230 protein-coding genes, 1 tRNA gene, 1 other RNA gene and 6 pseudogenes (1 of these 238 running past the window's edge) are annotated in these 216935 nt (G+C 68.3%); 91 read left to right on the top strand and 147 right to left on the bottom strand.

Annotation, left to right across the window (positions count from 1 at the left end):
• From AC07NN_RS14290 to rpsL, 4 genes are all read right to left on the bottom strand, one after another.
• On the bottom strand, window positions 1-76 hold a 76-nt coding region (locus AC07NN_RS14290), incomplete at its 3' end, for a hypothetical protein (RefSeq protein WP_334349513.1).
• A 135-nt stretch (window positions 77-211) separates the two neighbouring features.
• The gene (gene fusA / locus AC07NN_RS14295) at window positions 212-2290 is read right to left on the bottom strand and encodes an elongation factor G (protein WP_494641987.1); all 2079 of its coding nucleotides are present in this window, start codon (window positions 2288-2290) and stop codon (window positions 212-214) included.
• Window positions 2291-2404: 114 nt separating this feature from the next.
• A complete protein-coding gene (gene rpsG / locus AC07NN_RS14300) occupies window positions 2405-2878 on the bottom strand; it encodes a 30S ribosomal protein S7 (protein WP_047403744.1) in 474 nt (157 codons plus the stop codon).
• Window positions 2879-2889: 11 nt separating this feature from the next.
• On the bottom strand, window positions 2890-3261 hold the full coding sequence (rpsL, locus tag AC07NN_RS14305; protein ID WP_004624021.1) for a 30S ribosomal protein S12: 372 nt from the start codon (window positions 3259-3261) through the stop codon (window positions 2890-2892).
• Window positions 3262-3284: 23 nt separating this feature from the next.
• On the opposite strand from rpsL, the pseudogene AC07NN_RS14310 reads away from it, so the two are divergent.
• Window positions 3285-3530: pseudogene (locus AC07NN_RS14310) on the top strand (hypothetical protein).
• 146 nt (window positions 3531-3676) lie between these two features.
• Entirely contained in the window at window positions 3677-4453 is a 777-nt protein-coding gene (locus tag AC07NN_RS14315) for a hypothetical protein (RefSeq protein WP_494641995.1), read from the top strand.
• Between the two features lie 6 nt (window positions 4454-4459).
• Here the strand turns inward: AC07NN_RS14315 and AC07NN_RS14320 are convergent, their stop codons facing one another.
• Complete coding sequence (locus tag AC07NN_RS14320; RefSeq protein WP_494641998.1) at window positions 4460-5014, bottom strand: TetR/AcrR family transcriptional regulator; 555 nt, start codon at window positions 5012-5014, stop codon at window positions 4460-4462.
• A 146-nt stretch (window positions 5015-5160) separates the two neighbouring features.
• Here AC07NN_RS14320 and AC07NN_RS14325 point away from each other — a divergent pair, with 146 nt between their 5' ends.
• Window positions 5161-5646: a DinB family protein gene (locus tag AC07NN_RS14325; RefSeq protein WP_494642000.1), complete on the top strand. Its 486-nt coding sequence runs from the start codon at window positions 5161-5163 to the stop codon at window positions 5644-5646.
• A 3-nt stretch (window positions 5647-5649) separates the two neighbouring features.
• Here the strand turns inward: AC07NN_RS14325 and AC07NN_RS14330 are convergent, their stop codons facing one another.
• Window positions 5650-6981, bottom strand: a complete 1332-nt coding sequence (locus AC07NN_RS14330; RefSeq protein WP_494642002.1) for an aminopeptidase P N-terminal domain-containing protein — start codon at window positions 6979-6981, stop codon at window positions 5650-5652.
• A 152-nt stretch (window positions 6982-7133) separates the two neighbouring features.
• Here AC07NN_RS14330 and AC07NN_RS14335 point away from each other — a divergent pair, with 152 nt between their 5' ends.
• Window positions 7134-7487, top strand: a complete 354-nt coding sequence (locus AC07NN_RS14335; protein WP_494642004.1) for an ElaB/YgaM/YqjD family protein — start codon at window positions 7134-7136, stop codon at window positions 7485-7487.
• Window positions 7488-7602: 115 nt separating this feature from the next.
• On the opposite strand, the gene rpoC is transcribed toward AC07NN_RS14335, so the two are convergent.
• From rpoC to AC07NN_RS14380, 9 genes are all read right to left on the bottom strand, one after another.
• Entirely contained in the window at window positions 7603-11793 is a 4191-nt protein-coding gene (gene rpoC / locus AC07NN_RS14340) for a DNA-directed RNA polymerase subunit beta' (RefSeq protein ID WP_494642007.1), read from the bottom strand.
• A gap of 101 nt (window positions 11794-11894) precedes the next feature.
• Window positions 11895-15965, bottom strand: coding sequence for a DNA-directed RNA polymerase subunit beta (gene rpoB / locus AC07NN_RS14345; protein WP_494642009.1), 4071 nt, complete (start codon window positions 15963-15965; stop codon window positions 11895-11897).
• A 345-nt stretch (window positions 15966-16310) separates the two neighbouring features.
• Window positions 16311-16472: a hypothetical protein gene (locus AC07NN_RS14350; RefSeq protein WP_494643951.1), complete on the bottom strand. Its 162-nt coding sequence runs from the start codon at window positions 16470-16472 to the stop codon at window positions 16311-16313.
• A gap of 33 nt (window positions 16473-16505) precedes the next feature.
• Window positions 16506-17528, bottom strand: coding sequence for a WD40/YVTN/BNR-like repeat-containing protein (locus AC07NN_RS14355; protein ID WP_494642011.1), 1023 nt, complete (start codon window positions 17526-17528; stop codon window positions 16506-16508).
• 10 nt (window positions 17529-17538) lie between these two features.
• On the bottom strand, window positions 17539-17913 hold the full coding sequence (locus AC07NN_RS14360; RefSeq protein WP_494642013.1) for a response regulator: 375 nt from the start codon (window positions 17911-17913) through the stop codon (window positions 17539-17541).
• Complete coding sequence (locus tag AC07NN_RS14365; protein WP_494642015.1) at window positions 17910-19088, bottom strand: sensor histidine kinase; 1179 nt, start codon at window positions 19086-19088, stop codon at window positions 17910-17912. The genes AC07NN_RS14360 and AC07NN_RS14365 overlap by 4 nt, the downstream gene beginning before the upstream one ends.
• Window positions 19089-19306: 218 nt before the next feature.
• Window positions 19307-19687 carry a 50S ribosomal protein L7/L12 gene (gene rplL, locus AC07NN_RS14370; protein ID WP_494642017.1) on the bottom strand — a complete coding sequence of 127 codons (381 nt, stop codon included), beginning with the start codon at window positions 19685-19687 and terminating at the stop codon, window positions 19307-19309.
• 46 nt (window positions 19688-19733) lie between these two features.
• Window positions 19734-20252, bottom strand: coding sequence for a 50S ribosomal protein L10 (rplJ, locus tag AC07NN_RS14375; RefSeq protein WP_492815307.1), 519 nt, complete (start codon window positions 20250-20252; stop codon window positions 19734-19736).
• 330 nt (window positions 20253-20582) lie between these two features.
• Window positions 20583-20990: an SRPBCC family protein gene (locus AC07NN_RS14380; RefSeq protein WP_494642019.1), complete on the bottom strand. Its 408-nt coding sequence runs from the start codon at window positions 20988-20990 to the stop codon at window positions 20583-20585.
• Between the two features lie 122 nt (window positions 20991-21112).
• Between AC07NN_RS14380 and AC07NN_RS14385 the strand changes: the two genes are divergently transcribed.
• Window positions 21113-22459, top strand: a complete 1347-nt coding sequence (locus tag AC07NN_RS14385) for an alpha/beta fold hydrolase (protein ID WP_494642020.1) — start codon at window positions 21113-21115, stop codon at window positions 22457-22459.
• 3 nt (window positions 22460-22462) lie between these two features.
• Here the strand turns inward: AC07NN_RS14385 and AC07NN_RS14390 are convergent, their stop codons facing one another.
• The 8 genes from AC07NN_RS14390 to AC07NN_RS14425 form a co-directional block, all read right to left on the bottom strand.
• On the bottom strand, window positions 22463-23284 hold the full coding sequence (locus tag AC07NN_RS14390) for a hypothetical protein (RefSeq protein WP_494642022.1): 822 nt from the start codon (window positions 23282-23284) through the stop codon (window positions 22463-22465).
• A gap of 67 nt (window positions 23285-23351) precedes the next feature.
• Complete coding sequence (locus tag AC07NN_RS14395; protein WP_494643953.1) at window positions 23352-24566, bottom strand: BaiN/RdsA family NAD(P)/FAD-dependent oxidoreductase; 1215 nt, start codon at window positions 24564-24566, stop codon at window positions 23352-23354.
• Window positions 24550-24945: a type II toxin-antitoxin system VapC family toxin gene (locus AC07NN_RS14400; RefSeq protein WP_494642024.1), complete on the bottom strand. Its 396-nt coding sequence runs from the start codon at window positions 24943-24945 to the stop codon at window positions 24550-24552. Before AC07NN_RS14400 ends, AC07NN_RS14395 begins: the two co-directional genes overlap by 17 nt.
• A complete protein-coding gene (locus tag AC07NN_RS14405; RefSeq protein WP_494642026.1) occupies window positions 24945-25184 on the bottom strand; it encodes a type II toxin-antitoxin system VapB family antitoxin in 240 nt (79 codons plus the stop codon). Before AC07NN_RS14405 ends, AC07NN_RS14400 begins: the two co-directional genes overlap by 1 nt.
• A 123-nt stretch (window positions 25185-25307) precedes the next feature.
• Window positions 25308-25994 (bottom strand): 50S ribosomal protein L1, encoded by a 687-nt coding sequence (rplA, locus tag AC07NN_RS14410; protein WP_494642028.1) that lies wholly within the window; start codon window positions 25992-25994, stop codon window positions 25308-25310.
• A gap of 4 nt (window positions 25995-25998) precedes the next feature.
• On the bottom strand, window positions 25999-26430 hold the full coding sequence (gene rplK, locus AC07NN_RS14415) for a 50S ribosomal protein L11 (RefSeq protein WP_494642030.1): 432 nt from the start codon (window positions 26428-26430) through the stop codon (window positions 25999-26001).
• A 178-nt stretch (window positions 26431-26608) separates the two neighbouring features.
• Window positions 26609-27334 (bottom strand): ABC transporter permease, encoded by a 726-nt coding sequence (locus tag AC07NN_RS14420; RefSeq protein WP_494642032.1) that lies wholly within the window; start codon window positions 27332-27334, stop codon window positions 26609-26611.
• Complete coding sequence (locus AC07NN_RS14425; RefSeq protein WP_494642034.1) at window positions 27334-28290, bottom strand: ABC transporter ATP-binding protein; 957 nt, start codon at window positions 28288-28290, stop codon at window positions 27334-27336. The genes AC07NN_RS14420 and AC07NN_RS14425 overlap by 1 nt, the downstream gene beginning before the upstream one ends.
• A 92-nt stretch (window positions 28291-28382) precedes the next feature.
• On the opposite strand from AC07NN_RS14425, the gene AC07NN_RS14430 reads away from it, so the two are divergent.
• Together AC07NN_RS14430 and AC07NN_RS14435 are read left to right on the top strand one after the other, a co-directional pair.
• Window positions 28383-28883 (top strand): DUF2975 domain-containing protein, encoded by a 501-nt coding sequence (locus tag AC07NN_RS14430; RefSeq protein WP_494642036.1) that lies wholly within the window; start codon window positions 28383-28385, stop codon window positions 28881-28883.
• Complete coding sequence (locus AC07NN_RS14435; protein WP_494642038.1) at window positions 28883-29125, top strand: helix-turn-helix domain-containing protein; 243 nt, start codon at window positions 28883-28885, stop codon at window positions 29123-29125. The genes AC07NN_RS14430 and AC07NN_RS14435 overlap by 1 nt, the downstream gene beginning before the upstream one ends.
• On the opposite strand, the gene AC07NN_RS14440 is transcribed toward AC07NN_RS14435, so the two are convergent.
• The 3 genes from AC07NN_RS14440 to AC07NN_RS14450 all read right to left on the bottom strand — a co-directional run bounded on the left by AC07NN_RS14440 (window position 29122) and on the right by AC07NN_RS14450 (window position 33284).
• Window positions 29122-31011 (bottom strand): polysaccharide biosynthesis protein, encoded by a 1890-nt coding sequence (locus AC07NN_RS14440; RefSeq protein ID WP_494642040.1) that lies wholly within the window; start codon window positions 31009-31011, stop codon window positions 29122-29124. The two genes, AC07NN_RS14435 and AC07NN_RS14440, sit on opposite strands and share 4 nt — an antisense overlap.
• A gap of 87 nt (window positions 31012-31098) precedes the next feature.
• On the bottom strand, window positions 31099-32310 hold the full coding sequence (locus tag AC07NN_RS14445) for a molybdopterin molybdotransferase MoeA (RefSeq protein WP_494642042.1): 1212 nt from the start codon (window positions 32308-32310) through the stop codon (window positions 31099-31101).
• Between the two features lie 131 nt (window positions 32311-32441).
• Entirely contained in the window at window positions 32442-33284 is an 843-nt protein-coding gene (locus AC07NN_RS14450) for a ferredoxin--NADP reductase (protein WP_494642044.1), read from the bottom strand.
• Between the two features lie 551 nt (window positions 33285-33835).
• Between AC07NN_RS14450 and AC07NN_RS14455 the strand changes: the two genes are divergently transcribed.
• The 4 genes from AC07NN_RS14455 (at window position 33836) to nusG (ending at window position 35764) form a co-directional block, all read left to right on the top strand.
• Window positions 33836-34261: a hypothetical protein gene (locus AC07NN_RS14455; protein ID WP_494643955.1), complete on the top strand. Its 426-nt coding sequence runs from the start codon at window positions 33836-33838 to the stop codon at window positions 34259-34261.
• A gap of 479 nt (window positions 34262-34740) precedes the next feature.
• A tRNA-Trp gene (locus AC07NN_RS14460) sits at window positions 34741-34816 on the top strand.
• 64 nt (window positions 34817-34880) lie between these two features.
• A complete protein-coding gene (gene secE, locus AC07NN_RS14465) occupies window positions 34881-35198 on the top strand; it encodes a preprotein translocase subunit SecE (protein ID WP_494642046.1) in 318 nt (105 codons plus the stop codon).
• A gap of 8 nt (window positions 35199-35206) precedes the next feature.
• The gene (nusG, locus tag AC07NN_RS14470) at window positions 35207-35764 is read left to right on the top strand and encodes a transcription termination/antitermination protein NusG (protein ID WP_494642048.1); all 558 of its coding nucleotides are present in this window, start codon (window positions 35207-35209) and stop codon (window positions 35762-35764) included.
• A 99-nt stretch (window positions 35765-35863) separates the two neighbouring features.
• Here the strand turns inward: nusG and AC07NN_RS14475 are convergent, their stop codons facing one another.
• The gene (locus tag AC07NN_RS14475; protein ID WP_494642049.1) at window positions 35864-36322 is read right to left on the bottom strand and encodes a winged helix-turn-helix transcriptional regulator; all 459 of its coding nucleotides are present in this window, start codon (window positions 36320-36322) and stop codon (window positions 35864-35866) included.
• A 96-nt stretch (window positions 36323-36418) separates the two neighbouring features.
• Between AC07NN_RS14475 and AC07NN_RS14480 the strand changes: the two genes are divergently transcribed.
• Together AC07NN_RS14480 and AC07NN_RS14485 are read left to right on the top strand one after the other, a co-directional pair.
• The gene (locus tag AC07NN_RS14480) at window positions 36419-37171 is read left to right on the top strand and encodes an SDR family NAD(P)-dependent oxidoreductase (RefSeq protein ID WP_494642051.1); all 753 of its coding nucleotides are present in this window, start codon (window positions 36419-36421) and stop codon (window positions 37169-37171) included.
• Complete coding sequence (locus AC07NN_RS14485; RefSeq protein ID WP_494642053.1) at window positions 37168-37791, top strand: 2-hydroxychromene-2-carboxylate isomerase; 624 nt, start codon at window positions 37168-37170, stop codon at window positions 37789-37791. The genes AC07NN_RS14480 and AC07NN_RS14485 overlap by 4 nt, the downstream gene beginning before the upstream one ends.
• On the opposite strand, the gene AC07NN_RS14490 is transcribed toward AC07NN_RS14485, so the two are convergent.
• Window positions 37788-39194: a glycoside hydrolase family 28 protein gene (locus tag AC07NN_RS14490; RefSeq protein ID WP_494642055.1), complete on the bottom strand. Its 1407-nt coding sequence runs from the start codon at window positions 39192-39194 to the stop codon at window positions 37788-37790. The two genes, AC07NN_RS14485 and AC07NN_RS14490, sit on opposite strands and share 4 nt — an antisense overlap.
• 79 nt (window positions 39195-39273) lie before the next feature.
• Window positions 39274-40134 carry a DMT family transporter gene (locus tag AC07NN_RS14495; RefSeq protein WP_494642057.1) on the bottom strand — a complete coding sequence of 287 codons (861 nt, stop codon included), beginning with the start codon at window positions 40132-40134 and terminating at the stop codon, window positions 39274-39276.
• A gap of 124 nt (window positions 40135-40258) precedes the next feature.
• Here AC07NN_RS14495 and AC07NN_RS14500 point away from each other — a divergent pair, with 124 nt between their 5' ends.
• Window positions 40259-41635: an aminotransferase-like domain-containing protein gene (locus AC07NN_RS14500; RefSeq protein WP_494642059.1), complete on the top strand. Its 1377-nt coding sequence runs from the start codon at window positions 40259-40261 to the stop codon at window positions 41633-41635.
• A gap of 70 nt (window positions 41636-41705) precedes the next feature.
• Window positions 41706-42185, top strand: coding sequence for a hypothetical protein (locus tag AC07NN_RS14505; protein WP_494642061.1), 480 nt, complete (start codon window positions 41706-41708; stop codon window positions 42183-42185).
• Window positions 42186-42194: 9 nt separating this feature from the next.
• On the opposite strand, the gene AC07NN_RS14510 is transcribed toward AC07NN_RS14505, so the two are convergent.
• The 6 genes from AC07NN_RS14510 to AC07NN_RS14535 form a co-directional block, all read right to left on the bottom strand.
• Complete coding sequence (locus AC07NN_RS14510) at window positions 42195-43775, bottom strand: tryptophan halogenase family protein (protein WP_494642063.1); 1581 nt, start codon at window positions 43773-43775, stop codon at window positions 42195-42197.
• Between the two features lie 82 nt (window positions 43776-43857).
• Window positions 43858-44358 (bottom strand): flavin reductase family protein, encoded by a 501-nt coding sequence (locus AC07NN_RS14515; RefSeq protein WP_494642065.1) that lies wholly within the window; start codon window positions 44356-44358, stop codon window positions 43858-43860.
• A 19-nt stretch (window positions 44359-44377) separates the two neighbouring features.
• Window positions 44378-44803, bottom strand: coding sequence for a cation:proton antiporter domain-containing protein (locus AC07NN_RS14520; RefSeq protein ID WP_494642067.1), 426 nt, complete (start codon window positions 44801-44803; stop codon window positions 44378-44380).
• Window positions 44804-44986: 183 nt separating this feature from the next.
• Window positions 44987-48238, bottom strand: a complete 3252-nt coding sequence (locus tag AC07NN_RS14525) for an error-prone DNA polymerase (protein ID WP_494642069.1) — start codon at window positions 48236-48238, stop codon at window positions 44987-44989.
• 72 nt (window positions 48239-48310) lie between these two features.
• Window positions 48311-49960: a DUF6504 family protein gene (locus AC07NN_RS14530; RefSeq protein WP_494642071.1), complete on the bottom strand. Its 1650-nt coding sequence runs from the start codon at window positions 49958-49960 to the stop codon at window positions 48311-48313.
• Entirely contained in the window at window positions 49875-50669 is a 795-nt protein-coding gene (locus AC07NN_RS14535) for an ImuA family protein (protein WP_494642073.1), read from the bottom strand. Before AC07NN_RS14535 ends, AC07NN_RS14530 begins: the two co-directional genes overlap by 86 nt.
• Before the next feature lie 109 nt (window positions 50670-50778).
• On the opposite strand from AC07NN_RS14535, the gene AC07NN_RS14540 reads away from it, so the two are divergent.
• Genes AC07NN_RS14540 through AC07NN_RS14555 form a run of 4 tightly spaced genes read left to right on the top strand, consistent with a single transcriptional unit; the run spans window position 50779 to window position 55856 of the window.
• On the top strand, window positions 50779-53982 hold the full coding sequence (locus tag AC07NN_RS14540; RefSeq protein WP_494642075.1) for an acetyl-CoA carboxylase family protein: 3204 nt from the start codon (window positions 50779-50781) through the stop codon (window positions 53980-53982).
• Window positions 53979-54584: a DNA-3-methyladenine glycosylase gene (locus tag AC07NN_RS14545; protein ID WP_494642077.1), complete on the top strand. Its 606-nt coding sequence runs from the start codon at window positions 53979-53981 to the stop codon at window positions 54582-54584. Before AC07NN_RS14540 ends, AC07NN_RS14545 begins: the two co-directional genes overlap by 4 nt.
• The gene (gene mug, locus AC07NN_RS14550; RefSeq protein WP_494642078.1) at window positions 54577-55095 is read left to right on the top strand and encodes a G/U mismatch-specific DNA glycosylase; all 519 of its coding nucleotides are present in this window, start codon (window positions 54577-54579) and stop codon (window positions 55093-55095) included. Before AC07NN_RS14545 ends, mug begins: the two co-directional genes overlap by 8 nt.
• Entirely contained in the window at window positions 55092-55856 is a 765-nt protein-coding gene (locus tag AC07NN_RS14555; RefSeq protein ID WP_494642079.1) for a crotonase/enoyl-CoA hydratase family protein, read from the top strand. The genes mug and AC07NN_RS14555 overlap by 4 nt, the downstream gene beginning before the upstream one ends.
• A gap of 137 nt (window positions 55857-55993) precedes the next feature.
• On the opposite strand, the gene AC07NN_RS14560 is transcribed toward AC07NN_RS14555, so the two are convergent.
• The 6 genes from AC07NN_RS14560 to AC07NN_RS14585 all read right to left on the bottom strand — a co-directional run bounded on the left by AC07NN_RS14560 (window position 55994) and on the right by AC07NN_RS14585 (window position 61533).
• A complete protein-coding gene (locus AC07NN_RS14560; protein ID WP_494642081.1) occupies window positions 55994-56362 on the bottom strand; it encodes a VanZ family protein in 369 nt (122 codons plus the stop codon).
• 9 nt (window positions 56363-56371) lie between these two features.
• Window positions 56372-57508 carry an alpha/beta hydrolase gene (locus tag AC07NN_RS14565; protein ID WP_494642083.1) on the bottom strand — a complete coding sequence of 379 codons (1137 nt, stop codon included), beginning with the start codon at window positions 57506-57508 and terminating at the stop codon, window positions 56372-56374.
• Window positions 57509-57660: 152 nt separating this feature from the next.
• A complete protein-coding gene (gene serA, locus AC07NN_RS14570) occupies window positions 57661-59238 on the bottom strand; it encodes a phosphoglycerate dehydrogenase (protein ID WP_494642085.1) in 1578 nt (525 codons plus the stop codon).
• A gap of 152 nt (window positions 59239-59390) precedes the next feature.
• Window positions 59391-60563: a phosphoserine transaminase gene (locus tag AC07NN_RS14575; RefSeq protein WP_494642087.1), complete on the bottom strand. Its 1173-nt coding sequence runs from the start codon at window positions 60561-60563 to the stop codon at window positions 59391-59393.
• Window positions 60564-60698: 135 nt separating this feature from the next.
• A complete protein-coding gene (locus AC07NN_RS14580) occupies window positions 60699-61130 on the bottom strand; it encodes a hypothetical protein (RefSeq protein ID WP_494642089.1) in 432 nt (143 codons plus the stop codon).
• A 70-nt stretch (window positions 61131-61200) separates the two neighbouring features.
• The gene (locus AC07NN_RS14585) at window positions 61201-61533 is read right to left on the bottom strand and encodes a hypothetical protein (RefSeq protein WP_494642091.1); all 333 of its coding nucleotides are present in this window, start codon (window positions 61531-61533) and stop codon (window positions 61201-61203) included.
• Between the two features lie 81 nt (window positions 61534-61614).
• On the opposite strand from AC07NN_RS14585, the pseudogene AC07NN_RS14590 reads away from it, so the two are divergent.
• Window positions 61615-63655, top strand: a pseudogene (locus AC07NN_RS14590) (ATP-binding protein).
• 4 nt (window positions 63656-63659) lie between these two features.
• Here the strand turns inward: AC07NN_RS14590 and AC07NN_RS14595 are convergent.
• Window positions 63660-64760 (bottom strand): glycoside hydrolase family 43 protein, encoded by a 1101-nt coding sequence (locus AC07NN_RS14595; RefSeq protein WP_494642093.1) that lies wholly within the window; start codon window positions 64758-64760, stop codon window positions 63660-63662.
• Window positions 64761-64762: 2 nt separating this feature from the next.
• Window positions 64763-66325, bottom strand: coding sequence for an alpha-N-arabinofuranosidase (locus tag AC07NN_RS14600; RefSeq protein WP_494642095.1), 1563 nt, complete (start codon window positions 66323-66325; stop codon window positions 64763-64765).
• A gap of 229 nt (window positions 66326-66554) precedes the next feature.
• Between AC07NN_RS14600 and AC07NN_RS14605 the strand changes: the two genes are divergently transcribed.
• Window positions 66555-66914 carry a hypothetical protein gene (locus AC07NN_RS14605; RefSeq protein ID WP_494642099.1) on the top strand — a complete coding sequence of 120 codons (360 nt, stop codon included), beginning with the start codon at window positions 66555-66557 and terminating at the stop codon, window positions 66912-66914.
• A gap of 10 nt (window positions 66915-66924) precedes the next feature.
• Here the strand turns inward: AC07NN_RS14605 and AC07NN_RS14610 are convergent, their stop codons facing one another.
• The 20 genes from AC07NN_RS14610 to ruvC all read right to left on the bottom strand — a co-directional run bounded on the left by AC07NN_RS14610 (window position 66925) and on the right by ruvC (window position 85993).
• Window positions 66925-67746 (bottom strand): PhzF family phenazine biosynthesis protein, encoded by an 822-nt coding sequence (locus tag AC07NN_RS14610; RefSeq protein ID WP_494642104.1) that lies wholly within the window; start codon window positions 67744-67746, stop codon window positions 66925-66927.
• Window positions 67747-67921: 175 nt separating this feature from the next.
• On the bottom strand, window positions 67922-68506 hold the full coding sequence (locus AC07NN_RS14615) for a nucleotidyltransferase family protein (protein ID WP_494642108.1): 585 nt from the start codon (window positions 68504-68506) through the stop codon (window positions 67922-67924).
• Window positions 68503-69306: a bifunctional hydroxymethylpyrimidine kinase/phosphomethylpyrimidine kinase gene (gene thiD, locus AC07NN_RS14620; RefSeq protein ID WP_494642110.1), complete on the bottom strand. Its 804-nt coding sequence runs from the start codon at window positions 69304-69306 to the stop codon at window positions 68503-68505. The genes AC07NN_RS14615 and thiD overlap by 4 nt, the downstream gene beginning before the upstream one ends.
• A gap of 61 nt (window positions 69307-69367) precedes the next feature.
• Window positions 69368-69724 carry a response regulator gene (locus AC07NN_RS14625; protein WP_494642113.1) on the bottom strand — a complete coding sequence of 119 codons (357 nt, stop codon included), beginning with the start codon at window positions 69722-69724 and terminating at the stop codon, window positions 69368-69370.
• Between the two features lie 136 nt (window positions 69725-69860).
• Entirely contained in the window at window positions 69861-70691 is an 831-nt protein-coding gene (gene folP, locus AC07NN_RS14630) for a dihydropteroate synthase (RefSeq protein ID WP_494642115.1), read from the bottom strand.
• A gap of 32 nt (window positions 70692-70723) precedes the next feature.
• Window positions 70724-71188 carry a YbjN domain-containing protein gene (locus tag AC07NN_RS14635; RefSeq protein ID WP_494642118.1) on the bottom strand — a complete coding sequence of 155 codons (465 nt, stop codon included), beginning with the start codon at window positions 71186-71188 and terminating at the stop codon, window positions 70724-70726.
• Between the two features lie 52 nt (window positions 71189-71240).
• Window positions 71241-73724 (bottom strand): PAS domain-containing protein, encoded by a 2484-nt coding sequence (locus tag AC07NN_RS14640; RefSeq protein WP_494642121.1) that lies wholly within the window; start codon window positions 73722-73724, stop codon window positions 71241-71243.
• A 188-nt stretch (window positions 73725-73912) separates the two neighbouring features.
• Entirely contained in the window at window positions 73913-75793 is a 1881-nt protein-coding gene (gene ftsH, locus AC07NN_RS14645; RefSeq protein WP_494642123.1) for an ATP-dependent zinc metalloprotease FtsH, read from the bottom strand.
• Window positions 75794-75890: 97 nt separating this feature from the next.
• Complete coding sequence (gene tilS, locus AC07NN_RS14650) at window positions 75891-77114, bottom strand: tRNA lysidine(34) synthetase TilS (protein ID WP_494643957.1); 1224 nt, start codon at window positions 77112-77114, stop codon at window positions 75891-75893.
• Window positions 77115-77303: 189 nt separating this feature from the next.
• Window positions 77304-78161 (bottom strand): tol-pal system protein YbgF, encoded by an 858-nt coding sequence (ybgF, locus tag AC07NN_RS14655; protein ID WP_494642125.1) that lies wholly within the window; start codon window positions 78159-78161, stop codon window positions 77304-77306.
• A 76-nt stretch (window positions 78162-78237) separates the two neighbouring features.
• A complete protein-coding gene (gene pal / locus AC07NN_RS14660; RefSeq protein ID WP_494643961.1) occupies window positions 78238-78807 on the bottom strand; it encodes a peptidoglycan-associated lipoprotein Pal in 570 nt (189 codons plus the stop codon).
• Between the two features lie 184 nt (window positions 78808-78991).
• Window positions 78992-80302, bottom strand: coding sequence for a Tol-Pal system beta propeller repeat protein TolB (gene tolB, locus AC07NN_RS14665; RefSeq protein WP_494642127.1), 1311 nt, complete (start codon window positions 80300-80302; stop codon window positions 78992-78994).
• 14 nt (window positions 80303-80316) lie between these two features.
• Complete coding sequence (gene tolA / locus AC07NN_RS14670; RefSeq protein WP_494642132.1) at window positions 80317-81129, bottom strand: cell envelope integrity protein TolA; 813 nt, start codon at window positions 81127-81129, stop codon at window positions 80317-80319.
• 7 nt (window positions 81130-81136) lie between these two features.
• Window positions 81137-81658, bottom strand: coding sequence for an ExbD/TolR family protein (locus AC07NN_RS14675; RefSeq protein ID WP_494642137.1), 522 nt, complete (start codon window positions 81656-81658; stop codon window positions 81137-81139).
• 4 nt (window positions 81659-81662) lie between these two features.
• Window positions 81663-82361 (bottom strand): protein TolQ, encoded by a 699-nt coding sequence (gene tolQ, locus AC07NN_RS14680; RefSeq protein WP_494642140.1) that lies wholly within the window; start codon window positions 82359-82361, stop codon window positions 81663-81665.
• Window positions 82362-82475: 114 nt separating this feature from the next.
• On the bottom strand, window positions 82476-82940 hold the full coding sequence (locus tag AC07NN_RS14685; protein WP_494642145.1) for a YbgC/FadM family acyl-CoA thioesterase: 465 nt from the start codon (window positions 82938-82940) through the stop codon (window positions 82476-82478).
• On the bottom strand, window positions 82937-83767 hold the full coding sequence (locus tag AC07NN_RS14690) for an FtsW/RodA/SpoVE family cell cycle protein (protein ID WP_494642151.1): 831 nt from the start codon (window positions 83765-83767) through the stop codon (window positions 82937-82939). The genes AC07NN_RS14685 and AC07NN_RS14690 overlap by 4 nt, the downstream gene beginning before the upstream one ends.
• A 6-nt stretch (window positions 83768-83773) precedes the next feature.
• On the bottom strand, window positions 83774-84826 hold the full coding sequence (gene ruvB / locus AC07NN_RS14695; protein WP_494642155.1) for a Holliday junction branch migration DNA helicase RuvB: 1053 nt from the start codon (window positions 84824-84826) through the stop codon (window positions 83774-83776).
• A 28-nt stretch (window positions 84827-84854) separates the two neighbouring features.
• Window positions 84855-85475 (bottom strand): Holliday junction branch migration protein RuvA, encoded by a 621-nt coding sequence (ruvA, locus tag AC07NN_RS14700; RefSeq protein ID WP_494642159.1) that lies wholly within the window; start codon window positions 85473-85475, stop codon window positions 84855-84857.
• Window positions 85472-85993 (bottom strand): crossover junction endodeoxyribonuclease RuvC, encoded by a 522-nt coding sequence (gene ruvC, locus AC07NN_RS14705; RefSeq protein ID WP_494643963.1) that lies wholly within the window; start codon window positions 85991-85993, stop codon window positions 85472-85474. The genes ruvA and ruvC overlap by 4 nt, the downstream gene beginning before the upstream one ends.
• A 125-nt stretch (window positions 85994-86118) precedes the next feature.
• Between ruvC and AC07NN_RS14710 the strand changes: the two genes are divergently transcribed.
• Together AC07NN_RS14710 and AC07NN_RS14715 are read left to right on the top strand one after the other, a co-directional pair.
• Complete coding sequence (locus AC07NN_RS14710) at window positions 86119-87543, top strand: M20/M25/M40 family metallo-hydrolase (protein ID WP_494642164.1); 1425 nt, start codon at window positions 86119-86121, stop codon at window positions 87541-87543.
• A 199-nt stretch (window positions 87544-87742) separates the two neighbouring features.
• Window positions 87743-88024, top strand: coding sequence for a hypothetical protein (locus tag AC07NN_RS14715; RefSeq protein ID WP_494642169.1), 282 nt, complete (start codon window positions 87743-87745; stop codon window positions 88022-88024).
• Here AC07NN_RS14715 and AC07NN_RS14720 read toward each other — a convergent pair.
• From AC07NN_RS14720 to AC07NN_RS14735, 4 genes are all read right to left on the bottom strand, one after another.
• Window positions 88021-88953, bottom strand: coding sequence for a nucleoside hydrolase (locus AC07NN_RS14720; RefSeq protein WP_494642171.1), 933 nt, complete (start codon window positions 88951-88953; stop codon window positions 88021-88023). The genes AC07NN_RS14715 and AC07NN_RS14720 overlap by 4 nt on opposite strands.
• Window positions 88954-88991: 38 nt before the next feature.
• Window positions 88992-89684 (bottom strand): MgtC/SapB family protein, encoded by a 693-nt coding sequence (locus tag AC07NN_RS14725; protein WP_494642176.1) that lies wholly within the window; start codon window positions 89682-89684, stop codon window positions 88992-88994.
• A gap of 137 nt (window positions 89685-89821) precedes the next feature.
• Window positions 89822-90784, bottom strand: a complete 963-nt coding sequence (locus AC07NN_RS14730; protein ID WP_494642181.1) for a phosphoribosylaminoimidazolesuccinocarboxamide synthase — start codon at window positions 90782-90784, stop codon at window positions 89822-89824.
• 65 nt (window positions 90785-90849) lie between these two features.
• Window positions 90850-91605: a YebC/PmpR family DNA-binding transcriptional regulator gene (locus tag AC07NN_RS14735; RefSeq protein ID WP_494642185.1), complete on the bottom strand. Its 756-nt coding sequence runs from the start codon at window positions 91603-91605 to the stop codon at window positions 90850-90852.
• 109 nt (window positions 91606-91714) lie between these two features.
• Here AC07NN_RS14735 and AC07NN_RS14740 point away from each other — a divergent pair, with 109 nt between their 5' ends.
• Together AC07NN_RS14740 and AC07NN_RS14745 are read left to right on the top strand one after the other, a co-directional pair.
• Window positions 91715-91984: a hypothetical protein gene (locus AC07NN_RS14740; RefSeq protein WP_494642189.1), complete on the top strand. Its 270-nt coding sequence runs from the start codon at window positions 91715-91717 to the stop codon at window positions 91982-91984.
• Between the two features lie 78 nt (window positions 91985-92062).
• Window positions 92063-92713 (top strand): glutathione S-transferase family protein, encoded by a 651-nt coding sequence (locus AC07NN_RS14745; protein ID WP_494642192.1) that lies wholly within the window; start codon window positions 92063-92065, stop codon window positions 92711-92713.
• A 141-nt stretch (window positions 92714-92854) separates the two neighbouring features.
• Here the strand turns inward: AC07NN_RS14745 and AC07NN_RS14750 are convergent, their stop codons facing one another.
• On the bottom strand, window positions 92855-93268 hold the full coding sequence (locus AC07NN_RS14750; RefSeq protein ID WP_494642197.1) for an organic hydroperoxide resistance protein: 414 nt from the start codon (window positions 93266-93268) through the stop codon (window positions 92855-92857).
• 85 nt (window positions 93269-93353) lie between these two features.
• Window positions 93354-94223: an alpha/beta fold hydrolase gene (locus tag AC07NN_RS14755; protein ID WP_494642199.1), complete on the bottom strand. Its 870-nt coding sequence runs from the start codon at window positions 94221-94223 to the stop codon at window positions 93354-93356.
• Window positions 94224-94367: 144 nt separating this feature from the next.
• Between AC07NN_RS14755 and AC07NN_RS14760 the strand changes: the two genes are divergently transcribed.
• The gene (locus tag AC07NN_RS14760; protein ID WP_494642205.1) at window positions 94368-94889 is read left to right on the top strand and encodes a hypothetical protein; all 522 of its coding nucleotides are present in this window, start codon (window positions 94368-94370) and stop codon (window positions 94887-94889) included.
• A gap of 162 nt (window positions 94890-95051) precedes the next feature.
• On the opposite strand, the gene AC07NN_RS14765 is transcribed toward AC07NN_RS14760, so the two are convergent.
• From AC07NN_RS14765 to ssrS, 4 genes are all read right to left on the bottom strand, one after another.
• Window positions 95052-95885 (bottom strand): TIGR00282 family metallophosphoesterase, encoded by an 834-nt coding sequence (locus AC07NN_RS14765; RefSeq protein ID WP_494642215.1) that lies wholly within the window; start codon window positions 95883-95885, stop codon window positions 95052-95054.
• A gap of 20 nt (window positions 95886-95905) precedes the next feature.
• Window positions 95906-96514: a 5-formyltetrahydrofolate cyclo-ligase gene (locus AC07NN_RS14770; protein WP_494642223.1), complete on the bottom strand. Its 609-nt coding sequence runs from the start codon at window positions 96512-96514 to the stop codon at window positions 95906-95908.
• A gap of 12 nt (window positions 96515-96526) precedes the next feature.
• The gene (locus AC07NN_RS14775; RefSeq protein ID WP_494642231.1) at window positions 96527-97048 is read right to left on the bottom strand and encodes a methyltransferase family protein; all 522 of its coding nucleotides are present in this window, start codon (window positions 97046-97048) and stop codon (window positions 96527-96529) included.
• Between the two features lie 30 nt (window positions 97049-97078).
• Window positions 97079-97241, bottom strand: a non-coding RNA gene (gene ssrS, locus AC07NN_RS14780) — 6S RNA.
• A 109-nt stretch (window positions 97242-97350) separates the two neighbouring features.
• Here ssrS and AC07NN_RS14785 point away from each other — a divergent pair.
• Together AC07NN_RS14785 and AC07NN_RS14790 are read left to right on the top strand one after the other, a co-directional pair.
• Window positions 97351-97632, top strand: a complete 282-nt coding sequence (locus AC07NN_RS14785; protein WP_494642233.1) for a type II toxin-antitoxin system ParD family antitoxin — start codon at window positions 97351-97353, stop codon at window positions 97630-97632.
• Window positions 97629-97931, top strand: a complete 303-nt coding sequence (locus tag AC07NN_RS14790) for a type II toxin-antitoxin system RelE/ParE family toxin (RefSeq protein WP_494642237.1) — start codon at window positions 97629-97631, stop codon at window positions 97929-97931. Before AC07NN_RS14785 ends, AC07NN_RS14790 begins: the two co-directional genes overlap by 4 nt.
• A gap of 1 nt (window position 97932) precedes the next feature.
• Here the strand turns inward: AC07NN_RS14790 and AC07NN_RS14795 are convergent, their stop codons facing one another.
• Together AC07NN_RS14795 and AC07NN_RS14800 are read right to left on the bottom strand one after the other, a co-directional pair.
• Entirely contained in the window at window positions 97933-98259 is a 327-nt protein-coding gene (locus AC07NN_RS14795; RefSeq protein ID WP_494642240.1) for a cell division protein ZapA, read from the bottom strand.
• A gap of 3 nt (window positions 98260-98262) precedes the next feature.
• Window positions 98263-98706, bottom strand: coding sequence for a hypothetical protein (locus AC07NN_RS14800; protein ID WP_494642245.1), 444 nt, complete (start codon window positions 98704-98706; stop codon window positions 98263-98265).
• 215 nt (window positions 98707-98921) lie between these two features.
• Between AC07NN_RS14800 and gap the strand changes: the two genes are divergently transcribed.
• The 3 genes from gap (at window position 98922) to fba (ending at window position 102615) form a co-directional block, all read left to right on the top strand.
• Window positions 98922-99929 carry a type I glyceraldehyde-3-phosphate dehydrogenase gene (gene gap / locus AC07NN_RS14805; RefSeq protein WP_494642250.1) on the top strand — a complete coding sequence of 336 codons (1008 nt, stop codon included), beginning with the start codon at window positions 98922-98924 and terminating at the stop codon, window positions 99927-99929.
• Between the two features lie 159 nt (window positions 99930-100088).
• Window positions 100089-101279 (top strand): phosphoglycerate kinase, encoded by a 1191-nt coding sequence (locus AC07NN_RS14810; RefSeq protein ID WP_494642254.1) that lies wholly within the window; start codon window positions 100089-100091, stop codon window positions 101277-101279.
• Between the two features lie 244 nt (window positions 101280-101523).
• Window positions 101524-102615, top strand: a complete 1092-nt coding sequence (gene fba / locus AC07NN_RS14815; protein WP_494642258.1) for a class II fructose-bisphosphate aldolase — start codon at window positions 101524-101526, stop codon at window positions 102613-102615.
• A 71-nt stretch (window positions 102616-102686) separates the two neighbouring features.
• Here the strand turns inward: fba and AC07NN_RS14820 are convergent, their stop codons facing one another.
• The 3 genes from AC07NN_RS14820 to AC07NN_RS14830 form a co-directional block, all read right to left on the bottom strand.
• On the bottom strand, window positions 102687-103358 hold the full coding sequence (locus AC07NN_RS14820; RefSeq protein ID WP_494642262.1) for a DUF1109 domain-containing protein: 672 nt from the start codon (window positions 103356-103358) through the stop codon (window positions 102687-102689).
• A gap of 162 nt (window positions 103359-103520) precedes the next feature.
• Window positions 103521-104165: an anti-sigma-F factor NrsF gene (nrsF, locus tag AC07NN_RS14825; protein WP_494642263.1), complete on the bottom strand. Its 645-nt coding sequence runs from the start codon at window positions 104163-104165 to the stop codon at window positions 103521-103523.
• Window positions 104152-104691 carry a sigma-70 family RNA polymerase sigma factor gene (locus AC07NN_RS14830; RefSeq protein ID WP_494642266.1) on the bottom strand — a complete coding sequence of 180 codons (540 nt, stop codon included), beginning with the start codon at window positions 104689-104691 and terminating at the stop codon, window positions 104152-104154. The genes nrsF and AC07NN_RS14830 overlap by 14 nt, the downstream gene beginning before the upstream one ends.
• Before the next feature lie 204 nt (window positions 104692-104895).
• Between AC07NN_RS14830 and AC07NN_RS14835 the strand changes: the two genes are divergently transcribed.
• The 4 genes from AC07NN_RS14835 to AC07NN_RS14850 all read left to right on the top strand — a co-directional run bounded on the left by AC07NN_RS14835 (window position 104896) and on the right by AC07NN_RS14850 (window position 107351).
• On the top strand, window positions 104896-105177 hold the full coding sequence (locus tag AC07NN_RS14835; protein WP_494642270.1) for a BufA1 family periplasmic bufferin-type metallophore: 282 nt from the start codon (window positions 104896-104898) through the stop codon (window positions 105175-105177).
• Between the two features lie 122 nt (window positions 105178-105299).
• Window positions 105300-106130, top strand: a complete 831-nt coding sequence (gene bufB / locus AC07NN_RS14840) for an MNIO family bufferin maturase (protein WP_494642275.1) — start codon at window positions 105300-105302, stop codon at window positions 106128-106130.
• Window positions 106120-106887, top strand: a complete 768-nt coding sequence (locus tag AC07NN_RS14845; protein ID WP_494642279.1) for an HvfC/BufC family peptide modification chaperone — start codon at window positions 106120-106122, stop codon at window positions 106885-106887. The genes bufB and AC07NN_RS14845 overlap by 11 nt, the downstream gene beginning before the upstream one ends.
• 35 nt (window positions 106888-106922) lie before the next feature.
• Window positions 106923-107351 (top strand): DoxX family protein, encoded by a 429-nt coding sequence (locus tag AC07NN_RS14850; protein WP_494643965.1) that lies wholly within the window; start codon window positions 106923-106925, stop codon window positions 107349-107351.
• On the opposite strand, the gene AC07NN_RS14855 is transcribed toward AC07NN_RS14850, so the two are convergent.
• Together AC07NN_RS14855 and AC07NN_RS14860 are read right to left on the bottom strand one after the other, a co-directional pair.
• A complete protein-coding gene (locus tag AC07NN_RS14855; RefSeq protein WP_494642281.1) occupies window positions 107320-107742 on the bottom strand; it encodes a DUF2809 domain-containing protein in 423 nt (140 codons plus the stop codon). The two genes, AC07NN_RS14850 and AC07NN_RS14855, sit on opposite strands and share 32 nt — an antisense overlap.
• Window positions 107700-108278, bottom strand: coding sequence for a tryptophan-rich sensory protein (locus AC07NN_RS14860; protein ID WP_494642283.1), 579 nt, complete (start codon window positions 108276-108278; stop codon window positions 107700-107702). Before AC07NN_RS14860 ends, AC07NN_RS14855 begins: the two co-directional genes overlap by 43 nt.
• Before the next feature lie 373 nt (window positions 108279-108651).
• Here AC07NN_RS14860 and AC07NN_RS14865 point away from each other — a divergent pair, with 373 nt between their 5' ends.
• Together AC07NN_RS14865 and AC07NN_RS14870 are read left to right on the top strand one after the other, a co-directional pair.
• Window positions 108652-110067, top strand: coding sequence for a methyl-accepting chemotaxis protein (locus AC07NN_RS14865; protein WP_494642287.1), 1416 nt, complete (start codon window positions 108652-108654; stop codon window positions 110065-110067).
• Between the two features lie 32 nt (window positions 110068-110099).
• Window positions 110100-110606 (top strand): GNAT family N-acetyltransferase, encoded by a 507-nt coding sequence (locus AC07NN_RS14870; protein WP_494642291.1) that lies wholly within the window; start codon window positions 110100-110102, stop codon window positions 110604-110606.
• Window positions 110607-110640: 34 nt separating this feature from the next.
• On the opposite strand, the gene bfr is transcribed toward AC07NN_RS14870, so the two are convergent.
• Entirely contained in the window at window positions 110641-111120 is a 480-nt protein-coding gene (gene bfr, locus AC07NN_RS14875) for a bacterioferritin (protein WP_494642296.1), read from the bottom strand.
• 144 nt (window positions 111121-111264) lie between these two features.
• Window positions 111265-111450 carry a (2Fe-2S)-binding protein gene (locus tag AC07NN_RS14880; RefSeq protein ID WP_354071828.1) on the bottom strand — a complete coding sequence of 62 codons (186 nt, stop codon included), beginning with the start codon at window positions 111448-111450 and terminating at the stop codon, window positions 111265-111267.
• 165 nt (window positions 111451-111615) lie between these two features.
• Here AC07NN_RS14880 and thiE point away from each other — a divergent pair, with 165 nt between their 5' ends.
• Together thiE and AC07NN_RS14890 are read left to right on the top strand one after the other, a co-directional pair.
• Window positions 111616-112260: a thiamine phosphate synthase gene (gene thiE / locus AC07NN_RS14885; protein WP_494642303.1), complete on the top strand. Its 645-nt coding sequence runs from the start codon at window positions 111616-111618 to the stop codon at window positions 112258-112260.
• An 88-nt stretch (window positions 112261-112348) separates the two neighbouring features.
• Entirely contained in the window at window positions 112349-112756 is a 408-nt protein-coding gene (locus tag AC07NN_RS14890) for a hypothetical protein (RefSeq protein ID WP_494642305.1), read from the top strand.
• Window positions 112757-112761: 5 nt separating this feature from the next.
• On the opposite strand, the gene AC07NN_RS14895 is transcribed toward AC07NN_RS14890, so the two are convergent.
• From AC07NN_RS14895 to AC07NN_RS14905, 3 genes are read right to left on the bottom strand one after another with little or no spacing between them, the layout of a single operon-like run.
• On the bottom strand, window positions 112762-113619 hold the full coding sequence (locus tag AC07NN_RS14895) for a sigma-70 family RNA polymerase sigma factor (RefSeq protein ID WP_494643967.1): 858 nt from the start codon (window positions 113617-113619) through the stop codon (window positions 112762-112764).
• Between the two features lie 11 nt (window positions 113620-113630).
• On the bottom strand, window positions 113631-114170 hold the full coding sequence (locus tag AC07NN_RS14900; RefSeq protein WP_494642308.1) for a hypothetical protein: 540 nt from the start codon (window positions 114168-114170) through the stop codon (window positions 113631-113633).
• A complete protein-coding gene (locus AC07NN_RS14905) occupies window positions 114167-114565 on the bottom strand; it encodes a hypothetical protein (protein WP_494642311.1) in 399 nt (132 codons plus the stop codon). Before AC07NN_RS14905 ends, AC07NN_RS14900 begins: the two co-directional genes overlap by 4 nt.
• 231 nt (window positions 114566-114796) lie before the next feature.
• Here AC07NN_RS14905 and AC07NN_RS14910 point away from each other — a divergent pair, with 231 nt between their 5' ends.
• The 4 genes from AC07NN_RS14910 (at window position 114797) to AC07NN_RS14925 (ending at window position 119866) form a co-directional block, all read left to right on the top strand.
• Complete coding sequence (locus AC07NN_RS14910) at window positions 114797-115597, top strand: inositol monophosphatase family protein (RefSeq protein ID WP_494642313.1); 801 nt, start codon at window positions 114797-114799, stop codon at window positions 115595-115597.
• Window positions 115598-115665: 68 nt separating this feature from the next.
• A complete protein-coding gene (locus tag AC07NN_RS14915) occupies window positions 115666-116736 on the top strand; it encodes a glycerophosphodiester phosphodiesterase (RefSeq protein ID WP_494642316.1) in 1071 nt (356 codons plus the stop codon).
• 51 nt (window positions 116737-116787) lie between these two features.
• A complete protein-coding gene (locus tag AC07NN_RS14920; RefSeq protein WP_494642319.1) occupies window positions 116788-118452 on the top strand; it encodes a hypothetical protein in 1665 nt (554 codons plus the stop codon).
• 100 nt (window positions 118453-118552) lie between these two features.
• Window positions 118553-119866, top strand: a complete 1314-nt coding sequence (locus tag AC07NN_RS14925; RefSeq protein WP_494642321.1) for a hypothetical protein — start codon at window positions 118553-118555, stop codon at window positions 119864-119866.
• Here AC07NN_RS14925 and AC07NN_RS14930 read toward each other — a convergent pair.
• Window positions 119856-120419 carry a hypothetical protein gene (locus AC07NN_RS14930; protein ID WP_494642323.1) on the bottom strand — a complete coding sequence of 188 codons (564 nt, stop codon included), beginning with the start codon at window positions 120417-120419 and terminating at the stop codon, window positions 119856-119858. The genes AC07NN_RS14925 and AC07NN_RS14930 overlap by 11 nt on opposite strands.
• A 142-nt stretch (window positions 120420-120561) precedes the next feature.
• Here AC07NN_RS14930 and AC07NN_RS14935 point away from each other — a divergent pair, with 142 nt between their 5' ends.
• The 3 genes from AC07NN_RS14935 to AC07NN_RS14945 all read left to right on the top strand — a co-directional run bounded on the left by AC07NN_RS14935 (window position 120562) and on the right by AC07NN_RS14945 (window position 123446).
• On the top strand, window positions 120562-121698 hold the full coding sequence (locus AC07NN_RS14935; protein WP_494642325.1) for a helix-turn-helix domain-containing protein: 1137 nt from the start codon (window positions 120562-120564) through the stop codon (window positions 121696-121698).
• Window positions 121699-121820: 122 nt separating this feature from the next.
• Window positions 121821-122633 carry a MipA/OmpV family protein gene (locus AC07NN_RS14940; RefSeq protein ID WP_494642327.1) on the top strand — a complete coding sequence of 271 codons (813 nt, stop codon included), beginning with the start codon at window positions 121821-121823 and terminating at the stop codon, window positions 122631-122633.
• 9 nt (window positions 122634-122642) lie between these two features.
• Complete coding sequence (locus AC07NN_RS14945; protein WP_494642331.1) at window positions 122643-123446, top strand: CPBP family intramembrane glutamic endopeptidase; 804 nt, start codon at window positions 122643-122645, stop codon at window positions 123444-123446.
• On the opposite strand, the gene AC07NN_RS14950 is transcribed toward AC07NN_RS14945, so the two are convergent.
• Window positions 123443-125296, bottom strand: coding sequence for an ABC transporter transmembrane domain-containing protein (locus tag AC07NN_RS14950; protein WP_494642336.1), 1854 nt, complete (start codon window positions 125294-125296; stop codon window positions 123443-123445). The genes AC07NN_RS14945 and AC07NN_RS14950 overlap by 4 nt on opposite strands.
• A gap of 124 nt (window positions 125297-125420) precedes the next feature.
• On the opposite strand from AC07NN_RS14950, the gene rpmE reads away from it, so the two are divergent.
• Window positions 125421-125648, top strand: coding sequence for a 50S ribosomal protein L31 (rpmE, locus tag AC07NN_RS14955; RefSeq protein WP_494642341.1), 228 nt, complete (start codon window positions 125421-125423; stop codon window positions 125646-125648).
• A 79-nt stretch (window positions 125649-125727) separates the two neighbouring features.
• Here the strand turns inward: rpmE and AC07NN_RS14960 are convergent, their stop codons facing one another.
• Both AC07NN_RS14960 and AC07NN_RS14965 read right to left on the bottom strand, forming a co-directional pair.
• Window positions 125728-126156, bottom strand: coding sequence for a hypothetical protein (locus AC07NN_RS14960; RefSeq protein ID WP_494642343.1), 429 nt, complete (start codon window positions 126154-126156; stop codon window positions 125728-125730).
• An 87-nt stretch (window positions 126157-126243) separates the two neighbouring features.
• Entirely contained in the window at window positions 126244-126732 is a 489-nt protein-coding gene (locus tag AC07NN_RS14965) for a YcgN family cysteine cluster protein (RefSeq protein ID WP_494642348.1), read from the bottom strand.
• A 54-nt stretch (window positions 126733-126786) separates the two neighbouring features.
• Between AC07NN_RS14965 and pbpC the strand changes: the two genes are divergently transcribed.
• Window positions 126787-129024, top strand: coding sequence for a multimodular transpeptidase-transglycosylase PbpC (gene pbpC, locus AC07NN_RS14970; protein ID WP_494642352.1), 2238 nt, complete (start codon window positions 126787-126789; stop codon window positions 129022-129024).
• Between the two features lie 105 nt (window positions 129025-129129).
• Here pbpC and AC07NN_RS14975 read toward each other — a convergent pair whose 3' ends face one another.
• Together AC07NN_RS14975 and AC07NN_RS14980 are read right to left on the bottom strand one after the other, a co-directional pair.
• Window positions 129130-131460 carry a GH92 family glycosyl hydrolase gene (locus AC07NN_RS14975; RefSeq protein ID WP_494642356.1) on the bottom strand — a complete coding sequence of 777 codons (2331 nt, stop codon included), beginning with the start codon at window positions 131458-131460 and terminating at the stop codon, window positions 129130-129132.
• Window positions 131461-131594: 134 nt separating this feature from the next.
• On the bottom strand, window positions 131595-132314 hold the full coding sequence (locus AC07NN_RS14980) for an aspartate/glutamate racemase family protein (RefSeq protein WP_494642361.1): 720 nt from the start codon (window positions 132312-132314) through the stop codon (window positions 131595-131597).
• Between the two features lie 60 nt (window positions 132315-132374).
• Here AC07NN_RS14980 and AC07NN_RS14985 point away from each other — a divergent pair, with 60 nt between their 5' ends.
• Window positions 132375-132761 carry a RidA family protein gene (locus AC07NN_RS14985; protein ID WP_494642364.1) on the top strand — a complete coding sequence of 129 codons (387 nt, stop codon included), beginning with the start codon at window positions 132375-132377 and terminating at the stop codon, window positions 132759-132761.
• Here the strand turns inward: AC07NN_RS14985 and AC07NN_RS14990 are convergent.
• Entirely contained in the window at window positions 132758-133480 is a 723-nt protein-coding gene (locus tag AC07NN_RS14990; RefSeq protein ID WP_494642367.1) for a DUF4386 family protein, read from the bottom strand. The two genes, AC07NN_RS14985 and AC07NN_RS14990, sit on opposite strands and share 4 nt — an antisense overlap.
• 172 nt (window positions 133481-133652) lie before the next feature.
• Between AC07NN_RS14990 and AC07NN_RS14995 the strand changes: the two genes are divergently transcribed.
• Window positions 133653-134216 (top strand): TetR/AcrR family transcriptional regulator, encoded by a 564-nt coding sequence (locus AC07NN_RS14995; RefSeq protein ID WP_494642369.1) that lies wholly within the window; start codon window positions 133653-133655, stop codon window positions 134214-134216.
• A 13-nt stretch (window positions 134217-134229) separates the two neighbouring features.
• Here AC07NN_RS14995 and AC07NN_RS15000 read toward each other — a convergent pair whose 3' ends face one another.
• Both AC07NN_RS15000 and purE read right to left on the bottom strand, forming a co-directional pair.
• Window positions 134230-135315, bottom strand: coding sequence for a 5-(carboxyamino)imidazole ribonucleotide synthase (locus AC07NN_RS15000; protein WP_494642373.1), 1086 nt, complete (start codon window positions 135313-135315; stop codon window positions 134230-134232).
• A gap of 3 nt (window positions 135316-135318) precedes the next feature.
• Window positions 135319-135810, bottom strand: a complete 492-nt coding sequence (purE, locus tag AC07NN_RS15005; RefSeq protein WP_494642375.1) for a 5-(carboxyamino)imidazole ribonucleotide mutase — start codon at window positions 135808-135810, stop codon at window positions 135319-135321.
• Window positions 135811-136032: 222 nt separating this feature from the next.
• Here purE and AC07NN_RS15010 point away from each other — a divergent pair, with 222 nt between their 5' ends.
• Entirely contained in the window at window positions 136033-136749 is a 717-nt protein-coding gene (locus AC07NN_RS15010) for a GGDEF domain-containing protein (protein ID WP_494642379.1), read from the top strand.
• Between the two features lie 102 nt (window positions 136750-136851).
• Complete coding sequence (locus AC07NN_RS15015; RefSeq protein ID WP_494642382.1) at window positions 136852-137214, top strand: response regulator; 363 nt, start codon at window positions 136852-136854, stop codon at window positions 137212-137214.
• A 15-nt stretch (window positions 137215-137229) separates the two neighbouring features.
• On the opposite strand, the gene AC07NN_RS15020 is transcribed toward AC07NN_RS15015, so the two are convergent.
• From AC07NN_RS15020 to AC07NN_RS15030, 3 genes are read right to left on the bottom strand one after another with little or no spacing between them, the layout of a single operon-like run.
• The gene (locus AC07NN_RS15020; protein WP_494642385.1) at window positions 137230-137457 is read right to left on the bottom strand and encodes a YdcH family protein; all 228 of its coding nucleotides are present in this window, start codon (window positions 137455-137457) and stop codon (window positions 137230-137232) included.
• A 58-nt stretch (window positions 137458-137515) separates the two neighbouring features.
• Window positions 137516-137977 carry a TIGR02444 family protein gene (locus AC07NN_RS15025; protein ID WP_494642388.1) on the bottom strand — a complete coding sequence of 154 codons (462 nt, stop codon included), beginning with the start codon at window positions 137975-137977 and terminating at the stop codon, window positions 137516-137518.
• Between the two features lie 5 nt (window positions 137978-137982).
• Complete coding sequence (locus AC07NN_RS15030; protein WP_494642390.1) at window positions 137983-138612, bottom strand: UbiX family flavin prenyltransferase; 630 nt, start codon at window positions 138610-138612, stop codon at window positions 137983-137985.
• Window positions 138613-138742: 130 nt separating this feature from the next.
• Here AC07NN_RS15030 and AC07NN_RS15035 point away from each other — a divergent pair, with 130 nt between their 5' ends.
• On the top strand, window positions 138743-138916 hold the full coding sequence (locus AC07NN_RS15035; RefSeq protein WP_324111330.1) for a YdcH family protein: 174 nt from the start codon (window positions 138743-138745) through the stop codon (window positions 138914-138916).
• Between the two features lie 82 nt (window positions 138917-138998).
• On the opposite strand, the gene AC07NN_RS15040 is transcribed toward AC07NN_RS15035, so the two are convergent.
• Both AC07NN_RS15040 and AC07NN_RS15045 read right to left on the bottom strand, forming a co-directional pair.
• A complete protein-coding gene (locus AC07NN_RS15040) occupies window positions 138999-139712 on the bottom strand; it encodes a DUF1013 domain-containing protein (protein WP_494642397.1) in 714 nt (237 codons plus the stop codon).
• Window positions 139713-139853: 141 nt separating this feature from the next.
• On the bottom strand, window positions 139854-140828 hold the full coding sequence (locus AC07NN_RS15045) for an NAD(P)H-quinone oxidoreductase (protein WP_494642402.1): 975 nt from the start codon (window positions 140826-140828) through the stop codon (window positions 139854-139856).
• 75 nt (window positions 140829-140903) lie between these two features.
• On the opposite strand from AC07NN_RS15045, the gene AC07NN_RS15050 reads away from it, so the two are divergent.
• Both AC07NN_RS15050 and rcdA read left to right on the top strand, forming a co-directional pair.
• The gene (locus AC07NN_RS15050; RefSeq protein ID WP_494642405.1) at window positions 140904-141110 is read left to right on the top strand and encodes a DUF1192 domain-containing protein; all 207 of its coding nucleotides are present in this window, start codon (window positions 140904-140906) and stop codon (window positions 141108-141110) included.
• Window positions 141111-141299: 189 nt separating this feature from the next.
• Window positions 141300-141809 carry a protease adaptor protein RcdA gene (rcdA, locus tag AC07NN_RS15055; RefSeq protein WP_494642409.1) on the top strand — a complete coding sequence of 170 codons (510 nt, stop codon included), beginning with the start codon at window positions 141300-141302 and terminating at the stop codon, window positions 141807-141809.
• A gap of 123 nt (window positions 141810-141932) precedes the next feature.
• Here the strand turns inward: rcdA and AC07NN_RS15060 are convergent, their stop codons facing one another.
• The gene (locus tag AC07NN_RS15060; protein ID WP_494642412.1) at window positions 141933-142610 is read right to left on the bottom strand and encodes a COQ9 family protein; all 678 of its coding nucleotides are present in this window, start codon (window positions 142608-142610) and stop codon (window positions 141933-141935) included.
• 179 nt (window positions 142611-142789) lie between these two features.
• Between AC07NN_RS15060 and rpsU the strand changes: the two genes are divergently transcribed.
• Entirely contained in the window at window positions 142790-143023 is a 234-nt protein-coding gene (gene rpsU, locus AC07NN_RS15065; RefSeq protein ID WP_096053900.1) for a 30S ribosomal protein S21, read from the top strand.
• A gap of 122 nt (window positions 143024-143145) precedes the next feature.
• On the opposite strand, the gene AC07NN_RS15070 is transcribed toward rpsU, so the two are convergent.
• Genes AC07NN_RS15070 through AC07NN_RS15085 form a run of 4 tightly spaced genes read right to left on the bottom strand, consistent with a single transcriptional unit; the run spans window position 143146 to window position 147392 of the window.
• Window positions 143146-144576 carry an ABC transporter permease gene (locus AC07NN_RS15070; RefSeq protein ID WP_494642414.1) on the bottom strand — a complete coding sequence of 477 codons (1431 nt, stop codon included), beginning with the start codon at window positions 144574-144576 and terminating at the stop codon, window positions 143146-143148.
• Window positions 144573-145490: an ABC transporter ATP-binding protein gene (locus tag AC07NN_RS15075; protein ID WP_494642417.1), complete on the bottom strand. Its 918-nt coding sequence runs from the start codon at window positions 145488-145490 to the stop codon at window positions 144573-144575. Before AC07NN_RS15075 ends, AC07NN_RS15070 begins: the two co-directional genes overlap by 4 nt.
• A 37-nt stretch (window positions 145491-145527) precedes the next feature.
• On the bottom strand, window positions 145528-146484 hold the full coding sequence (locus AC07NN_RS15080) for an alpha/beta fold hydrolase (RefSeq protein ID WP_494642419.1): 957 nt from the start codon (window positions 146482-146484) through the stop codon (window positions 145528-145530).
• Between the two features lie 50 nt (window positions 146485-146534).
• Window positions 146535-147392: a M23 family metallopeptidase gene (locus AC07NN_RS15085; protein WP_494642421.1), complete on the bottom strand. Its 858-nt coding sequence runs from the start codon at window positions 147390-147392 to the stop codon at window positions 146535-146537.
• Between the two features lie 348 nt (window positions 147393-147740).
• On the opposite strand from AC07NN_RS15085, the gene AC07NN_RS15090 reads away from it, so the two are divergent.
• Entirely contained in the window at window positions 147741-148094 is a 354-nt protein-coding gene (locus AC07NN_RS15090) for a UrcA family protein (protein WP_494642424.1), read from the top strand.
• A gap of 211 nt (window positions 148095-148305) precedes the next feature.
• Here the strand turns inward: AC07NN_RS15090 and AC07NN_RS15095 are convergent, their stop codons facing one another.
• The 7 genes from AC07NN_RS15095 to AC07NN_RS15125 form a co-directional block, all read right to left on the bottom strand.
• Window positions 148306-149727 carry an NAD(P)(+) transhydrogenase (Re/Si-specific) subunit beta gene (locus tag AC07NN_RS15095; protein ID WP_454717917.1) on the bottom strand — a complete coding sequence of 474 codons (1422 nt, stop codon included), beginning with the start codon at window positions 149725-149727 and terminating at the stop codon, window positions 148306-148308.
• A 28-nt stretch (window positions 149728-149755) separates the two neighbouring features.
• The gene (locus tag AC07NN_RS15100) at window positions 149756-150091 is read right to left on the bottom strand and encodes a proton-translocating transhydrogenase family protein (protein WP_047403586.1); all 336 of its coding nucleotides are present in this window, start codon (window positions 150089-150091) and stop codon (window positions 149756-149758) included.
• A 25-nt stretch (window positions 150092-150116) separates the two neighbouring features.
• On the bottom strand, window positions 150117-151259 hold the full coding sequence (locus AC07NN_RS15105; protein ID WP_494642432.1) for a Re/Si-specific NAD(P)(+) transhydrogenase subunit alpha: 1143 nt from the start codon (window positions 151257-151259) through the stop codon (window positions 150117-150119).
• 118 nt (window positions 151260-151377) lie between these two features.
• Entirely contained in the window at window positions 151378-151608 is a 231-nt protein-coding gene (locus AC07NN_RS15110) for an aa3-type cytochrome c oxidase subunit IV (RefSeq protein ID WP_494642437.1), read from the bottom strand.
• A gap of 64 nt (window positions 151609-151672) precedes the next feature.
• Window positions 151673-152608 (bottom strand): glycosyltransferase family 9 protein, encoded by a 936-nt coding sequence (locus AC07NN_RS15115; protein WP_494643970.1) that lies wholly within the window; start codon window positions 152606-152608, stop codon window positions 151673-151675.
• 274 nt (window positions 152609-152882) lie between these two features.
• Window positions 152883-153803 (bottom strand): alpha/beta fold hydrolase, encoded by a 921-nt coding sequence (locus AC07NN_RS15120; RefSeq protein WP_494642439.1) that lies wholly within the window; start codon window positions 153801-153803, stop codon window positions 152883-152885.
• 3 nt (window positions 153804-153806) lie between these two features.
• Window positions 153807-154280, bottom strand: coding sequence for a PaaI family thioesterase (locus tag AC07NN_RS15125; RefSeq protein WP_494642441.1), 474 nt, complete (start codon window positions 154278-154280; stop codon window positions 153807-153809).
• A gap of 90 nt (window positions 154281-154370) precedes the next feature.
• Here AC07NN_RS15125 and AC07NN_RS15130 point away from each other — a divergent pair, with 90 nt between their 5' ends.
• From AC07NN_RS15130 to AC07NN_RS15140, 3 genes and pseudogenes are all read left to right on the top strand, one after another.
• Window positions 154371-154880, top strand: a complete 510-nt coding sequence (locus AC07NN_RS15130; RefSeq protein ID WP_494642444.1) for an RNA polymerase sigma factor — start codon at window positions 154371-154373, stop codon at window positions 154878-154880.
• The gene (locus AC07NN_RS15135; RefSeq protein WP_494642446.1) at window positions 154870-155469 is read left to right on the top strand and encodes a hypothetical protein; all 600 of its coding nucleotides are present in this window, start codon (window positions 154870-154872) and stop codon (window positions 155467-155469) included. The genes AC07NN_RS15130 and AC07NN_RS15135 overlap by 11 nt, the downstream gene beginning before the upstream one ends.
• Window positions 155459-155589: pseudogene (locus AC07NN_RS15140) on the top strand (hypothetical protein). Before AC07NN_RS15135 ends, AC07NN_RS15140 begins: the two are co-directional and overlap by 11 nt.
• 12 nt (window positions 155590-155601) lie before the next feature.
• Here the strand turns inward: AC07NN_RS15140 and AC07NN_RS15145 are convergent.
• The 4 genes from AC07NN_RS15145 to AC07NN_RS15160 form a co-directional block, all read right to left on the bottom strand.
• The gene (locus tag AC07NN_RS15145; protein ID WP_494642448.1) at window positions 155602-156957 is read right to left on the bottom strand and encodes an ABC1 kinase family protein; all 1356 of its coding nucleotides are present in this window, start codon (window positions 156955-156957) and stop codon (window positions 155602-155604) included.
• Between the two features lie 112 nt (window positions 156958-157069).
• Window positions 157070-158860 carry a M3 family oligoendopeptidase gene (locus tag AC07NN_RS15150; RefSeq protein WP_494642450.1) on the bottom strand — a complete coding sequence of 597 codons (1791 nt, stop codon included), beginning with the start codon at window positions 158858-158860 and terminating at the stop codon, window positions 157070-157072.
• 55 nt (window positions 158861-158915) lie between these two features.
• The gene (locus AC07NN_RS15155) at window positions 158916-159563 is read right to left on the bottom strand and encodes a hypothetical protein (RefSeq protein WP_494642454.1); all 648 of its coding nucleotides are present in this window, start codon (window positions 159561-159563) and stop codon (window positions 158916-158918) included.
• Window positions 159564-159575: 12 nt separating this feature from the next.
• Entirely contained in the window at window positions 159576-159947 is a 372-nt protein-coding gene (locus AC07NN_RS15160) for an MmcQ/YjbR family DNA-binding protein (RefSeq protein WP_494642458.1), read from the bottom strand.
• Window positions 159948-160096: 149 nt separating this feature from the next.
• Here AC07NN_RS15160 and AC07NN_RS15165 point away from each other — a divergent pair, with 149 nt between their 5' ends.
• Both AC07NN_RS15165 and AC07NN_RS15170 read left to right on the top strand, forming a co-directional pair.
• Window positions 160097-161566 carry a sigma-54-dependent transcriptional regulator gene (locus tag AC07NN_RS15165; RefSeq protein WP_494642461.1) on the top strand — a complete coding sequence of 490 codons (1470 nt, stop codon included), beginning with the start codon at window positions 160097-160099 and terminating at the stop codon, window positions 161564-161566.
• Entirely contained in the window at window positions 161566-161664 is a 99-nt protein-coding gene (locus tag AC07NN_RS15170) for a hypothetical protein (RefSeq protein WP_494642464.1), read from the top strand. The genes AC07NN_RS15165 and AC07NN_RS15170 overlap by 1 nt, the downstream gene beginning before the upstream one ends.
• Window positions 161665-161694: 30 nt before the next feature.
• On the opposite strand, the gene AC07NN_RS15175 is transcribed toward AC07NN_RS15170, so the two are convergent.
• The 7 genes from AC07NN_RS15175 to ykgO all read right to left on the bottom strand — a co-directional run bounded on the left by AC07NN_RS15175 (window position 161695) and on the right by ykgO (window position 165624).
• Window positions 161695-162189 (bottom strand): hypothetical protein, encoded by a 495-nt coding sequence (locus tag AC07NN_RS15175; RefSeq protein ID WP_494642467.1) that lies wholly within the window; start codon window positions 162187-162189, stop codon window positions 161695-161697.
• A gap of 90 nt (window positions 162190-162279) precedes the next feature.
• Window positions 162280-163056 carry a tellurite resistance TerB family protein gene (locus AC07NN_RS15180; protein ID WP_494642469.1) on the bottom strand — a complete coding sequence of 259 codons (777 nt, stop codon included), beginning with the start codon at window positions 163054-163056 and terminating at the stop codon, window positions 162280-162282.
• A gap of 77 nt (window positions 163057-163133) precedes the next feature.
• Entirely contained in the window at window positions 163134-163466 is a 333-nt protein-coding gene (locus AC07NN_RS15185; RefSeq protein WP_494642473.1) for a hypothetical protein, read from the bottom strand.
• 47 nt (window positions 163467-163513) lie between these two features.
• Complete coding sequence (gene gapR, locus AC07NN_RS15190; protein ID WP_125159195.1) at window positions 163514-163783, bottom strand: nucleoid-associated protein GapR; 270 nt, start codon at window positions 163781-163783, stop codon at window positions 163514-163516.
• 75 nt (window positions 163784-163858) lie between these two features.
• Window positions 163859-164734: an NAD(P)-dependent oxidoreductase gene (locus AC07NN_RS15195; RefSeq protein WP_494642476.1), complete on the bottom strand. Its 876-nt coding sequence runs from the start codon at window positions 164732-164734 to the stop codon at window positions 163859-163861.
• A gap of 147 nt (window positions 164735-164881) precedes the next feature.
• Window positions 164882-165499: an HAD family hydrolase gene (locus tag AC07NN_RS15200; RefSeq protein ID WP_494642479.1), complete on the bottom strand. Its 618-nt coding sequence runs from the start codon at window positions 165497-165499 to the stop codon at window positions 164882-164884.
• Window positions 165499-165624, bottom strand: coding sequence for a type B 50S ribosomal protein L36 (ykgO, locus tag AC07NN_RS15205; RefSeq protein WP_004616427.1), 126 nt, complete (start codon window positions 165622-165624; stop codon window positions 165499-165501). Before ykgO ends, AC07NN_RS15200 begins: the two co-directional genes overlap by 1 nt.
• A 216-nt stretch (window positions 165625-165840) precedes the next feature.
• Between ykgO and AC07NN_RS15210 the strand changes: the two genes are divergently transcribed.
• The gene (locus AC07NN_RS15210; protein ID WP_494642482.1) at window positions 165841-167142 is read left to right on the top strand and encodes a lytic murein transglycosylase; all 1302 of its coding nucleotides are present in this window, start codon (window positions 165841-165843) and stop codon (window positions 167140-167142) included.
• 144 nt (window positions 167143-167286) lie between these two features.
• On the opposite strand, the gene AC07NN_RS15215 is transcribed toward AC07NN_RS15210, so the two are convergent.
• Window positions 167287-168129, bottom strand: a complete 843-nt coding sequence (locus AC07NN_RS15215; protein ID WP_494642484.1) for an aldose 1-epimerase — start codon at window positions 168127-168129, stop codon at window positions 167287-167289.
• A 121-nt stretch (window positions 168130-168250) separates the two neighbouring features.
• On the opposite strand from AC07NN_RS15215, the pseudogene AC07NN_RS15220 reads away from it, so the two are divergent.
• The 4 genes and pseudogenes from AC07NN_RS15220 to AC07NN_RS15235 all read left to right on the top strand — a co-directional run bounded on the left by AC07NN_RS15220 (window position 168251) and on the right by AC07NN_RS15235 (window position 173971).
• Window positions 168251-169482 (top strand): annotated as a pseudogene (locus AC07NN_RS15220) (winged helix-turn-helix domain-containing protein).
• A 55-nt stretch (window positions 169483-169537) separates the two neighbouring features.
• Window positions 169538-170362: a response regulator transcription factor gene (locus AC07NN_RS15225; RefSeq protein WP_494642486.1), complete on the top strand. Its 825-nt coding sequence runs from the start codon at window positions 169538-169540 to the stop codon at window positions 170360-170362.
• A 4-nt stretch (window positions 170363-170366) separates the two neighbouring features.
• The gene (locus AC07NN_RS15230) at window positions 170367-171710 is read left to right on the top strand and encodes a FecR family protein (protein WP_494642491.1); all 1344 of its coding nucleotides are present in this window, start codon (window positions 170367-170369) and stop codon (window positions 171708-171710) included.
• Window positions 171707-173971, top strand: coding sequence for a CHASE2 domain-containing protein (locus tag AC07NN_RS15235; RefSeq protein ID WP_494642496.1), 2265 nt, complete (start codon window positions 171707-171709; stop codon window positions 173969-173971). The genes AC07NN_RS15230 and AC07NN_RS15235 overlap by 4 nt, the downstream gene beginning before the upstream one ends.
• Here AC07NN_RS15235 and AC07NN_RS15240 read toward each other — a convergent pair.
• Window positions 173968-174459 (bottom strand): hypothetical protein, encoded by a 492-nt coding sequence (locus AC07NN_RS15240; protein ID WP_494642499.1) that lies wholly within the window; start codon window positions 174457-174459, stop codon window positions 173968-173970. The two genes, AC07NN_RS15235 and AC07NN_RS15240, sit on opposite strands and share 4 nt — an antisense overlap.
• 310 nt (window positions 174460-174769) lie before the next feature.
• On the opposite strand from AC07NN_RS15240, the gene AC07NN_RS15245 reads away from it, so the two are divergent.
• The 5 genes from AC07NN_RS15245 to AC07NN_RS15265 all read left to right on the top strand — a co-directional run bounded on the left by AC07NN_RS15245 (window position 174770) and on the right by AC07NN_RS15265 (window position 180652).
• Complete coding sequence (locus AC07NN_RS15245) at window positions 174770-175342, top strand: RNA polymerase sigma factor (protein ID WP_494642501.1); 573 nt, start codon at window positions 174770-174772, stop codon at window positions 175340-175342.
• 85 nt (window positions 175343-175427) lie between these two features.
• Window positions 175428-176405 carry a FecR family protein gene (locus AC07NN_RS15250; protein ID WP_494642505.1) on the top strand — a complete coding sequence of 326 codons (978 nt, stop codon included), beginning with the start codon at window positions 175428-175430 and terminating at the stop codon, window positions 176403-176405.
• Between the two features lie 105 nt (window positions 176406-176510).
• Entirely contained in the window at window positions 176511-178826 is a 2316-nt protein-coding gene (locus AC07NN_RS15255) for a TonB-dependent receptor (RefSeq protein WP_494642510.1), read from the top strand.
• Between the two features lie 207 nt (window positions 178827-179033).
• A complete protein-coding gene (locus AC07NN_RS15260) occupies window positions 179034-179864 on the top strand; it encodes a glycosyltransferase family 2 protein (protein WP_494642516.1) in 831 nt (276 codons plus the stop codon).
• 11 nt (window positions 179865-179875) lie between these two features.
• Entirely contained in the window at window positions 179876-180652 is a 777-nt protein-coding gene (locus AC07NN_RS15265) for a polysaccharide deacetylase family protein (protein WP_494642521.1), read from the top strand.
• Here AC07NN_RS15265 and AC07NN_RS15270 read toward each other — a convergent pair.
• Together AC07NN_RS15270 and AC07NN_RS15275 are read right to left on the bottom strand one after the other, a co-directional pair.
• Window positions 180649-180774, bottom strand: a complete 126-nt coding sequence (locus AC07NN_RS15270; RefSeq protein WP_004616452.1) for a hypothetical protein — start codon at window positions 180772-180774, stop codon at window positions 180649-180651. The genes AC07NN_RS15265 and AC07NN_RS15270 overlap by 4 nt on opposite strands.
• Before the next feature lie 93 nt (window positions 180775-180867).
• Window positions 180868-182316 (bottom strand): protein adenylyltransferase SelO, encoded by a 1449-nt coding sequence (locus tag AC07NN_RS15275; RefSeq protein WP_494642525.1) that lies wholly within the window; start codon window positions 182314-182316, stop codon window positions 180868-180870.
• A 247-nt stretch (window positions 182317-182563) separates the two neighbouring features.
• Here AC07NN_RS15275 and AC07NN_RS15280 point away from each other — a divergent pair, with 247 nt between their 5' ends.
• Together AC07NN_RS15280 and AC07NN_RS15285 are read left to right on the top strand one after the other, a co-directional pair.
• Window positions 182564-185083, top strand: coding sequence for a TonB-dependent receptor (locus AC07NN_RS15280; protein ID WP_494642529.1), 2520 nt, complete (start codon window positions 182564-182566; stop codon window positions 185081-185083).
• 179 nt (window positions 185084-185262) lie between these two features.
• Entirely contained in the window at window positions 185263-187680 is a 2418-nt protein-coding gene (locus AC07NN_RS15285; RefSeq protein WP_494642531.1) for a M20/M25/M40 family metallo-hydrolase, read from the top strand.
• Between the two features lie 144 nt (window positions 187681-187824).
• On the opposite strand, the gene AC07NN_RS15290 is transcribed toward AC07NN_RS15285, so the two are convergent.
• The 7 genes from AC07NN_RS15290 to AC07NN_RS15320 all read right to left on the bottom strand — a co-directional run bounded on the left by AC07NN_RS15290 (window position 187825) and on the right by AC07NN_RS15320 (window position 193180).
• A complete protein-coding gene (locus AC07NN_RS15290; RefSeq protein ID WP_494642533.1) occupies window positions 187825-189687 on the bottom strand; it encodes an AMP-binding protein in 1863 nt (620 codons plus the stop codon).
• 87 nt (window positions 189688-189774) lie between these two features.
• Complete coding sequence (locus tag AC07NN_RS15295) at window positions 189775-189987, bottom strand: hypothetical protein (RefSeq protein ID WP_494642538.1); 213 nt, start codon at window positions 189985-189987, stop codon at window positions 189775-189777.
• Window positions 189988-190086: 99 nt separating this feature from the next.
• Window positions 190087-190542, bottom strand: a complete 456-nt coding sequence (locus AC07NN_RS15300; RefSeq protein ID WP_494642543.1) for a DUF6491 family protein — start codon at window positions 190540-190542, stop codon at window positions 190087-190089.
• Between the two features lie 72 nt (window positions 190543-190614).
• A complete protein-coding gene (locus AC07NN_RS15305) occupies window positions 190615-192150 on the bottom strand; it encodes a methyltransferase regulatory domain-containing protein (protein WP_494642545.1) in 1536 nt (511 codons plus the stop codon).
• A 78-nt stretch (window positions 192151-192228) separates the two neighbouring features.
• On the bottom strand, window positions 192229-192492 hold the full coding sequence (locus AC07NN_RS15310; RefSeq protein WP_494642547.1) for a hypothetical protein: 264 nt from the start codon (window positions 192490-192492) through the stop codon (window positions 192229-192231).
• Window positions 192489-192698, bottom strand: a complete 210-nt coding sequence (locus AC07NN_RS15315; RefSeq protein ID WP_494642549.1) for a hypothetical protein — start codon at window positions 192696-192698, stop codon at window positions 192489-192491. Before AC07NN_RS15315 ends, AC07NN_RS15310 begins: the two co-directional genes overlap by 4 nt.
• Window positions 192699-192835: 137 nt before the next feature.
• Window positions 192836-193180, bottom strand: coding sequence for a hypothetical protein (locus tag AC07NN_RS15320; protein ID WP_494642551.1), 345 nt, complete (start codon window positions 193178-193180; stop codon window positions 192836-192838).
• Window positions 193181-193307: 127 nt separating this feature from the next.
• On the opposite strand from AC07NN_RS15320, the gene AC07NN_RS15325 reads away from it, so the two are divergent.
• A complete protein-coding gene (locus tag AC07NN_RS15325) occupies window positions 193308-193553 on the top strand; it encodes a hypothetical protein (RefSeq protein ID WP_494642553.1) in 246 nt (81 codons plus the stop codon).
• A gap of 12 nt (window positions 193554-193565) precedes the next feature.
• Here the strand turns inward: AC07NN_RS15325 and AC07NN_RS15330 are convergent, their stop codons facing one another.
• From AC07NN_RS15330 to AC07NN_RS15340, 3 genes are all read right to left on the bottom strand, one after another.
• Complete coding sequence (locus AC07NN_RS15330; RefSeq protein ID WP_494603654.1) at window positions 193566-193748, bottom strand: DUF3606 domain-containing protein; 183 nt, start codon at window positions 193746-193748, stop codon at window positions 193566-193568.
• On the bottom strand, window positions 193748-193912 hold the full coding sequence (locus tag AC07NN_RS15335) for a hypothetical protein (RefSeq protein ID WP_494642557.1): 165 nt from the start codon (window positions 193910-193912) through the stop codon (window positions 193748-193750). The genes AC07NN_RS15330 and AC07NN_RS15335 overlap by 1 nt, the downstream gene beginning before the upstream one ends.
• Before the next feature lie 1151 nt (window positions 193913-195063).
• Entirely contained in the window at window positions 195064-196503 is a 1440-nt protein-coding gene (locus AC07NN_RS15340) for an aldehyde dehydrogenase family protein (protein WP_494642559.1), read from the bottom strand.
• Window positions 196504-196744: 241 nt separating this feature from the next.
• Between AC07NN_RS15340 and AC07NN_RS15345 the strand changes: the two genes are divergently transcribed.
• Complete coding sequence (locus AC07NN_RS15345) at window positions 196745-197812, top strand: alpha/beta fold hydrolase (RefSeq protein ID WP_494642564.1); 1068 nt, start codon at window positions 196745-196747, stop codon at window positions 197810-197812.
• A 7-nt stretch (window positions 197813-197819) separates the two neighbouring features.
• Here AC07NN_RS15345 and AC07NN_RS15350 read toward each other — a convergent pair whose 3' ends face one another.
• Window positions 197820-198290 carry an NUDIX domain-containing protein gene (locus AC07NN_RS15350; protein WP_494642569.1) on the bottom strand — a complete coding sequence of 157 codons (471 nt, stop codon included), beginning with the start codon at window positions 198288-198290 and terminating at the stop codon, window positions 197820-197822.
• A 283-nt stretch (window positions 198291-198573) separates the two neighbouring features.
• Here AC07NN_RS15350 and AC07NN_RS15355 point away from each other — a divergent pair, with 283 nt between their 5' ends.
• The 7 genes from AC07NN_RS15355 (at window position 198574) to ahpF (ending at window position 204008) form a co-directional block, all read left to right on the top strand.
• Window positions 198574-199332, top strand: a complete 759-nt coding sequence (locus tag AC07NN_RS15355; RefSeq protein ID WP_494642573.1) for an SDR family oxidoreductase — start codon at window positions 198574-198576, stop codon at window positions 199330-199332.
• 10 nt (window positions 199333-199342) lie between these two features.
• Window positions 199343-199750 carry a dihydroneopterin aldolase gene (gene folB / locus AC07NN_RS15360; RefSeq protein WP_494642575.1) on the top strand — a complete coding sequence of 136 codons (408 nt, stop codon included), beginning with the start codon at window positions 199343-199345 and terminating at the stop codon, window positions 199748-199750.
• A 3-nt stretch (window positions 199751-199753) separates the two neighbouring features.
• Entirely contained in the window at window positions 199754-200320 is a 567-nt protein-coding gene (locus tag AC07NN_RS15365) for a hypothetical protein (protein WP_494642577.1), read from the top strand.
• 108 nt (window positions 200321-200428) lie between these two features.
• Window positions 200429-200797, top strand: a complete 369-nt coding sequence (locus AC07NN_RS15370) for a DUF4870 family protein (protein ID WP_494642579.1) — start codon at window positions 200429-200431, stop codon at window positions 200795-200797.
• A gap of 3 nt (window positions 200798-200800) precedes the next feature.
• Window positions 200801-201202: a DUF4870 family protein gene (locus AC07NN_RS15375; RefSeq protein ID WP_494642581.1), complete on the top strand. Its 402-nt coding sequence runs from the start codon at window positions 200801-200803 to the stop codon at window positions 201200-201202.
• A 514-nt stretch (window positions 201203-201716) separates the two neighbouring features.
• Window positions 201717-202280 (top strand): alkyl hydroperoxide reductase subunit C, encoded by a 564-nt coding sequence (gene ahpC / locus AC07NN_RS15380; protein WP_494642583.1) that lies wholly within the window; start codon window positions 201717-201719, stop codon window positions 202278-202280.
• A 147-nt stretch (window positions 202281-202427) separates the two neighbouring features.
• Window positions 202428-204008, top strand: a complete 1581-nt coding sequence (ahpF, locus tag AC07NN_RS15385) for an alkyl hydroperoxide reductase subunit F (protein ID WP_494642585.1) — start codon at window positions 202428-202430, stop codon at window positions 204006-204008.
• Window positions 204009-204081: 73 nt separating this feature from the next.
• On the opposite strand, the pseudogene AC07NN_RS15390 reads toward ahpF, so the two are convergent.
• From AC07NN_RS15390 to AC07NN_RS15410, 5 genes and pseudogenes are all read right to left on the bottom strand, one after another.
• Window positions 204082-204176, bottom strand: a pseudogene (locus tag AC07NN_RS15390) (hypothetical protein); the annotation flags it as partial.
• Window positions 204177-204186: 10 nt separating this feature from the next.
• Window positions 204187-205275 carry a 3-deoxy-7-phosphoheptulonate synthase gene (locus tag AC07NN_RS15395; protein WP_494642587.1) on the bottom strand — a complete coding sequence of 363 codons (1089 nt, stop codon included), beginning with the start codon at window positions 205273-205275 and terminating at the stop codon, window positions 204187-204189.
• A gap of 95 nt (window positions 205276-205370) precedes the next feature.
• Complete coding sequence (locus AC07NN_RS15400; RefSeq protein ID WP_106907040.1) at window positions 205371-205454, bottom strand: hypothetical protein; 84 nt, start codon at window positions 205452-205454, stop codon at window positions 205371-205373.
• 69 nt (window positions 205455-205523) lie between these two features.
• Window positions 205524-205670: pseudogene (locus AC07NN_RS15405) on the bottom strand (hypothetical protein); the annotation flags it as partial.
• Between the two features lie 38 nt (window positions 205671-205708).
• Entirely contained in the window at window positions 205709-206599 is an 891-nt protein-coding gene (locus AC07NN_RS15410; RefSeq protein WP_494642589.1) for a branched-chain amino acid aminotransferase, read from the bottom strand.
• Window positions 206600-206679: 80 nt separating this feature from the next.
• Here AC07NN_RS15410 and AC07NN_RS15415 point away from each other — a divergent pair, with 80 nt between their 5' ends.
• The 3 genes from AC07NN_RS15415 to AC07NN_RS15425 are packed head-to-tail and all read left to right on the top strand — an operon-like array spanning window position 206680 to window position 209253.
• Complete coding sequence (locus AC07NN_RS15415) at window positions 206680-207186, top strand: MarR family winged helix-turn-helix transcriptional regulator (protein ID WP_494643974.1); 507 nt, start codon at window positions 206680-206682, stop codon at window positions 207184-207186.
• A gap of 25 nt (window positions 207187-207211) precedes the next feature.
• Complete coding sequence (locus AC07NN_RS15420; protein ID WP_494642591.1) at window positions 207212-207913, top strand: response regulator; 702 nt, start codon at window positions 207212-207214, stop codon at window positions 207911-207913.
• Entirely contained in the window at window positions 207913-209253 is a 1341-nt protein-coding gene (locus AC07NN_RS15425; protein WP_494642593.1) for an ATP-binding protein, read from the top strand. Before AC07NN_RS15420 ends, AC07NN_RS15425 begins: the two co-directional genes overlap by 1 nt.
• 91 nt (window positions 209254-209344) lie before the next feature.
• On the opposite strand, the gene AC07NN_RS15430 is transcribed toward AC07NN_RS15425, so the two are convergent.
• From AC07NN_RS15430 to AC07NN_RS15450, 5 genes are all read right to left on the bottom strand, one after another.
• The gene (locus AC07NN_RS15430) at window positions 209345-209734 is read right to left on the bottom strand and encodes a VOC family protein (RefSeq protein ID WP_494642596.1); all 390 of its coding nucleotides are present in this window, start codon (window positions 209732-209734) and stop codon (window positions 209345-209347) included.
• The gene (locus AC07NN_RS15435) at window positions 209731-210270 is read right to left on the bottom strand and encodes a TetR family transcriptional regulator (protein ID WP_494642598.1); all 540 of its coding nucleotides are present in this window, start codon (window positions 210268-210270) and stop codon (window positions 209731-209733) included. Before AC07NN_RS15435 ends, AC07NN_RS15430 begins: the two co-directional genes overlap by 4 nt.
• 147 nt (window positions 210271-210417) lie before the next feature.
• On the bottom strand, window positions 210418-211200 hold the full coding sequence (gene proC, locus AC07NN_RS15440; RefSeq protein ID WP_494642600.1) for a pyrroline-5-carboxylate reductase: 783 nt from the start codon (window positions 211198-211200) through the stop codon (window positions 210418-210420).
• Window positions 211201-211376: 176 nt separating this feature from the next.
• On the bottom strand, window positions 211377-211883 hold the full coding sequence (locus AC07NN_RS15445) for a type III secretion system chaperone family protein (protein WP_494642602.1): 507 nt from the start codon (window positions 211881-211883) through the stop codon (window positions 211377-211379).
• Between the two features lie 132 nt (window positions 211884-212015).
• The gene (locus AC07NN_RS15450) at window positions 212016-212285 is read right to left on the bottom strand and encodes an accessory factor UbiK family protein (protein ID WP_494642604.1); all 270 of its coding nucleotides are present in this window, start codon (window positions 212283-212285) and stop codon (window positions 212016-212018) included.
• Window positions 212286-212396: 111 nt separating this feature from the next.
• Here AC07NN_RS15450 and lgt point away from each other — a divergent pair, with 111 nt between their 5' ends.
• The 5 genes from lgt to AC07NN_RS15475 all read left to right on the top strand — a co-directional run.
• Window positions 212397-213296, top strand: coding sequence for a prolipoprotein diacylglyceryl transferase (gene lgt / locus AC07NN_RS15455; RefSeq protein ID WP_494642606.1), 900 nt, complete (start codon window positions 212397-212399; stop codon window positions 213294-213296).
• Window positions 213283-214359 (top strand): class I SAM-dependent methyltransferase, encoded by a 1077-nt coding sequence (locus AC07NN_RS15460; RefSeq protein ID WP_494642608.1) that lies wholly within the window; start codon window positions 213283-213285, stop codon window positions 214357-214359. The genes lgt and AC07NN_RS15460 overlap by 14 nt, the downstream gene beginning before the upstream one ends.
• Window positions 214356-215144: a peptidoglycan editing factor PgeF gene (gene pgeF, locus AC07NN_RS15465; RefSeq protein ID WP_494642610.1), complete on the top strand. Its 789-nt coding sequence runs from the start codon at window positions 214356-214358 to the stop codon at window positions 215142-215144. Before AC07NN_RS15460 ends, pgeF begins: the two co-directional genes overlap by 4 nt.
• 216 nt (window positions 215145-215360) lie before the next feature.
• Window positions 215361-216299, top strand: a complete 939-nt coding sequence (locus tag AC07NN_RS15470) for a ribose-phosphate pyrophosphokinase (RefSeq protein ID WP_494642612.1) — start codon at window positions 215361-215363, stop codon at window positions 216297-216299.
• A 121-nt stretch (window positions 216300-216420) separates the two neighbouring features.
• Window positions 216421-216935, top strand: the 5' portion of a protein-coding gene (locus AC07NN_RS15475) for a hypothetical protein (RefSeq protein ID WP_494642617.1). 550 nt of this gene lie beyond the right edge of the window; the window shows 515 of its 1065 coding nt (coding positions 1-515); it begins with the start codon at window positions 216421-216423; the stop codon falls past the right edge of the window.

The raw sequence follows: 216935 nt of genomic DNA on the forward strand, positions 1-216935 counted from the left end.
TCTTGCCATGGTCAACGTGACCAATCGTGCCGATGTTGCAGTGCGGCTTATTACGTTCGAACTTTTCCTTGGCCATCTTCTTAGCTCCAGGACCCCAGAACCCTTCGAGAAAACGGGGGGGCCTTCAATAGGTTGAACTTCTGGGGTGGTAGCGAGAGGGTCCGCGAGGAACCCTCTCTGTCTCTAACCCACGCTTTTCGTTGGGAAAAGCTTAGGCGTACTTCTTGATCACTTCGTCGGCGACGTGTTGCGGCACCGGATCGTAGTGGTCGTAGACCATGCTGAACTGAGCGCGGCCTTGCGACATGCCCCGCAGGGTGTTCACGTAACCGAACATGTTGGCCAGCGGGACGTAGGCGTTCACGACAGTCGCGTTGCCGCGCATGTCTTGACCCTGGATCATGCCACGGCGGCTGTTCAGATCGCCGATGACCGAACCCAGATACTCTTCCGGGGTCACGACCTCGACCTTCATGATCGGCTCGAGCAGCTTCGGAGCGCCCTTTTCGCGCAGCTCCTTGAAGGCGGCGCGCGAGGCGATTTCGAAGGCCAGGACCGACGAGTCAACGTCGTGGAACTTGCCGTCCGTCAGGGTCGCCTTGAAGTCGATCAGCGGGAAGCCGGCCAGCAGGCCGTTGTCCTTGACCGATTCCAGGCCCTTTTGGACGCCCGGGATGTATTCCTTCGGCACGGCGCCGCCGACGATGGCGCTTTCGAAGATGAAGCCCGAACCCGGCTCGCCCGGCTCGAAGGTGATCATGACGCGGGCGAACTGGCCCGTACCACCGGTTTGCTTCTTGTGCGTGTAGTCGATGTCGACCTTGCGGCCCAGCGATTCACGATAGGCAACCTGCGGCGCGCCGATGTTGGCTTCGACCTTGTAGGTCCGCTTCAGGATGTCGATCTTGATGTCCAGGTGCAGTTCGCCCATGCCCTTCAGGATCGTCTGGCCGCTTTCGAAGTCGGTCGAGACGGTGAAGGACGGATCTTCGGCGGCCAGCTTCTGCAGGGCGACGCCCAGCTTCTCCTGGTCGGCCTTCGACTTGGGTTCGACGGCGATCTCGATGACCGGAGCCGGGAATTCCATGCGCTCCAGGATGACCGGCGACTTCAGCGGGTCGCACAGGGTGTCACCCGTGCGGGTGTCCTTCAGGCCGGCCAGGGCGACGATGTCGCCGGCATAGGCTTCCTTGATGTCTTCGCGGTTGTTCGAGTGCATGAGCAGCATGCGGCCGACGCGCTCTTTCTTGTCGCGCGTCGAGTTCAGCAGGCCCATGCCCGTTTCCATCTTGCCCGAATAGATGCGGCAGAAGGTCAGCGAACCGACGAAGGGGTCGTCCATGATCTTGAACGCCAGAACCGACAGCGGCTCTTCGTCCGAGGCCTTGCGGGTGGTCTCTTCTTCGGTCTTGAAGTCGATGCCCTTGGTCGGCGGGATGTCCACCGGCGACGGCAGGTAGTCGACGACGGCGTCGAGCAGGGGCTGGACGCCCTTGTTCTTGAAGGCCGAGCCGCAGAGGATCGGATAGAAGGCGCCCGTCAGAACGGCCTTACGGATGCACTTCTTGATGGTGGCTTCCGACGGCTCTTCGCCGCCCAGGTAAGCTTCCATGGCTTCGTCGTCGAGTTCGACGGCGTTCTCGACCAGATAGGCGCGGGCTTCCACGGCCTTGTCCAGCAGGTCAGCCGGGATTTCTTCGTCGCGATAGGTCGCGCCCAGGCCGTCGTTGTCCCAGACCACGGCCTTCATGCGGACCAGGTCCACCAGGCCCTTCAGGGCGCTTTCCGAACCGATCGGGAATTGGATCGGAACGGCCTTGGCGCCCAGACGGTCGCGGATCGACTCGACCGACTTGTCGAAGTCGGCGCCGATCTTGTCCATCTTGTTGACGAACACGATGCGCGGCACGCGGTACTTGTCGGCCTGACGCCAGACGGTTTCGGTCTGCGGCTCGACGCCGGCGTTACCGTCCAGCACCGTCACGGCGCCGTCGAGGACGCGCAAGCTGCGCTCGACTTCGATGGTGAAGTCGACGTGCCCGGGGGTGTCGATGATGTTGAGGCGCTTGTCGTTCCAGAAAGCGGTCGTCGCGGCCGACGTGATCGTGATGCCGCGCTCTTGCTCCTGCTCCATCCAGTCCATGGTCGCGGCGCCGTCGTGGACTTCGCCGATCTTGTGCGACTTACCGGTGTAATACAGGATCCGCTCGGTCGTGGTCGTCTTACCGGCGTCGATGTGCGCCATGATGCCGAAGTTGCGGTAGTCTTCGATTTTATGCGTGCGGGGCATAGCGATCGCTCTGCGAAACGGGGCGGCCCTGGACGGACACGACCGGGATTAAACGTGCGGCGCGGGCGGTTTATCTCAAACCGCCCGCGCCTGAAAGAGTGCTGGTAAGAAAGGTTACCAGCGGTAGTGCGAGAACGCCCGGTTGGCTTCAGCCATCTTGTGCGTGTCTTCGCGCTTCTTCACGGCGGTGCCGCGGTTGTTCGAAGCGTCGAGCAGCTCACCGGCCAGCTTTTCGGTCATGGTGTTTTCGCCACGCTTGCGAGCGGCGGTCACCAGCCAACGGATGGCCAGGGCGCGGCGACGGTCCGGACGGACTTCAACCGGCACTTGGTAGGTGGCGCCGCCAACGCGACGCGACCGGACTTCGATCGCCGGGGCGACGTTGTCCAGAGCGGAGTGGAAGGTTTCCAGCGGACCTTGGTCCTTGCGCTTGGATTCCAGGATGTCGAAAGCACCATAGATGATGTTTTCGGCGACGGCTTTTTTGCCCTCGTACATCACGTAGTTCATGAACTTCGTGACGATCAGATCCCCAAACTTGGGGTCCGGCAGGACTTGGCGTTTCTCGGCGCGACGGCGGCGGGACATTCTTCTTTTCCTTACTTCGGACGCTTGGCGCCGTAGAGCGAACGACGCTGCTTACGATCCTTGACACCTTGGGTGTCGAGGACGCCGCGCAGGATGTGATAACGGACGCCGGGCAAATCCTTGACGCGGCCGCCGCGGATGAGCACCACCGAGTGCTCCTGCAGATTGTGACCCTCGCCCGGAATGTAGCACACGGCTTCGATGCCGGTGGTCAGACGGACCTTGGCGACCTTACGGAGAGCCGAGTTCGGCTTCTTCGGGGTCGTGGTGTACACGCGGGTGCAGACGCCGCGACGTTGGGGGCAGCCCTTCAGGGCCGGCACCTTGTTCCGCACCGGCTTCGGAGAGCGCGGCTTACGGATGAGCTGGTTAATGGTAGGCATTAAGTCTCTGCTCTGATGGAAGCGTGTGCCTTTCGGCCGGGGCGCTTCAGGTCCTTGTCTTTGTTGTTCTTGGTTCAAGGCTCCGCTTGGAGACCCGATAAACACGAAACTCGCCGGAGCGCGGGAAGCACGCCGACGGGTTCTCCGCCATAAGAACGGAAGCTCATCAGGACGCACGCGAACGCACGCCTCGAAAAAGAGCGCGGTATGTACTCGCGAAGCCGGCCAACGTCAACCGCCTGTTCCTGCGTCGGTTAACGCCACCTTAAGGCCAAGTTCGCGGCCCTGTTTTCGCCACTCAAGGCTGCACCGTTGCACGCTGCAATAAAGCGCCTTGTTTCCGCCTCCGCTCGCGCCATGTGGGAGGCCTGGACGAGGGGCGCAAGCGCCGGTCGGAGGGTGGGTGAAGGTCAGCGTGAAGGCCAGGAGCGACAACCGGCGACGGGCGACGATTCTCGCCGGTTCGCTGCTGTTGCACGTAGTGCTGCTGGCCTGGCTGGCCCTGCCCGTGCCGCCGCTGCTGGAGAACATTCTCCCCGACGACCTGCCGATCGTGACCGTGGACCTGTTGCGCCCCGAGCGCGAGGACCAGGCCCGGCCGCGCCCGGCGCCGGCCTCGGCGGCTAGCGCGCCCTCCCCCGTCCTGCCCTTCGAGGTCCGCCAGCCCGTGCGGCCGATCCCGCCCGGCGTGCCGACACTGAGTGTTCCCGCCACGCCGACCGCCGGCGCGGCCAGGCCCGGAACCGCCATCCGCCCCGCCCCGCTGCCAGGCGAAGGCGCGGGCGACCTGCGCTCTGCCCTGCGCAGCAGCGCCACCGGCTGCGTCAGCGCCGACGTCGTGGGCCTGAACCGCCGCGAGCGGGAGAAGTGCGACGAGCGCTTCGGCGCCGCCAAGGCGAAGGGCGATCCGACCATGGCCATGGACGCCGACAAGCGCCGCGCCTTCGACGCCCAGGCCGCCGCGCAGGAAGCCTATCGCCGCTACCAGGAAGCGCCCATGGGCCCCGGCGTCGACCATCGCAGCCGCACACACCCCGGCACGATGAAGGAGATCCCCTTCGTCCTGGGCGCCCAACAGGACAATCTGGGCCGCGAGCGCAAGGACGTGGTCGACCAGATCCGCAAGGAGAAGGACAGCGAGGACCGCGCCCGCAAGTTCCTGGACCTGCAGAAGAAGGCGGGGCGGCAATAGCCGCCTCTAGACGAGGTAGCGCAGCACCAGCCGCGCGGCCTCGTCGACGACCGCCTCGTCGGCCAGGATCTCCGGCCGGTGCAGCACCGCCGTGTGGGTCAGGGCCTCGATCGAGGTCACGCAGACGAAGGCGGCCAGGTCGCGGTCGACGGCGCGGACCTCGTCGGCGTGGTCTTCGAGATAGGCGCGGAACAGGGCGTAGGTCTCGCGATTGAAGGCCTCGACATCCTCCAGCGCGCCCACCCGGGGGACCTGTTCGGAGAGCGCCCGGTGCAGCACCGGGTCCAGGCGATGGGCGTCGATGGCGGCCGCCACCAGCCGACGCACCCCGACCTCGAGCGGCTGGTCCGCCACGTCGGCCAAGGCCTCGCGCACGACCGTCATCAGGTCGCGGTTGTGGCGCTCGATGACCGCGACGACCAGCGCCTCCTTGCCAGGGTAGTACTGATAGAGCGAGCCTACGCTGACGCCGGCCTCTTCGGCGATGCGGTTGGTGCTGGCCTTGTCGAAGCCCTCCCGCACCAGAATGCGAGCGGTCGCCTCGACCAGGGCGTCGACCATCGCCCGCGACCGCTCCTGCGACGCGCGTTTCCGGGGACTTGTGAGCGGGCCGCGCGCCACGTCGGACGCCTCCTGGATGCGAGTAGGAAATACGAGCTATCGCTCGCATATTCGAGCCTTACCCGTCGCATGACAAGGAGCGATCGATGACCCGCCAGACCCACGCCCAGCTTATCGAGATCAAGCGCTGGGCCGACCGGGGGCTCTACGACGCGGTGCGCCAGAACCTGGACCGGCTGACCCCGGAGGAGACGGCGATCATGCTGCGCATCCTCGACCACATCCATGCGGTCGACCGGATCTTCCAGCACCACCTGCAGGGTCTGCCGCATGCCTATGGCGCGGCGCGGTCGGAGACGTTGCCGGACTTCGAGACGCTGGCGGCCAGCGCGCGGGAGGTCGACGATTGGTACGGCGCCTATGTCGCCGGCCTGACGGCCAAGGACCTGGAGCGCTCGATCGACTTCGTCTTCACCAGCGGCAAGCCCGCGCGCATGCGGCGCGGCGAGATCCTGCTGCATGTCTGCCTGCACGGGACCTATCATCGGGGCAACGCCGGCGCGCTGCTGCAGCTTCGCGGCCTGACGCCCAGCCGCGACGCGATCACGGACTATCTGGAGGACGCGGCCTAGCCCCTATCGGGCCATGAAGGCCTCGATCTCCTGGGTGGTGCGCGGCACGCCGGTCGAGAGGCGCTCGGCGCCGGTCTCGGTGACCAGATACAGGTCCTCGATCCGGATGCCGTAGTTGGCCGATTGCAGATAGAGGCCCGGCTCCATGGTGATCACCGAACCGGCCGGGATCGGCTGGGTGGTGTCGCCCGGGTCGTGGACGTCCAGGCCGACATAATGGCCCAGGCCATGGGTGAACTCGTCGATGCGGCCGGCCTTGCGGAACACCGCCTTGGCCGCTTCGGCGAGGTCTTCCAGATAGGCGCCGGCCTTCAGCCTGGCGACGGCGGCGGTCTGGGCCTCCAGCACCAGGTCGTAGAGGACCTTCTGCTCGGCCGTGAACTTGCCGGAAGCCGGGAAGGTGCGGGTGACGTCGCAGGCATAGCCGCCGACCGCGGCGCCGGCGTCAATCAGGATCAGCTCGCCGCCGTGCACCATGCCGGTCGCCGTGGCGTAGTGCAGCGAGGCGGCGTTGCGGCCCGAGCCGACGATGCTGTCATAGGCCAGGCCCGTGCCGCCGGCGCGGCGGAAGGCGCTCTCGACGATGAACCGCAGCTCGCTCTCGGACATGCCGGGCTTGGCCTGTTTCATGGCGGCGAGGTGGCCGGCGCGGGTCGCGTCCATGGCCTTGCGCATCATCTCCAGCTCGCGCGGCTCCTTCACGCAGCGCAGGCGGGGCAGGACGCCGCTGTCGTCGCGGATGGCGCAGCCCGGCACGCGCTGGGCGACCTTGCCGTACAGCTCCAGCGCCGGGGGCACGGGCGCGTTGGCCGAGGCGATGGGCCCCAGGAACCGCAGCTCCTTGGACCGCGAAGCCAGGGCCGTCACTAGGCCGCCCAGGGCCGAGGTGCGCATGACACGCTGGACACCGACGCGCTGCTCGATCAGCGCGCCGAGCGGCACGCGCTCCTGGTTCCAGCGCTCGCTCTCCACGTCGCGCGAGGGCAGCAGCAGCCACTCCTTCACGGTGCGCTCGGTCGGGGCCAGGACCAGGATCGCGCCGGGCTCGTCGACGATGCCGGTCAGCCAGGCGAAGTCGCCGTTCTGGTAGAAGGGCGGCGAGACCGGGGCCTCGCTAGGCGTGGCGCTGGCGCCGTAGATCACCGCCACCCCGGTCTTCAGCTGCTCCATCAGCCTGGCGCGGCGGGCGCGATAGACGTCGGGCGAGAACGGACTGGTCCCGGCCGGCGTGGCGTAGCCGGCGGGCGGCAGGACCTGGGCGGCGGCTCCCGACACCAGGCCGACAACCAGGGTGGCGCTCGCGCCCGTCAGCAGGCTGCGACGATCGAATGACATGGTGATGGCTCCCCTTCGCCGCGAGGTTGGCATGGGCCACACCTGCCCGGCAAGCGAGCGCGATAATCGCGGAACGCTCCTGGTCGGGGCGGGTTGTGGAAGGCGTCCGGCGCGTCTCGCGCCAGTTCCCCTTCCCGCCACGAGGTTCGACCATGACCGACTATGCCGACAGCCTGACCGACACCTCCAACGGCGTCGCCCAGACGGCCTCCCGCGCCCGCGACAAGGTCGAGCCCAAGCTCAAGGCCGTCAGCGGAGCCGCTCACGAGGCCTATGACAGCCTCCGGGACGTGGCGGCGGACGCCGTGGACGAAACCCGCGCCCGGGTGAAGGACTTCGCCGCCCAGGCCGCCGACCGCCTCCAGCACCGATACGGCGACCTCGAGACCTGGGTGCAGGCCAAGCCCGCCCAGGCGCTGGGCGTGGCGGCCGGCGTCGGTATCGTACTGGGCCTGTTGCTGAGCGGGCGTTCGACCAAGACCGTCTATCGGCGCGCCCCGCGCTGAGGCGCTTGGGCTAGGCTGAAAAAGGAAGGCCCGGGAGCGATCCCGGGCCGACCCGCACAACGAAAAAGGCCCGGGATCGCTCCCGGGCCTTTCCGTTAGTCAGTCAAGCCAAAGCCTATTCGCTATCCGCGAGCGCGATCTCGGCCGGCAGCGGCTCCATCGCTTCTTCACGCTGCTGGGCCAGTTGCTCGTCGCGCTTGGCGGCGACGCGCTGCAGGCTGCGCAGGTAGGAACCCGTACCGGCGGGGATCAGGCGACCCACGATGACGTTTTCCTTCAGGCCTTCCAGGGTGTCGGTCTTGCCGTGCACCGAGGCTTCGGTCAGGACGCGGGTCGTCTCTTGGAACGACGCGGCCGAGATGAAGCTCTTGGTCTGCAGCGAGGCCTTGGTGATGCCGAGCAGCACCGGCTGGGTCACAGCCGGACGACCGCCGCGAGCAACCGCCTTGTCCTGTTCCTTGTCGAACTCCGGCTTATCAAGGTGGTCGCCCTTGATCAGGCCGGTGTCGCCGGGCTCGAGGATCTCGACCTTCTGCAGCATCTGACGAACGATCGTCTCGATGTGTTTGTCGTTGATCGGCACGCCCTGCAGTCGATAGACCTCCTGGATCTCGTCGACGAGGAAGTTCGCCAGGGCTTCGACGCCCAGGATGCGCAGGATATCGTGCGGATCCGGGTTGCCGTCGATGATGTACTCGCCCTTGGAGATGTAGTCCCCGTCGTGGACGGCGATGTGCTTGCCCTTCGGGATCAGGAACTCGACCGCCTCGGCCTGGTTGCCATCGGCGTCGACGTCCGGCGTGATCTTGATCCGGCGCTTGTTCTTGTAATCCTTGCCGAATTCGACACGGCCGTCCATTTCCGCGATGACCGCGCAGTCCTTCGGACGGCGGGCTTCGAAGAGTTCGGCGACGCGCGGCAGACCACCGGTGATGTCCCGGGTCTTGGCGCCTTCGGTCGGGATACGCGCGATGACTTCACCCGGCTTCACTTCGTCGCCGTCGGCGACGGAGAGAATGGCGCCGGCCGACAGGAGGTAACGCGCCTCGCCGCCGTTCGACAGACGCTTGTACGAGCCGTCGTCCGACAGCACGCCCATGGCCGGACGCAGGTCCGAACCGCGGGCCGAGGTGCGCCAGTCGGCGACCACGCGCTGGGCGATACCGGTCGCTTCGTCGACTTCCTCGCGGATGGACAGGCCATCCACCAGGTCTTCGGCGCGGATCTTGCCGGCCACTTCGGTGATGATCGGGGTGGTGTAGGGGTCCCAATCGCCGAGGCGCTGGCCGCGCTTGACCAGGTCGCCGTCCTTGACCCGCAGGCGGGCGCCGTACGGCGGCTTGTAGGTTTCGCGCTCCTTGCCGTCGACCAGCACGCTGACCGAGGTGTTGCGGCTCATGATGACCAGCGCGCCGTCGGCGCCGACAACGGTCGGGCCGATCACGCGGACCGTACCCTCGTTGGAGGCTTCGAAGAACGACTGCTCGGCCACCTGGGCGGTGCCGCCGATGTGGAAGGTACGCATGGTCAGCTGCGTGCCGGGCTCACCGATCGACTGGGCGGCGATGACGCCGACCGCTTCACCGATGTTCACCGGCGTACCACGGGCCAGGTCGCGGCCGTAGCAGGCGCCGCAGACGCCGATCTTGGCTTCGCAGGTCAGGACCGAGCGGACCTTCACCGACTGCACCACGGCCGCCTCGATGGCGTCGGCGATGTTCTCGTCGATATAGGTGTCGGCCGGAACGACCAGCTCGCCGGTGCCCGGATCCTTGACGTCCTCGGCCGTGAAGCGGCCCAGGACGCGCAGGCCCAGCGAGACCAGCACGTCACCGCCCTCGACGACGGCGCGCAGGGTGATGCCCCGCGTGGTGCCGCAGTCTTCCTCGACGATGATGCAGTCCTGCGCGACGTCGACCAGACGACGGGTCAGGTAACCCGAGTTGGCCGTCTTCAGCGCGGTGTCGGCCAGACCCTTACGGGCGCCGTGGGTGGAGTTGAAGTACTCCTGAACGGTCAGGCCTTCCTTGAAGTTCGAGACGATCGGGGTCTCGATGATCTCGCCGGAGGGCTTGGCCATCAGGCCGCGCATGCCGCCCAGCTGCTTCATCTGGGCTTGCGAACCACGGGCGCCGGAGTGGGCCATCATGTAGATGGCGTTGATTTCCTTCTCGCGGCCGTTCTCGTCCTTATGCTTCATCTGAAGCTCGGCCATCATCTCGTCGGCGACGCGATCGGTAGCCTTGGCCCAGGCGTCAACGACCTTGTTGTACTTCTCGCCCTTGGTGATCAGGCCGTCGGCGTACTGTTGCTCGTACTCTTCGGCCAGCTTCTTGGTTTCATCGACGATCGCGGTCTTGCGGACCGGGATGATGATGTCGTCCTTGCCGAACGAGATGCCCGCCTTGGCGGCTTCCTTGAAGCCCAGACCCATGACCTTGTCGGCGAAGATGACCGTCGCCTTCTGACCGCAGTGGCGGTAGACGATGTCGATCAGATTGCCGATTTCCTTCTTGGTCAGCGCCTTTTCGATCAGGCGGTGGCCAATCTGCGGGTGATGCGGCAGCAGGGCGGCGATCTTCATCCGGCCCGGCGTGGTGTCGATCACCTTGCGCAGCAGAACGCCTTCCGGAGTCATCTCGGTGTGACGCGCCTTGATCTTGGCGTGCAGCGAGATGACGCCCGCGTCCATGGCGGCTTCGATTTCACCCAGGTCGGCGAAGATCTTGCCTTCGCCCGGCTCACCCTCGCGGGCGACCGACAGGTAGTACAGGCCCAGGACGATGTCCTGCGACGGCACGATGATCGGGCGACCGTTGGCGGGCGACAGGATGTTGTTGGTCGACATCATCAGGACGCGCGCTTCCAGCTGAGCTTCCAGGCTCAGCGGGACGTGCACGGCCATCTGGTCGCCGTCGAAGTCGGCGTTGAACGCGGCGCAGACCAGCGGGTGCAGCTGGATGGCCTTGCCCTCGATCAGCTTCGGTTCGAACGCCTGGATGCCCAGACGGTGAAGCGTCGGGGCGCGGTTCAGCAGCACCGGGTGCTCGCGGATCACCTCTTCGAGGATGTCCCACACCTGCGGCTGCTCACGCTCGACCATGCGCTTGGACTGCTTGACGGTGCCCGACAGGCCCTTGGCGTCCAGACGCGCATAGATGAACGGCTTGAACAGCTCCAGAGCCATCTTCTTGGGCAGGCCGCACTCGTGCAGCTTCAGCTCCGGACCGACCACGATGACCGAACGGCCCGAATAGTCGACGCGCTTGCCCAGCAGGTTCTGACGGAAGCGGCCTTGCTTGCCCTTCAGCATGTCGGCCAGCGACTTCAGCGGACGCTTGTTGGCGCCCGTGATGACGCGACCGCGACGGCCGTTGTCGAACAGGGCGTCGACCGACTCCTGCAGCATCCGCTTTTCGTTGCGGATGATGATGTCGGGCGCGCGCAGCTCGATCAGGCGCTTCAGGCGGTTGTTACGGTTGATGACCCGGCGATACAGGTCGTTCAGGTCCGAGGTCGCGAAGCGGCCGCCGTCCAGCGGCACCAGCGGACGCAGTTCCGGCGGGATGACCGGAACGACCGTCAGCACCATCCACTCGGGACGGTTGCCCGACTCCTGGAAGGCTTCCAGGATCTTCAGGCGCTTGCTGAACTTCTTCTGCTTCATGTCCGAGACGGTGCCGGACAGCTCTTCGCGCAGACGCTCGGCCTCTTTCTCGAGGTCGATGGCCTTGAGCAGGTTCTGGACGGCCTCGGCGCCGATCTCGGCGGTGAAGCTGTCGTCGCCGTACTCTTCCTGGGCGCGCATGTAGTCGTCTTCCGACAGCAGCTGGTGCTGCTTCAGCGGGGTCAGGCCCGGCTCGGTGACGATGTAGTATTCGAAGTACAGGACGCGCTCGATGTCCTTCAGCGGCATGTCGAGCATCATGGCGATACGCGACGGCAGCGACTTCAGGAACCAGATGTGGGCGACCGGCGAGGCCAGTTCGATGTGGCCCATGCGCTCACGACGGACGCGGGCCAGGGTGACTTCAACACCGCACTTTTCGCAGATGATGCCCTTGTACTTCATGCGCTTGTACTTGCCGCACAGGCATTCGTAATCCTTGGTCGGGCCAAAGATACGGGCGCAGAACAGGCCGTCACGCTCGGGCTTGAACGTGCGGTAGTTGATGGTCTCGGGCTTCTTGATCTCGCCGAACGACCACGAACGGATCTTTTCCGGCGAGGCCAGCGAGATGCGGATCTGGTCGAAGGTCGGAGCGGCCTGGACCGGATTGAAGATGTTCAGGACTTCCTGGTTCATCTTGATTCCTTCTGCGGGGACTTCCCGCGAAAATTCAAAGTTGGAGAGTGGGCTGAAGAGGGCCCCTCCCCCGCTGTCTCAGCGGAGGAGGGAGATCCGGATCAGCTGTTCTCCAGCTCGACGTTCAGGCCGAGCGAGCGCATTTCCTTGACCAGCACGTTGAAGCTTTCCGGGATACCGGCTTCGAACGTGTCGTCGCCACGGACGATCGACTCGTAGACCTTGGTCCGGCCGGCCACGTCGTCGGACTTCACCGTCAGCATTTCCTGCAGGGTGTAGGCCGCGCCGTAGGCTTCCAGAGCCCACACTTCCATTTCCCCGAAGCGCTGACCGCCGAACTGGGCCTTACCACCCAGCGGCTGTTGCGTGACGAGCGAGTACGGACCGATCGAACGGGCGTGGATCTTGTCGTCGACCAGGTGGTGCAGCTTCAGCATGTAGATGTAGCCGACCGTGACCGGACGCTTGAACTGCTCGCCGGTCAGACCGTCGAACAGGATCGACTGACCCGACTTGTTGACGCCGGCCATTTCGAGGTGACCCTCGATGTCGTCCATGCGCGCGCCGTCGAACACGGGGGTGGCGATCGGAACGCCCTTGCCCAGGTTCTTGGCCAGCTCGACCAGGCCTTCTTCGGTGTCCGGCAGTTCTTCGTCCGGGCCGTAGATGTCGCGCAGGCGCGTCACCAGGGCTTCCTTCTGACCACCGTGCTGCCAGTCTTCCAGCAGGTTGGTGATCTGCTTGCCGAGGTTGGCGCAGGCCCAGCCCAGGTGGGTCTCGAAGATCTGACCGACGTTCATGCGCGAAGGCACGCCCAGCGGGTTCAGAACGACGTCGACGTGCGTACCGTCGGCGAGGAACGGCATGTCCTCGATCGGCAGGATGCGCGAGATGACGCCCTTGTTGCCGTGACGGCCGGCCATCTTGTCGCCCGGCTGAAGCTTGCGCTTCACGGCCACGAAGACCTTGACCATCTTCATGACGCCCGGGGGCAGTTCGTCGCCGCGCTGTAGCTTGTCGACCTTGTCTTCGAAACGACGGTCGAGGCGCTTGCGGTTCTCGTCGAACAGGCGGCGCAGCGACTCGAGTTCGCCCATCGCCTTTTCGTCTTCGAGCGCGATCTGCCACCACAGGCCCGAGGCGACCTGCGACAGGCCCTCGACCGTGATCTCGCCGCGCGACAGGCCCTTGGGACCCGACAGAGCGACCTTGCCGATCAGCAGTTCCTTCAGACGGCCCGAGATGTTGCGGTTCAGGATCGCGAACTCATCGTCGCGGTCCTTGCCCAGGCGGTCGATCTCGGCGCGTTCGATAGCCAGAGCGCGCTCGTCCTTGTCGACGCCGTGACGGTTGAACACGCGCACGTCGACGATGGTGCCGGCGACGCCCGGGGGCAGGCGCAGGCTGGTGTCGCGGACGTCCGAGGCCTTTTCACCGAAGATGGCGCGCAGAAGCTTTTCTTCCGGCGTCATCGGGCTTTCGCCCTTCGGCGTGACCTTGCCGACCAGGATGTCGCCCGGCTGGACTTCGGCGCCGATCGCCACGATGCCGGCTTCGTCGAGGTTGCGCAGGGCTTCCTCGCCGACGTTCGGGATGTCGCGGGTGATTTCTTCCGGACCCAGCTTCGTGTCGCGGGCCATGACTTCGAATTCCTCGATGTGGATCGAGGTGAAGACGTCGTCACGGACGATGCGTTCGGAGATCAGGATCGAGTCTTCGAAGTTGTAGCCGTTCCAGGGCATGAACGCGACGAGCGCGTTGCGGCCGAGGGCCAGTTCGCCCAGCTCGGTCGACGGACCGTCGGCGATGATGTCGCCGGCGACGATCCGGTCGCCAACCTTCACCAGCGGACGCTGGTTGATGCAGGTCGACTGGTTCGAACGCTGGAACTTCGACATCCGGTAGATGTCGACGCCCGAGCGGGCCGCGTCGGTTTCTTCGGTGGCGCGGATGACGATACGGGTACCGTCGATCTGTTCCACGACGCCGGTGCGCTTGGCGATGACGACGGCGCCCGAGTCACGGGCGACGACGGCTTCCATGCCGGTGCCGACCAGCGGGGCGTCCGACTGCACCAGCGGCACGGCCTGACGTTGCATGTTCGAGCCCATGAGGGCGCGGTTGGCGTCATCGTTTTCGAGGAACGGGATCAGGGCGGCGGCCACCGACACGACTTGGCGCGGCGACACGTCCATCAGGTCGACCGTCTCCTTTTGCAGGAGGGTCGGTTCGCCGTTGATGCGGCCCGGAACCAGGTCTTCGACGATCTCGCCGCCGGTCACGTCGATGTTCGACTGAGCGATGACGTGCTTGGATTCCTCCATCGCCGACATGTAGACGACTTCGTCCTGCGGCTTGCCGTCCTTCACGCGACGGTACGGGCTCTCGATGAAGCCGTACTTGTTGACGCGAGCGTGCGTGGCCAGCGAGTTGATCAGACCGATGTTCGGGCCTTCCGGCGTTTCAATCGGGCAGATGCGGCCGTAGTGGGTCGGGTGAACGTCGCGGACTTCGAAGCCGGCGCGCTCACGCGTCAGACCGCCCGGGCCGAGGGCCGAGAGACGACGCTTGTGGGTGATTTCCGACAGCGGGTTCGTCTGGTCCATGAACTGCGACAGCTGCGAGGAGCCGAAGAATTCGCGGACGGCGGCGGCGGCCGGCTTGGCGTTGATCAGGTCGTGCGGCATCACGGTGTCGATGTCGACGGACGACATGCGTTCCTTGATGGCGCGTTCCATGCGCAGCAGGCCGACGCGGTACTGGTTTTCCAGCAGCTCACCGACCGAGCGAACGCGACGGTTGCCCAGGTTGTCGATGTCGTCGATTTCGCCGCGACCGTCGCGCAGGCCCACCAGGACCTTCAGCACGGCCAGGACGTCGTCCTTGCGCAGGATGCGGACTTCGTCCGACACGTCCTGCTCCAGGCGCATGTTCATCTTCACGCGGCCCACCGACGACAGGTCGTAGCGCTCGGCGTCAAAGAACAGCGACTTGAACATCGCTTCGGCCGCTTCAACGGTCGGCGGCTCGCCCGGACGCATGACGCGGTAGATGTCGAACAGCGCGTCTTCGCGGACGGCGTTCTTGTCCACGCGCAGGGTGTTGCGCATGTAGGCGCCGACCGTGACGTGGTCGATGTCCAGCACGTCGATGGTGTCGAAGCCTTGGTCGGCCAGGGCCTGGATGGCGGCCACGTCCAGCTCGTCGCCGGCTTCCGAATAGATTTCGCCGGTCGAGAAGTTGACGGCGTCGCGGGCCAGGTAGCGGCCCGTCAGGGCTTCCGGCGCCAGCAGCAGGGTCTTCAGACCGCCGTCGGCGAACTTCTTGGCCTGGCGAGCCGTGATCTTGGTGCCGGCCGGAGCGACTTCCTCACCCGTGTCGGCGTCGACCAGCGGGAACTCCGGCTTCACACCGCGCCAGCGCTCGGGCTTGTACGGGGTGGCCCAGCCACCGGCGCGCTTTTCGAACGGGACGACATCGTAGAACGTGGTCAGGATCTCTTCGCCGTCCATGCCCAGGGCATAGAGGAAGGTCGTGGCCGGCAGCTTGCGGCGACGGTCGATACGGACGTAGACGATGTCCTTGGCGTCGAACTCGAAGTCCAGCCACGAGCCGCGATACGGGATCACGCGGGCGGCGAACAGCAGCTTGCCCGAGGCGTGGGTCTTGCCCTTGTCGTGATCGAAGAACACGCCCGGCGAGCGGTGCATCTGCGAGACGATGACGCGCTCGGTGCCGTTGACGATGAAGGTGCCCTTGTCCGTCATGAGCGGGATATCGCCCATGTAGACGTCCTGCTCCTTGATGTCCTTGACCGAGCGGGCGCCGGTTTCTTCTTCCGTTTCGAACACGATCAGGCGCAGCTTGACCTTCAGCGGCGCGGCGAAGGTCATGTCGCGCTGAATGCACTCTTCAACGTCGTACTTGGGCTCTTCGAATTCGTACGAGACGTATTCGAGCACGGCGCGCTCGTTGAAGTCCTTGATCGGGAACACCGACTTGAAGACCGCCTCGACGCCCTCGTCGCGGCGCTGGCCCGGACGGACCTCGCGCTGAAGGAACTGCTCGTAGGAGGAGCGCTGAACCTCGATGAGGTTCGGCATCTGCACAGCCTCGGGAATGCGGCCGAACGACTTCCGGATCCGCTTCTTGCCGGTGAAGGATTGCGCCATGTTGTTTCCCTGCGGCGCGGACGGAATCCGCGCGTGAATTCGAATGTACCTAGCGTCCACCCTCGCCGCTCGCCTGTTCAGGGAGCTGCGGACGCTGGAATTCCCCTGTCGGGCGACCGGGATCGGAAGCCTGACGGGCGCCCCTTCGCGCGGATCGGAGGGCGGCTGATCGCGCCTCGGGGCGTAATACGGACGCGCGTAGGCGCTCCGCCGATGTAATCGTGAACGCGGGGATATAGGGGAACAGCGCGCGGAAGAAAAGGGGGATTCGTAAATGGCCGTAAATAGGCTCTTGCGAATTCCGTCAGCCTTGCACGGCTAGGCTTTCGACGATCGCCGTTCTGCCTAGGACGTTCGCTTCAGCGCCTTCATGGCCAGCGAGACGCCCAGGGCGATCAGGCAGACGAAGAACGCGACCTTGGTGATCGCGCCGGCCACGTCGACGACGAAGCCGAGAACCCCGAACAGGATCATGAGAACGAGCAGAACGCCGGCGATCTTGAGCATGGGGAACGAACGTAGGCCGCCCACGCGAGTTCCCTAGGCCTTCCAGAGCCCGATCGTCCCCTTGGGTCCGCACAGCACGGCGGATTTCTCGGACGTCAGACGCACACTGTTCAGCGGCGCTTCCGAGACTCGCTCGAACGCCCCGCCCTTGCGGCTGACGATCGTGCCGGCCAGGCCCGTGGCCATGACGGTCGAGCCCTTCACCGAGATCCCCGACAGATAACCGGCCGGCGCGGCGACCGCCTCGAACGTCAGGGCGCCCGGCGCCAGCCGCGCCAGGTTCACGCCCTGGGCCTTGGGGTTCTTGTAGTCGCCGCCGCAGACCCACAGGGTCCCGTCCTTGGCGAAGGTCGTGGCGAAAGCGCCTTTCGAGGCGGCGTCGGCCAGGATCGGCGTGTCCAGCGCCACGAACACCCCGCCGCCGCCACGCGACAGATAGACCCGCGCCTTGCCCGCGCCTCCCGTGCAGAAGGCGACCTGGCCGTGGCGGCCGATGGCGACGCAGCCGTTGCTGGCGGCGAAGGCCCCCTCGTTCGGCGCGGCCAGCGGTACGCCCTGCTCCGGCAAACGGCTCCAGGTCTCACCGCCGTCGGCGGTATAGAGCACCGTGAACCGGCCCTGGGTCGGATCGCCCAGGATGAAGCCGCGCTTGCCGTCGGCGAAGTCGATCGAGTCCCAGAAGCCGTCGGGGTCGAGGTTGGCGAAGCTCTGCGTCCAGCGCTTGCCGCCATCACGGGTGCGCCACAGCTGCGAAGCCCCGCCCGGACCGGCGCTCATGGCCAGCACGTGATCGTCGTCGAAGGCGTGCAGCCCCCGGAAGTCCAGGCTCTCGGCCCCGACGATCCGAACCGCCTCCTGTCGCTCGCCCTTGCCCCGGATCAGCCAGCCCTTGGAGCCCGACGCCCAGTAGCTCTTGCCGCCCGTCGGCGAGAGGCCGCGCAGTTCGCTGTCGGCGACCGAGGCAGGGATGCGCAGACCGCTGGCGACAGCGGGCGTAGCGGCCAAGGCGGCGAGGCCGCCGGCCAGGGCGCGGCGTCGATCGAACTCAAGCGGCATATGGGCAATCCTAGGCGGTCATCGCCGTTTCGATGGCCAGTCGAAGTTGCCGATCCGAGACAGGTTTGAACAGTAGTCCCGCGGGACGCCCGCCGTTTATCCGGTCGATCGTCGCCTGCTCGCGCGAGCCGGTGACGAAGATGACCTTGGCGCCGCCTTCCTGGTGGATCGCCAGGGCGGCGTCGACGCCGTCCTTCTCGCCCTGCAGACGCATGTCCATCAGGATGATCGTCGGCCGATGCTCACGGCTCAGAGCGACAGCCTCGTCGGCGGTGGCCGCCGTGCCGCAGACGCTGAGACCCATGCCTTCCACCTGCATGCAGAGCCCCTGAGCGATCAGGAACTCGTCATCCACCACCAGCACGGATCCGTTCAGGTTGGTCATCTGGGGCCTGGTCCCGGAAATCTCATCTCACCGCGAACGCCCTGATCGCGAGTCAGGTTCAAGGTTCCGCCCAGTTGTTTCACCAATCCCTTTACGATCGTCATGCCCAGGGAATTGCCACCGGTTTCCGCGCCGTCGACGAACCCGGACCCATTGTCGCAGACGACTAGGCCGACCATGCCGTCCTCCAGCGGCTCCAGGACCACCTCGATGGCGCCCTCACCGCTCGGGAAGGCGTGCTTGAGCGCGTTGGTGACCAGTTCCGTGACGATCAGGCCCAGGGGGATCGCGAAATCCAACCCGACGGCCATCGGCGCGGCGCGCACCGTCAGCGCGATGTTCCGCGTGGCGCCGCTTTCGACCAGGTTGCGCGTCAGCTCCTCCAGGAACGGCGCGATGTCGAAGGTCTCCAGGTCGTGGGATTCCATCAGCTGGTGGTGCACCAGCCCCAGGGCGTAGAGGCGGCCGCGCAAGCCTGCCAACGCCTCCTTGGCCTTGGGATCGCTCATGCGGCTGGCCTGCATCACCAGCATGCCGTCGATGATCTGCAGGTTGTTCTTCACCCGGTGATAGACCTCGCGCAGCAAGAGGTCGCGCTGGGCCAATGCGGCCGTGCGCTGCTCAAGGGCCTCGGTCAGGCGGGCGTTGACCTCTTCCAGCTCGGCTGTCCGCTCGGCGACCCGGCGCTCCAGATCCTGGTTGACCTGGCGGATCTCCACCTCGCTCTGGCGCAGCAGGGCCTCGGCCCGTTCATGGTCGGCGACACTGGCGGCCAGGTCGGCGTTCAGCCGCTCCAGCTGGGCGGTCGAGGGCAGGGCCGCCGCCTTCGGAATCAGCGGCCACAACAACGCCGCCGTGGCCACAGAAAGCGCGGCGGTCACCGCCTTGATGACCCCCTCCACGCCATAGGCTGGGAACCACAGGGTCAGGATCGACCATAGATGGGTCGTCCCGCAGGCGAGGATGAAGCCGACGAACAGATAGCCCACCCAGCCGTACTGCAGGTCAGGTCGCCGCCGGACGAACGAGGCGATGGCCAAAGGGATCGAGAAGTACGAAAGGCCGATGATCGAGTCGGCGATGACGTGGGTCGCCACCAGTCCCGGCGCCCAACTCAGGCAGAACCCGTGCGGCGTCAGCCCCGAGGGGTTCATCAGCCAGTCCCAGATCGGCATGTGCGCCCCCTCGATCACGCCATGGCGGACCGGCGGCAGGGATCGGCGCTACGGCGCGCCCCTCGCCTGATCGGTCCACGAATACGTGCATCTGAGCGCGTCGCGCGAGTAATGTCGAGAAGGCGACATCCAAAAGAAAACGGCCCCGGAGGTTTCCCTCCGAGGCCGCTTCCGGCAGTTCCAAAAGGAACCCAGTCCCCGCGAAAGCGGGGGCCAGATTACTTCACTTGGACCTTGGCGCCGGCTTCCGTCAGCTTCTTGGCGACTTCGTCGGCTTGAGCCTTCGAGACGTTTTCGACGACGTTCTGCGGAGCGCCTTCGACCAGGTCCTTGGCTTCCTTCAGGCCGAGGTCCGGACGGACGCCGCGGACTTCCTTGATCACGTTGATCTTCTTGTCGCCGCCGTCGACCAGGACAACGGTGAACTCGGTTTGCTCTTCAGCAGCTTCAACCGGGGCGGCCGGGCCACCAGCAGCGGCGACGGCGACCGGAGCGGCGGCCGAGACGCCCCACTTTTCTTCCAGCAGCTTCGACAGTTCAGCGGCTTCCAGCACCGACAGGGTGGACAGTTCTTCGACCAGCTTTTCGAGCTTCGACATGTGTCAGTTCCTTAGAGAGATTGGGATAGATTTGCGGGGATGACCGTTACGCGGCGTCTTTGGTCGCGTAGGCATTGAAGACGCGAGCCAGCTGGGCGGCCGGAGCCTGCAGGACGCCAGCGATCTTGGTCGCCGGAGCCTGGATGAGGCCGATAAGCTTGCCACGCAGTTCGTCCAGCGACGGAAGGGTCGCCAGAGCGCGAACGGCGCTCTCGTCCAGCACGTTGGTCTGGTCCAGGACGCCACCGACAATCTTGAGCTTGTCGTTTTCTTTGGCGAACTGCACCGCGATCTTCGCGGCCGAGACAGCGTCCGGGCCGTAGGCGATGGCGACCGGGCCGGTGAAGAGCGTGTCGCCCTTTTCACCGAGCGAGCCGTCCAGAGCCTTGAGGGCCAGGGTGTTCTTCACAACCTTGATCGCGGCGCCTTCCTTGCGGAGGCGAAGACGAAGGTCGGTCATTTCCGCAACGGTCAGACCCATGTAGTGGGTCACGACGACAGCGCCGGCATCGGCGAAGACGCTTTTCAGCGACTCGATCGATTCCTGCTTTTGAGCGCGGTCCATTGCGGTCTCCTACTCAATAACAGCGGCCGGACCATTCCGGCAGCCAGATGCGGTCCCATGCGGAATTGCTCCCGCTTGCGAGTCGCATATGCCTGTTTCAAGGAAAGTCGGCCGCGTTCCGGTCTCGGACCGGCCCTCAATGAAGAGGAGGCCACGAGCAGGAAGACTTGGCGTCTCTATCCCTGTCTCCCGACGGCGAGGAAGGGCTCTTCCTCGATTACGGCGTTGGTGACCCCACGCCCCGTAGTTCTCAAACAGGTTCTTCGTCGGACCGGAGTCCGTCGAAGAGGCGGGCCGTATAGACGAAGACGGGCGGGATATCAACCCGCCCTATTTGGCCGCCCCGTCCAACCGCTTCTTCATCGCCTCCAGGCCCATGCCCATCATCGTCCCGACCGTCTCGGCCGCCGCGTGCGGCAGGACGTCGGCGGTCCAGACGGCGCGGGCGCGGCCTTCGCCGGCGTCCTCGACGGTCATGACGCCGTTGTGGTGGACCAGACGCTCGCTCTGGACCGTCCAGACCAATCGGCGGCGGATGTCGTCGAGATCGACGATGACCTCCTTGGCCCGCATGCCATTGCCGAAGGTCACGATCCGCGCCGCGCCGTCGTCGACCATCTCGGTACTGGTCACGAAGCCCGGACACAGGCGTTCGTGGATCCGTCCGATGTCGCGCACCGCATCCCAGACCGCCTCCGGGCTCGCGTCGATCAGGATGTCCTTGTGAATCGAAGCCATGGCGTCCTTCCCTGTCCTTGGCCGTGTCGTTGAACGTCTGGAATAGCAACGCACCGCGCCAACCCGTGGCAGCAGCCCGCGAACTCGTGCTCTATGGGCGTCAGGTTTCGAGGGGAATTTCCATGCGTCGCACCGCCGTCGCGCTCAGCGCGCTCCTGCTGGCCATCGCCGGTCCGGCCCTGGCCGAGCTGAGGTCCCCGCCGACGCCGAGGGCCGTGGTCGCCGACACCCCGCGCGACGCCAAGACGCCCGCGACCATGGACGCCTTCGCCATCAAGACCGGCGACGCCCAGGTGAACGCGGTCTTCTACCTGGCGGCCGGCGATCAGCCGCATCCGACGATGCTGTTCCTGCACGGCTTTCCCGGCAACGAGACCAATATCGACCTGATGCAGGCCGTGCGCCGCGCCGGCTGGAACGTGCTGAAGATCAATTATCGCGGCTCATGGGGGAGCCCCGGGACCTTCTCGTTCGCCAATTCCCGCGTCGATGCGGAAGCGGCGATCGACTTCCTGCGCGACCCGGCCAATGTCGCCAAGTACCGCATCGACCCGGCCCGCATCGTCGTGGCCGGCCACAGCATGGGCGGCTTCATGGCCGCCAGCGCCTCGGCCGCGCGGCCGCAGGTGGCCGGCACGATCCTGCTGGACGCCTGGAACATCGGCGGCGATCCGCGCTTCACGCCGGACCTCGACCGCAAGAAGGCCGCCGACGCCATGCGGCCCGACACCGTGCCGCTGGCCGGGACCAGCCCCGAAGCCCTGATCGCCGAGATCGAGCGCGACAAGGCCAGACTGGACCTCGCCGCCCTGACCCGCGACATCGCCAAGCGCCCCCTGCTGCTGGTCGGGGCTCAGTACGGCGTCGGCAAGATGACCACCGCGTTGGCCGACGCCGCGCGGGCGGCCGATCCCGGCAATGTCGTCGAGACCCAGTTGCCCAGCGACCACGGCTTCTCCGACGCCCGCATCGCCCTGGAGAGCGAGGTGCTGCGCTGGCTGGCGCGGTTCGACCCGACCATCATGCCCGCCGGCTCGCGGATCCCGCTGAAGGCGGCCTATGACGAGGCCAACCCCTTCGCCCGGATCATCCGCGGCGAGCTGCCGGCCTGGAAGGTCTATGAGGACGCCGACGTCCTGGCCTTCATGGATCGCGCTCCGCTGGAGGCCGGCCACGTGCTGGTGATCTCCAAGACCTCCAAGGCCCGCACCATCCTGGAGATGGCGCCGGCGGACCTGGCCAAGGTCATGACCGTCGTCCAGAAGGTCGGCCAGGCCGAGGTCGACGCCCTGGGGCTGGAGGGCTTCATGGTCCTGCAGAACAACGGCGTCGGCCAGAGCGTGCCGCACCTGCATATGCACGTGATCCCGCGCATCGCCGGCAAGCCCGCCTACCTGGCCGACAACGCTCCCGCCGACCCGAAAGACCTGGAGGCCATGGCCGCCAGGATCCGGGCGGTCATCAAGTAGCCGTCAGACGCCCATCATCTGCTTGACCGTGGCGTGCCAGTACGGCGTGTCCCACAGCATGTGGACGGCGATGGTGAACGGCGCGGCGACGGCCAGCCACACCCAGTAGGCGCGGTGGACGCGGCGGTTGCGGAAGACGTCCCACAGGACCATCGGGGCGAGCGCCAGCAGCACGTAGAGGTCGGACGCGACCGGGCTGGCCGGCATCGTCGTCGGCAACCACGTCATCCGATCGAAGGCGGCCGGCAGGGCGACCGCGATCGACAGGATCATCATCCGCTTGTGGAAACCGGGATCGGTCGCCCGCGCCCGCACGCCGAGGAACACCAGGATCGCGAACATGAAGCCGACGCGTCCCTGGACCAGCATGATGTTCTCGAGGAACGTCAGCAGCTCCAGCACCTGGGGCCTGGCCTGCGGCGGCGCCAGCGTCAGCCCGCCGTGGACCTGGTGATAGATGGTGGGAATCAGCACGAACCCGACCACCACCAGCGCCGCCGCCAGCGCGGCGCCCGCCAGGCCCAGCAGCCGATGGTTGGCGACACGGCCGGTCGCCACCAGCGAGGTCTGGGTGAGCAGCAACAGTAGATAGGAGCCCATCAGGACGGCATGCAGATGCAGCACCAGAGGGAACGGCGGTCGCTGCCCGGCCTCGACCGTGGCGATCTTGGCCAGCGAGTCCGGAATGAAGCCGACAAGCACATAGACCACGAAGCTCGCGGCCATGAACACGTAGATCCAGCGGTCTATGAAGGCCGTGCGTTCGCCGGACAGCACGTCGGGTCGCGCGCCGACAACAGCAGGCGCCTGGTCGATGGTCGTCATGGGATCCCTCCCCCCGGAGTGGAGCGGAGAGAGTGCTCGCCGAACGCCATTCGGTCAAGTTTGACGCCTAGCTCAGGCGCGCCACCGCCGACTTGCCTGCCGCCACGCCCGTCGCGAAACAGGCCTGCAGCAGATAACCGCCCGTCGGCGCCTCCCAGTCCAGCATCTCACCGGCCAGGATCACGTCGGGACAGGCCTTCAGCGAAAGGCCGTCCAGGCTCTCGAACTTCACGCCGCCGGCCACAGAGATGGCGCGCTCCAGGGGCTGGACGCCGGTCAGCACGATCGGCGCGGCCTTGATCGCCGCCGCCAGGGCGGCCGGGTCGGCGGGCAGGTCCAGGCCGTGGGCTTCGCGCAGCAGGTTGACCTCGACCGGCGACAGCTTGACCGCCTTGCGCAGGAAGTTGGCCAGGCTCTGGCCGCCCCGCGATTGCTGCAGACGGCGCTCCAGGGTCTCGGCGGGGATGTCGGGGCGCAGGTCGATCGTCAGCACAGCCTTGCCCTCGGCCTCGACCGCATCGCGCAGGGACGCGGCCAGGGCGTAGACCGCCCCACCCTCCAGGCCGTAACCCGCGACCATGGCGTCGCCGCGCGCGATCTTGTCACCGTGGCGCAGGGCGAGATTCTTCAGGGGCTCGCCGGCGAAGCGTTCGCGGAATACATCGCTCCAGGCGACGTCGAAGCCGCAGTTGGCGGCGCGGAACGGCGCGACCTCGGCTTGGCCGTCCAGCGCCGGAACCCAGGCCGCGTCGGAGCCGAGCTTGGCCCAGCTGGCGCCGCCCAGGGCCAGGATCACCGTCCGGGCGCGCACGATCTCGCCGTTGACCAGCAGGCTGCCGTCCGCGCTCCAGCCGGTCCATTCGGCGCGGGTGCGCAAGCTGACGCCCAGCCCCTCCAGCCGCGCCAGCCAGGCCCGCAGCAGCGGCGAAGCCTTCATCGCCTTGGGGAATACCCGACCGCTGGCGCCGACGAAGGTCGCTTGCCCCAGGTCCTCGGCCCACGCCACGAGGTCCCTCGGCGCGAACGCCTCCAGCAGCGGCCGCAGGGTCGCCGACCGCGCGCCATAGCGCTGGGCAAACCGCTCGAAGTCCTCAGAGTGGGTGAGGTTCAGCCCGCCGCGCCCGGCCATCAGGAACTTGCGCCCGAAGGTCGGCATCTTCTCGAACACGGCGACCGTCTTGCCTGCCCGGGCCACGGTCTCGGCCGCCATCAACCCGGCCGGCCCGCCGCCGATCACGGCGACGTCGAAGGTCTCATCGCTCACGTCAGGCCGCCTCGATATCGGTCATGGCGAAGTCCTCGCCCTTGTAGAGCAGCGGCACGCCGTGAACCTTGGCGCAGGCATAGGCGAAGCAATCGCCCATGTTGAGCTTGGCGGGTTGGACGCCCTTGCCGAAGCGGGCGTGGGCCTGAAGCGCCAAATCCTGTTCGGCGGCGCCAATGGGAACCAGTAGCGCACCAAAGGTCTGCTGTAGGTCGTTGAGCCTGTCCGCAGCCTCAGCCTGATCATGGCTGGTTGCTCGCGAAACGGCCCGGACAGTCTCCCAGCCGGCTATGGCCGATGTCAGGACGACAGCCGCATCGGCCAGCTTCGTCCTCAAGACTTCGGCCTCAGGCTCTTCCAGCAACATGGCGGCCCAGGCCGAAGCATCGACGAACATCAGTCTTCGTACATTTCATCGAAGAACGCCTTGTCGGCCTTGAGCCCAGAGCGCGGCCAACTCGCGACCTCCGCACAGATCGCCCGCGCCTTAGCCAGCTTCTCCTCACGCACCTTTTCATCTTCCGCGCGCGCCTTGGTCACAGCCAACTTGATCGCCTCGGTGAGGCCGACGCGCTTCTGCTCGGCGTACTCGCGCACCAGGGCGTCTGTCTCGGGATCGCGAACGTGAAAGGCCATGGATCGTCTCCGTCTAGACGGAAGATAACATCGTCTAGCCGCCCCGCCAAACCACCGCCCAAACGCAAAACGGGCGCTAGGTTGCCCTAGCGCCCGCTCGCGAACTTTTGTCTCAGAAGGCGATTAGCCGACCGAGCTGGTGTCCACCTTGAAGCCCGGACCCATCGTCGACGACAGGCCGATACGCTTCACGTAGATGCCCTTGGCGCCCGACGGCTTGGCCTTGTTCAGGGCGTCGATGAGCGCCTTGACGTTGATGACCAGGGCTTCGTCGGTGAACGAGGCCTTGCCGATGCCGGCGTGGACGATACCAGCCTTCTCGACGCGGAACTCGACGGCGCCGCCCTTGGCGTCCTTCACGGCTTGGCCGACGTTCGGGGTGACGGTGCCGACCTTCGGGTTCGGCATCAGGCCGCGCGGGCCCAGCACCTTACCGAGGCGACCGACCAGGGCCATCATGTCCGGGGTCGCGATGACGCGATCGAAGTCCATGAAGCCGCCGTTGATCTTTTCGTACAGATCCTCGGCGCCGACGTGCTCGGCGCCAGCCGCGGTGGCTTCGGCCGCCTTGGCGTCCTTGGCGAAGACGGCGACGCGGACGTCACGGCCGGTGCCCGACGGCAGGTTCACGACGCCACGGACCTGTTGGTCGGCGTGACGCGGGTCGACGCCCAGGTTGACCGAGATTTCGATCGACTCGTCGAACTTGGCCTTGGCGTTGGCCTTGACCAGGGCGATGGCGGCTTCGACCGTGTGAGCGGCTTCACGATCGCCGGTCCAGGCTTGGATGCGCTTGGGTTGCTTAGCCATGTGATTAGGCCTCCACGATCTTCAGGCCCATGGCCTTGGCGGAGCCTTCGATGATCTTGGCGGCAGCCTCGAGATCGTTGGCGTTCAGGTCCTTCATCTTCTTTTCGGCGATCTCGCGCAGCTGGGCGCGGGTGATCGAACCGACGGTCTCGCGACCGGTCAGCTTGGCGCCCGACTTCAGGCCCGTGGCCTGCTTCAGGAAGAAGGTGGCCGGGGGCGTCTTGGTGACGAAGGTGAACGACTTGTCCTGGTAGACCGTGATGACGGTCGGCAGGGGGGTGCCCTTTTCGACGTTCTCGGTGCGCGCGTTGAACTCCTTACAGAAGCCCATGATGTTGACGCCGCGCTGACCCAGAGCCGGGCCGATGGGGGGCGAAGGCGTGGCCGAGCCAGCCTTCACCTGGAGCTTGATGTAGCCCAGGATCTTTTTAGCCATAGTATCCTCTCGTGAGGGCCGGAGCCCTCGCTGGTGAGCCGTGGTGCGGGCTTGGCGGCCCTTCCACGGATTTGAACTCGCCGCCAAAACGACAAGCACGCCCCAGGACCGGGGTCCGGGAGCGAGGCGCGGCGTGTAGCAGGCGTGGGGTCGGGAGTCAAAGGCTGCCGGCGCGCCCCTATAGCACTTCCCGCCGGGCCAGGTGCAGCACGGCCAGGACCAGGGCCACCATTCCGAGACCGCCTCCCAGGGCCAAGGCCGTCTGCACGCGCCAGGCCTCGCTGGCCAGCATGTTGACCGGCATCTGCCAGGGGAAGAATACCCCGGCCTTGGCCGAGGTCGCGACCACCGAGAAGAAGGTGCCGCCGATGCCCAGCGCCAGGGCCGGCACGAAGCTGGCGAACCGCAGGGCTGTCCACAGCTGGATGGACACCAGCAGCGTGGCCGCGGCGACCACCTTGAGGTTCAGCCAGGCCAGCTTGGCGAAGTCGGGCGTTCCGGTGGGCGTCACCAGCGGCTTCAGGGACGAAGCGGCCGAGACCGAGGCCCAGGTCAGGAACAGGTTCAGGCCGGTCATGACCGCGACCAGGGCGATCACGCAGATGGCCTTGGCGGCGTAGATCTTCCACCGCGCCACCGGCAGGGCCCGCAGGTGATCCCAGGCGCGCGGGCCGTGCTCCATGTGCGCGACCAGGGCGGTCAGGGCCGTCACGCTCATCGGCAGCATGAAATAGGCCCAGATGCCGCTCGAGGATTGCAGCCACATCTCCCATGCGCCGGCCTTCTTGCCGCGCAGCAGGTTGAAGAACAGAAAGAAGGCGATCAGCGACGGCGCGGCCAGGGCCAGGACGGCGGCCAGCGAGCGGTTCAGCTTGCGGATTTCGACGGACAGGACGGCGAGCATCAGGCGGCTTCCGGTTGGCTTTGAGCGGCTTTGGAGGCGGGGGCGACCTGGCGATAGATGTCCTCCAGGGACCGGTCGCGGGGGCCGATGGCGAAGACGGCGATACCGGCCTGGACCAGGGCGCGGTTCAGCGCCGCCGTCGCCTGATCGGGCTGCTCGCCGGACCGCAGGGTCACCGTCAGCCCCGCCTCGGTCGTGGCCGGCGCGAGGTCGTGGCTTCGCAAGAGCTCGACGGCCCTGGCGTCGTCGCCCGTGCGCAGGACGATCTCGGGCGCGAGGTCGGCTTTCAGTTTCACCAGCTCGCCTTCCAGCACCAGCCGGCCGTCGTTGACGACGCCGACATGGGTGGCGGTCTGCTCGATCTCGCCCAGCAGGTGGCTGGACAGCAGTACGGTGGCCCCGGTGCGCTCGGGCAGGCTCCGGAGGAAGCGACGCATGTCGGCGATGCCGTCGGGGTCGAGGCCGTTGGTCGGCTCGTCCAGCACCAGCACCGGCGGGGCGCCCAGCATGGCGCGGGCCAGGCCCAGGCGCTGGCGCATGCCCAGGGAATAGCCGGCGACCTTGCGGCCGGCGTCGGCCTTCATCTCGACGATCTCCAGCACCCGATCGATGTCGGTCGTCGGGACGCCCAGCAAGGTCCCGGTCAGGGAGAGGTTCTCGCGGCCGGTCAGGTTGCCGTAGAAGCCGTGCGCCTCCAGCAGCGCTCCGATCTTGCGCGCCGCGCCGATCCGCTCGCGGGCGACGTCCAGGCCGCAGACCCGAACCGCGCCGGCGTTCGGCCGCAGCAGGCCCAGCACCATCCTCAGCGTCGTGGTCTTGCCCGCGCCGTTGCGGCCCAGGAAGCCGTACACGGCCCGTTCGGGCACGGTCATGGACACCGCGTCGACGGCCAGGCGGTCGCCGAAGCGTCGGCTCAGGCCTTCGGTCTCGATGGCGGCGGGCCCAGGGACTGACATGTCGCGACGCTCTTTCGTTTAAGTCAGATATAAAGTTGCGGACACCTTGTCTTTAAGTCAAGATTAAAGACGAGACAGGATCGGAGGCCGCCGTGACCGCGAAGGACGCCCAGAATTTCCGCCGCATGTGCGGCCGTTTCCGCTGGCTGGCCGTGTTCATGGTGGTCAGCGTGGGCGGGGTCATCGCGTTCCTGACGCTGGTCCATCCCATCCTGTGGGCCCTCACCTTCAAGGCGCATCCCCGAGCCCCGAATACGCTGAGCTACATCGTCTGGAGCCTGCCGGCGGTCTGCTACCTGTTCGGCGTCTGGTCGATCGGCCAGGCCCTGGGCGAAGTGGCCAAGGGCCGCCTGATCCAGGCCGCCCTGCCCTCGGCCCTGCGCCGGGTCGGGATCTCGCTCGGCGTCGGCGGCGTCGTCAGCGTCTTCGTCGTCAGCAACCTGATGCGGCTGGTTGGCGCGGCCAAGGGCGGCTATCTGCACTTCGACGTGGCCGGCATGACCCTTGGCATGATCGGCGGCGCGCTCTTCCTTCTGGGTCGGGTCATGGACCAGGCGCTGGCGGCGCAGGCCGAACTCGATGAGATGATCTGATGCCCGTCCGCGTCACCCTGGACGCCCTGATCACCGCCAAGGGCCTGAAGGCCCGCGACCTCGCCCAGGAGGTCGGGCTCAGCGAGACCCAGCTGTCGCTGTTCCGCTCGGGCAAGGTGAAGGGCATCCGCTTTCGCACCCTGGCCCGCCTGTGCGCGGCCCTGGGCTGCAAGCCGGGCGATCTGCTGGACTACGACTTCGACGCCGCCGACCTCGCCGGAGCGGACGGCGACGACGGCTAGGACGCCCGGATCTTCACGACCTTGGACGGCCCCGACTGGCGCAGGTCCTCGACCAGCTCGAACAGCTGGGCGCGCACGCCGGCCTCGTCGCCGAGCTCGGCCAGACCGTCCAGGTCCGCCAGGCGCTCGTCGGTGATGGTCGGCGCCGGGGCCAGGCGGACGGCTTCCATGATGCCGGGCGCCTTGGGCCGGGCGACCTCGTTGGCGTCGACCAGGGTCTCGGTCAGCTTCTCGCCGGGACGCAGGCCAGTGATCTGGATCTCGATGTCTCGGCCGGGCGTCAGGCCCTGCAGCTCGATCATCCGCTTGGCCAGGTCGATGATCTTGACCGGCTCGCCCATCTCCAGCGTCAGCACGCCGGCCTCGGGCTCGGACGAGATGCGCGACAGGGCCACGGCCCGCAGCACCAGCTGCACGGCCTCGGGGATGGTCATGAAATAGCGTTCGACGTCGGCGTGGGTCAGGGTGATCGGACCGCCGCGCGCGATCTGGCTCTGGAAGATCGGCACCACCGAACCGGCCGAACCCAGCACGTTGCCGAAGCGCACGATGCTGACCTGCATCTCGCCGCCGCCGCCGTACTGGCGGGCCACGGCCTCGGCCACGCGCTTGGCCGCGCCCATGACGCTGGTCGGAGCCACGGCCTTGTCGGTCGAGATCAGGGCCAGGTGCTCGGCGCCGCAGGCCTTGGCGGCCAGGGCGACGTTGCGGGTGCCCATGACGTTGGTGCGCACGCCCTCGCAGGGGTGGTTCTCGACCAGGGTCACGTGCTTCAGCGCGGCCGCGTGGAAGACGATGTCCGGACGCTGCTCGGCGAAGACACGCGCGACGCGGGAGGCGTCGCGCACGTCGCACAGCACCTCCTGGCGCGGCAGGCCCGGATGGGTCTGGGCGACCTCGCGGTCGATGTGGAAGAGGTTGTATTCCGAGGCGTCGACCATGGTCAGCTGGGCGCAGCCGCTGGCGGCGATCTGGCGGCACAGCTCCGAGCCGATGCTGCCCCCGGCGCCCGTGACCAGCACGCGGCGACCCGAGACCAGGGCGCGGACCGGCTCAGGATCCAGGCGCACCGGCGGACGGCTCAGCAGTTCCTCGAGGCTGATTTCGCGCAGCACCGGGGCGGAGTCGGCGCCCGAGGCGCCCATCTCGACCACGCCGTGACGACGCAGCAGGCGCACGCCCTCGGTCTTGAGGCGGCCCAGGCGCTCGGCGCCGAAGGTGCTCATGGCGCTGTCGGTCAGGAACAGGATGGCCGACGGCGGCAGGCCGCTGTCGCGCAGCCGGGCCAGGACGCGGTCGAAATCGGCGATGGCGCCCAGCACGCAGACGCCGCGCAGCTCGTCGCCGGTCTCGCGGTCCAGCGGCGAGACGACGCCGATCGGAGCATAGCGTTCGCCCAGGCCGGCCGGAGCGCGCAGGAAGGCCTCGGCCTCGTTGGCCGAGCCGACAATCAGCAGGCGCGGCAGGGCCGGATGCAGCGAGGCGGGGCCCAGGCGCAGGACCGAGTCCAGCAGCATCCGCTCGTGCAGGCTGCGGCGGATGACGCGCAGGGCCGACAGGAAGGTGCCCTGGAACAGCGCGGCGCCGGCCACGGTGCGCAGGCCGCCGTCGATGCCGGGGTGGACGAAACGGGTGATGACCATGAAGGCCGCCGCCGTCAGGAACGCCGAGCGGAACAGGCGAAGGTGGTCGCTGGCCGAGACGAACCGCCACGGCGCGCGCTCGACCCGGAAGGCCAGTTCGACGATCAGGGCGCCCAACGCGTAATAGCCTGCCTGCAGCAGGGTATCCGGCGTGAACGGCATGTCGATGACGAGGTAGCGGCCCACCAGGAGGGCCAGGAAGGCCAAGAGGACGTGCGTCGCGATCTTGCCAGCATGCCCCATGGAACGGACCTCTTGAGCCTTACGGCCGAGGCGAACCCCGGTCAGAGTCGTTCGGGCTTAGCACGCCAATCCGTCGCCGTCGCGGTTTCAACCGCGCCGAAGCGGCAGAACTTCGATGACGTCGTTCGATGAGGCAGCCGGTGCGTCGACCTGTCGACGCAACAGGGCGTCGGCGCGCGAAAAGACCCCGACCAGCGAGGAATCCTGGTCCGGAAACGGCGTCGCGACAGTACGCCCTTCGGCGTCGATCCGCAGGGCCGCGCGCATCCAGTGCTCGCGAGGACCGCCGGCCGGCAGCGCGCCGTCGAGACGAGCGGGGACGAGGCTGACCTCGGGATCGCCGCCGCTCAGGGCCGCCAGCAGCGGACGCAGGAAGAGCTCGGCGCAGACCATGGCCGAGGCCGGATTGCCGGGCAGGCCCAGCACCCGGCGCCCATCCGAAAGGCGCCCCGACCAGGTCGGTTTGCCGGGGCGGACGGCGACGGTCTCGACGGCCAGTTCCAGGCCGAGGGACTTCAGCGCCGGCTTGACCAGGTCGTGGTCGCCGACCGAGGCGCCGCCGATGGTGACGATCAGGTCGGCCTCGACAGGCTGCACGGCGGCGGCGATGGCCGAGGCGTCGTCGGCCTGGGCCTTCAGCCGGAACGCCTCGCCGCCCCAGGCGCCGATCAGGGCCGCCAGGCTGAACGAGCCGCTCTCGAAGATCTGGTCGGGACGGGGCGAAGCGCCGGGCGGGACCAGCTCGTCGCCGGTCGCCAGGATCGCCACGCGCGGCCGGCGGGCGACGGGGACCTCGGCCAACCCGGCGGAGGCGACCAGGCACAGCCGCCAGGGATCGATGACGACGCCGGCCTCCAGCAGGACGTCGCCCGCGCGGAAGTCGCCGCCGGCCGGTCGGATGTTGGACTTGGGATCGTCGCCGGCCTCGAAACGGACGGTGTAGCCGTCACGGACGGCTTCTTCCTGGATGAGCACCAGATCGGCGCCGGCGGGCACGGGCGCGCCGGTAAAGATGCGGACGGCCTCGCCGGCCAGGACCTCACGGGAAAACGCCTTGCCCGCCGCGCTCTCGCCGACGGCCGCGAAGGCCTTGCCCGGGACGTAGTCGACCCGCCGGATCGCCCAGCCGTCCATGGCCGAGGCGTCGAAGGGGGGCTGATGGCGCGGGGCGACGACGGGCTCGGCCAGGACGCGGTTCAGGCTGTCGGCGAGCGGCACGGTCTCGACGCCGAGGCGGACAGCGCCGGACAGAATCCGGGCGCGGGCTTCCTCGACGGTGAGGTTCTTGAGAATGGTCACGTGCGTTTCGCCTAACCGCCAGGAGAGCCGTCCTCGCCCTTCGACAGGCTCAGGGTGAGGACTACTGTCTGAGCGGTCCAATAGATAACCTCACCCTAAGCTTGTCGAAGGGCGAGGTTATCGGGCCAGCCCTACCCCACGAACGCCCGCTCGATCACGAAGTCGCCCGGGTCGGCGTTCGAACCTTCCTTCAGCCCATGAGCCTCCAGCAGCGCCGCCGTATCCTTGATCATGGCCATCGAGCCGCACAGCATGGCGCGGTCGTGTTCGGGATCGAACTTCACCTGGTCGAGACCCAGGTCGGCGAACAGCTTGCCGCTCTCGATCAGGTCGGTGAAGCGGCCCTGGCGCTCGAACGGCTCGCGGGTAACGGTCGGGTAGTAGGTCAGCTGGGCCTTGGCCTCGTCGCCGACCAGCGGATCGTCGTGGATCTCGGACGTGAAGAGATCGCGATAGGCCAGTTCCTGCACTTCACGCACGCCGTGGGCGACGATCACGCGCTCGAAGCGGCTGTAGGCGTCGGGGTCGCGGGCCACCGACAGCCAGGGCGCCAGGCCCGTGCCGGTGCCGAACAGGAAGAGGCGCTTGCCCGGACGGACAGCGTCCAGCACCAGGGTGCCGGTCGGCTTCTTGCCCAGCAGGACCTCGTCGCCCTCCTGGATCAGTTGCAGGCGCGAGGTCAGCGGACCGTCCGGCACCTTGATCGAGAAGAACTCCAGCTCCTCGGCGAAGTGCGGCGAGGCCACTGAATAGGCGCGCAGGATCGGCTTCTTCTCGCCCAGTTCCTCGCGGGGCGGCAGGCCGATCATCACGAACTCGCCCGAACGGAAACGCATCGAGGCCGGACGGGTGATGCCGAAGCTGAACAGGCGGTCGGTCCAATGCTTGACCCACAGCACCTTCTCGACGTGGAACGGAGCTTCCTTCACGGGGGCGGCGCCAGTGGGGGAAGGAACGGTCGCGGTGGCCGTCATCTGAAATCTTTATCCTGTAGACGCGCTAGGCGCTGAAAGGCCCAGGCCGGGCTCGGACTAGCGCCGCCAAAGGCCCCCAAGCGGGATCTTAGCTTAGGGCGTGATGGCCGCCGAAACCGGCATCCACTTTCGGCTATCACGCCCTATGGCGGCGCGTGCCTCATTTGGGCGCCGGCGTCTTCATGTCAACGCGGGTTGTCTAAAGCCGGCATTGGAAAAACTCGGTCATCGTCGGCTCCGATGCGGCCTCGCGCATGCCTCTGAAGATGAGTCGCAGTATTGACCGACGCCAAGCAACCCTCGCCTGGGTCCGCGAACAATTATTCAGATGATGAAAAGCGATCGAGTCGCGCGGCATGAGATTGCGTCGCATCGCCGACAATTCTCGCGCCACGTGCGGACGCTCGCCGATTAAGGACAATCTTTTTCCCAATCCACGAAGACCGGCGAACCAGTTTTTCGAAAACGTCAAAAATGTGATTGCCGCTCTTCGAAACGAGGCGCAGACTTCCTTTTGCTTCGTTCGCGGAGCCAACGATACGGAGGAACGTATGCGGGTTTGGTTCGTAGGGGCCGCCGCGGCGGCCGGTCTGTTAGCGTTTGGTTTGGCTGGTTGCAGCGACGGCGGCGCGAAGACGAAAGTCGCGCAGGCCAATCAAGTTGTCGTCGAAGGAACAGCCGTCACGGCATCGGGCTGCGTGCGGCCCGTCGAGAAGACGGATTGCCTGGTCGTGAAGGGCCGAGGCGGCGGATATTATGACATCAGCTCCGCCAGTCCCGCGCCGGACCTGTCCAAGGGCGTGGCGGTGTCGCTACGCGGCACCGACAAGGGCAAGAACACCCAGTGCGGGCGTGAACTGACCAATATCAAGTTCAGCTACCTGGGCATTCAGTGCGGCGCCACCACGCCGGCCAGCGCCTCTGTCGACGCCGACAAGGACAAGGCGGCCAAGACCAAGACCGAGAAGGCCGGCTGATCTAGCCTCGGCCTTATCGGAAACCCTCAACCCTCGCCGGAGCCCGGATCAGTCCGGGTCTTCGGCGATCGGGTGCTGTCGCCTGAGCCGCGCGGCTCGGTGGCCGGCCTAGGCGGCTGGCCCTCGTGAGACGCGGACCGTTGGTTCTCGTTCTCGACTTCCCGATTCGACGGACGGTCGCTGAGGGAAGGCGAAGGGGTCTGTGTGTTGATCGTCGGCATGGCGGGATAACGTTCCGGACCGGGCTTCGATCCTCGCGAACATCCCTCGGGACCCCGGCGAAAACCCCGGTGCGTGGCCGTCTTCGGCTCCGCTCGATGCGACAAACCTCTCAAACCGTTCCGCGCCGCTTGCCGGCCGGGTGCGACCCTGCTAAATGGCGCGGCTCTGGCGACAGAACATGGCGCGCCGAGGCCTTGGGCCTACCGGCGCGCTGTCTGTCTCTGGATGCCCGTCGGCCGAAAGGTCGGTCGGTCTGCAGGAGTGTAGCTCAGCTGGTAGAGCGTCGGTCTCCAAAACCGAAAGTCGTGGGTTCGAGTCCCCCCACTCCTGCCACTATATGTATCCGACAGGCCGCCATTCTGGCCGGTCACATTAGAAAGTCGTGAGCCTCAAGAGCATGGCCAGGAAACCGGGATCGACCCCGTCCGCGATGAAGAACCGCGCCGCGAAAACGGCAGCGGCGATGGCGCCCGGCGCCGCCGCGACGACGACCGCCGCTGCCCCCGCCCCCAAGAAGCGCACGAACCCGGTGCAGTTCTTCCGTGAAGTGCGCGCCGAGACCCGCAAGATCACCTGGACCACCCGCAAGGAGACCTGGATCACCTCGGTGATGGTCTTCATCATGGTGGTCGTGGCCTCGCTGTTCTTCACCGCCATCGACGGCGGCGTGGGCTTGGCGATGAACCAGCTTCTGAAGCTGGCCACCTCGGGATAAGATAGACGATGAGCACCGAAACCGCCTCGAACCCGAACCACAAGTGGTACATCGTCCACGCCTACTCGAATTTCGAGAAGAAGGTGGCCGAGAGCATCCGCGAGCAGGCCAAGAACCAGGGCCTGGAGGAGAACTTCTCCGAGATCCTCGTGCCGACTGAAGAGGTCGTCGAGATCCGCCGCGGTCGTAAGATCAACGCCGAGCGCAAGTTCTTCCCGGGCTACGTCCTGGTGAAGATGAACCTCTCGGACGAGGCCTACCACCTGATCAAGAACACCCCGAAGGTCACGGGCTTCCTCGGCAGCGGCTCCAAGCCGATGCCGGTCTCCGAAAAGGAAGTCCAGCGCATCATCGGCACGATCGAAGAGGGCGTCGCCGCCCCGAAGGCCGTGGTCCTGTACGAAGTGGGCGAAAACGTCCGCGTCACCGACGGCCCGTTCGCCAGCTTCAACGGCTCGGTCGAATATGTCGACGAAGAGAAGGCCCGCCTGCGCGTCACCGTCTCGATCTTCGGCCGCGCCACCCCGGTGGAGCTGGAATACAATCAGGTCGAGAAGATCGCCTAAGGCGATCTGGCAGGCCGAAAGGATCGCCTGACCGCGATCCGGCAGGTCCGAAAATTCGAAAGCCCCGCGTCGCAAGGCGCGGGGCTTTTGTTTTGGCGACTAAGGCTCCGGGAACCCCGCGCCCGCCCGCGCCTCGACCTGCCGCGCGGTGACGACCTCACCGCATTCGGAGCAGACCTGCACCGGATGGAAGTCGCAGCCGCAGCCCTTGTGCCGGCGCAGCACCGGCGGGCCGGCCTCGTCCGCATAGTAGGCGTCGCCGAAGTGGGCGACGGCCATGACCACCGGGTGCAGGTCCAGGCCCTTGGCGGTCAGGCGGTACTCGAAGCGCGGCGGGTTGGACTGGTAGGCCTCGCGGCGCAGCACGCCCTCCTCGACCAGCACCCGCAGGCGGTCGGTGACGATGGTCCGCGAGATGCCCAGGCGCTGCTGGAAGGCCTCGAAGCGCCGCACGCCCAGGAAGCAGTCGCGCAGGATCATCAGCGTCCAGCGGTCGCCGATTACCGCGAGCGCGCGGGAAACCGAGCAGGGCTGGGCTGACAAGTCGTCCCACTTCATCGCCGAATCGTCGCCTCCGAGGTCTGGCGTCATTCTGCGTTTGACTCCGTACAGAATCAATACGAACTTGACGTGAGAACGCCGGAGGAAAGCGCCATGCCTGGAACGACCAAGGGAGCCTGCCTGGTGGTGGGCGTCGGCGACGGGGTCGGGAGCGCGATCGCCCGGGCCTTCGCGGCCGAGGGCTACACCGTCTGCATGACCCGCCGCCCACGTCACCTGGACCAGCTGGAGGCCCTGGCCGCCGAAATTCGCGACTCCAAGGAGAATGGGGGCCAGGACGCCCGCGCCTATGGCGTCGACGCCCGCCAGGAGGCCGAAATGATCGCCCTGGTCGACCGGATCGAAGCCGAGGTCGGGCCGCTGGAGGTGGTGGTCTTCAACATCGGCGCGAACGTCCGCTTCGGCCTGGTCGAGACCACGGCCCAGGTGTTCAGCAAGGTCTGGGAGATGGCCTGCTTCGCCGGCTTCCTCACCGCCCGCGAGGCCGCCCGCATGATGGCTCCGCGCGGCCGGGGCACCATCCTGTTCACCGGGGCCAGCGCCAGCTTGCGCGGCAAGGACGGCTTCTGCGCCTTCGCCTCGGCCAAGGCGGGCCTGCGCGCCGTGGCCCAGAGCGCGGCGCGGGAGCTGGGGCCGAAGGGGATCCACGTCGCCCACGTCGTGGTGGACGGGGCGATCGACGGGGTCTTCATCCGCTCGATGCGCGACAGCGTCGACGACCTGCGCGAGCAGGACCTGATCCTGAAGCCCGCCGACATCGCCGCGAACTATGTCTGGCTGCACAACCAGCCGCGCTCGGCCTGGACCCACGAGATCGACCTGCGGCCCTGGGCCGAGAGCTGGTGAGGAGCGCCGCCATGACCGCTAAATCCGTCGACTTCATCTTCGATTTCGGCAGCCCCAACGCCTACCTGGCCTGGAAGGTGCTGCCCGCCCTCGCCGCTCGTCATGGCGCGACCGTGGCCCTCAAACCCTGCCTGCTGGGCGGCATCTTCAAGGCCACCGGCAACCAGGCGCCGGCCCTCGCCTTCGGCGGGATCAAGGGCAAGATGGACTACGAGATGCTGGAGATGCGCCGCTTCATCGCCGCGCACGACCTGACCGCCTTCCGCTTCAATCCGCACTTCCCGGTCAACACCCTGCTGCTGATGCGCGGCATGATCGCCGCCCAGCACGCGGGCGTCGGCGAGGCCTATCTGGACGCGATGCTGAAAGGCATGTGGGAGGACGGCCTCAAGCTGGACGATCCCGAGGTGTTCGTCGCCACGGCCAACGCCGCCGGCCTGGACGGCGCGGCCCTGCTGGCGGCGACCGGCGATCCGGCGGTCAAGGGCGAGCTCGTCGCCAACACCGAGGCCGCCGTGGGGCGCGGAACCTTCGGTATCCCGACCTTCTTCGTCGGCGACGAGATCTTCTTCGGCAAGGAGCGCATGGGGCAGGTCGAGGCGGAACTGGCCAGGAGCTAGCTGACCGAAAACCCCTCGACCGCCGTGTTGTCGATGGCCTGGCCGGTGACCGTCGCGACCTTCACGCGCCGCAGCGACACGTCGCGGACCGGCAGCTCGGCCGCGCCCTTGATCTGGCAGACGAACTTGGCCTCGGCGACGCGGACGTCGCTGACGTGCAGCCCCTGGATCGGGGTCAGCCGCCGCTCATAGGTCGGGACCAGGGTGCGCCACTGGTAGAGGACGTCGGTGTCGACCGACAGCACCCCGCCGGCGACCTTGGTGGCCGAGACGTTCGACAGGTGGATGTTGCGCACGAAGCCGCCGCGTCGCTCGTTGGTCTTCACGAACAGGATGTTGGCCACCGGCACGGCCCAGCCGTCGGCGCCCTTGCCGTCGCCGGTGAAGTGGCAGTCGTCGATGAAGACGTTCTCGACCCCGCCCGACAGCTCGCTGCCGATGGCCATCAGCTGGTGGCCGTTCTTCACCTGGCAGCGGCGCATGACGATGTTGCGGGCCGGGCTGGCCAACCGCCAGGCGTCGAACTCGCGCCCGGACTTCACCGAGACGGCGTCGTCGCCCTGGTCGAAGACGCAGTCCTCGATCAGCACGTTCTGGCTCATCTCCGGATCGACGCCGTCGTTGTTGTGGCCGTGGGCCATGACGTCGACGCGGCGGATGACCACGTCGCGGCAGAGATAGGGGTGCAGGGTCCAGAACGGGCTGTGGCGGATCTTGATATCCTCGACCAGCACATGGCGGCAGCGGTTGAACTGGACGAAGTGCGGGCGAAGATTGTTCTCGCCGGTCGCCATCTGGCGCCGCGCGATCGGAACGCCCTTCACGGCCATCTCGTAGAGGGCGACCAGGGCGTCCAGGTGCGGCTTGGGGCGCTTGTACCAGACCTGCCAGACGTCGAGCTTGGCCTCCAGCGTTCCCTGCCCGGTGATGGCGACGTTCTCGCAGTCATAGGCATAGACCAGCGGCGAGTAGTTGTAGCACTCCAGCCCTTCCCAGCTGGTCGGCACGGCGGGCAGGTAGTCGTTGGGATCGGACGAGAACAGCAGGGTCGCGCCCTTGGCCAGGTGCAGGTTGACGTTGCTCTTCAGGTGGATCTTGCCGGTCGGCCAGACGCCGGCGGGGACGACCACGACGCCGGAGCCGGCCTGGTGGGCGGCGTCGATGGCGCGGGCCAGGGCCTGGCTGGTCTTGGCCTGATCGCCCGGGTCAGCGCCGAAGTCGGTGATCGGGAAGCGCCGGCTGTTTCGGAAGTCCGGGATCGTGATGCTGGGCATGTCGAACGGCGCGGCGGCGCGGACGGTGCGCTGGGGCAGGCCTCCGGCGGCCAGGGCGTGGGAAGTTACGACCGCTGCCGCCCCCACTCCCGCCAGAGCGCTACGCCGCGAGATCGTCGCCGGAGCCATGAGTCTCGTCCCAATATATGATTTATCGTATCGTTATTTGGAATATCTCCCTCGCGCGGCGGCATGTCAAAGGCGGGGCTCAGGCGAAGCGCTTGGCGCCGCCCACGCACAGGACGATCACGGCGGTGACGGCCACCATGCTGAGCGCCACCGGCTCGTGCAGCAGCAGCCCGGCCAGGATCAGGCCGAAGAACGGCTGCAACAGCTGCAACTGACCGACCTTGGCGATGCCGCCCAGGGCCAGGCCTCGGTACCAGAACACGAAGCCGACCAGCATGCTGAAGATCGATACATAGGCCAGGCCCAGCCAGGCCGGCGCGCCGATCCCGCTCCAGCGGATCGGCAAGGTGACCACCGCCAAGATCGCCATGACCGGCAGCGCCAGCACCAGCGCCCAGCAGATCACCTGCCAGCCGCCCAGCCGGCGCGACAGCACCGCCCCCTCGGCATAGCCCAGGCCGCAGGCGACGATCGCCGCCACCATCAGCAGGTCGCCGACCACCGAGCCCGAGCCGCCGCGCGACAGGGCGAAGACCACGACCGACAGGCTGCCGGCGATGGAGAACACCCAGAACGCCGGCTTGGGCCGCTCGCCGCCGCGCAGCACCCCGAACACCGCCGTCGCCAGGGGCAAGAGGCCGACGAAGACGATCGAGTGGGCGGTGTCGATGTGCTGCAGCGCCAGGGCCGTCAGCAGCGGGAAGCCGACCACCACGCCCAGCGCCACCACCGCCAGCGGCCCGAGGTCCGCCGTCGCCGGCCGCTTCTGCCGCAAGGCCAGCAGCAGGACCACGCCCAGCAGGGCCGCGATCACCGCCCGCGCCGAAGTCAGGAACACCGGCTGGAACCCGGCCACCGCCACTCGCGTGGCCGGCAGCGAGCCGCTGAAGATGATGACGCCGAGCAGCCCGCTGCCCCAGCCCTTGGATGTCGTTTCCATGCGTCCGCCACTCGAAGAAGAAGCGGCAGGCTTAGCCAGGGTCGCCCCGGCGCGCCCAGCGACGATCCGTACAATTCCAATCAAACTGTATGCTACTCATAGCCATACAGTTGAGGAGCGCGTCATGAGCCGGACCCACGAGGTCATGGACACCATCCGGGGCCGCATCGCCAGCCGGACCCTGGCCCAAGGCGAGCGCCTGCCCTCGATCCGAGGCCTGGCCGCGAGCCTGAAGGTGTCGCCCTCCACCGTGGTCGAGGCCTATGACCGGCTGGTGTCGGAGGGCGTGGTGCTGTCACGGCCGGGCTCGGGCTTCTACGTCTCGGCCGGCGTCGCCGCGCCAACCGTCAACGACCTCGCGCCCCGCACCGACCGGGCCATCGATCCGCTGTGGGTGTCGCGCCAGTCGCTGGACGCCGCGCCCGACGCGTTGCGCCCCGGCTGCGGCTGGCTGCCGCCGGACTGGATGCCGGGCGCCATCGTCCGCCGGGCCTTGCGAGGCCTCGCCCGCGCCGACGACGCTGTGCTGGCCGACTACGGTCACTCGCGCGGGCTGCTGGACCTGCGCCAGCTGCTGGCCCGCCGCTGCGCCGCCGACGGGCTGGAGGTCGGCCCCGAACAACTGCTGCTGACCGCCTCTGGCACCCAGGCCATCGACCTGATCTGCCGCTTCCTGCTGCGGCCCGGCGACACGGTGCTGGTCGACGATCCCTGCTACTTCAACTTCCAGGCCCTGCTCAGCGCCCACAAGGTTCGGATCGTCAGCGTCCCCTACACGCCCACCGGCCCCGACATCGCCCGCTTCGCGCAGGTGCTGGCCCAGGAGCGGCCGCGCCTCTACGTCACCAACTCGGCGATCCACAATCCGACCGGGGCGACGATGTCGGCCCAGACCGCGCACAAGGTGCTGACCCTGGCCTCGGCCCACGGCCTGGTCATCGTCGAGGACGACATCTTCGCCGAGTTCGAGCCCGAACCCTCCGCGCGCCTGGCGGCCTTCGACGGCCTGGTCAACGTCATCCGCATCGGCAGCTTCTCCAAGACCCTGTCGGCCTCGGTGCGCTGCGGCTACATCGCCGCCCGGCCCGACTGGATCGAGGCCATGGTCGACCTGCAGGTCGCCACCAATTTCGGCGGCGCCAGCCCGGTGGCGGCCCAGCTGATCTTCGACAGCCTGATGGACAGCGGCTATCGCCGGCATGTCGAGGCCCTGCGCCGGCGCCTGTCGACCGCCCGCCGCGACACCGCCGCCCGCCTGGCCAATCTGGGGGTGGAGATCTGGGTCACCCCGCGCGGCGGCTTCTACCTCTGGGGCCGGCTGCCGGACGGCCAGGACGCCTCGCGCGTCGCCCGCCTCGCCCTGGAGCGGAACGTGATCCTGGCCCCCGGCGACGTCTTCAGCGTGGCCCAGACCGCCTCGGACTACATGCGCTTCAATGTCGGCCAGATGGGCGACCGGCGGGTGTACGAGGTGCTGAAGGGCGCGCTGGCGGGCGGCTAGGCCATCCCGTGAAACGTTTCGCGCGTTAGGCTGACAGCACGCGGCGACGTCACCGAGAGCGAGGACATCCATGACCTTCGAAGAGCTGACCGCCTTGTTCGCCAAGCTCGGCGCCTCGGAGCCCGAGCTGTCGGCCAAATCGCAGATCAAAGAGGGCATCCCCCAGCTGCAGCGGTTCCTGTTCCTGCGACAGGCCTGGCGCACCCTCGTGGCCGACGGCGACACCAGCTGGATCGAACGCGAACGGCGGACGAAGTTCGACAGTCCCGGCGGCGCGATCGCCCCGGCGCTGGAACGCGTCCTCGCCGCCGGCGTCGATCCGCTGGACGTCAGCGACATCGTCAGGGTGATGCAGTGGCATGCGCTGTTTTCGTTCTGCTACCTGCTGGCCGACCCCGACATCCGCGAACCCGAGGTCGCCGACATCGACTGGGGCCTGTTCCAGGTGGACGAAGAGGGCCGGCCGACGGTGGCGATCTCCAGCCTGCACGAGTCCGTGCTGGAGACCGATCCGACGGGACGGGAGATGTTCCCGAGGCCAGGGCGGTAAGCCGCGCCCTCAGGCGCTGGCCGCCGCGACCTTGGGGCGGCGGTGCTCCGGCGGCGGCGGCGGCGGCGGCGCGGGGCACTGGGTCTTCAGGAACTCGCCGTGGCTGGGCATGCGGGCCGCCTGGTCCCGGACGATCGGGGCCGACTGGTCCAGGGTCTGGCGGATCACGTCGTAGGGCGTGGTGTCGACCAGCTGCTGGTAGCGCTTGGGTCGGATGCCCATGCCCTCCATCACCGACTGCCAGGACGGCGCGCGGAACATGTCGTCAACGCCGTCGCGCAGGGTCCCGGTCTCGCGGAACAGCTCGAGCCGTTCCTTCAGGCTCTGGGGCGGCTCGACCTGCTGATACTCGCGCCAGAACGGCGTGTCGTCGCGCTGGGTGGTCTGGTAGTGCAGCACGATGAAGTCGCGGATCTCCTCGTGGTCGGCGGCCATGCGGCGGTTGTACTCGGCCGCCAGCGACGGGGCGAAGTCGCGGTCCGGGAAGAACCGCAGCAGGAAGTCCACGCCGCGATAGATCAGGTGCAGGGCCGTCGACTCCAGCGGCTCGATGAAGCCGCCCGCCAGGCCGATGGCGACGCAGTTCTTGTTCCACAGCTTGCTGCGCATGCCGGTCTTGAACGGCACCAGCCAGGTGTCGGTGATCGGCGGCCCCTCGACCTGGCTGAGCAGCACGTGCCGCGCCTCGTCGTCGCTGATGTACTTGCTGCAGAAGACGTAGCCGTTGCCGGCCCGGTGCTGCAGCGGGATGCGCCAGCGCCAGCCGAAGTCCTGGGCGGCGGCCAGGGTGTAGGGGTGCGGCGGATTGATGTTGTCGGTCTGGACCGTGATGGCGCGGTCGTTCAGCAGCACGTCGGACCAGTCCAGGAAGGGCGTGTCCATCGCCTTGCCGTTCAGGATCGAACGGAAGCCCGAACAGTCGATGAAGAGGTCGCCGGCGGCCTCGTGGCCGTTCTGCAGCACGACCTTCTCGATCGAGCCGTCATTGCGGGTCACCACCTGGTCGACGATGCCCTCGACGCGCTTGACGCCCCGGTCCTCGGAGAACTTGCGCAGGAACTTGGCGACCAGGTTGGCGTCGATGTGCAGGGCGTAGCTGGCGCTGGACAGCAGGGTGCCTTGCAGGCTGCCGGGCAGCATGAACTTCCAGGCGTGGGCCATGGCGGTGGCGGGCGCGAAGTCCTGCAGCGCCGACGGGTGGCCGTTGGCCTTGGCGCGCAGCCAGCACTGGTAGAACTCGTGCGGGCCGATGGGACCGCCGATCTGGCCGAACGGGTGGTAGTAGACTTCGTCCTTCTTGCGCCAGTTCTCGAAGCGGATGGCCAGCTTGAAGCTGCCTTGCGTGGCCTGGATGAACTCGCGTTCGTCGATGCCGAGGCTGGAGATCAGTTGCAGGAACGGCGGGATGGTCGACTCGCCGACCCCCACGGTGCCGATCTGCTCGCTCTCGATCAGCTCGATCTCGCAGCCGGGCGCCTGCCCCGCGCTGCCCTGGAAATAGTGCGCCAGCATCGAGGCGGTGATCCAGCCGGCCGAACCGCCGCCGACGATGACGATCTTGCGGATGGCGTTCGGGTTCTTGTCGGTCATGGGAGGCTCCCCTGCGGGTTCTCTGTTCTTGTTGTCTTGGGCTGGAGCGGGCGCGGTCGTGAGCGCCCGCTCCGAAGCCCGTCTAGTCGACCGCGATCAGCGCGCGGTTCCAGGCGATCAGCGGCGCGGCCGGCGTCAGGTCGTGCCGGGTGGCGGTGACGATGAAGATCGAATGGGTCTGGGCCTCGACGATCTCGTCCACCTCGCAGGCGGCCCCGGCCAGGCCCTGGCGGTAGGTCGGCGGCGCGTCCGGGTCCAGCCGCCAGCGGTCGGGGCAGAAGCGCTCATGCGCCAGGGACGGACCGCCGAACCGCAAGGCCTCCTCGCGATCGGCCGCGCCCAGCAGGGCGATCGACAGCGACGGGCGACGCAGGAAGATGTCGTGACAGCCGGCCTCCTTGCGCACGCAGAACAGGAAGCGCGGCGGATCGACCGACAGGCCGGTGATCGAGCTGACCAGCAGTCCCCGAGGAACCTCGCCGTCCCAGCAGGAGATGATGGCGACGCCGCTGGCCAGGTGGGCCAGCACCTCCCGGAAGTCGGACGGCGCGGCCGAAGACGGCGCGGATGGCATTGCGGTCATGCTCGCGCCTCCATCTCGATCAGCGCGCCGGCGCGGCGACGGGGGCGAAGTCGTCGTCCTCGTCCTCGTTCAGCGCGCCCAGCTCGCCGCTGGCGCGGGCCACGGCCACCAGGAACGGCGCGACCATGCCCGACAGCGAGACGGTCAGGGCGCTCTTTGCGTTGGCCTTGAAGTGGTCGGCGCGGAAGCCGATGCCGACCAGGAACATGTAGAGCCCCACGCCTAGCTGCGCGCCGACATAGAGGACCGACTTGGTCTCCTTGGGGAACAGCATGTGCTGCAGGTCGGGGGCCAGCACGATGCCGGCGATCATCTCGCCGATCACCTGCGGCTGGTCGAAGAACCGCTTCATCACCCAGCCGACGGCGCGGCAGGCCGCGACGATCACGAACATCTGCAGGAAGAAGGCTACGCTCAATTCGGCCGGCGTCACGGCTTCCCCCATGGTCTGCGCCGCCTTGAGGCGGTCGCGTTTAATCCCTTGGGACCGACGCTAGCTCTGCGGAAAATCCCGTGGCAACAGGAATTTCGACAACGTTGTCATTTAGTTTTTCGAGCCTACGTGCCTACGTTTATGAGCACCTAATGTAGGCACGTAACTACGTTAGTCGCGACGCTCAGGATCCCCTCAGTGGAAGTCCCGGCTGCGCAGCAACCGCCCCGACACCTTCTGGCGGACGCGGGGCGCGGGGGCGTCGGGCTCGTCTCGGAGCGTCGACAGATGGGCCGAGAGGTCGGTGAAGCCTTCGGCCACCACGTGGATGACGTTCTCGGCCCGCTGCACCCGGCCATGGACGACCAGGAACGAGGCGGTCATCACCACATTGCGGTCGGCCTCGAAGCGGTCCTTCCAGACGACGGCATTGGCCACGCCCGTCTCGTCCTCCAGGGTCACGAACACCACGCCCTTGGCCGTACCCGGGCGCTGGCGGATCAGGACGAGCCCCGCCACCGACACCTTGCGGCCGTCCTTGGCCGTCAGCAACTCTTCGGCGGTGATCACCCCGCGCTGGCTCAGCATGGGCCGGTAGAAGCCGACCGGATGGGCCTTCAGCGACAGGCTGGTGGTGCGGTAATCCTCGGCCACCTCCTGGGTCTGGAGCATGCCCGGCAGAGCGACCTTGTCCTCGAACAAAGGCAGGCCGGCCAGCAGCGGGGCCTGGACCGGCGCCTTGTGCTCGCCCTTCAGCCCCTTGACCGCCCAGAGGGCCTCGCGGCGCGTCAGCCCCACCGAGGCGAAGGCGTCGGCCTCGGCGAGGAGCTCGAGGGCGCGTTGGGGGACACCGCCTTGCGCGAACTCGCCGGGCGTGCGGGCGCCCTCGGCGCGGGCCTTCAGCAGCGGCGGGATGTCGATCTTTTCCTTCAGGCCCTTGATCTGACGGAAGCCGAGGCGGACGGCTTTCCAGTGGGGACGGTTGTCCTGGCAGGCGATCTTGTCCTCGCGGATGCGCGGAACGCGGAAGCCCGTCGTCACGCCTTCCAGCGTGCAGTCCCAGTCGCTGGCCAGGATGTCCGGCGCCAGCACCTCGACCCCGTGCTCGCGCGCGTCGCGGACCAGCTGGGCCGGCTGGTAGAAGCCCATCGGCTGGGAATTGATCAGGGCCGCGCAGAACACGTCCGGCCAGGCCCATTTGATCCAGGCCGAGACGTAGACCAGCTTGGCGAAACTGGCCGCGTGGCTCTCCGGGAAGCCGTAGTGGCCGAAGCCTTCGATCTGCTTGAAGCACCGCTCGGCGAAGTCGCGCTCATAGCCACGCGAGGACATGCCCTCCACGAACTTGTCGCGGTACTGGTCGGGCGAGCCCAGGTTGCGGAACGTCGCCATGGCCCGGCGCAGTCCGTCGACATCGGTCTCGGTGAACTTGGCCGCCGTCAGGGCCAGGTCCATGGCCTGTTCCTGGAACAGCGGCACACCCAGGGTGTCGCCGAGGATTTCCTCCAACTCGTTTGCCGGGCCGTGCTCCGACGAAGGCTTGGGCCAGGTGACCAGCGTGCGATCATTCCGGCGTTTCAGGTAGGGATGCACCATGTCGCCTTGGATCGGCCCGGGACGCACGATGGCCACCTCGATGACTAGGTCGTAGAACTTGCGGGGTTTCAGCCTGGGCAGCATCGACATCTGCGCCCGACTCTCGACCTGGAACACGCCCACGCTGTCGGCCACGCACAGCATGTCGTAGACGCCCGGGAGCTCGATAGGGACGTCCGCCAGATCGGTGATCTTCTGGCCGTGATCCGCGCGCAGCATGCCGAAGGCCCGCTGGATGGCGGTCAGCATGCCAAGCGCCAGGACGTCGACCTTCATCAACTGCAGACTGTCGATGTCGTCCTTGTCCCACTCGATGAAGGTGCGGGCGTCCATGGCGGCGTTGCCGATCGGCACGGTCTCGTCCAGCCGGCGCTTGGTCAGGACGAAGCCTCCGACATGCTGCGAGAGGTGGCGTGGGAAGCCCATGAGCTCGGTGGCCAGGGCCACGGCGCGAGCGATCTCCGGCGCGTGAGGGTCAAGGCCCGCGTTGCGCAGGTGCTCTTCAGGCAGACCCGAGCCCCAGCTGCCCCAGACCGTGCCGGCGAGCAGACTGGTGACATCCTCGGTCAGCCCCAAGGCCTTGCCGACGTCGCGAATGGCGCTGCGCGGGCGGTAGTGAATCACCGTCCCGCAGATGGCCGCGTACTCTCGGCCGTAGCGCTCATAGACGTACTGCATGATCTCCTCGCGGCGCTCATGCTCGAAGTCGACATCGATGTCGGGCGGCTCGTTGCGATTTTCCGAGATGAACCGCGTGAACAGCAGACGGTGTATGGCCGGATCGATGGCCGTCACGCCCATGCAGTAGCAGACCGAAGAATTGGCCGCCGACCCCCGCCCCTGACACAGGATCCCTCGGGCGCGCGCTTCCTGGACGATGTCGTGCACGGTGATGAAGTAGTTGGGATAGTCCTTCTTCTTGATCAGCCGCAGTTCGGTACGGAGGTTGCGCTTCACCTTTTCCGGAACACCCGCGGGATAGCGCCATTTGGCGCCGTCCCATGCCAGCTTGGTCAGGTATTGCATCGCGGTCATGCCGGGCGGCACCGGCTCGTCCGGATAGGCCTCCTTGATGTGCTTGAGGTCGAAGTCGATGCGCTCGACGATCTCGACCGTGCGCTCGACGGCGCGTGGCCAGCGTTCGAACAGGCGGGCCATTTCGGCGGGCGACTTGATGTGCCGTTCGGCATTGGCCTCCAGATGGAAGCCGGCGTCCTGGATGGAGCAATGCTCGCGCACGCAGGTGATGACGTCCTGCAGCGGGCGACGTTCGGGGCCGTGATAGAGGACGTCGTTGGTCGCCACGATGGGCGCGCCGGCGGCTCGGCCAAGCTCGTCCAAGCGAGCCAGGCGTTTCAGGTCCCGTGCGGCGTAGGCGCGGCTGGCCGCCAGCCACGAGCGCCCGCGCAGGTCGCCGGCCATGCGGGCGAGGTCTCGCTCGAAGGCCTCATCGAGGTCCTTCGGTGGAACGATCAGGCCAAGCTGGCCATCGGCGTGCTCCAGGAAGTCCCGCCAGGTCAGGTGGCATTCGCCCTTCTTGGCGCGACGCTGCCCGACCGTCAGCAGGCGCGTCAGCCGGCCGAAGGCTTCGCGGTCGGTCGGGTAGCAGAGCAGGCTGGGCGTGCCGTCCATGAACTCCAGGCGGCAGCCGGTCAGGACGCGAACGTTCCGCGTCTTGGCCGCTGTCCAGGCGCGGACGACGCCGGCCAGGCTATTGCGGTCGGTGACGCCGATGGCGGTCAGGCCCAGCGCCTCGGCGGCGATGGCCAGTTCCTCGGCGTGGGACGCCCCGCGCAGGAAGGAGAAGTTGGTGGTGGTCTGAAGTTCGGCATAGGCGGGGGGCTTGGTCACAGGGCCCCTCCACCGGCGTTCGCCGGTCCCCCTCCCCCAGAGGGGGAGGAGAGATGGCGCCCAGGCACGGCCTCAACCAAACAGGCCATGGATCCACCACTTCGGCGCTTCATCACCCCCAAACAGGCCTTGCCGGTAGATCCAGAACCGGCCACCGGCCTCGTCCTCGACGCGGTAGTAGTCGCGGACCTTGCCGGGGCCGGTGTCGGTCTCGCCGACCCCCGCGCGCCACCATTCCTGGCCGATGCGTTCGGGGCCCTCGGCGCGGCGGATGCGGTGCGGGCGGCCTCTCCAGGTGAACTGACGCGGCGGGTAGTCGGGGACCTCGGCGACGACGGCGTCGATCGCCTCGGGCTTGCGGAAGAGGCGCGTCGGGCGCGGGCGGTCGGGGTCCCATTGGGCGGCCGGGGACGGGTCCAGCGGAGCGACGCGGACCAGGGAGCGTTCCGGGACGTGGCTCTCATAGGGATCGGCGCGCCAGACGCGGTTCTCGCCCAGGCGGTTGACCAGGCGGTCGATCAGCGGGGCCAGGGTCTCGTCGAGAGTGGTGTCCGCATCAGCGTCGAGGCGCTCCTGGGCGAGCGCCATCGGCTCGACGGCGGCGGCGTGGACGGTGACGACCTCGATGCCGAAGCCGGGGTCGACCTTGTCCAGCTTGGGGACCACCAGCTTGGCCAGTCGACGGGCGTCGCGGCCGATGCGGGCCAGGCCCACGCGGACGGGATAGGCCTTGCCGTCCAGACGGTGGAAGACGACCTCGAACCGCTTGGCCCCGCGCCCCTCGGCCTCCAGCCGCTTGCAGATCAGGTCGAGCGCGTCGCCGGCCACGCGGGCCAGGTCGTCGGGGGCGCTGATCGGCTCGAAGAAGGCCAGGCGGTCGAACCAGGGACTGGCCGGGCGGCGGAAGGTCAGGGCCTCGGCCGCCATGCCCAGGGCCTGGTCGAGGCGCAGGGTGGTGGCCAAGCCGAAGCGCTTGGCTAGCTGGGCGCGCGGTAGAACCAAGAGTTGGCCGACGCGGTGCAGGCCCAGGCGCGGCAGCTGGGCCTCTGCTGCGTCCTCCAGGCGCAGGGCCGCGACCGGCAAACGCTCGATGGCTTCGCGCTGGCCGCCCGGCGGGGCGATGGCCAGGTCGTCGCCATAGCGGGCCAGGGCCCAGGCCGCGCCGGCCGTGTCGGCGATGGCGGCGCGGGCCGGCACGCCCCAGCGGGCGAGGCGGGCGATGAGATCGACCAGCATGGTCGCCTCGCCCCCCCACAGGTGGTCGGTTCCGGTGATGTCCAGCAGCAGGCCGTCGGTCCCATCGATGGCCACGGCCGGCGAGAAGCGGACGCACCAGTCGCTCAAGGCCTCCAGCGCCATGCGGTCGGCGGCGGGGTCGTGGTCGTGGGTGACGAGGTTCGGGACCAGGGCCATGGCGTCGGCGGCCTTCTGGCCGGCGGAAAGGCCGAGCGCGCGAGCCGCGTCGTCGACGGCGGCGAGGCGGCGGGTCCCGAGTTCGGAGACCAGGAGGGCGAAGGGCGGCGCTGGCCCCCTCCGGCCCTCTGGGCCACCTCCCCCAGAGGGGGAGGAGATAGTCTCGTCCCTGCTCCCCTTCTGGGGGAGCTGTCGCGGAGCGACTGAGGGGACGGCGCCGACCTCACCCGACCAGTCGTAGTCCGGATTCCGCCGCCGCCACGTCGTGATCGGCCAGTTGGGACACCAGACGGAAAGGATGCGGGCCATGGCCGGCCTCCGATTGTTCCAAGATCCAGCTTCCGGGACGTCCGCCCCGGCAGCGTTCGAGTTCGACCCGCCAGCGTGGGGGTCCTAAGCCGATGTCGTCCGGCGGCGCCGCGCTGGGCAACGGCGCCACCCGCCAGCGACTGAACGAGGCCGAGCCGGACACCGTCCGCACCTGCCCCGCCCGGCCGCCATAGGGTCTTCGGTGCAGCAGCACCCCAAAGCCGCCGCGCTTCTCGCAAGCCAGCTGCAGGCGGCGGCCGGCGGTCAGGTCCGGAGCCTCGGCCTCGCCGACGGCGGCGGCGACACCTTGGGTTGAGAGGGCGTCCTCCAGCACCGACAGGGTCTCGGCCTCGTCGCGGGTCTTGACCTGGATCAGCCGTCCGGCCGGGAAGCCCAGATTGGCCAGGCCCGGCGCGAACAGGTCGCTGCGCCGCGCCACCCAGACCACGACGCCGGTCTTCACCAGCGGTCGCAGCAACAGCCCGACGAAAGCCGCCGGGGCCGCGCCCGTCTCATCCTCCAGCCCCGCGCCCGTCACCTCGTGCCAGCCGCCCAGGGGCAGGCCGCCGCCCGGGAAGCAGCCGTCGATGGCCGGATCGCCGAACGGCAGGACCGGAGTCGGAGTCCGAGTCCCCGCTTCAATCGCGGCGATCCGGCCTCTCAGGGCCGCAAGACGCGCCTCGCGCGATCCGGCCATCTCCATCTCCATGTTCCGCTTTTGTTCTGATCTTCTCCAGCCCTGGAGTCAAGGCTTGGAGAGTCGAGCGCGAGCGGCCAAAGTGTCTCAAACGGCCGTATGAAGCCTCCTAGGAAACGCCATGTCCTTCAGTCGCGTCCTGATCGCCAATCGCGGCGAAATCGCCGTCCGCATCGCCCGCGCGGCGGCGGAGGCCGGGATCGGGAGCGTGGCTGTCTGCGCGACCGACGACGCGGGCGGCCCGCACGTGGCCGCCGCCGACCACGCCCACGCCCTGACCGGCGCGGGGGCGCGGGCCTATCTCGACCTCGCCGCCGTGGTGGCCGCCGCCAAGTTGGAAAGCTGCGAGGCCCTGCATCCCGGCTACGGCTTCCTGTCGGAGAACCCGGCCCTGGCGCGGGCCTGCGCCGAGGTCGGGGTGGTGTTCATCGGCCCCTCGCCCGAGCATCTGGAGATCTTCGGCGACAAGGCCGCCGCGCGGGCCCTGGCGGCCGAGCGCGGCGTGCCGTTGATCCCCGGGACCGGCGCGCTTTCCCTGGAGGGCGCCCAGGCATTCCAGGCAGAGCACGGCGCGATCATGCTGAAGGCGCGGGCCGGCGGCGGCGGGCGCGGCATGCGGGCCGTGCTGGATCCCGGCGAGCTGGACGCCGCCTTCGCCGCCTGCGCGCGGGAAGCCGAGGCCGCGTTCGGCGACGGCGGGCTCTATGCCGAGAAGCTGGTCGCGCGGGCGCGGCATATCGAGGTGCAGATCGTCGGCGACGGAAACCACGTGCTGGCCATCGGTGACCGTGACTGCTCGCTGCAGCGTCGGAACCAGAAGTTGGTCGAGATCGCCCCGGCCGCCCTGCCCCATGCCCTTCGAACCGCTCTGTGGCGTCATGCTGAGACCCTGTGCGCCGGCTATCGCGGCCTGGCGACGGTCGAGTTCCTGGTCGACGCCGACAGCAGCGCGCCCTTCTTCCTGGAGGTCAATCCGCGCCTGCAGGTCGAGCATACGGTGACCGAGGAGGTCACGGGCCTGGACCTGGTTCGCCTGCAATTCGACCTGGCGGCGGGGGCCAGCCTGGAGAGCCTGGGCTTAGGCGTAGCCCCGCCGTCGTTCGGCGTCGCCATCCAGGCGCGGATCAATGCCGAGACCCTGACGGCCGAGGGGCTGGTGAAACCTTCGAGCGGGACGATCACGGCCTGGAGCCCGCCAGGCGGTCCGGGGGTGCGGGTCGATGCGGGCGTCGCGGCGGGGACCACGGTCGGCGCGGCTTACGACAGCCTGCTGGCCAAGGTGATCGCGCGCGGGCGGACGCTCAAGGAGGCCTCGGCGCGACTGAGCAGGGCGCTGTCGGAGTTCCAGATCACGGGTGTGGCGACGACGGCGCCGCTGGTGCGGGCGATCCTGGCGACGGCGCCGGAGACGACGAGCACGCGCTTCATCGAGGACCACGCGGCCGAGCTGGTCGCGGGCCTACCTTTGCCTTCGGAGGGCAACGCTCAGACCTTCGAGACCCTGGACGGCGCCCTCGCCGTCGCCGCGCCGCTTAGCGCCACGGTCGGGTCGATCTCCGTCTCCGAAGGCGACCTCGTCCGGCCCGGCCAGGCGCTGGCTGTGCTGGAAGCGATGAAGATGGAGCACCTGGTCTGCGCCGTGTCCGGCGGCCGCGTCCTGAAGGTCGCCGCCGAGCCCGGGACCACCGTCGCCGAGGGCCAGCCGCTGGTGTTCCTGGAGCCGATGGAGGTCGCAGGCGGCGAGACCGTCGAGGCCGTCGCCGAGGACCTTGACGCCCTCCGCCCCGACCTCGCCGAAGTCATCGCCCGCCACCGCTACACCCTCGACGAAGCCCGCCCCGAGGCGGTCGCCAAGCGCCGTCGGACCGGCCACCGCACGGCGCGGGAGAACATCGACGACCTGGTCGATCCCGGCAGCTTCCTGGAATACGGCGCCCTGGCCATCGCGGCCCAGAAGCGGCGGCGCTCGACCGAGGACCTGATCGCCAACACGCCGGCCGACGGGCTGATCACGGGGATCGGGAGCGTCAATGGCGCGCTGTTCCCGCCGGACAAGGCGCGGACGGCGGCCCTGGCCTACGACTTCACGGTGCTGGCGGGCACGCAGGGCGCGATGAACCACCGCAAGTCCGATCGACTGATGGCGGTGATCACCGACCAGCGCCTGCCGGTCGTGTGGTTCGCCGAGGGCGGCGGCGGGCGGCCGGGCGACACCGACACCACGGCGGTGGCGGGGCTGGACGTGCCGACGTTCAGGAGCTTCGCCCAGTTGTCGGGCCTGGTCCCCAAGATCGCCATCGTCGCCGGCCGCTGCTTCGCTGGCAACGCGGCTATCGCGGGGCTGTCGGACATCATCATCGCCACTCGCGACAGCAACCTGGGCATGGGCGGGCCGGCCATGATCGAGGGCGGCGGGCTGGGCGTGTTCCAGCCCGAGCAGATCGGGCCGTCGGCGCAACAGTGGGCCAATGGCGTCATCGACATCCTGGCCGACGACGAGGCCCACGCCACGCGGCTGGCCAAGCAGGCGCTGTCCTATTTCCAGGGTACGCTGGCGACCTGGACCGCGCCGGACCAGCGGCGACTGCGGGGTGCGATCCCGGAGAACCGGCTGCGGGTCTACGATGTCCGCACCCTGATCAACGGCCTGGTCGACGAAGGCTCGTTCCTGGAGCTGCGCGGCGGTTTCGCGGCGGGGATGGTCACGGGCCTGATCCGCATCGAGGGCCGGCCGATGGGGCTGATCGCCAACGATCCGCGTCACCTGGGCGGGGCCATCGACTGCGAAGGGGCCGAGAAGGCCGCGCGGTTCCTGCAGCTCTGCGACGCCTTCGCCCTGCCGGTGCTCAGCCTGTGCGACACCCCCGGCTTCATGGTCGGGCCCGAGAGCGAGGACGCCGCCGCCGTGCGCCGCGTGAGCCGCCAGTTCATCGCCGGCGCCAAGCTGCGCTCGCCGCTGTTCACGGTCGTAACGCGCAAGGGCTACGGCCTCGGGGCTCAGGCCATGGCTGGCGGGAGCTTCCACTCGCCGGCCTTCATCGCCGCCTGGCCGACCGGCGAGTTCGGCGGCATGGGGCTGGAGGGCGCCGTCAAGCTGGGCTACCGCAAGGAGCTGGAGGCCGAGACCGATCCGGTGAAACAGAAGGCGCTCTACGACCAGCTGGTGGCGCGACTCTACGCGGCCGGCAAGGCGACCAGCATGGCGGCCGCGCTGGAGATCGATGCTGTCATCGACCCGGCGGATACGCGGCGCTGGGCGGTCGGTGGAATGGACGCGGCGGCGGGGGTGTCGCGGCCGTGGGAGGTGCGGGTGGACAGCTGGTGACGCCCCTCTCCCGCGCCGAACTCCCCGTCGACACCGAAGCCCTCGCCCGCTTCCTGATCGGCAAGGTCGTGGTGCGCGAGACGGCCCAGGGCGTGATCAGCGGACGGATCGTCGAGACCGAAGCCTATGTGCTCGGCGACGCCGCCAGCCACGCCTTCCGGGGCATGACGCCACGCACGCGCTCGATGTTCGGCGAGCGCGGCCATGCCTATGTCTACCTGGCCTATGGCGTCTCCTGGATGCTGAACGTCTCCAGCGAGGCGGAAGGGATCGGCGCGGGAGTCCTGATCCGGGCGCTGGAGCCGCTGGCAGGGATCGCGCTGATGCAGGCTAATCGCGGGACCGAGAAATTGCACGACCTGGCCCGAGGCCCGGGCCGGCTGGCCCAGGCGATGCAGATCGGACCGTGGGCCGACGGGTTAGACCTTTGCACGGGTAGCCTTCTATGGCTGGCGCGTGACGATCACGAGCCGGGCGACATCGGCCCAGACACGATGGGATGCGGCGTACGGATCGGCATCACCAAGGACGCGGAGCGGCCGCTGCGGTTCTATCGGCGCGGCAGTCCGTTCGTGAGCGGGCCGAGGGCGCTGAATGTCTGAGAAGCCGCTGCCCGACATCGTCGCCCCCGGCCTGTCCGTCGTGTTCTGCGGGCTGAACCCGGGACTGTCGGCGGCCGCCGAGGGTCACCACTTCGTCGGACGAAGCAACCGGTTCTGGCGCGTCCTGCACCTGGCCGGGTTCACGCCGCACCAGATCGCCGCCGAGAACGACGCCAGCCTGCTGGCCTACGGCCTGGGAATTACCAGCGTGGTCGAGCGGCCCACCGCCGGCGTCGACGATCTGGCGCGGGCCGAGTTCGTGGACGCCGCCGCCGGGTTCGAGGCCTGGGTCCGTCGCTGGTCGCCGGCCCATGTCGCCTTCCTGGGCAAGGCGGCGTACTCGGCCATGATCGGCCGGCGGTCGGTGGACTGGGGCCGGCAGGCGCAGCCCTTCGGCGGCGCCGTCGCCTGGATCCTGCCCAATCCCAGCGGCCGTAACCTGGCCTTCAGCCAGGACGCCCTCGTGGCCGCCTATCGCGACCTTCGTCTCGCCGTGGAGAGCTCGACATGACCGAAGTCCAAGTCGAAACCGATGGCCCGGTCTGGACCGTCGCCATCAACCGGCCGGAGAAGCGCAACGCCGTCGATCCGGCGACCGCCATCGCCCTGCGCGCCGCGTTCGACGCCTTCGAGGTGGATGAGACCGCCGCCGTGGCGATCCTGACCGGGCTGGGCGGGACGTTCTGCGCCGGCTTCGACCTGGCCGTGGCGGCGTCCGGCGCGGGCGAGCGCTACGACCCCGAGGGCGAAGGCCCGATGGGGCCGACGCGGCGGCTGCTGTCCAAGCCGGTGATCGCCGCCGTCGAGGGCTATGCGGTGGCCGGCGGGCTGGAGCTGGCCCTGTGGTGCGACCTGCGGGTGGCGGCAGAGGACGCGACCTTCGGGGTGTTCTGCCGGCGCTGGGGCGTGCCGCTGATCGACGGCGGGACGGTGCGGCTGCCGCGCATCGTCGGCCAGGGCCGGGCGCTGGACATGATCCTGACGGGACGCGCCGTCGGGGCGGCGGAGGCGTTGTCGTGGGGCCTGGCCGACCGGGTGGTGCAGAAGGGCATGGCCCTGGCGGCCGCGCATGAGCTGGCGACGCAGATCGCCGCCTTCCCGCAGGTGTGCCTGCGCGCGGATCGCGCTTCGGCGTTCGCGCAATGGGACGTGGACCTGGCCGAAGCGCTCAAGGTCGAGGGACGCGGCGGCCTCGCGCCGCTGCGGCAGGAGGCCAGGGCGGGGGCGGCTCGGTTCCGGGATGGCGCTGGGCGTGGGGGAACATCAGCCTAGAAGGCGAAACCTCGCCCTTCAACAAGCTCAGGGTGAGGTTTCTACTGACACGCCGGAAATAGTCCTCACCCTGAGCCTGTCCCCCGGGTCCGACATTTTGTCGGCCCGAGGATAAACTCCGGGCGAGGACGGGCCCACTACCCTTTGCGCTCCAACCACTGCCCCACGATCACCGGTCCAAAAAAGAAACCGATCCCGCAGACATCCGCGACCACATCGAACGCATCCGCGTCGCGCCCCACCATCGGCAGGCCCTGCAGGATCTCGATGAGAATCCCGTAGGCCAGCAGCACGATGCCGATCTTCCAGAACCGGCTTTTCGGCAGGGCCACCCGCGCCAGGAAGGTCAGGCCGTAGAAGACGATGAAGTGCTTGGCCTTGTCCCACGGGATCAGGCCGACCGTGTCGTCGCCCGGCGCCAGCGCCGCGTAGAGCGTGAACAGCATGGCGGCGATGAACGCGGCCAGGCCCAGGCGGTTGATCTTGCGGGGGATGAGCAGGTTCACGGTCAAGCTCTAGGGTTTGCGGAAGGCCCAGGCCAGCATCTCGACGAATCCGTCGCTGAAGAACTGGCCGCCATGTCCGGAGACGGGCGTCTTGAACACAAGCTCGTCGCCCGACTTTGCGGCGCGCGCGGTGATCGAACGCGAGCGTTTCAGGAACGGATCGAACAGGCCCGTGACGATGTAGAGACGCGGGCGGCCCGGACTTTCGACGCCGCGAGCGTCCGTGCGCGCGATGGCGGCCGGCGCGGCTTGAGCGAACAAGTCCGGGTGACGCAGAGCGGTGTCGAGCGCCCACGCGCCGCCGTTCGACTTGCCGGTCACCAGGCGCGCCTCCCGACGGGTCGCCGCGCCGTACAGCGCCTCGGCGCGGGGCATGACCTCGTCGAGCAGGAAGCGTTCATGCGCCTCGAAAGGCGCGTCGGTCCCCTTCCAGCCCAGCAGGTAGTCGCGGCCGCGCTGTTCGCTCTGACCGCTGTTCAGGCCAACGAGCACGAGGCGCGGCAGACGTCCGTCCAGTATGGCCGGCTCAGCGACACGGGCGAAGTAGGAGACGCTCGCGCCGTCGGCGACATAGGCCACGGGATAGTGCTGCTTCGGATCGAACCCGGGGGGCAGGTAGATGGTCAGCTTGCGCCGGGCGCCGAGCGGTTTGCTGTCGATCTCCTCGTCGAAGACGCGGCCGTCCAGCGGCGTCTTGATGATCGCCGCCGGAGGGGCCTTGGGGCCGCGATAGACACTGGGCGTCAAGGGACCCGCGACCGGAACGGGGAAGATGTCGATCACGGCCTCGTCCAGGCGTGGGATCTCGACGACCAGGGACCAGAGATCCGGCGTTTCATCCACGCGGGCCATGGGCGCGTTCAAGGAGCCGGCGATCGACAGCGCTTCGCCGCCCCGCGCGACGATCAGCAGGCGGCTTCCCTCGCGCCAGAGCGCGACGGTGTTGCCGCCCAGATGCGCGACAGCCTCTCCCGTCGCCACCGGCTGAGGGACCCGGCAGATTTCGGGATCGGCCAGGGACGATCCGCAGTCCTGGATGATCTCCTGCGGGTCGATATCGGGGAAGGTCGTCTGGGCGCGCGCGCCGGTCGCCAGCAGCGCGCCGACCGCCAGGGCCAGGGTCGCCATGCATCTGCGGATCGTCATGTGTCGGCCCCTCCGCTCGCCCATCCCGAGCGGGACCTCAACACTCCGGCCAAGGCGGGGCAAGACAAAGGCCGCCGGGACCCTGATGGATCCCGGCGGCCCTCTGTTTTCGACACGTCGGAGCGGGCAGGCGCGACGCCTGCCCCGGTCCCTTAGAACGTCAGCGCGCGCGCTTCCTTGACGTGCGGCAGGGCCTGGATCTTGGCCAGCAGTTCCACGCCCGGGGCCTGGTCGACGCCGACCAGGGCGATGGCGTCCTCGTCGGCCGAGACGCGGCCCAGGTTGAAGGTGGCGATGTTGACGCCCGCTTCGCCCAGCAGCATGCCCAGCGCGCCGATGAAGCCCGGCTTGTCCAGGTTGTTGATGTAGAGCATGGCCGGCGAGAAGCCCGCGTCCAGCTCCATGCCCTTGACCTCGACGATGCGCGGGGCGCCGGCGATCACCGTGCCGGCGAAGGCGCGCTTGCCCTTCTCGGTGGTGATGGTGACGCGCATCAGGCTGTCATAGGTGGGGCTGAGTTCCTGGCGGCTCTCCGAGACGGTGATGCCGCGCTCCTTGGCGATGGCGGGCGCGGAGACCATGTTGATCTCGGCCAGCATCGGCTTCAGAGCGCCGGCCAGGGCCGCCGAGGTCATCGGCTTGACGTTCAGGTTGGTGACTTCGCCTTCGTAGGCGATGTCGATGGCCGACACGCCGAAGTCGACCATCTGGCCGGCCAGGGCGCCGATCTTCTCGGCCAGAGCCACGAACGGCTTCAGCTTCGGGGCTTCTTCGGCCGTGATCGAGGGGCTGTTCAGAGCGTTGGTGACAGCGCCGGTCAGCAGGTAGTCGCTGACCTGCTCGGCGACCTGCAGGGCCACGTTTTCCTGGGCTTCGTTGGTGCTGGCGCCCAGGTGCGGGGTGGCCACGACGCGGTCCGAACCGAACAGCGGGTTTTCCTTGGCCGGCTCGGTGACGAAGACGTCGAAGCCGGCGCCGCCGACATGGCCGCTGTCGAGCAGGGCGCGCAGGGCGACTTCATCGACCAGGCCGCCACGGGCGCAGTTGACGATCAGCACGCCCTTCTTGGTCTTGGCCAGGTTCTCGGCCGACAGGATGTTGCGGGTCTTGTCGGTCAGCGGCGTGTGCAGGGTGATGACGTCGGCGCGGGCCAGCAGGTCTTCCAGCTCGACCTTCTCGACGCCCATCTCGACGGCGCGCTCGGGCGACAGGAAGGGGTCGTAGGCGACGACCTTCATCTTCAGGCCCAAGGCGCGGTCGGCGACGATGCCGCCGATGTTGCCGGCGCCGATCAGGCCCAGGGTCTTGGCGTAGAGTTCCACGCCCATGAAGCGGTTCTTCTCCCACTTGCCGGCCTGGGTCGAGGCGTCGGCGGCGGGCAGCTGGCGGGCCAGGGCGAACATCATGGCGATGGCGTGCTCGGCCGTTGTGATCGAGTTGCCGAAGGGCGTGTTCATCACGACGATGCCCTTGGCCGTGGCGGCCGGGATGTCGACATTGTCGACGCCGATGCCGGCGCGGGCGATGACCTGCAGCTTGTTGGCGGCGGCGATCACGTCCTTGTCGAGCTTGGCGCCCGAGCGGATGGCGATGCCGTCATAGTCGCCGATCACGGCGATCAGTTCGTCTTTCGACAGGCCGACCTTGATGTCGAAGTCGACGCCGCGGTTCTTGAAGATGTCGACGGCGGCGGGGCTGAGCTTGTCAGCGATGAGGACGCGGGGAGCCATGTGAGGTGTTCCTTGCGGGGAATTGGGTGCGCGCCCTCGTCCTTCGACTAGCTCAGGATGAGGGCTACTGAGATGCGGCAGTCTGAAATCCTCACCCTGAGCTAGTCGCCCAAGCTCGTTTGGGGGCGGGGATTTCAGCCGCAATGAAACGCTTAAGCGGCGGCCAGTTCGGCCGAGACGGTGGCGAAGGCCCAGTCGAGCCAGGGCGTCAAGGCCTCGAGGTCCGAGGCTTCCACCGTGGCGCCGCACCAGATGCGCAGGCCGGCCGGGGCGTCGCGATAACCGCCGATGTCGAGGGCCGCGCCCTCCTTCTCGAGCAGGCTGGCCAGCTTCTTGGCGAAGTCGGCCTGGGCGTCTTCCGGCAGGGCGGCGATCGTGGGATCGACGACCTTCAGGCACACCGAAGTATTCGAGCGGATGTCCGGCGTCGCGGCCAGGAAGTCCACCCACGAAGTCTTGGCGACCCAGTCGGCCAGCACGGCCAGGTTCTGGTCGGCGCGGCCCTGCATGGCTTCCAGGCCGCCGATCGAGGCGCCCCACTTCAGGGCGTCGAGAGCATCTTCAACACAGAGCATCGACGGCGTGTTGATGGTCGCGCCTTCGAAGATGTCGAGGGAAACCTTGCCGCCTTTGGTCATGCGGAACAGCTTCGGCATCGGCCAAGGCGGCGTGTAGCTTTCCAGGCGGGCCACGGCGCGCGGCGACAGGATCAGCACGCCGTGCGCGCCTTCGCCGCCGAGGGCCTTCTGCCAGGAGAAGGTCACGACATCCAGCTTGGCCCAGTCGAGATCCTGGGCGAAGGCCGCCGAGGTGGCGTCACAGATGGTGATGCCTTCACGGTCGGCCGAGATGAAGTCGGCGTTCGGCACGCGCACGCCCGAAGTCGTGCCGTTCCAGGTGAAGACCAGGTCCTTGGCCGGATCGACCTTGGTGGTGTCGGGCAGCTGGCCGTACGGGGCGCTGAGCACCTCGACGTCGGGCAGCTTCAGTTGTTTGGTGACGTCCGTGACCCAGTCCTTGCCGAAGGACTCGAAGGCCATCAGTTGCACGGGGCGAGCGCCGAGCATCGACCACAGGGCCATCTCGACGGCGCCGGTGTCCGAACCGGCGACGATGCCGATCAGGAAGTCGGCCGGCACTTCCAGCACTTCGCGCGTCTGGTCGATGGCGGCCTTCAGGCGCGCCTTGCCCAGCTTCGAGCGGTGCGAACGGCCCAGCACGGCGTTTCTGAGATTTTCGGGGGTCCAGCCGGGGCGCTTGGCGCAGGGGCCGGAAGAGAACTCGGGGCGAGCCGGGCGGATCGCCGGCTTGGCGAGGGTCGTCATATCGATGTCTCCCATCCTTACAGATGGACTGCACCCCGTTGGGGGGGTGTGGCCCGCCGGCGAGAAACCGTTTCTCGCGGCGAAAAGCAAGGAGAGATTTGTCGCGCGGAGCACATTTCTCCGCCTGTGACGAAATTATTTTGCGGCGGCGCGCTTCGCTCGCCAGGCCAGCACCACGCCGACCAGTACACAGATCAGCACGCCCAGGCTGACCAGGTTATTCATCAGGATGTAGAAGCCGTCGTACTTCCTGCCGCCCACGAGGTAGTAGGCGTGCACACTGAACTGCACCCCCTGCAGCAGCACCGCGACGCCCAGCCAGCGCGTGGCGTGACGCACCGCCAGCAGCAGCAAGCCCAGGGCCAAAAGGCCATCCAATGTCAGATAGACGCCCTGGACGAGTTCCCGGCCGTGAATCAGTCCCGCGAGGACGACGGCGACGAACATTCCCAGCAGGAGCGCGGCCCCGCTGCGCTCGGGCTTGCGTCCCCAGCGCCACGCGCCAAGGCAGGCTGCCGCAAGCAGCAGCCAATTCATCCAGAATAACAGTTGCTGGTACGCAAACATGCTTAGGGCCTCTAACCCAGATTAGAGGCCCTAAGGTATTAAACTATTGCAATGTCTTTTTGCGAGAACCTCAGACGGCCTCGCTCAGGTTGGCCTGGCCGCGCGTTTCTTCCGGCGGCTTGATGTCGCCGACCATGCGCGTGCGGATGCCGAGGCGGAGACGGGTCTCGTCCAGCTGGCTGTGCGCATCGACCATCGCCGAACGGGCGACCACGAGCGCCTGCATGGCGTCCGCAACCTTGACGCTGATGTCGTGGCCGAACGTGGCCGACAGGGTCAGTTCCTTACGAGCTTGCATCAGCTCGGCCATCATCTCGGCGACTTCAGTCATCGCCGTATCGATCGCCGCTTCCGTCGCACACAGCTTGGTCGCCACGCGCTTAGCAACAAACACTTTTTCCACGCCCGCCTCCGTTAACAAAACACTAAGGAGGAGGGTAAATAGAAAGTTAAAGCAGATGCAATGCGGAAATGTGCGTTAGCGTTGTTTTGTCGCGCGACTCTCGCCGTTTCCCTCGCGCTTGGAAGCGAAGCGTTAGGAACATTGCGTCAGACTGCCGCATCATTTGCCTCGTCTGGATGCGATGGACCCGGAACGCAATCATAGCGTGTCAACCCACGCGCCTCTCCAGGCGCGTATCGCGGGCGTGGCCTTGGCCACGACTGTATTGGCGCTGGTGGCTGCTTGCCTGTGCTTCATGCTGCAGCAATGGAGCGTCGCCCGGCAGGAAGCGCGCGCCAATCACGAGATCCTGGCCCAGATGGCCGCCGCCGGGGCCGCCGCGCCCCTGGCCGACCACAACATGGTCGGCGTCTATCGCGCTCTCGAAGCCGTGGCCAAGGCGCCCAGCGTGGCCGCCGTGCGCATCGTCGACACCCAGGGCCGGACCGTCGCCCAGCTGGGCGCGGCCCAGACCGAGAACGCCGACACCTTGACCCGGCCAATCAAGCTGTCGTCCCAGAACGTCGGCACGCTGGTGCTGGTGGCCCAGCATCCGGGCCTGGGCCAGACCCTGGCCCGCGACCTGGCGTTGACCGGCGCCCTGTTCTTCGGCGCGGCGGGCCTCGCCATCCTGCTGGCCAACAGCCTGGCCCGGCGCCTGGCCCGTCCGATGGAGCGCCTGTCGGAGGCCATGCACGAGACGGCCGTCGGCGGTCGCTTCAAGGCCGTCGAGCAGACCGCTGACGACGACGTCTTCCGCAGCCTGACCGACAGCTTCAACCACCTGGTCTGCCGGCTCGAGGCCAACGACCATGACCTGCGCGGCGCCATGGCCGAGCTGGTCCAGGCCCGCGACGAGGCCAACGCCGCCAACGTCCTGAAATCCCACTTCCTGGCCAATATGAGCCACGAGATCCGCACCCCGCTGAACGGCGTGCTGGCCATGGCCGAGGTCATGGCCATGGACAAGCTGAGCGATCCCCAGCGCGAGCGCCTGAAGGTGATCCGCGAGTCGGGCTCGGTGCTGCTGGGCGTGCTGAACGACGTGCTGGACCTGTCCAAGATCGAGGCCGGCCGCCTGGAGATCCTGGACCGTCCCTTCGACATCGCCCAGCTGGCCCAGTCGATCCGCGAGACCTACGCCCCGCTGGCCCGCGACAAGGGCCTGGCCTTCGAGGTCGCGGTCGCGCCGGAAGCCCAGGGCGTGTGGCGCGGCGACGCCGACCGCCTGCGCCAGATCCTGGCCAACCTGATCTCCAACGCCCTGAAGTTCACGCTGGAAGGCGCGGTGGCCGTCCGCTTCGCCTCGGCCGAGGACGGCGATGGCCTGCGCATCGACGTGGCCGACACCGGCATCGGCATCTCGCCCGAGATCCTGCCGCGCCTGTTCGACAAGTTCGTCCAGGCCGACAGCACCACCACCCGCCGTTTCGGCGGCTCGGGCCTGGGCCTGGCTATCTGCCGCGAGCTGGCGGTGCTGATGGACGGCTCGATCAAGGTGCAGAGCCGCGAAGGCCGCGGCTCGACCTTCACCGTCCTGGTCGCCCTGCCCCGCGAGGAGACCCTGAAGGACGTCCACTATATCGACGACGGCGCCGACGAGGCTTCGCAAGGCGCCGCGACGCTGCTCGCCGCGCCCGTCACCGCGCCGGCTCAATCGGTCGCCGAAGAGCCGGTCGAAGCCGGTCGCCTGCGCGTCCTGGCCGCCGACGACAATCCGACCAACCAGAAGGTCGTGGCCGCCGTCCTGGCCCCGCTGAACGCCGAGGTGGTGCTGGTCGACGACGGCGCGGCCTGCGTCGAGGCCTGGAGGACCGGGAACTTCGACATCGTGCTGATGGACATCCACATGCCCGTCATGGACGGCGTCGAGGCCGCCGGCGCCATCCGCGCCCTGGAAACCGCCGAAGGTCGCGTCCGCACACCGATCATCGCTGTCACCGCCAACGCCCTGGCCCACCAGGTCGAGGGCTACCTGGCCGCCGGCATGGACGGCCACGTCGCCAAGCCGATCGAAGTGACCAAGCTCTACGCCGCCATCGAGCAGGCCATGACAGCGGCGCGCCTGGCCCAGGCGGCTTAGGCCCTCACTTCCCCGCGAAGTAGTCCTTCAGCCGCTTGGCCTCGGCCGGGGTGATCGCGATCACCGCCCCGTGCTTGGGACCCGCGAAGTTCGTCGCCTTCATCGGCGAGTCCGGCTCGTTGAAGCGGCCCAGGTTCTTGAAGTGGACGAAGTCACTCGTCTCTGAGAACCCCATGTTGTTCTTCGGCTTGGCCCCGAACACGTCGTACATCAGCACGTACTTCTCCGTGCCGTGCCGCCGCCAGAGGTTCGGCGCCTCGGTGGCGACGGTCTCGGGATCGACCTTGGCGGGGTCGAAGACATAGCCGCCGTCCGCCCGGTCCGAGATCGCCTGCTTCAGATAGCCCGGCTTGTCGTGGGCCACGTAGAACAGGTGGTACTTGCTCCCGACCTTGGTGATGTCGCCATCGATCGCGGCCTTGCCGGCGACCGGATACTCGAACAGCGACCGGGGCGCGGCCGTCAGGGTCGTGAAGGCCGGGTCGGCATAGGCATAGACCAGCGACGCCGGCTCGTCGCGGAAGCGGGTCGTGAAATAGACCATCAGCTTCTTGGCCGCCGGGTCCCAGATCGTCTCCGGCGCCCAGACCGCGCTGCGGTCATCATCCTTGTCGAACATCCGGCCGACCGGGACCCGCGCGTGAGTCCAGTGGATCAGGTCGTACGACTTCATCAGGATCAGGTTGCGGTTGTTGCCCCAGCCGTAGGGGACCTGCGGCCGCTCCCACTGGGTCTCGCGCCCCGCCGCCTTGGCGAAGATGTGCAGGTCCGTCATGGCCATGTAGAAGGCCCCGTCCGGCCCGCGCATCAGGTGCGGATCGCGCACGCCCCTCTGTTCGGCCAGCTGCGGGCCGGTGAAGATCGGCTCGCCGCCGTTGACGTCGGTGAACGTGTAGCCGTCCGTCGAGGTGGCGAAATAGACCGCGTGGGTCTCGTCCTTGAAGTAGACGAAGAGGTAGGCGCTCTGGGCCCGGTCGGACGGCGTGGCGACCTTGCGGGCCGGCAGCTTGTCGACCAGTTCCAGCGTCTTTGGCGTGGCCATCGCGGGCGAGGCGGCCAGGACCAGCAGGGCCGCGGCGGCGGTCAGGAAGCGTTTCAGGCTCATGGCTACTTCACCGGATCCAGGCCGATCACCGTCACCGAGTGCGGCGGCAGTTCCAACACCCCACCGGCCTTCACCACCGCCGCCTGCGGTTTGACCCGCGTCGGCGCGGCGAAGGTGTTGAACGCCCCCATGTCGTCGCCGGCCAGGGTCTCGCCCTTGGCGCCCTTGAGGCTGTAGCCCGCCACCGTCGGGGTGATCTTCAGCGGCTGGCGCGGGTCCAGATTGGTCAGCGACAGCCACAGCTTGCCGTCCTTGCCGACCGCCGCCACGGCGTCCAGGCGCGGCAGGGTGATCGCGTCTTCCTGATAGGTCCCGGCGTCATAGGTCACCGGCACGACCTTGGCGTCCTGGAACGGCGTGTACATACGGAACACGTGGTAGGTCGGCGTCAGCAGCATCTTGTCGCCGTCGGTCAGGATCACCGACTGCAGCACGTTGATCGTCTGGGCGATGTTGGCGCCGCGCACCCGGTCGGCGTGGCGGGCGAAGATGTTCAGGTTCAGCGCCGCCACGACCGCGTCGCGCTGGGTGCTCTGCTGGTACAGCGAGGCATGGGCCGCGCCCTCCTCCTCCTTGAACCAGGTCCCCCACTCGTCGACGAACAGCCCGACCTTCTTCTCCGGATCGTACTTGTCCATGATCGCCGAGTGCTTGGAGACCAGCTCCTCCATCCACAGGGTCGACTTCAAGAGCTCGGCGTACTGGAAGGCGTTGAAGCCCGTCGCCCGCTCGGCCTTCTTGGGCCAGGTGTAGCTGTGCAGCGAGATCGCCTCGACGCCCCAGCTCCAGGACTTCAGCGTCCAATCCTTCATGACCTGCTCGGTCCAGGCGTAGTCGTCGCGGTCCGGCCCGACCGCGACGCGCAGCATCTTGTCGGCGCCCTTCTGGTCGGGATTGAAGTTCTTGGCGAAGGTCGCGAACCGCCGCATCTCGTGGCCGTACTCGGCCGCCGTCATCGTGCCGCCGCAGCCCCAGCTCTCATTGCCCAGGCCCAGCAGCGCCACCTTGTAGGGTTTCTCGCGCCCGTTGGCCGCCCGCAGCTTGCCCAGCGCCGAGGGCTTGTCGGTGGTCATATATTCCAGCCACTCGGCCATCTCCTGCGGCGTGGCCGAGCCGACATTGACCGAGATGTAGGCCTCCGAGCCGATCTGATCGACGAAGTCCATGAACTCGTGCGTGCCGAACGTATTGGGCTCCAGCACCCCACCCCAGCTGGCGTTCAGGGTCGCCGGGCGATCCTTCCCGATGCCATTGCGCCAGTGATAGCTGTCGCCGAAACACCCGCCCGGCCAGCGGACGTTGGGCACCTTCAGCACCTTCAGCGCCGCCACCACGTCGTTGCGGACGCCGCGCGTGTTGGGAATCTTCGAGTCCGGTCCGACCCAGATGCCTTCATAGACACCCCGGCCCAGATGTTCCGAGAATTGTCCGAGTATATTGCGATTGATGGTCGAGCCCGGCTTGGCGGCATCGACGGTGATCCTTGCCTCGAGCTCGGCGGCTTGTACGGGGAGAGTCGCCAGGCAAAGCACCGCAGCGGCCGTTGCAAACCAGGTTGGCTTCATGGCGGCTTCCATCCCCAAATATATTTGTCTGACTATTTGGGTAGGATTGGGCGCCGCGCTTGTCAAGACGCGCGGGCGGCACGCTCGGTTCGCGCCTCGCCAACATGAACCGAACATAACGAGCAGCTCAGAACCGCTTCAGCCGTCGCGTGTTTCTATCACCTCAACGTCGTCCTCCTCCCCTCCCCAAACCCCGGGGCGACGCCAGAGATTGAAAGGAACCGAACCGATGAAGAAGATCATTCTCCCGATCGTTGCGGTCTCGGCCCTGGCGGCCGCCACCGTTCCCGCTGTCGCCTCGGCGCAGTCGATCAACCAGCGCCAGGACCAACTGGAACGCCGGATCGACGTGGGCCTGCGCAACCACTCGCTGACCCGCACCGAAGCCGCCCGCCTGCGCAGCGACCTGCGTGACACCGCCCGCCTGGAAGCCCGCTATCGTCGCGGCGGCCTGAGCGGCTGGGAACGCGCTGACCTGGATCGTCGCTTCGACCGCATCAGCGCCCAGATCCGCGTCGAGCGTCACGACCGCGACTATGGCTACGGCTATGGCAACGACCGTGATCACCGCGACGGTCGTCGCTGGTAAGCGCTAACGCCTAGGCCGGCTCCACCCGGAGCCGGCTGTCCAACACCGTGAAGCCGCGGCCGCGCAACAGAACGCGCGCGCCGCGGTTTTCGCATTCCAGGTCCCCGCCCCGACCGGGATAGGCCTGATGGAACTTGAGGACCTCGGCGCTCAGCTTGTCGCCGTACAGCGGCATCAGGATGCAGTGCGCGGAGCCCGTCGTCGGATCCTCCGGAATACCGAACCCCGGCGCGAAGAAGCGGCTGACCACGGCGTAGGGTTGGCCCGCATCGGCCTGGGCCACGACGACCGTCTGGCCGGGGCCGCCGGTCGCCTCGCCGCCGATCGGCTTCAGGGCCGACAGGTCTGGTTTGAGGTCGCGAACCGTCGCCTCGCTGTCCATCACCGCGATGAGGTAGGCGCCAGCCCAGACCTCGACCGGCGTCGCGCCGAGGGCCTCGGCGAGGCCCGTCGGGACGTCCGTGCGGCGCGGCGGATCGGCCGGGAAGTCCATCTCCAGGCCTTCGCCGGAACGCTTGACCGTCAGCGGCCCCGACAGGGTGTCGAAGGTCAGCAGCGGGACGTCGACGCCGAGTTCCTCGAACAGCATGTGCGCCGCCGCCAGGGTGGCGTGGCCGCACAGCGGCGCCTCCAGGGCCGGCGTGAACCAGCGCAGGCCGTAGCGGGCCGGATCGTCCGTCTTCAGCAGGAAGGCCGTTTCAGCCTGGTTGTTCTCGGCCGCCAGGGCCTGCATCCACGTCGCCGACGGCCAGGCCGCGAACGGCTCGACCACGCAGGCCGGATTGCCCTTGAACGGGCCGCTGGCGAAGGCGTCGATGGTCCATTGGCGCATGGGAAGCTCCCGCAATTCCGATGGACATCGTGGTTATGCGCGGCCGGGACGGCGGGCAAAGGGTTTATTGTGCTGGTGACAATTGAAGGCCACCCGTTTCCATAACCCGCCGTCATTCCCGCCCTTGTGGCGGGAATGACGGAATGAGTGAGAGGGGGCGGAGGTGTGCGCGCCCCTACCCTTCTACTGAAATCTCCGGCCACCGCGCCTTGGCCGAACCCGTTGTGCGGTCCCAGCCGCCGGCGCCCTTCACCCGCAGGGGATTGGGCTTCAGGCGCAGGGCGAACAGGTCCTCCAGGCCGAAGGGCGCCCAGACGCTCAAGTTGTCGTCCTTCTCCAGCCGAACCCCGACACAGAAGGCCGTGGCGACGAAGCGTTTCAGGGCCGCGGCGCTGTCCTCCAGCGGCGGATAGGGCTCGTCGCCGCCGAACTTCTTCTCGAACCACAGGTGGACGCGGGCCTGGTTGCGGACCTCGACCAGCTCGCGCAGCGGCGGCTGGAACGCGGCGGCGACGCGCTGGATGACGACGTCCTCGGCCTCGTAGCTGGTGTCGCTGTCGTCGTGATAGGCGACGTCGTAGTCCTTGATCCCGTAGTCGAGATCGCGGCCCGTCAGATGGTTCCAGACCGGCTGGTAGACCGCGCCGGAGAAGATCATCCAGTCGGGCAGGTCGAGGTCCCGAACGGTCTTCAGCACCGCCCAGGTACTTGGCGTGGCGCGGACGATGTCGCGCAGGCGGTCTTCCAGGGTCTGGCTCATTTGCGCAGCATCCAGCCGTGATCGAGGGGGCCATGGCCGGCGCCGAAACCGGGGGCGCGTAGCATGGCTTCATGGACATAGTTCCAGGCGCGCGCGACGGCCTCTTCCAGCGACAGCCCCTGGGCCAGGCCGGCGGCGCAGGCCGAGGCCAGGGTGCAACCCGTGCCGTGAGTGTGGCGGCTCTCGATCCGCTCGCCCTCGAAGGTGGTTTCGCCGTCGGCGGTCATCAGCACGTCAACGACGCGTTCGCCAGCGACATGCCCGCCCTTCATCAGCACCGCCTTGGCGCCCAGGGCCAGCAGGGCCTCGCCGGCGCGGCGCAGGTCGTCGGTGGTCTCGGTCGCCAGGCCCGTCAGGGCGGCGGCTTCGGGGGCGTTGGGGGTCAGCAGGGCCGCACGGGGGATCATCAGGCTCTTCACCGCGCCGATGGCCGCCTCGGCCAGGAGCGACGCGCCGCCCTTGGCGATCATCACCGGATCGACGACGGCGGGGACCTTGCCCGCATGGTCGATGGCGGCGGCCACGGTCTCGACCACGGCCGCGTCGCCCAGCATGCCGGTCTTGATGGCGTCCGCGCCGATGTCGTCCAGCACCGCCCGCGCCTGAGCGGCGATCACGTCCAGCGGGATAGGGTGGACGCCGGTGACGCCCAGGGTGTTCTGCACGGTGACGGCGGTGATCGCGGTGGCCGCGTAGCCGCCCAGGGCGGTGATGGTCTTGATGTCGGCCTGGATCCCCGCGCCGCCGCCGGAATCGGATCCGGCGATGACGAGGACACGGCCTTTTGAGGCGTTGGACATCCCCGGTGTTTAGGCGGGAATCGGAGCACCGGAAACTCCCTTCCCCCTTGATGAGGGAAGCTTAGGCCGCCGCCATCGCGTGGTGCCACGCGCCCGCCAGGTCGCCGGGGCGGATGGGTTTCTGGACGACGGACTCGCTGTCCTGCCCGGCCAGGGCCTTGGCGTGGCCGGTGACGTAGACGACCGGAATGGGTCCCAGGTGGGCCATGATCATCTTCACGGCCTCGACGCCGGTGCCGTCGACGATGCGGTAGTCGGCCGTGATCAGGTCGGGCTTTCGCATCAGGGCGCTGTCGAGCGCCTCCAGCGGGCTCTCGGCGATGGCGATGCTGGTGAAGCCCTGCTCCTTAAGCAGTTCCTCGATTTCCAGCGCGATCAGGATTTCGTCTTCGATGATCAGGGCGTGGCGCGGGCGCATCGTTCTTTAGCTTTCGAAAGGCCGACCCGGACTATCTAAGCTCGGTGATTCCCCAACCCGCAAGCGAGACTGGAGGCCAGCCTCAACCCGGACCCGCGCCTATCCGCGCGTAACGCCGATAAGACAAGGGATTGGCTCAGGTGCGCGAAATTGCCGCCTGTACGTCCAGGGCCTGGACCGTCTCGCGCACGTCGTGGACGCGCACCGCCGCCACCCCCGCCGCCGCCCCGGCCAGATGGGCGGCCAGCGAGCCGCCGAGACGGTCGGTCGCCTCGCCGGCCGAAGGATCGATCTCGGCGATGAACCGCTTGCGGCTGGCCCCCAGCAGGATCGGATAGCCCAGGGCCACGAAGCGCGGCAGGGCGGCCAGCAGGGCCAGGTTGTGTTCGACGGTCTTGCCGAAGCCGATGCCGGGATCCAGCCAGATCCTGTCCTTGGCCACCCCGGCGGCCATGGCCGTGAAGGCGCGGGCCAGCAGGAAGGCCTCGACCTCAGCGACCACGTCGCCATAGCGGGGGGCGTCCTGCATCGTGCCGGGCTCGCCCAGCATGTGCATCAGGACAACCTCGCAGCCCAGCTCGGCGGCGACTTCGGGCGCCTGGGGCGCGAAACGCAGCGCAGCCACGTCGTTCCAGATCGTCGCCCCGGCCTTGACCGCCGCGCGGGCGACGCCGGGCTTCATGGTGTCGACCGAGATCGGGATGTCGCTGGCCTTGCGGATCGCCTCGATCAGCGGAACGACGCGCAGGATCTCGTCGAACTCCGAGACCGGCGCCGCGCCCGGCCGGGTGCTCTCGCCGCCGATGTCGAGAATGTCCGCGCCCTGGGCGATCAGCCGGCGCGCGTGCTCGATCCCGTCTGCCGTCGACACGAACCTCCCGCCGTCCGAGAAGCTGTCGGGCGTGACGTTGACGATGCCCATGACCCTGGGACGGGACAGGGGGCGGCGGGCGCTAACGGCGGTCATGACGTCGTTCTAGGCCCGGATGCCGGCCCCGCCTAGAAGTCGATAAACTTGGAGAAGTCGCCGATCATGCCGGTCCAGATGCCGAAGTCGTCGTCCAGGCCCGAATAGGTGCGGCCGGCGTTCAGGTTGACGTCGTACTGGACGTAGGGGTCGTTGTCGTCGTCCAGATAGGCCTTCAGGTAGCGGTTCTTGCGGTTCCACTCGTTGACCTTGGCCAGGGAGGTCCCCTTGTCCAGGTCGAAGCCCGCCGAGAACTGCAGCGCTTTGCAGCGCCCTTCCGCGCAGTCGTAGAAGTAGACGAAGAAGTTGTGGCCGGCGGTGGCGCTCTTGATCATCGGATCGCCGCTGGCGTCCTTGGTCAGCTCGGCCTTGTAGCCGGCCTTCTGCAGCCAGGCCTGGACCTCCGGCCCCGTCAGGCCGTCCTTGTGGATCGCCTCGGCCTGGGCGCTTCCCGCCAGGGCGACCGCCGCCGCCAGACCCAAGATCATCGCTCGCATCGACGCCTCCCGCACAGTCCATGGCAAGGCTAGCGCGGGACCCGCATGCGCTCTAGCCCTCGCGCAGCATCCGATCGACCCGAACCGTCAGGTCGTTGACGGCGAAGGGCTTGGTCAGCACCTCCATGCCGTGCTCGATATGGCCGTGGTTCAGCACGGCGTTCTCGGCATAGCCGGTGATGAACAGCACCTTGAGCCCCGGCTTCAGCGCGCGGGCGCCGTCGGCGACCTGGCGGCCGTTCAAGCCGCCCGGCAGGCCGACATCGGTGACCAGCAGATCGATGTGGCTGTTCGATTGCAGGATCCGCAGGCCCGACGCCCCATCGGGGGCCTCCAGGCACGCGTAGCCAAGCTCGGCCAGGGTGTCGACGACCAGCATCCGCACGGTTGGTTCGTCGTCGACCACCAGCACGGTCTTGCCCGCGTGGGCCATGGTTCCGTCCGGCGCCTGCTCGGTCGACTCGGCCTCCTCCTCGCCCAGGTGGCGCGGCAGGTAGAGGCAGACCATCGTGCCCTGCCCGACCTCGGAATAGATCCGCACATGACCGTTCGACTGGCGGGCGAAGCCGTAGACCATGGAGAGGCCCAGGCCGGTGCCCTGGCCGATCGGCTTGGTGGTGAAGAAGGGGTCGAACACGCGCTCCAGCGTCGCCTTGTCGATCCCCGAGCCGGTGTCGCTGACACAGACCGAAACGTACTGGCCCGCCTCCAGCCCGTGGTCGCGGGCGGTCCGGGCGTCCAGCCAGCGGTTGCCCGTCTCCAGCGTGATCTTGCCGCCGTCCGGCATGGCGTCGCGGGCGTTGATGCAGAGGTTCAGCAGGGCGTTCTCGAGCTGGTTGGCGTCGACCAAGGTCGGCCACAGCCCGGCGGCGGCGATCATCTCGACATCGATCGCGGGTCCCACCGTGCGGCGGACCAGCTCGACGAACTCGGCCATCAGCCGGTTGATGACCACCGACCGGGGAGCCAGGGTCTGGCGGCGCGAGAAGGCCAGCAGGCGATGGGTCAGGGCCGCCGCCCGCCGCGCCGCTCCCTGGCCGGCGTTCAGGTAGCGGTCGACATCGGCCGAGCGTCCCTGGGCCAAGCGCGCGCCGATCATCTCGAACGAGCCGGAAATGCCGGCCAGCAGGTTGTTGAAGTCGTGGGCCAGGCCGCCGGTCAGTTGGCCGACGGCTTCCATCTTCTGAGCCTGGCGCAGGGCTTCTTCGGCCTCCCGCAACCGGTCCTGCTCGGCCAGTCGCCCGGTGACGTCGTAGACGAACTGATAGGCCCCAATCTGCACGCCGTCGGCATCGAGCAGGGGGTGAAACCGCATCTCGTAGAAGCGCCGTTCGCGGTCCGGGTCGCCGAACTCGCCGATCTCGACAAAGGCCTCGCCGCTCAGGGCGCGGCCCCAGACGGCGCGGACGGCGGCCTGATGCTCGGGCTTGTCCATCAGCAGGTCCAGCATGTTGTCGCCCACCTGGGGCCGGACGCCGAAGATCCGCTGGAACTCGCCCGCCGAGGCGCCGTTGATCGCCAGCCAGTTCAGGTCCATGTCCGCGACCTGGACGAAGATGTTGGTGCCCTCGACGATGTCGGCCAGCAGGCGACGCTCGGCCAGGGCCTCGGTGACGCGCAGCTCCAGCGTCTCGTTCACCTGCTGCAGCAGCCCCTCGGCCTGCTTGCGGGCGGTGACGTCCTGGAACAGCACCGCCACCTGGCGCAGCTCGGGCGGCTCGATGCGGAAGGCCGACAGTTCCAGGTAACGTCCCGTCGCCACCAGCTCCTGCTCGAAGCGGATCGCCTGACCCGAGCGCAGCACCGCCCCGTAGCGTTCGACCCAGCTGCCGGCCTCGGCGGGCACCATCTCGCGCACCTTCTGGCCAACGACGTTGGGGATGCCCGCGTGGCGCTCGTAGGCGGCGTTGGCCATGACGTGGACGTAGTCGCTCAAGGGGCCGAACGGACCGTCCAGGAACTCGATGACGCAGAAACCCTCGTCCATCGACTCGAACAGGGCGCGATAGCGGCGCTCGTCCTCCAGGTGGGCCTGCTCCCGGCGGACACGTTCGGTGATGTCGTTGCAAAGGACGTGGACGCCCACGACGGCGCCGCCCTCGTCGCGCACGGGCGAGAACATGAGGTTGCACCACGCCGCCTCGCCGGCGGCGCGGGTGAAGGCGACAGACTCCTGGACGACGCTGTCGCCCGCCTGGGCGCTGGCCAGCATCGGCAGGCCGGCCGGGATCGGGAAGACCTGCGCGAACGACGCGCCCAGGGCCACGGCGTTGGCCGCGCCCAGCAGGCCTCGGGCGGCGTCGTTGTGCAGGAGGACGGCCTCGGGGCCCCAGACCAGGAAGGTTGGGATCGGCGAGGCCAGCATCATGCCGGTGGCGATCTTCAGGGCCGAGGGCCAGGTCTCGGGCGCGCCCAGCGGTGACGTCGACCAGTCGCGCGCGGCCACCGCCGCGCCCATCTCGCCGCCTCCCCTCAGGAAGGCGGGAACGTCGGACGCGTCGCGTACCGAGCCCGAGGACTCGTCGTTTGTGGCCATGGTTCCCAAGTCGCAGAAGCCCCTGCCACTCGCGAGCGGCAAAGCTTGAACGGACAAATCGCCTCGTGGTTGCCTCGTCAACGGAAGAAGTCGCGCCGGAAGGCCTGGCCCCGCCCCCACAATGGGTGGCAGGCAAGAAAAAAGCCGACCCTTGCGAGCCGGCTTGATCCTTTGGCGGGGCGGAAGCCCTAGGCGGTGACGCTGGCGCCGGCCCCGGGGGACAGGGGCACCAGGGACGGAGCGACCACGGTTTCCTTGGTTTCTTCCTCGTCGCGCTTGGGAACCTCGCCCTTCATGACGCCGATGATCTCGTCGCCGCTCAGGGTTTCGAACTCCAGCAGGGCCTTGGCCACCACGTGCAGATTGTCGAGCTCGTCGGTCAGGATCTTGCGGGCGTCGTCCTCGCCGGTCTTGACCAGGCGACGGACTTCCTTGTCGATCTTGATCATGGTCTCGGGCGAGACGTTCTGGGTGCGCGCGACCGAGTGGCCCAGGAACACCTCGTCCTGGTTGTCGCCATAGGCCACGGTGCCCAGCTCGTCGGAGAAGCCCCAGCGGGTGACCATGTTGCGGGCCAGGCTGGTGGCGGCGCTGATGTCGCTCGAAGCGCCCGAGGTGATCTTCTCCTTGCCGAAGATCAGTTCCTCGGCGACGCGGCCGGCCATCATGATGGCCAGGCGCGAGGTCATCATCTCGAAGCTCATCGAGTAGCGGTCGCCCTCGGGCAGCTGCATGACCATGCCCAGGGCGCGACCGCGCGGCACGATCGTGGCCTTGTGGACCGGATCGGCGACGGGGACGCGCAGGGCCACCAGGGCGTGGCCCCCCTCGTGATAGGCTGTCAGCTTCTTCTCGGCGTCGCTCATGGCCATCGAGCGGCGCTCGGCGCCCATCATGACCTTGTCCTTGGCCTGCTCGAAGTCCTGCATGGTGACCATGCGGCGGTTCTTGCGGGCGGCCAGCAGGGCGCCTTCGTTGACCAGGTTGGCCAGGTCCGCGCCCGAGAAGCCCGGGGTGCCGCGCGCCAGCGTCTTGACGTCGACGTCGGCGGCCAGCGGCACGTTCTTCATGTGAACGCGGATGATCTTCTCGCGACCGGCGACGTCCGGGTTCGGCACCACGACCTGACGGTCGAAGCGGCCCGGACGCAGCAGCGCGGGGTCCAGAACGTCCGGACGGTTGGTGGCGGCGATCAGGATGATGCCTTCATTGGCCTCGAAGCCGTCCATCTCGACCAGCAGCTGGTTGAGGGTCTGCTCGCGCTCGTCATTGCCGCCGCCCAGGCCGGCGCCACGGTGGCGACCGACGGCGTCGATTTCGTCGATGAAGATGATGCAGGGGGCGTTCTTCTTGGCCTGCTCGAACATGTCGCGCACGCGGCTGGCGCCGACGCCGACGAACATCTCGACGAAATCCGAACCCGAGATCGTGAAGAACGGCACGCCCGCCTCACCCGCGACGGCGCGGGCGATCAGGGTCTTGCCGGTGCCGGGAGGGCCGACCAGCAGGGCGCCCTTGGGGATCTTGCCGCCCAGGCGCTGGAACTTGGCCGGGTCCTTCAGGAAGTCGACGACCTCCTGCAGTTCTTCCTTGGCCTCGTCGACGCCCGCGACGTCCTCGAACGTGATGCGGTTCTTGTTCTCGGTCAGCAGGCGAGCCTTGGACTTGCCGAAGCCCATGGCGCCCTTCGCCCCGCCCTGCATCTGACGCATGAAGAACAGCCAGACGCCCACGACCAGCAGGATGGGCAGCAGCTGGACCAGGATGGCCAGGAAGCTGATCGAGCCGCTCTTGAACTTCACGTCGGCGTTCTTGGCCACCATGCGGTTGACCAGTTCGTCGGAGTTGATCGGCGCGTTGACGGTCAGGGACTTACCCTGGGCGTCCTTGGCGATGACGGTCTGCCCCGCGATCTCGGCCGACTTGATCTTGCCGGCGTCGACCTGCTTGAGCAGCTGCGAATAGCTGACCTCGCCGGTGTTTCGCTTGTTCGCGTTCTGGCTGACGAAGAACACTCCGACCAGCACCGCCACGATCACCAGCCAGATGGCCGCGTTCCTGAAATTCATACGCCTTGTCTTCCCAACGGTTAGGGTCTTCCCAACGAATAGGGTTCTCGACCTCCCAAGATAGGAGGTCGCGAGCGCTTGCGCCACGCACGTGACGTCAGGTCACGGATTCTTGGTCGCGAAGGCCGATCGCGGCCTCGAAGCGACCCAGAATGAGCAGGCGCGCACGCTCTCCTCCTTCGGCTGCAAGGTCCGGGCCGTCAAGCGCCACAGGAGCCGGCGCCGCGCCTTGACGCAGGATTAGCGGCAAGGCGGGCCTGGCGGGGGCGGGTATGCGGGCAAGCATCGCGCGCTGGGTGGAGCACAGCCGCGACGCCTGACCCTTAAGGGCGATGACGGTCAGGGGCGCGGCGCCGGCGGTGACCTCCCAGCGACCGTCCCAGACGCCGGCCTCGCCGGGGGCCAGAACGAGCGGCGCCAGGCCGCCGCGCGCGGCTTCGCCGGCGTCGCGACAGACCAGAACGTCCTCGCCCGCCTCGACCCGCGCCCCGCCCAGGGTGGCGGCGAAGGCCTCGCCCGACCGCAGCCGCGCGACCAGCCGCGCAAGCCGCCCCCCGCGGGGAGGACGCTCGGTCCCGGCGGCGCACAGCAGGGCGGCGGCCAGCTGACTGGCGACGATGTCTCGGGGCAGTCGGATGGCGCCGCTGGAGTCGACGCTGAAGGCGGGCGGAGCCGGTACTAGCGCTGCAGAGGCTCCCGCTTCCTCCGCTCCGGCGGCGCGGGCCCGCGCGCGCGCGTAGCGGAGGTCGTCATTGGCCGGATCGTCGAGCCAGGTCTCGCCCTGAGCGGTCAGGGCGGCGCGGATCTCGGCGCGGGTCAGGGCCAGCAACGGCCGCAGCAGGAAGACGTCCCGCCCCTCCGGCCAGACCGGCGACGGCGCCCATTCGCGCGGATCGGAAACCGTGGAGCCCTCGGCCCGCATGGCGGCGGCCTCGGCGATGTCGCTGGCGGTGTGGCCCAGCAGCAGGACCTTGGCTCCAGCCTCGCGGGCGGTGGTGGCGAGCAAGCCGTGGCGGGCGCGGCGGGCGGCGGCGGGAACGCCGGTCGCGGGCTTGTCGCCGATCCAGGCCAGGGTGCGCGCCTCAACCCCGAGCGCGATGGCCTTGGCGACGGCGTCGGCGGTCCAGCGCTGGCTGTCGGCCTGGAGCCGGTGGTCGACGATCAGCGCCAGCACGGGCCGGCCACGCGGCCGCGCCCAATCCAGCACCGTCTTCAGCAGGAACAGGGAGTCGCCGCCGCCCGAAAAGCCGACGGCGACGGGGGCGGCGCTGGCGGCGTCGAGGCGGCGGTCGAGAATTGCTTCGATCGAGCCGCGTCCCATTTCCGCACCCAGCTTCAAATCCATCGCCTTCCTGGGCCTTGTGCCCAGGACCCATGGTTCCGCCGGGCTCGGCGACGATCAGTGGTCTCGGCCACGCTGGCGTGCACCTTCGAACAGCAAGTCTGCTGAACGATGGGCCCTAGGCACAAGGCCTAGGGAGGCAGGGTTTGTAAGACTCTAGCGAAAACCCTACGCGCACTTGGCCGCGACGCGGGTGGAAGCCGCGCGCGAGACGACCTGGGCCGGGGCCTTTGGGTAGCGCTTGGTCAGCTCGTCCAGGGTGCGGCAGGCCTCTGTTGTCTTCTTCAGGGCCACCATCGAGCGGGCCAGCTTCAGGGTCGCGTCCGGACCCCAGCTGGTCTGCGGCCAGCCCCGGATCGCGCCGATATAGTTGCCGGCGGCGTCGGAATAGGCCTCGCGCACGAACTGGGTCTCGCCCAGCCAGTAGCGAGCTTCCGGCGTGCGCGTGCTTTCCGGATAGTTGTTCACGAAGGCCGAGAAGGCCTGCTCGGCGCTGCCGTAGTCGCCGGCCAGCAGCAGATCCTTGGCCTGCTTGAAGGCCACGGCCGTATCGGCCGGCGGCGGGGGCGGCGGCGGCACGGCGCCGGCGACCGGCGCGGCGGCGACGACCTGGGCGGCGTTGGCCTGCAGATCGGCCAGGGCCTTCTCGACGCCGGCCAGGCGCTGCTCCAGTGCGTCGGCGCGGGCCTTCTGCTCGGTCGCGGCCCGGTTGGCCTTGGAGAGTTCGAAGGTCACGGCCTCGTTCTGGCCGTTCAGCTTGGTCAGGGTCTGCTCCAGGTCGGTCAGGCGCTCGTTCAGCGCGGCGATCTGGGCGTCGGTCTCCGCCGGCTGGACGACGACGGGCTTACCGGTGTCGCGCCCCTGGAAGACGATGGCGCGCAGCTCGCGGACCACCTTCTCCATGCGCTCGATGCGCTTGGCCGAGCGGTCGTCCAGCGGATCGGCCGGCGGCAGCGGGGTCTGGGCGACGGCCACGGCGGCGGTCGACGACAGCAGGACGGCGAGCAGGGCGGATTTCAGCTTCATGACCGTGATTTACCGGTAGGACGCGGACAAAACTAGGGCGGCAACTCTTTCGAGCCGCCGCCCTAAAACCTTCAGCTTAGCGAGCGCCGTCCGTGATGGCCGTGCGGCCGTTACGGTTCTTGGCCCAGGCTTCTTCGCTCGTGCCCGGATCGATCGGACGTTCCTTGCCGAACGAGATCGTCTCGATGCGCGCGGCCGCGACGCCCTGGGCGATCAGGAAGTCGCGCACGGCGTTGGCGCGGCGAGCGCCCAGAGCCAGATTGTACTCGCGGGTGCCGCGTTCGTCGGCATTGCCTTCGATGCGGACGCGGACCGACTGGTAGCGGTTCAGCCACTGGGCCTGCCCGGCCAGGACCGGCTGGGCGTCGGCGCGGACCGAGTATTCGTCGGTGTCGAAATAGACGCGGTCGCCCACGTTCACGACGAAGTCCTGCACCGAACCCGGCAGCACGCCGCTCGAGACCGGCGGTTGGGTCGGCGGGACGTAGGGATTGCTCGGTTGGGTCGGCGCCGGCGGTTGCGGGGTCGGCGCGACAGGCTGGGGCTTCGGGCGCGAAGCGCAGGCGGCGAGCGACGCGGCGGCGACGCCGACGAGCGCCAGTCTAACGGCGCGCTGGGTGTCGAAGCTCATCCAGTTTCTCCTCAGTCTACGAACTCTGGACATGATCCATACCTGCCGAAGCTTTGGAATGGACCCTCTAAATGCCTGACGAACCTCACAATGATGTCAGAAGGCCGTCAAGCGAATGCGGATTCACTTCCGACGCGAAAGTCGGCTCCACGACCTTGAACGCTCGCGCAAGGCCCAGGTTGCCCCAAGCGTGTGTCAATCAGTCCAGCAGCGGCGACCAGGCCGGATCGGAACCGGAGCCCGAATAGGCCGCCGGACGCAGGATCCGGCCGGTGATGTCCACCGTCCACAGACGCGGATTGCCGCTCGAACCTTCGCGGAAGAACATCAGCACACGGCCGTTCGGCGCCCAGGTCGGGCCCTCGTCCAGGTAGCTGGTGGTCAGCAAACGCTCGTCGCTGCCGTCCGCGCGCATGACGCCGATGTGGAACTCGCCGCCCGTCTGCTTGGTGAAGGCGATGAAGTCGCCGCGCGGGCTCCAGACCGGGGTCGTATAGCGGCCGCCGCCGTACGAGATGCGGCGCACGCCCGAGCCGTCGGTGTTCATCACATAAAGCTGGGCCTGGCCGCCGCGGTCGGAGTTGAACACGATCTTCGACCCGTCCGGCGAGAACGACGGCGAGGTGTCGATGGCCGGGTCGGTGGTGATGCGCGACGAGGCGCGGCTACGCAGGTCCATCAGGTAGATGTCGCTGTTGCCGGCCTTTTCGACCGAGAACGCCACCTTGCTGCCGTCCGGCGAGAAGCGCGGGGCGAACACCATGCCCGGGAACTTGCCGACCGTTTCCTGGCGGCTGGTCTCCAGGTTCAGCAGGTAGATCGACGACCCGGTCGGCCGCAGGGCCATGTAGGTCAGTTCCTGGCTGGTCGACGAGAAGCGCGGCGTCATCACGATGTACGAGCCGTCGGTCAGGTACTGCGGGTTGGCGCCGTCCTGGTCCATGATCGCCAGGCGCTTGATGCGGTTCAGCTTCGGGCCGCTCTCGGCGACGAAGGCGACGCGGGTGTCGAAATAGCCCTTCTCGCCGGTCAGCCGCTCGTAGACGGCGTCGCTGATCTTGTGGGCCACGCGGCGCCAGTTGTCGGGCGTCGAGGAAAACTGCAGACCCAGCAGCTGCTGCTGGCTGAACACGTCCCACAGGCGGAAGTCGACGCGCAGGCCGCCGTCGGGGCCGACCGTGACCTGGCCGTTGATCAGGGCCTGGGCGCCCGTCGCCTGCCAATCGGGGAAGCGCGGCTGGACGTTGACGTCCTGCAGCTTGTCGGGGACGGCCGAGACGTTCAGCGGCTGGAACAGGCCCGAGCGCTCGAGATTGCCGGTGATGACCTGGGCGATCTCCGCGCCGCGATTGGCGCCCGAAAAGGCCGGCACCGCGATCGGCATCGGCTTGACCGCGCCCTTGTCGATGTCGACCTGGATCTGGGCGCTAGCCACGGTCGGCAGCGCCGCGACGGACAGGGTCACGGCGAAGACGGCGGCCAGGCCGGCGAACACGGACTTGAGGGTCATGTCTTTCGTCTTCCCTATCGCGCGGCGCAGGCGTCTCGCGCCTTGAAGTTCAATTCCAACGCTTGACCATAGTAGTCGGGCGGCAAGCCTTCGAAAGGCGCGGATTGATAAACCGCGCGAATGGCGCGGTCGGCCGCAGCTTTGACAGTCGAGTTTGGCGAGTTTTCGGCGCCGCCGGCGGTCACCTGTCCCTGGATGCGACCGCCCAGGACCAGCCTGAAGGTCACCTTCACCTGGACGTCGGAGCCGCCTTCGACCTCGCAATTGGGATTCCAGCGGCGCTGGATCTCGTCCTTCATGCCCGCGATGGCCGCCGCCTGCAGACCGGTCATGGCGCCGGCGCCCGGACGGGCCTGGGTAGCCGTCTCCTGGCGCGCGGGTCCTGGGGCCGCGTTCGAGGTCGGCTTGCCGGTCGCCTTCTTGGTCTTGGCGATCGAGGCCTCCAGCGAGGCGAAGAAGTCCTCGGACTTCTTCTGTTGGGTCGGCTTGGTCGGCGTCGGGGTCGGCGCGGGCTTGGGAACCGTCGCCGGCTTCGGCGGGGCCGACGCGGGCGTGGGGGTTGGGGCAGGCGTCGGCGCCGGCGGCTGCGGCGTCGCCTCGGGCGTCGGGGTCTCGGCCTGGGCCGTCTGGTCCTCGGCCGCCTCGACGGCCGGGCGCACATTGGTCGGACCCTCGGTGACGATGGTCACCGGCACCGCCTCGCCGATGGTGATCGGCTTGGCCGGCGCCGACGGCAGGCCGAACGCGATCAGCGCCGCCACGGCTCCGTGCAGCGCGACCGAAGCCAGCAGGCCCGGAGAGATCGTCTGTTCGCGGCGGACGCTCATACAGTGCCTACTGGGCCGGCCGCAGGTCGGCCGAGCCCTCCGGCTGGGCGTCCTTAGGAGCCGCGCCCGAGGACGGACCGCCCGTCTCGGTGATCAGATTGATCTTGTTGAAGCCCGCGTTCGACAGGCCCGCCATCACCTGGGCGACGACCGCGTAGGTCGCCCCGCCGTCGGCGCGGACGAAGAGCGGCTTGTCGTAGCCGTCGCCGGCGATGGCGCTGATGCGCGGCGCCAGATTCTCGAACGGGATCGGCTGCTCGCCGACGAAGATCTCGCCATCCTTGCGGATCGAGACCGTGATCGGCTCCTGCTGGTTCTGCAGGGCGGCGGCCTCGGTCTTGGGCAGCTCTAGCGGCACGCCGGCGGTCAGCAGCGGGGCGCTGATCATGAAGATGATCAGCAGCACCAGCATGACGTCGACCAGCGGGGTGACGTTGATCTCGGACAGGGCCCCGCGCGAGCGGCGGCCGCGACGGCGGCGACCACGACCGCTGTTGGTGGCGAAGGCGTCGTTGGACGACATCGACATGGGATCAGACCCGTTCCGACAGGCGACGCTGGATCGCGGTCGACAGGTCGTCGGCGAAGCCTTCCAGGCGGCCGGCGTACTTGCCCGCGTCGGTCGAGAACTTGTTGTAGGCGATATAGGCCGGGATGGCGGCGATCAGGCCGACGGCCGTGGCGAACAGGGCTTCGGCGATCGACGGGGCGACGACGGCCAGCGAGGTGTTCTTCGAAATCGCGATGTTCTGGAAGGCGTGCATGATGCCCCAGACCGTGCCGAACAGGCCGATGAACGGGCTGGCGGTGGCGACGATGGCCAGGCTGCCGAGGCCCTCTTCCACCTTGGCGCTCTCGCGGGCGATCGTGGTGTCCATGATCCGGTCGATGCGGGCGACCAGGAAGGCGGCCTGGTTGTCGGTGAGGCTGCCGCGCGCCTTGGCCTCGCGCCATTCCTTCAGCGCCGCCTGCAACATGCGCGGCAGGGCGTGGCGCGGATTGGCGCCGGCCTCGCCCGCGACGTCCTCCAGCGAACGGCCGCCGCTGACCTGGTCCTCGAACCGGTCGGCGGCGCGGTTCAGCGCCGCGAAGCGGAAGAGCTTGTCCAGGATCACGGCCCACGAGCCCAGTGAAGCCAGGATCAGACCGACCATGACGGCCTTCACGACCCAGTCGGCCTGCATGAACAGGGCGAAGAACGAGAAATTCGGTGCGGCGGCCGAGGCGTCCATGCGGGATAGGCTCCGTGGGGCGTCTGATCAGGACTTGAATGCGCCGTATGGCATGAAGCAGCGCTTGGGTGAAACTATGACAATCGCCGAGCGATCCCGAAAAACGGTGTCATTCTAACCTTCGGGCGCCAGCCAGGCTTCCAGCTGGGCCCGCATCTCGGCGGTCGGCTTGCGCGGACGGCCGTCCAGGGTGATGCACACCGCCTCGCCCGCCGCCTGGCAGATCAGCTCGTCGCCGCGCGTGATCCTCTGGCTGACATAGAGGCGCGGCCCCTTGATCCGGTCGTAGGTCGTGCGGACCACCAGGGCGTCGTCGACCCGCGCCGAGCGCTTGAAGTCCAGCTCCATCCGCACGATGGCGAAGGCGGTGTCGGCCTTGGCCAGCTCGGTGTGCGAGATACCCACCATCCGGAAGAAGTCGCTCCGCCCCCGCTCGAAATAGCGCAGGTAGTTGGCGTGATAGACGATCCCCGAGAAGTCGGTGTCCTCGTAATAGATCCGCACCGGCAGCTGATGCTCGCGGCCGGAGAACACGCCAGCGGTGGGTTCGGGGGCGGTAGGTTCGGGCGGGGTGGTCATGCACGGGCCTCGTCGCGGGAACGTCCCGACATGGACGCCAGCCCGATCGAAAGCAACCACCCCAGCACCGGCGAGGCGCCCGCCCCGATGACCGGCGCGGGGTAGTTGGCAATCAGGTTGGCCAGGACGAAGCCCGCCCAGGCGGCGGCGAGGGCCTGGGTGGCGGGGGTGCGGCGCTTCCAGAACATGGCGACCGGCAGCAGGAGCAGGGCGATGGCGGCCAGGCCGCCGATGGTCGGGGCGGCCTCGAAGGCGCGGCGGACGACCAGTTCGACGTGATCGACGGCCGGCAGCGGATCGGGACGGCTCAGCGCCCAGCCGGCGCAGAGCGCGCCGACCGCGACGAGGATCGACGCCAGCCGACGCTTGGCCTTGTCGATCAGCGCCACGACCAGCAGCGCCAGGGTCAGGGCCAGGACGGCCGCCGCGTCGGGCTGGAGCGCCAGGACACCCAGCAGCGCGGCCAGCAGCAGGGCGGCGCCGGCGTCGAGGCGCTGGGCCGCGATCCAGGCCGCGAGGGGAATGAGCAACGAAGCCGCGTGCAGCTGGATCGAGCCCGCGTCGACCCAGCGACGGACGCCTCCCATCGAGACGCCGGCGACCAGGACGAAGGTCTCGGCGGCCAGCACCAAGGCCAGCAGGAGCACCGCGACCACCGGTCCCGGCGGCCGGGCGATCCAGGCCGCGATCAGCGCCGGGAGGGCGCCGACGGCGACCGCTACGCCTTGCAGGATCATCGCCGAGTCCGAACCGCCCGCCGCCCGGATGGCCAGGACCGACACCGCCAGCGTGGCGAGAACCTGGAAGGCGACGGCGGTCCTGCGCATGGCCGGCTACTCGTCGAACAGCGCGCCCTGCGCCGACCCTTGGGCCACGCCCGGAGGCGTGGCGGGCGGGGTCAGGCCCAGGTGCAGATAGGCCTTGCCGCAGGCCATGCGGCCGCGCGGCGTGCGCTGGATGAAGCCCTGCTGCATCAGATACGGCTCGATGACGTCTTCGACGGCGTCACGGGCCTCGGCGATGGCGTAGGCCATGGTCTCCACGCCCACCGGGCCGCCGCCGTAGTTGTCGATCATCGCGCGCAGGTAACGACGGTCCAGGCTGTCGAGGCCGCTCTCGTCGACCTCCAGCCGGGCGAGGGCCATGCCGGCGGCCTTGCGGTCGATGCTCGTGGCGCCGTCGGCGGTGGCGAAGTCGCGGACCCGGCGCAGCAGGCGGCCGGCGACGCGCGGCGTGCCCCGGGCGCGCTTGGCGATCTCGTCGGCCCCGTCGTCGGTCAGGGGCGCGCTCATCTTGCGAGCCGCATGCTGCAGCACGTTGCGCAGCTCGGCCGGGGTGTAGAATTCCAGCCGGATCGGGATCCCGAAGCGGTCGCGCAGCGGCGTCGCCAGCATGCCCGCCCGCGTGGTCGCGGCCACCAGGGTGAAGGGGGCCAGATCGATGCGGATCGAGCGCGCCGACGGCCCCTCGCCGATCACGAGGTCCAGAACGTGGTCCTCCATGGCCGGATAGAGGATCTCCTCGACGTTCGAGGACAGGCGGTGGATCTCGTCGATGAACAGGACGTCGTTCGGCTCGAGATTGGTCAGGATCGCGGCCAGGTCGCCGGGCTTGTTCAGCACCGGACCCGATGTGGCGCGGAAGTTCACGCCCAGCTCGCGGGCGACGATCTGGGCCAGGGTGGTCTTGCCCAGGCCCGGCGGGCCGAACAGCAGCACGTGGTCCAGGGACTCGCCCCGCCCCTTGGCGGCCTCGATGAAGACGCGGAGATTGCCCTTGGCCTGCTCCTGACCGACGAACTCGGCCAGGGTCTGGGGCCGCAGGGCGCGGTCGGTGCTGGGAACCTGGTCGCCGTGCTGGGCCTCGCCGGAGATGATGCGGGTCACGCTTCCCCCCAAATTTCGCGCTTCGCGTTCATCGGCCAAGTTCCTGCAGACCGGCCTTGATCAGCGCCTGCACGGTCGCTTCTTCGCCCAGCTGGGCAGCGGCGGCCTCGACCACGCGGCGGGCGTTCACCTCGGCGACGCCCAGGCCCATCAGGGCGGCGACGGCGTCTCCGGTCGGCGCGGGCTTGGCGGGCGCGCTCGGCGCCGAGCCCGAGGTCGGCGCGGTCATCAGCACCGGCCCGTCGGTGATCGGCTTGTCCTTCAGCTCGGTGACGATGCGCAGGGCCAGCTTCGGGCCCACGCCATTGGCGCGGCCGACGGCGGCCTTGTCCTCGCGAGCGACGGCGGAGGCGAGCTCGGCCGGCGACAGCACGTCCAGCACCGCCATCGCGGCCTTGGGGCCAACGCCCTGGATCGCCTGCAGCAACACGAAGGCCTTGCGGTCCTCGCGCGTGCCGAAGCCGTAGAGCCGCAGGCCCGCGCTCTCGCTCCACTGGCTCTCGATGTGCAGCAGGGTCTCGTCGCCCAGGGCCGGCAGGCGCGAGAGCGTGCGGTGGCCGCAGCGGACGACATAGCCGACGCCCATGACGTCGATCAGGGCCTCTTCCTCGCCGACCTCGGCGACCGCGCCGCGCAGTCTTCCAATCATGCGACTCTCCGATTGGCGACGCGCAGATTGGCGTGGGTGATGGCGACGGCCAAGGCGTCGGCGCAGTCGGCCGTGGTCTTGCCGGCGGTGGGCAGGAGGCGGGCGATCATGAAGCCGATCTGGGCCTTGTCGGCGGCGCCGGTGCCGACCACCGCCTTCTTGACCAGGCGCGTGGAATACTCCGCGACCAGCAGGCCGGCGCGGGCTGGAGCGATCAGGGCGGCGGCGCGGGCGTGGCCCAGCTTCAGGGTCGACTGGGCGTTGGTGTTGAGGAACACCTCCTCGACCGCCGCCTCGTCGGGCTGGTGCTGCTCGATCACGGCGCTGATGCCTTCGAACAGATGCAGCAGGCGCTGGGCGAAGTCGGCCTTCTCGTCGGGAACGATGACGCCGTGGGCGACGTGGCTCATGCGCGAGCCCTCGACTGTCAGCACGCCCCAACCGGTGCGGCGCAGGCCGGGATCGAGGCCCAAGATTCGGATCGGAGCGCGATTCATGTTCATCATGTGTTCTCGCAACATCGTCTGTTCCGCGTCCGAGGAAAAGCCCCTGTATTGCTAACGAGCGGTAAACGCCGCCCCTTGCGCGCAACCGCGAGGCAAGCTCTGCTCTGCCTCAACAGTTCTTTGGGGAGATGATTTCGATGAAGCGGGCGGTTTGGATGATGGCGGGCGCTGTGATGGCCCTCGCGACCGGTGCGGCGGCCCAGACGGCCGAGCCCCCCAAGACCGTCCGCCCCGACCAGCTGGTCTTCCGCGACCTCTACAAGGAGCTGGTCGAGATCAACACCACGCTGTCGGTCGGCAGCTGCACCGCCGCCGCCGAGGCCATGGGCGCGCGGCTGAAGGCGGCCGGTTTCCCCGAGGCCGACGTCAAGGTCGTGGTCGGCGACGGCCATCCCAAGGAAGGCAGCCTGGTGGCGGTGCTGAAAGGGACGGACGCCAAGGTGAAGCCGATTCTGCTGCTGGCCCATATCGACGTGGTCGAGGCCAAGCGCGAGGACTGGACCCGCGATCCGTTCAAGCTGGTTGAGGAGAACGGCTATTTCTTCGGGCGCGGCACGTCGGACGACAAGGCCCAGGCGGCCATCTGGGTCGACAGCCTGATCCGCCTGAAGCAGTCGGGCTACAAGCCCGCCCGCGACATCAAGATGGCCCTGACCTGCGGCGAGGAGAGCGAGGCCTATAACGGCATCGAGGACTTGGTGAAGAACCACCGCCCCCTGGTCGACGCCGAATTCGCCCTCAACGAAGGCGCCGACGGCCTGCTGGACGAGCACGACAAGCCGGTCGTGCTGGAGGTCCAGGCAGGCGAGAAGGTCTATCAGGACTTCACCCTGACCGTGACCAATCCGGGCGGCCACTCCAGCCGACCGGTGCCGAGCAACGCCATCTACCAGCTGACGGCGGCCCTGAACCGGATCGGCGCCTACCAGTTCCCGCCGCGCTTCAACGACGCCACGCGCGGCTACTTCACCCAGATGCAGGCTCGGGTGACGCCCGAGCAGTCGGCGGCGATGAAGGCCCTGGTGGCCAATATCAACGACCCGGCGGCCCTGTCGGTGGTGACCAAGGATCCGATGTGGAACTCGGTGCTGCGCACCACCTGCGTGGCCACCATGGTCAGCGCCGGCCATGCGCCCAACGCCCTGCCCCAGCGCGCCACCGCCAACGTCAACTGCCGCATCCTGCCCGGCACGCCGATCGACGAGGTGAAGGCCAAGCTGACCGAGCTCGCCGCCGATCCGGCCGTCGCCGTGACCCTGGCCCACGAGTCCAAGCCCGCCTCGCCCCCGCCGCCCCTGACCCCTGCGATCATGGGCCCGATCCAGAAGAAAGCCGCCAAGCTGTGGCCAGGCGTTCCGATCGTCCCGATCCTGCTGACCGGCGCCACCGACGGGGTGCACACCAACGCCGGCGGCATCCCGACCTACGGCGTCTCGGGCCTGTTCGGCAGCTCGGACGGCGACGGCATCCACGGCCTGAACGAACGCATGCGGGTCAAGTCGCTCTACGAGGGCCGGGACTTCCTGTACGGCCTGATCAAGGACTATGCGGGCGGCAAATAAGCTTAGCGCTTCCCTCTCCCCTTGCGGGAGAGGGTGGCCGCCGGAGGCGGTCGGGTGAGGGGTCACGCCGACCTGTCCGACAGGCCTTTCAACCCCTCATCTGTCGGCTCCGCCGACACCTTCTCCCGCAAGGGGAGAAGGGGACTAGAAACCTCGCCCCGCCTCCCCATCTCCTCCCCAACGACAAAGGGAGACGCCGATGGTCAGTACGTCGGACGATGGGATCCTGACCGAGTACATGGTCAGCTACTGGTCGATGAAGCACGAGAAGATCGAGCGTCCGACCAAGCTCCTCGAAACCCTCTACATCACGGAGAAGTACCGAGCCGGCGAGGACCTGAGCTTCGCGCGCAGCCGCTACGACCACGCGGTCTGGAACGGCGTGCCGGTGTCGGAGATGGACCGCCGCCTGGCCGATCTCGACCAGTTCATGCGCGACCTCGTCCGCGAACGCGCGGCGCAGTGGGGCCAGCCGCACTAGGCCGCTTCCACAGCGCTCCAGCCGAACAAGCCGCCGACGATCATGCGCTTGACGGCCGCGACGTCGAGGCCCGTGCAGACCTCGGCGTTGGGCGCGCCGTCCACGCGGTCGATGCGGCCCTGGCGCTCGCCGTCGACGGTGACCCGCAGCCTCGCGGGCTCGAAGGTGAAGAGTTCGGGCGCGACGAGGGCGGCGGCGGCCACGGCGTCGTGCGGTCGGCAGCCCTCGCCGCCCCAGACCTGCTGGTGGAAGGCGATATAGGGACCGGCCGCCTTGGTCAGGCGCACCGACAGGGGCGAGCCGCAGCAGACCGCGCCCTTCGAGAGATCTTCGGCGGTCACCACCACCTGGTGGCTCACGTCCAGCGGGATGAGGCGCGGCATGACCTGGCCGTCCAGCGCGCGCTGCAAGGCTTCGGGATCGCTCCAGCTGTTGAAGTCCGCGCCGCCGTGGGCCTTGCCCTCGACGGCGAAGGCGCCGGCCATGATCGTCGGGCGCCAGTCGCGGAAGGCGGCGGGGTCCTCCAGCAGGCTCTTGGCCAGGTTGGTCAGAGGGCCGAGGAACAGGCCGGTGATCTTGCGACGCGCGGCGAAGGCCAGGAAGTTGGCCGAGTGGCCGCGCTCCAGCTCCGGAAGTTTCCAGCGCTGCGAGAAGCCCAGGCCGTTCAGGCCATCGACGCCGTGGGCCGGCCGCATCCGCTCGACGCGGCGGCGGGCCAGGCCCGAACCGGCGCCGATATAGACCTCGGCCCCGCAGCCGGCGAGGCGCAGAACACCCCGGGCGTTGGCGGCGGCCTGATCGACATAGGTGTTGCCGAACACGGCCGAGACCGAGACCACCTCGACCGCCTGCCGCGACCGCGCCAGCAGGGCCAGAGCCAGGGCGTCGTCCACGCCGCAATCGGTGTCGATGTGAACCCGCAGGACCATGGCGGGCACTTTAGCCGCGCCCTGTGACGGGGAGAAGATCAGTCCTTACGCGGCAGGATATCGAACTCGATCACCCTCGGGTCGGCGCGCAATCGGTGCGCCACCTCGCGCAGGCGCAGGGCGCCCTTGCCCGAGAACGAGCCGGCCAGCTCGAACACCGCCCCGCCGTCGTGCAGGCAATGGTTCAGGCGCTCGCCCTTCAGGTCGTACTCGGCCAGCAGGGCGCGCAACTCCGACTCATCCAGCGGGGTCTCGCGGCGCGAGCGGACGGCGACCTCGGTGAAGTTCTTCTGCGGCATGGTGCGGTCCAGCAGGCGGGCGGCGCTGAGGGTGACCACCGCCAGCACCGTCCCCAGGATCGCCAGGCCGTACAGCCCGACGCCGAACAGGGTGCCGATCGCCGAGGTGATCCACAGCGAGGCCGCCGTGGTCAGGCCGTGGACGGAGACGCCCTGCTGGAAGATCACCCCGCCACACAGGAAGCCGACGCCGGTCAGCACGCCGTGGGCCATGCGGACGGGGTCGATGCGCAGGGCGCCGGCGCTCTCTTCCGGCATCCACTTCACCTGATGCACGGCGGCCAGCATCAAGAGCGCCGAGGCCAAGGCGACCAGCACATGGGTGCGCAGGCCGGCGGGTCGGCTGCGATACTCGCGCTCGAAGCCGATGGCGCCGCCGGCGATCAGCGCGCCGAGGATGGGGAGCAGTTCAGCGGGAGCCAGCCAGTCCATGCCGGCTGTAACGGGCGGAGAGGCGGGGAGGCTCCCACCCAAGCTGTCATCCCGGGCGAAGACCCGGGACCGCCGGAAGCTCGGCGCTTGGGGCGGTCCCGGCTCGGCGCGCTTCGCGCTTGGCCGGGATGACAGGTTTAGTGAGCCAGATAAGCGTCCAGGTTCCGCTTCACCCGCGCCAGCACCGGCTCGTCGCCCGCCGGCCGCTCGAAGCTTTGCCCCGTGATCGTCTCGAAGGCCTCGACATAGACGTCGGAGGTCGACTGGATGATCGCCTCGGGGATCTCCGGAATCGGGTCGTTGTAAGGGTCGCAGCGCTGGGCCACCCAGGCGCGGACGACGTCCTTGTCGAAGCTGTCGGGACGCTCGCCGGCCTCGAACCGCGCATCGTAGGTCGCGGCCTTCCAGAAGCGGCTGCTGTCGGGGGTGTGGATCTCGTCGGCCAGGACGATGCGGCCGTCAGCGTCGAGACCGAACTCGTACTTGGTGTCGGCCAGGATCAGGCCGCGCTGGGCCGCGATCTCCTGGCCGCGCGCGAACAGGGCCAGGGCGTAGGCGCTGAGCGTGTCCCACTGCTGCGCCGTCAGCAGGCCCTGATCCAGGATCTGGGCCGGCGACAGCGGCGCGTCGTGGTCGCCGTCGGCGGCCTTGCTGGTCGGGGTCAGGATCGGCTGCGGCAGGCGCTGGTTGGCGCGCAGGCCGTCAGGCAGGGTCACGCCGTACATCGCGCGCTCGCCCTTGTTGTAGAGCGTCAGGATCGAGGTCGAGGTCGTGCCGGCCAGGTAACCGCGCACCACCAGCTCGACCGGCAGCATCTCCAGCCGCTGGCCGATCAGCACGTTCGGGTCCGGATAGGCCACGACATGGTTGGGGCAGATGTCGGCGGTGGCGTCGAACCAGAACCGCGCCGTCTGCGTCAGCACCTGGCCCTTGTAGGGCACGGCGCACAGGTTGCGGTCGAAGGCGCTGAGGCGGTCCGAGGCGACGATCACCCGGCGACCGTCCGGCAGGTCGTAATTGTCCCGCACCTTGCCGCGATAGTGGTTGGGCAGGCCGGGAAGATCGACGACAGCCAGGGCGTTCTGGACGGAAAGGCTCACCAGGACCTCGGTCTTCTTGGCGCTACAAAGGAGAAGGGGAGGCCCGCGAGCCTCCCCCGAATTCATCAACCCAGCTTGGCCAGGTCTTCGTCGCTGATGTCTTCGTTCGAGTAGACGTTCTGGACGTCGTCGTCGTCGTCCAGCAGGTCGAGCAGCTTCATCAGGGTGGCCACCGAGTCGCCGGTGACCGGGACCTGCATCTTCGGACGCCAGGCGATCTTGGTGTTCGAGGCCGCGCCGAACTTGGCTTCCAGGGCCGCCGCCACTTCGTTCAGGCTCTCGAAGGCGGTGTAGACGGTGTGGCCTTCGCCTTCCTCGCCCATGTCCGAGGTGACGTCGTCGGCGCCGGCCTCGATGGCGGCTTCCATCATGTCGTCTTCCGACGCGGCCTTGGCCGGATAGGTGATCTGGCCGACGTGATCGAAGTTGAAGGTCACCGAACCGGTAGCCCCCATGTTGCCGCCGATCTTGGTGAAGTAGGACCGGACATTGGCGGCGGCGCGGTTCTTGTTGTCGGTCAGGACCTCGACGATGATGCCGACGCCGCCGGCGGCGACGCCTTCATAGCGGATTTCCGAGTAGTCGGCCGCGTCGCCCATCTGCGACTTCTTGATCGCGCGGTCGATGACGTCCTTGGGCAGGCTTTCGGCCTTGGCGTTGTTCACGGCCAGGCGCAGGCGCGGGTTCATGGCCGGATCGGGCAGGCCGGTCTTGGCCGCCACGGTGATTTCCCGCGACAGCTTGGAGAACAGCTTCGAGCGCGCGGCGTCGGCGCGGCCCTTGCGGTGCATGATGTTCTTGAATTTCGAGTGGCCAGCCATTGAAGAGGCTCTGTCTCTGGTCTGAAAATGGAGTGTGGGCGCTTCTAGCGCTCCGGACGCCACATTGTCATCCTCCAAGCTGCGAAGCCGTTCGCAGGAGGCCGCCTCGATGACCACGCTCGACTCTCCGCCTGAAGCCCCCGCCCCGGATCATGAGCCCGTCGCGGCGAAGCCTGAAGCGCGAGCCCTGGGGGCCGGCGCGCTGGGAACCGCGGCATTGGGCTCGGCCGCCTTGGGCGCCCTGATGATCGGAGCTGTGGCCATCGGCGCCGTGGCGATCGGGACCCTGGCGATCGGCCGGCTGCGCCTGGGCAGGACCCGGATCCGCCGACTGGAGATCGACGAGCTGATCGTCCACCGCGTCTCGCCGCCGCGCTAGGGCGAGGCGCGGCTTGCCGTGTCGCCGTCCTTGATCTAACACTTAGGCAATTACTTTAGTTTATGGAGACGCGATCCCATGAGCCTGACGCTGCACGCCCACCCGCTGTCCTCGTTCTGCTGGAAGGTGCTGATCGGCTTCTACGAGAACGACATCGCCTTCGAGAACGCGATGGTGAACCTGGGCGATCCGGACGGGCGCGCGGCGTTCCTGAAGCTGTCGCCGATGGGCAAGATGCCGGCCCTGCGGGACGACGCCCGCGACGAGACGGTGAACGAGAGCAGCGTCATCCTCGACTATCTGGACGCCCACTATCCGGGCCCGGTGCGGTTCGTGCCGACCAATGCGGACTTCGCCTGGCGGATGCGGTTCTGGGATCGCTTCTTCGACCACTATGTCCACCATCCGATGCAGCGGATCATCGCCGACCGCCTGCGCCCCAAGGAGGCCAAGGACGGCTTCGGGGTCGACGAGGCCTACGCCCAGCTGGCGCAGGCCTGCGACCATCTGGAGAGCACGCTGGCGGACGGCCGCGTCTGGATGTGCGGCGACTTCGGCCTGGCCGACTGCGCGGCGTTCCCGGCCCTGTTCTACGCCGACAAGGTCCAGGCTCTGGGCGAGCGCTGGCCACGCTGCCTGGCCTATCTGGAACGGCTGAAGGCCCGGCCGTCGGCGCAGCGCGTGCTGACCGAGGCCGAGCCGTTCTTCCAGTATTTCCCGACCCAATAACCCGATCTTCCCGGCGAAAGCCGGGACCCAGATCTCAAAGCGTTTGGGCTGATTGGAAAATCGCGGCGTTCATAGAACCCGCCTCAAAGCCCTTCCATCTGGGCCCCGGCATTCGCCGGGGAGGTCGGAGTTTGATGTGGCTCACGCCACTTCCAGCGCCACGTCCACATTGCCCCGCGTCGCCTTCGAGTACGGGCAGACCTCGTGGGCCGCGTGCAGCAGCTTCTCGGCCGTCTCGCGGTCCAGTTCCGGCGCGGTCAGCTTCAGGCGCACGCCGACGTGGAAGCTGGTGTCGTCCTTGATCAGGTCGACCTCGGCGTCGAGGCTGTGCTCGCCCAGCTTGACGCCCTGGTTGCGGGCCACCAGGCCCAGCGCGCCCAGGAAGCAGGCCGAATAGCCGGCCGCGAACAGCGACTCCGGATTGGTGCCGTCGCCGCTGCCGCCCATCGACTTCGGGAAGGCCAGCTTGACGTCCAGGTGGCCGTCGTCCGCCTTGGCGGTCCCGTTGCGGCCGCCCACGGCATGGGCGTGAGCGGTGTAGATGGCGTCGGTCATGGGAGGCTCCTGCTCGCTGAAGGCGAGACCCTGAGCCTTGGTTGTGACAGGCGCAAGCGCCGGCGACTTGAACGAACCGACGGTCCTAGCCGCCGCGCGAGGTAGTTCGCACGAAGGTGGCGATATGGGCGGCGCTGGCTTCCGGATGCTGGTGCTGCGGCCCGTGGCCGGCGTTCGGGAAGGTGACCAGCTGCAACGTCGGCAGTTGCTGGTTCAGGGCGTACCAGTTCTCGATCGGGAAGCTGATGTCGTGGTCGCCACCGACGTGCAGGATCGGGATGTCGGTGGTCTTGAGGAGCTCCAGGATCGGCTCGGCCGGGAACGGCGCGGTCTTGACCTTGTCTCCCAGCAGCTCGGCGGCCCATTCGCGCGGCACGGGCGGGCTGAGATCGAGGGTTCGGGCGGCGATGCGGTCGTGCGAGGCCTTGGCGGCGGCGCGGCTGGCCTCGGACCTGGGCTCGAAGAACAGGATGACCTCGTCCTCGAAGTCGTTGTCCTTGCGGGCGGTGTCGTAGAACAGCTTCTCGGGCGGCTTGATATAGGTGCCGGGCGGGCCGCTGCCGATCAGCACGACGTGGCTGATGAGGTCCGGAAACAGCGCCAGCGCCGCCTGGGCCGCCAGACCGCCCAGCGACCAGCCGCCCAGCACGACGTCCTTCAGGTCCAGCGCCTTGATCAGGTCGCTGGCGTCCTTGGCCAGGGCGAAGGGGTTCAGGGTCTTCTCACCGGTCGAATTGCCCGTGCCGCTGTAGTCGAAGGTGACGACCCGGAAGCCCTCGGCGACCAGGGCGTCCAGGAACGCAGGGTCCCAGGCATCCATCGTGCCCCGGAACCGCACGGCCAGCACCAGCGGCACGCCGACCCCGATCGAGCGATAGGCGAGCCTGCGCCCATCGACCTCGACATACTGGGTGGGCGCGTTGACGGCGGTGACGAGCGGCGTGACGGCGTTCATGGCGGCGGTCCTTCCGGGTGATGGGAGGACGGTAGGGCCGGGACCTGCGTGACGATTGAACGATCCTGACAGAGCTCGAACTCAGCCGTTGCGCGTCATCATTTCAAATGCAACCTATAGATATATTTTTACTTGAGACACGGCATGGGAAAGTCGCCAAATCAACTGCCCGACCTCTACTGGGCGCAGCTACGACAGGTGAAGGCGGCCGGCCTCTATATGCGCCTGTATCGCAACAGGCTCGCCAAACAACTGAGGGCGGTCGAACTGATCAAGGCCGTGAGCTCCAGCGGCGCGATCGCCGCCTGGGTGATCTGGAAAGACCTGCCCTTGCTTTGGTCGGCCATTATCGCGGCGGCCCAACTGCTGGATGTTCTCAAGGGCGTCCTCCCCTTCGCCAAGCTGCATCGCGCGGCCAGTGACCTGACGGTCGCCATGGAGATGATCTGGATCGACGCCGATGCCGAGTGGACAGACATCTATGCCGGGCGCTTGACCGACCAGGAAATCACCAAGCGGCTGCAAAAGCTGCGCAGGTTGGTGCTGGAAGCCGAGAACAAGCATTTCCCGGACGGTTTCGAAGCCGACGTCAAACTGGCCGCACTGGCGGAACGAGAGACGAAAAGCTACCTTAGGATAACCTACGAGGACGAGGTGAAGTCGTGAGCCCTCAGGATCGGAAGATGTCCCCGCAAGACGGCCAGAAGTGGCCTGGGTCCAGCTTCCCCGTATTCAAGGTCGATGTTCCGATGCCCTCGGGCACTGCCCCGCCGCGCTCCGCGCCTACGACAGCGAACGCTCCGCCGCCGAAGCGCTGATCGGAACCGCTCAGGCCTCGGGAATCGTCTGCTTCAGCCGCCCGCCCACCCGGATCGGCTCGACCCGCACCGCCAGGCCCGTGCGGTCGTCGGTCTCGACGAACACGCCGCACACCGTCGCCGGACCGCTGGCCGGCGTATAGCGCCCACCGCTGATCTTGGTGGTGAAGCGCCGCAGCGGTTCGTCCTTCTGGTTGCCGATGACGCTGTCATAGTCGGCGCAAGCGCCGGCGTCGGTCTGGTAGGCGGTGCCGCCCGGCAGGACCTGGCAGTCGGCGGTCGGGACGTGGGTGTGGGTGCCGACCACCAGCGAGGCGCGGCCGTCGCAATAGTGGCCCATGGCCATCTTCTCGGAGGTCGCCTCGCAGTGCATGTCGACGATCACCGCGTCGGCCACCTGGCCCAGCGGGGCCTTGTCCAGCTCGCGGTCGGCGGCGGCGAAGGGGTCGTCCATGGCGTCCATGTGCACCCGGCCCAGCAGGTTCACCACGAACACGGTCTTGCCCGAGTCCGTCTGGAACAGGTGGCTGCCGCGCCCCGGGGCGTCCGACAGGATCGGGTAGTTGGCCGGGCGGATCAGGCGCGGCTCGCGGACGATATAGGTCAGGGCCTCGCGCTGATCCCAGCTGTGATTGCCCAGGGTCAGGCAGTCGGCGCCGGCGTCGAACAGCTCGCGCGCGGTGTTCTCGGTGATGCCGAAGCCCGCGGCCGCGTTCTCGGCGTTGATGATCACGAACTCGAGCCCGAGACGGCGGCGGAGATCGGGCAGATGGTCGGCCAGGCCGTCGCGGCCCGACTTGCCGACGACATCACCGAAGAAGGCGAAACGCATCAGAAGTCCCAAAAAGCGGTATGGAGCGGGCTTTAGCCGCCTATGTGCTTGACCGCCATATACTCTTTTTCGGTGAGGATCGCGTCCAGCCTTTGATCGTGCGGCTCCTGCGGCAAATTGGCCGCTTCCTGGCCGCTGTAGGCGAGGCCCAGGACGAAGACCTTTTTCCGAGCCCGCAAAGCTTCCAGCGCCCGGTCGTAATAGCCTCCGCCCTGCCCCAGCCGCACGCCGTTGGCCTGGAAGGCCAGCAGCGGGGTGATCACCAGATCGGGCTCCAGCACCGCCTGCCCGGGCGGCGGCGAGCGCAGGCCGATGGCGTCGTGGACCAGGGGCCGCTTCGGGTCCCAGGCGCGGAACACCATGCGGCCGGCCTCGGCGTCCTCGACGGCGGGCAGGGCCAGTGTCCAGCCGGCCTCGCGCATCTGGTCGGCCAGGATGCGCGGCGACACCTCCGAACCCAGGCCGTGATAGAGCGCCACGACCTTGCCGGCGGGTTTGGGGAACAGCTTGGCCAAGGGCTCGCGAGCGACCTCGGCGATCATCCAGTCGGCCTCGGGGTGCTCCGTCGCCAGCCGCTTGCGCTGGTTGCGCAGGAAGACGCGCAGGGCGGTCTTGGCCACGACGGGATCGGTGATGGTCATGACGCTGGAGTGTCACTCCGAGGGCCCGGCCGCAACCTCCCCCTTCCAGGGTGTAACGCGCGGCAGCCAGCTCGGCACGGCGGCGCGGTAGGCGTCGTAGCTGGAGTGAGCGGCGGAAAGGGTCGGCTCTTCGTAGAAGACCACGAACAGATGCGTGGTCAGCCAGACGGCGAGGCCGTAGACCAGCGTAGACAGGCTCGCGAACAGCAGCCCCTGCCCCAGGATCAGGCCGACCACCGCCACGTACATCGGGTTGCGCACGAAGCGATACGGCACGCTGGCCACCAGACCTTCCGTCGGCGCGATCGGAGCGGGCGTGCCGCGACCTTCCCAGGCGAAGCGCGCGAAGGCGTCCAGCAGCAACAGCGCGGCGGGGGCTATCAGGACGACGCCCAGCCAGCGCAAGGGCGTGAGGCCCAGCAGGGCCGGCGCGAACCGCCAGTGATTCAGGAGATAGGGAACAAGCCCCGCCACCACGCCCGGCGCGGCGAACAGGAAGACGACCGTGCCCAGAACCGAACGCGTGCGCCCCATGGGCTCATCCGTCTAGGGAGGAAGAAAGGTGGCGGCGCCGCGAAGAACCGTGAAGACGTTTCAATCCACTCGAACCTGTCAGTAACAGGTGGGCCCCGTGTTCCCGCAGCCACGGCCACGGGAGGGAACAGGTCCCGATAGAGAGATTAAGGTCCCTGGGATAAGAAATCTTCGACGAGAGCCACAGCAAGACCCGCCGTCTAGCAAGATAGGGCTTCGGGGGGCGGAAAGCCAGGGGCGCGGTGACGCGGGGGCGGTATGCAACCTTCATACCGCCTGTTATCGTGACCTCGGAGGCTCCCATGACCCTTGTCAGCAAGCGCACCATCAGTCTGCCCGCCGAGCAGTCTCGCTACATCGATGACCTGGTTTCGGCTGGAACCTATGCATCCGCCAGCGAGGTCGTGCGCGCTGGCGTTCGGGCCTTGCAGGAGCGGGACGCGGCCGTGGAGCGCTGGCTGCGCGAGGATGTGGCTCCGGTCTACGATGCGATGCTGGACGATCCGAACCGGGCGATCGACGCCAAGGATGTGATGGCTTCGATCCGTGCGCACCACGCCGAGCGCCTGAAGACCAAACCGTGACCAGAAAGGTCGTCTATTCGCCCGAAGCGCTCGACGACCTTCGCGACCTGTACGACTACATCGCCGATCGCGGCGCGCCGAACGCCGCTCTGGCGTATGTCACGCGCCTCGATGACCGATGCGCTGGTCTAGCGAGCTTTCCGGAACAGGGTGTCCGTCGTGACGATATCCGGCCAGGGCTGAGGCTGCTCGGCTTCGAGCGACGCACCGCGATCGCCTTTAGCGTCTCTTCAGAGGCGATCATGATCACCCGAATTTTCCACGGCGGACAGAACATCGACGCCGCCTTCGACGACTGACCTACTCCCCCGCCAGCTTCTCGATCTTCTCCGCCGCCGCATCCAGAGCCCGGATCGCCGCGATCTCGGCTTTCGTGCCCTCCTGCTGCATGCGGGCGATTTCACTGTTGGCGTGAGCCAGGCGGAGCTTCATGTCCGACAGCTCGTCGGCCAGCAGCAGGGCGCCCATCAGGAAGAGCCGGGTCTCGCCCAGTTGGCCAACGTCGGAGCTGACCTGGCGGACCTGGCGGTCGAACAGGCGGGCCAGCTCGGCCAGGTGCGGTTCCTGGCCGTCCTCGCAGCCGACCATGTAGGGGCGGCCGTTCACGTGGATGGTCACCTGCGACATGGCTCAGGCCTCCTCGGGATCGTCGAACAGGTCCCGGTCGTCGGCGGGCGCGGGGTCGTCCTGGGCGGGCTCTTCCTCGACCAAATCGTCGTCGTGCGCGTGGTCGTCATTGGCGACCGCTTCGTCGCCTAGGGCCGAGCGGATTTCGGCGATCGCGCGGCCCAGGGCCGCCGAGGCCTGTTCGCCGGCTTCCTCCAGCGCCTTCTCGCGCTCGCGAGCCGCTTCCAGGTCGGCGACCAGGCGAGCGCGCTCGTCGTCCACGAACTGTTCGGGGAACAGGCCAGGCTCGCCGGAAGCGGCGATCACCATGGGCGCCAGCGCGGCGGCGGCCTTCAAGGCGCGGTCGGTCTCGACGGCCTTGACCGCCAGACGCTGCTCAAGCTGGGCCACCGCGCGCTCCAGGCGGCGCACGGCGAGGTCGAGGGCCGTACCGTCGGCCGGGATCATCGGCGGAATTCCATCATGCAGCGCAACATATAGATCGAAGCCCTGTAAGCCAGTCGCGAAAGGCGACATTTGGGCGACGCGGAGCCCATAGCAGCATTCGTGGCGCCGGTCCCAGTTTCTAGGCCCTTGACTTCGCGTCTTTCCCCCGCAAAACGGCGCGCAACTAGGGAACGCCGGTCGAACCCGACACGGCGGCCATAACAGGAGAAAGACCCATGGCTATTCGCGTCGCCATCAACGGCTTCGGCCGCATCGGACGTCTGGTCCTGCGCTCCATCGCCGAGCATGGCCGCCGCGACATCGAGGTCGTCGCCATCAACGACCTGGGCCCGGTCGAAACCAACGCCCACCTCCTGCGCTACGACAGCGTCCACGGCCGCTTCCCGGGCGTGGTCACCTCGGGCGAAGACTGGATCGACGTCGGCATGGGCAAGATCAAGGTCACGGCGATCCGTGACCCGAAGGACCTGCCGCACAAGGAACTGGGCGTCGACATCGCGTTCGAGTGCACCGGCATCTTCACCGCCCGCGACAAGGCCGCCCTGCACCTGGAAGCCGGCGCCAAGCGCGTGCTGGTCTCGGCTCCGGCCGACGGCGCCGACAAGACCATCGTCTACAAGGTCAACCACGAGACCCTGACCGCCGACGACATCGTCGTCTCGAACGGCTCGTGCACCACCAACGCCCTGGCTCCGGTCGCCAAGGTCCTGCACGACCTGGTCGGCATCGAGCGCGGTTACATGACCACGATCCACAGCTACACCGGCGACCAGCCGACGCTGGACACCATGCACAAGGACCTCTACCGCGCTCGCGCCGCCGGTCTCAGCATGATCCCGACCTCGACCGGCGCCGCCAAGGCCCTGGGCCTGGTCCTGCCCGCCCTGAAGGGCAAGCTGGACGGTTCGTCGATCCGCGTCCCGACCCCGAACGTCTCGGTCATCGACCTGAAGGTCGTGCCCTCGCGCGACACCACGGTGGACGAAGTCAACGCGGCCCTGGCCGCCGCCGCCGACGGCCCGATGAAGGGCGTCCTGTTCACGACGACCGACCCGGTCGTCTCGTCGGACCTGAACCACATCGCCGCCAGCTCGACGGCCGCCCTGCCCCAGACGCAAGTCATCGAGGGCAAGCTGGTCCGCGTGCTCAGCTGGTACGACAACGAATGGGGCTTCGCGACCCGCATGAGCGACACCGCTCTGGAAATGGCGAAGTTCCTGTAAGGAACGTCCTACCAAACCCCGCTCCCGCAAGGAGCGGGGTTTTCCTTGGCCCGCCCTCGTCCTTCGACAAGCTCAGGATGAGGACTACTGCATATCTTGAACCTCACCCTGAGCCTGTCGAAGGGCGGGGTTCAACGCACAGACTTTCAGGATCCCCCGATGACCTTCCGCACCCTCGACACCGCCGATCTCGCCGGCAAGCGCGCCCTGGTTCGGGTGGACTTCAACGTCCCCGTCGACGGCGGGAAGATCACCGACGACACCCGCCTGCGCGCGGCGCTGCCGACCATCCACTATCTGTCCAAGCAAGGCGCCAAGGTCGTCCTGCTGGCCCACTTCGACCGCCCCAAGGGCAAGGTCGTGCCGGAGATGAGCCTCTCCTTCGTGGCCGAGCCGCTCGCCAAGCTGCTGGAGCAGCCGGTCGCCTTCGCCTCGGACGCCATCGGCCAAGCCGCCGCTGACGTGGTCAACGGTCTCGAGAACGGCGGCGTCGCCCTGCTGGAGAACGTCCGCTTCCACGCCGGCGAAGAGACCAACGACGCCGACTTCGCCAAGGCCCTGGCCGCCAACGGCGACGTCTATGTCAATGACGCCTTCAGCGCCGCCCACCGCGCCCACGCCTCGACCGAAGGCCTGGCCAAGCTGTTGCCGGCCTATCCGGGCCTGTCCATGCAGCGAGAGCTGGAAGCCCTGGACGCCGCGCTGGGCAATCCGAAGAAGCCGGTGATCGGCATCGTCGGCGGCTCCAAGGTCTCGACCAAGCTGGACCTGCTGAACAACCTGGTCGCCAAGCTGGATCGCCTGGCGATCGGCGGCGGCATGGCCAACACCTTCCTGTTCGCGCAAGGCCACGACGTCGGCGGCTCGCTCTGCGAAAAGGACCTGGCCGACACCGCCCGCGAGATCATCGCCAAGGCCGCCGCCGCCGGCTGCGAGCTGCTGCTGCCGATCGATGTCGTCGTCGCCAAGAAGGTCGCTCCCGGTGTTGAAACCGCTGTCCGCGCCCTCGGTGAAGTCCAGGCCGACGACCTGATCCTGGACGCCGGCCCGGAAAGCGCCCAGCGCCTGCTGGCCGCCATGGACCAGTCCCTGACCCTGATCTGGAACGGCCCGCTGGGCGTGTTCGAAGTGCCGCCGTTCGACGCGGCGACGGTCGCGGCGGCGAAACATGCCGCTTCGCTCGCCAAATCGGGTAAGATCGTGGCCGTGGCCGGCGGCGGTGATACGGTGGCGGCCCTGAACCACGCGGGCGTGTCGGCCGATTTCACCTTCGTCTCGACCGCCGGCGGCGCGTTCCTGGAATGGATGGAAGGCAAGACGCTTCCGGGCGTCGCGGCCCTGGAGGCCTAAGCCTTTTCCTCCCGATTTCCCCGGCGAAGGCCGGGGCCCAGATGGAAGGGCGCCGGGATTGGCTCCAAGAGCGCCACGCTCTTCCAATCAACCCAAGCGCCTTGGGATCTGGGTCCCGGCATTCGCCGGGAAGGTCGGATGGGGTAAGTATGTAGACTGACGACTCGGGCAGAGAACGCAAAAGCGTCACGGCCCCAAAAACAAGAAACGACCCAACCACTTAACGCTTGCAGGAGAGAACTACGTGGCTCGCATCACGTTGCGACAGCTGTTGGACCATGCCGCAGAGCATGAGTACGGACTGCCCGCCTTCAACATCAACAACATGGAACAGGGCCTGGCGATCATGGAGGCCGCGGACGCGGTCAACTCGCCGGTCATCATCCAGGCCTCGCGCGGCGCGCGGAACTACGCCAACGACATCATGCTGGCCAAGATGATCGACGCCCTGGTCGACATCTATCCGCATATCCCCGTGTGCATGCACCAGGACCACGGCAACGGCCCGGCGACCTGCGCCACGGCGATCCAGTACGGCTTCACCTCGGTGATGATGGACGGCTCGCTGCTGGAAGACGCCAAGACCCCCGCCACCTACGAGTACAACGTCGAGGTCACCCGCAAGGTGGTCCAGATGGCCCACAGCTGCGGCGTCTCGGTCGAAGGCGAGCTGGGCGTGCTGGGCTCGCTGGAAACCGGCATGGGCGAGGCCGAGGATGGCCACGGCTTCGAGGGCGTGCTCAGCCATGACGAGCTGCTGACCGATCCAGACCAGGCCGTCGAGTTCGTGCAGGCCACCGGCGTCGACGCCCTGGCCATCGCCATGGGCACCAGCCACGGCGCCTACAAGTTCACGCGCAAGCCGGATGGCGACGTCCTGGCCATGAACGTGATCGAGGAAATCCACCGCCGCCTGCCCAACACCCACCTGGTGATGCATGGCTCGTCGAGCGTTCCGCAGGATCTGCAGGACATCATCAACCAGTACGGCGGCGAGATGCCCCAGACCTGGGGCGTGCCGGTCGAAGAGATCCAGCGCGGCATCAAGCACGGCGTGCGCAAGATCAATGTCGACACCGACAACCGCATGGCCATCACCGGCGCGGTGCGCAAGATCCTGATGGAGAAGCCGCACGAGTTCGACCCGCGCGCCTACCTCAAGCCCGCCAAGGAAGCCATGCGCAAGGTCTGCCAGGCCCGCTTCGTCGAGTTCGGCTCGGCCGGCCACGCCGACAAGATCAAGGCGATCCCGACCGCGACCATGGCCAAGCGCTATTCGACCGGCGAGCTGAACGCCAAGTTCGGCGCCGGCGCGGCCAAGGCCGCCGCCGAGTAGCCTTTTCGACCTGTTCGAAAAGCAAGGGCCTCCCGGATCCGTCCGGGAGGCCCTTTCTGTGCGGCCGCCCCCTACTCGGCCGCCAGGAGCCTTCGCCGACGACGGGCCAGCAGCTTGATCGCCCCAGCCCCGATCCCCCCGCTGATCAACATCGCCAGGGTGAACCAGGGGCCGACGAAGGTGTAGGTTCCCTGCCAGCAATGCAGGCCGTCGACCGTTCCCGCTATGCCGCCGCAGAACAGCCCGCAGGCGAAGCCGGTCGGCGCCGGGCGCTCCAGATCGACATCGCGCAGGCCCGCGATCGTCAGGGCCAGCATGGGCGCGGCGATGACCAGGATATTGCCCAGGCACACCGCGCCGTTGGGCCACATCAGGGTGTTGAATTCGGCGGCGCTCATCGACCAGGCCTGGACGCCGCCGGCGATCAGCATGGCGCAGGCGATCGCCGCCGCGACCGAGAAGGCGTTGCCCGCGCCAGGTCGTCCGCGCGCCAGCCAGGTCGCCGCCACCAGGGCGCAACCCGCCACCGCCGCCGGATAGGCCGCCTTGATCCAGAAGAAGCCCTGGGCCGCCGCCACAGGCAGGTCCGGCCGCGGCTGCAGCCACAGCAGGATCATCAGGACGCCCGCCAGCGCGCCGGCTCCCGCGATCTCGACCAGTCGCCACGGCAGCGTCGCCGAGGACCAGATGTGAGCACCCGTCCCTTCGCCGCCCGCGGGGGCGAGGGTATCGTCTATCGTCACGCGCCTCTCCCCACAGAGCCGTATGGCGGGTTGTAAGGGCGCTAATCGCGTCTCATTCGCGAAAAGCGGCGGCACTTCAGTGGCGGAACGGCGTTTTGTCAATCGACCATAAGGCGATGGAACAAAGTTTGATCGTGGACGGACGGCTCCGTCAGGGTTGCGCTACCATCGCAGCACCCACCGCCCAGCCAATGCGCCCACGGCGGCGACCAGAAGAACGCCAAGGCTGTACCAGAGCGCCACGAAGGTGAAGGTGTTCTCGGCGCAATGCAGGCCATAGACCGTCGCGGCCACCCCGCCGGCGAACAGGCCCGTGGCAAAGCCGGCGGCCGTCGGCCGGGTCGGCGCCATGCCGCGCACCGCCCACAGGCCGAGGGCCAGCATCGGCAGGCCCAGGATCAGGATGTAGGGGCTGCAACGGCTCCAGGAGTGCCCGCGCAGCATGTGCAGGGCGTGGGCGACGTCGGGGCTGACCAGCGCCTGGACCGTCCCCGCCAGCGCGAACACGGCCAGGGCCGCGCCGGCCACCAGCCAGCCGCGCCGGCCCGAGCCCGCCGGCCGCGCCAGCCGCTCGATCGCCAGATAGCCGGCGACGCCCAGCACGCCCGTATAGAGCGCCTTCATCCAGAACATGCCGCCGCGCATGGCCGGCATCAGGTCGTGACGGGTGTGCAGCCAGCCCAGCACCAGCACCAGGGCCGCCAGAGCGCCGAGGCCCGCGACCACGGCCAGGCGGCGCGAGGGCGCGCCCTCGGGCGAGCGGCCGGCGTCGGAGGCCAGGGCGTCGATCAGGTCATCCGTCCGCACGGCGCATCCTTTCGGCCAGGGCCTTCAGCGCCCGATGCAGGGCGACCTTGGCCGCCCCCTCGGAGATGCCGGCCTTCGCGCCCGCCTCGGCGAGAGATAGGCCCGTCAGCTTGACGTCGGCGACCAGGGTCCGCTGCTTCTCGGGCAGGCTCGCCAAGGCGCGGTCCAGCTCCAGGCCGATTCCAGGCTCGGGCTCGTCGGCGGCCAGGAATTCGATGTGGTCCTCGATCGGCAGGGTCTGGCGGACCTTCCGCCGCCGCCAGTGGTCGATCAGCTTGTAGCGCGCCACCGCGTGCGCCCAGGCGGTGAACGACTGGGACGGGTCCCAGGTCGACCGCTTGAGATGCACCGCCAGCAGCGTCTCCTGCACAAGATCCTCCACATCGCCGGGCGCGCCGGACATCCGCCGCGCGAAATAGGCGCGCAGGCGAACCCCGAGAACGGCCAGACACTCGCGATAGGCGGCGGCGTCGCCATCCATCCCGCGCAGCATCAGCGCCTTCAAACGGGTCTCGGTGTCCGTCACGCCTGCCCCTATTCGCGCGCGAGGGCCGGATGGTTACAGGTGCTCGCGCCGCGCCGGAACCGCCTGGAAACACGCGGCCGAAATTTTGTTCGCCCAACTTTGTTTTCTGGCGCGTGTAACCTTTCGCGGCGCCGCTCCGTACTTCCCCTCGACCGGGCGGCGAGACAAGCCGCCTCGGCGCGAAACGCAACCAGGAGATCCCCCATGAACCGCACCGCCACCACCGCCGCCCTCGCCGCCGTCCTGGCCCTCTCGGCCGGCGTCTCGATGGCCGTCGCCGACGACCACGCCGCCAAGGGCGACACCGAAAAGTGCTACGGCGTGTCCAAGGCCGGCGAGAACGACTGCAAGGCCGGCGCGGGCACCTCCTGCGCGGGCACGTCGAAGGCCGACTACCAGGGCGACGCCTGGAAGATGGTCAAGAAGGGCACCTGCGTCACGATCAAGACCCCGAAGGGCATGGGCTCGCTGGCGCCGAAGGCCTAAGCGCCCCCTTCGCACTGAAAGCTCGCCGTCGGCGCCACCGGTCCGCGTTTCAACGCCCCCACACCCGCGTGGACCCCAGCCCCCAGCCGACGGCGAGCCCCCTTCATCCCCCGGACCTTCCGATGACCACCGCCGGCCTCGGCCTCAAATCGCAGCATTACGCCGACGCGCTCGCGTACGACGCCGAGGGGCTGTGGTTCGAGGTCCATCCCGAGAACTACATGTCGGCCGGCGGGCCACGTCTCGCCGCGCTGGAGGCCGTTCGCGCGCGCCATCCGATCTCGCTGCACGGCGTGGGCCTGTCCCTGGCCGCCGACGCCGATCCGGATCGCGAGCACTTGGCCGCCCTGAAGACCCTGGTCGACCGCTTCGAGCCGTTCGTGGTCTCCGAGCACCTGGCCTGGTCGACCCATCGCGGCGCGCACCAGCCCGACCTCCTGCCGTTTCCCCGCACCAAGGCCGCTCTAGCCCGCATCGCCGGCAATATCGGCCGGATGCAAGACGCGCTGGGCCGCAGGGTGCTGATCGAGAACCCGTCCCTCTACCTGCCCCTGACGGGCCACGACCTGGACGAGGTCGAGTTCCTCGCCGCCCTGATCGCCAAGACCGGCTGCGGCCTGCTGGTCGACGTCAACAACGTCTTCGTCAGCGCCAGCAACCTGGGCTACGCGGCCGAGGCCTATCTGGACGCCATCCCGGCCGAGGCGGTCGGCGAGATCCACCTGGCCGGCCACGGCGCCGATGCTGGCGGTTCGAACCTGCTGATCGACATCCACGGCGCCCCGATCGCCGAGCCCGTCTGGGCCCTATACCGCCGCCTGATCCGCCGCATTGGCCCGCGCCCGACGCTCATCGAGCGCGACGACGACATCCCCGCCTTCGCGACGCTGATGGCCGAGCGCGACCGCGCCGCCGACGAGCTCGCGGCCCTGGAGGCGGCGCATGTCGACTGAGCTCCTCGACTTCCAGGACGCCTTCGTCGCCGCCCTGGCCGGCCAGCGCGCGGCCCTGTCGCCGTGGCTTGAGCCGGGCGAAGGCGAGGCGGGTCTCGCCGTCTATCGCAACACCATCGCCAAGGGCTGCATCGACGCCCTGGCCGCCAATTTCCCGACGGTGCGCGGCATGGTCGGCGAGGACTGGTTCGACGCCGCCGCCGCCCTGTTCGCCCGCGAAGCGCCGCCGACCAGCGCCGCCCTGCTCGACTACGGCGAGGACTTCCCCGCCTGGCTCGACCGCTTCCCGCCCGCCCAGGACACGCCCTACCTGACCGGGATCGCCCATCTCGACCGCCTGTGGACCGAGGCCCTGTTCGCCGCCGAGGCCCCGCACCTGCCGGCGGACGGCCTCGTGGGCCTGGAACCCGAGGCCCTGGCCCGGGCGCACCTGGCGCTGCATCCCAGCGTCCGCTTCGCCGCCTTCGAGGCCGGCGTGCCGGGCCTGTGGCTGGCGGCCCGCGACGGCGCCGAGGACCTTGAGCTTTCCGAGGCCCCGCAGACCCTGCTGCTGATCCGCCGTGATGGCGCGGTCCGCAGCCGTCTGGCCAGTCAGGCCGAGACCGAGTTCCTGCGCGCCTGCCGCGCGGGCCAGTCCCTGAACCAGGCCGCCGAGCGCGCGGCCTCGGCCGATCCCGATGTGTCGCTTGCCCCCCTCTTCGCCGCCCTGATCGCCGATGGCGTGTTCAGCGGCGTCTATCTGGAAACCCGCCGATGACCGCCAACACCCTGTCCCCCAAGACCCCTTCCTTGATGGCGCCCTTCGACCTGCTGGCCACGACCGCCCGCAAGGTCCTGACTGAGGACGTCCTGACCCTGGCCGCCCGCCTCGGCGTCGCCGCCATCTTCTTCCAGTCGGGCCGCACCAAGGTCGATGGCGTCCTGCACATTACCGACGGGACCTATGCGCTGTTCGAGAGCGAGTACCACGTCCCCCTGCTGTCGCCCGTCGTGGCGGCGCACGCGGCGACCTATTCGGAGCACCTGTTCTCGATCCTGCTGGTGCTGGGCCTGTTCACCCGCGTCTCGGCCCTGGCCTTCCTGGGCATGACGGCAGTGATCGAGATCTTCGTCTATCCCGACGCCTGGCCGACCCACCTGTCGTGGGCGGGCCTGCTGCTGTTCCTGCTGGCGCGAGGTGGCGGAAAGTTCAGCCTGGATCGGGTGTTGAAGATCCCCTGACCAGAAACCGGTCGAGCAGCAGGATCGCCAAGGCGCCCACGGCATAGCAGGCGATGTCGCGCGGATCGAAAACGCCGCCCAGCACGACCCGCGCCAAGCGGTTGCCGCCCAGTCCGACCGCATCCAGAACGTGGACAAGCTGGGCAAGCTCGATCACCACAGCAACGGCCAGGGCGACGCCGGCCGCGCCGCTTTGGTCGAGCCGTGTCGTCGCTCTCAGCGCCAGATAGACCAACGCGGCGGCCAGGATGTCGCCGAGATAGTCGCGCACGAAGCCGCCGCGCCACCACAGGGCGATGGCGACCTCGATCAGGAACACCGCAAGCGCGGCGAGCGCGTAGCCTGTTCTCAATGAATCGTCGGCACGCGCGGAACGATCGGACGCCGCCACAGCTGGGCCGTCAGGGCGTTGGCGACACCGACCCAGCCGAGGTCGGGGGCCGTCCCGCCGCCGACCTTGCGGGCCTCCAGCGCATAGGCCGCGGAGGCCGCCAGCGAGGCCGTGGCCGCGCCCAGTTGGCCGCCGACGCGCTTGGCGCCCAGGCCCAGCCACAGGGCGTTGAAGCCCTGCACCAGGCTCCAGATCGTCAGGGCGCGGGTGCGGGCCGGGCTGGACGGCGCGTTCCAGGTGCGCAGGCCCGAGAGGGTCATGGCGATGAACAGCGGCGGCAGCAGCAGGCTGGTCAGCGGCTTGGGCTGATGGGCCACCGGCTCGTGCATCTCGGCGAACTCGACGGCGTACATCTCGTCGTCCAGCGCCTGTTCGTGGCGGCGGCCCATGATCAGGGCCGCGACGATCGCTCCGCCGGCCAGGGCCGCGCCCACGGCGAGCTGGGCGGCCGGGTGATAGCCTTCCCGATGGTCGAGCTCGAAGGCTTCGCGGCCGGCGAGAGCGCGCTCGCGCGACTTTCCGTTGGCGATATGCATGGCGGGACTCCCTCGTGAACTCGATTAGGTCAAACAGCCCAGCTGAACCTTGGTTCCAGCGTGGCGGGATGGCCTCCGCATGATGGCGCGATCCGCGCGCCGCGCCACCCGAAAACGCGCGCCGAAAGGTCGTCGCCGTAAAATACGGCCTCATCTGTGGCGTTATGACGCGCGAGATCGCGACCCGCTTCGAGCAGCCGGAGAAAGCATTGTTTTTCTTACCGAAAGTCCGACTTTTGCAGACAGTTACGGTTTCCCGACATTAACCTTCCTTTGTAACTTGGACGCGCAATCTTTCCTCGAAACGCGGGGAGGCGGTACCGTCAAGGTGGCGGAGCCGAGTGGGTCTTGAGCGTTTCGGGGACAGATACCGATGGTCTTCTTCCGGGCTCGCCAGGATGACACCAAGAGCGCCGCGCTCGCCGACATGGAAGGCGTGATCGCCGCGATCCATCGCAGCCAGGCGGTCATCGAATTCAATCTCGACGGCACCATCATCACGGCCAACGAGAACTTCCTCGCGACGCTGGGCTACGGCCTTTCCGAGATCCAGGGCCGCCACCACAGCCTGTTCGTCGAGAGCGACTATGGGGCGAGCGGCGAGTACCGCGAATTCTGGCGCCGGCTGAACTCTGGCGAGTTCTTCTCCGACAAATTCAAGCGCGTCGGCAAGGGCGGCAAGGAGATCTGGATCCAGGCCTCCTACAACCCGATCTTCGACAAGGCCGGCAAGCCGGTGAAGGTTATCAAGTTCGCCTCTGACATCACCGTCGTCGAGCTGGAGCGCGCCGCCGCCGAGGCCGCCCGCAAGGAGGCCGAGAAGAACGACAACCTCGTGTCCGTCGTGGCCGAAGGCCTGCGCCGCCTGGCCGCCGGCGATGTCAGCGAGCACATGACCTCGCTCGTCGATCCGCGCTACACCCAGATCAAGGCCGACTTCAACACCGCCGTCGACAGCCTGCGCGACATCGTCTCGATCATCGCCCACCGCGCCGACACCATGCAGGCCGGGGTAGACGAGATCTCGTTCGCCTCGGACGACCTGTCGCGCCGCACCGAGCAGCAGGCCGCCAGCCTGGAAGAGACCGCCGCCGCTCTGGATGAGATCACGGCCACGGTGGTGCGCAGCGCCGAGGGCGCCAAGCGCGCCTCGCAGGCCGCCTCCGCGGCGCGGATCGACGCCGGCCGCTCCGGCGAAGTCGTCCAGCAAGCCATCAACGCCATGGGCGAGATCGAGAAGTCCTCGGCGCAGATCGGCAACATCATCGGGGTGATCGACGAGATCGCTTTCCAGACCAACCTCCTGGCCCTGAACGCCGGCGTCGAGGCCGCGCGTGCGGGTGAGGCCGGTCGCGGCTTCGCCGTCGTGGCCCAGGAAGTCCGGGCCTTGGCCCAGCGCTCGGCCGACGCGGCCAAAGAGATCAAGACCCTGATCGCCAACTCGACCGCCCAGGTGGATCGGGGCGTGAAACTGGTCGGCGAAAGCGGTGACAGCCTGCACGGCATCGTCGACAAGGTCGGCGAGATCGACAGCTTGATCTCCGAGATCGCCCGCTCGGCCCAGGAACAGGCCACCGGCCTCAACCAGGTCAACAGCGCCGTCAACCAGATGGACCAGGTGACCCAGCAGAACGCGGCCATGGTCGAGGAGACCACCGCCGCCGCCGCCAACCTGAAGACCGAGGCCCACGACCTGGCCGACGTGGTTAAGCGCTTCAAGACTCAGCCGGACCATGCGCAGGGCAGTGTCGCCCCGAGCCACCGTCCGAGCGCCGCGCGCGCCGCCTAGACCGCGCGGGCGGAGCCGTCCAGCATGGCGGCATGACCGTCGCCATCCGCCCTGCACTGTCCTCCGAGATCGAGGCCGTTCGAGAGATCGAGCGCGCCTCGGCTTCGCGTTTCATCGGCGTGATGGACGCCCTGGCCGACGAGGAGCCCTCGCCCGCGACCGTGCTGGAGGACCGCCGCCTGGCCGGCGGCCTGCTGGTCGCCAAGGACAGCGGGGACTTGGCGGCCTTCGTGATGTTCCGGCCGGTCGAGGACAGCCTCTACATCGAGCAGATCGACGTGCTGCCGGCCTTCGAGCGCCGGCGCATCGGCGCGACCCTGATCGACGCCGTGGCCGAGCAGGCGCGGACGAGCGGGCGCGCGCGGCTGACGCTGTCGACGTTCCGCGAGGTGGCCTGGAACGCGCCGTACTATCGACGGCTGGGATTCGCGGATTTGCCGGACGAGGCGCTGACGCCGGGCCTGCTGGAGATCCGGCGCGAGCACCTGGCGCGCGGGCTAGATGAAAGCGCGCGGGTGTTCATGGCGCGGGGGATTTAGCTCCGCCCTCCAACAACACCCGTCATTCCCGCCCTTAAGCCGGCAGCTCGCCCATGGCCGACTGCAGGTAGTTCTGCTCGCCCAGCGACTTCACCAGGCCCAGCTGCATCTCGAGGAAGTCGATGTGCTCCTCGGTGTCGCTGAGGATCACGCGCAGCAGTTCGCGGCTGACATAGTCGCGGGCCTGTTCGCACTGGATGATGCCCGGGATCAGGGTCTCGCGACCGCCCAGCTCGACATTCAGGTCGCTGGCCAGGCATTCCGGCACCGTCTCGCCGATCTTCAGCTTGTGCAGGTCCTGGAGGTTCGGGAGCCCTTCCAGGAACAGGATGCGGTTGATCAGCATGTCGGCGTGCTTCATCTCGCCGATCGATTCGTCATAGGTGATCTTGCCGAGGCGCTTGAAGCCCCAGTTGTCGTACATCCGCGCGTGCAGGAAGTACTGGTTGACCGCCGTCAGCTCGTTGGTGAGCACCGCGTTGAGCAGTCGGATGATGCCGGGATCGCCCTGCATGGCGGCCTCCTAAGGTTCGTTTGTCGGCCGGAACCTGAGGCAAGCCGAAAGCGGCTTCAACCTGAATGTGTGCGAGTGTTTCTCGCTTTCACAGAAAAGCGTGCGAGTGCTTCGCGATAGCCGAAAAAGTAGAAGAAGCGGCCGTTACTCGGCTGCGAATGCGAGGGCTTCGCGGTTTTCCTGGATCATCTGACGCATCTCGCAGACGCACTTGGCGCACTGCGCCTGGCAACCCTTGTGACGGAAGATGTCGGCCGGACGGGCGGCGCCTGCGTCGATAGCGGCGCGGACTTCGCGCTCGCGGATGCCGTTACAGTTACAGACGTACAAGGTACGAACGCCCTACCCGATTTGATTGTCATTATCATCTAGCCGATCTCGCGACCTTTTGCAACTGACTCTCACTCTGGTTAGCAGCGGCTAGGTGTCGCGCCCCGTAACGCCATCATCGCTGCGCAGTCGCGCAGCTTGGCGATTTGGCTTAAAGCCCCGGTCATGACGCTTCCCTGCCGCCTCTACCTGATCACCCCGCCCGCCCTGACCGACCTGGCCGGCTTTGGCCGCCAGTTGGCGAAGGCGTTGGAAGGCGGGGATGTCGCCGCCCTGCAGATCCGCCTGAAGGACGCGCCGGACGAGGTGGTGAAGGCCGCCGTCGAGGCCCTGGCGCCGATCGCCCAGGCCCATGACGTGGCGGTGATCCTCAACGACCGCCCCGACCTCGCCGCCGCCCTGCCGGTCGACGGCGTCCACGTCGGCCAGAGCGACATGGCCTTGAAGGACGCCCGCAAGCTGATGGGCCAACGCATGGTCGGCGTCACCTGCCACGACAGTCGCCACCTGGCGATGGAAGCCGCCGAGGCCGGGGCCGACTACGTCGCCTTCGGGGCCTTCTTCCCGACCACGACCAAGGACGCCCCGACCGTCGCCGAGCCTGACATCCTGACCATCTGGCAGGAGACGATGGAGGTTCCCTGCGTCGCCATCGGCGGCATCACCGCCGAGAATGCGGCGAGCCTGGCCACGGCCGGCGCCGACTTCCTGGCCGTCTCGGCCGGGGTCTGGGCCCACCCGCAAGGCCCCGACGCCGCCGTCGCCGCGCTCAACGCCGCCATCGCCGAAGGACTGGCCGCGCGCAAATAAGGCCGAATAACGGCGATATCTTGTGACGCACCGCACACAGGCATAGCGTCCCCCTCAGCGAACAGAAAAGCAGGGGGAGACGCTCAAAATGAAGCGGCTCGTAGTGTGTTTGCTTAGCGTATCGGCCGTGGCCTTTTCCGGGGCCGCCACCGCCGAGTCCTGGAAACTGGCTCCAGGCGAAACCAAGACCTACTACGATGTGGACTTCACCCGGGTGGACCAGTCGTCCGGCCTGATCGTGACCCGCATCGCCGAAGGCAGGGCCAACGGTCCCTACCGCAACTGGCCGGCCAGCAAGGGACCGATCCTGGTCTTCGCGCTGGACTGCGCGGCCGACAAGTGGATGGACCTCGGGATGGACTTCGACGGCACCAAGGGCCTGCCCAAGGGCTGGCGCAAGGAAGCCAAGATCGAGGACATCTCCGGCGCCGTCGGCAAGGCCGGCAAGCTGGCCTGCGAGACCAAGGACGCCCTGCCGAAGGTGGAGCTGCCCTAGAGGCGCTATTCCGCCGCCAGCCCGGCCAGCTTCTCCGGGTTGCGCATCGTGTAGACGGCGGCGATGCGGCCGTTCTCGATCTCCAGGCTCATGGTCTGGAAGACGACGCCGTTCGCCGCCAGGACGAGGCCCGGCTGGCCGTTGACGCGGGCTAGGCGGACGGTCGTGTCGGCCGGCGGCGGGAACTTGCGGCGAATGCCCTGCAGCATGGCCACCAGCTTGGCGGCGCCGTAGATCGGATTGAGGTTGGCGCTGGCCTTGCCGCCGCCATCGGCGTGCCAGATTACGTCCTCGGCCAGCAGGTCGCGCAGCGCGACCTCATCGCCTGTCACCAGGGCCTGGAAGAAGGCCGTGGTCAGCCGCCGCTCCTCGTCGACGCTGGGCTGGTAGCGCGGCCGGTCGTTGCGGACATGCTCGCGGGCGCGCGAGGCGAGCTGGCGGCAGGCCGTCTCGCTGCGGCCCAGCACGCGGGCGATCTCGGCGAAGGGGGTGTCGAAGACGTCGTGCAGCAGGAACGCCGCGCGCTCCAGCGGGGTCAGGCGCTCCAGGGCCAGCAGGAAGGCCACCGACAGGTCGGCGTCGCCGCCGGCCTCGAAGTCGGGCTCGACCACCGGCTCGGGCAGCCATTCGCCGACATAGACCTCGCGCCGGGCGCGGGCCGACTTGAGCCGGTCTATCGCCAAGCGGGCGACAACGCGATTCAAGTAAGCGCCGGGCTCCTCGACCTCGGCGGCGTCGACCTTGCGCCAGCGCAGCCAAGCGTCCTGGACGACATCCTCGGCCTCGGCCCGCGAGCCCAGCATGCGGTAGGCCAGGCCGGTCATGGCCGGGCGGCGCGCTTCGAAGATCGTGTCCGCACCCATGGATCTTGGCGTCATGCCCGCACCGCCACCGCCTCTCCGGCCACCTGCACGCGGGAGCACGTCTTGCCGTGTCCCATGGCGTACTTGACCGTGGGATAGACCCGCGCCGAGGCGATAGCGAGCGCGATCGCCGACAGGCCCTTGGGACCCCAGCGCTCCAGCACGTCGTCGCGCAGGGCGTCCGAGCGCTCGAGGTCGCGCGCCAGCGAGGCCTTGGCGAAGCGCCAGGCGAGGCTCGCGTCAGGCCCCATCAGGGCGTGGTCGCCGGTCAGGATCCCACGCAGCACCTCGGCGGGCACATGGTTCTCCTCGGCGATCTTCACGCCGATCTGGACGCAGGGCCCGCAGTCCTCGGCCAGGGTCGCCACGATCCCCGCCGCCGCCAGGGCCGAGGCCGGCGCGGCCTCGCGGAAGCCCGCCAGGGTCCGCACGCCCTGAAAGGCCTGCAGCGCCCTGGGGCTGGCCTCCAGCAGGTCGCGGATATAGGTCGCATCGTAGTCGTAGCGCGTCTCGAACCGGCCGATCATGGCCGCCATGATCGCCTTGATCATCGGGCGCCCTCCCGCGCTGGACGGAACGCGACCACCGCCAGCCAGATCGTCAGCAGGGTGGGCAGGAAGACGCCCGGGAAGTCGCGCGCCAGCAGCGGCCACGGCGGGCCACTCCCGCAGAACGGCGTGATGACGTGGATCAGCGCGTGTAGCCCCTGGAACGCGGCGGCCACCGCCACCGCTCCGGCGTGGCGACGCAGGTCGAGCGCGCCCAGCAGGGTCCCGACGCCGCACGCCAGATAGGTCGCGCCGATATCGCGCACGAAGTGGTCGTTGAACGCCCCGGTCTGGATGACGCCGGGAATGGTCAGGTACCAGGGATAGGGCGCGGCCAGCATGAAGAGGCCGTTGCCCAGGAACAGAACCGTCAAGGCTATCGCGATCCAGCGCGTCATCTCGCCCTCCGAAAGAGTTTCGACGACAGGACGAGGCAGGCCGCCTCGACGTGACATGGTTCGCCGAAAAATCGTCCGCCGCGCCCGTTAAGCCTATCAAATCAACGGCGCCTTGCCTTCGGGCCTGTGGACGATTAGGTTCCGCGCCCGTTCTTTCACACCGTCGACCTACCGCTCCGCCGCCGGACTTTCCGGCGGGCGTCGACGGCAATTCCTTGAGGATATCCGCCCGTGGCCACGCCTTCCGCCCTCCTGAACGTCATGATCGACGCGGCCCGGAAGGCCGCTCGCGGCCTGGCTCGCGACTTCGGTGAAGTCACGGAACTGCAGGTCTCCAAGAAGGGCGCGGCGGACTTCGTCACCAATGCCGACATCAAGGCCGAACAGACCCTGTTCGAGATCCTGACCAAGGCCCGCCCGGGCTACAGCTTCCTGGGCGAAGAGCGCGGCATGATCGAGGGCACCGACAAGACCCACACCTGGATCGTCGACCCGCTGGACGGCACCACCAACTTCATGCACGCCATCCCGCACTTCGCGGTCAACATCGCCCTGCAGCGTGAAGGCGAAGGCGTCGTCGCCGGCGTCACCTACAACCCGATCACCCACGACCTGTTCTGGGTCGAAAAGGGCAAGGGCGCCTTCCTCGGCGCCGAAAAGCGACTGCGCGTCGCCGCCCGCCGGAACCTGGACGAAAGCGTCCTGGCCACGGGCGTGCCGTTCGCCGGCAAGCCGGGCCACGGCCAGTTCCTGAAGGAGCTGCACCAGGTCAGCCAGAAGGTCGCCGGCGTCCGCCGCTTCGGCTCGGCCGCCCTGGACCTCGCCTGGGTCGCCGCCGGCCGCTTCGACGCCTACTGGGAGCGCAACCTCAACCCGTGGGACATCGCCGCCGGCGTGCTGATGGTCCAGGAGTCGGGCGGCAAGGTCACGACGATCGACGAGAACGACTTCGACGTCGTGAACGGCAAGTCGATCCTGGCCTCGAACCAGGATCTCTACCCGCAGATCCTGGAAAAGCTGCGGGCGGCTTAAGGAGGGGGCGCTCAACAACCTTTCGGGTACTAGCCAAACCGTCACAAGCCAGCGCTAAATCGCCGGCCATGACCCTGCTGACCCGTCGCGCCATGACCACCGCCGCTCTCGCCGGCACGTTCCTCGCCGGCTTCGCCAACGCCCAGGCCGGGAAGCCCATCGTCATCGGCCACCGGGGCTGCAGCGGCGAGCGACCCGAGCACACGGCGCTGGCCTATGAGCGCGCCATCGAGCAGGGCGCGGACTTCATCGAGCCGGACCTGGTGCCGACCAAGGACGGCCACCTGGTGGCCCGGCACGAGAACGAGATCGGCGGCACGACCGACGTCGCCAGCCGTCCGGAGTTCGCCGCCCGCAAGGCGACCAAGACCATCGATGGCCAGCAGATCAGCGGCTGGTTCACCGAAGACTTCACCCTGGCCGAGATCAAGACCCTGAAGGCCCGCGAGCGGCTGCCGCAGCTGCGTCCGGCCAGCGCGGCTTTCGATGGCCAGGCCCAGATCCTGACCTTCGAGGAGGTCGTCGCCATCGCCCAGGCCGGGACCAAGCGCACGGGCCGCACCATCGGCGTCTATCCCGAGCTGAAGCACCCGACCTATTTCGCCGCCATCGGCCTGCCGACCGAGGATCGCCTGGTCGCCAAGCTGAAGGCGCTGGACCTGAACTCGGCCACCGCGCCGGTATTCGTCCAGTGCTTCGAGGTCGGACCGCTGAGGAAGCTGAAGGCCAAGACCGCCGCGCGCCTCGTCTTGCTGGTCGATGCGGAGGGCGGGCCGGCCGACCTGCCGGGCGTCAAATATGCCGACCTGATCACCGCCCAGGGCCTGAAGGACGTCGCCGTCTATGCCGATGGCCTGGGGCCGAACTGGAAGCTGGTGATCCCGAACGATGGCCAGACGCTGGGACCGGCCACGGACCTCGTCAAGAACGCCCACGCCGCCAGTCTCGCCGTCCACCCCTGGACCGTGCGGGCCGAGAACTACTTCCTGCCCGCATCCTTGCGGAAGGGCGACGCCCAGAGCCCGACGTACCTGGCCCAGCATGGCGATGCGACGGCGGTGCTGAAGGCGTTGTACGCGGCCGGGGTCGATGGCGTGTTCAGCGACTTCCCGGCCCTGGCGGTTGCCGCGCGCGCTTGACCGAACCCGAGGCGCGGGCGGACAGTCCCTTCCGATAGAGGGGCAAGTCCAATGCGCGCGATCGTCTTCACGGCAGGGCTCTTCGCCCTGATCCCGGCCTTCACCCAGGCCGACGCGCCCGCCCCGGCGCCCAGCGCCATGGGCCTGTGCTCGGGCGGCGCGGCGGCGACCGATGCGCCGGCCAAGGCCGTGAAGCTGCTGCCGGGCTACGGCGCGGCGACGTGGACGATCCGCACCAGCTCGCCCGACGCCCAGGCCTTCTTCGACAACGGCCTGCAGCTGGGCCACGCCTTCGCCCACAAGTCGGCCGTCGCGGCCTTCGAGGAGGCCGCGCGCCGCGATCCCAACTGCGCCATGTGCCTGTGGGGTCAGGCCTGGGCCGGCGGGGCGACGATCAACTACACGGTCGACGACAAGGTCCAGAAGGCCATGGCCGAGCTGATGGCGCGCGCCACGGTGCTGGCCGCCGACGGCCCGCCGCTGGAAAAGGCGCTGATCGCGGCCATGAGGGCCCGCTACGAGAACGGCGGCGGCAAGGGCGCGGGCGACGCGGCCTACGCCAAGGCCATGGACGACCTGGCCCGCGCCAATCCGCAAGATGCCGAGCTGGCCGTGCTGGCCGCCGACGCCCTGATGGTCCCCGCCTCGCTGGCCGGAACCAAGAGCAACCTGCCCCGCGCGGTCGAGCTGCTGGAAGCCTCGCTGAAGCTGGCGCCCGACAGCGCCGCGGGCATCCACTTCTACATCCACGCCACCGAGATGAGCGGCTTTACCGCCCGGGCCGAACCGTGGGCCGACAAGCTGGAAGCCCTGGCCCCGTCGGCCAGTCACCTCGTCCACATGCCCTCGCACACCTACTACTGGGTCGGCCGCTACGAGGACGCGCTGAAGTCCAACGCCTCGGCCGCCAGGATTGACAGGGCCAATGCGCAGGCCCAGGGCTTCACCGGCGAGGACGGCGTCTATCGGCTGTTCTACCACGCTCACAACGTGCAGTTCGGGGCAGCCGGAGCGCTTATGTCGGGCGACGCCGAGGGCGGCCTGGCCATCGCCCGTCCGTTCCTGACCCGCGCCCTGAAGCTGAAGCCCGAACAGGCGTGGGACCAGGTCGTGGCCGGCACAGCCTATTCCGTCGAGGGCCGCTATGGCGCGCCGGAGGATGTGCTGGCCCTGCCAGAACCCGCCCTGCCCTATCTGAAGTCGATGTGGCGCTATGCGCGCGGCGAGGCCATGGCTCGCCGAGGGGACGCCGCCGGCGTGCGCCGCGAACTCGACCAGATCGAGCTGAAGCCGAGCATGCTGAAGGCCTGGGGCGAGTTCGCCTCGCCGGGCGCCGACGGCGCCAAGGTCGCGCGTCTCGTGCTGGAAGGCCGAGCGGCCATGCTGGAGAACAAGCCCAAGCGCGCCGCCAAGGCGTTCCGCAAGGCCGCCGAGCTGGAGGAGACGCGCTTCGGCGACATGACCGATCCGCCGCTGTGGTGGTACCCGGTGCGCCGCAGCCTGGCCGCCGCCCTGCTGGCCTCCGGCGATGCGCAGGGCGCAGCCGATGAGGCGCGCGGGGCCCTGGCCAAGCGTCCGCTGGATCCGATCAGCCTGAGCGTCCTGGCCCAGGCCGAGCGCAAGCTGGGTCTGGCGCAGGCCGCCGAGGGCCATGAGGCGCAGGCCCGCAAGGGCTTCGTCGGCGACGTGACGAAGATCAGCCTGCTGCAGAGCTGATCCGAGGAAAATCGTTCCTCGATATTGCCGAACCGGGGCGAGCCGGTGCAGCGTGCCGCCCCTGTGAACACGCCGTACGCGGTCGTTTTGGGGAAAGCCTATGAAGTTCCGCAACCTCGCCTCGCTGGCGGCCCTGGCCGTCGCCGCAAGCCTGGCCGCCCCCGCCCTCGCCTTCCCGCACGTGGCCTCGCCCGCGACGGCGCTGGACAAGATCGCCGTCGACTTCGTCCACCTGACCCTGGAAGCCGGCGAGCGCGAGCCCGGCTATGTCGACGCCTATTACGGCCCCAAGGCCTGGGAAGAGGCCGCCAAGGCCAACCCGCGCCCAGTCTCGGTGTTGCGCAAGGAGGCCGACCGCCTGCAGGCCGACCTGGCCAAGATCGCCGACAAGGGCCTCACCGCCGACGAGCGCCGCCGCAAGGCGTTCCTGAAGGGCCAGCTGCGCGCCGCCCAGACCCGCCTGGCCATGATCGCCGGCGACAAGTTCAGCTTCGAGGCCGAGGCCGAGGGCCTGTTCGGCGTCCGCCCGGTGCTGAAGCCCCTGAAGAGCTATGACCCCATCCTGGCCCGCATCGAGAAGCTGGCGCCGGGCAAGGGCGACCTGGCCGCGCGCGTGGACGCGATCCAGAGCAAATACATCATCCCGACCGACAAGGTCGACGCGGTCATGAAGGCCGGCATCGCCGCCTGCAAGGCCAAGACCGAAGAGCACATGAAGCTGCCGGCCGGCGAGCGCTTCGACCTGGAGTTCGTCACCAAGAAGCCGTGGAGCGGCTACAACTGGTACAAGGGCAACGCCCATAGCCTGATCCAGATCAACACCGACTTGCCGATCTATGTCAGCCGCGCGCTCGATCTGGGCTGCCACGAGGGCTATCCGGGCCACCACGTGCTGAACGCCATGCTCGAGCAGAAGCTGACCAAGGAAAAGGGCTGGGTCGAGTTCAGCGTCTATCCGCTCTATTCGCCGCAGTCGTTCATCGCCGAGGGCTCGGCCAATTTCGGCATCGAACTGGCCTTCCCAGGTGACGCCAAGACCGCCTTCGAGCGCGACAAGCTCTATCCGCTGGCGGGCCTCGACCCGGCGACCGCCGACACCTACGGCCAGCTGATGGCGGCCAAGGCGGCCCTCTCCACCGCCAGCAACACCGTCGCCGCCGAGTATCTGGCCGGCCGGATGACCAAGGAACAGGCTGTCCAGAACCTGATGAAGTACAGCCTCTATTCGCGCGGCGGAGCCGAGAAGCGGGTGTCGTTCATCGAGACCTATCGCTCGTACGTGATCAACTACAACATCGGCCAGGACATGGTCCGCGACCACGTCTATCGCGCCGGCAAGTCGCAGGACGCCCGCTGGAAGGCGATGCAACGCGTGGTCAGCGAACCGACGACCCCAGCGGATCTCAGAAGGTAGAAACGTCCGGGGCGGCGCCGAGCTTCTTGAGTCGGTCGCCGCCGCGATAGCCGGCCCAGAACAGCGCCAGGATCACCACGGAGATCAGCCAGCCCAGCACCTGCTGCCAGACCGGCGGCAGGAAGGCTTGGTACTGCGCCTGCGCCGCCGATCCGCGCATCAGCAGGCCGATCAGACCCATGACCACGCCATAGGCGCTGAACAGGAACATCAGGAGCGGGATCAGCATGGTGCGCTTGCGCCACTGGACCAGGCCGAACACCAGGTAGATCAGCATCATGACCGCCGTCATCACCAGCGGCAGATAGGTCGCCACGCCCTCCATGGTCGCGGCCGTCTGGCGCGCCACCTCCGGGTCCAGGCCCTGGACCTCGACGGACTGGCGCGCGATGGCCGCAAGCTGGTCGCGCTGCAGGAACAGGTTCACGGCCCCGTACACGCCGCTGATCACGGTCACGAACGCCCCCACCGCCCCGGCCCGCGCGGCCACGCTGGCGTCCTCGGGCGTCACGATCGGCTTGAACGGATTGAGCAGACGCAGATTGTCGAGCATCGGGTCCCCCTAGGCGATGCCGGACAGTCGATCAGGCTCAACCCAAGGTCAACGCGTAGGGAATGCGGTCCCGATTGCGCCTAACGCCGTTCCGCGACACTGTCCCGCCCGCTTCGAACCGGTCGTGGGGATAGTCGCCGGAATGCCTGACACGCTGGTGCTGATCCTGTCCTCGGCGGCGATGGCCATCGGGCTGTTCGCCGCCGTGCAGCTTGGCGTCCGGCGGGACTGGCGGGCCGCCCCCGCCACGGCCCTGGCCGCCTTCATGCTGATCAGCGCGATGTCGGGCCTGGACCTGGTCCTGGACCGCACCGGGGTCTATGCCGCCGCGCCCTGGACGACCGGTTTCCTGTGGATGGCGTCGCTGTTCCTGGGCCCGACGATCCTGGCCTATGTCGTGGCCATGACGGGCGAGCCGGACCACGTCTGGACCTGGGCGCGCCTCTTCCGGATCGGCTGGCCCGCGGGCGTGGCGGTCGTACTGTCGGCCTCGTTCTTCCTGCTGCCGTCGCACACACGTTTGGCCATCTACAGCGGCGTATGGCCCGAGACCGAAGAGCATCTGGGCCTCCTGCAGCTGGCCTATGCCGGCCTCTTCCTGATCGTCACCCTGGGCTACCTGACCGCCGCCTTCCGGGTGCTGGGCCGGCACGTGCGGCGGGTGCGGGATCTCTTCTCCAACATCGAGGACCGGACGCTGAGCTGGCTGCGCGCCCTGCTGCTGGTCATGCTGGCCGCGTGGATCTGGGGCGCGGTGAAGTCGGGCCTGACCACGGGCTTTGCCCAATCCCCCTGGCTGGAGGTCGCCGCCGCCGCCATCGAGCTGCTGTGGACCGCCGCCATCGGCCTCTTTGGCCTGTCGCAGAAGCCGATCTACAGCGCCCAGACCGAAACCCCCAAGGTCCTGCCCCTCGCTGGCAAGTACGCCCGCTCAGGCCTGCCGCAGGAGCGCCAGGCCGAGATCGCCGCGCGCCTGGAGAACGCCATGCGGGCCAGCGCCCTCTATCGCGATCCGCTGCTGTCACTGAGCGCTCTGGCGGCCCGCGTGGGCATCACCCCCAACCACCTGTCCCAAGCCTTGAACGAACACCTGGGCCAGAGCTTCTTCGACTACGTCAATCGCTGGCGGGTCGAGGAAGCCATCGACCGCATCAAGGCCAGCGACGAGCCGATCCTGACCATCGCCTACGATGTCGGCTTCAACTCGCGCTCGACCTTTAACGCCGCTGTGAAGAAGCACTCCGGCCAGGCCCCCAGCGCGTTCCGACCCGGCAGCTAGACCACGTCCTGACCCTTACGATCGGACGTCCGGACGTTCGATCCTACCCGTTCGGACGACGCCCGGCGGCGCATCCCTCAGAAGCACGACTGTCCCTCCCCAACGACTTCGAGAGAACAGTCATGATCAATCGCCTGAATGGCCTCACCCTGGCCGGCGTCCTCCTGGCCCTTGGCGGCCTGGCGCTGGCCTCCAGGGCGCACGCCCAGTCAGACGAGCCCGAGCGCCTGCTGCTGGTCGGCGCCGGGGCCTATGTTTCGACCAACCCTTACAAGAGCGCCAAGAAGCAGACCCAGACCGGCGTCCTGCCGTTCTTCGTCTACCAGAACAGCTACCTGACGGCCGACCTGTCGGGCCTGTCGGTCAAGGCCTACCAGACCGACCACTTCAAGCTGGAGGGCCGCGTCGCGCCGCGCTTCCAGCTGGTCGATCCCAAGGACACTCGCGACTTCAAGTTCCTCAAGCGCGAGGCCGGCGTCGATGTCGGCGGGCGGCTCAGCGGCACGGCCGGCCCGGCGACGCTGAGCCTGGAGTACCTGACCAACGCCTCGGGCAACACCAAGGGCCAGGAGATCAACCTGGACCTGACCATGAGCGCCCAGCCGACCGAGAAGCTGTCGGTCGAGGTCGTGGCGGGCGTGTCGTGGAAGGACGAGAAGCTGGCCACCTGGCTCTACGGCCTGACCGAGAAAGAGATCGGCCGCGCCCAATCCAGCAAGGTCGGGGCCTATCAATTCGGCCGCACGCCCGGCGCGCCGACGGGCGGGGTGCTGGTTCCCTCGCTGGGCGCCCAGGCCCGCTACCAGATCAACGACCGCCTGATGGCCATGGTCGCGGCCGAGGTCGAGATCTTCGACAACGATATCACCAAGAGCCCGCTGATCGCCAAGGACCACAGCGCCGCCGGCTTCGTCAGCCTGGTCCGCCGGTTCTAGGGGCGGCCAATGCGCTCGCCCTCTGTACCGTCCTACGTCCCGGCCGTGGTGGCCGATCCGCTGACCTGCGCGTGGCGGACCGCCAAGATCCTGGCGATCTGGGCCGCCGCGACCGGACCCATGGTCATCCTGGCCTGGGTCGTGGCCCCCCGGCTGATGACGCCCGGCGATCCGCTGCCGGGCCTGGTTTTCTGGCGGCTGATCGTGCTGGGCATGGCCTGGCAGTTCGGGCTGTCGCTGATCGTGCTGAAGCTGGAGGGCGTGCCCTTCCGCCTCGGCCCCCTGGCCCGCCGCCTGTGGCTGACCACGCCGGTCTGGCGACCGACGGGCCGGCCGATGATCCTGGCCTTCCTGCTGATCCCGGTGTTCCTGGTCCTGGGCTTCCTGGGCGACGACGTGGTGACGACCTGGTTCCAGGCCACGCCGCTGGGCTTTGACCTCTTCAGCCACGCCCCGCGCTTCGCCTTCATCCAGGAGCTGAACCGCCCCGAGGCCGCCGGGCGCTGGGACATCCTGGGCCTGGCCCTGGTCTCCAGCGTCTTCAACTACGGCCTGGGCGAGGCCTTCCTGTTCCATGGCGTGCTGCTGCCGCGCATGGAGAAGGCCTGGGGCAAGTGGGCGTGGCTGGGCAACGGCCTGCTGTTCGCCGCCTACCACACCCACAAGTTCTGGCAGATGCCGGGGCTGCTGATCAGCTGCCTCTGCTACAGCCTGCCGGCCCAGGTGTTCCGCTCGAACTGGCTGGCGATCCTGATCCACGGCCTGGAAGGCGTGGTCCTGATCGTCGCGGTGCTGGCGGTGGTCCTCAGCTAGGCCGCCTCCACCCCGAACTGCAGGCTGGCCAGGCGCGCATAGAGGCCGCCCTTGGCGAAGAGTTCGGCGTGCGTGCCCTGCTCGACCACGCGGCCCTCCTCCATCACCACGATGCGGTCGGCCTTCAGCACGGTGGCCAGGCGGTGGGCGATGACCAGGGTCGTGCGGCCTTCCATGGCGGTGGTCAGGGCCTGCTGGACCAGGCGCTCGCTCTCGGCGTCGAGGGCGCTGGTGGCTTCGTCGAGCAGCAGGATCGGCGCTTCGCGGACCAGGGCGCGAGCGATGGCCAGGCGCTGGCGCTGGCCGCCCGACAGGGTCTTGGCGCGTTCACCGACCGGCGTGTCGAAGCCCTGCGGCAGGGCCGAGAGGAAGCCCGTGGCCTGGGCCGCGTCGGCGGCGGCTCTCACCTGCTCGTCGGTGGCGTCGGCGCGGCCGAAGCGGATGTTGTCGGTCGCCGAGCCCGAGAACAGCGGCGAGTCTTGGGCCACCAGGGCCATGCGGGCCCGCACGGCTTCCGGCGCGGCGTCGCGCAGGTCGACGCCGTCCAGGCGGATGCCGCCCTGCTGCGGGTCGTAGAAGCGCAGCAGAAGCCGCAGGACGGTGCTCTTGCCCGCGCCCGAGGGGCCAACCAGGGCCACGGTCTCGCCGGGCTTCACGGCCAGGTCGAAGCCGTTCAAGGCCGGCAGGTCCGGGCGGCCGGGATAGGCGAAGATCACATTGTCGAACGCGATCGCGCCCTGGGCCGGGACCGGCAGGGTCGTCGGCGCGGCCGGGGCGGCGATGTCGGGCTGAGCGTTCAGCAGCTCGGAGATGCGGTCCATGGCCCCGGAGGCCTTCTGGACGTCGCCCCAGACCTCGCCCAGGGCCCCGATCGAGCCGGCGGCCATCACGGCCAGCATGGCGAACTGGGCCAGGGTGCCGCCGGTCATCTCGCCGGCCAGCACGAGGCGCGCGCCGGTCCACAGCAGCAGGGTGACGCCGCCGAAGGCCAGGGTGATGACCATGGCGGTCATGCTGGCGCGGGTGGTGATCCGGCGAACGGAAGCCTTGTAGGCCGCCTCCACCGCCGCCCCGAAGCGCGCCGAGGAGGCCGACTCGCGACCGAAGGCCTGAACGGTCTCCAGCGCGTCCAGGCTCTCGCCGGCATAGCCGACGGCGTCGGCGAAGCGGTCCTGGGCGGTGACGGTCAGCTTGCGCACGCGGCGGCCGACCAGGAACATCGGGGCCAGGATCACCGGCACCATCAGCACGATGAAGCCCGCCAGCTTCGGCGAGACCACCGCCATGTAACCGAGGCCGCCCACGAGGCTCAGAATGTTGCGCAGGGCGATCGAGGCAGAGGCGCCGACCAGCTGCTCGATCAGCGAGACGTCGGTGGTCAGGCGCGACAGCACCTCGCCCGTGCGGGTCTTCAGGAAATACTCCTGGTCCAGGCCCAGGGTGTGGCCATAGAGCGCGCGGCGCACGTCGGCCACGACCCGCTCGCCCAGGCGGGTGATGAAGAAGAATCGCAGGGCCGTGGCGATCGCCAGCACCATGGCCACCGCGCCCAGGCCCAGGAAGGCGCTGTTGATCTCAGCGCCCGCGCCCTTGGCGAATCCGTGGTCGATCACCTGCTTGAAGGCGGCCGTCAGGCCCAGGGTCGCGCCCGTCGAGAACAGCAGGAAGAAGCCCGCCGCGATGCCGTCGCCCTTGTGGGCGGCCACGAAAGGCAGCAGATGCGCCAGCGGCCGGATGTCCTTGCGACGCGGTCGCCGGGCCTTGGCTTCGGCCATCCCCTGGACCAGTTCGGCCCCCGCGCCGGGGCGGCCTTCGGCCTTTTGGTCGCCGCCGTTCGCGTCAGTCATCAACAGTCCCTTGCCAAAATCGCGCGGGTTCTTTATAGCCGCCCGTCTTCGAGGGCCACCCCGCGCGTGCGCAGGATGGCGCTTACCCAATTCACTTTCGCCGGCTTAGTCGGTCTGGATCGCCGCCATGAAACAAGACATTCACCCCGACTACCACTTCATCACCGTCACCATGACGGACGGCTCGAACTATCAAACGCGTTCGACCTACGGCAAGGAAGGCGCGAACCTCGCGCTCGACATCGATCCGCGCACGCATCCGGCGTGGACGGGCGGCAACGCTCAGCTGATGGACCGTGGCGGCCGCGTCTCGCGCTTCAACGCCAAGTTCGCTGGCTTCACCGCCAAGAAGTAAGAAGCTTCCAGCTTCTCGCCGTAAGGGCGACGAAAAGCCGGCTCCGCGTTCGCGGGCCGGCTTTTTCTGTATCTGGACCTCAGGCGAAGGCGAGGCCGCCAACACCCGGCGCAGGGTCGGCGTCGTCGGAGCTCGCCGCCGGGCGGCGGATGCGCCGAGCGCGCGGGGTCCTGGGACGGGCGCGGACCAGCGCCTGGCCGGTTCGGGCGACGAACGCCTTCGCCGCTCGCCAGCCGGGCAGCAGCCGCGTGACGATCAGGGTCGCGGCGAACAGCTCGATCCAGGCGACGATGTCGGCGGCCAGGAACCAGGCCAGGTCCAGCATCACCAGTTCCGAGGCGCCGATCGCCATCACAAGCACGATCGCGGTGATCAGCATCTGCCGCCCGCTCATGGCGCCCAGCTTCCGCGCCGGCGCCTCAACCAGCATCCGCCAGAGCCATCCGCCGGGGTCTCGCGCGACGAGGACGGTCAAGAGCCCGATCAGGGCGGCGATCAGCAGGGACATGCGGCGGTTCCGGTGAGAGCTTTACCGGAGATGGGGAGGGCGGTGAGTGCTGCAAGTTCTCCTTCTCTCCTTGCGGGAAAGGGAAACTCAGTCTTCCCCCGGCTCGTACGGATCGTCCCCGCGATCCCGCATCAGGTCCGTCGCAGTGAAGTCCAGCGCGTCTTCCGCGTCGTCGAAGCTCAACTCCGACACCGTCTGGTTCCGCACCGAGACGCCCGCCTTGTGGGTGCTGTCCGGGTCGCCCGTGACCAGCGGATGCCAGGCCGGCAGGTCCTTGCCCTCGTGGATCCGGCGATAGCCGCAGGACGGCGGCATCCATTCCAGGTCCTCGATATTGTGCGGCGTCAGCTTGATGCAGTCCGGCACGGTCTTCTTGCGGTTCGGATAGTCCTTGCACCGGCAAAGGCGCTCGTCGAACAGCTGGCAGTGCACCCGCGTGGGGATGATCTCGCCCGTGTCTTCGTCTTCGAAGCGAACTAGGCAGCAAAGACCGCACCCATCGCATAGGCTCTCCCACTCGGGGACGGTCATTTCGACGAGCGTCTTCGTCTGCCAGAAAGGTTTGCGTGGCGTCATGGCGCCGTCCTAAACCCGATTGACCCGGCGACCAAACAGAGCCTGACGCTTACCGTGAACGACTGGACGCTGCCGCCCTACAAGTTTGAAGACGGGGAACCGCCGAAGGAGCCGCCCAAGCGTGGGCGGGCGCCTGTCGCCGAACCGCGTCCCGAACCCCCGCCGCCAGCGCCTCCGCAGGCCTGGGCCGAGGTCCCGGCGCAGGATCCGTTCAAGCTGGCGACCCCGACGACGGCCGCGCCGCCGCCGCCGCCTCCTCCGCCCGAGGAGCCTTTCCGCGCCGACCTCAAGCACGCCGAGGCCAAGAAGAAGGCCCGCAAGCGCGGCTGGATCGTGGGTAGCCTGCTGGCCGTCTTCCTGATCCTGGTGGTCGGCGCCGGCGGCGGGGCCGCCTATGTCTGGTTCAAGTATCTCAAGGACACCCCGCCCCTGCCCTCGCGCGAGGCGCTGTTCGCGGTCAACCGCGCGCCTGGCATTCGCTTCGAGGACCGCAACGGCCAGGTGATCGCCACGCGCGGCCCACGCTATGGCCAGCGGATCACCGTCGGCGGCGTGCCCAACTACGTCCCCCAGGCCTTCCTGGCGGCCGAGGACCGGCGTTTCTACCAGCACGGGGCCATCGACCTGCAAGGCATCGTCCGGGCCGCCTGGGTCAATTTCAAGGGCGGCAGGACCAAGCAGGGCGCCTCGACCCTGACCCAGCAGCTGGCCAAGGGCCTGTTCCTGACCCCTGACCGGGTGGTCAAGCGCAAGCTGCAGGAGATGCTGCTGGCCTGGAAGCTGGAGCAGGTGCTCAGCAAGGACGAGATCCTCGAGCTCTATCTGAACCGCATCTATTTCGGGGCCGGCACCTATGGCGTCGACGGCGCGGCCCAGACCTATTTCGGCAAGCCCGCCAGCCAGCTGACCCTGTCGGAAGCCGCGCTGCTGGCCAGCCTGCCCAAGGCCCCCTCGCGCCTCGCTTTGACCAACGACATGGAGCGCGCCCTGGCCCGCTCGCGCCTGATCCTGGCCAACATGCGCAAGGAAGGCTGGATCACCCGCGAGCAGGAGGCCCGCGCCATCGAGGACCGCCCGCAGCTGTCGGGCCTGGCTTTGCAGGACGAGGGCGACTTCGGCTGGGTGCTGGACTACGCCACCGTTGAGGCCGTGAAGATCGCCGGCCAGAACGCGCCGGACCTCGTCGTGCGCCTGACCATCGACCCGGCGCTGCAGCACGAGGGCGCCGAGGTCGTGCGCCAGACCATGGCCACGGAAATCACCCGCTCGGGCGCCAGCCAGGCCGCCCTGCTGTCATTGTCTACCGACGGCGCCATCCGCGCCATGGTCGGCGGCACGGACTACAGCGAAAGCCCGTTCAACCGCGCGGTCCAGGCCAAGCGCCAGCCGGGCTCGACCTTCAAGCCGTTCATCTACGCCGCCGCCGTCGAGAAGGGCGTGCTGGCCACCGACATCCGCGTCGACGAGCCGGTGAAGTTCGGCGACTGGAGCCCCGAGAACTACAGCGGCGGCTATCGCGGCCCGATGACGGTGGAGCAGGCCCTGGTCACCTCGACCAACACCATCGCCGTGAAGCTGGGCCAGGAAGCCGGCCGCTCGGCCATCGGCGACCTGGTGCGCCGCTTCGGGATCACCAGCCTGCCGCCGACGCCCGACCTGTCGGTGGCCCTGGGCTCGTACGAGGTGAACCTCCTGCAGCTGACCTCGGGCTTCCAGGTGTTCCAGCAGGGCGGCGTGCGCGTCGAGCCCTATGTCATCGAGTCGATCACCACCCAGGGCGGCGAGCCGATCTTCGCCCATCAGCCCACGGGCTCGGAGCGCCGCGTCTACGACGTCGGCCACGCCAGCATCATGGTCAAGATGATGAAGAAGGTGGTCTCGGACGGCACCGCCAAGCGCGCTGCCTTCGGCCGCCCGACCGCGGGCAAGACCGGCACCAGCCAGAACTGGCGCGACGCCTGGTTCGTCGGCTTCACCCCCGACTACGTGACCGGCGTCTGGGTCGGCAACGACAACGAGAAGCCCATGAACAAGGTGGTCGGCGGCGACATCCCGGCCAGCATCTGGCGCCGCTTCATGCTGACCGCCCACCAGAACCTGGCGGTGCGCGACTTCGACTGGCTGCTGCCCGATCCCTCGCCCCAGACCGCGCCCGACCCGCGCAACGGCTACTACGAGACCCTGTCGGCGGAGTTCGCGCGGGCGGCCTCGGAACTGGAGAGCGCAGCGAAGGCGGAGGAGCCTCCACCGCCCGTGCCGGGGCAGCCGGCGCAGGAGAATTTGCCGTACTAGGCGCCGCGCGTGATCCTCGCCCTTCGACAAGCTCAGGGTGAGGATCATCGTCAGCGCAGTAGAAACCTCACCCTGAGCTTGTCGAAGGGCGAGGTTGCGACTCCGCTACTTGTAAGCCGTCAGCGACGTCGGCCGGTCCTCGACCTTCGTCGCCCAGCCCTTGTTCGGCGTGGCGCTCATCGTGAAGACCAGTTCGCCGCCCGCCACGATCTCCTCGTGCTTCAGGAACGCCCGGGTCAGCGGCTTGCCGTTCAGGGTCACTTTCGACACGTAGGGCTTGCTCTCCGCCATCCCCTCGGCCCGCACCGTGAAGCGCTTGCCGTTCGGCAGGTTCAGCGCCGCCTTGTCCACGAAGGGCCGGCCAATCGCGTATTCGTTCGAGGCCGGGGTGACCGGATAGAAGCCCAGGCTCGTGAACATCAGCCAGGCCGACATCTGGCCGAGATCGTCATTGCCCGACAGGCCGTCCGGGGTCGGCTTGTACTGGCTCTTAATGATCTGGGTGAGCCGCGCCTGGGTGCGCCACGGGGCGCCGGCGTAGTTGTACATATAGGCCACGTGGTGGCTGGGCTCGTTGCCGTGAATGTACTGGCCGATGAGGCCGGCGATGTCCTCGGCGTGGGAGTAGTCGATCTTCGAATTGTCGAAGTCGAACATGGCGTCCAGCTTCTTCACCGTCGCCGCGTCGCCGCCCAGCGTCTTGACGATCCCGCCCAGGTCCTGCGGCGCGAACCACGAATATTGCCAGGCGTTGCCCTCGGTGTAGTCCGAGCCGTAGTTGATGGCGGTCGGGTTGAAGGGCTCGCGGAAGGTCCCGTCCGACTTACGCGCCCGCAGGAAGCCGGTCTTGGCGTCGAAGCTGTTGCGCCAGTAGCCGGCGCGCTTCTCGAAGGTCGCGGCGACATCGGCCTGGCCCATGTCCTTGGCCATGCGGGCGATGGTCCAGTCGTCATAGGCGTATTCGACCGTCTTGGAGGCCGCCTCCGGCTCTTTGTCGATCGGGGCGTAGCCCAGCTTCATATAGTCGCCGAGGCCGCCGTAGGGGGCGTAGGTCGCGCTCTTGACCATGGCGTCGAGGGCGGCCTTGCCGTCATAGCCGCGGATGCCCTTCATCCAGGCGTCGGCGATGACCGGCACGGCGTGGTAGCCGATCATCGTCCAGGTCTCCTGGCCGTGGAACTGCCAGACCGGCAGGATGCCGTAGGGGCTCTGCTTCTGCGAGGCGATCAGCGAGTTGACGACGTCGTTGGTGTAGTCGGCCGGCTGCACCAGGGTCAGCAGCGGATGCTCGGCCCGGAACGTGTCCCACAGCGAGAAGGTCGAGTGGAAGGTGAACTTCCGGCCGTCCAGCTGGCCCTCATGCACCTGGTCGTCGGGGCCCCGGTAGCGGCCGTCGGCGTCGGCATAGACGCTGGGGGCCAAAAGCGTGTGGTAGAGCGCCGTGTAGAGGGTTTTGCGCATCGGAGCCGGGGCCTCGATGTCCACCGCCCCTAGGGCCTTCTCCCAGGCCGCCTTGGCGCGGCCGCGCTGGGCGTCGAAGTCGAAGCCGGGCTCGTCGCTGACGAGGTTGGCGATCGCCCCATCCTCGCTGACCGACGACAGCGCCACCTTGGCCGTCAGCGGCCCGTCGATCTGGCCGAAGTCGAACACCCCGACCAGGGCGCGGCCCTGGACCTGGGCGCGATCGTTCGGCGTGCGGCCGGGCTGGGTGAAGCCCTTGTAGGGGATGTCGGTCTCGCGATTGTGGAAGGCCTGACCGACCAGCGGCCTGTCGAAGCGAATGGCGAAGAACAGCTTGCGGCCCGGGGCCCAGCCGCGCGTCTCGCGATAGCCGGTGATCGTGCCGTCCTCGGCCACGCGCAGCCGCGACCACAGCACCTTGCCCGGATAGTTGTAGATCGAGGTCCGCAGGTCGATCAGCACCTGGGCGCGGTCGCCCTTCTGGAAGGTGTAGCGATGCAGGCCCGTGCGCAGGCCGGCGGTCAGCTCGGCGCGCACATGGCTGTCGTCGAGGGTGACGGCGTAGTAGCCCGGCTGGGCGACCTCGCTGGCGTGGCTGTAGCGCGAGCGGTAGCCCGAGCCCGGCTTGTCGGCCTCGCCCGGCTCCAGCTTGGCTTCGCCGCTGATCGGGGTCAGCAGGATGTCGCCGAGGTCGGAATGGCCCGCGCCCGAGAAGTGGGTGTGCGAGAAGCCCAGGATGGTCGGGTCGCCGAAGCGGTAGCCGGCGGCGCGCGCGTAACTCTGCTTGAACGGCAGGATCTCGGTGTCGGGGCTGAGCTGCACCATGCCGAACGGGACCACCGCGCCCGGGAAGGTGTGGCCGTCGCCGCCCGTGCCGATGAAGGGATCGACGGCGTCGTAGGCGGTCGTCGTCTGGGCATGCGCCGCGGCCGCCATGATCGAGAGGCTGGCGGTGAGGGCGAGAACGAGGCGCATGGAGAACTCCGCAACTTTGGCGAAGCGGCACCCTATCAGCGCATTCAAACCTGTCATCCCGGCCAAGCGCGCAGCGCGCCGAGCCGGGACCGCCAGAAGCTCCGAGCCTGTTGCGGTCCCGGGTCTCCGCTTCGCTACGCCCGGGATGACAACGAAAAGAGCGCCCGCTCCACCGCCGCCATCGCGTGCAGGGTCGTGGTGTCGAACACCGGCACGGCGCTGTCCACCTGGCCGACCAGCAGCATGATCTCGGTGCAGCCCAGGATGATCGCCTGCGCACCGCGTTCGACCAGCCGGGCGATCACCGCCCGATAGACCTCGCGGGAGGCGTCCAGCACCTGCCCCGCCACCAGCTCCTCGTAGATGATCCGATGCACCGCCGCGCGGTCGTCAGCGTCGGGCGTCAGCACCGACAGGCCGTGCTTCTTCTCCAGCCGGCCGCGATAGAAGTCGTGCTCCATCGTGAAGGCCGTGCCCAGCAGGCCCACGGTCGCCACGCCCGCCGCCTTGATCGCCTCGCCGGTCGGATCGGCGATGTGCAGCAGCGGGATGTGCACCGCCGCTTCGATCTCGTCGGCTTCGCGGTGCATGGTGTTGGTGCAGAGGACCAGGAAGTCGGCCCCGCCGGCCTCCAGCGCCCGCGCCGCGTCGGCCAGGCGCCGCGACAGTTCGGGCCAGCGGCCGGCGTGCTGCAGGTGCTCGATCTCGGCGAAGTCGAACGACCACATCAGGGTCCGCGCCGAGGCTACCCCGCCCAGACGCTCGCGCACCGCCTCGTTGATCAGCCGGTAGTACTGGGCCGAGCTTTCCCAGCTCATGCCGCCGATCAATCCGATGAGCGCCTGCTCGGTCATGGTCGTTACGCGTCCGATCCCTATCTAGGGTCTGGCTAGCGACAAAGCGGGAGAGACGCCATGGAAACCGTGACCCACAACCCGACCGAGGGCGTCTACGCCACCACCGATGACTATGTGCACGCCATCGAGGTGCGGAATCCGCAGCGCCTGCTCTATGTCGCCGGCACCATGGGCCTGGAGGCCAACGGCGAGCCCGGCGCGACGCTCGAGCGGCAGCTGGAGCTCCTGTGGGACAACCTGCGCGCCATCCTCAAGAGCGCCGACATGACGGTCGACAACATCGTGCGCCTGACCAGCTATCTGCGCGACGTCGCCTATGTCGAGGCCAATGGCGCGGCGCGCGTGAAGGCCCTGGGCGACCGGCGCATCCCGACCACCGCCATCGTCGTCCAGACGCTGCAGGACGAGTGGCTGGTCGAGCTGGAAATCATCGCGGCGGCCTAGGCCCGACGCATCAGCCCCGCGCCGGTGGTCAGCAGCCACAGGGTCAGGCCCGCGAAGCCGGCGATGGCGAAGAGGGCGTAGACGTCGCCCGGCTGGCCCAGCGCGATGGCCACGCCCTCGCCCGTGCCGATGGTCAGCAGCAGGGCGGTCGTAAAGCCGATCGCGCCCGTCGCCTCCCGGCCCTCGCGCCATTGCAGCACCGCCAGCTGGGCCACGAACAGCGCGGTCAGCAGCTGCCCGAGGTGTTCGCCGATGGCGACGCCGCCCCAGGCGTTGAGCAGGGCGAAGGCCTGCTGGGCGCTCTCGCTGTCGCCATGCGCCAGGGCCGGCACCGCGAACACCCAGCGCGACAGGCCGACCGCCTGGGTCAGGCCGGCCAAGGCGCCCGCCGTCGCCGCGCCGATGGCCAGGGCCGGACGCTCGGCCAGGCGGCGCGGCGTGATCGACAGGGCGATGGCCAGCGGGATCATCGCCAGGGCGCTGAGCATGAAGGCGTACCAGGCCAGGATCAGCGTCGGACCGCCGGCGGCGAACAGCTCCAGCGCCTCGCTGGCCGGACGGCGCAGCACCTGCGGATAGTCGTAGATCGAGGCCAGCACCGCGAACGGCGCGTTGAAGCCGATCCCCAGGGCGATCGCGCCCAGGCCGGCGACCGCGACACCCGGCTTGCCAGCGTCGGCGACACGCCCGCCGGTCGCGAGAATGCTCGTGTTCATCATCTTGTCTCCATGTGGTGACATTGCGATACGCGCATCCCGGCAGCTTGGCAACAAGTTTGTCACCACATAGGGACAAATACGCTGGACGCGGCCGGATCGGCGTACTAGCTGGATGGACATGTCGGAACGAACACCCCGCTCCCGAGACCGCGCCAGGACGGAAGAGACCATCGTGGCCGCCGCCCGCGAAACCCTGGCGGAAGAGGGATTCCAGGGCTTCGGAATCAACGCCGTGGCCCGGCGGGCGGGTTGCGACAAGCAGCTGATCTATCGCTACTTCGGCGGCCTGGAAGGGCTGGTCGACGCGCTCGGGGTGGATCTGGCCTCGTGGATCGAGATCAGCCTCTCCGAGATCCACGAACCGCCGCAGAGCTACGCCACCCTGGCCGAGCAACTGATCCTGGGTTTCCTGCAGGCCCTGCGGACCAACATCCTGGTCCAGCGCATCGCCGCCTGGGAGTTGGCGGCCCCCTCCCCGCTGGTCGATCGGCTGACCGCCGCGCGAGGCGTGGCCATGGGCCGATGGATCGCGCGGATGCGCGGCGACCTGACACCGCCGGAAGGCCTGGACGCTCCCGCCCTCAATGTCGTGCTGATCGCCGCCGTCCAGCAGTTGGTGCTGTCGGGGGCGGCGGCGGGGAGCTTCTCGGGCGTGCCCCTCAAGTCGGAGGCCGATTGGGACCGCATTCGCGACGCCGCCCGCCTGATCGTGCGGCGGGTCTACCGCGAGGATTAGTTCCGCCCGCCAGCTAGTCCCTCAGGGGCCGCAGCCGGTTGACGTGACCCATCTTGCGGCCGGGGCGGGCCTCGCCCTTGCCGTAGAGGTGGACGCGGGTCTCGGGTTCGGCGGCCAGCTTCTTCCAGGCGTCGACATCCGCGCCCAGGAGGTTGGTCATCTCGACGTGATGATGCGGCGCGGTCGGGCCCAGCGGCCAGCCGGCGACGGCGCGGATGTGCTGCTCGAACTGGTCGACCTCGCAGCCATCCTGGGTCCAGTGGCCGGTATTGTGGACGCGCGGGGCGAACTCGTTGACCAGCAGCTTGCCGCCGGCGAGCTCGAACAACTCGACGCCGATGACGCCGACATAGTCGAGCGCGGTCAGGATCTTGGCGACGATGGCCTCGGCCTGGTCGCGGGTTGCCGGGGTGATCTTGGCCGGGGCCACGGTGCGGCGCAGGACGCCGCCCTCGTGGTGGTTCTCGCTGACGGGATAGCAGGCGATCTCGCCGTCGCGCCCGCGCGCGGCGATCACCGACAGCTCGCGGCCGAAGTCGGCGGGGGCTTCGAGGATGGCGTTCTGGCGGCCGATCTTGTCGAACGCGGCCTCGGCGTCGGCGGCCTTCTGGATCCAGGCCTGACCCTTGCCGTCATAGCCTTCGCGGCGGGTCTTCAAGAGCGAGGGCGCGCCGATCCTGGCTACGGCGGCGGCCAGGCTCTCGCTGTCGTGCACGGCGGCGAAGGCCACGGTCGGCACGCCGATCTCGGCCAAGAAGCTCTTCTCGACCACCCGGTCCTGGGCGGCGGCCAGGGCCTTGGCGCCCGGCGAGACGACCGCCCCGAGCGCATCGAGCTCCGACACCGTGTCGGCCGGGACGTTCTCGAATTCGTAGGTGACGACGTCGCAGGCCTCGGCCAGGCGCTTCAGGGCCCAGCGGTCATCATAGGGCGCGACGATCTGGCGGGCCGAGACGCGACCGGCGGGCGAGCCCTCCTCCGGATCCTGGATCACCACGTCGAAGCCCAGGCGCGCGGCGGCCTGGGCCAGCATGCGGCCCAGCTGCCCCCCGCCGAGGATGCCGATGGTCGAGCCGGGAACCAGGGGGAAAGAAGGCATCTCTTAGTCCTCGACGCTCTCGGCGACGCTGTCGGTCTGGGCGGCGCGGAAGGCCGACAGGCGCTGGCCCAAGGCGATGTCCGACAAGGCCAGGATCTGGGCGGCCAGCAGGCCGGCGTTCTTGGCGCCCGCCTCGCCGATGGCCAGGGTCGCGACCGGGATGCCGCCGGGCATCTGCACGATCGACAGCAGGCTATCCAGGCCGCTCAGCGCCTTGGACTGCACCGGCACGCCCAGGACGGGCAGATTGGTCATCGAGGCGGCCATGCCCGGCAGGTGGGCCGCGCCACCGGCCCCGGCGATGATCACCTTGTAGCCGGCCGCTTCCGCGCCCGTGGCGAACGCGAACAGGCGCTGGGGCGTGCGGTGGGCCGAGACGACCTTGGCCTCGTAGGCCACGCCCAGGCTGTCCAGCGCGTCGGCCGCGCCCTTCATGGTCGGCCAGTCCGAGCGGCTGCCCATGATGATGGCGACAGGCGGGGTGGTCGAAGTCATGGCGTCGTCCCTCAGAGTTTCGCTGGGCGGCGGCGGCGGAAGCGCCCCGTATGCCCCTCAGCCCCCTCTAGGCAAGCCCAAAACGACACAAATCGCTCCGTATTCGCCTCTAGGATGAACCCGCGACCCTGTGCGCCTGCGACTTATCGGCGCCCCGATTGCGCCGAACGTCGTTCCCGTTAACCATAGTCGAGCTGTGCAATACCGATTCCCGTAAGGCCCATGAAGATTTCCGGCGCACGTACCGAACCTTTCGCGGCGATCCGCAAGCGCGCGCTCGTGCGCGCCGGCGCCCAGGTCGCCACGCGTGAAGTGTCGGCGCCCGACAGCGCCGCGTTCCTGGGCCTGACGGAAGCCGACCTGACGCCGAAGGTCGTCGACGCCCTCCAGACCCTGATGACCGAGATCGAGGATCTGCGGAACGAGGTCGCGATGCTGAAGCTGCGCCTGAACGAGGCGCAGGCCCAGGCCGACATGGACGTGCTGACGCCGGTGCTGAACCGTCGCGCCTTCCTGCGCGAGATGAAGCGCGTCTCCGCCTTCGCCCAGCGCTACGGCTCGCCCGCCAGCGTGGTGTTCTTCGACCTGGACGGCTTCAAGAGCGTCAACGACCGCTTTGGCCACGCCGCCGGCGACGAGGCCCTGAAGGCCGTCGCCAAGCGCCTGCTGGCCAATGTCCGCGAGAGCGACGTCGTCGGCCGCATGGGCGGCGACGAGTTCGCCGTGCTGCTGGCCCAGGCCGACCGCGAAACCGCCGAATCCAAGGCCCAGAGCCTGGCCGAGGCCGTGCGCTCGACCCCGGTCGAGTTCGGCGAATGGTCGGCCCCGCTGCACATCTCGTACGGCGTGCGCGAGATCCAGCCCGGCGCCGAGCCGGAAGAGGCCCTGGCCGAAGCCGACGCCGCCATGTTCCTTCGGAAGCGTAAAAACACCGCCTGACAACTGGCGGTTATGCGACTTTATCGCACGGGGACTCCGCCCGTCTGATCGCGGTAACACAACTTCATAGTCTGTTAAGCATACGCAGGACTTTGAGGGGCAATGCAGCGCATCCTGATCGCCGAGGACGATCCCGTTCTGTCGATGATCTACGAGATCACCCTGACCGAGGCGGGGTTCGACGTCCTGCTGTGCCAGGACGGCCAGGAAGCCTTCGAGGCCCTCGACCAGTTCAAGCCCGACCTGGTGATCACCGACCACACCATGCCCCGCATGAGTGGCGGCGAGTTGGTCAGCGCCGTGCGCAAGGTCCGCCCCGCCGCGGCCACCCTGATGGCCTCGGCCGTCGATGCGCGCCTGCTGAAGGACGACCAGCACGCCGACGCGCGGCTGGAAAAGCCGGTCACCCCGGGCCGCCTGCTCCAGACGGTCCGCGACATCGAAGCCAGCCGCAGCGCGGCCTAACGCGCTCTAAGGGCTCTAGGCGATGATGTCCGGGGTCAGCTGGTCTTCGAGACGGCCGATCTCGTCCTTCAGGACAAGCTTCTTCCGCTTCAGACGTGCGATCTGCAGCATGTCGGGCTGGTAGCGCTGCTCCAGGGCCTGGATGGCGTCGTCGAGGTCCTTGTGTTCCTCGCGCAGGTCGGCAAGGCGACGTTCGATCGCGATGTCGGTATCTTCCGACGGATCATCGTCGTTCATGGACATGTCTCAGGTGGGCCCCAAACGGTGATAGATAGCAAAGGCTGACGACCGGTAAAGGCGCTCAGCCACGACTGTTTTCAAGTGCCTGGGCCAGCTTTTCCAGCGCCGAGCGCCGGGGCGGGTCGCCCGAAGCCTCGGCGGCGGCCACGAGGCCCTCCAGGACCGGGATCGGCGGGCTGCCTTCGCGGCTCAAGGCCTCCAGACTTTCCATCAGCACCCGCTCGCCCTTCAGCTCCACGGCCTTCACGGCGTCGCGCAGGGCTTCCTTGGCCGCATCGTCGACAGGCGGGCGCGAGGGCTTCAGCGCCCGGCGCACGCCGCGCAGGGGCGAGCCGACCTCGGCGTCCCAGGTGCGCATCATCCGGGCGGCGTCCTTGAGGTCGGCCGAGCGCCCTTCCTGGGCCATCCAGGCGGCCCACAGCAGGTAGGGCACGTTCTGGCCGTGGGCGTCCTGCAGGTGCAGGCACGCCTCCGCGACAGGTTGTCGCGCATAGGCTTCCAGGGCCCAGTCCCACAGGCGCATGCGCGTTAACCTTCGGACTTGCCTGCCAGGGTTTCGAGGTCTTCGCCCCAGCGCTTCACGGGTCGCCAAGCCAGGTCGAAGAGGTCCAGGGCGCGGCCCACCGACTGGTCGACCATCTCGGCGATCGAGGCCGGCTTGGCGTAGAAGGCCGGCAGCGGCGGAGCGATGATCGCGCCCATCTCCGAAAGCTTGGTCAGGGTGCGCAGATGGCCCAGGTGCAGCGGCGTCTCGCGCACCATCAGCACCAGCGGGCGGCGCTCCTTCAGGGTCACGTCGGCCGCGCGGCTAAGCAGCGAAGACGTTACGCCGGTGGCGATTTCGCTCATCGTGCGCACCGAGCACGGCGCGATGATCATCCCCAAGGTGCGGAACGAGCCCGAGGCGATCGAGGCCCCGATATCGGCCGCGCGATGGACGACATCGGCCTTGGCGTTGACGTCGGCGACCGACAGGTCGGTCTCCTGCGACAGGGTCAGGGCCGCCGATTTCGACAGCACCAGATGGCTTTCGACGCCCATCTCGCGGCAGGCGTCCAGCGCCCGCAGGCCGTAGACCACGCCCGAGGCGCCCGTGATCCCGACCACCAGCCGCGCCCGGTCCTGGGGTCGATCAGCGGTCTTCGAGGCGTCGATCATGGTGAATTTTCATCCGTCATGGGAGTGGTTCGCGCCACGTCAAGCGGGGCCGATTGCAATCATATGTGATCTGACAGCGCCGCGCAGCGGGTGTTCTCTTTGTCGTCCAACAGCAATGGAGCCGAGAGCCATGGCCATCGAATCCCGTATCCGCGAGCTTGGGTCCCGTCACGAGAACCTCGATCGCAAGATTCAGGAGGAGACCAGTCGACCGGGCAGCGATGGAACGATGCTCAGGGAGCTTAAGAGGCAAAAGCTCCGGTTGAAGGAAGAGATCGAGGGCTTGAGGGCCCGAATGCACTAGCTGCTGAAGCAGCCGAAAAACACGAGGCCCCGTTCCGGCAAGGAACGGGGCCTCTGCTTTTGGGGGTGTCCGGAGACGAGGACTAGTCCTCGTCTTCCTCGTCCACGTAGCCGGTCGACTTGCCGAAGACGTCCTCGGCCTTGATGTCGCCGCGCGGGGCGCGGAAGTCCTCTTCCTCTTCCTCGACCTCGGGCTCGAACTGGCCGGCTTCCGAGGCGGGGCGCAGGGTCGGGTCTTCCGGCAGGATGCCCTTCTTCAGGTCGTCCTTGGCCTTCTTCTCGGCCGCCTTCTTGACCAGGGCGTCCAGCTCCAGCTGGCCGACCAGGCCCAGGGTCACCGGGTCGACCGGCTTGATGTTGGCCGCGTTCCAGTGCGTGCGGGCGCGGACCTGTTCGATCGTGGCCTTGGTGGTGCCCAGGATCTTCGAGATCTGGGCGTCGGTCACTTCGGGGTGGTGGCGCAGGAACCAGGCGATGGCGTCCGGGCGGTCCTGGCGGCGCGAGACCGGCGTGTAGCGCGGAGCCTTCTTGGCCGGCTTCAGCAGCTCGGCGTGACGGCTGACCTGGGCCTTCATGCGGTAGGCGTCGTTGGCCTGCGCCTTGTCCAGCTCTTCGCGGGTCAGCTGGCCGTTGCCGATGGGGTCGGCGCCGCGGATGTCGCGCGCCACTTCACCGTCGGCGATGCCGCGCACTTCCAGCGGGTGCAGGCCGCAGAAATCGGCGATCTGCTCGAAGCTCAGCGAGGTGTTGTCCACCAACCAGACGGCGGTCGCCTTGGGCATCAGGATGTCGGACATGCGGTCCTCCAGAAATGACGGCGCCCGGCCTTTCGGCCGGGCGGGATGTTGGGAAAGCTATAATGCGGTTCTCGCAAAAAGGGAACGGGGTGAACGCAAACTTCAGTAAGCGCTGAGTTTTGGGACGCCCCTAGTCTTTCCCTAGACCGTCAGCACCACCTTGCCCACGTGATCCCCGGCCTCGAGGTGCGCGTGGGCCTTGGCCGCATCCGCCAGCGGGAAGGTCGCGTCCACGATCGGGCGCACCTTGCCTTCCGCCACCCACGGCCAGACCACGCGCTCGACCTCGGCGGCCAGGCGCGCCTTCTCGTCGGTGGAGCGCGGGCGCAGGGTCGAGCCGGTGATCGTCGCACGCTTCTGCATGATGCGCATGACCGGGACTTCCAGCATCGAGCCGCCCAGGCTGGCGATGTAGACGATGCGCCCGCCGATATTGAGGGCGTCGAGGTTCTTCTCGAAATAGCTGGCCCCGACCATGTCGAGGATCACGTCGGCCCCGCCGGCGGCCTTCACGACCTCGGCGAAGTCCTCGGTCTTGGCGTCGACGGCGATGTCGGCGCCCAGCTCCAGGGCCTTGGCCTTCTTGTCGGCGCCGCGCCCCGTGGCGATGACCTTGGCGCCCGCCGCCTTGGCCATGGCGATCGCCGTTGTTCCGATTCCGGACGTTCCACCGTGAACCAGCAGGGTCTCGCCGGCCTTCAGCGCGCCGTGCTCGAAGACGTTGGCGAAGACGGTGAAGACGGTCTCGGGCAGCGCCGCCGCCTGGATCAGATCCAGGCCCGCCGGGATCGGCAGGGCGTGACGGGCGTCCACGACCGCGTATTCGGCATAGCCCCCGCCGCCCAGCAGGGCGCAGACCTTGTCGCCGGCTTTCCAGCGGCCCGCCGCCTCGACGACTTCGCCCGCGACCTCCAGGCCCAGAGTGGTCGGCGCGCCCGGCGGGGGCGGATAGAAGCCCAGGCGCTGCAGGAGATCGGGACGGTTCACGCCGGCCGCCGCGACCTTGATCAGGACCTGTCCCGGACCGGGAACGGGACGCTCGGCGGTGGTCGCCTTCAGCGCCTCGGCCGCCCCCTTGCCGCCCTCGATCTCGATCGCAGTCATCGTCTGCGCCATGCGCCGGCTCCTCGTTAAACTTGATTTGAAGCCTAGGTAGGCGTCAGATGCCTTGTGGAAAAGGGAGAAGAGCCGATGTTCGAAGAGCCTGCGGAACCCCGCGCCTTCGGCGGACGCGCCTTGAACGAGACGACGCACGAGGACCTGGAGGTCTATGGCGTCGCGGAACTGGAAGAGCGGATCGAGGCTTTGCAGGCCGAAATCGAACGCACCAAAGCACAGCTTACGAAGAAAAAGGCTGGTCGCGACGCGGCCAATGCGCTGTTTGGTCGCCTGGACTAAGGCTTATTTTAAGATTTCAGTGAGGTTACTGGCGACTTAAGGCGTTCATCCGCCTTCGGACGTCAGGGCGTACGGTCTGGTTCGAAGGGGGCGGGTCGCGAAACGGGACGGCTGGTTCTGGCACGGGGGTTGCACTCCCATCGCCAAGCGGGACGACCTCGCGGCCTTTCGAAGGGGCATTGAGTAGCTATGACCGAAGTGAACGCGTTCGCGGACACGCCTTGGCGCGCTGGAGTGATCCAGGACTTCGCGCGATCCGAACTGTTTGACCGCACCTTCGAGGAAGGCATGCAGCTGGTCGAGGAGACCGCCGCCTATCTTGATGGGGCCGGTCGCCACGACAGCAAGATCCTGTCCCGCAACGCCGCCCTCGGCTACGCCACCGAAAGCATGCGCCTGACCACCCGCCTGATGCAGGTGGCCTCGTGGCTGCTGGTCCAGCGCGCCGTCCGCGAAGGCGAGATGCCGCCGGAAGCCGCCTGCGCCGAAAGCTACCGCCTGGGCGAGGAAGCCGCGGGCGAGGCCCCGGCCGTCGAGGAACTGCCCTTCGGCCTCACCAACCTGCTGCAACGCTCCGAGCGCCTGTACGAGCGCGTCCGCCACCTGGACCGCCGCATGTACGTGGAATCGCCGAACGAAGAGGCCCCGCGTCCGGTGCAGGCCCACTTCGACCGCCTGACGGCGGCGTTCGGGGGGTAGTCGAAATTCTCCTCCCCTTCCGGGGGAGGTGGCCCGAAGGGCCGGAGGGGGCAGCGCGGCTTAGGCCGCATTAGCCCCCTCAGTCGCTCCGCGACAGCTCCCCCAGAAGGGGAGCAGAGATCATCACTTCCCGTACCGCATCCGGGCCAGGGCCGAGACGACCTCGCTCGCCAGGTCCATGGGCTTGAGCCCCGCCTTCCACTTCTCGAAGGCCATGACGTTGTCGATGCGCGCGTCCAGGTGCGAGAGCGCCGAGTCGCGGCCCGAGGCCATGTCGACGGCCATGGTCGAGATCAGGACGCCCGACAGGATCGCCCGCTTCGAATAGTGGTTTTCGTCGGTCGCCGTGTCGCCGGCCCAGCGCCAGAGGGCGTCGGCCGATTCCCAGGTCAGCCGCAGGGCCAAGGCCAGGTTGGTGGGGAAGGCCAGGAAGGCGGCCAGGGGGCGCAGCACGTCGGCATGCTCCTGGGCCGCGTCGAGCCGAGCCACCACCCCCTCGCGGATCCGCTGGCGAATCTTCAGGGCGGCGACGTCGAAAGCCTTCAGGCGGACGAGCGCCGCCGCGTCATGGCGCCGCGACAGCAGGGCGGCCAGGTCGCGCGGGCCTTCGGGCAGCAGAAGCTGGCCCTCGGCCTCGGAAAGACCGGCCGCCGCCAGGGCGCGCGACACCAATCCCGTGTTCCAGCCGGCCTTCGGCGCCAGGCGCAGGGCCTCGTCCAGAACGCGTTGCTCCGCTTCGTCGGCCCAGGTTTGGCCCGACCGGTCGGAAGCTTGACCGGAGGGTTCGGCGGTTTGGTTCATAAATCCGAGTCTACACCGTGGTTTAGGCCGCGTCGCGCATGGACAGCGGCCGTTCCCTCTGCTATCAGCCCCGCCTCATCGCCTGGAAGCACCCCTTCCGGGGCACTGGTTTATTCGCCCGCCCGGCCCCTCAAGAGGGACTTGGGAAATTGGTCGGGCTGTCGAATGGAGAGATACCCCTGGTCCAGATTTTCGTCCGCGACAACAACGTCGATCAGGCGCTCAAGGCCCTGAAGAAGAAGATGCAACGCGAAGGCTCGTTCCGCGAAATGAAGCGGCACGTGCATTATGAAAAGCCGTCGGAAAAGCGCGCCCGTCAAAAGGCCGAAGCTGTCCGTCGCGCCCGCAAGCTGGCCCGCAAGCGCGCTCAGCGCGAAGGCCTGCTGCCGATGCCGAAGAAGCCGAGCCGGTAAGACCGGACCTCTTCAGCGTCTGCGAAGATTTCGAAAGCCGCGCGGCGATCCGCGCGGCTTTCGTCGTTTCTGGCATCTAAAACCCGCTCATCCCCGCCTTCGCGGGGATGAGCGGCGTAGGGTCAGCCTGCTTGGCGACGCGCGATCCGCCCGATCAGCGTCTTGAAGTCCACCTTCCCCGTCGCCAGCGCGCCCACATGGAAGGCGCGGGTCGAGAAGGCCAGGATCGCCGCCGCCGTCACGAGCATCAGCACCATGGTCCCGACCGCCTGGATCATCGGCGGGTCGCTGGCGATGCGCACGGGCATCAGGAACGGCGTGAAGGGCGGGATCCAGGACAGGGTGTTGAGGATCGGCGACTCGGGCGAGCGGATCGCCTGGCTCATGAAGACGATCGGGATGGTCATCACCATGATGATCGGCCCCAGCAGGGTCTGGGCGTCGCGCTGGCTCTCGCAGAACGCCCCGATGCCGGCGAACAGCGCCGCGTACATCAGGTAGCCGCCGACCAGGTAGACGCCGAAATAGAGGATCAGCCCCTTGCCCAGCAGTACGGCGATCAGGTCGCCGGCCAGCCCCGGGGCGAAGTTGATCATGGCCAGCCAGCCGCCGGCGGCCCAGATGCTCAGCACCGTCAGGGTCAACCCCGCCACGCCCAGGATCTTGCCGCCCATGATCTCGGGCACGGACGCTGAGGACAGCAGCACCTCCAGGATCTTGGACGACTTCTCCTCGATCACGCTGTTGAGCAGGATGCTGGCCCCGGTCATCACCATCGACCACAACAGGAAGCCGGCGGCCAGGCCGACATAGGTCGGCAGGCGGTCGCGTAGCGCGACCTTCTCGCCCGAGGCGGCCCTGGGCGACAGGCTGTTGAAGGCCGGTTTCAGCGCGTCGGCAGCCTTCAGGGTCTGGGCCGAGACCCCGGCTCGGGCCAGAGCCCGCTCGCGCATGATCTCGCCGACAGCGCCCTTCAGGTCGCCCTCCAGGACCGGAGCGGCGAGGTTGCGGCTCCACAGGTCCATGACGATGGCGTCGTCCTGACCGCTGAGCACCAGCACCGAATCGAGACGCTTGGCCTCGACTTCGCGGCGGGCGGCGAGGCCGGCCTCGCGCGCGGTCGCGGCGCCTTGCGCCTCGGCGGGAGCCGGCAGGACGATGGCCTGGGCCTTGGGCGGCTTGTAGCGGGCGGCGGCGGTCGGATTGAGCCGCGCCAGGGCTTCGCGGCCGGCGGCGTCTCCACCCTTCTCCTGGGCCTTGCGGACCTCCTCCTGGGCCTTGGGACCGGCGGCGGACAGGGCGGCGGCGCGCAGGGCGCGGGCGGCCGCGCGATTCTGGTCCTCGACCAGCGATTTGGCCACGGCCGGACCCAGGTTCTGCCCGGTCAGGTCGATGATGGCCAGCCGCTCGGGCTTGGCGCTCTTCATCATCATCACCGGCGCCAGGCTGGTGACGCCCATGACCAGCGGCAGGGTCACGATCGACAGCCAGAAGCCGACGGTGCGGACATAGGCCAGGTATTCCCGGCGGGCGATCTTCAACAGACGGCTCATGCCTGGCCTCCCGTCAGGACGATGAAGGCGTCGTGCAGGCTGGGCTCCTTGAGCTCGAACCGTCGCAGCGCCAGGTCGCGGGCGAAGGCGGCCTTCAGGGCGTCCTGGCCGGTGCCGACCTCGGGCAGGACCGCCACGTGCCGCCAACCACCGTCGGGCAGGGCCTCGGAGGTCACAGCGCCCAGCCCTGGCAAGGCCGCGACCTGCTCGGCGGTGAGGTCGCCCTCCAGCACCAGGGCCCGGGGCGCGGCGCAGCGGGCCGTGGCCACATCGCCGTCGAACACCTTCCGCCCGCGCGCCATCAGCACGACCTTGTCGCAGAGACGCTCGGCGTGCTGCATCACGTGGGTGGAGAACAGCACCGTGGCCCCGCGGGCGGCGATCTCGCGGATCATGCCTTCCAGGGCCTGCTGATTGACCGGATCAAGGCCCGAGAACGGCTCGTCCAGAACCACCAGCTCGGGCTCGTGCGCCAGGGCCGAGATCAACTGGACCTTCTGGGCCATGCCCTTGGAAAGGTCCTTGATCGGCCGCTTCATGGCGTATTCCAGCCCTTGCGCCTCCAGCATCGCCTTGGCGCGCTTGCGGCCCTCCGTCTCCGGCACGCCCTTCAGACCCGCGAAGAAGGCGATGGCGTCGATGGGGGTCATGCGCTTGTAGAGGCCGCGCTCCTCGGGAAGGAAGCCGATGCGCTCGCGCACCTTCTGGGCGTCGTCGGCCCCGAGCACGGTGATCTTTCCGGCCGTGGCGGGCAGCAAGCCCAGGATCATCCGGATGGTCGAGGTCTTGCCCGCGCCGTTGGGGCCGAGGAAGCCGGTGATCCGGCCGGCGGGGACCTCGAAGCTGACGTCCCTGACGGCGTGGAAGTCGTCATAGGTCTTGCTGACGCCCTCCAGGCTGACCGCACTGACCATGAGGGAACCTCCCGAATCGACCCTTCCAGAAGTTGTATCAGCCCTTTTTGTTAGCGTCGGCCACGAAGGCGATCGCCTTGACGATGTGGTCGGCGAACTGTCGGCCGATCAGCAGGGTGTGGGTGGCGGCCTCGACATGGTCGACATAGCCGTGGGCCGAACGACGAGCCGGCGCGGCCTGCATCTCCTTGCGCAGCTCGCGGCCGGCCACGGGACCGGCAGTGACCACGGCCATCGGCCACTTGGGATCGAACTGGGGCTGCTGGGCGGCCTGGTCCGAGGCCTCCTTCCACAGCCCGACCTCTTCGGCCGCGGTGCGGTTGTGACGGCCATTGGCGAAGGCCCAGCCCTTCTCGGCCTTGGCGGCCGGCGGCAGGTCGATCTTGTCGCCGAGGCGCGTGTGGACCAACGGCTTGTAGAGCCCGATCGAGGCCCCGCGCGCCGCCCATTTCGAGGCGTTGGCGAAGGCGTGGATGAAGCCCTGCATCTGCGGGTTCTGGGCGGCCTCGGGCGTGGCGGCGTCGACCAGCACCAGGCCGGCGATCTTGTCGGGGTTGCGGCCGGCATATTCGCGCAGGCGCAAGCCGGCCATCGAGTGGCCAACCAGGATGTAGGGGCCGGGCTCGCCCGACGCGGCGACCAGCTTCTCGAAGTCAGTGACGATGGCGACGCCGTCGCGCGGGCTGGGGCCCTTGGGCGAGAAGCCCATGCCGGCGCGGTCATAGGCGCACGAGCGCCAGCCGGCGGCGGTCAGGGCCTCTTGCGTACCGCCCCAGTCGGCGGCGAAGCCGAAGGCGCCGGCTTCCAGCCAAATCACGGGGCGATCGCTCCTGGGGCCTTCGCAGACCAGCCGCAGCTTCCGCCCAGGCTCGATCTCGACCATCTGGCCTCGGAGCTTGGGCGCGCCGGACGCGCTCATCAGCCCGCCGACGGCGATGTAGGAAATCAGGAGCAGGGCAAGGCCCGCGACGCCACGACCGAGAAGCTGGATCATGCGTCCAATGTAGTGAGGCTTTGTGACGCGTCGAGCCGCGTTCGGAGCTTTTAGGTCGCCGAGCCGCTGGTGGCGGTGGTCAGAGCGGGCGCGGCGGGCGCCTGGATGGCGACCACCGGGATGGTGGCGCGGACGCGGCCATTCTTCAGGCGAGCGACCTGAATCTCGCCTTTCGCGGCGCGGGCCTTGGCCACGCCCCCCTTAGTGACCCCGGGCGGCCACTTGGAGACCGTGGCGACGTGGACCTTGCGCGAGACCTTGCCGGCGGCCTTCAGCGGCAGGTCGTTGGCCTCGGCGAAGCTGCGGCCCAGGAAGAAGCTGGGGTTCAAGGGCTTCTCGCCCTTGCGGATCTCGAAATGCAGGTGCGAGCCAGTCGAGCGGCCCGAATTGCCGACATAGGCGAGCGTCTCGCCGCGACGCAGGAAGACGCCGCGCTTCACGCCGCGCGCCGGACCCGCCAGGTGAGCGTACATGGTCGTCAGCCCGCCCTTGTGCATGACCAGCACGTAGCGGCCGTAGGTGGGCGAGAGACCGGTGGCCTTGACCACGCCATCGGCGGCAACCTTGACCGCCGCGCCGCCGGGGGCGGCGATGTCGACGCCCTGGTGCAGGCGGCCGTTCTCTTCCCACGGCAGTTGGCGCAGGCCGAACGGCGAATTGACCACCCGGCCGGGCAGCGGCGCGTCGAAACGATAGGCGGGCGGCGGCGGGGTCTGTTCGACCTCGTCCTCGGCCTCGACCTGGGCGACGACGGGCGCCGACGCCTCGGAAGCCGCGCTGCCCTTGGCCACCCATTCGCCCAGGGCGACGGCGCCGTTCAGCGCGCCGACCATGGCCGCGACACCCAGCATGGTGAAGAAGGCCACGCGCAGGTGCTGGGGCGGAACAGCCAGGCTCTTGGAGTTCAAACCGCTACCTCTCGGGTCGTTCGGTCGTTCGAGAGGACCGCGCGCAGGCGATCTAGCTCTCATACTTGACCTTTCGGGATGGTGAATCCGGCGGGTGTATGAATGTCGCATGGGGCAAAAACAGGGCGCAGCTTAACCATTCATTGACCATGCCCCGTAGCGCGCGAGCGGCGCACCCAGCCAATGTCATGTATTTGATAAAGATTACGGGAAGTTCATATCATTAAAACGACGTCACTCTCTTAATTACACGTCATGACTGAGACGTAACGGGACTTGGCGAACTCTTGGCCGTACACAGTATTCATCGGCGCAGGGAAAAGCGCCCAGCCAGAGGGATACTTAGAGATGCGCAAGTTCATCATGAGCCTGACCACCGTCGCCAGCCTGAGCCTGGCCGCTGTTCCGGTCCTGGGCCTGACCCAAGCCGCCAACGCCGCCGAGCGTGACCCGTCGGTCACCGTGTCGCTGACCGACCTGGACCTGGCCAACCCTGCCCAGGCCGCCGTGTTCAAGGCCCGCGTGCAGCAAGCCGGCGAAACCGTCTGCCGCGCCAAGCTGCGTAACAACGACCTGGACATGTCGTTCGGCCAATGCGTCACCGAAGCCCACCGCGACGTGGCCCGCCAGCTGTCGACGACCCAACGCAAGGCCCTGACCTTCGCCGCCCGCGCCACCGCGGTCGAGCTGGCCGCCAAGTGATCTTCAGTACCGCTTACCCCACACTCCCACCTCCCCACACTCTCCCCACTCCCCGCGACAGAGGCCTCAGGTAACCCTGGGGCCTTTGTTTCGTTTGGGGTGTGCAGGCGAAGATCGTCCCTCTCTCTTAGAGAGAGAGCTTTCGGACGCGCACGAAAAAGGCCCCGGCGTCTCCGCCGGGGCCTTCGTCGTTTCAGGCGATCGGGAAGCCCTAAAGCCCCTTCACGATGCCTTCGACCATCTTCTTGGCGTCGCCGAACAGCATCATCGTGTTGTCGCGGAAGAACAGCTCGTTCTCGACGCCGGCATAGCCCGAGGCCATGCCGCGCTTGATGAAGAGGACCGTGCGGGCCTTTTCGACGTCCAGGATCGGCATGCCGTAGATGGCGCTTGTCGGGTCGGTCTTGGCGGCCGGGTTGGTGACGTCGTTGGCGCCGATCACGAAGGCCACGTCGGCCGTCGAGAACTCGCTGTTGATGTCTTCCAGTTCGAAGACCTCGTCATAGGGGACGTTGGCTTCGGCCAGCAGCACGTTCATGTGACCCGGCATCCGGCCTGCGACGGGGTGGATGGCGTACTTCACCTCGACGCCCTCTTCCTTCAGCTTGTCGCACATCTCGCGAAGGATGTGCTGGGCCTGGGAGACGGCCATGCCGTAGCCGGGGACGATGATGACCTTGGACGCGTTCTTCATGATGAAGGCCGCGTCGTCGGCCGAGCCCTGCTTGACCGGACGGCTCTCGACCTTGCCGCCGGGGCCGGCCGAAGCCGCCGCGTCGGCGCCGAAGCCGCCCAGGATCACCGAGACGAACGAGCGGTTCATGCCCTTGCACATGATGTAGGACAGGATCGCGCCCGACGAGCCGACGAGGGCGCCGGTGATGATCAGGGTGGTGTTCTCGAGCGTGAAGCCCAGGGCCGCCGCCGCCCAGCCGGAATAGCTGTTCAGCATCGACACCACGACCGGCATGTCCGCGCCGCCGATCGGGATGATCAGGGTGACGCCGATCAGCAGGCTCAGGGCGAAGATGCCCCAGAAAGCCCAGATGGCCGAACCGCCGCTGATGACCAGCACCACGACCAGGGCGACGATGCCTAGGGCGATGGCGATGTTCAGCAGGTGGCGGGCCGGCAGCAGGATCGGCGCGCCGCCCATATTGCCGTTCAGCTTGGCGAAGGCGATGACCGAACCGGTGAAGGTGATGGCGCCGATGGCCAGGCCCAGCGACAGCTCGATCAGGCTGTTGAGGTGGATGGCGCCGTCCTCGCCCACGATGCCGTAGGCGGCGGGCGTGTAGATGGCGGCCACGGCCACCAGACAGGCGGCCATGCCGACCAGGCTGTGGAAGGCGGCGACCAGCTGCGGCATCGAGGTCATGGCGACCTTGCGGGCGATGATCGCCCCGACCGCGCCCCCGACGGCGACGCCGCCCAGGATCAGGCCCAGGGTCACGACGTCCAGCGCGCCCTGGCTCCACAGGGTGGCCAGGGTGGTGCCGACGGCGATGGCCATGCCGATCATGCCGTTACGGTTGCCCGTCTGGCTGGTCACGGGACTGGAAAGGCCACGCAGCGCGAGGATGAAAAGCACCCCCGAGACGATGTAGAGAATGGCGGCGAGATTGGCGTTCATTGTTCTGGTTCCCCCTGCTCTCGTCCGCTCACTTCTTCTCTTTCTTCTTGTACATCGCCAGCATTCGCTGGGTGACCAAGAAGCCGCCGAAGATGTTGACCGCCGCGAAGGCCGCGGCGATCGCGCCGGCCCCCTTGGAGATCCAGGTCGAGCCGGCGACGGCGCCGCCGGCCAGGTCGCTATTGGCGCCGTGGGCCGCGGCGGCCAGCAGGGCGCCGACGATGATCACCGACGAAATGGCGTTGGTCACGGCCATCAGCGGCGTGTGCAGCGCGGGCGTCACGCTCCAGACGACGTAGTAGCCGACGAAAATGGCGAGCACGAAGATCGCCAGACGGAACACGGTGGGGTCAACGGCTTCCATGGGAGCCTCCCTTTCAATGCTGTTGTTAGGCGGTCTTCAGGTTCGGATGGACGATCTCGCCACCGCGCGTCACGACGGCGGCTTGCAGGATCTCGTCCTCGAAGTTCGGCTCGAACGCACCTTCCTTCGTCGTGAACAGAGTCGAGAGGGCCACCAGGTTGCGCGAATAGAGCGCGCTGGCGTCGGCGGCGATGCGGCCGGGCAGGTTGGCGTGACCGAGGATCTTGGCGCCGTTGGCGGTGACCACGGTCTCGTTCAGCTTCGCGCCCTCGACATTACCGCCCTGCTCGATGGCCAGGTCGACCAGGATCGAGCCCGGCTTCATCGACGCCACCTGGGCGGCGCTGACCAGCTTCGGAGCCGCGCGGCCCGGGATCAGGGCCGTGGTGATGACGATGTCCTGCTTGGCGATGTGCGAGGAGACCAGTTCGGCCTGCTTGGCCTGGTATTCCTTGGACATCTCCTTGGCGTAGCCGCCGGCGGTCTGGGCGTTCTTGAACTCTTCGTCCTCGACGGCCAGGAACTTGGCGCCCAGCGACTCGACCTGCTCCTTGGTGGCCGGACGCACGTCGGTGGCGGTGACCACCGCGCCCAGGCGACGAGCCGTGGCGATGGCCTGCAGGCCGGCGACGCCGACCCCCATGATGAACACCTTGGCCGCGGCGACGGTGCCGGCGGCGGTCATCATCATCGGCAGGGCCTTGCCATAGGCCTCGGCGCCTTCGATCACGGCGCGATAGCCGGCCAGGTTGGCTTGCGAGGACAGCATGTCCATCACCTGCGCGCGGGTGATGCGCGGGATGAACTCCATGGCGATCGCGGTCGCGCCGGCCTTGGCCAGGGCGTCCAGCGTTTCCTTGTCCTGATACGGATTGAGCGCGGCGGCGACGATCGCGCCCTTCTTCAGGGCCGCGATCTCGGCCGACTCAGGGGCGCGCACCTTGAACAGGACGTCGGCGTCCTTCAGGGCGTCCTTGGCCGTCTTGGCGATCTTGGCGCCGGCCGCCTCGTAGTCGGCGTCCGGATAGGACGCGGCCGTCCCCGCCCCCGCCTGAACCACCACCGAGAAGCCGGCGGCGCCGAGCTTCTTGACGGTTTCAGGCGTGGCCGCGACCCGCGTTTCGTTCGCGCGGGTCTCTTTCGTGACGGCGATAACGGCCATCGGCATACCCCTCCCCAGAGCGCTGTTTGCTCACCAGCATGGGGCGCTCTGTAGGGGATAGTCTTGCCTCTTGTCGAGGCATGACGTGCACGTCAGGGAAAAATTATGCCGATGTCTACCGGTGTCAGTGGGCGGTAGCGGGCTTGTCGCGCAGGAAGAAGATACCCCCAACCAGCAGCACGAAGGCCGGGATAGCGCTACCAACGAAGCCAGCCTTGGTGCAGAACAGCAGCGTGATGAACAGCAGCAGGGTGGAGACGCCCAGCGAGCCCCACTTGGTCATGCCGTTGAACGCGGCGAACGTCGCCGCTTGTTCGTGAATGTCCATCTCACCGCGTTGATAGTCGCCGGCCATGTGTCGTCCTTAAGAGAAAACGGAATTACCGAGGCCCGCCCGATACACTGGGGGCGCCCACGGCTCAAGCGGGCGAATTGCCCCATGCCTCCTTAAGGAAGCGGGTGCGCACGGCGTCGACAGCCTGATCCACGGTGATGTCCGCGATTCGACCTTCGCCGCCGTCGAGGCGCGAAAGCCAGCGCGAATAGGCCGGCACGGGGGCGGTGCCCATCAGGCCGACGCAGGGCGTGCCGACGGCGGCCGCCACGTTCAGCGCGCCCGAGTCGTTGCCCAGGAAACCCGCCGACAGCGAGATCAGGGCCGCCGAATGGTCGAGGGTGAGGTCGCAGGCGACGACGTTGCCGGGCAGGTCGCCGATCGCGGCCTTGGCGGTCTCGGCTTCATGCGGACCGCCAACCCAGAACACCGCGCCGAACAGGTCGGAGAGCCGCTGGGCCGTCTGCGCGAACCGATCGGCCGGCCAGGTGCGAGCGGGCTCGCTGGCGCCGACGCCCAGGCACAGCCACGGGCCGGGCTGGTCGACGTACCTGGCCTTCACGGCGTCGAGGGCCTTGGGATCCAGCTTCAACGCAGGCTCGCGGCTGGCGACGACCAGGCCGTGGGCCGCCTCGAACGCCTCCAGCTTGTCGATCCGGTGGGCGGGTCGCATGGACTTGGGCAGGTAGGGCCCGGTGGTCAGGAAGCTCTCCTGGCCGTGCCCCAGGCCAAAGCCCCGGCGCTCGGGCACGCTGGCCAGGAAGGCGGCGATGGCCGGGCGGTCGATCTTCTCCAGGATCCAGACGGCGCGCGGCTTCTCGGTCTTGCAGAGACGGTAGAAGTCGAGCGTCTCGCGCACGCCCTTCAGCTTGCCCTTGTAGTGCGGGGCGTGGAGCACACGCTCGACGGTCGGCTCGACGGTCAGAACCTCGGACGCCCGGGACGATGGCCGCGCGACCAGCACGACCCTGCCCTCGGGCGTCGTCGCCGCGATCGCCCGGATGGTCGGCAGGTGCCACATCAGGTCGCCGATGCCTCGGTCGGGGGCGTAGACGAGGACGGGGCCGGGGGTGGTCAAGGGTCGAGGGTCTCCGGCGCAAAAAGACACCCTCTCTCTTTGAGAGAGGGAGGGGCCCGCCGCGAAGCGGTGGGAGGGTGAGTGGTTATAATCTCGCAGGACGAAGCGCCGATAGGGGCCAGACCTCTCCGGCAAGGGTGAAACCTCTCACCCTGCCACGCCTTCGGCGCGGGCCCCTCCCTCTCTCTATGAGAGAGGGTTTCCGTAGTGCGCCCGCCTACTTCCAGCTCGCCGACAGCCCCCGCAGCCCCGCCACGAACGCCAGGGGCTGGTCGATCATCACGTGGTGGTCCGCATCGGGCAGCGGCAGCAACAGCACGTCGTCCGGCATCTGCGCGACCATGTAGTCCAGGGTCTCGGCGTGCATCAGGTTCGAGCGCTCGCCCCACATCAGGGCCACCGGGCAGGCGATCTGCGGCAGCAGGTCGCCCAGGTCCGGCATTCGGAAATTGTGCCAGAGGTCCGGATCGAACTTCCACGTCCAGCCGCCCTCGACCGGCTTCAGCGAGCGGCGGGCGATGTCGTCGGCGATGTAGAGGTTCTCGCAGGACTGGGGCGGGGCCAGGCGGAAACGGGCCAGGGCCTCCTCCAGTGTCGCGTAGACCCGCTGCCCCTGGCCGGAGCGCGGCGGCGGGCCTCTCCAGCGCTTCTCGGGCGGCTGGATGCTGCTGTCGGCCATGATCGCCCCGCGCAGGCGCTCCGGGTGGCGCGCGGCGCAGTAGAGGGTCGGGAAGCCACCGAACGAGTGGCCGACCAGGATCGGCTTCACGCCGCCGGCTTCGAGGCCAGCAGCCTCGACAGCGGCGAAGATCTCAGCCGCGAACAGGTCGGCGCTGTAGGCCGGCCGCCAGTCGCTGTCGCCCATGCCCGACCACGAGATCGCCGCCACCCGCCAGTCTTTCGCGAAGAACGGCGCGATGAAGCTCCACCAGTCGGCGTGGGCGCCGTTGCCGTGCAGGAACAGCAGGCCCGGCTTGCCGACCTCGCCCCAGGTCAGGAGTTCGATATTCGCGCCCTCGACGGGGATCAGCGAGCGTTCGGGTTCGTAGGCTATGGCCGCGTCGAACCAGGCCGGCGCGGGCGGTTTCTCGCCCTTGAACGGCGCGAGCAGGGATGAGGGTTGAGCGTCGTCGGCCATGGCTCAGCCCTCCGCCTTGTACGCCAGCTCGCCGGGACGCGGCTTGCGGGGGCTCAGCGCCTTGAAGATGCCCGTGCCGGTGATCAGGGTCCGGTCGCCGGCCCAGATGCGGCCGCGCACGGTGAACAGCATGTCCTCGTCACCGATCAGCTCGCCCTCGCCCTCCACCCAGTCGCCCAGCTTGGCGCCTGAGAGGAAGTCGCACATCAGCCGCACGGTGACCCAGCTGTAGGACTTCTGCAGCGAGATGATCCGGCCCCAGGCCATGTCGGCGAAGCTCATCAGCATGCCGCCGTGGCAATTGCCCAGGCCGTTGGTGTGGTGCTCCTCGACCCGGAACGCCAGGCGCGCCTGGCCGGGCCCCTCGCGGTGCTCGAACAAGGGCCCGATCTGGCGGCCGAAGCCGCGCGACCAGTTCAGCTGGGAAAAGCCGTCAGGGATGGCCCCTGTCTGGGCGTCTGTCAGGTCGTCGGACATACGGTCAGGCTAACGAGCGTTTGAAAAAAGAAAAGCCTTCCGTAAGGACGGCGCTCCGACCGGCATCTAACCTTTCGAAACGGGGGACGGATGGGCCGAGCTCAAGACATCGACGGGGACTTCGCCGACTGGCTGGCGCCGCATCTGCCGATGCTGCACCGGACGGCCCGCGCCTTCGCCCATCCGGCCGACCAGCACGACCTGCTGCAGGAGCTGACGGTGGCGCTGTGGAAGGCGCGGCCCAGGTTCCGGGACGAGAGCGCGGCCGGGACCTTCGTCCACCGCGTGGCCCACAACGCCGCCCTCACCTGGCGGCGCGGCGAAAACCGTCGGCGGCTGCGCGGCGTGGCGGTCGAGGCCGAGATGCTGATCCGCGACGCGGGCGAAGATCCGCAGGTAGCGCTGCTGGAGCGCCTCTACGCGGCCATCCGCCAGCTGCCGCCGGTCGAGCGGTCGCTGATCCTGCTGTCGCTGGATGGCGTCGGCTACGCCGAGATCGCCCGGCTGCACGGCCTTAGCGAAACCAATGTCGGGGCGCGGCTGACGAGAATTCGCCAGCGCGTCTCCAGCCTCGTGGAGGGATCCGACGATGGAGTTTGACCAACTGCAAGCCGCCTGGACCTCGCCGGCCAACACGCCGGACGCCAAGGCCCAGGCCTATCTGATGGAGGAACTGATGAACGCCCTGAAGGCTCGCCGTCGCGGCGAGCTGCTGCTCTTCGCCATCCCGGCCACGGCTATGACGATCTTCTCGGTCATCGCCGCCCAAGCCATCACCTCGGGGCGCATGGACCCCGGTCGCGAGTGGGCCTCGCTGGTGATGATGGGTGTGTGCTGGCTGGCCTTGGTCGCCGTGCTGGCCGTCGGGCTCCTGCTGCGCAAGCGGGGCGGCCCCAGCGGCTCGCCGGTGCGCGACACCCTGACGGCCATGCTGGCCGCCAACCGCCGGGCGCGGACCAACATGAAGATCTTCTGGATGATGCTGCCGGTGTTCGTCGCGCCGATGTTCATGGGCGTCTGGCAGCTGCGCGAGGTCGGCAAGGCCAGCGACCGCAACGCCTGGCAGATGCTGCTCGTGTTCGGCGTGGCGCTGGTGGCCAGCATCGGCTGGAACAGCGCACGGTATCACTGGGTGATGAAGCCCGAGCAGCGGCGGCTGGAAGGGTTGCTGAAGGAGTATGAGGGGTGATCAGCGCCCCCACCGTCACGATGCGTATCCGCATCGCGCCACCTCCCCCGTTGCACGGGTGAGGAGGACCGCCCTCCTGCCCCGCTTGCGGGGGAGGTGGCGCGGCGCGAAGCGCCGTGACGGAGGGGGCGTCTAAAGCCCGACAGCTTCGAGCGCCGCCTGCTGCCGCTCGGCCACCGCCTCTTCCGAGAACCCGTCCAGCGACGCCTCGAACAGCGCCTTCCAATTGTGGCTGGCGCCCAGGTGCAAGAACGCCGCCCCCAGCCCGATCGCCGCACGGTCCATGAACACGAACTCGCGGGGAATGGTCACCGGCCCCTGCGCCTTCAGGGCCTGACGCACCTTGAAGGCCTCGCGGCGGCCGTACTCGCCGGGCGGGACGTCGTCGGCCACGGTGCGGACCCGGTCGTCCAGCAGCGGGCCGTAGATGAAGCGGGCCCAGACGTTCAGGGTGTCGATCAAATCGTCGGTCAGCCCCTGGAAGCCCCAGCTGCGATAGGCCTCGACCTGCTCGGCGCGGTCGTCGTTGGAGAGCGCCCGATAGAGCCGCACCACCCCAGCCACGAACTTCGGCGGGAAGATGCGGATGCAGCCGAAATCCAGCAGGTTCAGGTGCGCCGCGCCCTCTCCGCCGAAGGTGTAGTTCCCCAGATGCGGGTCGCCGTGAATGATGCCCAGGTGGGTCATCGGGCTCCACCAGGCCTCGAACAGCAGGGCGGCGATGCGGTCGCGGACCTCCTGCGGGGCGCCCTTGAAGGCCAGCAGGCCCCGGCCGTCCAGCCAGGTCATCGACAGCAGGCGCCCTGTGGATAACTCCGAGACCGGCGTCGGCGTGCGAATGTCCTCGCGGCCCGCGAAGAAGTTCGCATAGACGGCCATCAGCCTGGCCTCGCGTTCGTAGTCCAGCTCCTCCCGCAGGCGGTCGCCGATCTCGACTATGGCCTCGGAGGGGTCCAGCGAGCCGTCCATCTTCTTGAACAGGCCAATCAGCGCCCGCAGCTGGCCAAGGTCGCTTTCGACCGCGCTCTGCATGTCGGGGTACTGGAGCTTCACCGCGAGTGAGCGGCCGTCATGGGCGACCGCGCGGTGAACCTGGCCCAGCGAGGCGGCCGCGGCGGCCTCGTGCTCGAAGCTCGCGAACTTGCCCCGCCACTCCGGCCCCAGCTCGGCCGCCATGCGTCGACGCACGAACGGCCAACCCATGGCGGGCGCGTTGGTCTGGAGCTCCGCGAGTTCCTTGGCGAACTCCGGCGGCAGCAGGTCCGGCACCGTGGCGAACATCTGCGCCGCCTTCATCAGCGGCCCCTTGAGCCCACCGAGAGCAGCCTTCAGCGCCTTGGCGTTACGGGCGTCGGCGTCGTCGCCGCCGAACATGCGGTTGGCGCCATAGGAGACGGCGGCGCCGGACAGGCCCGCCCCGACCTTGGCGAAGCGCGAGAGGCGTCCGGACAGGCGGTCGCGTTCGGGGTCGTTACGATCGTCAGCCATCGCGCCGCGTCACCTCGTGCTTCGACAGGCTCAGCATGAGGTGACGGAGACACCCCGGCATTTCTTCGTCCTCACCCTGAGCTTGTCGAAGGGCGAGGACGAATGCACGGCGTCAGACGAGTTGTTCGAACTCGTCCACGAGACGCTCCAGCTGCGCGCAGCCGGCGGCCCAGAACGCCTTGTCCCTCGGGTTCAGGCCGAAAGGCTTCAGGGCTTCGACATAGGTGCGCGTACCGCCCGCCGCGAGGAGGTCCTCGTACAGCGGCGCGAATTTCTCGGGATCCTCGCGGCGCTTCTCCATCAAGCCGCGCACCAGCAGGTCCCCGAAGGCGTAGGCGTAGACGTAGAACGGCGCGTGGCAGAAGTGGCTGACATAGGCCCAGTAGTGCTCGTAGCCCACGTTCAGCTTCACGGCCGGACCCAGGCTCTCGCCCATCACTTCCAGCCACAGGCCGCCGATCTGGTCGGGCGACAGCTCGCCCTCCTGGCGGGCCTCGTGGAAGCGGCGCTCGAAGCGGTGGAAGGCGATCTGGCGGACCACGGTATTGAGGCCGTCCTCGATCTTGCCGGCCAGCAGGCCCTTGCGGTCCTCCGGCGTGGCCTCAGCCAGCAGGCGGTCGAACACCAGGCCCTCGCCGAAGATCGAGGCCGTCTCGGCCAGGGTCAGGGGCGTGTCGGCCAGCAAGGTGCCCAGCGGCTGGCAAAGGGTCTGGTGCACGGCGTGGCCTAGCTCATGGGCCAGGGTCAGCACGTCGCGCCGCTCGCCCATGTAATTCATGAACACGAACGGGTGGCGGTCGGCGGTCACCGGGTGGGCGAAGGCGCCGGACTGCTTGCCCGGACGCGGCAGGGCGTCGATCCACGGGCGGTCGAAGAACACCCGCGCGGCGTCGGCGAACTTGGGCGCCAGGTCCTGGAAGCTCTCCAGCACCATGCCCTTGGCCTCGTCCCAGGCGTAGGCGCGCGGCGCGGCGGCGGTCAGGGGCGCGTTGCGGTCCCAGTAGTCCAGGCTGGCGCGGCCCATGACCTTGGCCTTCAGCGCGTAGTAGCGGTGCGACAGGCGCGGATAGGCCTCGACCACCGCCTGCTCCAGGGCGTCGACGGCGTCGCCATCGACCTCGTTGGCCAGGTGGCGCGATTGGGCGGGTGTGTCGTAGCGGCGCCAGCGGTCCTCGACCTGCTTTTCGAAGGCCAGGGTGTTGAGCACCAGGGCCTGGGTCGAGGCGCGTTCCTCCAGCGATGCCGCCAGACCGTCGGCGGCGGCCTTGCGGCGCGCGACGTCAGGGTCGGACAGGCGGTTCAGCGCCTCGGGCAGGGTCAGGGTCTCGTCGCCAGCCTTGGCGGTGAGTTTCGCCAGGGTCTCGTCGTACAGGCGCACCCAGTTGGCGACGGCCGGGGCCTTGTCGACGATGAAGCGCTCCAGCTCCGGCGACAGCTCGTGCGGCCGCGAGAGGCGCACGCGGCGCAGCCACGGCGTCCAGCGGGCGGCTTCGGGCGTGGCCTTAAGCGCCTTCTCGATTTCGGTGTCTTCCAGCTGGTTCAGCTCCAGCGTGAAGAACAGGCTCTCGGCGGCGATCTGCGAGGAGCGAGCCCGCAGGTCGGCCTCGAACTTGGCCCAGGCCGGGTCGTCGCGGGCGACCGAGGCCGCCAGGCCCGCATAGGCGCCGACGCCCCAAAGGCCGTTTGTGGCCTGCTCATAGAGGCTGATGCCGCGATCCAGCAGCACGCCCAGGCGCTGCGGTTCCTTGCGGGCCTCCAGGAACATCCCCTCCAGCGAGGCCAGCTCGTCATTGGCGGCCTTGGCGGCCGCGAGGTCGGTCTCGATGCGCGGATCGTCTCGACCGACATAGAGGTCGGCCAGGTTCCATTCGGGCGGGGCGTCGGGCTTGAAGGGGGCGTTCATGGGGAGGAGATAGGCCCGCACCCCATCCCCGCGCAATGCACGAGGCCTTGAGCGATCAGGTCTTGGCCGCGTGCGGCTCGGCCATCCACGCCGCCACGCAGGTGACGAGATAGGCCACCAGCGCCATGCCGCCCATCGACAGGGGGGCGCCGCTGATCGGCGAGAGCATCGGCACCACCTGCAGGAACAGCAGGAAGGCCAGGAACGCCGGGGCGGCCCGCCAGTCGCGGCCTTCCCTGCCCCGCCGCCAGGCCCAGGCCGCGCCGGCCATGGCCAGCAGGCCCAGCTCCAGGACCTGTTCGGGCAGCGGATAGTCCCACAGGCCCAGCCCGACCTTGGGTCCGTCCCACAGCAGCGGCAGGTCCGGCCGGTGGACCAGGAAGTCGAGGACCCAGTGCGAGAACACCGCCAGGCCGATGAAGAGGCCGGCCCGCCTCGGCAGCTTCAGCAGGGTCATCAGCCCTGCCCCGACCACCACCGACCACAGCACCGCCGCCGGCAGGCTGTGGGTGTAGGGCATGTGGCTGAGCACCAGCGCGCTGCCCGGCAGGCTGTGATCGACGCCGGCCTTCTCGACGCCCAGGATGATCAGGCCGCTCCAGGCGATATCCACCGCCTGGCAGGCCAGGACATAGGTCCATAGCGGAGCCCGGGGCTCGGCCGCCCGCGCGGCCAGCGCCGCCGCATAGTGCCCGACGAACATGGGTCCTCCCGCTCAGACCTCGTACTTTTTGGCGATCGCCTTGGGCGCCACGATCTTCCAGGCCTGGCGCAGGAGTCCAGCCAGTTCGTCGGCGTCCACTTCCGCCAGCCGCACCAGCACCGCCGGATAGCCGCGATAATGGTCGTCGGTGAAGAACCGCTCGGGCGCGGCCTCGAGCAGCAGCTCCTTGGTTTCCATAGAACAGCGGACGGCCACGACGCCGGGGACCAGCACCCGCTTGGCCTTGGGAGAGGGCCTGGCGAGATAGGCCCAGGCCAGTCCCTTGCCGCCGACCTCGAAGGCGAACTGGCCGCTGGGGCTGACGCCCCCGACCACTTCGGGCAGGGCCAAGGCGAGGCTTTCCAGCTGCTCTTCGTCGACCAAACCGCCCTCCCCGTAAGATACTGTTAACTATAACACTTAAGTTTCGCGACACGTCTGCGAAAGCCGATGTTTACCCGCGACCTGTATCACTCTGAACCAACAAGAGCCTTGCTCCACGTGGGCATGGCCGGTTCTGGTGGATGTGCTCAATGACCAAAACGGTCCTCGTCGTCGATGACGACCCGACACAACGTCGGTTGATCCAAGCGGTGCTTGAACGCGAAGGCTTCGCGGTCGCACACGCTGACGGTGGCGACGCCGCCATTGCGCACCTGACCTCCGGGGCGCCCGCCGACGTGATTCTGCTCGACCTGGTCATGCCCGGCATGAATGGCCACGAGACCCTGGCCGAGGTTCGCGCTCGCGGCTTCACCCAGCCCGTGATCGTGCTGACCGCCAGCGGCGGCGTCGACACCGTGGTCAAGGCCATGCAGGCCGGGGCCAGCGACTTCTTCATCAAGCCGGCCAGCCCGGAACGCATCACCGTCTCGATCCGCAACGCCCTGTCGATGGGCGACCTGAAGGGCGAGGTCGAGCGCCTGACCAAGCGCGCGGTCGGCAAGACCACCTTCGCCGACCTGATCGGCGGCTCGCCCATTATGTCGATGGTCAAGCGCATGGGCGAACGCGCCGCCAAGAGCGGCATCCCCGTGCTGATCACCGGCGAAAGCGGCGTCGGCAAGGAGCTGCTCGCCCGCGCCGTGCACGGCTCGTCCGACCGCTCGGGCAAGCCGTTCGTGGCCGTCAACTGCGGCGCCATCCCCGAGAACCTCGTCGAGTCGATCCTGTTCGGCCACGAGAAGGGCTCGTTCACCGGCGCCTCGGACAAGCACCTGGGCAAGTTCAAGGAAGCCGACGGCGGCACCCTGTTCCTGGACGAAGTCGGCGAACTGCCGCTGGACGTCCAGGTCAAGCTGCTGCGCGCGCTGCAAGAGGGCGAGATCGACCCGATCGGCTCCAAGCGCTCGCTGAAGGTCGATGTCCGCATCGTCTCGGCGACCAATCGCGACCTGCAGCAGGCCGTCTCGGCCGGCCATTTCCGCGAGGACCTCTATTACCGCCTGAACGTCTTCCCGCTGGAGGCCCCGTCCCTGCGCGAGCGCCGCGAGGACATCCCGGCCCTGGTCGAGGCGTTCATCCGCCGCTTCAACGTGGAAGAAGGCAAGCGCGTCATCGGCGCCTCGCCCGAGACCCTGCAACTGCTGACCGCGTTCGACTGGCCGGGCAATGTCCGCCAGCTGGAGAACACGATCTACCGGGCCATCGTCCTGGCGGACGCGCCCTATCTGCAGCCGTACGACTTCCCGGCCATCTCCGGCATCGCCGCGCCGATCGAGGCTGTTTCGGTCGCGCCGTCACCGCCGCCGGCCGCCATGCTGCAGGCCGCCCACGCCGCCATGTCGGCCGCCACGGCGGCCGAGGCGCCCGTGCGCATCCTCGACGACCGCGGTCACCTGCGGACGCTGGAAGACATCGAGCGCGACCTGATCCAGCACGCCATCGACGTCTATGCCGGCCATATGAGCGAAGTGGCCCGCCGCCTCGGCATCGGCCGCTCGACGCTCTACCGCAAGGTCCGCGAGCAGGGCATCGAAGTCGACATGAAGGAGGCCGGCTGATGTCGAACCTGACGATCTTCCGCCCGGTCTCGCGCGAGCAGCGCCTGAAGGCCCTGCTGAAGCCGGTCCGCCCGGCGACCAAGCCGGTCCAGGCCTAAGGCTCTAGAACCGATCGATCCGAAAATGGCTCAGGCGCTCGCCTGGGCCATTTTCTTTTCGCGCCAGGCCACGATCAGGGCGATCGGCAGGCCGACGAACAGCACGTGGGCCAGCACGCCGTTGATGAACACCGGCAGGTTGAAGGCGCCGCCGTGGTGGACGTTCGACAGCGGCAGGACGACGTAGTTCATGACGGCGTAGGTCGCGAGGCCATAGCCCACACCCATCAGCACCGGCTTCCTGTTCAGGATCGGCAGGCGCAGGCTGGCCAGGGCGTAGACCGCCACCATCACCGCCATGATCGCGAAGTGCAGGGTCAGACCCAGGGCAGCCGTCTGGGCCCCGCCCTTGAACGCCGCCTTGCCCAGCAGGCCGCTGGCCACGGACTGGAAGATGCGCTCGGGCGCGACGCCCTTGGTCACGGCCCAGTAGACGCAGGCGTCGGTGATATCGAGGGTCCCGGCCACCGCCGTGGCCAGAAGGACGGTCAGAGCGAGACCGCGAGAGGACTTGACGGCTTCCATGTGTTTGCTCCCCAGCATGCGGAGGAGTTAAGCGCAGAACGGCCGCGACCGAGCCTGGCTTGGTCGCGCCGATATCAGCCTTCGTCGCTTTCAGATGCGTCCAGCCGCCGACAGACGCCGCTGAACCTCACTAGCGAACGCAACCTCTTCTGGGTCGACCTCACCATCCGCGTCGATCACGCGGCGCATGGAGCGCATCAACGCCTTCGGATTACCCTCGCCCGCGCATAGACGGACCAAGGCTCGTTCGAAAGCTCGCTCGTCCGGCACCCAAGACTGAACTCTTTTGCGAACAAGAGTTTCATCTAGCGGCTCATCCCAATTGAGCATCACGTGTTTGACGATCTCGTCCTGCTCATCCTCGTCGAAATCTCCATCCGCAGCGCCAACAAAGCTGAGGATGATAATCTCATCTCGACAGCTTTGGACGGCGAGGAGCTCAGGGCTACGGCTCTCGGCTTCGTCGACGGTCATGTACCGCAGCAACGGGTGATCTCTAAAGAACCCCAGCGCGTCTTCATGCACCTCGCCGGTCGCCAAGTCCGTTGCTTCGGCGATCCTGGACGCAAGGAACATGCGCGGAGCCGAACGCATGTGGCAGTAAGCCGTCAGGCGAACTTCAGCGATCTCGTTGAGAAGCGTGCGAAGCGTGATGCAGCGTCCGGTCAGCTGAAGCTTGGCGTCTTGGTAGAGGATATGAAAGGCCATCGGCGGCGCTGGCGGGTCATCCACCTCCACCTGCATCCCGTGGTCATCAAACTCCGCGCCTCGAACCGGCCGCCCCAAGCGCTCAGCGCGCACGCCAACCAAGCGGCGTCTAAAGGCAGATCGCGCCGTAACGAAGTGGTCGAAGTTAAGTTCGGTCATGGCTCCCCCCGAAGCTGAGAGAAAGCTACGCCACACCCGGTACGAGCGTCGATAGGAATTTACAATCGAAGGAGGAATTAGTCGGTGTCGCCCGGCTCGACTTCGGGCCGCCCACGTCGCTGGAAGCCCTTGCCGCGCTTCATCGGCTTGGCTTCACCCTTGGCCTTGCGGGCGATTTCCTTGAGCTTGATGGCTTGGTTGCCCGACAGGGCCTGGCCGCGCGCGCCCTTCTCGGGATCGGCGAAGGCGCGACCGTAGGTCTCGACGCGCTGGGCGACGCTGGTCAGGAACTCACCCTCCCACTCGGAGAGCTCGACACCCGACTTCTCGGCCGCGCGGCGCGCCCGCTTGAGGGCGTTCAGCGCGGCCTTCTTGGCCTGTTCTTTCGGATCGGGCGGCTTGGCGCGCATCGCGGGAGACTATTCCCGACCGTGCGCGCCAACGCACCCGTAAAAACTTAGATCTCGCCGATGGCCGACAGATAGAGGTCGAGGATGGCGTCCTCTTCCTGGCGCTTGGCGCGGTCCTGCTTGCGCAGGCGGACGACCTTCTTGAGGATCTTGACGTCGAAGCCGTTGCCCTTGGCCTCGGCGTAGACTTCCTTCATCTGCTCCATGATCTCGGTCTTCTCGACCTCGAGCCGCTCGACGCGGTCGATGATCGACTTCAGCTGACCCTGGGCGGTCGAGTTCAGAACGTCTGCGTGGGGAACGGCGTCGTCGGCCATGCGGGAAGTCTCGCGAAAGGCTGGAATTGGGAGGCGCGGAACCTAGTTCGAAGCCGCGCCCCTGGGAAGCGCGATTCAGCGGCCTTCCACACGTCCTCGCGCGATCTCGGCCAGAGCCGCCAGGTCGAGGTTCTTCTCGTCACCGCCCAGCAGCGATTCCAGGCTCGCCTCGGCCAGGTCGGCCAGCGGCATGGACAGCCCCTTGGCCTCGGCGGCGTCCAGCACGAGGCGCACGTCCTTCAGGCCCAGCTCGGCGGCGAAGCCCGGCGGGCTGTAGCGGCGCTCGGCGATCATGCTGCCGTAGATCTTGTAGATCGGGGCGTTGAAGATCGTGCTCGACAACATCTCCAGGAGATCCGGCGCCTCGACACCATAGGCCTCGCCCAGCGCCACGGCCTCGCCCATGCTCTCGATGGCCGCGACGATCATGAAGTTGCCGGCCAGCTTTAGCGCGTTGGCGCGGACCGGGTCCTCGCCCAGCGGCCAGACCCTGGCAGCCAGCATGTCCAGCACGGGCTGGGCCTTGGCGACCGCGTCGGGCGCGCCGGCGGCCAGGACGTTGAGCCCCCCGGCCTGGGCTACGGGCGGACGGCCGAACACCGGCGAGGCGACATAGCCCAGGCCCAGCTCGGCATGCAGGGCGGCGAGCTCGCTGGCGAGCGCGGTCGAGATCGTCGCGAGGTTGACGTGGACCAGGCCCTTGCGAGCCCGGGAGAGCGCGCCGCTATCGACCAGCACCTCGCGCATGGCCTGGTCGTGGGCCAGCATGGACAGGACGATGTCGGCGGCGAAGACCTCGTCGACGGCCGCGGCGGGCGTCGCGCCCTCAGCGGCCAACTCGTCAACGATGGCGCGCGAGCGGTTCCACACCGTCACCTTCACGCCCTTGCCCAGGAGATTGCGCACCATGGCCGCGCCCATGGCGCCCAGGCCGACAAAACCAACGTTCATGCGAGATCTCCCGGGAAATTAGGTGCAGGACGAAACCCCGCCCTTCGACAAGCTCAGGGTGAGGTTTCTACTGAAACGCCGAGCCGACAGTAGTCCTCACCTTGAGCCCGTCGAAGGGCGAGGACGGACCCTTGGCGTTGAACTTCGCTAGAGCAGACCGTGCCGCTCGACGGCGGCGCGCAAGGCGGCCGGATCGGTGAAGTGGTGCGTGTGGAAGCCCATGTCCATGGCCGCCTGGATGTTCTTTTCACTGTCGTCGACGAACAGCAGGTCCGAGGCCTGTAGCCCCGTGCGCTCCAGCACGATCTCGTAGATGCGGCGATCCGGTTTGATCACACCCTCATCGCCCGAGACGATCGCATCGCGGAAATGGCCGAAATGGACGGGTGACAGCGCCTGGACGGCCGGCCACTTGCTCTGGGGCATGTTGGTCAGGGCGAACTGCGGGACGTCGCGTTCGGCCAGCGCCCCGATCACCGCGACGGTCTCGGGGATGGGGCCCGACAGCATCTCGGGAAAGCGCTCGTCCCAGGCGCGGATATGGTCCGCTTGCTCGGGGAAGCGTTCGATCAGCGGGGCGGCGTTCTCCGGGAAGCCGACGCCCCGGTCATGCGCCACGTGCCAATCGAGGGTGCAGACATGCGAAAGGAACCGGTCGAGATCGGCCGGTTCCTTGAAGATCTTCGCATACAGTGCGCGGGGATCCCAACGCACGATGACGTTGCCGACATCCCAGAGCACAGCCCTGGGAGGCGCAAGCGTCATTAGCCTTGCTTGGCTTTGAAGCGCGGGTCGGTCTTGTTGATGATGTAGATGACGCCCTTGCGGCGAACCATCTTGCAGTCGCGGTGGCGACCCTTCAGCGACTTCAGCGAGCTGCGAACCTTCATGACCGTCTCTGTACTTCAGCGGAGAGGTTCGGGGCACGCAAAAGGCGGCCGGAACATCCGGGGTGTTTCGGAGGCGGTGCGTATAAGTGCGACGCCGCCCGGAGTCAATGCGTTCCAGGCTTTCCCTCAGGTTTCCACAGCGAGTTTAACCGGAACCTCGGCCGGCTGGCGCGCTTGTGATTGAAGCTTTCGCTCGAACCCCGGTAGCTTTCGTACATGGCCATTGATCGTCGTGTCTTCCTCGTTCTCCTGCTCGCCGGCTGCGCGGACACCTCTCCGCAAGGGCCTCTGACCGCCGTCAGCCCACCTCCGCCGCCCGCGCCCAAGCCGCAGACGCCCGTCGCGCCGACGCCCGCGCCCAACACCCCGGTGCCCGCCGGCGAGCTGGCCTTCGACACCTGGCTGGCCGATTTCCGCGTCCGCGCCCTGGCCGCCGGCCTGTCGCAGCAGCTACTGGACCGCGAGCTGGCCGGCGTCACGCCCAATCCCACGGTCATCAGCCTGGACAGCCGTCAGCCGGAATTCTCCAAGCCGGTCGGGGCCTATATCAACGGCGTGATCGGCGACGACCGCATCGCCATCGGCCGCGCCAAGCGCGAGCAGTTGACCTATCTGCCGGCCATCGAGGCCCGCTACGGCGTGCCGCGCGACATCCTGCTGGCCGTCTGGGCCATGGAATCGGCCTTCGGCAAGCTGCAGGGCAATTTCGACGTCGTCCGCTCGATGATGAGCCTGGCCGCCGACGGCCGCCGCCGCGCCTGGGCCGAGGGCGAGCTGATCGCGGCCCTGAAGATCATCGATTCGGGCGAGGTGACCCGCGAGCAGCTGAAGGGCTCCTGGGCCGGCGCCATGGGCCAGACCCAGTTCATCCCCTCCAGCTACCGCGCCACGGCCGTCGACTTCGACGGCGACGGCAAGCGCGACATCTGGGGCTCGGACGCCGACAGCCTGGCCTCGGCCGCCAACCTGCTGGCGCGCGGCGGCTGGAAGCCGGGCGTGGGCTGGGCCAAGGAAGTGATCCTGCCGTCGGGCTTCGACTATTCGGTCACCGAGGTCGAGCGCCAGCCGCCGTCGTGGTGGGAGGCCAAGGGCGTGCGCCGCGCCGACGGCCTGCCTTGGACCGCCGCCGACGCCGCCTCGCCGGCCATGCTGATCCTGCCCTCGGGCGCGGCCGGCCCGGCCTTCCTGGCCCTGCCCAACCACTTCGCGATCCGCACCTATAACAACTCGACGTCCTACGCCCTGGGCATCGGCCTTCTGGCCGACCGCTTCGCCGGCGGCGGGCCGCTGGTCACGCCGTGGCCGGTCGAGACGCCCCTGTCGCTGTCGGACCGCATGGCCGCCCAGATCGCCCTGGCCCGCGTCGGCTTCAATCCGGGCCCGGCGGACGGGGTGATCGGCGCGGGCACGCGCAAGGCGCTGCGGGCGTGGCAGCAGAGCCAGCAGCTGCCGGCGGACGGCTATTTGTCGAACGACATGGTCGCGCGACTGAAGGCGCAGGCGGGGATTACGCCGTAGATGAAGCTCCCTCTCTCTTGGAGAGAGGGTTGGGGTGAGAGGTTACGAGAGATGACGGCGTGCCGGCACTCCGGTTGATGCCGTAACCTCTCACCCTCCCACGCCTAAGGCGCGGGTCCCTCCCTCTCTCTCAGAGAGAGGGATTTACGCGCGGACTTCCATCCAGATGCTCCGGCTCTCGCCCGGCTGCAGCGTCACCATCCCCGTCTCCCCCTCCCCGAACGGATTAGGCCGGCTCGCGCAGGGTTCGACGCAGAGATAGCCCTCGCCCGGCGGCACATAGACGTGCAGCCAACGGCACTCGGGCGAAGCGGTGACCGCCGTGTCCGGCTGCCCCGGCGCGCTCAACACCGCCCGCTGGGTCCAGCCGGTGTAGCAGTGGTCGATCAACGCATTCCCCGCCACGCCCACGCCCGCCGCCCAGTCGGGTCCCCAGACGCCGGCGTGATGCTCGGTCGCCAGGGCGTTTTCGTCGATCAGCCAGACCCCGTCATTGGCCGCCGTCAGGGTCTCGCCCTCGCGTGCTGGGAAATAGGGATGAAAGCCCAGGCCGGCCGGCATGGCCGTATCGCCCGTATTGGTCACGGTCAGCGCGACGCGGAAGCCCGCCTCGCCCAGTACGAACCGCTGCTCGGCGCGATAGGCCCACGGCCAGTCGCCGGCGGGATGCTCGTAAGAGAGCACGGCCTCGCCGTCTGTGGCCTTCTCCACCATCCAGGCGCCGCGCCAGCCCTGGCCGTGCAGCGCATGCGGATGACCCGGCAGGTTCGGCGGCAGGACGACCTCGCGGCCTTCGAAGGCAAAGCGGCCGTTCGGGATGCGATTGCAGAACGGGACCAGCGGGAAGCTCGCCGTCAGCAGGGCGTCGGTCGCGCCCGCCACCATCGGCCGCAGCACGTCGCGCCCGGCCACCGTGAAGGCGGCGACCGCGCCGCCGACCTCGGGCGCGAAGACCAGGCGGGCCGGGCCCTTCTCGATGGCGGTCATGACTGCGGCTCCCAGGAAACTAGCGGCCGCATCGGTAGGATCATTCGAGGCCGAGGCCAAGTCCGCGTGGTAGCGGTCTCAGGACCTTGCGGCCCGCGACGACGCAAGCTCAACTGCGGCCATGATCGAAACCCTCTCCGCCAAGGAAGCGCGGCGCATCGCGCTGGCGGCGCAGGGCTTCGGACGCCCCCGACCCGCCGCGCCGGGCAAGCGCCATCTGCTCTCGACCATCGAGGCCCTGGGCGTCGTCCAGATTGACTCGGTCAATGTGGTCTCGCGCTCGCACTACCTGCCGCTGTTCTCGCGGCTCGGATCCTACGACCGCACGGTCCTGGAAGACCTGGCCTGGGGGAAGAAGCCATCCCTGGCCGAATACTGGGCGCACGAGGCCTCGCTGACGCCGCTCTCCACCCACCCGCTGCTGCGCTGGCGGATGCAGGACGCGCTGGACGGCGTCGGAGTGTGGAAGAACGTCGCCGGCTTCCTGCGCAGCCACGCCGACTTCATCCAGAAAGCGCTCGACACCGTCGCTCAGCGCGGCCCGCTGGCGGCCTCGGAGCTGGAGATCGGCGCCAAGGGCGAAGGCGGCTGGTGGGGCTGGAGCGAGGGCAAGCGGGCCATGGAGTGCCTGTTCTGGACCGGCCGCCTGACCACCGCCACGCGCCGCAACAGCTTCGAGCGCGTCTACGGCCTGCCAGAGCGGGTGCTGCCAAAGGCCATCCACGAGACCCCGACGCCGGACCGGGCGTTCGCCTGCCGTGAGCTGCTGAAGATCTCCGCCCGGGCCATGGGCGTAGCGACCGAGCGGGACCTGCGCGACTATTTCCGCCTGTCGCTGGCCGACGCCCGCGATGGCGTGGCCTCGCTAGTCGCCGACGGGACCCTGGCCCAGGTCGCGGTGAAGGGCTGGGACCAGCCGGCCTATCTGTGGCCCGAGGCCCGACGGCCGCGCGCGATCAAGGCCCGCGCCCTGCTCTCGCCGTTCGACAACCTGATCTGGTTCCGCGAGCGCACCGAGCGGATGTTCGGCGTCCGGGTGCGGCTGGAGATCTACACCCCGGCCCACAAGCGCACCCACGGCTATTATGTGCTGCCGTTCCTGCAGGACGAGGCGATCACCGCCCGGGTCGATTTGAAGGCCGATCGCAAGGCCGGCAAGCTGCTGGTCCTGGCCGCCCACGCCGAGCCGGACGCCAATGACGAGACCCCGGCCGCCCTCGCCGAGGAGCTGGCGCTGATGGCCGGATGGCTCGGCCTGTCGGGCGTGGAGGTCCGCCCCGTCGGCGACCTGGCCCCCAACTTGGGTTCGATCGTCCGCGCCGCGCCCTGAAAGACGCCTCGACCGGACTGTAAAGCTTTGTAAAATTACCGCCTGAAGTCGAGCGGACAGGGATGGGGCGGGGTACAGATGAAGAGCTGGTCGCCTGCTCGACGCCCCACCGAGAGCGAGCCACCCGCGGCGCGCTCCGCTCCCCCGCGGAGCGCGCCTCTTCCCAGCACAAGTGACCAGATGAAAGTCGCCCTGCTCGACGACGACCACAGCCACAACGCGCTTGTTGCGTCGGTGCTGGATCCCGCCGGCTTCCTCTGCACCAGCTTCACCCAGCCCTCGAAGTTCCTGTCGGAACTGCGCAAGCAGACCTTCGACCTGGTGATCCTCGACTGGAACATGCCGGAGCTGTCGGGCGTCGAGACCCTGAAGCTGCTGCGCGAGGACCCGGCCACCGCGCCACCGGTGCTGCTGCTGACCAGCCGCTCGATCGAGGACGACCTGGTCCAGGGCCTGAACGCCGGCGCCGACGACTATATCGTCAAGCCGCTGCAGCCCCAGGTGCTGCTGGCCCGGGTCAACGCCGTGGCGCGCCGCATCCATCGGCCCACGGCCCAGACGACCACCGAGCAGCACGGCCAGTACCGCCTGGACCCCGGCGCGCAGACGGCCAGTTGGAACGGTCACGTCGAGACCCTGACGCCCAAGGAATTCCAGCTGGTCTCCCTGCTGTTCAACAACCTGTCGCGGCCGCTGTCGCGCGAGTACCTGCTGCGGCGGATCTGGGGCCAGCGGCCGGATCTGGAGACCCGCACCCTGGACGCCCACGTCTCGCGCCTGCGGGCCAAGCTGCATCTTCGACCGACCAACGGTTTCCGACTGAGCACGGTCTATGGTTTCGGCTATCGTCTGGAGGCCTGCGATCCCGATACGGCGGAGACGCACGCGGGCGGGGGAGACTAGTCGGATGCTCAAGGCCGCGGGGGCGAGCCTCATTCTACTCACGGGGATGGCGATGGCGGGCGAGGCCGCGGCGCAGGCCGCCCAGCCCGCCGAGCCGCCCGTGGCCTATGTGGTCAAGCCGGGCGACACCCTGATCGGCCTGGGCCGCGCCTATCTGAACGGGCCTGGCGACTACAAGGCGGTCCAGAAGGCCAACAAGGTCCGCGAGCCGCGCCGCCTGCGGCCCGGCTCGCAGCTGAACATCGACGCCAGCCTGCTGAAATCGACGCCGATCGCCGCCAGCCTGTCGGCCTTCAGCGGCCCGGTGCAGATCGAGACCAACGGCCAGCGCGCGCCGGCCCGGGTCGGCATGGCCCTGGCCGAGGGCCAGGTGGTGATCACCGGCCCCAACGCCTTCGCCACCTTCGAGCTGGAGGACGCCTCGCGCGTCACCCTGCCGTCCAACACCCGCGTCCGCATCGCGCGGATGCGCCAGATCGTGATCAACGGCGCGCCGCAGCGCGTGCTGCACCTGGACCAGGGCCGCGGCACGATCTCGGCCACGCCCACCACCAATCCCGCCGGCAAGTTCGAGGTCCGCACCCCCGTCTCGGTCTCGGCCGTGCGCGGCACCGAGTTCCGGGTCGGCGCGGGCGACGATAGGGCCCAGACCGAAGTGCTGAAGGGCGCGGTCGGGGTCGACGCCGGCGCGGTGGCCACGGGCGCGCCGCCCGTGCCGGCCGGCTTCGGCGTCAGCGCCACGGCGGCGGGCGTCAGCGCCCCGGTGAAGCTGCTGGTCGCGCCCAAGCTCGGCGCGGGCGGCCAGACCCAGGGCGACAAGACTGTCCGCTTCGCCATCGAGCCCGTGACGGGCGCGGCCGCCTATCGCCTGCAGCTGTCACGTGACGCCGGCTTCGTCGACGTGTTCGGCGAGGCGACCAGCAAGGAGCCGGCTTCCGACTTCGGCGAGATGGCCAATGGCACCTATTTCGTCCGCCTGACCGCCCTGGACGCCGGCGGGCTGGAAGGCTTCCCGGCCGACTACAGCTTCGACCGCGACCTCGACACCCTGGACGCCAGCGCGCCCAGCGACAGCCGCGAGGGCAAGCACCGCAAGTTCCTGTTCCGCTGGAGCTCGGCGGGCGATGGCGTGCGCAACTACCGCTTCCAGATGTTCGCGGGCCTTGATGGCAAGAATGGGGGCGCCAAGGTCCCGACCGTCGACCAGCCGGGCCTGACCGAACCGCAGCTGACCCTGACCGACCTGCCGCCGGGGACCTATGCCTGGCGCGTGACGGCCATCCGCTTCAAGAACGGCAAGATCACCGAGAAGCTGGGCCCGCTGCAGACGCTGCAGATCGGTAAGTGACGATAGCCCCGCCCCGCGCGTCGCGGCCTGGTCGGCTGCTGTCGTGGCTGCTGCTGGCGGCCGTGGCCAGCCTGATCATGGGCTTCTTCGCCGTGGTCCCGCCCCAGCGGGTGGACAACGTGCTCTACGACGTGCTGGCCCGCGCCAACGGACGTCCGGCCGACGCCTCGATCCTGCTGGTCGATATCGACGACAAGAGCCTGGCCGAGCTGGGCGCCTGGCCCTGGTCGCGCGACACCCACGCCCGGATGGTCGACCAGCTCAGCCAGTCCGGCGCGCGGACGATCGTCTATGACGTGCTGTTCAGCCAGGCTGGCGACGAGGCTCATGACCAGGCCCTGGGCGAGGCGGTGGCGCGGTCGGGCAAGGTCTATCTGCCCCAATTCCTGATCGACGCCGGCCCCGAGGCCCCGCCGGCCGTCGTCAGCTCGATTCCCCAGATCGCCCGGGGCGCGGCGGGGACGGGCCTAGCCCATGTCCGCTTCGACGACGACGGGGTGGTCCGCCGCATGGCGCCGTTCGAGGCCAAGGGCCCCGACCTCAGCCCCGACCTGATGACCGTGGTCCACCGCGCCACCCGGGCGCCCAACGCCAAGGACCCGACGCGCGGCGCCGAGCAGACCCTGCTGATCCCGTTCGCGGGCCCGCCGTCGATCTATCGCCATGTCAGTTTCGCCAGCGTGCTGGACGGCGAGGTGCCGCCGTCGCTGATCGAGGGCCGGACGGTGTTCGTCGGCCTGACCGCGCCGGGCCTCGGCCCCGCCTTCCCGACGCCGGTGACGCCCGACGCGGCCAGCATGACCGGGGTGCAGCTGCAGGCCAGCATCCTGGACGGCCTGCGCAGCGGCCTGATGATCCAGCCCGCCGGCCCCCTGGGGCGCGTGGCCTTCACCCTGACCCTGCTATGGCTGCTGATGATCGGCCTGCTGGTCCTGCCGCCGCGCGCCAACCTCGTCCTGATCATCGGCCTGTGCCTGCTGGGCCTGGCCTATTCGGCGGCGATGTTCTGGCTGGGCCATGTCTGGCTGTCGCCCATCGCCACCGTGCTGGGATTGAAGATCGTCGGCCTGGTCTGGGGCTTCGGACAGCTGGGCCGGGTCAACGACCTGCTCGGCCGCGAGCTGGCCCGCGTGAGGTCGATCGTGCGCGGCCGCTCGACTTCGCCCAAGGCCTTCGAGACCGACGTCGTCTCCCGCCAGGCCTCCAGCCTGGGCGAGGCCATCACCCGCATCGACGACCTGCGCCGGTTCTCGGCCGACGCCCTGTTCAGCCTGCCCGACGCCACCCTGGTGGCCGACGCGCGCGGCCGGGTGATCGCCGCCAACGCCGCCGCCCAGGCGCTGTTCAAGCCCGCTCAGGTGACGCTGTACGGCGCTTCGCTCGCGGACCTGCTCAATGCCCTGGAGCCCCTGGGACGCCGGTTCGAGCTGGACTGGCCACAGGAAACAGATCGCCGCGAGCCGATCGACCTGCACCTGCCGGACGGCCGCGCCTACCAGTTGCAGACCGTGTTCCGTCGCGACGAGACCGGAGCCAGCGCGGGCTGGATCGTACGCTTGGCCGACATCTCGATCCTGACGGCCGCCATGCGCCAGCGCGAGCAGGCCCTGCAACTGCTGACCCACGACATGCGCTCGCCGCAGACCTCGATCCTGGCCCTGCTGGCCACGACGCCGGACGTCCCGCCCGAGCTTTCCGAGCGCATCGGCGCCTATGCCAGGCGCACCCTGGCACTGGCTGACGGCTTCGTGCGGCTGGCGCGGGCCGAAGTGACGCCGGTGGTGCTTGAGCCCGTCGACCTGGCCGACATCGCCGTCGAGGCCATCGACGAGGTCTGGCCGCAGTCGGTGCAGCGCAAGATCCGCATCGAGCAGGCCGGCGAGGACGCGCCGCTGATGGTGCTGGGCGACCGCGGTGTCCTGGCCCGCACCCTGGTCAATCTGCTCGGCAATGCGGTGAAGTACGGCCCCGAGGGCTCGACGGTCACGGTCACCCTGTCCGAACAGCCCTCTCCCGCCGGTCCGACCGCCAATGTCGCCGTCGCCGATCAGGGACCGGGCTTCTCGCGAGAAGAGGCCGCCACGGCGTTCCGGCCGTTTCAGCGGTTCGAGCGTCCGGGCTCGGAAGCGGCCGGCGGCGTCGGCCTGGGCCTGGCTTTCGTGCACGCGGCCGTCGCCCGTCACGGCGGCGAGGTGTCGTGCCGCAGCGAACCCGGCGTCGGCGCCGAGTTCACGGTGAGGCTGCCCCGCTACGCGGGCTAGCTCTTGGTCGGCGTTCGCAGGGCCGAGACCAGCAGGTCGGCCACGACGGCCGGCTCTTCCTTGCGCACCCGGATCGACGACCAGGCGACGGTCTTGCCGGTCTTGGCCTCCAGCACCGCCAGGGTCACGACGCGGACCGGGCTCTTGCGGCTCCAGAAGCGTTGCGGCGGTGGCTGGCTGCGCCAGGTCTTGTCGTCGAGGGCCCCGGCCGCGCTGGAGACACCGACCGTCGGGGCCGAGGCGCCGACCCCAACCTGGACGAGATAGGCGGGCGCGCCGCCCACCGCGCCGCCGCCCAGCCGGCCGAGGGCCTCGCCCTGCACCGCCTTGGCGAAGGCCGCGTCCTCGCTGTCGGCCTGGCTGGCATAGGCGGCCACCGCCGCGCCGCGCAGCCCGGCCACGTCACCCTGCCCCACCGCGCGCGGCGCGACGCAGGCGCTCAGCGTCAGGAGCAAGGCTCCGACCGCCACAAAGGTCCGTCCGCGCATGATCATTCGCCCCCGAATTGCCCCACGGCGGTGACGATAGCGCCCGCGGGAAAAGAGGTCACGCGTCACGGCGCCGAAGCCGACGGCGCCGCTTGCCCGCGCCCGCCGCGACATTTCGCCACATAACGGCAGGAGCCCCCGCGGAGCCCCTCCCGCGAGGCGCGAAAAGAAACCGATCCGGGACAGGAAAAACGTCGCTATTTGAAGTTTCACCCGCTTTCCTCGTCTCGCGGGCGGCCCTATTTGCTTCGCCTGGGACGGGTATCGACGGCCGCAAACAAGGATCGTCTTTCCGCCAAAAAGATGGATAGTGCTGCGCCGTAAGGGGCGGCGATTGGCAGACGTGGGTGGACTTTTGAGCGTGCCGGACTCGGACAAGGCCGCGCTACTGGGCCTGTACGAGGAAAAGCGCACCAATCTGGTGCGCTTCTTCGCTGCGCGCCTGGGCTCCCGCGCCGAAGCCGAGGACCTGGTGCAGGACCTGTTCATCCGGATCAGCGGCATGGAGACCATCGGCCCGGTCGACAATCCTTCCGCCCTGCTGCACCGGATCGGCTCGAACCTGATGCTGGACCGGCTGCGCAGCCAGAAGCGATCCGGCGCCCGCGACAACGACTGGCGCGCGGCGAACACCGTCACCGTGGCCGGCCAGGAAATCGCCGACGAACCCGCCGCCGACGACGTGCTCGCCGGCCGCCAACGGCTGCAGGCCCTGGTCGAGGCGGTTCAGGATCTCCCCGAAAAGACCCGTCAGGCTTTCCAGTTGCACAAGCTGGACGGCCACAGCCACGCTGAGACAGCGCGTCGCATGGGCATCAGCGTCAGCACCGTGGAAAAACACATAAGCTCTGCTTTAAAGACACTGACGAGGCGACTGCGGTGATTTATGCAGTTGCACATGGGGGATGGCGCTCATCGGCGCCGTCTACGTTCAGGGGGATGATGGATCCTCGTCGGAGCAACGCCGGATGAGCCGGTCAGCGCAACATCTGCAAGAGGCGGCCGATTGGCTGACCCGACTGCAGCGGCCGGAGGTCGATGAGACCGACTGGCTGGCGTTTGACGCCTGGCTCTGCGAGCCCGGCGCGCAGGAGGCGTATGACGCCATCCAGGCCGTCGACGAGGAAATCTTCCAGCGAGGTCCGGCTGTCCGGGGGGAACTGGCTGAACCCAAGCGCGCCGTGGCGAAACGGACGTTCTCGATCGACTGGCGTTGGCTGGGCGGTCTGGGCGCGACCGCCGCCGCGGTCGCTGTCGCCGTGGTCGTCGCGCCGTGGGGCGAGCTACTGCCGCAGCCCGACGTGCTGTACACGACCGCCAAGGGCGAGAATCGCGCCGTGGCGCTGTCCGACGGCACCCATATAGACCTGAACACCGACTCGCATGTCTCGGTGCGCCTTGAGAAGGACGCCCGCCGCGTCACGCTGCACGACGGCCAGGCCCTGTTCGACGTGGCGCACGACACCAGCCGCCCCTTCCTGATCACCGCCGGCGACGAGACCGTGCGCGTGCTGGGCACCAAGTTCGACGTCCGTCGCCGCGACGGTCAGCTGACCGTCACCGTGCTGCGCGGCCTGGTCGAGGTGGCCACCGATGGCGAGGACACCCCGGTGCGCCTGCGCCCCGGCCAGATGCTGGAACATGTCGAGGGCGCTTCCGGCATCGTCGTCCGCACCGTGACGGCCGAGGATCAGGTCGGCTGGCGCTCGGGTCGACTGATCTATCGCGACCAGCCGCTGTCGCGGATCGTCGGTGACATGAACCACTATTTCGACCGCCCGCTTCGCCTCGAAGGTGAAAAGACGGCCGCGCTCAAGTTCTCCGGCGTATTGATCGTGGATGGCCAGGATGCGATGGTCCGTCGCCTGACCAGCCTCATGCCGATTTCGGCGACGCCGAGCGATGATTCGATTGTCCTGCGCGGAAGGCCGTCCGCTCCAAACTGACGTTCTGAAGCGGACCCGACCCTGAGCCGGGTCTCGATCCTTTGCGCCGCCAGCCTCCTGGGCCTGGGCGTCAGCGGCCAAAGTGCTTCAGCCGCCGAATCCCGCGTGCGCCTGGACATCCGCAAGACCACCGCCGCCGAGACCCTGATCGAGCTGGGCGTCCGCATGGGCGTCTCGATCGGGGGCGTCGAGGCCTGCAAGGGCGCCGGCGTCCCGCTGGTCGGGACCTTCAGCCTGCGCGAAGCCCTCGACCGGGCCAGCCAGGGCAAGGGCTGCGCCTACCTCCTGGTCGATGGCCGCACCGTCCGCTTCTCGGTCGCCCGGCCTGCCGCGCCCCGCCCCGTGGTGGTCGCTCGACCGACCATCACAGCGCCCGACCCCATCGCGCCGCTGGCGCCGCTGATCATCAGCGCGGGCAAGCGTCCGCCGCGCCTGGGCAGCCTGCCCGGCGGGGTCAGCGTCATCGGCTCGCCGCAGCTTCAGGACATCGGGGTGACGGAGACCGCATCGGTCGCCCGCCAGACCGCCGGCTTCATCACCACCAATCTGGGCGCGGCGCGGAACAAGATCCTGCTGCGCGGCCTGTCCGACGGCACCTTCACCGGGCGCACCCAGTCGACGGTCGGCACCTACCTCGACGAGGTGCCCGTCAACTACAATGCGCCTGATCCCGATCTGCGCCTGATCGACGTCGACCGGATCGAGGTCCTTCGCGGCCCTCAGGGCGCGCTCTATGGCGGCGGCTCGCTGAGCGGCATCTATCGCATCGTCACGCGTCAGCCTGAGCTGGGGATCTACAGCGCCTCATTGAGCGCGACGGCGGCCGACACCCACTCCGGCTCGCCGAGCTACAGTCTGGAAGGCGTGGCCAACCTCCCCGTCAGTGACCGCTCCGCCCTGCGCGGCGCCTTCTTCTACGATGTGGACGGCGGTTATCTGGACGACGTGAACCTGCGCCTATCGAACGTTGATCGCACCACCCGTAGGGGCGGCCGCGCGGCGTGGCGTGTCGACATGAACGAGAGATGGCAGGTCAAGCTGGGCGTCACCAGCCGCAGCATTACCTCGAAGGACACCCAATACGTCACCGTGACCCCCGGCGGCCCCCGTCGCGCGAACCAGGTGCGCGAGACCCACAACAACCACCTGAACCTAGCGTCGCTGAAGATCAGCGGCTCGGGCGACTGGGGCGAGTTCGAGTCGGTCACCGGCTATGTCGCCCACAACTACGCCAGCCGCTACGACGCCACCCTGGCCCTGACCGAGTTCTCCGAGGAAGCCATCGAGCTGGGCCTCTACGACGAGGCCTCGCGCGTGCGGATGGTCGTCGAGGACGCCATCTACACCGCGCCCGCCAAGGGCCGACTGCGCTGGATGGTCGGCGCCTTCATCGCCACCAGCATCGAGGAAAGCGACGCCGACCTGCGCTCGCGGACCAACAACATCACCCGCAGCGTCTATGACGAGGATCGCAAGGACCGCCTGAACGAGTACGCCCTCTATGGCGAGGCGACCTACGACCTGGGCGGCGGCTGGAAGGCGGCGTTGGGCGGGCGGGGCTTCAAGACCACCATTCACACCCGCTCCTATGTCCTGGCCCCCGCCCCCGGCCAATCGCGCGACCTGGACCGCGAGGCCTCGTTCGACGGGTTCTCGCCGAAGGTCTCGATCCAGCGCGACCTGTCCGGCGGCGGTCTGATCTACGCCCTGACCTCGGAGGGCTATCGCGCCGGCGGCTTCAACTCGGGGGGCCTGACCACGCCGTCGGAGACCCGCCGGGTCTTCCGCCCCGACCACCTGCGTAACTACGAGATTGGGACCACCCTCAATCCGTGGGGCGGCCGGGTGAACCTGCGCGCGGCGCTGTTCTACGACGACTGGCGCAACATCCAGACCGACCAGTACTTCCCGTCGGGCCTGTCCTACACCGCCAATATCGGCGACGGCCGTAACCGAGGGCTGGAGGTCGAGGCCGCCTGGCGGGCGACGCCGCACCTGACGATCAGCGGCAACGCGCTCTTCAACGAGCCCAAGCTGACCCGCATCGCCCCCGGCTTCGGCATCGCCGAGACCGCCAGCCTGCCCGGCGTACCGGACGTTTCGTTCGGCAGCCTGGTCACCTACCAGCGGCCGATCACGGCGGCCGCGACGCTGATGCTGACGGCCGAGACCGGCTACATCGGCGAGTCCCGGCTGACCTTCGATCCGCGCTTCTCGCCTACGATGGGCGGCTACTACACCGGCAAGCTGTCGGCCCAGTTGATGACCGACCGCTGGCGCGCGGCGCTGTTCGTCAGCAATCCCTGGAACAGCTCCAGCGACACCTTCGCCTACGGCAACCCCTTCAGCTTCGGTCAGGTCCGCCAGGTGACACCGCAGCGGCCGCGCACGTGGAGCCTGTCCCTCTCGGCCAACTTCTGACCCTCCTGCGTCGGCCAACTCCTGCGTCGGAACGTCGCGGAACTGCAACAAATCTCGCCGATCGCTGGATTCCCAAGCGGTTGAGGGCCTGCGCTTTGTTTCAATTCTTACACATTTCTTAGCGCGGGACCGGGGGGCGGCGACCTCCGGCGACGTCATCATCTCGAAGCGGCTGCGGGGGCGTGGCTGTTCCTTCGGGGATTTGTGATGGCGAAGCTTTCGGCGTTGATCTGCGCTCACAACGAGGAGCAGCGTCTGCACGCCTGCCTGTCGGCCCTGTCGTTCTGCGACGAAATCGTGGTAGTCGCCGACCGCTGCAACGACGGCACCGAGACGATCGCCCGCCAGTACGGCGCCCGCGTCGTGTCGGGCATCTTCCCGATCGAAGGCCCGCGCAAGCACGCCGGCATCGCTCGCTGCACCGGCGACTGGATCCTGGAACTGGACGCCGACGAAGGCGTCACCCCCGCCTTCGCCCAGGAAATCCGCGAAACCATCGAACGCGCCGACGCCGCCGACTGGTACCAGATCCCGATCGACAACTATGTCGGCGACCAGCTGGTTCGTAACGGCTGGGGCGGCTCGTTCGGCACCTCGTCGGCCGCGCGCCTGTTCCGTCGCGGCCACAAGTCGTGGAAGGCCGAGCGCGTCCATCCGGGCGCTAAGCTGGAAGGCCGCTTCGGCGGTCGCCTGAACACCCCGCTAATGCACATGGTCGACGAGGACATCGCCGACATGTTCGCGCGCCTCTCCCGCTACACCGCCCTGAAGGGCCAGGACCTGGCCGACACCGGCAAGGTCAAGAGCCTGGCCGACGACGCCTTCCGCGGCGTGCGCCGGTTCTTCAAGTGCTACGTCTCGCGCAAGGGCTACACGGAAGGCGATCTCGGCTTCCTGATCTCGCTGATGGCGGCGCTTTATCCGATCATGTCGAACCTGCGAGCGCGCGAGATCCTGCGCAACCGCGCTCGCAACAACGACGCCATGCCGGCCCCCACGCCGCTGCCGCTGCGTCGCGCCGAGGTCGCCGCGCAGTAATCGACCGCCCCGTGGCGCACCTGCCCCTCGCCTTCCGCCTGGCCCTGGGTTCGGAGCTTTCGCTCTGGACCAAGGCCGGCCACGCGCCCGTGATCTGGTGGCGCGACGACGACGCGCGCGAGCCGACCGAGGCGCTGGACCGGCTGCTGACCCTGGCCCACCTCTTCCAGGCGCCCCTGACCCTGGCGACCATCGCCAGCCCGAACCTGCCGTCGCTGGTCCGCCGGATCGAGGCCGAGCCGGGCGTCGAGATCGCCGTGCACGGCTTCCGGCACGTCAACCGCCAGCCGGAAGGCCGGGGCTTCGGCGAGATCGTAGAGGACGACAGCGTGGAGTGGGTGCGTGGCCAGCTGCGCTCGACCGTGATGGCCTTCCACCGCGCCGGCGTCGCCCCGACCCTGTTTACGCCGCCGTGGAACAATCTGGCGCCGCAGCTGCTGGCCGCCCTGCCCGAGTCGTCGATCACGGCGGTGTCGGGCTTCGACCAGCCCGCTGGCGTCACCGACGGCGTGGCCCGGCTGGACGCGCATCTGGACGTGTTGCGCTGGAAGGGTGGCGGCCGGTTCAGGGGAACCTGGAAGTTCCTGTCGCGCATGCGGCGGCTGATGACCGAGCGACGCCTCGCCGGCCGCTGGGACGAGCCCATCGGCCTGCTGACGCATCACCTGGATCACGACCGGGCGACGTGGCTGTTCCTGGAGAAGTTCCTGATGGCGTTCCGCGTCAGCTCACGCCGCCAGCTGATGGCCGGGGTCCTGACGCAGCCGCCGACGGCGCTGAGCGCTTAGGCCGGTTCCGGACGGTCCCGCAGGCACTCGCCGATGGCGCGGGCGCAACCCGGGATGCCAAGGGCGCCGACGAACGACATCGCCACGGCGCAAACCAGCATGATCGGTTGGAAGAAGCGCATTGGGTCGGTCTCCACGCGGCGTTCGTCTGGAGGCAGTGTGCCGCAGTTCTAAGACGGAACCTTGACGGTTGTTCCGCGCTCGAACGAAAAAATTCAGAACGCGGCTTTTTTACCGCCCAAGCTTCCCAGCGCATAGACCCGCCGCGCCGCCTCGATCCGGTCGAGCTTGGCGTGGAGCGCGCTCCAGTCGTCGTCTTCGGCGATCGGGGCCCACAGCGATTCGACCTCGTCGATGATCAGTTCCTCCGGCTCGGCGCGCTGGAACACCGGATCGGCCAGACGCTCGGGGCGGTCGGGTTCGAACCCGGCCAGCTGGCGGCGGAAGGCCAGGAAGGTCTCGGTCTCGTAGAGCGCCGCGCGCGGACCAGCCAGGGCGCGGGCCTGCGAAGCCTCGCCGCCGAACCAGTCGAAGAAGAAGGGCTCCCAGCGCAGCGTATCGCCGCCTTCGGCCAGGGCGCGAAAGGCGCAGTTGACCAGCTCGACGTCCGCATCCGTATCGCGGCTCTTCACCCCCAGGCGATCCAGCATCGCCCCGCGCAGGGCCTCCCGATAGACATCGGTGAAGCCGTTCAGCGCCGAGAGCAGCCCGGCCTGCTCGCCGACCAGGGTCAGGCAGGCGGCCAGCTGCTGCAGGTTCCAGAACACCGCCTCGGGCTGGCGGCCAAAGCTGTAGAGACCCTGGTGGTCAAAATAGGCGGCGGTGAAGTTCGGATCATTGCGAGGCAGGAACCGCCAGGGGCCGTAGTCGAAGCTCTCCCCCGTCACGACCATGTTGTCGGTGTTCAGCACCCCGTGCACGAAACCGGCCGACATCCAGCGAGCCAGCAGCCGGGCGCTAGCGGCGACGGTCGCCTCCAGCAGCGCCGCCGGGCGATCGGCCGCGTCGGCCAGGTGCGGGAAGTAGGTCTCGATCACATGGTCCACGAGCTGGCCGATCAGGTCGCGGCGGTCGAAATAGGCCAGGCGCTGGAAGGTCCCGAAACGGATGTGGCTGTGCGACAGCCGGGTCAGCACCGCCGAGCGGGTCGGGCTGGGCTCGTCGCCGCGCGTCAGGGCCTCGCCGGTCTCGACCAGCGAGAAGGCGCGCGAGGTCGGAACGCCCAGGGCCTCCAGCATCGAGGCGGCCAGGATCTCGCGCACCCCGCCCTTCAGGGTCAGGCGGCCGTCGCCCGAACGCGACCAGGGCGTCTGGCCGGAGCCCTTGGTGGCAAGATCGAGCAGGCGGCCAGCACCCGTCTCGCGCAGCTGCGCGAACAGGAAGCCCCGACCGTCGCCCAGGTCAGGGTTGTAAACGCGGAACTGATGGCCGTGATAGCGCATGGCCAACGGCGTCGGCTGATTGTCCGGCAGGGCCTCGAAGCGGCCGAAATGGCGGATCCAGTCGGCGTCGCCCAGCCCCTCCAGCCCGACCGTGGCGGCGGCCCGGTCGTTGCGGAACCGCAGGATCGTCTCGGGGAAATCGGCGGCCTCGACCGGGTCCGCGAAATCGCGCCCAAGGGCCTGGAAGCGGGGATCGGGACGATAGGCGGGCGAGGAGCTCATGGGTGGTCAAATGAGACCCACCCGGCGGCGACGCAAGTCCATTTCGAATTTCGGTAACGGCCGGCGAGCGCTGTCGCTTCCCGGCAACAGAAATCGCTCGAACCTAATCATGGCAAGGGATTTCGCTTGCCGACCTCCCTGGCGGCGCCTAACCCTTGGCCATCCATTCGAACAATCGTTCGACGGAACAACGAAAAACAAAGCCGGGGGCGGGCAAGCGCTTTCGGCCAACAAACCGAGGTAGGAAATGCGCTTCACCCAGGTGCTTTGCGGCACTGCGTCCGCTGTTGTCCTCGCCGGTCTTGGCGCCACGAACGCCGCGCAGGCTCAAACGAGCGACACTCAAACCGTAGACAGCATCATCGTCACCGCCCAGAAGCGGGAACAGAACCTGCAGGACGTGCCGGTGGTGGTCACCGCCGTCGGCGCCAAGCTGCTGCAGGACACGGGCGTCAAGGACATCAAGGACCTGACGATCCTGACCCCCGGCCTGACCGTGACCTCGACCTCGTCGGAGGCCTCCACGACGGCCCGCGTGCGCGGCGTCGGCACCGTCGGCGACAACCCCGGCCTGGAAAGCTCGGTCGGCGTGGTGATCGACGGCGTCTATCGCCCCCGTAACGGCGTCGGCTTCGGCGACCTGGGCGAAATGGAGCGCATCGAAGTCCTGAAGGGTCCGCAAGGCACCCTGTTCGGCAAGAACACCTCGGCCGGCGTCATCAACGTCGTCACCAAGGAGCCCGAGTTCGGCTTCGCCGCGAACGGTGAAGTCACCCTGGGCAACTACGACGCCCACGGCGTCTCGGCCTCGGTCACCGGCCCGCTGGTCGGCGACAAGGTGGCCGGCCGCCTGTACGTCGCCGCCCGCGAGCGCGACGGCTACAACGACGTCATCACCGGCAACGGCCCGTCCAAGCGCAAGCAGGACGCCGACCAGAACTTCTACACCGTGCGCGGCCAGCTGCTGATCGTGCCGGACGACAACGCCACCTTCCGCGTCATCGCCGACTACAGCCGTCGCGACGAGAACTGCTGCGGCGCCGTGCAGATCCGCACCGGCCCGACCGCTGGCATTCTCGCCCTGGTCTCGGGCCAGGCCGCGCCGCTGGCCATGACCGCCGATCCGTTCGCCCGCGTCGCCTATTCGAACCGCGGCGCCCCGGCCAAGATCGAGGACAAGGGCGTTTCGCTGCAAGGCGACATCGACCTGCCCCACGACATGACCCTGACCAGCATCTCGGCCATCCGCCAGTGGCGCACCGACAACGGCCAGGACGCCGACTTCAGCCTCGCCGACCTCGCCTACCGCAACAAGGACGGCACCAACTATTCGCAGTTCACGACCTACACCCAGGAACTGCGCCTGGCCGGCAAGAGCGACAAGTTCGACTGGCTGGTCGGCGCCTTCCTGGCAGACGAGCGTCTCGAGACCCGCGCCAACTTCCTCTATGGCAACGACTACGAGCAGTATCTGGGCCGCCTGCTGTCGCGCTCGGCCTCCGCTCCGGCCGGCCTCCCCAACTTCATCTCGCTGCTGACGGGCCGCGCGGTGAACACGACCTTCACGCCCGGCCAGGGCCTGTATGACCGCTACGACCAGCGCGCCACGACGATCGCGCTGTTCACCAACGACACCTGGCACGTGACCGACGCGTTCGAGATCACCGCCGGCCTGCGCTACACGTCGGAGAAGAAGAAGCTCGACACCTTCCAGACGCTCAGCGACGGCGGCGTCGGCTGCGGCACGGCCCTGTCGGCCGCCGGCCAGGCCCGCATCGCCGGCATCGTCGGCGCGGCCGCCACCCCGACCGTCGTCGGCAACCTCTGCCTGCCCTGGGCCAACCCGCTGTTCAACAACCGCGGCACCAACCAGGAGCGTTCGGACAAGGAGTGGAGCGGCACGATCAAGGCCTCGTACCGCTTCTCGCCGGAGGTCTTCACCTACGCCTCGTTCGCGCGCGGCTATAAGGGCGGCGGCTTCAACCTGGACCGCACCCAGTCGTCGAACGGCCTGCCCTCGGGCGGCTCGGGCGTGACCCCGATCTTCGACACCTCGTTCCCGGCGGAGTTCGTCGACAGCTACGAAGTCGGCGTGAAGAACACCCTGTTCAACCGCACCGTCCTGTTCAACGTCAGCCTCTTCCAGCAGAAGTTCACCGACTTCCAGCTGAACACCTTCCTGGGCACCTCGTTCGTCGTGCGTTCGATCCCGGAAGTGAAGTCGTCGGGCGTCGACGCCGACTTCCTGTGGTTCACGCCGGTGCGCGGCCTGATGATCCAGAGCGGCTTCACCTATGCCGACACCAAGTACGGCAAGCAGCCGATCCCGAACGATCCGGGCAACGCCCTGGCCCTGCTGCCGGGCAGCAACCTGTCCCTGGCTCCGAAGTACTCGGCGTCGGGCTCGATGACCTACGAGACCCCGGTCGGCGACAACCTGAAGGCCCGCTTCAACCTCGGCGCCAAGTACTCGTCCTCGTACAACACGGGCTCGGACCTGTTCCCGCCGAAGATGCAGAAGAACTTCACGGTCGTGAACGGCCGCGTGGGCCTGGGCTCGGCCGACGATCGCTGGACCGTCGAGCTGTGGGGCCAGAACCTGTTCAACGAGAAGTACTATCAGGTGGCCTTCAACGGCACCCTGCAGGGCTCCTCGGGCCTGTCGGCCACGCAGGCGACCTACAGCGCCGCGCTTGACACCATCACCTACGACGCTTTCCTTGGCGCGCCGCGCACCTACGGTGTCACGTTGCGCTCCAAGTTCTAGTTCAGCCGGGAGGGGGACCCGGGGGCGCCAGCCGCGCCTCCGGCTTTCGGAAGAGGGAAGGGCGATCCGGGAAACCGGGTCGCCCTTTTCCGTTTCCGGAGCAATCAGAGGGGTTTGCGAACGGGCCGCATCACCTCAGCATGCGCCTGGGGATTCGCTTTCCAACCGGAGGCCTGCCGATGAAGACGATCCGCTTCCTCGGATTCTGGATCTGCCTGGTGCTGGGCCTTGCGCTCGGGACCTGGAGCCAGAGGCCGCCTGCCCCGGTCCCGGTCAGCGCGCCGGCGAGCGAGTTCTCGGCCGACCGCGCCATGACCGACGTGGCCGCCATCGCCCAGCGCCCCCACCCGACCGGCTCGGCCGAGATCGTCAAGGTTCGCGACCACCTGCTGGCCAGGATCAGCGAATTGGGGCTGGAGGTCTCGGTCCGTCCGGGCGAGGGCTTCTATTCGAACGCCCGCAGCCCGCGCGCCCTGACCGTGGCCGCCGTGCAGAACATCATCGCCGTGCTGCCGGGCAAGGATCGCACCCTGCCGGCCATCCTGGTGATGAGCCACTACGACTCGGTCCACAACTCGCCCGGCGCCGCCGACGACGCCACCGGCACGGCCGCCGCGCTCGAGATGGCCCGCGCTCTCAAGGCCGACGGCCCGCACCTGCGTGACGTGATCTTCCTGTTCACCGACGCCGAGGAAGCCGGCCTGCTGGGCGCCGACGCCTTCTTCGCCCGCGACCCGACACTGGCCCGCGTGGGCCTGGTCGTGAACATGGAGGCCCGAGGCGACGCCGGTCGCGCGGCCATGTTCCAGACCGGCCCCGGCAACGGCGCCCTGGTCAGCGTCTTCGCCCGCGCGGCCAAGAGCCCCTCGGCCAACTCGATGGCCTCGACGGTCTACGAGAAGATGCCCAACGACACCGACTTCACCCACGCGGTGCGCAAGGGGCTACCCGGCCTGAACCTGGCCTTCATCGACGACCAACTGGGCTACCACACGCCGCTGGCCCGTCCGGACCACCTGGAGCGCGGCAGCCTGCAGCATGTCGGCGACCAGGCCCTGCCGACCATCCGCGTCCTGGTCGACGCCGCGCAGCTGCCGGCCAAGAGCGAGAACGCCATCTATTCCGACGTGCTGGGCCTGTTCCTGGTCAGCTATCCGCCGGTGATCGGCTGGGCGCTGCTGGGCCTGGCCGGCCTGTTGATCCTGTTCACCGCTTGGCGCACCCTCAGCCTGGGCGCGGCCAGCGGCTGGGAGATCGCCCGAGGCTTCGCCGGCCTGCTGCTGCTGGCGACCACGGCCGCCCTGGTGCTGCACCTGGCCGGCCGCCTGCTGATGATCCAGGACATCCAGCGCTATTACGGCCTGCTGATCCGCTTCGATCACCTGCTGTGGGGCGCGGGCCTGCTGGCGGTCGCCGCCGGGCTGGGCGTGGCCACCGCCCAGGCGCGCGGCGCCAAGCGGCTGATCCCCTGTGTCGTCGCCCTGGCCCTGGGCGGCGCGTGCAGCCTGATCGGCGGCTTCGATCCCATCGGCCTGGGTCTCGGCGTCGGCGCCTGCGTGCTGGCCGCCCTGGCCCTGGGCTTCAAGACCGACGTGCTCGGCGCCTGGATCGGCGGGCTGCTCGTGCTGCTGATCCTAGCCATCGCCGCCCAGGTCCTGGCGCCCGGCGCGACGGTGATGCTGACCTGGCCGCTGCTGATCGCCGCCCTGGGCGCGACCCTGGTCATCGGCATCGGTGGAACGCGAAACAAGCGTGTGGCCATGGCCCTGACCCTTGTCATCGGCGCCCTGGGCGTCGTGTCCATCGCCCAGCTGACCGCCTGGGGTTCGTGGACCTTCGCCGGCGTCGGCCTGATGGAGCCGGCGATCCTGGCCCTGTTCGCCATGCTGGCCGCCCCGGCCCTGTCGCCCCTGGCCCATGACTTCGCCGCCACCCGCTGGGCCTGGCGCGCCGCCGGCCTGCTGGCCCTGGTCGGCGCCGCCCTGATCGGCAACGCCGCCCGCATCGGCGGCGAGCCGGGCCGTCCGGCCATCACCCAGGCCCTGCACGTCGCCGACCTCTCGTCCGGCAAGGCCTGGCGCGTCGCCGATCAGGATCGCCTGGACGCCTGGACCACAGCCGTCCTGCCCGCCGACGACGGCGCGGCGCCGAGGCAGCAGGCTCTGGCCCCGTTCTGGCGCGAGCCGGTCTGGATGTCGGAAGCTCGCGCCGTCCCGGTCCCCGCCCCGCAGCTGACCGTCGACCGCGCCGAGGACCGCCTGCTGGTCCGCCTGATCCCCGCCCCCGGCGCCGAACTGGTCAGTATCCGCCTGCGGCCCAGCAACGAACTCAGCGCCCCGCGCCTGAACGGCCGGCCGATCGCCCTGAAGACCGAAGCCGGCAAGTGGTCCAGCGTGACCTATCACGCCCCCGATCCGAACGGCGTGACGCTGAGCTTCACGACCTCGGGGACCGGCAAGGTCGAGGTCGCGGCCCTGGAGTACCACGAAGGCTGGCCGCAGATGGCCAAGGTCCCGCCCGCCAAGCCGGCCGACCTGATGGCCTTCGGCATGTCCGACAAGACGGCGGTGCTGGTGCGCGGTGGGCTGGGATGGTGATTTTTTGAGATCCGACTTCCCCGGCGAATGCCGGGGCCCAGATCTCAAAGCGTTTGGACTGACGGGAAGATCTCAGCGTTCGTAGCCCCCCCAGCGCCCCTCCATCTGGGCCCCGGCATTCGCCGGGGAAATCGGAAGTTTGGGTTAGACCGAGAATACGTTCTCCCCCGCCTCCTTCGCGTACAGCGCATCCACCCGCGCGGCCCGGCGATCCAGCGCACACCGCTGGTTCACATAGCCCTTGTCGGTGATCTCGCCCGCGTCGATCGAGGGCGGCTCGGTCAGGATCGTGAAGCGGCCCACACGGCGTGAAGACCCGCCCGCCGAGGCGTTGAACGCCGCCAGCCGGTCCTGGAGGATCGCCACCAGCTTCTCCAGCGGCGTGCCCGGTCCCGGGTCCGCGACCAGGGCCGCCAGCCCCGCCGGCGAGGGCCACAGCATCGCGCCGATGAACGGCTTGTCCTGGCCGGTGATCACCGCGTCGTGGATGTAGGGGCTGCAGGCGGCCACCAGGTCGGGACGCAGCACGCCGACGCTGACCCAGGTGCCGCTGTCCAACTTGAAGTCCTCGGTCACCCGGCCGTCGAAGACCAGGCCCTTGGCCGGGTCCTCCGGATCGACGAACCGCGCCGCGTCGCCCAGCTTGTAGAAGCCCTCCTCGTCGAAGGCCGCCGCCGTCCGCTCCGGATCCTTGTGGTAGCCGGCCGCCACGGTGGGGCCCTTCACCCGGACCTCGTACTTGCCGCCGCTGGGGGCCAGCTTCAGCTGGATGCCCGGCAGCGGCAGGCCGACCAGGCCGACGCGCTCGGTGATCCAATGGGTGACGGTGATCCCTTGGGTCTCCGTCGCGCCATACATGGTGGTCAGCGGGATCCGATGGCCCGTCTCGGCCACTGCCAGGGCCTGGATACGGTCATAGACGTCGTTGCTGAGCGTCGCGCCGCCATAGCCCATGTAGCGCAGGTTCTTGAAGAACGAGCGGCGCAGGACGGGGTCGTTCTCCATGGCCTCGGCCAGCATCGAGAACGCAATGGGCGCTGAGCCAAACACGATCGGCGAGACCTCGTAGAGGTTCTTGATCGTCGTCTCGAACATGCCCGGCAGCGGCTTGCCCTCGTCGATGTGCAACGTGCCACCGGCCCACAGCACGCCGTTGAAGCCGATATTGCCTGCCGAGATGTGGCTCCAGGGCATCCACTCCAGGCTCTGGGGGACCTCCTCGGTCGGCGTGTCGGTGCGAATGCCCTCCTGGCCGGCGATCACGCCCGCCATCATGCCGTGCGTCTGCGGCACGGCCTTGGGCAGTCCGGTCGAGCCGGAGGTGAACAGGTACTTGGCCACGGTCGCCGGGCCCAAGGTCTCGCGGGACGCCTCGACAGCGGCGGTCGGCGGGGTTCCCGCGACTTCGGCGAACGGGATCGTCCCCTCGGCCCCATCACCAGTGATCACCGCGATGGTCGGGTCGATGGCCTTCAGGGTCTCCAGCGCCTTGGCGAACATCGTCCCGCTCTGGGCGAAGACGACACGCGGGGCGACCTTGTCGAAGCAGTGCTTGAGCTTGGCGTGGTCGGTCGAGATCAGGCTGTAGGCCGGGCTGATCGGCGCGGCCGGAACCCCGGCGGTGTAGGCGCCCAGGGTCATCAGGGCGTGCTCGATGGCGTTGCCAGACAGGATCATGACGCTGTCGGCGTTGGTCAGCCCCTGGTCCAGCAGCCATTGGGCGACGCCTTCGACCGAGCGCAGGGCCTCGCCGTAGCTCACCTGACGCCAGGGGCCGTGGCCCGGCTCGCGCTGCTTGATGTAGGGGCGGTCGGGGTGCTCGGCGGCCTTGCGGGCGATCAGGTGGGCGATCGAGCGCGGGCCTTCGCCGGGCGCATGGTTCGAGGTGATGACCATCGACCCGTCGGGCCGCCGGTCGACGGTGACGTCGGGACCCTTCATGGCCAGGGGCTTGAACGGAACGCTGGACACGTCGCGCACGGGCGACGCGCCGTCTGGCGGCGTCATGGCCTCACTCCCTCAGGTTATCGTTGTTCTGTTGGACGTGACGTTAGCGGAACGCCGGCGCGCGGCAAGGTTGCCGTTCGGGGAGGCCTAAGCCCGCTTCCGTCGCCGCGCCGCCTTGGCCGCCGCCTCGGCGTGGGTGACCTGGGCGCTGAAGGTCTTGAGGTCGACGCCGAAGCGTTCGCCGCAGCCGCAATCGAGCACCGGCAGCATGCGCACGGCTTCGATGCTGGCCAGGGCGGGGTCGCCGCACCGGGGACAGGGAAACTCCAGCTCTACGCCGCCTACGTCCACGCCCGCCATCGGTCGCTCCGCGAGTTCGTCTCCGACTCAGAGGAGACCCCGCGAACGATGACAGTCGCTATCGGCGCCAGGCCATGTGACGTGTTGTCCGGGTCGGCCTCAGCGCGCCGCCGAGGCCAGGACCGAAACTTCCTTGGCCGTCAGGCGGCGAACGTCCGTGACGCGGCAGTGCTTGGACGCCGAAGCGATCCGCGCCACCAGTTCGGCGTTGTCGCCGGGGCAGACCAGGTCGCTGCCGCTGGCGCGGACCGACAGCTTCTCGGCCCCGTTCAGGCCCGAGCAGTCCTCGGTCAGTCGCATCTGGTAGATGCCGCCCTGCTGGGACTGGATGTAGAGCGTCTGGGCGCCCGAACGGTTGACGCCGGCGACGCCCTTGCCGTTGAAGCACTGCTTGGCGATGTTCGGGGCGGGCCCGCCATTCGGGAACGCTTCGGCCTGGGCGCGCCAGTCGAAGACGTTCGCCTGGGCCGCCGGAGCGGCCTGGTTGTCGGCCGAGGCCGGAACCGAGATCAGGGCGGCGGCGGTCATCGCGCCGATCAGCAGCACAGCCTTCATGGTCCAGCTCCCAGAACCTTTTTCAACCGCGAGCCTAGTCCAAGACCACCGCTCCCGGAAGGGACGAGATCGTCAGGCGATCCCCAGACCGCGCCAGCACGGCAGCTGGGTGTCCGCCCACGCCGTGGCCTGGACCTCCAGCGCCGCCTGGGCCGCGTCGGGAGCCAGGGGCGCGCCGCCAGCCACCAGGGCCTGGCCCTGGGACGCCAAGGTGTCGGCCGCGAACCTCGCCCACTCGGCCGGTCCGCCGCCGCCCTGCTGCAGGGCCAGCCAGAACAGCTGGTGGAAGCGCGTGACGCCGATCGAGCCGCCGGTCGTGGGCGAGGCCAGGAAGCCCAGGTCCGTCGCCTCGGCCGCCCGCCGCGCCAGCTCCAGGTTCAGGGCCCTGGCCGTTCCCGTCGAGCGCTGGATCGTGTCGGAGCCCTGCGCCGGCTGCACCACGCCCTGGCTCATCATCAGCACCAGGGCCGTCGACAGCTGCGGCAGGGCGAAGCCCTCGGGCAGGGCCGCCTCGAGGTCGCCGATCGGGCGCGGCTGGTAGTCGCTCAAGGCCTCGCGGACCATGTCGTAGAGCGGACCGCCCAGGCCCATCTCGGCATAAATGCCGCGCACCATGCCCATCGGCTCCGAGATCGGCTTGGCCAGCGCCACGCGCTGGTCGCGGACGGCCCGGCGCTGGTCGGCGGCGCTCAGTGGCGAGACCCCGCGCAGCCAATAGTCGCGCCGGAACTGGGCCTGGACCGCGAAGTCGCGGAAGCTCTGGCGCAGGGAGGCGTCGGGCAGGCTCTCCATGAAGCCGATCATGTCCGGCGACAGGTTCAGTGCGTCGACATGATCGGACAGATAGGCCGAGGTCCCGAACGCCAGCTTGGCCGAGGACAGCCTGGCCTCGACGTCGGCGAACCACATCGGGACCCAGTCGCGGTTCATGTACTCGTGGACCATGTAGGCGCGGTCCTGCTTCAGCAGGGCGTCCAGCCGCTCGTTCACGGTCGGGTTCAGCCGCGAATAGACCGGGTCGAGGTCGAAGAACCGCTTCATGGTGTTCAGCGCGGCGTCGAGATTGGCGGTGGGACCCAGGCCGGGCGCGCCCAGGGTCTCGGCGTGGCGCTTCATCAGGTGGCGCAGCGGTCCGGCCAGGGCCCAGCCGGGCTGGGTGTTGTAGGAGATGTAGACGAGGCCGCCGGGCTTCAGCTTGCGGCGCAGGAACGACAAGATCTTGGCCCGGGCGTCGTCATTGACCCAGCTCCAGACGCCGTGCAGCGCCACGAAGTCGAACTCCGGCAGGCCCGGCCGCTCGGCGAACTCGTCGAAGGCGTCGTCGAAGAAATTGGCCCTGGCCCCGCTGGCCGCCACCAGGTCACGGGCGAACACCGCCTGGGCCGGGGCGAAGTCGCAGCCCCACCATTCGATGTCGGCCTGGGTCGCCGCGTGGATTGCCGCCGAGCAGCCCTGGCCGAAACCCAGCTCGCACGCCGTCTCGATCTTCGGCGCCCGCAGGCCCTTGGTCAGCAGCGGCAAGGCCGCGCGAACGGGGTTCAGCTCGGGATAGCTGCCGTAGGTGTAGCCGGTGTCGACCACATAGCCGGCGCTCCAGTCCTCGTTCATCCGCCTCTCCCGCGTTTCGCCGACGACGCTGCGACGGCGGGCGCGGAAGGGCAAGGCCCGAGAGGCCTGGTCGGCGGCCTAGGCCTTGACGGCCTGCTCCAGCACGCTGGCGTCGACGCCGCCTTCGACGACCCGCACGCCCAGGAACTGCATCTGGCCGCCCAGATAGCTGATCTGCTCCAGCGGGACGTTTTCGTCCCGGCGCAGCCGGCGGCCGTCGTTCAGCGTCAGGCGAAGGGTCATCGTCCCAGGCGCCGCGCCGCTGGCGATGGCGGCCTGAATCTCGCCCCGGAACTGGACCGCCGGAGACTGCGGCGGCTTCGGCTTTGCGTTCTTGATCATGACCTGCCCCAGAAGCCTTGTTCGCCGCTGACCCGGATCTGGCAGGGACGCCCGGCGTCCTGCAGGCTCCGTGCCCGCCTGTGGGCGGCGGCCTTGGCGACCTCCTTGTCGGCGGACTGGCCGAAAAAGTCGCCGTCCTGCTCGACGCTCCACCCACCGTCGCGACGAATGACGGTGAGGATTGTTCGGTCGGTAATTTCACGCATGCGGCATGATTAGCATAAAATCCAAGGCGCCGCTGAACTAATCCGGCAGCGACAATCGAGCGCTTTTTTCTTGGACCTGGAAAATATTTCGACCGCTTGATTCATGTGGAAAACAGACGAAATTCTTTCACCTCTGCTCAGAAGAACTGCTCGCCGGCCGCCACGCAGCGCGCGGACCAGGAGGCTCCGCGCCATTTTACCTCGATGACGACGAAGTCCTTGCAGTGGGCGCCGGCCTCGCCGCCGATCGTGCAGACGTCGCCGCGACAGAGCGGCGGCCCCGTCCGCGCCGAGATCGTCACCTCTAGCGACCGCGTCGACCAGCCGTAGACGATCTCGTAGTCGTGCGGGCCGAACAGACTGTCTTCGGAGCAGGTCATCGGGAGCAGGTCATGGGGCGCGGCGGCCTCGTCGTCGCCCCGGCGGTCGGGCGAGCGGCGGGACCATGCGCCCTTCGCCTGGACAAAGCGAGCGGCGTTCATCGAACGCGCGCCAACCGGGTCCAGCCGTGGTAGATTGGAGCCTCATGTCGACCTGGCGACGCCTCCAGGCGCCCCGGGACCGTCCCCGGCCGATCGGCGACTTCGATCACGGCCGCATCGGAGCGACATGACCCAGGCTTCCACCAGTACAGACGCCCTGTCCCAGACCCAGCTGCGCGCCTTGCGCAGCCTGGCCGAGCGCCAACCTGGACAGGACTCCAACTTCGTCAACATCGCCGCCGCCCAGGCCCTCACGCGCCTCGGCCTGGCGCGTCATGGCGGCGGCGGCTGGGAGATCACGCCGCTGGGCCGCAACAGCCTGCTGCGCGCCGACGCCCAGGACGACGCCGACGGCGCGGCGAACGCCCGCTAGGCCGCGCCGGCCTCAGCGCTTCTTGCCGAGCTCGGCGGCGATGTCCTTGGTCATCTTGCCGACCTTGCGGTGGGCGGCGGTGAGCTGGTCGCGAGTGACGCCCCAGCGCTTCATCCAGTACTCGACGGCCTGACGCTCGCTGAGGTCCAGGCGATCCTTGTCGATGAATCCGCGCTTGTCCTTGAGACCGGCCATTACTTGCTCATCCAGGGTTTGGAGTTTCCCGCCGCGATGCTGGCGGCCTGCTGACGCTGGAACTTGCCCCCGCGCGGCGGCTTGGGCCGCGCGTCCAGGGCGGCCTGCTTGAGACGCAGGGCGCGCTGGATGGGGGTCTCGTTCGGCGGGGCGTCGGTGGTCATGGCGGGAAGCATATCCTGTGTCGGGCCGCTCGGCGACGGCTCCGCCGCCTCACGCGGCGGGGCGCTGAGGGTGTGGAAGGGACGCGGAGCGCCGGACGACGTCCGGAGGGTGATGCGTGAATACCGTTTCGACGAGGCCAGAACGCTCCGCGCGGTCGTTATCCGGTGAGCCCGCGAGACGCGGGGTCTTAACCCGCTCTCGCCGCTAGGCCCCCGACGGGCGGGCTGGAGTGGCGACCCCAGTCCCGGAATGTCTGGGCGATTTCAGCCCGGACCTGTCGCGCCGTCGAAGCCTTCGCCGCCAGGGCTTCGTCCCGATGTTTCAGGGAACCCGCCACTAGATCCGTCGCGAAGACGTCTGCCCGAAGGAAGACCGACGAGCGCTTCCCGCTCGACCACCCCTGACAGCCGTCACGATCGCCGGCCGGACGTCCCTTCCAAGCCGTCAGGTGAGGAAGAGTATGGGGGCGGGTTTAGGCGCGGATGATTGGTGACGGCGTAAAAGTTGGAAGCGGTTGATTTCGTTTGGGTTTGGATCGCGAATTCCGAGGATAGAGCACGCCCAATCCCCGTAAGGCCACCCTCTCCCCTGGGGAGAGGGCGGGCCCCATGCGCAGCATGGGAGGGTGAGGGACAACGCCACTCACCGACAAAGTCACGAAAAGTCTGGGGCTTGCGCGGACTCCGGACCGGCTTCGCCCATCCCCTCACCCTCCCACGCCTGCGGCGCGGGCCCCGCCCTCTCCCAACGGGAGAGGGTTTCAGCGCGCGATCCCGTTCGTGAAACTCGCCCTTCCTTTCGGGAAGGGAGCCATCCTTACATCTCACGGCGAGACGATCGCCGGGCTGATGCCTCCAAGAGATGTAAGGCGATCACCGACCTTAAGTCGGCTTCCGACCCTTTGCGGACGTTCCCGAACAACTCCCTCCCCCTCGTGGGGAGGGTGGCCCGCGTAGCGGGTCGGGTGGGGATCGGCGCGGGGCGGTCAAGGTTCGGGAGGCTGACGAAGCCCCACCCACCAGCTTCGCTGGTCCCCCCTCCCCACAAGGGGGAGGGAAGAGCGGTTTTCCTCCCATCGCTGCCCCAAAGCAAAAGGGCGGAGCCTCACAGCCCCGCCCTCTCAAGCTTCAAGCTCAGTGCGACCGAAGCCCTACTCCGCCGCTTCCTTCGCCGAGAATCCCAGGATCGCCTTCGTCTCCAGGAACTCGCCGAACGCGTGGTCGCCCCACTCGCGGCCGTTGCCGCTCATCTTGTAGCCGCCGAACGGGGCCATCAGGTCGGGGCTGGCGCCGTTCAGGTTCACCTGGCCGGCGCGGAGCTTGCTCGCCACCTTCCGCACGCCCTCCGGGTCCGTGCCCGAGACATAGGCCGCCAGGCCGTACTCGGTGTCGTTGCCGACGGTGATGGCTTCCTCGACCGTGTCATAGCCGAGAATCGAGACCACCGGGCCGAAGATCTCTTCCTTGGCGATGGTCATCTCGCTCTTCACGTTGGCGAAGACGGTCGGCTTCACATAGTAGCCCTTGTCCAGGCCGTCCGGCAGGCCGACGCCGCCGGTGACCAGGGTGGCGCCCTCGTCGATGCCGGCCTGGATCAGGCCCTGGATCTTCTTCCACTGCACCTCGGAGACCACCGGGCCCATCTTGTGGTTGCCGTTCGGGTCGCCGACCGTGTGGCCCTCGGCGGCGGCCTTGGCGATGGCGATGACCTCGTCCATGCGCGCGCCCGGCACCAGCATGCGGGTCGGGGCGTTGCACGACTGGCCCGAGTTCATCATCACCGAGGCGATGCCGCCGCCCACGGCGCGGGCGAAGTCGGCGTCCTCCAGGATGATGTTCGGGCTCTTGCCGCCCAGCTCCTGGTGCACGCGCTTGACGGTCGGGGCGGCGTTCTTGGCCACCTCGATGCCGGCGCGGGTGGAGCCGGTGAACGAGACCATGTCGACTTCGGGGTGGCTGGACAGGGCCGCGCCGACGGTCGGGCCATCGCCGTTGACCAGGTTGAAGACCCCGGCCGGGACGCCGGCGGCGTGCAGGATCTCGGTCCAGATATAGCCGCTGAACGGCGCGATCTCGGACGGCTTCAGCACCATGGTGCAGCCGGTGGCGATGGCGGGCGCGACCTTGCAGGCGATCTGGTTCACCGGCCAGTTCCACGGCGTGATGAAGGCGCAGACGCCGATCGGCTCCTTCACCAGGCGGGTGGTGCCGCGGTCTTCCTCGAACTTGTAGCCCTTGAGCACGGCGGCGGCGGTCTGCACGTGGGCGATGCCCATGGCGGCCTGGGCGCGCTGGGCCAGCCACGCGGGGGCGCCCATCTCCTCGGTGATGGCCTTGGCCATGTCCTCGAAGCGCTTCTGGTACTCGGCGATGATGCGCTCGAGGATGTCGATGCGCTCTTCGCGGCTGGTCTGGCTGAAGCTGTCGAACGCCTTGCGGGCGGCCCGGACGGCCTTGTCGACGTCGGCTTCCGAGCCGAGCGAGATCACGCCGGCGACCTCTTCGTTGGCCGGGTTGATGACGTCCAGCGGCTTCGGCGCGATCGGATCGACCCAGGCGCCGTCGATGTAGAACTTGGTGTACTCGCGCATGCCGTTGCTCCTGCCCTTGGGTGTCTGTGCGGCCCGCTCTGGTTGGCCCGGTAGAATTGGGGCGGCGGCGGGTCGTTTCAAACAGGCATTTAATGTGATCGGCGTTCAGGTGGGAAGCCCTTCTCGACGCCTTCGCCCAATCGTCATGCGCGCGGATTTCGCTGGCGCGGGCGATCCAGGGTGGTAGGCGACGGACGGCTCGCTCGGTTGGAGCGAGGGCGTAGGCTTTGGGGGACGTGACATGAAGCGCTTGGCTTGGATCGCGGCGGCGTTGCTGACGCTGGCGCCCGGCATGGCGATGGCCGAGGCGGCGTCGCTGAACGCCGCCTGCGCCAAGGCGGGTCAGTCGGTCTCGGAGACCGGCTTCGTCCAGATCGGCGGCATCCGCCAGTGGGTGAGCGTCGAGGGCGCCGACTGCGCCAATCCCGTGGTGCTGATCGTCCACGGCGGCCCGGGCAATCCCAACACCCCCTTCGCCCACACCCTGTTCGGCGCCTGGGCCAAGGATTTCACCGTCGTCCAGTGGGACCAACGCGGGGCGGGCAAGACCTACGCCGAGAACAGGCCGTCCGAGGACGAGCCGCTGACCATGGAGCGGCTGACCGCCGACGGGGTCGAGATGGCTCGCTACGCCACGCAGCGCTTCGGCAAGCGCAAGGTGATCCTGATGGGCGGCTCGTGGGGCTCGGCCCTGGCGGTCAACATGGCGATGGCCGCGCCGGAGCTCTTCCACGCCTATGTCGGCACGGCCCAGCTGGCCAACTACCAGGCCGACATGGCGGCCAGCTATCGCCTGACGCTCGGCCTGGCCAAGGCGGCCGGCGATACGGACGCGGTGAGCAAGTTGGAGACCCTGGGCCCGCCGCCCTGGACCAATCCCCGCGCCTTCGGCGTGCTGCGCCGGATCACCCGCAAGTACGAGGCGCTGGCGACCGAAGCGCCGCCTAAGGACTGGTTCGCCTTCGCCTCCGGCTACGACACCCCCGCCTACGAGGCCGACTACACGGCGGGCGAGGACTATTCGTTCCTGCACTTCGTGGGCCTGAAGGGCGACGGCATGGGGCCGAGGATCGACCTGGCCAAGCTGGGGACGACGTTCGCGATGCCGGTCTACATGCTGCAGGGCGAGGCGGATCTCGTCACGCCGCCGGAGGTCTCGAAGGCCTATTTCGACAAGCTGACGGCGCCGGAGAAGGTGTTCACGCCGCTGGCGCGCACGGGACACGACCCGAACCGGATCATGGTCGACGCGCAGCTGGCGGCGCTGGAGACGGTGCGGGCGCGGGCCGTGGCGGGGGACAAGCGCTAGCGGCGGCTCACCACAGCGGATCGGCTTCGGCCCCGCCCAGCGCTTCGGCGATGCGGCGGCGGGTGGCCTTGGTCGTCTCCTCGGGCAGGTCGTTCGGGTCGAACCAGCCGACCGCGTGGATCTCGCCGGCCGAGTCCGAGGCGCAGGCCTCCCAGGCGTCGACGCGGTAGACCAGGACGTGGTCGCCGGGGTGCAGCACCTCGTTGCTGTGGAACGACACCAGGCGCGGCCGCGAGAGGGCGCGGACGCCGGCCTCCTCGGCCAGTTCGCGGACCACGGCGTCCTCGGCGGTCTCGCGCCGCTCGACGCCGCCGCCGGGCAGGTACCAGCCCTTGATGTAGGTGTGCTGGATCATCAGCACCTTGCCGTCCGGATCACTGACCACCGCCCGCACGCCCAGGGTCAGCCCCCGCGTCAGCCGGAAGAAGGCGTAGATCAGCGGACGGGTGAATGGTTCGACGCGGCGTTTCCAGAGCATGGGTTGTTGTAACCGCGCCTCCGCCGCAGCGGGACCGAAAACCTCGCCCTTCGACAGGCTCAGGGTGAGGTTTTCTAGTGAACCGCCGCAACAGTGGCCCTCATCCTGAGCCCGTCGAAGGACGAGGGCGGCTCCACCGCTTGCGGTCATGGCCATGCACCGCTAAAGCCCCAGCAACTGTCTCTCTTTTCCGGAGCCGCGCCATGCTCGCGATCGGTGTCATCGCCATCTTCCTGGGCGTCATCCTCGCCCTGAACTATTTCGAGTTCGGCCGCATCGACTAATGACTAGTCCGGCCCGCGGCGCGGCCCTGGTCACCGGCGCGGGTCGCCGGATCGGCCATGCCCTGGCCCTTGAGGCCGCCCGCGCCGGCTACGACGTCGCCGTCCACCACCGCGCCTCGGTCGACGAGGCCGAGCAGACGGCGACCGCCGTGCGGGCCCTGGGCCGTCGCGCGGTCCTGGTCCGCGCCGACCTCGCCGACGAGGACGCCGTGCGCGGCCTGATCGGCCAGGCCTCTGCCGTCGGTCCCGTCACCCTGCTGGTCAACAGCGCCTCGGCCTTCCAGGACGACCGCGCGGGCGGCTTGAACCGCCGCACCTGGGACCTGCATCTCGAGACCAACCTGCGCGCGCCGATCGTGCTGGCCGAGACCTTCGCGGCCGCCCTGCCCGCCGATCGCGCGGGCCTGATCGTCAATATCGTCGACCAGCGCGTGCTGCGCCCCAATCCGCAATTCTTCAGCTACAGCCTGGCCAAGGCCGGCCTGTGGTGGGCCACCCAGACCCTGGCCCAGGCCCTGGCGCCGCGCATCCGCGTCAACGCGATCGGCCCCGGCCCCACCCTGCCGTCGGTGCATCAGGCCCCCGGCGAGTTCGAGGCCGAGGCGGCCGGGGTGCTGTTGCAGCGCCGCGCCACGCCGGACGAGGTCGCCGCCGCCCTGCGCTATCTCATTGACGCGCCGTCGGTCACGGGCCAGATGATCGCCGTGGACGGCGGCCAGCACCTGGGCTGGCGGACGCCCGATATTGTTGCGCCTTAGGAGGCCAAACTTGGCCGCTTCCCCCCTCGCAGAGACCACGCCCGCCGCACAAGACCTGGCCCGCATCATCGTCACCAAGGTCTTCGTCCGCGGCCTGAAGGTCGACGCCCAGATCGGCGTCTACGACCACGAGCACGGCCGCATGCAGCCGCTGGTCGTCGATGTGGAACTGGACGTGGCCGCCAGCCACTGCGAGCGCCTCCCCGACACCGTGAACTACGAGATGGTCGGAGAGGCCGCCCGCGCCATCGTCGCCGAGGGCCATATCGACCTCGTCGAGACCTTCGCCGAGCGCCTGGCCCAGGCCTGCTTCGCCGATCCCCGCGTCACCCGCGCCCGGGTGCGGGTCGAAAAGCCCCTGGCCCTGGCCCCGCACGCGGCCGCCGCCGGCGTCGAGATCACCGCCGTCCGTAGCTAGCGCATGGACGTCACCCACCGCGCCCGCCTCGCCCCCTTCCAGCCGGAGACGGTCTGGACCCTGGAGGCCGGGACGCTGGTGGAGACGCGCGGCAAGGTCGTTCGCCGCTTTCCACTGACCGCGCTCACCCGCTATCGCCTGGCCGCCTCGCCGCCCAGCAAGACCGGCGAGCCGAGCCGTCGCCGCGCGCTGCTGGTCACCTTCGGCCGCCGCCGCCTGGTCATCGCCTCGCAGAGCTATGTCGGGCCCGGCCGGTTCGAGGACCGGCTGGAGAGCTTCTCGACCCTGGCCCGCGCCATCGCGGCCGTCGGCTCGGACCTTTCGCCTCGCGCCCGGTTCGGCCTGGCCCGCTTCCAGGCGCGCACGGCCCTGACCTGGGTGATGGGCCTGCTGGCGTTCGGGGCGGTGTCGATGCTGCTGTTCTCGCTGTCGGCCGGCATGGTCGCCGTCGGCGTCGACATGGCCGCGCGGATGGCCTTCGTGCTGATCCTGATGGTCGCCGTGCTGCCGTGGCTGAACCGGGGCGTGGACTTCGACCCGCACGACCCGCCGAAGGATCTGCTGCCTTAGGGACTGCGCGACGTCGAAGCTTACATCGGCGTCATGACCCCACCTTAATTTGCATCCCGCGCCAATCGGGGCGAGATTTGGGCCAACGACGTTATCTCAGGCTCAACCGTGTCAGACCCCGCTATCGAACCCGCCGTGCCGCCCCGGCTGCAGGACGACAAGACCCTGCCCGGCGTCATCTACGCCCTGTACATCGCCGCCCCGCTGAACGGCGTCACCGCCTTCATCGCCGTGATCCTGGCCTATGTCAGCCGCAAGGACGCGCCCGAGTGGCTGGCCAGCCACTACGAGTTCCAGATTCGCACCTTCTGGCTGGGCCTGGTCCTGGCCATCGGCGCCACCCTGCTGACCCCGGTCGGCATCGGCGTCGTGCTGCTGCCGGCGGTCGGGATCTGGTTCATCGTGCGTTCTGTCGTCGGCCTTTCGAACCTGCTGAAGGGCCAGCCCTACCCCACGCCTCGCAACTGGATGCTCTAAGCCATGACCGACGCTTCCACCGCCGTCCCTGTCGCCGAAGAAGACAAGGTCCTGCCGGCCGTCGTCTACGGCCTCTACCTGCTGGCCTTCACCAACGGCTTCACCGCCATCATCGGCCTGATCGTGGCCTATCTGAACCGCGACAACGCCGGGCCGATCAACCAGAGCCACTACACCTTCGCGATCCGCACCTTCTGGATCGGCGTGGCCCTGATGCTGCTGACCGGCGTGGTGTTCCTGGTCGGGCTGGTCCTGACCCTGATCGTGATCGGCATCCCGATCCTGCTGTTCGCCGCCGGCCTGGGCAGCATCATCTGCGCCTGGTTCGCCCTGCGCTGCGTCGCCGGCCTCTACTTTCTGGTGAAGGGCGAGGCCTATCCGCGCCCGCAAGCCTGGCTGATCTAGGCGCCCCGATTAGAGGCACGACCCCGACCCGGCGCCCCGCGCCGGGTCATTCTTCGCTCAAGCTTCCCCTGACAGGCGAGACGCCTCGACGGCGGTCCGGCCATAGGATGACTTACGCCGCCTGGCGGACGGAGACGTTCGGGGGGACGTGACGTCGGTACGACGGGTTCGGATCATCTTGGGGCTGATCCATACGACGTCGAGAATCGTGGTGGCGGGCGAGAGCCGGCCGGGGAATGGGCCACGAAAATCTCGACTCGGACCTTGCGAACCGCGTGCCGACCGCTGGTGCGGCGGCGGCGAACTGGGCGGGGGCCCATCGCCGCCGCCCTGCAATCCATACCCACAATTCGAGATTGGCCAAACCGCCCAGACAACGCGCCACGCCTTGTCCAGACTGGGTTTGCGCAATGTGGATCTATAGATCCAGCCTATTCTGTCCAGAAGATTTATCAATTTGATCGATCAGAATCCACCCCATAGAAGGACGCATCTTTTCCAACCGGAGCGCCTCATGTCGCTGATCAATACCGAGATCAAACCCTTCACCGCCCAATCGTACAAGGACGGCAAGTTCGTCACGGTCAGCGACGCCGACCTGAAGGGCAAGTGGTCTGTGGTCTTCTTCTACCCAGCCGATTTCACCTTCGTCTGCCCGACGGAGCTGGAAGACCTGGCTGACAACTACGACGTCTTCACCCGCCTGGGCGTCGAGATCTACGCCGTGTCGACCGACACGCACTTCTCGCACAAGGCCTGGCACGACAGCTCGCCGGCCATCGGCAAGATCAAGTACCACATGGTCGGCGACCCCTCGGGCACGATCACCAACAACTTCGAAGTGATGCGTCCGGGCGTCGGCCTGGCCGACCGCGGCACCTTCCTGATCGACCCGCAAGGCGTCATCCAGTTCACGGAAACCACCGCCGAAGGCATCGGCCGCAACGCCATCGAGCTGCTGCGCAAGATCAAGGCCGCCCAGTACGTGGCCTCGCACCCGGGCGAAGTCTGCCCGGCGAAGTGGGAAGAGGGTGAAAAGACCCTGGCCCCCTCGCTCGACCTGGTCGGCAAGATCTAAGGCCTAAAAGGCCCGAGTTACCGCGCCGCCGTCCACGGGCGGCGGCGCACCTCTCTTTGATCGTTCGCCGCGTTCGATCCTCCCCCAAGATATTCGAATCCTGGCGAACGCCTTCCCTTTCCTCCCCTAGCTTTTTGGGAGCGCCTCATGCTGGACGCCGGTCTGAAGACCCAGTTGACCACCTATCTGCAGAACCTGCGCCAGCCGATCGAACTGGTCGCCTCCCTCGCCGATGACGCGGGGTCGAAGGAAATGCGCGCGCTGCTGGAAGACGTCGCCTCGACGTCGGACAAGGTCAGCCTGAATTTCGCGGGCGACGACACAAGGGTTCCGTCCTTCGCCATTACCCGAGCCGCCAACGATGCGGATGTCCGCTTCGCCGGCCTGCCGCTGGGCCACGAGTTCACCTCGCTGGTGCTCGCTTTGCTGCACGTGGGCGGCCACCCGCCGCGCATCGACGCCGAGGTCATCGAGCGCATCAAGGCGCTGGATGGCGACTACCGTTTCGAGACCTACTTCTCGCAGTCCTGCCAGAACTGCCCCGACGTGGTGCAGGCGCTGAACACCATGAGCGCCCTGAACCCGCGCATCAGCCACGTCGCCATCGACGGCGCCCTGTTCAAGGCCGAGGTCGAGGAACGCCAGGTCATGGCCGTGCCGACCATCCTGCTGAACGGCGCTCCGTTCGGGCAAGGCCGCATGGACGTCGAGCAGATCCTGGCCAAGCTGGACACCGGCGCCGCCGACCGCATGGCCGAGAAGATCAAGACCAAGGACGCCTTTGACGTGCTGGTCGTAGGTGGCGGTCCCGCCGGCGCGGCCGCGGCGATCTACGCCGCCCGCAAGGGCATCCGCACCGGCGTCGCGGCCGAGCGCTTCGGCGGCCAGGTGCTGGACACCATGGCCATCGAGAACTTCATCTCGGTCCCGCACACCGAAGGCCCCAAGCTGGCCTCGGCGCTGGAGCAGCACGTCAAGGACTACGACGTCGACATCATGAACCTGCAGAAGGCCGTGGGCTTCGTCCCGGCCAAGACGCCGGGCGGCCTGCACGAGGTGAAGCTGGAGAACGGCGCCAGCCTGAAGTCGCGCACCGTCATCCTCTCGACCGGCGCCCGCTGGCGGAACGTCAACGTCCCGGGTGAGGCCGAGTACCGCAACAAGGGCGTGGCGTATTGCCCGCACTGCGATGGCCCGCTGTTCAAGGGCAAGCGCGTGGCGGTGATCGGCGGCGGCAACAGCGGCGTCGAGGCGGCCATCGACCTGGCCGGCATCGTCGCCCACGTGACGCTGATCGAGTTCGACAGCCAGCTGCGCGCCGACGCCGTCCTGCAACGCAAACTGGCCAGCCTGCCGAATGTTAGTGTCATCAGATCGGCCATGACCACCGAGATCCACGGCCACGCCGGCAAGGTCTCGGGCCTCTCCTACAAGGACCGTAACCACGACAGCGTCCACCGCGTCGACCTGGAAGGCGTCTTCGTCCAGATCGGCCTGGCGCCCAACACCGAATGGCTGAAGGACTCCGGCGTGGCGCTGAGCAATCGCGGCGAGATCGAGGTCGACTATCGCGGCGAGACGTCCATCCCCGGCGTCTTCGGCGCGGGCGACGCGACCACCACGCCGTACAAGCAGATCATCATCGCCATGGGCGAAGGCTCGAAGGCGTCGCTGTCGGCGTTCGATTACCTGATCCGGCAACCGGCCGAGCTGGAGGAAGCGGCTTAGACGCTGCTTCTCCAACGCTGAAAGGAAGAAGCCGCTCGGGAGCGATCCCGGGCGGCTTCTTTCGTTAGGGCCGGAAGCCCCGCCCTTCGACAGGCTCAGGGTGAGGTTTCCTACTGAACGGCCGAAGTAGTCCTCACCCTGAGCTTGTCGAAGGGCGAGGACGGTCCCTCGGCGTCATTCAGGCCCGCGCCGCGCGCCCGGCCTTCACCGCCGCCGCCAGCGCATCCAGCAGTCGCACCGACGTCTCCCAGTCCACGCAGGCATCGGTCACCGACTGGCCATAGGTCAGCGCTTGCCCCGCCACGATGTCCTGCCGCCCCGCGACGAGGTTGCTCTCGATCATCACGCCCATGATCGGCGAGGCGCCCGTCGCCACCTGGGCGCAGACGTCGGCGACCACGGCCGGCTGGTTCTCGTGGTTCTTGCCGCTGTTGGCGTGGCTGACATCGACCATCAGGCGCGGCGGCAGGCCGGCCTTGGTGAGGACCTCGGCGGCGGCCGCGACGCTGGCGGCGTCGTAGTTGGGCGTCTTGCCGCCGCGCAGCACGACATGGCTGTCGGCGTTGCCCGTCGTGGTGGCGATGGCCGCGCGGCCCTCCTTGGTCACGGCCAGGAAATGGTGCGGCTGGGCGGCGGCGGTGACCGCGTCCACGGCCACCTTCACGTCGCCGTTGGTGCCGTTCTTGAAGCCGACCGGGCAGGAGAGGCCCGAGGCCATCTCGCGGTGGATCTGGCTCTCGGTGGTGCGGGCGCCGATCGCGCCCCAGGCCACCAGGTCGGCGATGTACTGCGGGGTGGTGACGTCCAGGAACTCGCAGGCCGTCGGCAGGCCCTGGGCGCTGACGTCCAGCAGCACCCGGCGCGCCAGACGCAGGCCCTCGTTAATGCGGAAGCCGCCGTCAAGGTCCGGGTCGTTGATCAGGCCCTTCCAGCCAACCGTGGTGCGGGGCTTCTCGAAATAGACCCGCATGATCACTTCCAGCTCGCCGGCGTGGCGCTCGCGCTCGGCGGCCAGGCGGTGGGCGTAGTCGAGGGCGGCCTTGGGGTCGTGGATCGAGCATGGCCCGATCACCACCACCAGGCGGTCGTCACGGCCGTTGAGGATCTCGTGGACGGCTTGGCGCGCGTTACCCACGACCTCGGCGACCGACGAACTGGCCGGCGCCTCACCGATCACTTGCGCCGGCGGGCTGAGGGTCTGGAGCTTTTCGATGCGCAGGTCGTCGGTCGGGACGGGCAGCGAGACGAGGGTGGCGGTGGAAGGCATGGCGTACTCCGGAATTTTGAAGAGGTCCGGCGGCCATCAAAAAAGCCGCCCGGGGAACCCCTGGCGGCTGGTGAAGGTGTTCTTGGCGCCTGATGTCAGGCCGAACGAAACCCTCCCGGCGCCAGAGGCGTCGGATAGCTAAAATACCAAAACAGCGTGTGGCTGGCGGCGAGGGTCATCGAGGGGAACCTAGCGACGCTTTTGGCGGGAGTCACGCCCTGGTTTTCTGCGGGCGATGACAGAAAGCCCCAAAACCTCGTGTCATCCCGGAAAGCCCATAGGGCTTGTCCGGGACCCAGGGGTCGGCGCACTGCAGTGGCCCCTGGGTCCCGGCTCTCCGCTTCGCTACGGCCGGGATGACAAGAGTTGAGATACGAAAACGCCGTCCGGATCACTCCGGACGGCGTCATTTCTTTCAGCGATCCAAGACGACTTAAGCCGTCTCCAGCGCCTCGTTCCGCACCAGCGCCGCGTAGGTGTCCATCAGGTCCAGCGACAGCTTGGCCGGCGTGAACTTGAACTCGCCGATCTCCGAGACCGGGGTCACTTCGGCGGCGGTGCCGACGATGAAGCACTCGGTGAAGGTCGAGAGCTCTTCCTTCTGGATGTGGCGCTCGACGATCTCGATGCCCTTGCTCCGCGCGATGTCGATCACCGTACGGCGGGTGATGCCGTCCAGGAAGCAGTCGGGCTTGGGGGTGTGCAGCACGCCGTCCTTGACGAAGAAGACGTTGGCGCCGGTCGCCTCGGCCACGTAGCCGCGATAGTCCAGCATCATCGCGTCGGCGTAGCCATCCTTCTCGGCGGCGTGCTTGGAGATGGTGCAGATCATGTAGAGGCCGGCGGCCTTGGCCGCGACCGGAGCGGTCTTGGGGTCCGGGCGGTTGTACTTGGCCCAGGTCAGGCGGATGCCCTTGGCCTTGGTGGCCGGGTCGAAATAGCTCGGCCATTCCCACACGGCGATGGCCACGTGGATCTTGGTCTGCTGGGCCGAGACGCCGATCATCTCGCTGCCGCGCCACGCGATCGGACGGACGTAACAGTCCTTGAGCCCGTTCTTGGCCGCCGTCGCCTTGCAGGCCTCGTCGATCTCGGCCACCGTGTAGGGGATCTTGAAATCGAGGATCTCGGCCGACTTGAACAGGCGCTCCGTATGCTCGGTCAGCTTGAAAATCTCGCCGCCGTACATGCGCTCGCCCTCGAAAACGGACGACGCGTAATGGAGCCCGTGCGTCAGTACGTGCACCTTCGCCTCGCGCCAGGGAATGAGCTGGCCGTCCAGCCAGATCCAGCCGTCACGATCGTCGAAGGGAACCAGAGACATCGGCCCGAGACCTCCTTATTGAGAACCCGGCCCTTAGACGCTCCGAGGACGAGCGCGTCAAATAAAATGGACTATGCGTGATGATAGCCCCGCTGCAGCCTGGCTCGGACGATCCCCGTCTGATCCTCCGCGAGGAGGAGCTGGACGGCGGGCTGGAACTGATCCTGCTGGCCGAGGCCTCGCTATGGGCCGCCGTCGACGCGGCGCTGGAGGCCGAGACCCTGGGCCTGGGCCGTTCGCACTGGCGCGCGGCGTTCCTGCTGCGCCGCCGTCCGGGCATCGGCGTGCAGGACCTTTCGAAGCTGACAAGCCTGTCGAAACAAGCCGCCAGCCGAACCCTGGCCGACCTGCAGAAGGCCGGGCTGGTCGAGCGCGTCTCGGGCGATCTCGACGGCCGCCGGCGTCCCGCGACCCTGACCCCGGAAGGCGTGGCCTTCGAGCAGCGCACGGCCGAGCGGCTGCGGGCGCTGCTGGCGCGGGCCTACCGCACGGGCGGGCTGGATGGCGTGGCCGGCACGCGGCGGATCCTGGCGGCCCTGGCCGGTTCGCGACAAGGTGTCGGCTCGGTCCGACGCCAAACCCCATGATGAAGTCGCCCATGGCCTTCGAAACATGACCCCTGAAGAGCGCCGCGAACGCCACATCCTGGTCGTCGACGACGACGACCGCCTGCGCAAGCTGATCAAGGAATTCCTGAGCCGCGCCGGCTTCCGGGTCACCGCCGCCTCGCACGCGGCCGGAGCCGACAAGCTGTTCGAGTCGCTGGACTTCGACCTGATGGTGCTGGACGTGATGATGCCGGGCGAGGACGGCTACGCCTTCACCAAGCGCCTGCGCGCCAAGGGCGGCGAGGCCGGCCGCACGCCGATCCTGATGCTGACCGCTCGCGACCAGACCGCCGACCGCATCGAGGGCCTGTCCAGCGGCGTCGACGACTATCTGGGCAAGCCGTTCGAGCCGCAGGAACTGCTGCTGCGCATCGAGGCCATCCTGCGCCGCTCGGCCGCCCGACCGACGGGGCCCAAGGCGCTGGTCTTCGGCAATTGCAGCTTCGAGTCCGATCGCGGCGAACTGACCTGCGACGGCGAGGTCGTGCGCCTGACCGAGGCCGAGGTGACGCTGCTACGCCGCCTGGCCCGCTCGGCCCACGAGCCCGTCGACCGCCTGGAGTTGGCCCGCGACACCGCCGACGCCACCGGCCGCGCCGTCGACGTCCAGGTCACCCGCCTGCGGCGCAAGATCGAGCCGGACCCGAAGAACCCGCGCTACCTGCAGACGGTGCGGGGGATCGGGTATCGGCTGGCGCCGGATTGATGCCGCTCAGCGCCAGGTTCGACATTCCGCGCCCGCTCAAGCGCCTGCTGCCGACCACCCTGTTCGGGCGCAGCCTGCTGATCATCATCCTGCCGGTGGCGATCATGCAGATCGCCGTGACCTGGGCCTTCTTCGACGCCCACTGGCAGTCGGTGACCAGCAAGCTGTCGGACGGCCTGGCCGGCGACATCGCCTGGGCCGTGCAGTCCTACGAGGACGATCCCAGCCCCGAGGCCGTCCAGCGCCTGGCCAAGCGGGCCGAGGACTCGATGTCCCTGTCCATCGCGTTCCAGAAGGGCAGGAAGCTGCCGACGGGCCACCGGCCCTCGCTGTTCGCCGCCCTCGACCGGTCGCTGCAGAACGCGCTGGAGGACCGGCTCGACAACCCGTTCTGGTTCGATACCACGCGCTACACCGCCTATATCGACATCCGCGTGCAGGTGCATGACGGGGTCCTGCAGATCTATGCCCTGCGCGACCGGGCCTACGCCACCCAGGGGCACATCTTCATCCTGTGGATGGTGGTGGCGACCATGCTGCTGACGGCCATCGCCATCCTGTTCATCCGCAACCAGGTGCGGGCCATCGAGCGCCTGGCCGACGCCGCCGACGCCTTCGGCCGGGGCGAGGATCACGACTTCAAGCCGCACGGCGCGCGCGAGGTGCGCCAGGCCGCCTACGCCTTCGTGGCCATGAAGGCCCGCATCCAGCGCCACATCGAGCAGCGCACGGCCCTGCTGGCCAGCGTCAGCCACGACCTGCGCACGCCGCTGACCCGGCTGAAGCTGGAAATGGCCATGTCCGAGCCCAGCGAGCAGCTGGAGGCCATGAAGGGCGACCTCTCCGAGATGGAGCACATGATCGACGAGTACTTGGCCTTCGCCCGTGGCGAGGGCGGGGAGGCCGTCCAGGTCATCGACCTGACCGAACTGGTCCAGGGCGTGGTCGCCGACGCCGAGCGCGGCGGGGCGGCCATCGAGACCGAAATCACCCAGGGGCTGGAGGCGCGGCTTCGTCCCCTCGCCTTCCGCCGGGCCCTGGCCAACCTGATCGACAACGGCGTGGCCCATGCCGACCGGGTGAAGGTCACCGCGATCGCGCGCCTGACCGGCGGCGTGGAGATCGCCGTCGACGACGACGGGCCGGGCATCCCCGAGGACAGGTACGAGGAGGCCTTCAAGCCGTTCTCGCGCCTGGACGAGAGCCGGAACCAGAACGAGAAGGGCGTGGGCCTGGGGTTGGCGATTGCGCGGGACATGGCGCGTGGGCTGGGCGGAGAGCTGGTGCTGTCGCGGTCCGTGATGGGCGGCTTGAGGGCGTTGGTGCGGCTGCCGGGGTAGAGTGCGCCGCAGCTATCCAGCCCAAATACACTCCGTCATTCCCGCCACAAGGGCGGGAATGACGGGAGATTATTGTTGGGCGGGGGAGCATCTACCCGCGCTCCTCCCACCCGAAATCGTAGAACACCCGCAGCATGTTGCCGTCCGGGTCCTGGGCGAAGAACTCGTAGAGCTTCCAGGGCTTGGCTTCCGGCGGATCGGTGATGGTCGCGCCGGCGGCGGTCCAGCGGGCGTGGATGGCGTCGACCTCATCGCGATTGTCGGCGTTGAACCACAGCATGATCGGCCCGCGCGCGCCCGAATTGGCGCGGTAGCCTTCGCTGGCCATGAACACGCGGCTGTCGCCCTGCGAGAGGCCGGCCAGGCCAATGCCTTCGTCCGACCAGTCGATCGCGAACCCCAGCTTGTCCCGCCAGTAGGCCAGGCCATCGGCCAGCACGGCGACGGGGATCTCCGGACAGGCGACAGGGAAGCGTGTCATCCGAACCCTGCTCCGATCTTCTTCAGTTGCTCGGCCATCTGCTTCAGGCGCTGGTCGAGCTCGGCCATGGTGCGGTTCAGCGCGCCCTCGTCATCACGCCAGACGTGGACACAGCGGGCCCAGACGGCGGTCATCGCGGCCAGGCGGGGCGTGGTGGCCTCGACGCCGGCGGCCTCCAGGATGGCGCGGGCGATCTTCGGGAAACGGGTCGCCGAGACGATGACCCCCTCCCCCTTGGCGATGGCGATCAGGGCGGCGCGGTGCGGCTCCATGGCCTCCAGGCGCGCCATGGCGGCGTCGAACAGGCGGTCGTGGGCGGTGGAGTTTTCAGGGTAGTCGACGCCCAGGGCGGCGCGGTCGAAGCGGGCCGAGAGGTGGGCCAGGACCGCGTGCTTGCTGCTCGCCAGGGCGTAGAGATCGACGAACGGGACGTCGGCCTTCACGGCGATGTCGCGCAGGGCGACCTGCGGCCACGGCTTGTCGGCGGCGAGGGCCACAGCGGCGTCGGCGGCGCGGTCGAGGATGGCGTCGGTCATGGGAGGAGAGATGGGGGCAGGACGGCCGGCTCAGCAAGCCCCCACCTGACCCTGCTCCGCATGGTCGTCCGCCCCCGGCGGGGGCGGAAGGTTGATACCTTCTTCCCCCTTTCTGGGAGGAGCGCGTCAGCGCGGAGGGGGCAAGTGCTAGCCGCCCAGTTCCTTCGACCGCGCCACGGCCGCGTCCAGCGCCCTCGGCAGCAGATCCCCGAACCCGCCCTCGCCCATCAACACCGCCAGCGCCGCCGCCGTCGTGCCACCCGGCGAGGTCACCTGCTTGCGCAGTTCGGCGGGCTCCTCGCCGCCTTTTTCCATCAGCGCGGCGGCCCCGATGATCGTCGCCCGGGCCAGCCGTGCGCTGTCCGCGGCGTCCAGTCCCTGCGCGGCGCCGGCGGCTTCGAGCGCTTCGACGAAGGCATAGAGATAGGCCGGGGCCGAGCCTGAGACGGCGGTAGCCGCGTGCATCAGGTCTTCGCTGGGCAGGTCGACCACGGTGGCGACCGGCGCGAACAGGGCGTGGGCGGCGGCGCGGGCGGTCTCGTCCTCCGCATAGGTCGAGGCCGTCCCCCGACCGATGGCGACGGCGGTGGTCGGCATGACCCGCGCGACGCGGCGGCCGCCGAACGCCTCGGCGATGTCGGCGGCGCGGACGCCGGCGGCGATCGAGACGATGACGGCGTCGGGGGCCAGGTGCGGGACCACGTCCTGGACCGCCTCGCGCCAGATCTGCGGCTTCACGGCCAGCAGGACAGTCTTGGCGGCGGAGAGCGCGTCCAGCGCCGGATTGACCACCGCGCCTTCGAAGGCGGCGGCGTCGATGTTCGGATCACGGATGATCAGGTCGGCGGCGGAGAAGGCGCCGGCGTCGCGCCAACCGTCGATCAGGGCGCCGCCCATGCGGCCCGCGCCGAGGAGGAGGATGGGGGTCATGCGCGATACCTCGATCTCTCTCCTTCTCCCCCTGCGGGAGAAGGTGGCTGGCGAAGCCAGTCGGATGAGGGGTTTCTCGGCGGATCAACCGCGAGACGGCGAGGCGGTCGCCAGTGCGACCCCTCATCCGTCGCTTCGCGACACCTTCTCCCGCAAGGGGAGAAGGATTTAAAGTCTTAAGCTTGGCCGACCGTCTCGAACATGCAGGCGGCCATCGCCTCGTCCGGGGTCTTGGCGCCCTGGAGCAGGAATTCGAAGGCCGGGAAGAAGCGGTCGGCGGCTTCCACCGCCGCGTCAATCATCGAGGCGGCCTGGGCCATGGTCGGGCGCTCGCCGGCCGGCAGGGCCAGGGCGTGGCGGAACACGACTTCGCCGTCCTCGGTCCAGACCTCGAAGTGGCCCAGCCAGACGCGCTGGTTGATCAGGGCCAGCAGTTCATAGGCGTTGGCGCGCTTGGACTTCGGCGCACGCAGGTCGATCGACAGGCACAGTTGCAGGCAGTCGGCCTCGGGCCGCCAGGCGAACCACAGTTCGTAGTCCTTCCAGTCGCCCTTCAGGGCGAAGGCCAGGTCACCGTCTTCGGTGCGATCGAACGTGAGATTTTCAGCCGACAGCACATGCTCGACCACCTCAAGAGGGTCCAGCGCCATCAGGACGTCGTCTTCGTCGGGTTGGGTATCCATGAGAAACCTTCGTCCCCCGCCGCGACGGCGAGGGGTCCCCCCGCCATGAATCGCTCACGTACTGGGGACACTAATCTGCTTCGCGGCGTTCGTCCTCAACTCGCTTCACGCGTGGAGCGAGCAGCGAATCGCCTATTCGCCTGAAACCGAGGTTTTTCCTGCGGCCTTCTTGGCGGGGCTCTTTTTGGCGTCCTTGAGGGCCGCGACCTCTTCGCGCAGCGCGGCGACTTCGGCCTTCAGGGCCTCGAAATCGTCGCGACGGATCAGGTCGAACTCGGCCGCCAGGCGATCGGCCTGGGCCCGCATCGCGGTTTTCGCCTCCTCGCCGGCCGTCTGGGCGATGCCCATGGCCGCCTGGGTCAGCTTGGCGAATTCGTCGAGAAAGGGGTTCTGGCTGTGCATTTCCAATCCATGCCCATGAAGGGGCGCGCGCTCTTATATGGGAAACAAGGGATGAAAGCGAAGAGCGAACCCTATACGACTGCGACCATCTGCCCCGGTGGAGCCTGAAGCGTGCCCTTTCCCGATATCGATCCGGTCGTCCACATCGGTTCGTTCGCCCTGCAGTGGGGGCCGTTGGCCCTGCGCTGGTACGCCCTGGCCTATGTCGCCGGCATCCTGCTGGGCTGGCTCTATGCCGCCCGCCTGACCCGCATCCCGAGCCTTTGGGGCGGTCGCACGCCGACCGCTACGCCCTTGCAGATCGACGACCTGGTGCTGTGGATCACGGTCGGCATCATCATCGGCGGTCGCCTGGGCTACATCCTCTTCTACATGCTGATGAACCCGGAGCAGCGGGCCTCGCTGGCGGCCAATCCGCTAGAGGTCTTCCAGATCTGGAAGGGCGGCATGTCGTTCCACGGCGGCTTCCTGGGCGTCTGCGCGGCCATCGCCCTGTTCGCCCGCAGCCAGAAGATCGACATCCTGAAGCTGGGCGACCTGATCGCGCCGGTCGCGCCGATCGGCCTGTTCTTCGGCCGCATCGCCAACTTCGTGAACGGCGAGCTGTGGGGTCGCCAGACCGACGGGCCGTTCGGCGTCGTGTTCTGCAACAACACCATTCGCGCCCAGACGGGCGGCCTGTGCCCGGCCGGCGAGCTTCCGCGCCATCCCAGCCAGCTCTACGAGGCCGGCCTCGAAGGCCTGCTGCTGTTCGCGATCCTGGCCTTCTGCGTCTATCGCCTGAAGTGGCTACAGCGGCGCGGCGCGCTGGTGGCGACCTTCCTGCTGGCCTATGGCCTGTTTCGGCTGTCGCTGGAGAACGTGCGCAATCCCGACGTCGGCATGCCGGACTTCCCGTTCGGCCTGACCATGGGGATGCTGCTGTCGACGCCGATGATCCTGATCGGCGGCTGGCTGCTGTGGAAGTCGCTGCGCGAGCCGAAGACCACCGAGGCTCATGAGCCTGCTTGATCGCCTGAAGGCGCAGATCGCCCAGGACGGGCCGATCGGCGTCCCCGAGTTCTTCACCCGCTGCCTGCACGACCCGCGCGACGGCTATTACGCCACGCGGCCGGATCTGGGCGCCGGTGGCGACTTCATCACCGCGCCGCTGGTCAGCCAGATGTTCGGCGAGCTGATCGGCCTGTGGGCGATCGAGACCTGGACGCGGATGGGCCGACCGGCGCCGTTCCGCCTGGTCGAGATGGGGCCGGGCGACGGGACGCTGATGAGCGACCTGCTGCGGGCGGGGCGGCTTGATCCCGAATTCCTGGCGGCCGCGCAGGTCTGGCTGGTCGAGGTGTCGGAACCGCTGCGAGCGAAACAGGCCGCGCGGCTGGGCGAGGGTCCGCGCTGGGTCGGGCGGCTGGACGACGTCCCCGGCGGCGCGCCGATGATCCTGGTGGCCAACGAGCTCCTGGACTGCCTGCCGGCGCGGCAGTTCGTGCGGACCGAGGGCGGCTGGGCCGAGCGGGTGATCGGGCTGGGCGTGGATGGCGCGCTGGCGTTCGGGTTGCGGGGCCTCGGCAAGTCGCCAGACGCGGCGCCGCTTCACCTGCCCGACGCTGGCGAAGGCGGCATCTGGGAGTCCTCCCCCGCCCAGGCGGCCCTGGCCTCGGACATCGCCCACCGCCTCGCGACCGACGGCGGCGCGGCGCTGCTGATCGACTACGGCCGCGCGGCGCCTGAGGCCGGCGACACCCTCCAGGCCCTGCAGAACCACACCAAGGTCGATCCGCTGACGACGGCCGGCCTGGCCGACCTAACGGTGTGGGCCGACTTCCCGTCGGTGGTCGCCGCGGCGCGGGAAGCCGGCGCGAAGGCGGGGCCGATCCTGACCCAGGGCGCGTTCCTGCTGGCGCTGGGAATCGAGGCCCGCGCCGACGCCCTGGCCACCGCGCGGCCGGATCGCGCCGAGCAGATCGCAAGACAGCTTGATCGCCTCGTCGGAGAGGCGCAGATGGGCGCTCTGTTCAAGGTCGCGTGCCTCTGCGCGCCCGACCTTTCGCCCCCCCTCTTCGAGGACGCGACATGACCAAGACGCCCGACCTGCCCACGATCCAGTCGCCGCTGCTGGCCAGCCTGCCGGGGGTGAAGCACGCCTTCTTCACCCGCAAGGGCGGGACCTCCACGGGGATCTACGACAGCCTGAACGTCGGGCGCGGCAGCAAGGACGATCCGGCCGACGTCGTGGAGAACCGCGCCCGCGCCGCGCGCTGGTTCGGCGGCGATCCGGAAGACCTGAACACCTGCTACCAGATCCACTCGACCATCGTGATCAAGGCCGACGGCTCGTGGGGCGACGTGCGTCCACAGGGCGATGCGGTGGTGACCCGGACGCCGGGCGTGATCTGCGGCGCCCTGGCGGCCGACTGCGCGCCGGTGCTGCTGGTCGATCCCGAGGCCCGCATCGTGGCCGCCGCCCACGCCGGCTGGCGCGGGGCGCTGGATGGCGTGGTGCAGGCCGCCGTCGACTGCATGGTCGAGCTGGGCGCCAGGCCCGAACGCATGACCGGCGTCGTCGGCCCCTGCATCGGGCCGAAGTCGTACGAGGTGGGGCTGGATTTCCTGCACCGCTTCGAGGCCGACTGCCCCGGCTCGGGCCGGTTCTTCAAGCCGGGCGCGACCGAGGACAAGCGCTTCTTCGACCTGCCGTCGTTCGTTCTGGACCGCCTGGACACCGCCGGCGTCGAGCGCCGCGAATGGGTCGGCCGCGACACCCGGACAGAGGAAGAATGGTTCTTCTCCAACCGCCGCGCCTTCCTGAACGGCGAGGGCGATTACGGGCGACTGCTGTCGGCGATCTCGCTGGAGGCGTGAGGCGAAAACCTCGCCCTTCGACAAGCTCAGGGTGAGGTTTTCGAACGACAACTCCGAGTCGACCTTGATCCTCACCCTGAGCCTGTCGAAGGGCGGGAATCAACGCTCGGTCATCCTCCGAACACGGAATCTGAAAACTTCGCCCGTTAACACTTGTGCCCGGGCCGTTCGCTGCTAGAAGGCCCGGCAACGGCGACCCCCACACCCGAGATCACCATGAAGCTGCTGTCCGGCAACTCCAACCGCCCGCTGTCCCAGGCGATCGCGGAATATCTCGACATGCCGCTGACCCGCGCCCAGGTGCGCCGGTTCGCCGACCTCGAGGTGTTCGTCACCATCGACGAGAACGTGCGGGGCGAGGACGTCTTCGTCATCCAGTCGACCAGCTACCCGGCCAACGACAACCTGATGGAGCTGCTGATCTGCATCGACGCCCTGAAGCGCGCGTCGGGCAAGCGGATCACGGCCGTGCTGCCCTACTTCGGCTATGCCCGCCAGGACCGTAAGACCGGCGGCCGCACGCCGATCTCGGCCAAGCTGGTGGCCAACCTGATCACCCGCTCGGGCGCCGACCGCGTCCTGACGATGGACCTGCACGCCGGCCAGATCCAAGGCTTCTTCGACATCCCGACCGACAACCTGCTGCCCTCGCGCCTGATGGCCGAGGACATCCGCCAGCACTATCCGATGGGCGACGACCTGATGGTCGTGTCGCCGGACGTCGGCGGCGTGGTGCGCGCCCGCGCCCTGGCCAAGCGCCTGAACGACGCGGACCTGGCCATCGTCGACAAGCGCCGCTCGGGCCCGGGCCAGTCGGAAGTCATGAACATCATCGGCGACGTCAAGGATCGCCGCTGCATCCTGTTCGACGACATCGCCGACTCGGCCGGCACCCTGTGCAACGCCGCCCAGGCGCTGATGAGCCACGGCGCCAAGTCGGTCAGCGCCTACATCACCCACGGCGTCCTGTCGGGCGCTGCGGTGGACCGCGTCGCCAACTCGGTGCTGACCGAGCTGGTGGTCACCGACTCGATCGAGGCCTCCGACCCGGCCAAGGCCTGCCCGAAGATCCGCTACGTCTCGTGCGCCCCGCTGATCGGCGAAGCCATCCGCCGCATCGCCAACGAAGAGTCGGTGTCGAAGCTGTTCGACTAAGGCGCCCGCCCCTTCCGGGCACGGCTACGCTTGTAAAAACCCGGCGAACGGGGCGACAGTCACATTCTCGCCCGCCCGGCTTGCTATGCGCGCCGCCAGACTGATTGGGGAAGTTCTTCTAATGCGTTTCTTTCCGCGTACGCGGGCCGTCCTGACGACGGCCGCCGTTGCGCTGACCGCGATGGTCGCGGCGTGTAGCTCCCCCACGCCTGCCCCGGCTCCGCCGCCGCCCGTCGTCCAGGCCCCGCCGCCCCCGCCGCCGATCACCCTGTCGGCCAAGGTGGTCGAGCGCGCCAGCGCCTTCCGCAGCTACATGGCCCGCGCCGGCGCCGTCTCGTCGGCGTTCGAGAACGGCGAGCAGATCCAGACCTCGCTGAAGGTCGGCGCGGCCTACGAGTCCAAGTCCCTGATGAACGGCGCGGTGTCCTACGCCGCCGTCCTGGCCCTGCAGGACCCCACCTTCGTCGCCTCGGTGCGCGAAGTCGCGGCCAACCCGACCCAGCGCCAGGAGATGATCAACAACATCTTCTCCAACCCCTCGTACGCCACCGTCTTCAAGGGCGCCGACAGCGCCGCCGGCCTGATCATCGACACGATCGGCAACGATGGCCTGCGCGTCTACAAGGCCGGCAAGGC

The sequence above is a fragment of the Caulobacter sp. GW821-FHT09H08 genome (assembly GCF_059415885.1).

Excerpts from the sequence above, each read along its gene's own strand:
- AC07NN_RS15225 (WP_494642486.1), top strand. The coding sequence starts at position 169,538 with ATGAAGAGCTGGTCGCCTGCTCGACGCCCCACCGAGAGCGAGCCACCC.
- AC07NN_RS15105 (WP_494642432.1), bottom strand. The coding sequence starts at position 151,259 with ATGCCGATGGCCGTTATCGCCGTCACGAAAGAGACCCGCGCGAACGAA.
- AC07NN_RS14540 (WP_494642075.1), top strand. The coding sequence starts at position 50,779 with ATGTCCTTCAGTCGCGTCCTGATCGCCAATCGCGGCGAAATCGCCGTC.
- ybgF (WP_494642125.1), bottom strand. The coding sequence starts at position 78,161 with ATGAAGCTGAAATCCGCCCTGCTCGCCGTCCTGCTGTCGTCGACCGCC.
- AC07NN_RS15350 (WP_494642569.1), bottom strand. The coding sequence starts at position 198,290 with ATGCTCTGGAAACGCCGCGTCGAACCATTCACCCGTCCGCTGATCTAC.
- AC07NN_RS14335 (WP_494642004.1), top strand. The coding sequence starts at position 7,134 with ATGACCGACTATGCCGACAGCCTGACCGACACCTCCAACGGCGTCGCC.
- AC07NN_RS15250 (WP_494642505.1), top strand. The coding sequence starts at position 175,428 with ATGAGCCGGTCAGCGCAACATCTGCAAGAGGCGGCCGATTGGCTGACC.
- AC07NN_RS14435 (WP_494642038.1), top strand. The coding sequence starts at position 28,883 with ATGCCCGTCCGCGTCACCCTGGACGCCCTGATCACCGCCAAGGGCCTG.
- AC07NN_RS15400 (WP_106907040.1), bottom strand. The coding sequence starts at position 205,454 with ATGACCCTCGCCGCCAGCCACACGCTGTTTTGGTATTTTAGCTATCCG.
- AC07NN_RS15060 (WP_494642412.1), bottom strand. The coding sequence starts at position 142,610 with ATGAACCAAACCGCCGAACCCTCCGGTCAAGCTTCCGACCGGTCGGGC.
- AC07NN_RS15420 (WP_494642591.1), top strand. The coding sequence starts at position 207,212 with ATGACCCCTGAAGAGCGCCGCGAACGCCACATCCTGGTCGTCGACGAC.
- AC07NN_RS14685 (WP_494642145.1), bottom strand. The coding sequence starts at position 82,940 with ATGACCACCCCGCCCGAACCTACCGCCCCCGAACCCACCGCTGGCGTG.
- AC07NN_RS14640 (WP_494642121.1), bottom strand. The coding sequence starts at position 73,724 with ATGGCCACAAACGACGAGTCCTCGGGCTCGGTACGCGACGCGTCCGAC.
- tolQ (WP_494642140.1), bottom strand. The coding sequence starts at position 82,361 with ATGGACGCCTCGGCCGCCGCACCGAATTTCTCGTTCTTCGCCCTGTTC.
- AC07NN_RS14600 (WP_494642095.1), bottom strand. The coding sequence starts at position 66,325 with ATGAAGCCAACCTGGTTTGCAACGGCCGCTGCGGTGCTTTGCCTGGCG.
- AC07NN_RS15470 (WP_494642612.1), top strand. The coding sequence starts at position 215,361 with ATGAAGCTGCTGTCCGGCAACTCCAACCGCCCGCTGTCCCAGGCGATC.
- AC07NN_RS14350 (WP_494643951.1), bottom strand. The coding sequence starts at position 16,472 with ATGCTCAAGATCGCCGGCGTTCTGCTCGTTCTCATGATCCTGTTCGGG.
- bfr (WP_494642296.1), bottom strand. The coding sequence starts at position 111,120 with ATGCAGGGCGATCCCGGCATCATCCGACTGCTCAACGCGGTGCTCACC.
- AC07NN_RS15340 (WP_494642559.1), bottom strand. The coding sequence starts at position 196,503 with ATGCGCGAGTACACCAAGTTCTACATCGACGGCGCCTGGGTCGATCCG.
- AC07NN_RS15320 (WP_494642551.1), bottom strand. The coding sequence starts at position 193,180 with ATGAACGCCGCTCGCTTTGTCCAGGCGAAGGGCGCATGGTCCCGCCGC.
- AC07NN_RS14740 (WP_494642189.1), top strand. The coding sequence starts at position 91,715 with ATGACCACGCTCGACTCTCCGCCTGAAGCCCCCGCCCCGGATCATGAG.
- tilS (WP_494643957.1), bottom strand. The coding sequence starts at position 77,114 with ATGGGACGCGGCTCGATCGAAGCAATTCTCGACCGCCGCCTCGACGCC.
- AC07NN_RS15130 (WP_494642444.1), top strand. The coding sequence starts at position 154,371 with ATGGGCCGAGCTCAAGACATCGACGGGGACTTCGCCGACTGGCTGGCG.
- AC07NN_RS14480 (WP_494642051.1), top strand. The coding sequence starts at position 36,419 with ATGCCTGGAACGACCAAGGGAGCCTGCCTGGTGGTGGGCGTCGGCGAC.
- rpsG (WP_047403744.1), bottom strand. The coding sequence starts at position 2,878 with ATGTCCCGCCGCCGTCGCGCCGAGAAACGCCAAGTCCTGCCGGACCCC.
- AC07NN_RS14980 (WP_494642361.1), bottom strand. The coding sequence starts at position 132,314 with ATGACCGAGCAGGCGCTCATCGGATTGATCGGCGGCATGAGCTGGGAA.
- serA (WP_494642085.1), bottom strand. The coding sequence starts at position 59,238 with ATGGCTCCCCGCGTCCTCATCGCTGACAAGCTCAGCCCCGCCGCCGTC.
- AC07NN_RS14495 (WP_494642057.1), bottom strand. The coding sequence starts at position 40,134 with ATGGAAACGACATCCAAGGGCTGGGGCAGCGGGCTGCTCGGCGTCATC.
- AC07NN_RS15270 (WP_004616452.1), bottom strand. The coding sequence starts at position 180,774 with ATGCGCTTCTTCCAACCGATCATGCTGGTTTGCGCCGTGGCGATGTCG.
- AC07NN_RS15180 (WP_494642469.1), bottom strand. The coding sequence starts at position 163,056 with ATGACCGAACTTAACTTCGACCACTTCGTTACGGCGCGATCTGCCTTT.
- AC07NN_RS15070 (WP_494642414.1), bottom strand. The coding sequence starts at position 144,576 with ATGAGCCGTCTGTTGAAGATCGCCCGCCGGGAATACCTGGCCTATGTC.
- ykgO (WP_004616427.1), bottom strand. The coding sequence starts at position 165,624 with ATGAAGGTTCGCAGCTCGCTGAAGTCGCTGAAGGGTCGCCACCGCGAC.
- AC07NN_RS14795 (WP_494642240.1), bottom strand. The coding sequence starts at position 98,259 with ATGTCGCAGGTGACCATCCACGTGAACGGCCGCCCCTACATGGTCGGC.
- AC07NN_RS15020 (WP_494642385.1), bottom strand. The coding sequence starts at position 137,457 with ATGTCCATGAACGACGATGATCCGTCGGAAGATACCGACATCGCGATC.
- AC07NN_RS14845 (WP_494642279.1), top strand. The coding sequence starts at position 106,120 with ATGTCGACTGAGCTCCTCGACTTCCAGGACGCCTTCGTCGCCGCCCTG.
- AC07NN_RS14940 (WP_494642327.1), top strand. The coding sequence starts at position 121,821 with ATGATCAATCGCCTGAATGGCCTCACCCTGGCCGGCGTCCTCCTGGCC.
- AC07NN_RS14975 (WP_494642356.1), bottom strand. The coding sequence starts at position 131,460 with ATGCGCCTCGTTCTCGCCCTCACCGCCAGCCTCTCGATCATGGCGGCC.
- tolB (WP_494642127.1), bottom strand. The coding sequence starts at position 80,302 with ATGACCCTCAAGTCCGTGTTCGCCGGCCTGGCCGCCGTCTTCGCCGTG.
- AC07NN_RS15145 (WP_494642448.1), bottom strand. The coding sequence starts at position 156,957 with ATGGCTGACGATCGTAACGACCCCGAACGCGACCGCCTGTCCGGACGC.
- AC07NN_RS14475 (WP_494642049.1), bottom strand. The coding sequence starts at position 36,322 with ATGAAGTGGGACGACTTGTCAGCCCAGCCCTGCTCGGTTTCCCGCGCG.
- AC07NN_RS14455 (WP_494643955.1), top strand. The coding sequence starts at position 33,836 with ATGCGGGTTTGGTTCGTAGGGGCCGCCGCGGCGGCCGGTCTGTTAGCG.
- ahpF (WP_494642585.1), top strand. The coding sequence starts at position 202,428 with ATGCTGGACGCCGGTCTGAAGACCCAGTTGACCACCTATCTGCAGAAC.
- AC07NN_RS14530 (WP_494642071.1), bottom strand. The coding sequence starts at position 49,960 with ATGGCCCGCATCCTTTCCGTCTGGTGTCCCAACTGGCCGATCACGACG.
- AC07NN_RS14605 (WP_494642099.1), top strand. The coding sequence starts at position 66,555 with ATGAAGAAGATCATTCTCCCGATCGTTGCGGTCTCGGCCCTGGCGGCC.
- rplJ (WP_492815307.1), bottom strand. The coding sequence starts at position 20,252 with ATGGACCGCGCTCAAAAGCAGGAATCGATCGAGTCGCTGAAAAGCGTC.
- AC07NN_RS14320 (WP_494641998.1), bottom strand. The coding sequence starts at position 5,014 with ATGGTCGACGCCCTGGTCGAGGCGACCGCTCGCATTCTGGTGCGGGAG.
- AC07NN_RS14865 (WP_494642287.1), top strand. The coding sequence starts at position 108,652 with ATGGTCTTCTTCCGGGCTCGCCAGGATGACACCAAGAGCGCCGCGCTC.
- AC07NN_RS14385 (WP_494642020.1), top strand. The coding sequence starts at position 21,113 with ATGCGTCGCACCGCCGTCGCGCTCAGCGCGCTCCTGCTGGCCATCGCC.
- AC07NN_RS15460 (WP_494642608.1), top strand. The coding sequence starts at position 213,283 with ATGAGCCTGCTTGATCGCCTGAAGGCGCAGATCGCCCAGGACGGGCCG.
- AC07NN_RS15090 (WP_494642424.1), top strand. The coding sequence starts at position 147,741 with ATGCGCAAGTTCATCATGAGCCTGACCACCGTCGCCAGCCTGAGCCTG.
- AC07NN_RS15120 (WP_494642439.1), bottom strand. The coding sequence starts at position 153,803 with ATGGCCGACGACGCTCAACCCTCATCCCTGCTCGCGCCGTTCAAGGGC.
- AC07NN_RS14625 (WP_494642113.1), bottom strand. The coding sequence starts at position 69,724 with ATGCGCCCGCGCCACGCCCTGATCATCGAAGACGAAATCCTGATCGCG.
- AC07NN_RS15170 (WP_494642464.1), top strand. The coding sequence starts at position 161,566 with ATGTCGAACCTGACGATCTTCCGCCCGGTCTCGCGCGAGCAGCGCCTG.
- AC07NN_RS14900 (WP_494642308.1), bottom strand. The coding sequence starts at position 114,170 with ATGATCAAGGCGATCATGGCGGCCATGATCGGCCGGTTCGAGACGCGC.
- AC07NN_RS15445 (WP_494642602.1), bottom strand. The coding sequence starts at position 211,883 with ATGGATACCCAACCCGACGAAGACGACGTCCTGATGGCGCTGGACCCT.
- AC07NN_RS15295 (WP_494642538.1), bottom strand. The coding sequence starts at position 189,987 with ATGGCGGGCGTGGACGTAGGCGGCGTAGAGCTGGAGTTTCCCTGTCCC.
- nusG (WP_494642048.1), top strand. The coding sequence starts at position 35,207 with ATGAGCACCGAAACCGCCTCGAACCCGAACCACAAGTGGTACATCGTC.
- AC07NN_RS15310 (WP_494642547.1), bottom strand. The coding sequence starts at position 192,492 with ATGATCAAGAACGCAAAGCCGAAGCCGCCGCAGTCTCCGGCGGTCCAG.
- rplK (WP_494642030.1), bottom strand. The coding sequence starts at position 26,430 with ATGGCTAAAAAGATCCTGGGCTACATCAAGCTCCAGGTGAAGGCTGGC.
- ftsH (WP_494642123.1), bottom strand. The coding sequence starts at position 75,793 with ATGAATTTCAGGAACGCGGCCATCTGGCTGGTGATCGTGGCGGTGCTG.
- AC07NN_RS14810 (WP_494642254.1), top strand. The coding sequence starts at position 100,089 with ATGACCTTCCGCACCCTCGACACCGCCGATCTCGCCGGCAAGCGCGCC.
- AC07NN_RS14425 (WP_494642034.1), bottom strand. The coding sequence starts at position 28,290 with ATGTCAGTCCCTGGGCCCGCCGCCATCGAGACCGAAGGCCTGAGCCGA.
- AC07NN_RS14535 (WP_494642073.1), bottom strand. The coding sequence starts at position 50,669 with ATGGAGATGGAGATGGCCGGATCGCGCGAGGCGCGTCTTGCGGCCCTG.
- AC07NN_RS15230 (WP_494642491.1), top strand. The coding sequence starts at position 170,367 with ATGCTCAAGGCCGCGGGGGCGAGCCTCATTCTACTCACGGGGATGGCG.
- AC07NN_RS14925 (WP_494642321.1), top strand. The coding sequence starts at position 118,553 with ATGAAGTTCCGCAACCTCGCCTCGCTGGCGGCCCTGGCCGTCGCCGCA.
- ahpC (WP_494642583.1), top strand. The coding sequence starts at position 201,717 with ATGTCGCTGATCAATACCGAGATCAAACCCTTCACCGCCCAATCGTAC.
- AC07NN_RS14505 (WP_494642061.1), top strand. The coding sequence starts at position 41,706 with ATGACCTTCGAAGAGCTGACCGCCTTGTTCGCCAAGCTCGGCGCCTCG.
- AC07NN_RS14615 (WP_494642108.1), bottom strand. The coding sequence starts at position 68,506 with ATGAGCCAGACCCTGGAAGACCGCCTGCGCGACATCGTCCGCGCCACG.
- AC07NN_RS15330 (WP_494603654.1), bottom strand. The coding sequence starts at position 193,748 with ATGGCCGGTCTCAAGGACAAGCGCGGATTCATCGACAAGGATCGCCTG.
- AC07NN_RS14565 (WP_494642083.1), bottom strand. The coding sequence starts at position 57,508 with ATGACGATCCGCAGATGCATGGCGACCCTGGCCCTGGCGGTCGGCGCG.
- AC07NN_RS15395 (WP_494642587.1), bottom strand. The coding sequence starts at position 205,275 with ATGCCTTCCACCGCCACCCTCGTCTCGCTGCCCGTCCCGACCGACGAC.
- AC07NN_RS14595 (WP_494642093.1), bottom strand. The coding sequence starts at position 64,760 with ATGAGCCTGAAACGCTTCCTGACCGCCGCCGCGGCCCTGCTGGTCCTG.
- rpsL (WP_004624021.1), bottom strand. The coding sequence starts at position 3,261 with ATGCCTACCATTAACCAGCTCATCCGTAAGCCGCGCTCTCCGAAGCCG.
- AC07NN_RS15200 (WP_494642479.1), bottom strand. The coding sequence starts at position 165,499 with ATGACGCTTGCGCCTCCCAGGGCTGTGCTCTGGGATGTCGGCAACGTC.
- rplL (WP_494642017.1), bottom strand. The coding sequence starts at position 19,687 with ATGTCGAAGCTCGAAAAGCTGGTCGAAGAACTGTCCACCCTGTCGGTG.
- AC07NN_RS14775 (WP_494642231.1), bottom strand. The coding sequence starts at position 97,048 with ATGGGGCGCACGCGTTCGGTTCTGGGCACGGTCGTCTTCCTGTTCGCC.
- AC07NN_RS14510 (WP_494642063.1), bottom strand. The coding sequence starts at position 43,775 with ATGACCGACAAGAACCCGAACGCCATCCGCAAGATCGTCATCGTCGGC.
- AC07NN_RS15275 (WP_494642525.1), bottom strand. The coding sequence starts at position 182,316 with ATGAGCTCCTCGCCCGCCTATCGTCCCGATCCCCGCTTCCAGGCCCTT.
- AC07NN_RS14920 (WP_494642319.1), top strand. The coding sequence starts at position 116,788 with ATGCGCGCGATCGTCTTCACGGCAGGGCTCTTCGCCCTGATCCCGGCC.
- AC07NN_RS15425 (WP_494642593.1), top strand. The coding sequence starts at position 207,913 with ATGCCGCTCAGCGCCAGGTTCGACATTCCGCGCCCGCTCAAGCGCCTG.
- AC07NN_RS15450 (WP_494642604.1), bottom strand. The coding sequence starts at position 212,285 with ATGCACAGCCAGAACCCCTTTCTCGACGAATTCGCCAAGCTGACCCAG.
- AC07NN_RS14985 (WP_494642364.1), top strand. The coding sequence starts at position 132,375 with ATGGAAACCGTGACCCACAACCCGACCGAGGGCGTCTACGCCACCACC.
- rpmE (WP_494642341.1), top strand. The coding sequence starts at position 125,421 with ATGAAACAAGACATTCACCCCGACTACCACTTCATCACCGTCACCATG.
- mug (WP_494642078.1), top strand. The coding sequence starts at position 54,577 with ATGTCTGAGAAGCCGCTGCCCGACATCGTCGCCCCCGGCCTGTCCGTC.
- rcdA (WP_494642409.1), top strand. The coding sequence starts at position 141,300 with ATGACCGAAGTGAACGCGTTCGCGGACACGCCTTGGCGCGCTGGAGTG.
- AC07NN_RS15260 (WP_494642516.1), top strand. The coding sequence starts at position 179,034 with ATGGCGAAGCTTTCGGCGTTGATCTGCGCTCACAACGAGGAGCAGCGT.
- AC07NN_RS14675 (WP_494642137.1), bottom strand. The coding sequence starts at position 81,658 with ATGTCGATGTCGTCCAACGACGCCTTCGCCACCAACAGCGGTCGTGGT.
- fusA (WP_494641987.1), bottom strand. The coding sequence starts at position 2,290 with ATGCCCCGCACGCATAAAATCGAAGACTACCGCAACTTCGGCATCATG.
- AC07NN_RS14990 (WP_494642367.1), bottom strand. The coding sequence starts at position 133,480 with ATGATGAACACGAGCATTCTCGCGACCGGCGGGCGTGTCGCCGACGCT.
- AC07NN_RS14755 (WP_494642199.1), bottom strand. The coding sequence starts at position 94,223 with ATGAACGCCGTCACGCCGCTCGTCACCGCCGTCAACGCGCCCACCCAG.
- bufB (WP_494642275.1), top strand. The coding sequence starts at position 105,300 with ATGACCACCGCCGGCCTCGGCCTCAAATCGCAGCATTACGCCGACGCG.
- AC07NN_RS15015 (WP_494642382.1), top strand. The coding sequence starts at position 136,852 with ATGCAGCGCATCCTGATCGCCGAGGACGATCCCGTTCTGTCGATGATC.
- secE (WP_494642046.1), top strand. The coding sequence starts at position 34,881 with ATGGCCAGGAAACCGGGATCGACCCCGTCCGCGATGAAGAACCGCGCC.
- AC07NN_RS14580 (WP_494642089.1), bottom strand. The coding sequence starts at position 61,130 with ATGTTTGCGTACCAGCAACTGTTATTCTGGATGAATTGGCTGCTGCTT.
- AC07NN_RS14520 (WP_494642067.1), bottom strand. The coding sequence starts at position 44,803 with ATGGGGGAAGCCGTGACGCCGGCCGAATTGAGCGTAGCCTTCTTCCTG.
- AC07NN_RS14715 (WP_494642169.1), top strand. The coding sequence starts at position 87,743 with ATGGTCAGTACGTCGGACGATGGGATCCTGACCGAGTACATGGTCAGC.
- AC07NN_RS15210 (WP_494642482.1), top strand. The coding sequence starts at position 165,841 with ATGGCCATTGATCGTCGTGTCTTCCTCGTTCTCCTGCTCGCCGGCTGC.
- AC07NN_RS15215 (WP_494642484.1), bottom strand. The coding sequence starts at position 168,129 with ATGACCGCCATCGAGAAGGGCCCGGCCCGCCTGGTCTTCGCGCCCGAG.
- tolA (WP_494642132.1), bottom strand. The coding sequence starts at position 81,129 with ATGAGCGTCCGCCGCGAACAGACGATCTCTCCGGGCCTGCTGGCTTCG.
- AC07NN_RS15000 (WP_494642373.1), bottom strand. The coding sequence starts at position 135,315 with ATGCCTTCTTTCCCCCTGGTTCCCGGCTCGACCATCGGCATCCTCGGC.
- AC07NN_RS14360 (WP_494642013.1), bottom strand. The coding sequence starts at position 17,913 with ATGACCAACCTGAACGGATCCGTGCTGGTGGTGGATGACGAGTTCCTG.
- AC07NN_RS14735 (WP_494642185.1), bottom strand. The coding sequence starts at position 91,605 with ATGGCTGGCCACTCGAAATTCAAGAACATCATGCACCGCAAGGGCCGC.
- purE (WP_494642375.1), bottom strand. The coding sequence starts at position 135,810 with ATGACTTCGACCACCCCGCCTGTCGCCATCATCATGGGCAGCCGCTCG.
- AC07NN_RS14355 (WP_494642011.1), bottom strand. The coding sequence starts at position 17,528 with ATGCCGCTTGAGTTCGATCGACGCCGCGCCCTGGCCGGCGGCCTCGCC.
- AC07NN_RS14915 (WP_494642316.1), top strand. The coding sequence starts at position 115,666 with ATGACCCTGCTGACCCGTCGCGCCATGACCACCGCCGCTCTCGCCGGC.
- AC07NN_RS15185 (WP_494642473.1), bottom strand. The coding sequence starts at position 163,466 with ATGCGCGCCAAGCCGCCCGATCCGAAAGAACAGGCCAAGAAGGCCGCG.
- AC07NN_RS15115 (WP_494643970.1), bottom strand. The coding sequence starts at position 152,608 with ATGTGGCACCTGCCGACCATCCGGGCGATCGCGGCGACGACGCCCGAG.
- rpoB (WP_494642009.1), bottom strand. The coding sequence starts at position 15,965 with ATGGCGCAATCCTTCACCGGCAAGAAGCGGATCCGGAAGTCGTTCGGC.
- AC07NN_RS14575 (WP_494642087.1), bottom strand. The coding sequence starts at position 60,563 with ATGACGACCCTCGCCAAGCCGGCGATCCGCCCGGCTCGCCCCGAGTTC.
- AC07NN_RS15045 (WP_494642402.1), bottom strand. The coding sequence starts at position 140,828 with ATGGCGCAGACGATGACTGCGATCGAGATCGAGGGCGGCAAGGGGGCG.
- AC07NN_RS15345 (WP_494642564.1), top strand. The coding sequence starts at position 196,745 with ATGAAGCGCTTGGCTTGGATCGCGGCGGCGTTGCTGACGCTGGCGCCC.
- rpoC (WP_494642007.1), bottom strand. The coding sequence starts at position 11,793 with ATGAACCAGGAAGTCCTGAACATCTTCAATCCGGTCCAGGCCGCTCCG.
- AC07NN_RS15075 (WP_494642417.1), bottom strand. The coding sequence starts at position 145,490 with ATGGTCAGTGCGGTCAGCCTGGAGGGCGTCAGCAAGACCTATGACGAC.
- AC07NN_RS14785 (WP_494642233.1), top strand. The coding sequence starts at position 97,351 with ATGACCCTTGTCAGCAAGCGCACCATCAGTCTGCCCGCCGAGCAGTCT.
- ruvA (WP_494642159.1), bottom strand. The coding sequence starts at position 85,475 with ATGATTGGAAGACTGCGCGGCGCGGTCGCCGAGGTCGGCGAGGAAGAG.
- thiD (WP_494642110.1), bottom strand. The coding sequence starts at position 69,306 with ATGTCCAACGCCTCAAAAGGCCGTGTCCTCGTCATCGCCGGATCCGAT.
- AC07NN_RS14945 (WP_494642331.1), top strand. The coding sequence starts at position 122,643 with ATGCGCTCGCCCTCTGTACCGTCCTACGTCCCGGCCGTGGTGGCCGAT.
- AC07NN_RS14515 (WP_494642065.1), bottom strand. The coding sequence starts at position 44,358 with ATGACCGCAATGCCATCCGCGCCGTCTTCGGCCGCGCCGTCCGACTTC.
- AC07NN_RS14870 (WP_494642291.1), top strand. The coding sequence starts at position 110,100 with ATGACCGTCGCCATCCGCCCTGCACTGTCCTCCGAGATCGAGGCCGTT.
- AC07NN_RS14770 (WP_494642223.1), bottom strand. The coding sequence starts at position 96,514 with ATGACCATCACCGATCCCGTCGTGGCCAAGACCGCCCTGCGCGTCTTC.
- folP (WP_494642115.1), bottom strand. The coding sequence starts at position 70,691 with ATGACCGCCGTTAGCGCCCGCCGCCCCCTGTCCCGTCCCAGGGTCATG.
- AC07NN_RS15435 (WP_494642598.1), bottom strand. The coding sequence starts at position 210,270 with ATGACCGACGCCATCCTCGACCGCGCCGCCGACGCCGCTGTGGCCCTC.
- AC07NN_RS15175 (WP_494642467.1), bottom strand. The coding sequence starts at position 162,189 with ATGGAAGCCGTCAAGTCCTCTCGCGGTCTCGCTCTGACCGTCCTTCTG.
- AC07NN_RS15030 (WP_494642390.1), bottom strand. The coding sequence starts at position 138,612 with ATGATCGACGCCTCGAAGACCGCTGATCGACCCCAGGACCGGGCGCGG.
- AC07NN_RS14905 (WP_494642311.1), bottom strand. The coding sequence starts at position 114,565 with ATGACGCGCTGGATCGCGATAGCCTTGACGGTTCTGTTCCTGGGCAAC.
- AC07NN_RS14760 (WP_494642205.1), top strand. The coding sequence starts at position 94,368 with ATGGGAAAGTCGCCAAATCAACTGCCCGACCTCTACTGGGCGCAGCTA.
- AC07NN_RS14635 (WP_494642118.1), bottom strand. The coding sequence starts at position 71,188 with ATGCGAGCGATGATCTTGGGTCTGGCGGCGGCGGTCGCCCTGGCGGGA.
- AC07NN_RS14490 (WP_494642055.1), bottom strand. The coding sequence starts at position 39,194 with ATGGCTCCGGCGACGATCTCGCGGCGTAGCGCTCTGGCGGGAGTGGGG.
- gapR (WP_125159195.1), bottom strand. The coding sequence starts at position 163,783 with ATGGCCGACGACGCCGTTCCCCACGCAGACGTTCTGAACTCGACCGCC.
- AC07NN_RS14745 (WP_494642192.1), top strand. The coding sequence starts at position 92,063 with ATGAGCCTGACGCTGCACGCCCACCCGCTGTCCTCGTTCTGCTGGAAG.
- AC07NN_RS15100 (WP_047403586.1), bottom strand. The coding sequence starts at position 150,091 with ATGGAAGCCGTTGACCCCACCGTGTTCCGTCTGGCGATCTTCGTGCTC.
- AC07NN_RS15410 (WP_494642589.1), bottom strand. The coding sequence starts at position 206,599 with ATGTCTCTGGTTCCCTTCGACGATCGTGACGGCTGGATCTGGCTGGAC.
- AC07NN_RS14330 (WP_494642002.1), bottom strand. The coding sequence starts at position 6,981 with ATGTCATTCGATCGTCGCAGCCTGCTGACGGGCGCGAGCGCCACCCTG.
- pgeF (WP_494642610.1), top strand. The coding sequence starts at position 214,356 with ATGACCAAGACGCCCGACCTGCCCACGATCCAGTCGCCGCTGCTGGCC.
- AC07NN_RS15240 (WP_494642499.1), bottom strand. The coding sequence starts at position 174,459 with ATGCGCGGACGGACCTTTGTGGCGGTCGGAGCCTTGCTCCTGACGCTG.
- AC07NN_RS15300 (WP_494642543.1), bottom strand. The coding sequence starts at position 190,542 with ATGAAGGCTGTGCTGCTGATCGGCGCGATGACCGCCGCCGCCCTGATC.
- AC07NN_RS15165 (WP_494642461.1), top strand. The coding sequence starts at position 160,097 with ATGACCAAAACGGTCCTCGTCGTCGATGACGACCCGACACAACGTCGG.
- AC07NN_RS14965 (WP_494642348.1), bottom strand. The coding sequence starts at position 126,732 with ATGACGCCACGCAAACCTTTCTGGCAGACGAAGACGCTCGTCGAAATG.
- AC07NN_RS15155 (WP_494642454.1), bottom strand. The coding sequence starts at position 159,563 with ATGTTCGTCGGGCACTATGCGGCGGCGCTGGCCGCGCGGGCGGCCGAG.
- AC07NN_RS15325 (WP_494642553.1), top strand. The coding sequence starts at position 193,308 with ATGACCCAGGCTTCCACCAGTACAGACGCCCTGTCCCAGACCCAGCTG.
- AC07NN_RS14400 (WP_494642024.1), bottom strand. The coding sequence starts at position 24,945 with ATGTTCGTCGATGCTTCGGCCTGGGCCGCCATGTTGCTGGAAGAGCCT.
- AC07NN_RS14710 (WP_494642164.1), top strand. The coding sequence starts at position 86,119 with ATGAAGCGGGCGGTTTGGATGATGGCGGGCGCTGTGATGGCCCTCGCG.
- rplA (WP_494642028.1), bottom strand. The coding sequence starts at position 25,994 with ATGGCTAAGCAACCCAAGCGCATCCAAGCCTGGACCGGCGATCGTGAA.
- AC07NN_RS14500 (WP_494642059.1), top strand. The coding sequence starts at position 40,259 with ATGAGCCGGACCCACGAGGTCATGGACACCATCCGGGGCCGCATCGCC.
- AC07NN_RS15415 (WP_494643974.1), top strand. The coding sequence starts at position 206,680 with ATGATAGCCCCGCTGCAGCCTGGCTCGGACGATCCCCGTCTGATCCTC.
- AC07NN_RS15355 (WP_494642573.1), top strand. The coding sequence starts at position 198,574 with ATGACTAGTCCGGCCCGCGGCGCGGCCCTGGTCACCGGCGCGGGTCGC.
- AC07NN_RS14365 (WP_494642015.1), bottom strand. The coding sequence starts at position 19,088 with ATGCCGATCTGGGACTGGCTGATGAACCCCTCGGGGCTGACGCCGCAC.
- AC07NN_RS14930 (WP_494642323.1), bottom strand. The coding sequence starts at position 120,419 with ATGCTCGACAATCTGCGTCTGCTCAATCCGTTCAAGCCGATCGTGACG.
- AC07NN_RS15035 (WP_324111330.1), top strand. The coding sequence starts at position 138,743 with ATGGCCATCGAATCCCGTATCCGCGAGCTTGGGTCCCGTCACGAGAAC.
- AC07NN_RS15040 (WP_494642397.1), bottom strand. The coding sequence starts at position 139,712 with ATGTCCGACATCCTGATGCCCAAGGCGACCGCCGTCTGGTTGGTGGAC.
- AC07NN_RS15315 (WP_494642549.1), bottom strand. The coding sequence starts at position 192,698 with ATGCGTGAAATTACCGACCGAACAATCCTCACCGTCATTCGTCGCGAC.
- AC07NN_RS14725 (WP_494642176.1), bottom strand. The coding sequence starts at position 89,684 with ATGGACTGGCTGGCTCCCGCTGAACTGCTCCCCATCCTCGGCGCGCTG.
- AC07NN_RS14325 (WP_494642000.1), top strand. The coding sequence starts at position 5,161 with ATGACCCGCCAGACCCACGCCCAGCTTATCGAGATCAAGCGCTGGGCC.
- AC07NN_RS15050 (WP_494642405.1), top strand. The coding sequence starts at position 140,904 with ATGTTCGAAGAGCCTGCGGAACCCCGCGCCTTCGGCGGACGCGCCTTG.
- AC07NN_RS14440 (WP_494642040.1), bottom strand. The coding sequence starts at position 31,011 with ATGGGGCATGCTGGCAAGATCGCGACGCACGTCCTCTTGGCCTTCCTG.
- AC07NN_RS15365 (WP_494642577.1), top strand. The coding sequence starts at position 199,754 with ATGGACGTCACCCACCGCGCCCGCCTCGCCCCCTTCCAGCCGGAGACG.
- AC07NN_RS14750 (WP_494642197.1), bottom strand. The coding sequence starts at position 93,268 with ATGACCGACGCCATCTACACCGCTCACGCCCATGCCGTGGGCGGCCGC.
- AC07NN_RS15010 (WP_494642379.1), top strand. The coding sequence starts at position 136,033 with ATGAAGATTTCCGGCGCACGTACCGAACCTTTCGCGGCGATCCGCAAG.
- AC07NN_RS14960 (WP_494642343.1), bottom strand. The coding sequence starts at position 126,156 with ATGTCCCTGCTGATCGCCGCCCTGATCGGGCTCTTGACCGTCCTCGTC.
- AC07NN_RS15375 (WP_494642581.1), top strand. The coding sequence starts at position 200,801 with ATGACCGACGCTTCCACCGCCGTCCCTGTCGCCGAAGAAGACAAGGTC.
- AC07NN_RS15430 (WP_494642596.1), bottom strand. The coding sequence starts at position 209,734 with ATGACACGCTTCCCTGTCGCCTGTCCGGAGATCCCCGTCGCCGTGCTG.
- AC07NN_RS14450 (WP_494642044.1), bottom strand. The coding sequence starts at position 33,284 with ATGACGGCCACCGCGACCGTTCCTTCCCCCACTGGCGCCGCCCCCGTG.
- AC07NN_RS15080 (WP_494642419.1), bottom strand. The coding sequence starts at position 146,484 with ATGATCCAGCTTCTCGGTCGTGGCGTCGCGGGCCTTGCCCTGCTCCTG.
- proC (WP_494642600.1), bottom strand. The coding sequence starts at position 211,200 with ATGACCCCCATCCTCCTCCTCGGCGCGGGCCGCATGGGCGGCGCCCTG.
- AC07NN_RS15110 (WP_494642437.1), bottom strand. The coding sequence starts at position 151,608 with ATGGCCGGCGACTATCAACGCGGTGAGATGGACATTCACGAACAAGCG.
- AC07NN_RS15125 (WP_494642441.1), bottom strand. The coding sequence starts at position 154,280 with ATGTCCGACGACCTGACAGACGCCCAGACAGGGGCCATCCCTGACGGC.
- AC07NN_RS14800 (WP_494642245.1), bottom strand. The coding sequence starts at position 98,706 with ATGATCCCGGCCGACGGTACGGCCCTCGACCTCGCCGTGCGCCGCCTG.
- AC07NN_RS14860 (WP_494642283.1), bottom strand. The coding sequence starts at position 108,278 with ATGCATATCGCCAACGGAAAGTCGCGCGAGCGCGCTCTCGCCGGCCGC.
- AC07NN_RS15280 (WP_494642529.1), top strand. The coding sequence starts at position 182,564 with ATGCGCTTCACCCAGGTGCTTTGCGGCACTGCGTCCGCTGTTGTCCTC.
- AC07NN_RS14850 (WP_494643965.1), top strand. The coding sequence starts at position 106,923 with ATGGCGCCCTTCGACCTGCTGGCCACGACCGCCCGCAAGGTCCTGACT.
- AC07NN_RS15290 (WP_494642533.1), bottom strand. The coding sequence starts at position 189,687 with ATGACGCCGCCAGACGGCGCGTCGCCCGTGCGCGACGTGTCCAGCGTT.
- thiE (WP_494642303.1), top strand. The coding sequence starts at position 111,616 with ATGACGCTTCCCTGCCGCCTCTACCTGATCACCCCGCCCGCCCTGACC.
- AC07NN_RS14390 (WP_494642022.1), bottom strand. The coding sequence starts at position 23,284 with ATGACGACCATCGACCAGGCGCCTGCTGTTGTCGGCGCGCGACCCGAC.
- AC07NN_RS14405 (WP_494642026.1), bottom strand. The coding sequence starts at position 25,184 with ATGGCCTTTCACGTTCGCGATCCCGAGACAGACGCCCTGGTGCGCGAG.
- AC07NN_RS14890 (WP_494642305.1), top strand. The coding sequence starts at position 112,349 with ATGAAGCGGCTCGTAGTGTGTTTGCTTAGCGTATCGGCCGTGGCCTTT.
- AC07NN_RS14610 (WP_494642104.1), bottom strand. The coding sequence starts at position 67,746 with ATGCGCCAATGGACCATCGACGCCTTCGCCAGCGGCCCGTTCAAGGGC.
- gap (WP_494642250.1), top strand. The coding sequence starts at position 98,922 with ATGGCTATTCGCGTCGCCATCAACGGCTTCGGCCGCATCGGACGTCTG.
- AC07NN_RS15095 (WP_454717917.1), bottom strand. The coding sequence starts at position 149,727 with ATGAACGCCAATCTCGCCGCCATTCTCTACATCGTCTCGGGGGTGCTT.
- AC07NN_RS15305 (WP_494642545.1), bottom strand. The coding sequence starts at position 192,150 with ATGAACGAGGACTGGAGCGCCGGCTATGTGGTCGACACCGGCTACACC.
- AC07NN_RS15135 (WP_494642446.1), top strand. The coding sequence starts at position 154,870 with ATGGAGTTTGACCAACTGCAAGCCGCCTGGACCTCGCCGGCCAACACG.
- AC07NN_RS15335 (WP_494642557.1), bottom strand. The coding sequence starts at position 193,912 with ATGACCACCGACGCCCCGCCGAACGAGACCCCCATCCAGCGCGCCCTG.
- AC07NN_RS15285 (WP_494642531.1), top strand. The coding sequence starts at position 185,263 with ATGAAGACGATCCGCTTCCTCGGATTCTGGATCTGCCTGGTGCTGGGC.
- AC07NN_RS15150 (WP_494642450.1), bottom strand. The coding sequence starts at position 158,860 with ATGAACGCCCCCTTCAAGCCCGACGCCCCGCCCGAATGGAACCTGGCC.
- AC07NN_RS14555 (WP_494642079.1), top strand. The coding sequence starts at position 55,092 with ATGACCGAAGTCCAAGTCGAAACCGATGGCCCGGTCTGGACCGTCGCC.
- AC07NN_RS14420 (WP_494642032.1), bottom strand. The coding sequence starts at position 27,334 with ATGCTCGCCGTCCTGTCCGTCGAAATCCGCAAGCTGAACCGCTCGCTG.
- AC07NN_RS14895 (WP_494643967.1), bottom strand. The coding sequence starts at position 113,619 with ATGGGTGCGGACACGATCTTCGAAGCGCGCCGCCCGGCCATGACCGGC.
- AC07NN_RS15195 (WP_494642476.1), bottom strand. The coding sequence starts at position 164,734 with ATGAACGTTGGTTTTGTCGGCCTGGGCGCCATGGGCGCGGCCATGGTG.
- AC07NN_RS14720 (WP_494642171.1), bottom strand. The coding sequence starts at position 88,953 with ATGGTCCTGCGGGTTCACATCGACACCGATTGCGGCGTGGACGACGCC.
- AC07NN_RS14935 (WP_494642325.1), top strand. The coding sequence starts at position 120,562 with ATGCCTGACACGCTGGTGCTGATCCTGTCCTCGGCGGCGATGGCCATC.
- AC07NN_RS14835 (WP_494642270.1), top strand. The coding sequence starts at position 104,896 with ATGAACCGCACCGCCACCACCGCCGCCCTCGCCGCCGTCCTGGCCCTC.
- AC07NN_RS14380 (WP_494642019.1), bottom strand. The coding sequence starts at position 20,990 with ATGGCTTCGATTCACAAGGACATCCTGATCGACGCGAGCCCGGAGGCG.
- AC07NN_RS15025 (WP_494642388.1), bottom strand. The coding sequence starts at position 137,977 with ATGCGCCTGTGGGACTGGGCCCTGGAAGCCTATGCGCGACAACCTGTC.
- AC07NN_RS14690 (WP_494642151.1), bottom strand. The coding sequence starts at position 83,767 with ATGCGCAGGACCGCCGTCGCCTTCCAGGTTCTCGCCACGCTGGCGGTG.